The following is a 201967-nucleotide window of genomic DNA, read 5'->3' on the forward strand; positions in this document are numbered from 1 at the left end:
GAACTTTCGTAATAGAACAGGAGACGCCATTATTCGGAAAACTACAGTAGACTATCATACAGGTTTATTTACCAGTGAAGACACAGTGGTAGATTATGTAGATAAGTCTTCGGAGTACAACTTCAGAAAGATTAAAGGCATGAATACAAAAAATCCATTGATAAGCTATTCGATCCTACAGAGTGGTTCCACCGAAAAAATTGTGAAGTATGATAGCCGCACTAAGGTATTTTCCATTATTGCTAACCGAAATACAGCGAATGGAAGGATAGACGGCGTTTATCCAGATGCAAACATGTATGTAGTAGAGAAAGGAAGTCGCGAATACCTGGTGTACTCTATATCGACCAATAAGCTTATACATACAGCCAAAGAACGACCTACCGAGCACAACGATATATTTGTGACGAATGTATTGTATCGTAATTATTTTGATCCAGCACCTAAAGTAGGCGCATTATATGTCGAGGCAGGAGTATATTTCGATTCAAAAAACTATACTTATATAACATATCCTGGTGAATACCCCTACGAGATCAGGCCTGATGGAAGTAAACTGAAACTTAAATCTTATCAAAAAAACAACTCAGATGACTTTGTGTACAAAAGAACATTAAGTTCTTCTGTTGTATATAAGCAAACGAAGAAAAAAAGGTCATACAAGCATGATCTTATTATTAATGGTAAGTCACATACTCTGTTAGAGTCCGATACGAGCAGAGCAAATTATGCATTTGGTATCGCTCAATTTAGCCCTCATGGGAAATATGTTGTGCTGTGGGTCAACTACACAGAGAACGGTAGAAGAGTCAAAGGTAAAGAGGAGTACCGTATATTTGATACCTCTAATGGGAAGTTAATTCAAACAATACCGATTAATTCGACAGGTTCATCTTCTGCAATCGACTATGGCATGAGTTGGATGGGTGGCACCGATCATATTATTCAATCTGGCTTGCTAAATTTTGGAGCGTATCGAATTGTAGGCTCTGATCTGATGACACCTCGAAGATACGGCAATGTCGTTGATTACTCACACGCAGATTCCTATTTCTATACGTTTGGCATGGATAATTATTTAACTATTAATGACCCTATACCAGTTAAATTCAAAGGCAAGTACATGCAATATGGGGGACAAGGATCGTTTCGAACGACGGACCTGACAATATATTCTCCAGTAGATGAACTTGTAAAACTGCTGGGGGGTAACATAGATAACAGCAATGGCAAGATCACTGTGACTTACCAGGAGAGTTCTTTTACTCTAAATCGCAGTAAGCAAATTGTATGGAAGAATAGAGTGTATTATCCGTTACGGGAGTTATTAACCGGGATATCCCTGAAGCTCCTGGTTGACACTAACTATCTAACGTCGAATGACTGGAGAGAACTGCAGATAATAAAATAACGTTTCACAATGAAGTTACAAGATCGAATTCATTATTTAAATCAATAATTTTAAGGAGCTACTTTATGAGAAAAACACTATTAACACTGACCGGTTTTATTTTTCTACTCTTAATGACGGCTACTCCTATGTATGCAGCACCAACATCCTATGACTCCCTACCTAAGCCAGACTGGGTTGTTACACACGATGAAGTTAGTAACTTTGGAAAAATAAAAGATTATCTTTATTTGATGGATTCCTCAGGAAAGGTCACCGTCTATCAAGAAAAAACAAAGACTAAAATAGGATCTGTTGATGTCATTTCTTCATCATGGGTGCAATATAGTGGTGGATTTGAATATAAGAATCAAATATTATCCAACGGAAATATGTCATTTATCACATCGTACAAGGATAAGAAAAAAAATAGAGAATTCCCTCAACTTCGGATTTTTTCACCAAAAGGGAATAAGCTTTTGGATTACACGTTCACAGAAAAAACTACGAATGAAGTTGGGTCTTATATTATGGACGATGGTACATTGCTCGTTTATTTAAAACTTAATTCTTCTAAATATATGACATACCGTTATAGTGTAAATGGAAAATTGCTTAGTAAGAAAATGATTAATGAATTTATGTATTATCAACAAAATGGATATATCTCAACCATTTCTAATTGGTCCTTTGCTGGAGAGTATAAAAGTACACTCTCTTTTTACGATGATCAATTGAGAAAAGAATTTAGTTATCGAAACAATGGTTTGTCTTTTCGGGGAATCTTGAAAGATAAAACGATGATATTTACAAAATTTGATCAAGCTGGGTCAACGGCAGTCATTGCTAAAAATCCACAAGGAAAAACGCTCTGGACGAAAACAATATCAGAGTCTGCTGATTTTTTAATTGGAAACACAAAAAATTCATCTAACTCATTTATGTTACAAAGTATTAGCTCCATTTATGCTTTTAATTCTAAGGGTTTTGTAACCAAATCGAAAGTTTCAACTACAGGTTCATTTTGGATACGTGAATCAGCAGATGACAAAACTCTTCTCGTTGAAAAACAAGATGGACTACTAATTTTAGATCGAAGAACGCTAAAAACCATAACCTCATATAAAATAGACACTTCGGATAAACAATTTAATTATGCCGGTAACAGGGTTGTTTACATTGTGGATCCACTGACTAGTAATGTGAGTAAATATACACTTTAATATCGAATAGGAATGTTGTTAGTTGCAGTGCAGTGGACTTGCCGAATTCTCATTGGACAAACTTCGATTGCGAGTATTGGTAATGAAAGTAAAATCTCTCATAGTTCATAGATGGATGTTGTATCAGCATTGTGAAATAACAATATGATAGATCGGGGTAAAATAGTGGACTTCTTAGAAAAATGGCTACACATAATCCGTAATTGTTCTTTTGATAACACCTACAAAATGGCTTGGGCTAAAGCAATTACAGAAATTGCCGTAGAGCAAGAAAATTCAATTCAAATAGAAGAAGCATTTCTGGTTGAAATTCAGTTAAGGGATATTGCCAAAAAGGTTCTTCGCTATTATTTTGAACAAACCCTATTCTTTGATCTTCAGCAAAGTTCGAATCCTGTGAAGCCGCCTGTCATGTTGAGCATTGCGAAGGAACTGATAGCCACTTATCAGGCTCGTACAAGCTCGATTAAGCCAGTAAAATGGTTTAAGTCGAATATTGAGGCGGTATGCAGTTCAGAGTATGAGAAGGCTGTTTCTTCTACCGTAAGAGCTCTGAAATCGGATGTAAGTTACCGCTTCCTACGTGTTGAAGGTAAGGAAGTGGAAGGCGTATATCAATATGTACAGAAGGCGGATAGTTTATTTATGCAAGGAGAGGATGTACTTGCGCTTAAAGGTAGTCGCCTAATTGTATTTGATGCCATTAATTATCGATGGACGCAGATGTTAGAGAACTTCAATCACTCTCCACGACTTTCAAAGAAAGTACGAATAATCGACGAAGATCAGGTACGTCGAAAACCGCTTGGTAAGTTTGCAGAATTCATTGAAGCTGAGAACCCTGAATTTCACTGTTTTTTATGTGGAGAAAAAATTGTAGCTGAGACACCTGCTATTGATCATGTTATCCCATGGTCATACCTCTACTCCGATGATCTTTGGAATTTGGTATTTGCACATCGATCTTGTAACAGTAGTAAGTCAAATGTGATACCGCATGAGGAAAAGATTATTCAGCTAGAAGCAAGAAATCAAGTGCTTCTTCATCGTTTGAAGGAGAATAGTAAGCTGAATAAGCATGTCTCTGAGCTAGAATTGGCTATTGAGAGCAACATCGTACGGAAATTCTGGATTGCATGTCTGGGTTGAAAAAGATAGGAGGGTTTTGAGATGAAGACGTATAACAAACTTGTGCGTGATAAGATACCGCAAATTATTGAAACAAGCGGCAAATTATATGATGTGAAAGTCCTTAGTGAAGAGGAATATGAAACCGCACTTAAGTTGAAGATGCAAGAAGAATTAAACGAGTTTCTTGAAGCAAAAGACAATAACGAGCAGATACTTGAGCTGGCTGACTTGTTAGAGGTAGTCTATAGTTTTTCCCTTAGCCAAGGTACAACGGTTGAGGAACTAGAGAATATTCGTAAACAAAAACATGATGAACGCGGTGGGTTTGACAAGAAGATTATGCTTTTAACTGTCCAGTAGTCAACATCCCCTCAGTTCATAGGTGGAAAAATTGAATGGCAACGATATTCTATTTGATTAGTGCCTAACTTAACTCATGTTTTCAGTCGTAGTTTAAATTGTAGTTGCATTATAAGTCGCTCTTTATGCGGCTTTTTTATCTTTTTAGGCATTATTCTTCTGTCATGAGGAGAAGAACGGATTCCGATTACCACGTAGACGTCTGCTAGAGGTACTCATATTATATTTCCTTTTGGTCTAGCACTAATAACACTCATAAACGTAAACTTGTTGTAAAAAATCATGTTCACTCTTACAATAAAAATAAGACATGCAGTTAATATTTTCGTGGGAGGAATTTCGATGAAACGGACCGGAATGAAGAGATCTTTGGACCGACTTGGACGTATTGTCCTTCCAAAGGAATTACGGGATACGATGGGAATTCATATCGGCGATCCGCTTGAGTTTTTCACTGAGGGAAAAGAGTTGATTTTAAGAAAGTATAAATCGACATTATGTGTGTTCTGCGGAGATCTGGATACAGATATGTATTTTAAAGAACAATTCATATGCCGGACCTGTGCACTAGACTTAAAACTTCAAGATAACATTCCCCAAGAGTACGTTCCTCAAATAGTAAAAATTCCTGCATCCCCGGAGGGTATCGTTCCTGATTCTAAACAAGATACCTCTAACGATTTCAATGAGAGAGCCAGCAATGATTACCCAAATTTAAGGCCAAAAACTGCCATAAAACTCAATCAGTTAAAAGAAATCATTGAACAACAGCCTGACTTGGCTCAACAGCAAATAGCAGAAAAGTTGGGCATTAGTCAAGGACGCATCTCCCAATTAAAGAAACTTCTTATGAAAGGAAATTAGTTCTAAAAAAAATGTAATGCAGTTTTTGCGTGCTTACCTACCGATACAACTTCCAGTTTGCCTATGAATTATTTATAGATAGTCTAACGTTAGGAGGAAATCCGTAGCCACTAGCAGTACTGCTTATGATTTTTTTGACCAATTGGGGGTGACTTATGAAAAGACAAACGGCAGAAAAATTGATTTCGATGTTGACTACTAGTACGCATCAGCTTGTAAATTACACATGTGAAGTCATTGAGCTTAATGGTGAAGACACAGTAACATCATTCCATCAATGGGCAGATAATAAGTCAGTTCTTGGTCTTTTTCTAATAGGTAATGCTGAAGGAGAACAGCTTTATTTTCTGATAATTGCATGGAATCAAAAAGTTAAAGATAATTATTATATAGTAACATTCCCTTATAATAAGTCACGACCTATCACAGAATTACATAAAACAGAAACATTCGGTAACACGGCGACTACTTCACTTGTTTGGATGTATAAACCTATGAAACGAGATGGGAAAAATCAAGAAAGAAAACAGTATTTTAAAAATTACTATGGTAGTTTGAACGTTAATGTATCTCTACCTCAAGTTAACTCAGAGGTTGAGATGTTTATTAAGGATCTCTTCTTGCTGTGCAAAATCAGGATGAAGGCAGATGACTTATCAATACCTACTCGATAGATTGACTGAGTTTCCGGAAGGTCGTCTGTTGGAGAAACGTCACTTACAAAGAGAGTGAAACTTAACTTTGATTAAACTTGCTAAGCAGCTAGCAATTGATGGAGCAGCCATACTAAATAGAGATTCGATAGCATATTAATTTCCGACCTAGAATCTCTCATTTAATAGTTGGTATAATCTATTCTGTGAAGCCGTCCCAAATAACCTTATCTTGCATAATTCCATGTAACTGATATCCATCAACTGTTCGATGGTGTTAATTCTATGGCGCATCAGGCATAAATACATTCTCTTTTCAAATGAATGGTCCACGGGTGTTAAGAGCTCCTCAAGATCCAAGTTGTATTCAAAATTATCAGCCAAGTTGAAGATCTCTCGCAAACTCAATGTCCATTTGATTGCACCGATAGAACAAAACAAATACACATTCATTCTAAAATTTGCTGAAGCAAAATTATATAGGGAGATTAAAGACTGGATCTATGCCAATATGAATTACATATTCGTTGTGGCAGGGGACTGGGTTTCTCAGCGAACATTTCAAATGTTTACACTGCCATATATCTACTAGAAAACAGATAACGATGATCAAGTAATGGAGATCTAATTAAATGACAGCAACCTAACAAAAATATATCTTACTTATCATGCATAGATAGGTAGGTAGGTGATAGTATGTTGATAGATAATATAATTAATGTTAAAGTTACAATAACTGAATAACTACAAATTGCGAAGCACGCGATTATCCTAATCAACATAGGGATAATTGCGTGCTTTTTTTGTTTTTATTTGGCAGCTCCTCCTCGGTGCGGCCGACACAGGAGGGTTTCCAAAACAAAATACTCATATGTAAAGTGGCTACGAAAGCCACGCTATGGGTGGAAAGGAGTTAAATATGTACGCTAACGATATGGGAGAAGGTTCTAAATTTACTTTTTTGAGAGATTCACATATTAAGGGAATAAACAATTTTCCGGTTTGAGAATTTGGATGGGTGGCGACTAGAAGAGATCCCTACGCCTGGTTGTTATTGTTTCACGAATAGTAAAGAATAAACTTTAACTTTTGGAAATCATTACAATTATGCCTGTTAAATGGCTCCGTCATATTTAGAATCAAAATCGAATGAACAGGAAGCATTGTCTATTAGAGATTCTATCTTGAAGAATACGGATTTTTTTACAAGTAATAAAAAAACGAAAGAAGGCAGGTATTTTAAGATGAATAGATTGAGGAAAGCACTTATTTTGATGCTAACGATAGTCATTACCTTGTCTGGAATGACAATCTACCCAAGTAATAGCCAAGCTTCTGTTGCGCACAAGTGGTCTATGTACACGGTAAAGCAAGGGTATGCCTATTGGGACATAAGAGGTAATATATTTAAATCGGATTGGATTACGGGTTACAGCTCTTTTACTTTTGATAAGAATACTGGAACTTTTAACCTAGATGGTAATTACGGTCAAGCTAATACAGGTGTGGTTTATACTTATGATGATGCTCCTGGAAATAGAGGTAAAATAAAATATACTAGAGCATATAGTGAAGGTATGGCTGAATCAGGAGTTCTTGAAGCTTATGCCGCACCTATACCTGATACCTTAGTAGGGAGCGTGTACAGCTCTGTAGCCAATACCTACCCAAATAATGCTGTTGATCCTGATGGGTTCTATTATAAGTATGAGGGTACCATAAATAATAAAGTACCTGTTGTAGAAATTACTACTAAAGGGGATATGACCTACCTAAATGATCAGGAATCCTTTAGTATCTCTGGAACTGTACAAGATCCCGATAGCGACAATGTATTAATAACAGGGTTTATAGGTGGTATTGGTAAATCTGTAGAAGTCCATAATACAACTTCAAAAAGTCAATGGGTGTTATCGTGGGATATAAGCGAGCTTCCATTAGGTACATATAGCCCCATTATATCTGCTGAAGACGGTATAGACATTGTAGAGGTAAAATATCAAGGTAATATAACTATTAAGCAACAAACTTATTATTACTGGAGCAAATTTAGAGTAGATAAAACACCACTTATCTCGTGGGCTAGATGGACATCTGATCAACACCCTAATTTACCTGGATTTTTCACAGGATACACTACTGATCCTGGAATGCATTCTTCTAAAGTTACAGGTACTTATTTTTACACACTAACTGCACAACAACCTGTAGGTTATATCCCACATTTTAATGATAATAGAAATGTAATTAGATATACCAGGGTTTCTGATCGTTTGTACTATCAAGAAGATCTACATTGGGCAGCGAATGGTGGACAAGATATAAAAGGTTCATTAGTACAAACTAACATTAAAGCAGCTCAAAACACTTATCCAGTAGATGGAGTTCACACAGATGGATTCTGGTACACAAGGGTAGGATTGGTGCCTAATACAAATCCAGTCATCAATGTGACTCAATCGGGTAACAAATCTATAAATTTAAAGACCGGGAGTGACACCTTTGTTATTTCCGGCACATCTACAGATGCAGATAACGATACCTTGTCCATTTCAGCGAGTATAGGTGGGGTAGAGAAACAAGTAGTTTTAAGTCAAACTAAGGATGATAAGGCTTGGACTCTTGTCTGGCGTACATCCGAGTTTAGTAGTAGTGGTACTTTCAGTAGGCCAGTAATTACAGTCGATGACGGTAAGGGTGGAATTTCAACAGCAACATATACAGGAAACCTAATCGTAAATACAGATTCCTTGTACTATTGGGATAAGTACACCACCAAAAATCAGGTGACTAGTTATAGAGAATCTAAAGGTACTACCTATAAAAGTGATATAGATAATATTTCAGGTTATCGTAACTATACGTTTAATAGCACTACTGGTGAATTCTCTGGTGTAGGAGAGTATCAAACGGCTCCAACATATCCAACTTGGGCAGGTACTAGATTATATTCGATCGGTTACCTCCGAAGTATGACAGAGTATGAAGTTACTAATCTGGAACAAACTCAAGTTACTAGACATGAAGCTGTAGCTAACTCAACAAATAAGATTAAGGATACGTTAGTGCAGAGCAATATTTTAGATGTAGACAAAACTTATCCGGATGATGGGTTACACACAGATGGTTTCTGGTATATTAAAAAATCAACCACAAACATGCCACCGGTACTTTCAGTAGATAATTCTGATCAAAATATCGGTACAGCATCTGAGAAAATCAGCTTGAAGGGTAGCGCATTTGACTCAGAAGGAGACGAAATTTCCATTTCAGCAACATTAAATGGTATTACTAAATCGACCAGTGTTACAGGAGCTGGAACTTGGAAACTTGATTGGGCGGTTAATGAAGTCCCGGAAGGAACATATACGAATGTTAAAATTAACGGAAATGATGGGAATAGAGGCACGGACACAATAACCTATACCGGGAGAATCAACTTTGATATGGTCGCTCCTGAGAAGCCGGAGGTTACCTTATCTGAAAACGCATGGACAAACAAAGATGTGAAGCTGATAGCTAAGCATGGTGTCGATATTGGCAGTGGTGCGGATTACACTGAATATACGAGAGACGGTGAAACATGGCACAAGTACAATGATCCTTTAGTTATCGGGGATTCCGGAGAATGGACATATCAGTTCCGTACAAAGGACAAGGCAGGGAATGTTGGCCAATCAACGGAAGTCACTGTGCGAGTCGATAAGCAAGCACCCACAGCACCAGTGTTGAGTTTGTCTGAGGAATCCTATACACAAGATCCGGTAACGATTACCCTGAAGAATGGAACAGATGACCTAAGTGGGGCAGAACGGACAGAGGTTAAAGTAGGGACAGGAAATTGGACAACATATAATGGGGAAATGATTGTCGATGAGGAAGGAGAAACAGAAGTATGGGCGCGGACGATTGATGTCGCAGGTAATATCAGCCCTGAAGCAACTGCAAAGGTCCTCATCGATCGCACTGCACCAACAGAGCCGAGTTATACTCTCTCAGAGAGTCAATGGACAAACAAAGATGTGACATTCCAACTAAATGGTAGTCAAGACGCATCGGATGTATATTACGAGTACAAAATTGGTGATAGTCCTTACACTACGGGTGAAAGTGGCACCATTACAGAAACAGGTGAGCATACAATTACAGCTCGCGCCGTGGATGCAGTAGGGCTCATCAGTCCGGAGACTCAATTTGATATCCGAATTGACAAGGAACTACCTGATGTGGATTATGCACCTAATGGACTGCAATGGTCGCTGCAGGGTACCGATGTTCAAATTAAGGCATCTGATAGGTTGTCGGGTGTAATTGAACCGGTATATGTAGAGATTAGTCAAAGCGGACAACCGAGTGAAGCATGGCAGGTAATGCCAGACAACGGCAAAGTGACCATAGAGGACAAAGAAGGTATCTGGTATGTGCATACACAAGTGAAAGACAACGCTGGAAACACCGGTACACATACGTCCAACCCATATCAAGTACAGAAGGCACCCGATGCCCCAACACTGGAAGCAACAGCAATCAGTGCTTCTGAAGTCAAACTAAGCTGGGATTTACCTGGCGGAAATCGATACACATCAGGCTACACGTATACCATCAAAAACATGAATACCGGTACAGAGAAGATATTGGAGTATCCGGTTCATGAATACGTGGACCAGCAGCTACAAGGTGGTCAAATTTATAACTATCAGCTGACGATTCGAAATCATGTGGGATCAGCGGAGACACAAGTCTCTGCACTAACATATCCAGCTAGTCCTGGAGTCGAGATCAGTCCTGTCTTTCGGACACCAGGTGAAATGTTGATCAACATAGATTCTGTACCAACTGCAACCGATTATCGCCTAAAGTTGATCGATAACCAAGGTCAAATCATAGAAAACGGATTAGTTGCAAGCACTCAAAAAGCATTAACTGGACTAGTTCCAGGAAGCAGCTACACGGTACAAGTTTCAGCAATTAATGATAGTGGTGAGGGATTGGCTACAAGTGTCGGATTTTTAACTCTTCCGGAAGCGCCAACAGGGTTTACAGCAATCGAGATTAAAGAAGATACCGTAAATTCAGAGTGGCAGAGCGTTACAACGGCAACCTATTACGATCTCTATCGGAATAACGAGCTCTTGTATAACGGGGGGGATCTAAACTATAAAGATACCGGCTTAATCCCTGGAACAGCGTATGAATACGTAGTGGCAGCTGGAAATGAAACGGGCGAAGGTGATGTCTCGGAACCTTTGAATGTAATGACCTTGCCTGAACAGGATAACTCCCTAAAAATGCACGGTTTTAGTACAACAGGATTCACTGCGCAATGGAACGGCGTCCCAAGCGGAATCAAGTATATCCTTCAGGTGTATGATCTCGAACAAAATCTTGTTGCCGAGTATCAAGGTCCAAATCTGGAATATACGGCTTCAGGACTTGAACCAGGAAAGGAATACAGCGTGTCACTGGTAGCATTCAATCGAACAGGTGCAGGAAAAGCGAAGATTGTAAGGACAGTGACATTACCGAGTAATGTTGAATCTGTACAAGTCACTGGGATTGGAGAAACAGAAGCGGAATTCAACATATCATCCGTGACAGGTGCAACCCATTATAAAATTGAACTGAATGGAGAGGAATTCCTGACGAATGATCTCAACTATGTTTTGTCACCGCTTCAAGGTAGCACGGAATATAGTGGGACCGTACAAGCTGGTAATAGCTCCGGTTGGAGTGAACCGACAGCATTCAGCTTCTTGACTAATCCGGTGCGACCAGCATTACTGACGGTGAAGACTTTCAGTGAAACGGGGATGACATTAACCTGGGAAGAAGATAAAACGGCATCTCGCTACTGGATCACGGATGAGCAAGGTAATAGAACGGATGTAACAAGATCAGAATTTGACGTTGCGGACTTGCAACCAGGGTCAGAATACCGCTTTAAAGTAGCAACCGAAAATGCGACTGGCATAGGTTCTGAATCTGAGATCGTGTGGAGTACCCGAACCGAAGCGCCAGAACTAGAACGAGTGGATGTACAAAATTCAGATGCAACATTGAGTTGGACTGAACCCCAGGGGGCATTTCGATACGAGATTACAGATAAAACATCAGGTCAAGTGTATTACAGCGGATCGGAACCCGTTGCACACCTTGCGCAGTTGCAAGTGGGATATGTGTATAATTTAACGTTATCAGCATTCAATAAAACGGACCACGCGTCAAAAGGTGTACTTGTGAAACTGGTGACTCGAGCTGAACTGAACAATAGCAATGTCAAAATTACTGATGTGAAGTCTCACTCCGTAACAATGGAGATCGAGACAGCAGGACAGGAAATCCAGGAGTTCGTTATTTTACGAAATGGTGTGCAAATTACGAAGGTAGAAGCAGGAAGCCAAGTGAGCTATACAGACACTGAGGTGGAACCAGGTAAAAAATATGAGTATGAGATCATGCCAGTAAATGAAGGCGGCGAAGGAAAAGGCGTTAAACTGACTGCATTAACGGCAACGAAGCAAGTGTCAGCTCCAGAGGTGAAATCAGGGGATGATTGGGCAGAAATTAGTTTCCAAGCCGTAGAGCAAGCAAGTGAGTATGTGGTTCTGGATAAGAATGGAACCGAATTATGGCGTGGAGATACCTTGCCGATCCGTCTGGAAGGGCTAGAGCAAGGAACAAAAACTATCTTGAACATTGTTACAGAGAATGCAGCAGGGTATCCATCAGCACCGGTATCAGTCCCTGTGTGGACCCTACCATCAGTGCCTATGGGTATTGAGTCTAGTGCTTCAGAGAGATCCATTACGCTCAACTTCAGCAATGTGATGACAGAAGGCTTAACTAATTTTGTGATTTATAAAGCTGGAAAGGAAGTAGGACGTGTAGGTGCTGGGGAAAAATCCTGGACAGATAAAAATCTTACACCTAATACCGAGCATGTATACGAAGTGAGGGCTGTAAATCTTGGAGGAGAGAGTACGAAGGGGATAAAAGTGGAACAAACCACGAAACAGGAACAACCTGTAAATCCAGGCAGCCCTTCAGCTCCAACCCCTCCGACAAATCATGATAAAGATTCAGACAATCCTGAAAATGACAAACCTGATGATGTTGTTAAAGGAGATCAGCAGGATAATGAGCAGTCTGGATCGGTATCGGGTGTGTTTAAAGATGTGTCCGATTCAAGTTTTGCTAAAAATGAGATCGAAACCTTAGCGAAAGATGGTGTTATAAAAGGCATTAGCACAAATGCATTTGCTCCAAATAAAGAGATCACACGTATGGAATTTGCTGCATTAATTGCGCGTGTCCTAAACGCCAGTCCTGATGAATCCATAACAATGCCGTTCCAGGATGTTAAAGATAATGCATGGTATAGTGCAGAACTAAATGCAGCTATTGTTAATGGTATTGCAAAAGGATTCAATAGAAATGAATTCCGACCGAATGCTGTAATTAATCGAGAACAGGCAGCTAAGATGATGGTCAATGTGCTGATTAAGGGAGGCATAACTCCTTCAACTACAGCTCAACGATTCTCTGATGATTCGGATATTGCAGTATGGGCATTAGCGGATGTAAAAATGGCAACAGGACAGAAATTCGTACAAGGGTATCCGGACAATACGTTCCGTCCGAAACACGGACTGACACGTGCTGAGGCATCCGTAATGATTTACCGTTTACGCGATCATTTAAATTCAATTTCAAAGTGAAATGAATAAGCTATACAAACAACAATATTTTGATTAGCTTGAATGCGTGACTCTTTAGAAAACGGTAGGTACAGTCTGTCTCGTAGAGTCTGACGATAATTGAATATTTCACACAATTTAGGACGGCGACGGAGCCGTCCTATTTGTCTGTTCCGAAATATCAGTCTTAACATCTTTCAGGATCCCATACGTTGCTTTGGTCTTTTGTGCCAGGGGTATAAACAAGACTTTAAAAATCTTCCCTAGTCTTTTATAAAGAACAAATTTTCAGTTTAATGAGTACCTATTTTAAAAGGTAACGCCTGTGTTTGATTATATTTAACAAGAAGCTACTGAGAAGCATACGAGAAATAGAGATATGATAGGGCTGAAAAAAATTCCAATCCAGAGCGAATTGATAATACAGAGGTTGCTTAACGAGCAAGAGAATTAGGACAGAGGCATTTGGAATAAAAACATGTTCTTATCCCCAATTAGGGAATGTATCTAGTTGCTTTTAATTTATTTCGCCAACCTTAGGTTAGAGAGGTGTATGGCCCAGAATATAATAAATATATGGAGGAAAGGTTAACATTGGAAAGTTTTTCATTTAGAAAATATTCCAATGATATGGTATAACTCTTCTTGCTGTGAAAATATAGACAAGGGGATACAACATGAGAAAGAAATACAAATTTTGGAATAAGGTGATCAGCTTAATTATTGCTGGCTCCTTGATTTCTACATCATCGCTAAATAATACCACTGCTTGGGGGAGCCCCTCAGCCGAAAGATCAACACTTCAAGAAAGCAACACTTCAGACGATTCTAACTTGTCGTCCAACAACACCCCAAAAGAGATTGCTTCGCTCCGAAGTGAAAAATCGAAGACATTCGCAAATGAGAATGGAACGTACACAACTCAAATTTCTGAAACTCCCATTCACTATCAAGATCCCTCAAATCAAGAGTGGAAGCCGATTGATAACCGTTTAAACACGACGAGTCAAACGGCTTACAATAACGATCATGAATTCAAAGTAGAAATGAACAAGAAGCATTCTGTTTCTGATAATTTGATAGAGATCAAAGAGGATAAATTCCGCATTGGACTAAACCCCATATCGGAAACAAATACAGTAACAACTACGCAAAGCATCTCTAGCACAAAGCCGGCAGGGATTGTTAAGAATAATGTAATGACGTATAAGGGGCTTTATCCCGATACTGATTTAATTTATACCCTGGGAAACGATAGACTCAAAGAAGAGCTTAAACTCAGCAAAAAGCCGACAGGCAAAAAGTCAGTAATGTACTCCTTTTCCTTAACTCTAGGTAATCTGGATTATCGCCAGGAACAGGATGGCTCCGTTTCCTTGATTAACCCATCTACTGGCGATACTGAATATATCATCGATAAACCGTTAATGTATGACTCTTTTATACCCGAAGGTTATCAGCAGGTAGAGGGAGTCAATGCTTACCCTGAAGAATCTCTTTCCTACGATATTCACTATGAATTGAAAGAGAAGAAGGGACAGCTATACATTGACGTGATCCCAAGTATCGCATGGCTTAATGATGCGTCACGTGTATACCCAGTCACCATCGATCCGACCATTGTTAAATTTCAACCGACATACCGCTTAGCGGATACCAATATACGTAGTGCTTTCCCCAAACAAACCGGAGCAACCGATACGACACTAGGTGTTGGTCTATATAAAGACGCTACTAGCTCTAATGTCATCCGTTCTCTCATTCAGTTTGATACATCGACCATCCCACAGGGGGCAAAAGTATTAACGGCTGACTTGAACCTCTGGTTAGCGTCCGTTTCAAATAATACCAATGTAGATATCACACTAAATAGTGTAAATAAAGCTTGGACGGAATATTCTGCATCTTGGATGTATGCAGATGCTACAAACTTGTGGAGTAAACAGGGTGGAGATTTCAATGCTTCGCAGGTGGCTACAACTGCAGTAGGTCCATTAACCTCACTTGCAGCAAATTATAAGTGGTCTTTGCCTGCGAATATGTTAGAAAAGTGGATAAATGACCCTACAACAAACAAAGGTTTTATGTTGAAAAGCAATTCAGAAACAACTAACAGCTACAAGAAGTTTATATCCGGTGATGACACGGCCAATCCGGACTACACCCCGCTTTTAAGCGTGACATACACCTCTGCTAGCCGCCTTGGTCTAAAAGATTATTGGACATATGATAGTCACCCGATAGCTAACGGAACTAGTTATACCAATTTGGGCACGGGGAACAATATCATCCAGTTTAATGATTATTCCTTAACAGGTAGAGGAGATACCTCCGTAGACTTCATGCGGACATATAATTCAAAATCTAGCGAGTCTTCACCGTTTGGCTACGGATGGTATTATACGGGTGGTGAAACCATCGTAGATGCTTACAAAACCGGAGACGTATTGTTTACAGACCACACTGGATCTGCTTATGAATTCAAATATAACGCATCAAACAATACGTATACGCCTTCAGCGGGCGAATATCTGACACTAAAAAAGGTGAAAAGTAGCTCCGGGGCCACGACGGGTTATGACTTAACGGACAAACATGGATACTTGATGCATTTCGATACGGTTTCTAACGATGATCAGGTAAGCATCACTCAAGCCAAACTCAGTTATGAACAAGATATGCATGGAAACCGAATTACGTATAAACGGAATGGGGACGGAGCACTAACGGGTATAGAGGACCCATCAGGACGTACCATTGCATTTGAATATACTTCAGATGGGTTAGTTGATTATGCCATGCTAGAAGGGCGTAAAACGGATTATACGTATCAGAATGGAAAGTTAGTTACTGTAGATCAGTATAGTGAGGATGGCACTTATAGCCGAACACAGTTTAGTTATGGTGGAAATTACATTAAAACCATTTTTGACCCGAATAACCGATTAACCACGTATACCTATGATCAAGAGTACTTGGTTAAGGTGCAGGAACCTTCAACCGTTTCGGTTACAGATGCAAGTGACCGGCCGGCAACCCAGTACAAATATGACACCACTGCACGTACAGCAGACGTAACAAATGCAAACGGCCATACGACAAACTATACGCTGAACGCTAACTTTGTGGCGGAGAAAATCCAAGATGCCAAGGGTGAAATCACTCAGTTTGTCCTAGATGCAAACTATAATGTCAAGAAAGTAACCAATCCAGATGGAACTGTTGCTGAGCAGACATATGATAGTAAAGGTAATGTTCTAACTCAAATCGATGAGGTTGGAAATGTTACAACTTATGAGTACAATGACCTGAATCATGTTCTCAAAGAAATTGATCCTAGACAAAATGTTACCAATTACTCGTATACCGCAGCTGGTGATTTGGCAACCATCGTGGATGCCAAGCAAAAAGTTACGCGTTATGAATATGACGCCTATGGAAACTTAAAAAAGACGACGTATCCGGACCAATCAATAGAAACGTACAGCTACGATGATAAAGGTAACGATATCAAATCGGTAATTGATGCAGCAGGGAACACAACAACAGTAACAACAGATGCGGTTGGGAATATGACCGCAAATACCGACGGAAATAACAATCGTACTGATTACCATTATGATAAGTTAAATCGCCTGAAATCAGTAATTGATCCCAAGCAAAAAGAGACAACGTATGAGTATGATACAGCCGGAAACTTGACTAAAACGATTAATCCAAAACAGGCTGTAGTTCAGTATGAATACAATGGTCAAAATCAGTTAATGAAAAAGACAGATGCCATTGGCAAGGTGACAGATAACAAATATGATTCAAATGGCAACCTAATGGAGACCACGACTCCTAATGGGAACACAATCTCTTCAACATTCACGGCTTTGGATCAACTCAAAACTATAAGTATAGATGGGCAACAAAAATGGTCTTATGAATATGATGAAAATGGATTACTGGTCAATGTAAACAATGGTGCTCGTTCCTTTACGTATAAGCCTGATGGGTTACCTGAAACAGAGGTAGATAGAGGACATCAAAAGTCTTATATCTATAATGCGAATAGTGGACTTCAGGAACTTTCATATGCAACCGGTGCACATTCGTCCACTGTAAGTTATGATTACACCGAGTTAGATCAAGTCAAAAGCATTAGCAAGGATAATCAAAACCTCATTTCTTATCAGTACAGTGATATGGCTGCAATGGAACAAGCCGATCGGGCAAACGGAATTGTAACCAAGGCTGACTACGATACGGGGGAACAGTTACGCACTTACGGTGATTACTCCAGCACAGGAAGTGTACTGCGCGAGTACGAATACACGTATGACTCTAATGAGAATGTAAAGACAATTCATTCAGAATTAGGTGATACAGCGTATGAGTACGATGCGCTTAACCAACTCGAACAAGAAACTCTACCCGATGGTACGACAATTAAATACCGCTATGACGATGTAGGTAATCGGACACAAAAAGTAGTTGTCACCAATGGGCAAGAGCAAACCACTGTATACGAACACAATAACGCCAATCAATTAACTTCTGTTAATGGGCAAGCTTATCAGTATGACAATAATGGAAATCTATTAAACGATGGGAAACAAACGTATATATATGATGCACTGGATCAATTAATTGAAGTGCAAGATCAAGCTGGACAGAGAATACAAAAATACAGTTATGATGAGAATGGAAGACGTATTCAGTCCACTGGTCAGTCCGGAACAGTGAATTTCTTCTACGATGGCGATGAAGTCATCTATGAAACGGATGGAAATAACAAAACACTTCGAGAGTATACGTGGGATGATAGTGGAAGTCCGGTAGCAATGACTAAAGATGGGCATACCTATTATTACCACTTAAACGGTCATGGGGATGTCGTTAGTTTAACGGATCAAACTGGTAACGAAGTGGCTCAGTATGAATATGATGCATGGGGGAATATTTTAAATCAGAGTGGCTCGCTTGCGGATGAAAATCCATACCGTTATGCTAGTTATAGATACAATACAGAAACTGGCTTATATTATCTGATGACCAGAAATTACAATCCGCAACTAGGTTCCTTTATTTCTCTGGATTCAGAACAAGATATGGATCTGGATAATCCGTTGAATCGGAATGGATATAGTTATGGATTAAATAATCCAGTTGCATTTGTGGATGATGATGGAAATAATCCATTTATAATATTTGTTATCGTCTTTGTTGTAAAGGTAGTCGTTAAAAAAGTAGTCAAAGCTGCTGTTAAGAAGACTGCTAAAAAGGCTGCGGGAAAAGCGATAAAAAAAGCAACTCATGGTAATAGTAAAGCAAGTAAAAAAACACAACATGGATATGAAATATCAGAGAAATCAACAAGAGATGTTGTGAAAACAGGGATTAGTGGACAAAAGTTAAATAAAAATGGGACTTCTCCACGAGCAAACAGCCAAGTCAACAAATGGAATAAAAATGCTGGTACTAATAAGTATGAAGCAAGAGTAGTTAAATCTAAATTGCGTAACAGACAACAAGCCCTCGAATGGGAAAAAAAGAATGCTCAAAAACTATGGGACAAGGGAAATTCAATGAGTAAACATCAAAGACCACGCCCATGGGAATAAAGTTAGGAGAGATTCAGATGTTTTTAAAAGAATTTGACTTAGACTTACCATATATTGCGAATGATGAAAGCATTGAATCTATAATGAAAACACAAAAATGTGAGTACAACGAAGCAACTAAATTAGATTATGAATTGAATTGGAAATGGAAAAGACGTTCATTTAGATTGGAAACTCGCTGTATTACAGCGATGTTTGAACGTTTATTTGGGAAATATAAAACGAAAGATTGTTGGAAAGTCCTAATAGAATGTGTAGAAAACATTTCGGACGAAAGAATTGTTAATGATTCAGGTGTGTGTTCGGCACCAATCCAATTTAATTTGAATGACTTTCGTGCAAAAAATGAGTTGGAGAAAAAAAAGGTTACGCTTCGACTACTAATGGACGGGATCGAGAAACTTGCTCTACGTAATGGTTGGAAGATTGATCCATTTAGAGAAATAGCATTACAAATAGAAGAGTTAGGTTATGTAAATGAATGGACTTGGAAAAAAACAGTAAAGAGTCCTAATAAGAAGTACAATGCTAAAGTTATATGCCATCATAATGTAGAAAGCATGGATATATTCATATCTATTCTACAACGAGATGGTACGCAAGTGCTTTTAGAAAAGGTCATATCAGAACAACCAGATGAATTTGCTTATGCTAAGCATTTAGGCGAACTTAAATGGGAATCTGATTTTGAAGTTGCTTTGATCAATAAAAAAGGAAATGAAAAGTATTTGGTAGCCATAGAACACTAATTATATTGTCGTTAGAAAAAATTGTATAAGAACAATATAATTAGTTCAGTGAATGTCGCTATTTATGGTAATAACCCTGTCAAGTAGACAAAAAACACGGAATTTAAACTGCGACCGTTTCTCGGCATTCCACCGGGGAATGGTCGTTTAGCTTTTTAAGGATTGGGTTTCGGCTATATAGAGCAGAAATACAGATAACCATGCCCACTTGATGGAAAAGGAAAGGGACATATAAACAATTTAACAAAACAAGATGTACCAACACCTCGTGTTAAAGATAAATCAATCCTGAGGGAGTTAGACCGGCAGGAAAAGATGAAATTCCGCAGAAGAGGTAGAGATGATGAACACATTAAAATGGCTTCAAAACTGGTATCTTGAAAACTGTAATGGTGATTGGGAGCATTCATACGGTGTTAAAATTGATACTGTGGATAATCCCGGTTGGTCTGTCAAAATCGATTTGACAGATACTTTTTTAGAGGATGTTCCGTTTGATATGATCGAAGAAGAGAGAAATGAAGAAGATTGGTTCTACTGTATTGTGAGGGATAGAGTGTTTCACGGTGCAGGTGGAGCAACAAATTTGGAAGAAGTACTCGACTGCTTTAAAAATTGGGTTTCGAGTGTAGAGAGAAGTTAATTATGTAGTGCCTGAGGAAGAGACCTTGATTTATTAAATGCCTTTTAAGGACTTTTTTATCCTTTATTGAGATATATCTAGGACTAATCTTTTCTAGGTGTTTTGGTATTCCTTAATATTTGAAAGAGAGGATGGCTATTATAGTTACTCTGATAAGAGCGAGACTATTCAAAGATGGGAAATTTGATACTGCGTTTGGCCAACCTAAGTTAACTCTGGGTGATTTCGGGAGGTAGTCAAAATTGTTTGAGATAAATTACCGTATTATTATTGATGAGAGTTACTGGAAAACGATGAACCTAGAGCAAATTGAAAAGGAAGGGGGAATTGAAGGTTTCTTTCAACTAAACCTGCATTCCGCTGATTATGGTTATAACCATAATAGGGAACTGGGCGAGGGTGAAGAAGGTTTTGAAATTATCTCAACTTGGTAATCCAATTTATTAGAAGTATGTCTGTTAATAGATGATACTAAGTATGTAGCGATAAAGGATACGGAATCCTATAATAAGTTTACTTATGCTGATAATGACTTACTAGTGAGTGTGGTTCAGTCTGACTGCCTCATTAGTGAATATCTCATTACCAATCCTTTAGCAAATCGAGTTTATCCCGAATGGAGAGACATCCAAGTCAATAGGGAGAAGTTTATCACAGAGGTAGTTAATAAGACGAAAAATTTTATTAATGAGCTATCTCAAATAAACTCTCTCCTAAGTAAGAGCCAAAGAATAGTTCAGTTACAATTACTGCTCGACAAAAATAAGACGGTAGATATAAAGAGAGTATTGTGACATTATTCAAAATCAATCCTTATTCATCCCTTTATGATATGAATTACAATAGGTAATTAAAAAAATGCTGTCTAGGGACTAAAACATATTCCCATTGAAGTCGCTAATTCTTTAGCGGCTTTTTATTTTTATTCGGTACAAGTTGATTTTCCACATCTTCGATCTAAATGCAGTTTACTATTATTTTGTTAAGCTGCTAGAGTGCAGTGAAAAGTGGACAGAGATATATGCACGACCGCCGTCTACTTGCAGGATGACTACTGGAATAAATGTCTAGGGATAAAAGCATAAGCAGCAATTAACCAGCTGATGACGGGGTAGCTCACATATTAGCCTTTGAATTAACTGCCAAAACTGTTGTATCTGTGATTTGTAGCTCTTTAAAGTTCGGATTAACAGGTTAATCCGTGGTAGTTTATTAAGGTTTTAACATATTAAAGCCGAATAGCAAAAGAACTAATCATATATTAGATTAGTCCTTTTGTTATTTAATTAAGCCAATTCTTCTTTAAATTGAAGTCCAAATTTGTACATACCAAATATTGCAAGCGCAATGATTAGTAGGACAAACCCAGTGGGGATTGAAAAGGCTTTACCTCCACCCAGTGCTATACCGATGTTATCCATTGATTCTCACCTCCTCTCCAGAAGTGGAACCTAAATCAGACACTATAGACTTCCACCCTTGATAGACTGAAGGTAGGGATAAAAACTCTGTTAGTTTGCGGCTAAATCCACCACTAATGAAGATTAGAATTACAAATCTATAAATGAAAGGTTGATCAGCTAGCTTTGATATATGAAAATGTTCTTCAAGTATATTTAGGATATCTCCAACTCCTGGAATGCTATAAATGTCTCCATACTGTTGTTTTATTACCAACCAATACTCTTTTAATAAAGCAATTAATTCATAGCAATCCTTGTAGTCCTGAACATTCGACGTCTTAATAGCGTTCATCCAAGCATTCTCTTTAATCCAGCGGTTAACATGTTGAAGTAGTAATTCTTCATGGGGTTCATCTGATAGTGTACTCTTACTTTGAATGAATTCACGAAATACTCCTTGAGTAATCGTTCCATTCAGTAACTCCCTAAATAATTTCCCTGTTTTAAACAGTGCATCTGCAGTTTCTTGAAATTCTACGTTTTCCCTAGCTAAGAACTGTTTAGAAGGTCTTCCAACTTTCCTAGGTAGCTTACCTACATTCTCCGAAAGAATCATGTCCATAAATTCGCTTTGATCGTAAGTATACTCTGATCTATCCTCGAACCACTGTATCAACTTTGTTTGATACTCTAATAATCTTATTCGTAGCTTCTCCAGATCAACCGGGTATCCTCGCCAGAACAAAACATAGATGTAATCCTGCTGACGTCTAATATTCTTGTTTTCATTCAGTTCGTTTATTAAACATATAGCATCTATGGATCGCTCATCAAACAGTTTCACCACACCGGTACGGCTCGCATTTCCTTCACTTGTTTTGTTGCCTATAAGTAGTCCATATCCAACGTAGCGTTCAATCTTTTTATCATTAAGTTCAATGCCGCGTGATTTAGCTTGGGCTTTTAGTTCCTTCTTCAACAATAGTCTCACCTCGTTTCCTCATAATAGTCTGTCTAATTAATAAAAACAAAGGATTTGAATGGGGAAATAAGAGCATAGATGATACACAACTTATATTCTTCTGAAAGATAAGTCATGTTAAGATAAAAGAAATCGTTAATGGAGATAATCCGATGGGAGGGGTAAATTGTAGAGAAGAGATTTTGAGGGATACTATAGCAATTGTTTCAGCTAAAGGGATTCTCCTCTTTACACCTAAGGAAGTGATAGATTATATGAAGAGGGCGAACACACTTTTCGCTGAATCCACCATTAGAACCCACATTACTTCTAGGTGCTGCTCTAACACTGCACATCATCACAAATCTTCTTATGAAAACTATGAGCAGGTACAACCAGGTCACTACAAAATACTCAATCTGTAATATATATCTGCTTGTTAGGATGTAAGAGGCGATAGGGGAGGGATAGGTAACTGAATATAATCCTTCAGCATAAAACAAAGAATCGGGAATCCTAAACCTCGTAGGTGGGGGATAGGCGATAATCAATCGATTAAAATTCATACTATACTGAAATCTATAGTGAATTTATTTAACTACAGTTAGGGATATGAAGCATACGAAAGAGGAACATTAGAGAAACAATAACCAAATAAAAAAAGGGAAGGGAGCTATTGGATGAAAGAAGATAATAGGCTTAATATAATGGTTTACACACTAAATAGTGGTGTTAAGGGTAAGGTTGAGCTTTCTAAAGAGCAATCTGAAGAGTGGATTACGTGTTATAACAACGAGACTCGATTTATAACCTCCGTTGGTAAAGATATTTTCGGATTAAATGCAACTCTGGTAGCTGATTTTAAACTCGAACAATCCGAACAGCAAATTGAACTTGATACCCTTAACAGTTCCCAAACTAAAGAGGATATTACAGAAACAGAATTGAATCATGATAAAAGTAACTTACTTGAAACGGATATTTCATTACCCATACCTAGGGTTACATTCAAAATTGCTTGCAAATGTTCTGCTACATACTGCGCACCATATAAAAAAACTACTACATTCTCAAAATGTAAATATTGCGGTGAACGAGTCTTTGTAGATTACTCTGCTGGAATTATTGACACTCACTTTGGTAAAGGTTTATTCATGACAAATAAGAAGTACGTTAATAGAGAATGCCCGCTTCCCGAGGGCTATGATGAGCTAGTTGACACATACGTACCTAGAGACCAATTGCTTGCGAAAACGCTTCGAGATACACAAGAACATATCAGGGGTCGAGACTATTGAGAAGAACAGGATGGGCATGATCAGACTTGAACCGTTCAAACCGCAGCGACTTTCCACAATTCATCGCTTGGATTAATTCGCCCAGGTTTATGATTTAATTGGGGAGGGAGGACCTCCTAGCCATTACATATGAAGTGGCGCCGGGAAAGTTCCAAGTTGCTGTAGTTGAAACAATAATATTAAAGCAGGTATTTCACATTCTAAATATGCTTATAACAATGTATATGTTGAATGTCATGTTACGTAGATATAAAGGAGATTAATTATTTTAATAGTGAATTTTAAATTGATAATTTTGAATAAGTAAAATATAATTAAAGATTGTTTCATGTTAAAAATTACCTAGAGGGGAGGTAGAAAGTGAATCTAAGTAAATAAACACTAAATTGGGTTCTTATGCAAAGTTTGCAAATGGTCTTAGTCAATCAGTATGTAAGCCTGGCGGAAGGCGATGTACCATTAAATTTATTGAAATGAAAGGAAAGGAAGGACTGGGGCGCGTTTATCTCATCTGCCTTCTACCAAAAATGGTCAACGGAAGTCAGATGTCTGCCCAACCAACCACTTCTCCCAAGAATCTTTTGATCGTCCAAGCAACAATATAAGACTTCGCCATAACCATTTGGATAAAGAAGTAGAGCAGGTTATTCTAAAAATAAATAGTTGGAAAATGGCGTACTTTTAGGTGTGTTACCTTTATATGACGTCATGTTTTCTCTTCTGGCCCTGATTAGGTATATAACTAGCCATTATCAATAAGGGATTGCTACTTGCAGCTATCTTTTTGATTTTACTGTTTGCTAGAAGTGGATTGCTCATTTATAAGTTAGAAGTTTACATATATCAGAGTTTAATGAAAAATCAACTGGAGGTTTCAGCGTGAAAAAGAAATTGAGATTAGCATTACTGCTTTCTATTGTTACCATTCTATTATCTGTACTTTGCATTCCTACTCAAGTTTCCGCAAGCCAAAAAGCGATCCAAACGATTAAATTAAAACCTGGCGAAGCGAAGAAACTCAATATTCCCTCCCATTATACCAATAACACCAACGAAACGATGTATCTAAAACCCCAAGTTTATTTGTCCGGTTGGGGTCACGCTGGAGGAAACATGGTTTCGGTCACAAGCTCGCCAGCAATACTAAAATTGCTTCCGGGCGAAGGTGGCGCGTTTTCGTATACCGTCAAATTCGCCCCAAAGGTGAAACCTGGGAAATACCTGCTAGAACTCTCGGTATATGAAATCGGTGGTTATGTATGGAACGATTTTATCATCGAATTTATCGTTGAATCTGAAGAACCTAGTATTCTAAAAATCTTTAATGATGATCCTCACAATCAAAAGCTTTATGTTTACCAGAGTAGCCAAGGGACATACGGCTATGTTGATAAAAACAGAAAAATCATCATTCCGGCTAAATTTCAGACAGCCAAACCATTTAACGCTAAAGGGGCAGCCCCAGTCAGCATCAATGGAAAGTATGGATTTATCAATAAAAAAGGAGCCTACTTAATTAAGCCGCAGTTTGACGAAATTGATGATACTGGTTTTCATGAAGGATTGGTTGGAGTAAGAATCGGAAAAAACTGGGGTTTCATCAATGAAAAAGGAAAAGTTGTTGTGAAGCCTAAGTATGCTCGTATCTTTTTTTATTCGGAAGGGTTAGCTCCTGTAACTCTACACAACGGAAAAGTCGGCTTCATCGACAAAAAAGGTAAAATGGTCATCCCCGCGATTTACAGTAGTGTAACGAGCTTCAGTAATGGACAAGCTATCGTTTATAAGAATGGAAAGGCCTATTACATCAACAAAAAAGGAAAAGTGATCAAGGAGGCTAAAGACATTCTGAAGTGGGAATATGATGAATAAAAACTAGTATGAACAATGAAGTCCATCTCATTTGAGATGGACTTCATGTTTTACAGAACAAAAAGTTTTTCTTATTATTTAATAGCCGAGATCTTTTATGTGCCCGCATCTCAGTTCGATGATGCCCCAACACTGACTTCACTGGAATATAGATACTCTACCACCACTTTAACTGTAACCTTACCCTTATTGAGCTAATGCTTACATACTAAATCATGATACTCAAACAGAAGTTAAACAAGAGAGAAGAAAAGTAACCTCTATGAAACGTTTACTAATTTTACTCAATGCGAATCTTATCCCCAATCCCTGGAATGCTTGCTTCCATATTGTTGAAGGACAAATAGGCCATCTTGGAGTGGCCATAAGGTAAATAGATGATATCTGTCAGAAGAGCGAGACCAGGGATTCTTTTGTTGAAGTCCCTCTATAAAAAGGATGGGTTAAATTCGATGCTCCTGAGTCGCCTTAGCCACTCGTTTGTATGGTTTGAGTTTCAGATGAGGACAGACCAAACCGAATTTCTTCATCAATCCACGACTTCGTTTGAGATTATACATGATACTGATTTAGATGAAACGTGAAGCTTCCGGCGATGAGAGGTTTTCTTCGCCAATTTGAAGACATCTTCATCGCGCTGAGCCTTCTTTAAGAGTCCCCTCTGCTGCTTGAAGATAACGATTTAGCCGGATCATCCGTTTTAGACCTTGGCTTATAGCTTGTTGCATGAATTCAAAATCTTGATTTGCATAATACTGTGATCACAAATTCTATCTACAACCTTGAAATATATGGTATTATTGTACTGGGAATTAGAAGGGGTGTAGGTCTAATGGAGTATATTATTTTTCTGCTGATTATTGCTTAAGTTTTTGTGTTGTCTATATTACTTCTCATCTAGTCGAGAAAACAAAAGATCGTTGTATTTGATAAGGAGGACTACGAACTAAGAGATATTACATTAGCTGATATTGATAGAATGGAAAACGGCTCCGGTTTTGAGTTGTACTTATACAGATTATTAATCGAACTAGGCTATTCTGGTGTCTATAAGACTATAGGTAGTCGTGACTTTGGAGTTGATATCGTTTTTACTGATCCAGTTGGAGTTGAAAATGTCATTCAAGCCAAAGATATTCGGTAGAAATCCGGTAGGCATTATTGCTGTTCAAGAAGTTTTCTCTTGTATGAGATACTATAAGGCTAAAAAAGCGGTTGTCATCGCAACAACCAGATTCACAGATTCATGCGAAACGCTGGCTGGTGTAAATTACGTAAAATTAATTGATCTTACGGACAAGTCTAGCATTATAGAGGCTCTCTGATGATACCTTTGCAACTCATAATATAATTGAAGCGGAACCCAGAAGGATACTTGATGGCTATGAGAAATGGCGAGAAAAGTCTGAGGTTGTACCGTCAAAGTATATCCACTCTCCTAATAATTCGATTTCATTGATTTTAAGCCATTAGTGATGAAGTGCCGATATAATTATTATACGGAATCTAAAGCAAGTAAACTATTAGAATAGTGGGGTAGGTAAATGAAACGAATTACAAGTGAGAACTATTAGAATGCAGATGAACCTTTTAATTTTTTCGGTTACAGAGATCCTCTGACAGGTGAATATCAAAAAATTACGGAGACATCTCTAATAGAGTCGATTGATAACACTATCAATGGATCAAGCATTTAAAGCTTTTGAGGCAACGATTTCCCATATTCATGAAAAGATATGCGGATCAAATTACACTGGAACCACTCGTTTGCAGCTCTCGTCTATGATAGACAGGATGTCAAAGAGAAATATGATTGATCAAGAAAAGCAGTCTAGATATCACAAGCTAAGAAATATTAGAAATATGAACGCTCACCCATCTTTTCAAACGTAACTTGGATTGCCTCCTTATGATGTTTTGAAGAATATATGTTCAGAGATAGATTTCTTGATTCATGCTTTACATAATCAGGACAAGTGAAAATTAAATTTTTGAATAATCGTTTATAGGAAATTGGATGCGAACGCGTCCCAAACATACTAGTAAAATTCGTAAATAAGGGATGCAGAGAGGATAAACGAATATGAAATCAAGCGAACGCAGCAAGAAAGACATGCAAAATCAAGGGAATACCCGGAAAAAGGGACGTGGGTGGGGTATATATATGCTCGCTGCAACCTTTGCCCTAACTGTCATCGTGCCGGCTTATCCAGTGGATCACGCATCGGCGGCATCGGCTACGATGGTCTCCCAAGGAGGATTCACACAGGATCAACTCGACGGATTGGCTTATCTGAATGAGATTCGGGCGAAGGTAGGCGTAGGCCCCTTGGAGCTTGATGCGAGATTGTCTCAGGCGTCTCAAGCACACGCGACATATTACAATACAACTCAGTTCAAAGGAAGAACGGCCCATGAGGAGGGACCGGGTACCCCAGGGTTTACGGGAGTGACAGCAGGAGACCGGGGAAAGGCAGCTGGATGGCCAAATAAATCGATAGCTGAAGTCATGTCTTTTAATATGGCAACAACACGTCAAGCGGTCGATGCCTGGCTAAGCACCGCTTATCATCGCCAGATTATATTGGATGAGCAGTACACATCGGTCGGCATTGGATTACAGAATGGTACTGCTGTCATGAACCCAGCCTTCATGAAGTTACAGAAGGATAGTACGGAAGCGAGAGTATATCCGTATGACGGAATGAAAGAAGCGGACGTTGGTTTCTACGGATTCGAGAGGCCGAATCCTCTTGTCCGCTTCGGTGTTGAACACTCGGGTGGCATCATCTCCGCTTCAGCAGGCTTCGCCATCGATTCGTTTGAAGCCAGCATTTTGGATTCTCAAGGACAAGATGTTCCGTACTACAGTGAACTGCATGGCAATACGGTGTTCTTGTATCCCAAGGATGTGCTGGACGGCTACAGCGTCTATACGGTGAAGTTTGATTATACGCTGTATAAGGAGTCGCAGCGACGAAGCAAAACTTGGTCGTTCACGACAGGGAAAGGAAACACGATGAAGGGTTTATCTGCTCAATACGACGAATTGGTGTTGAATTCAGGAAGTAAGATGCCGATGCAGATCGTGGCCTCTTACGACGACGGGACATTCGCAACTCCAAAAACGGCGATCGCATACTCCAGCAGTTCCCCTGCGGGTCTGAAAGTTTCGCCGGATGGCATGCTCGAAGCAGTTAAGCCTGGCAGTTACAAGGTAACGCTCAGCTCCGGTGAGGTGAAGGGAACAGTACCGGTACGAGTATTCGAGCGCCTCAAGAGCAAGAGCTACCCATCAACTGATCCGGCCAAGGTCAATGATATCGCAGGACGTGCCGACCAAGCAGCGATAGAGTGGGCGCTTCGTTCAGGCATCGCTGGAGCGGACGCAAAAGGAAAATTCCGGCCAGAAGATTCCGTGAGTGAAGCTCAGTTCCTTATCATGCTGCTACGCACCTACAAAATTGATGACGAATCGTATGCTTCCAAGAAAAAGAAGCACTGGGCGGAAGGCGCATACAACGTGGCCAAGGCCCGCAATCTGCTACTGTTCAGCTCAGGTCCGGGCAAAAGCGAATTCCGGGATAAGCCAATTAACCGTTATCGCGCAGCTGGCCTGATCGCGTCGATGGACGGTGTGAATTTCGATTTTACCTATGCAGTGAACTACGTGCTGGCTCATAATTACATGCGCGGAACTGAAGGCAATCAGAGTAAGATGTTTGGTTCCAACGATATCGTTACTCGAGCACAGGCAGCAGTGATTTTGATGCAATTGCAGTCCAACATGAAGCAATTGGTTGGAGCACCGAAATCAGGCACTTCCGAGAAAAAACTACCTGAACAGCTGTTTCCGGAAGTGTATATTAAACCGGCACTTGGTAGCAAAACATTGATTGTTGAATTCGGCACAGACGGCAGGTTGTTGGTGGAAGGGAAATTCATAGATCAGGCGAGCAAGCAATTGGAGATTCAGATCGATCAGCATCAGGATAGCGTTCAAAGTGGAAAGATGCTGGAGAAAATTCCAGTGCAGATTGATTCATCAGGTCACTTCTCCATTTCGTCCACGGGTACGTATAGCGATGCTACACTAAATGTGTATCTAAGGACGCAAGGAGTGGTTTATGCCATCGGGGTCAAAAGAGGCACAATGAACGCGTCGGATTTTTCGAAATAATGACCGAACAAAATGTTCACAACTTAAGAACGATAGGCGAAGAAGCGTCCGAGCAGGTGAGGACGCTTCAACGTGTCGTGTCGCAGGACAAGAATATTGCTCCATTCAAAGTCGCTATTGTAGCGGCTTTTTTATTTTATCGGTACAAGTTAGTGTCCCGAGCCAAGGACAAGAACTTGTACCGATTGCCGGAATGGAAAAGAACATAGTCCGATTACCGATTAGGTGTACATCTAAGTGTAGAAGAGAGTCTCTTTTGAGCGATTAACTGATAACAGTATGATTAAGAGACTAGCTTCAACGCTAAGAGGTATCCACCGGAACTGTAATCGTATTTGAATTAGATAAATTAAGTTCGTTATCAAGCACTTTAGCTAAGAAAAGGAAGCTGAATGTGATTTTGGAGCAAGGGAGGAGAATATTCAAATATCGTACTTAGTGCTGATCTGTGCTTGTTAATTAATTTGCAATTTTAAGTTTATGTGTATGTACTTCATATAATTAAGAAATATATGTGCTATTATAATAGCGGCAAACATGAATTTGACGCACTTTTATTTTAAATTGATTTTAATGTATGAAGTAGACTCATTATAGGTGAACTCCCGAACATTCTATATGGCTCTGATTGATTTCGAACTTGCCTCAAAAAATCCGGCTGCCGAATGAAAAAGTCTAAAACTGAAAAAAATAAGAAACCGATCTACCTGGAGGTAGAGGATCTATCCGAAAGCCTTAAATATATAGAGAGACGATATAAAAACAGGAACATTGCGATATTTTACTCATGGCCTACTGTGGTCTCCGAGTTGGGGAAGCTCATAGGTTGAATTTAAAAGATTTGAAAAAAACTAGAGGAACGATTGAAGTGTTTGGGAAAGGTCGAAAGTGGAATGAGATACCTGTACCAGACGTATTACTGAACTAACAATCCGTCCTCATATAAAAACTAAAATTCATTCAACTTCCTAAGAAAACCCTCCGTTTTTTAGCACTTTACATTCAACTGGAACGAATAGGATTAGTATGGTCCTGTATTTTAATACTTTATTTGGAACAATCTATATGTGTTCACAAAACCAATACAACAAAAAGATCTTGGGGGATAGCCACCATCTTAAATCCAAATGGACATATGATGGTGGAAAGTACTTCCGCGCTCCTTCGAAGAAAGATTATTACCATCTGGAGCCTCCTCAAGATCTGGTCAAACTATTGCATGCTGAGGGCGTGCATCAGAGCGGAATTACCGGACACGACATAAAAGTGGTTATGGCTGATAGCGGGTTTTATATACATCCGTTTTTCGAAAAACATACTTTCCGTTCAACTCGGGTCGTGCTCGGACCTGGTGTAACTGATCCTGAGCATGATGAAAGCGGACATGCTACTAGCGAGTCAGTCAACATTTTCTCGTTGGCACCGAACGTTGATTCCACTATGGTGAAGATGAACTTCTTCAATAGCGCCGGCGCATTCAATGCTGCTGTAGCGATGAATCCTGACATTATCACCTGTAGTTGGGCAAGTGATATCAGAGGCAGTGTTTTATCCAGCATTGACAAGATGCTTGAAGCTGCTGTAGCTAATGCGGTGAGACATGATATTACAGTGTTGTTTTCTGCAGGCAATGGTCACTTATCTTTCCCTGACACGCATCCGGACGTGATTTCAGTAGGCGGCGTATTTGTACGGGAAGACGGTACCATGCAAGCAACACCTTATGCTAGGGGATTTCAGAGCAGGGTATATCCAAACCGTCAAAGCCCGGATATCTGTGGATTAGTTGGTTTGCCTCCACGAACAGCATATATTATGCTTCCAGTTGAACCAGGAGACGAAATTAATAATGAATTTTCCGGAGATATACATCCTCGCGGCGACGAAACTTCTCCAAGCGATGGGTGGGCGGCATTCAGTGGAACCTCGGCAGCAGCGCCTCAAATCGTAGGCAGTTGTGCACTTATAAAGCAAGTAAATCGTATAACTTAAACCAACTTCAAATACGAGATATATTGCAGCGAACAGCTCGAGACGTAACAGAGGGCCGATCCGCTCAAAATCCGGCTGTGCCGGGTCCCGACCTTGCCACTGGATCTGGTCTAGTCAGTGCATCCCGCGCGATCGATGAAGCAAAACGTATGGTCTAGCAAGCCGCAGACTGTCATAGTTCGTAAATACCGCATAAAGGAGAATCAACTAATGGCTGTCCCTCAATTACCAAATGAAATTATCCTAATGATGGCTAGTCGCGACATGCGAATGCACCACTATATTTGGCATACAGTGCGAAACAATTGGCTTCGCCTGTCTAGCTCGACACAGCAGAGTTTAAGAAACTTGGGGTGGGAACCACCTCGACCCGCTCTGGATCAAAACAGGGATCCTATTTTAAACAATGCTTCAGGTGAAGATTTTTTGTTTATGCATCGGCAGATGATCGTATCCGTTAACAGGGAACTTGAAAGAATCGGCCAGCCCGATTACCTTAAAGTTGAAGGGTGGACAGATGTCCCTGGGCCTAGTGATCAGGATTATCCGGTTCCTCCGTCTTGGAATTCTGATTTGAATCAAGTAAAATCAGATTCCTATTTTTTGACGGTTCTAATGCCGTTAGAAAATCAAATTAAAGATCCGGAACAATTAAGAAATATGAGTTTGGGCGAAATGGGAGCTCGAATCGAGTTTACTATTCATAACGATCTTCATATGCGGTTTGCATCGAATCCCGGTCAACAAAGACCTGCTGTGACTGCTGGGAATCCAGAAGCTATTGACCCCAGATGGGATAATCCTCAGTATGACTATTTAGGAGATACTTATTCCAGTCATGTAAATCCAATATTTTGGAAGCTCCATGGTTGGGTAGACAACAGAATTGAAGATTGGAAAAACGCAAATGAGGTTTTAGATATAGAATGGATCGGAACATGGGAAGGACCCGCTCATCATCATCTTTCAGAGGCACAGGATAATCTTAACCGGGTAGTAAGTGTGTTGGGAGAGAATGATCTGCTTCCGGAATTTCCGGCAAAACCAATCAACCTGTAAGCACCTCTCGTTAAAAATAGGCACGATATATAACTGAGTTGCCAAATAGATCAGTTTTTCTGAACTACCGAACCAGATAAGACGTAATGAAGTGAAGTCTGTCACTATTGAGTAAGCGCTAGAACTTAAAAAGAAACTGTTTAAGGCAAAAATCTGATCCGCATCCCTTCAAGTAGACAGTACAAATAATAAAGAGCTAGCCGCCTTAGTCTTGAATTCCAATAGACTGAGGCCGGTTAGTCTTACCTGTAACCGCTCGCGCTTAAATCTACCAAGGGCCAGGGGTTGCGATAGTATACTTAAAACCACGACGATCCAAGCAGATGGTAGATTGGAGCCTGTTGTGGATTGGGAATGAGGCAAATCCCCGAATTACAATTAGGGCTCATTGATGATATTTCGATTGTAGAAGCTTAAAAACTCGCCAGTCAAGATTTTTTGAAACGGTAGATCAAGGTTGAGGGTCCGGAAAAAAATTTGGCTTATCGTAATGAATTCATCTTTTTCAAATAATGATTAACGTTTTTTTAACTTGACACGTGTGTCGTGGGACAAGAACTTGTACCGATTGCCGATTAGGCGTATATCTAATCGGTTTTTTACCCATAAATTCATTAATAGTTACGGAGAAGCGTAACACAAACTAAAAAGGAAGTGGTGGCCCAACATCGACATGCACAAATCAAGGCTATCCAAAGCGAGGTGTTGGCAGGGTTGTCTGGTTTTGTTGTGATTACAGGTTGTAATCTACGGGGTAGAGTATGGATTAAACGGTTATTTTTGAATAAATAGTAAAGTAACTTAGTGGAATCATAAAAATGAAGAAAATAGTTACATATGTATGAGGATTCAAATGAAACTAACAGGAAACTATAGCTTAACGAAACTAAGAAGGCAGCCGATCAAAGTAATCGGCTGCTTTTGGTCAATTTAACTTTAATTAGTCTGTCACTTCAGCTAGAAAGCGTTACGATGTGTTATACGGAGTTTAACTTTGAGGTTCATTCAGTGATAGAAAAGAGAAAGGACGAGGGGCATTATACAAAGAGAGAAGGGAATGCAGCTTGCAACGCCGACTCAGAATATATATGAAGAGTAAAGGGACTTGTTTGTGTAATTATGCAAAGAAGATGAGGTATTTGTACTTCAGAAAGATCCAAAACTTGTCTTAGTAGAACTATATTTTATAAGGAGACACGTAAGATGGATTTGAAACTTAGGGAAAAGGCTCTGTTATTTTACTTGATTGAGGCTAGATACAATGATTTGGAGTTAAGAGAGGAGCAAGTATAAATGGATGGATTGAGAAAAAGGGTTCACCTTTAGCGGTCATTTAAACTAAACGATATAGCCTTAGTGTATAAAACCGAAATGTTGGCTGTACCCTGGTAGAGTCAGGGACAGCCAACTGAACGCGGAAAATGTACGTTAAGAGATTGATAAACGCAAAAATCCGGCTTTTGTGCTTTGCACACGGAGTGGTCGTAATACATTTGAAGCAGTCAAATTATTAGTGTGAGGTTATGCTGAGCTCTATTCTTCCTGTTTTGTGGGATATCAGTAATAGAGTATCCTACGCGACAATTAGGACGGGAATTGTTATAGAATGCTATAGAAGAATCGGGATTTGAGCGGTTGGGTGATAGAGCAAGTGGCGCGTAATATCACCGCGATGATGGACTGCCAGAGGTCCCCAAGTAGGGTTCGTATCGTGCATCACCTTGAGTAGTGAGAGCATCCGGTCAAAAATAATTTGCAAATCTGCTTCCCTGGATAGTCCTTCGGTTACGGCGGCCGCCACGACATGTGCTGCATAAAAGCCGGAACGGTAATCTACAGCAAGCGAGCCTGTTGTTTGCAGCAAAGTGCGTAAAAATGCGGAAATGTTCTCATCGTTGTTGTTCCAGTTTTGAATTTCATCCAGGCTGTGATTTTCAAGACTACTCAGTTTGGTTTGCATAATGGCGGAGGCCACAATTCTGGCGGATTGCTTCGCAATTTCGACATCAATGACGTTATTTTCAAGCTCGATGATCGATAAATCCTTGTCGGTTTCCGATTCAATAATTTCTGCCCATGCACCAGCCTGGTCGAAATTGAGCAGGGCGGTGGCGTATGCTCCCAAATAGCCGCGCAAAATATCTGCCGCATGAGGGTCAGAAGCAGATCCTTGATTGCGCAACTTCGCACTTCCTGTATACGCTGCGTTAATTCCCCGGAAATAGCCGATCAAACCAATGGCGGCCGCAGGGCCGAGGTTGAGAACACCAAGTACATCGGATGCGGTTTCATCAATTCTTGAAGCCCAGTAATCAGGCAGGCCTTGCCCGATGTTTTCGCCGATCAACCTAGCCCTTACAACATTTGCCAGCTCTTTAAGCAGACCCACGTCGGCATGCAGAATGTCATGTCCACATACTTCATGAGGAATGCTGGACCAGGCCAGGAGTCCGGTTGTCGCATGAGCAGGAGGCAGGCTAACAATTGCTGCTTTTAGTTTGAATACGGATGCTGCGTCAATCGGCCAAGTGTATGGACCGCTCTCTGGCTCTCCCCATTTAACTAGAGCCGGAATAATGCTAAGATCTGGCTGTTTTACTCCAATCCTGTCTCCCGCACTCAGAAAACCGTCGTAAAGATCGCTGACAACCTCCTGAAAGGCATCAGTGGCCAACTCGTAATAGCCTTCTCCGTTTTGGAGAATGCTTTGAGCGATATCGAGCATAAGTCTAGCGATACTGTTCTTTTGCGGGTCACGGATCAAAATGTCGATGAACCCCCGTTCGCCAAGTTCATCCAGCGTCTTAATGAAAGGGATGACAACCGTTTCCCGATATAAGGCTGGTAGCGTATTATTGACCGCCTCCAGTCTTCCCCGCAATTGATGATAATTTGTGGGGTCCACTAGCCCATTTTGATTCGACAGAATCGCTTTTTTCACATTTTCGATGCATGTTGTCATATTGGAGATGTCAGGCGTGGCTACTGAAACGATTCGGCTTCTTTCGTGTATTCTTTGCATAGGTTCATACCTCCAGAGTTTTATTGATTCAATCACGAGATTTATCCGGAATTCTACCGGAACTTTCGCTTATTTCTCGTTCTCTTAAACGCTCTTCGTTCGGTTCAAGCTTCAGCTTCAATCTGTCCGCTATGGTTTCCGCAGTCTGCCAGGCCCGCAGATAAGGACTGGAAATCAGACGATCTAGGTGCAGGTCCTCCATCCGAGACAAAAATTCCGCAAGCTGTCGGGCCTGTTCGTGCCCTGATTCGGTCAAGGGACATTACGTAAATTGCTGGTTGCTATACCATGACGAGCCACGTAAAATGTAGTGTGATGATTCATGAGTTACATCCTGCCTTTCGTAGTAGCAGCGGCTTAAACGGTCACGGAATCTTTCTTCATTGGTACAACAATAGATCGTACATTACGGCACTTACCAATACAGGGTCATAATAACAAAAATTTAAAAACATATAATATTACATATTTTGAGAATTGAATACTTGTTTATCCTTCTCTAAACACCGTCAACCTCTTTTTTTGTCGACCAACATCCATTTGAATTCTTCGCCAGAGCTTCAGATTATCGAGACTTTGGACTTCGACCGAACCTGTTGATATAAAGAAGACCGGTTAATGCGGCAGTTCGCCCCATCCGCTCCAGGGACCGCTAGCCGGCGCAGTTTGCCAGATGTTCCACAACGTGTCGTTCATCCCGATACCGAAGGCTTCCAGACGGCCATCCTGGTTCAGAACCACTGAAATATTTTTGCCCACCCCACCCAGGCGGTTCCACCCGCTCCAAGGGCCCGAGCTTGGCGCAGTCTGCCAGATGTTCCAGAGTGCGTCGTCCGTACCTATTCCGAACACTTCCAGGCGTCCGTCACTGTTGCAAGCAGCGGTGATTTGCTTGACTCCGCCGGCCAAGCTGCTCCACCCGCTCCAAGGGCCCGAGCTTGGCGCAGTCTGCCAGATGTTCCAGAGTGCGTCATCCATCCCAATAGCGAAGAGCTCCAACCGCCCATCTCGGTTCAGGGTTGAGGCGATCTGCTTGACCCCGCCGCCAAGCGAGTTCCAGTTGCTCCAAGGACCAGAGCTGGGCACGGTTTGCCAGATGTTCCAGAGCGCGTTGTCCATCCCGATAGCGAAGACTTCCAGGCGTCCATCCTGATTGAGTGCGGGGACGATCTGCTTAACCCCGCCGCCAAGCGAGTTCCAGTTGCTCCAAGGACCGGTGCTAGGTCTTGTCTGCCAGATGTTCCACAACCCGTTGTCCATCCCGATAGCGAAGACTTCTAGGCGTCCATCGCTGTTGCACGACGCCGCAATCTGCTTGACTCCTCCGCCCAGACGGTTCCACTCACTCCACGGACCCACGCTAGGTGCGGTCTGCCAGATGTTCCAGAGCGCGTCATCTATCCCAATAGCGAAGACTTCCAGACGTCCATCTTGGTTGAGCGCGGCTGAAATTTGCTTGACCCCTCCGCCAAGCGAGTTCCAGTTGCTCCAGGGACCGGAGCTGGGTGCGGTCTGCCAGATGTTCCAGAGTGCGTTGTTCATCCCGATGCCGAAAACTTCGAGCCGGCCATCGGCGTTCCTCGCCGCCGTTTGCGAGCGGATCTGTGTGGTCGGATAGAGCACCTGAATACCCGTCAAGTCGTCGGGTTGCAGGTTGCGCAACGTGAAGTTGTCGCTGATCGTTGGGAACATCACTGAACCTGAGACGTTGGTGTGGCCAAGACCCAGAATATGGCCGATCTCGTGTAGCGCGACCGTTTCGATGTCAAATGCATTGACCGCGGCTCCGTCCATCCAGGTGTGCTCTTGGTCATCGAAGTGAACAGGCAGTGGCAGATTGTTGACGATGATGGAACAGCCCGGTGGGAAGTCCGCATGTGCTAAAATCCCACCAACCATGCTGTGGTCTGGATCAGCCGCCCGCCGCCACTCGATCTGGATGTCAGGGTTCTGATTGACTCCGACCTCGGCGAAAGTGAAGCCAACCCCAGCAGCACTCCAAGTGGCAAATGCCCGTCGAACAGCGTTCTGCGCAACTTGATTCGAAACTTGCCCGGAGAGGGGGCCAAACGCGAAGGTCAGATTGCGGCGCCCCCACGGGCAAACGGTAGCGAAGGCCAACGGGTCTTGCGTATCCGGCTGTCCGCAGCGGTCTTGACTCATGAAGTCGCGGGTCGCCTCGTCAAAGACCCCCGGTTTTCCGATCGAATAGCGTTGCTGAAAGCGCGCTAGCGCACGAGAAGTACCTTCATCTAGTTCGCCCGTCTCTAGTGCATCCTCGTGGAAGTATCCGAAGCGCTTCAAGTAAATCTGGACCTGCATAAAATCCGGGTGCTGTTCCCCTAGCTTGAGTTCCGGCAGTTCCTTGACCATACGGAGATTTACGATTCTTTCAAGGTCAGCTTTTGGCAATGATTTCTCTCCTCTGGGTAGTATTGTTTAACATTATAAAAGTATGTCCAGTCAAACTTATTGCTCGGCAGGAACTTTATTCCAGTACTTATGTCATTCCAAAAGGAGTGTCGTAAGAAATGTAGAACCACCTCACAGAATGTCTCTTCTGTGAGGTGGTTCTTGCATATGAGCACAAAAATGAATTCTGAAACCGTAGTGTATCTCGTCAAATTCACTTGGTTAATCCGCCCCAATACTACTTCAATTCAGTATGCGAGGCTATGACATTTTGTTAGGGAAGACCTGGTTAACAGTTGGTAATAGGAGTCATCTCACGAAACGGAAGAAATCGTACGCTAAGGGAACTTGGACACCAAAATAGCTGGTTAACGCTTAACAACTCCTTGCTGTATGGGGAGTACAAGCCGAGAAAAACAGAGCATAGTATGGGAATGAATCACCAATTTGTGGGTGACCCATTCTTTCCCTTTGAGATGACCATTTTGACCCCATCTTGGGAACAACCAAAAAAACGAAGCTACCCTTACCCCTAGAGATAGCGCCCATGCTGGGCGCACTAAAAGGAGATAGCGACAACTATGAAGATAGGGTCGTCCCAAGTCGTGTAATGAATCAGCTTCCGCTGAACTAAAGACTGACTATTTATTGAGTAAAGAAAATTCCAAGAAATCAAAATAAATAAAATTACTCAAGTAAAAGAGGTAAGTAAACAAAAGCCAACAGATGAAGCGGATGAAAAAAGCATCAGAAGATGCAAAAGCACAAAATGAATTATTAGACAAAGTTCGAGAAGAACAAATGAATAGGGAAAAGCTCAATGAGATGGATAATTATGAGCGCTTATTAAAACAATTCAATACAAAGATGTATTAAATAAGGAGAACATGACATTAAACAATCACTTGATACCTGTTGGAACACACCCTATTGAAGTAGGGGATTATTTACTCCCGACCAGAGAGGTACTCCGTTTGAAGGGTAATCTCAAAAAGATTGTACTGAACCGATTACTAAGAATGATTGTCTATGGTCAGCCACGTCTTGGAAAGACGACTGCATTAAAATTTGCTTTGGAGAATCTGCCACATTTTATGAATGCGCCCATACCAATCTTTATAGCTAACAGAAACTCATACAAGTTCCAAACGAAGGGGAAATTTTATGCAGATCTTCCCATGACTATGAATTTCCGTTTATAGCTAGAAGACAAGCTGATGAAATGCGGAATCAAATTGTCAATTTGCTAAAAGAAATAGCGGAATTGTCTCGCTTAAAAAGGGTTATCTTAATTATGGATGAGGCACATCGCCTAACGGAATCTCATTTTATTTGGTTAATGGACATCCACAATCAACTGGATCGTGCGAAAATCAGTATGACTGAGATTTGCGTAGGTCAAGAAGAGTTGCTCACAAGAAGAACATTCTTTCTATAACAACATAAGAATCATTGGACGCTTTATGACGCATGAACATCATTTTTTCGGTATCACTTCCTTGGACGATATTAGAGTTGTTCTTCGATGCTACGATTCCTCGGAAATCTCCGCATATCCCGAAAACATTGATTGGAGCTTCACTAGATTTTTTTTCCTGAAGGATATGCGAAAGGTCATCGCTTGGAAGATGATGCTACTTTAATTTATCTACAATTGAAAACGGTAGTATTGACACCTTAACAGATAGCAAATCACTTGAAGGCAATTGGGGCTGTGAGCACCCGCCAAAACCACCAGACAAGCTGCAAAAGGCGTTACAGCTCCACAACAGCAGGTATTACAAACGTGGTGGTGAGTAGTAGTTGGAAAAGTAAGGAATTGGTTTGCTAAATAAAAAAAACAAAGAGAAAGCTCATGAATTAATGAGCTTTCCTTTATTACGTGTAATCAAGCAAAAGAGAAAAGTTGATCCTCAATTAACTCATAGCTATTAATCATCGGAATAAACTGTAGCATTGAAACTTTCGGGTCCCAGGCGAACGTTGTTAACACTGAAGCTTGGATTATAGGTGAAATTAGCGTACGCAGAATAAATAAGTTGACCATTTCCAGGTGTAGGCACATTGTAATTAGAACCAGTAAAACTGAATACGCAAGGACTGAAAAATTCATTGGCCAGAATGATTGTGCCCGCACGATAAACAAGCTGCTGTGAACTGCTCAATCCTCGGTACACTTCTATGACAAAATTCCCGTTAACAGGCAGTTGATTAACAGAAACCTCGATAATACCCGAAAAAACGGATGAACATTCCTGGATTGCTTACCTGTAGTCCATCTTGAGCAAATAATTGTGGGACTCCATTCGTGAGCTGGGGGTTAATTTGTTCAGCTCGTTTGAGCCTTGGGAAGTCCGAGCATCTAAAGTTTTGACCAAGTGATTTCCTCCTTCCGTAAAGGAGTCATATAGAGTTGAAGTTAATCGTCGCTGTAAGTGACAGCATTGAAGCATTCCGGTCCAATGCGGGTGGCTTGTTCCATTCCGGATGCTGGCACAAATGTTGCATAGCAAGAATAGATTAGTTGTCCATTTATAGGGGGAGGCACATTGTAATCCTAACCTTCGAAACTTGCGAGTATAGTGTTGATGGAAGTGAATATAGGCTGCGAAACGACATAAATAGGTTGGCCTGCATTAGTGGCCCCCCTGAAAATTTCCAGTCGAATAGTAGAGGGCAACGAAGATAAACTGGCCACTGAGAATCGATAGGTCCCATTAAACTGAGTACGGATGAGCGGTCCTGGATTAACAATGTTGAGTCCCACGATCCCAAGCAGGGGAGGTGTGTTTGATGGAACGGGGATGTTGAGCGGAGTAATCCCTGTGGATGCGAGAGAGTACGAGCGTCGAGTGTACGAACCATTTTCATTCCTACAATCTATTATACTGAAATATCGTATGTTTCTGATTCGAAAGAGTTTTACGCTTATTGGAAATAAGTTACAGTGATCTATAGAATCAGATATTATGCTGGTATGTCGAATCAATCTAACTATTAAATCTGGCTTTAAGTTATGACTGATTAATGACTGTAAAACAACTGATGTACCAACCGGGAGGCAGTTGAGCATAGGGAACTTCTGATAGAGTTTTAGCTATGCACCTTTGGTTGTTTTGCTGTTTACAAATAGACAAGGAAGCGGAACTTAATCGGATGGATGAAGCACTTGGAATCGTAATGAACAGATTTCAAGCTCGCAACGTGAAGTTATTCAGCGTGGTTACCTGGATAAGAGGGAGTTCGATTATATTAGTTGCGCAACGTTAGCGTCTGGTGTCGAGGGACAAGAACATTGTGTCATTTCGGATTAGGTAGTTATCTAAATAGTATCACGATGGAGATCATGTGACTAGATAAGAGCATATGAACATAAGACTTCGCTTGAATAACGATTTTTTGTTTCAGGAACTAGATTTTTTCGACTAAGGCAAAGAACTAGTTCAAGTTGATAAGAATTTATCTGTTTCATTAAGCTAATTGGCAGGATAGTTGAGTTGATCGTCGAAATGTAAGCAGATAAACAGCAGGGAAGTTGAGCGCTAAGCAACTGAGCGTAACGGTTGTCCGGCAGAGAAAAAAATACAAAAGACGCCTCTGAAAAAGAATTTAAGAATTTAAATGTTATTATGGAAAGTAAACATTTTAAAGGGGAAATTCAAGCTTCAGCCAGGGACTCGTATTGTGGATAGCTATAGGATAAGAAGAAGCAGAAAACAATGAAAGGTGAAATCTGCTCCTCCTGAAAATAAATTACACAATCCAAACTCGTCTAATGCTAGGTCTTTCATCGATAAATTTTAATTCATACACATCAGGGTTCGTTATTGAGACTCCCTTATCAAAATCCCAATTTTGATCGTAATGATTAAACAAGATCATCATTGTCAAACGATGGGTAAACAAGAAAGTGGGGTTTTGATTATCATGCCTTATTTCATCTATTAGACTGGTTGCACGAACACGTACTTCTTCGTTAGATTCGCCATTTGGAAATCTATGATTCGTATCGGAAAAATGTTTCTTTAAATCTTCAAATAAGTTACTCCCCTGGTAATCTCCTATATTCCGCTCTTGTAGCCTTTTATCTTTGGAGAATGTTTGGTTTATTCGTGCTGCAAAAATTTCAGCCGTTTTGCTTGCTCTCAAATATGGACTGCTAATTAATCGACTATTCTCAATAGTGGTGATCCGCGATAAAAATTCAGCCAATTGCTGAGCCTGCTTCTGGCCATCTTCAGTCAGCGGTGCATCTGGTTCGTTAGAACTTGCCTCACCGTGTCGAATTACGTAAACAGTTGAGTTTTGCTCCATATATAAAACACTCCTTATTTAATTTCTGGCGAGTTCTAACACTGCATTAGCTAACACATTTGTTATGTTCGAGCCATAAGAAGCATCGATAATCAAATCGCTCGCTTGATGATAATTTGGATTTGGGTCATCAACGGGTTCAGATGGCATATTGATAAAAAAATCTTCAAAAACAACAACAGCATACCCTTGCTGATGGAAAGATGCATGGTCACTTCTACCGATCGCACCATCGAATACAGTTCTGTCGGGGTTATTAACAGTGCTTGTACCTTGATAGCATTGAGGTGAGGACATAGATGGTACTCTAACAGCATTATTTGCTATGGTTTGAGCTATAGATACAGAAGCATTCCGAATATCTTCATCATTATGACCCTCATGTATTTCAAACAGATGGTTGTTATCACTGTTAAAGCCAATCATATCTATACAAACTGCAGCTTTAACTGGTGCGCCTGTCGCTTTAAGCATAGATGCATATACATTGCTACCAACAAGTCCTGACTCCTCAGCATTAAAAAACAAAACCGGACGGTATGAGTGAGCTGATCCCTGTACTCCAATAAACACTTAGCAATTGACAAAACAACAGCCAGCTATTCCAGAAGCATCATCATCTGCGCCAGGTGCGGGTGTTCTTTTGATCCAAAAATCTGAACCATTTCAGATATCTCATTATTTAATATGTTTATGGCTAATTGGAGATGGGGAGTGGATAAACCTAATTCAGCTGCTAAACCTCTTAAGACGCGATCGGAAGAAACTATAATCGTTGAATTAGCCTGTACAAGATATCGGTTTAACTCGTGCTGAAGCGTGCTTTTATTTTGATAAATGACAATGCGATTGAATTGAGGAAAATAATCCTTCAAATTTTCCTCAGATACAGATGTTTCAGGCAAGAACACAACCATTTCTACATCAAAATGTTGTAAGCTTTCCATCAATGTGGCGATCCCCGGTAGGAAATCAACTCCAACTACTTCACTTCCCTCGCTATAGCGAAGCATGACGAATGATTGGTCAAACAAAAAAAATCGATTTAATATTCGTTGACATTAGTTATCCCCTTTCATATGTATTCGCATTTAATATCTCAAACAATATATATAATTATGATAATTTAAAAATGGATTAAATGGATTTTATTTCATGATTACTTTGTAAATACTTGTAAAAAATAAGATTCGATGATCAAACACTAAATTTTAATATTACGCTCAAGGAGATGCTGAATTGTGATAAAACAAATTGATAAAAGAATTTACCACTTTACTAATGAGTTGCATCTTGATCGATTGGATGAATCATTCAGTGATACCGAGTTGAAGAAAGAAAACTCAAAACCCACAATAAATCCGTTAACAGGGAATGCTGCATTTGTAATGTTGAATCTTGCGGCGTCGAATACTGATGACTCCTTCATAACAAGGGCAATTGAAGCGGTCAATCATAATTCTTCTGTCTTGGGGTTTTCTAGAGATTCAGTAACGGAAGGAATGGAATTTGTTCCGGATCCTAGGGTAATCGAAACAAGTGCAAATACATCTGTTGTTCATTTGCATCAAGTTTATCGCGGGGTCCCGGTTTATCAAATGTCTAGAACCTTTCGTTTTAAGGAAAATGGCACTCTTGAAGACATTGTTGGAGATAATGTGAGTATAAATGAAGAAATCAACCTCATACCTGAAATTACTGTGGATTCAGCAATAGTAGCAGCAAATGAGTACATTAATGCTAACCAGACTTCAACTGAAGTTCAAGTGGATGGGTGGGGGCAACCACTCCCAAGTGTAAAAATCAATACAACAGAATATTCCCCTAAAGTATTAACTACGTTTCCATCCCCTGCACAGTACACAGTATTAGACAAAGGGGTGTTTGAAGAAAACATCACAGCAAATTTAACGATATTCCCACAATATCCAAAATTGCGTTTAGCTTGGCACTTTGCAATTACCCTTCTAGATACTAAGGAGCAGTATGAATTCATTGTAGCGGCTGATCAGAAACAATCGAGTGAGGTTTTACTTTGTAAAAGGAAAGGTTCTCATATGAAGGCTGAAGGAAGTGTGTTCGAGTTTAACGGTGGGGAACAGCGAAAACTCTTTACATTCCCGAGACCCATAACTGAATATCCAGTCAAACCATCATCGGCACTTCCTAGTATTTTTCCTGTTGATTGGGTAGAGGAAACCAATACCAAAGGAAACAGTACGCAGTCATTGATGTGTGACTCAAACGTTTCAATCGTTGAATGCATGCAAGCTGTCCCAATGGAAGGAAAAGTGGACAATGGCAAGGTTACATTTATACCTTCAGATGATTCTGGCGATGAACAGAAAATACTTAATGCCTTCTATTTTTGCAACTATATGCATGATTTCTTTTATATGCTTGGTTTCGATGAAAAATCCGGGAATTTTCAGGATAATAACTCTACTGGATTAGGTCTAGAGAAAGATTATGTAAAAGTAAATGTGTTTTCTGGACCTGTCTATGGAACAGCAAACATGAGGACACCTGCTGATGGAAGAAATCCGATAATGAATCTAGGTGTCGTGTCTTCTACTAATCGCCATACAGCCCTAGATGCTGATGTGGTATTCCATGAGTACACTCATGGTGTAACAAATAGACTTGTTGGGGGACCGTTGGATCAAAATTCTTTAGGCATGCCACAAAGTAGTGGGATGAGTGAAGGTTGGAGTGATTACTTTGCTCTTACAATTCAGAATTTCAGTCGTACACAAGAAAAAGTGGTTACAGGAGCATGGGTAGTTAATGATATTAGAGGAATTCGTGAATTTAAGTATGATGATGATTTTCCCGATCACTTTGGCGATCTCGGAACGGGACGGTACACTGAAGATGATGAACATAATATTGGTGAAATCTGGTGCGCTACGTTAATGTATTTAAATCGAAAATTAGTAGAAAAATTAGGGAAGGATAAAGGATATAATTTGGCTTGGAGAATTGTAATTGACAGTCTAAAACTTTCTCGCGCAAATCCAAGTTTAATTGATGCACGAGATAATATGTTAAGTGCAATTCGAGACCTAAGATTAATTAATCAACTCAGTGAAGATGATTTTAAAACAACAAATCAATGTGCCTGGAGAGCTTTTAGTAAATTTGGTATAGGTCCTAATGCAAGTAGTAATGGAGCAACCTTACATGGAATAGTTGCAGATTTTGAACTGCCACGGGATATCTAAACAAAACAATTTGAGCAAAGGGATAATTATTTTATTATCCTTTCATTAGGGATTTTAAGGGATGTTAAACATGTGCTCAATACAAACAATTACGATCACAGTCATATTGACAATACTCTCAAAAACATACCGAGTTTTGTGTCGAGGGACAAGAACATAGTCCGATTACCGATTATATGAATATCTAATCATTGATAACATGCATTTAAAGCTTTGTTAAGTACCATAATACATGAAAATGTTCACAATGTTATGTCACAGCTGACAAGATGAGAGGTTAAACACGGTTGCGATTAAAAAGGCGAAATACGGCCTGAAAATAGCTGCTGAGGACAAGAACTTGTACCGATTACCGTATTGGACAAGAACATGTTCCTATTGCCGATTAGGCGTATATCTAATCGTCATCTTGCCCTTCAATTCATTAAACTAACGGCTAGTTTACGTTAATGATGAGTGTAGCTGACCGGAAAGCAAAAGCAGCCTGAAATGGAAGAACGAATTAACAGATAAATTAACCAATACCACAGGGCCGGAGGGAAACATTTCCGGCTCTATTTTTTTAGGGAATTTAAATTTTTTGAAGCGGAAGTTTGCAGTTATTGCTATTGCCGCAGTCGTTTGTATCAACCGTAGCTATTGTAGCAGAGCAGCCTATTCACATTAACTATTCAAATTTGACTAGTGCGATTTGAATTTGGATATATCAACGATCGCTAAGGCAACTGGGCTCACTGAACAGGAGATCATTCAATTGAAAAGATAAGCCCTTTTTTTAAAGTCGCTAAAATAGCGGCTCTTTTTGATTTTAAGAATTCGTTCTTTACTGAGTTTTTATTGTGAACATTATTATGAAGTATATTAATAAGTTCAAATTAATATTCGGAACAAGCTTTTCTTTTTGGGGCGTATGGGATAATATACCTATATAAAATAAACGCATAGTGGCAATATTTTTTCATAACTGGGAAGTTTGATAGGTGTTTAGGATCTGTAAGTCCTATAAACAGTAGAAAACATAAGAACAAGGTAAAATCCATGTGAGAAGCAAGTACATACTAAAGTAGAGTTTTAAAAAGAAAAGTAGAAATTTTCTTTTATAGCATTAGCAGGAATAGTGACTACTAGCATGGTGGGTACAGAATCAGCCGTATAAACAAGAGGAAAAGCAACTGTAGAAGTTTTACTGAATACGAAGATGATGAATTTCCCGGATGCAAAGCCGTTCCAGGATCGTCAAGGTATTGTGATAGTTGCAATTCGCTTCGTTTCGGAAGCCTTAGGAGCAAAAATGTCTTACAGGTTGGACGAACTTTAAAGTTAGCCAAGCTGATTATATTCTTCTTAGAGATAGCGACCTGGACGACTATGCAGTAGCTATTGTCAATCCGTTAAAGTAAAAAGAAAACAGCTAGGAGGTCTGTGATCAATAAAATTCTCGTGAATCTGAATAGAGTAATAGTTTGAACAACTTAGTAAGTTTAAATTTGATTATTAATTGAAAGAAATGAGGACAGAGCTGGTGAAGAAAAAATTAGTCGTTACGGGTGCAGTGATATCTCTCTTAGCAACAACACTTCAGATACATGCAGAAACTCCTACTTCTCTGCATACAAATCTGGAATCAAACCAGATGATTTCAAATGCAAATGAAAAAAAGGGGGCACAGGGGGAATCATTCAAAGATATTCAAGGTCACTGGGCGGCGACTAGCATTCAGACGGCGCTGAATAAGGGGATTGTCAGTGGTTATCCCAACGGCATGTTTTATCCAGAAAATAAAGTGACACGTGCAGAGTTTCTAAAGCTCATGGTCAGCTCACTGGGGCACAAGGTAGGGACACCAACAACAAAAGCACAATGGTATGATGAATATGTCAAATCAGCTAAAGTGAATAATTTGTATGTGGAAACCGATTTTCCATCCTCGGACTGGACCAAACCCATGACGCGAATGGAGATGGTACATGTAGCAGCACGGGCCATCGGGCAAGTGGGGGAGGATAACTATGACTTTCTATACATTGCTGTGAAAAATGGACTGCTTTCGGGTACGGGTAATGGAAGACTTGATCCAGAGGGTACCACCACTCGTGCTCAAGCTTTGACCGTCATTGACCGAATCGAGAAAGTACGAAGTGGGGAAACGCTGAAGGTAGATCTTGCAGCATTAAACAATGCTGCGAAAGCCAAAAATGCAGATAGAGATCCTTGGGGGCGTATCATTCGAACCACGAATCTCCCTAGAAACGCTAAGGATTTCCCCTATGTATTGGAAGACTATCCGAATGAAATGTATGAGATGAAACCCAACATCATTGTGGATACGACGTCAGCCCAACTAGCCAAGTCGGATGAATATTTTAATTATAAGCCTATTATGGATCAGTGGAAACAAACCACAGAGAACTACTATAACTTGATGCTTAATGTCGATTACAGAACGATTGATGAAGAGTGGGCTAATGAACTATACTCATATCATAATCAAGGGTTCAGGGTAGTGCTTGCAGATATGAGGCGATATGTGCAGTGGGTGAAGGAGAATAAGATAATCATCAAGGGTTCATTAGTTGCCGAGCCTTCTATGCTGACTGACGCCAATCGATTAGCAGGTTACTTTATTCGCACTAAATTTGAATTTGAAATCGAGGCATATAACAAGTATGAGGACGTAATGTTTGACGAACGTTTCATGAAGGCAGGCCCCTTCAAAAAAGGAAAAAAATATGAAGGGTATTCGGATATTCCGCTCTCTACAAATTCAAACACAGAAGATTTAAAAGTAAGTGGTATGGCTACTTTATTTGATCGAAACTCTATAGTTCGTGAAGTGAAATGAAGGCTTTAATAAAGCCAGTAAAGATCCTTCACAAGTATGGAACGGGATCTAAAGTACAAATGGTTGGATTCAATTAAAGGTTAACCCGAAAGAATACATAGCTTATCTCAGGAAAAACCAGTCTGATTTTTATCTATGGAGCGTGGAAACATTGAAAAAAGTAACTCAACTCTTATTAAGTGCTGTATTGATAATAGGTATATACCCATTCACCGAAAGCACAAGTCAGGCTGCAGTTACCTCATTTAAAGATGTACCTGCAAATCATTGGGCGAAAGCATCCATTGATGCCGCAGTAGAAAAAGGTTATTTCAAAGGATATAGCAATGGGACATTTAAACCGGGTGCGACGGTGACGCGCGCAGAATTTGCAACATTGCTGTCCCGAGTGGCCAAAAGAACGGCGAAAACGGATCAGGCAAATGTGTTTAAGGATTTGACCGGCCACTGGAGTGAGGAAGAAGTGAATCGTGCAGTATCCCTGGGGTTCTTGAACTCTTCAGATTACCCGAATGGGTTTAAACCTAGCACCGCATTAACACGGGAAGAGATGGCGAAGTGGCTCAGTTCAGGCCTCGCTGCTAAAGATGAAGAGTACAAGCAAGCGCTGAAAGATACAGAAAACACGCTGGTTCCTGTAGCAGAATACTACAAGGGCGGATTGAAGAAATCAGCATATCCCTTCGTATCAGTAGTTCTGGGAACCGGATTAATGAGTGGCTATCCAGATGGCACCTTTGGTCCAGGCAAAACGACCACACGTGCAGAGGCAGCGGTTATTTTATCACGTTACGAGCAGATACAGGAGAATGAGGCAACTTCGTATAGAGATCTGAATGAGATGCGCGAAGTGGGATTGACTGGTACAAACCTAACTTCTGCTACGCCGTATGTTTATCTGAAATCAGAAGACGGTACAATTGCAAGCTTTGATCGCATCGTTGGTAAATCGGCCAAATTACGCAATAATTTGGGTACCATTATGCCGCATAGGATGATTGTTACCCATGCAAATTCTAAGAAAAGCGTTCTAAATCTTTATGGGAAGATGTTCATTGACAAGAATTACAGATATCCTATTAAACAGGAATTATATGAGGTTTTTATCGAAGTAACGGTAACTCCGAAGGGTGATAATTTAAGAAATCTAGCTTTCTACCAAGCTATAGCCGACGTTTTTACAACGGTAAACAACTTTGATAGTGGAACAGTAGAAGCTTATGGCATCAATAATCTGCCGGTTGAAGAGTACGTGGATTCTGGTTTTTTCAAAAAGGAAGTGCCACGAAAGTTCTGGATGCGGTTTGCGTTAGCTAAAACTTCAGATGGATCTTCCACAGGAACCTGGAAAACCTTCACCATAGACCAAAATACGAGTTCTTCTTTTAGTCTCCCACTAAGATAAGTCGAATGAAGAACTGCTACAGACTTAAACAAAAGCAGGGCGGACCGGGGGGAAGTAATGGTAAATCCATAGTAAGTGGTGAAGATGTTGCTTCGTTCATCAGCCAATTTAATTTAGTACGGGAAATGGAAGGTATACAAATTATTATAGGTTTGGAATGGAGTATTTCAAATCAATCTTAATCTATAGGTATATAGCAAATTACTATTTTTAACTTTGGAGGTCCTATGAACACTAAGCTTATCTAACTTTATTAATGGTATTATTGTTACTTTTCTCACAGGAGTAATGACCCCTTGGGACAGTGTTGTTTACGGTAGTGCCGTTGATTCGAATGCTGAGACAAAAGATAAAACTAACCTACAGTGGATACCTCACAATTATAGGATAAATGGAACAGGAAAACCTATAGTGAGGAAAACGACAGTCGATTACACTACAGGTTTATTTAAGAATGAGGATACTGTACTGGACTTCATAGACACCTCTTCTGAGTACTATTTCAAGTCCATTAGCGGGATGAACACGAAAAACCCTTTAATCACTTATGCGATATAAAAGGGCGGAGCTACAGAAAAACTTCTAAAGTATGATAGCTGTAAGAAAGTTGTTACTACCCTCGCAGATCGAAATATCAACGATGGAGCGATTGACGAAGTTTACCCAGATACAGGGATGTACGTCGTAGAGAAGGGAAGAAGAGAATACCTAGTTTATTCTTTAGCTACCAATAAACTGATACACAAAGCAAAAGAAAGACCCATGGAACACTCAAATATTTTTGTAACTAACTACTTGTACCACAATTACTTTGATCCAGAGTTGTCTATTGGAGCATTATATGTGGAAGCAGGTACGTAATATGATTCAAAAAATGAATATGTTTCTTACCCGGGAGAATATCCTTACGAGATCAAGGTTAATGGAAAAATAATAAAACTCCATACAACTAGAGAAAACGCCGCAGATGATTATGTTGACAAGAGAAAGTTCGCTCAATCAAGTCCAAATGGTAAGTATGTCGTACTCCAGGTGAACTTCATTGAAAACAATCGATCGGTCAAGGAACAGCAGAATACCGGGTTTTTGAAACTCAGACAGGGAAACGGGTTCGAACCATAACGATTAATACGACTGGATCATCTTCTGCCATTGATTACGGAGTCAGTTGGATGGGGGGCACGGATCATATCTTTCAATCTGGTCTTTTAAACCAAGGTGCCTACCGTGTCATCGGGAGCGATCTAATGACACCTCGAAGATATGGTAATGTTGTTGACGATTTTACTGAACCTTATTATAGCTTTTCACTAAATGATTACTTGAGTATAAATGATCCTATTCCGGTGAGTTTCGAGGGGAAATACCTGAAGTATAGTGGTCAGGGAACGTTCAGTCAAACTGATCTAACTATGTACACACCTGTTTCGGAATTAATGGCTCTCTTAGGTGGAACCATTAGCAATAAAAACGGTAAGATTACCCTTACTTAACAAGAGAAGTCGTTTAATCTGAATCCCAAAAAATAAATCTTTTGGAAGAACCGCACCTATTATCCAATTAGATATGTTCTAACTGGCGTGGGATTAAAACTTTTTACTAAATCTAACAAACTAGCTTCCGAAGAGTGGAGAGAACTTCAGATTGTGAAGTAGTTTTCAAAGTGTATGTCGGAGGACTAGAACATAGTTTCTTTGAAGTCGGTAAATTAGCGGCTTTGTTATTTTGTCGGTACAAGTTCTTGTCCCGAGCCAAGTACAAGAACTTGTACCGATTGCCGGAATGGACAAGAACATAGTCCGATTACCGATTAGATGTACATCTAAACATTGATCACATGCACTTAAAGCTTTATTAAGTACCATAATACATGAAAATGTTCACAATATTATGTGACAACTGACAAGATGAGAGGTAAAACACGGTTGCTAGGTATTAAAAAGGCGAAACATCGGACTGAAAATAACTGCTGAGGACAAGAACATGTTCCTATTTCCGATTAGATATATACCTAACAATTCTCTGTCCTCTAATTGAGCGGGAACATGTTTGTTTAGAAGGCGGTTTTCCTGCAGTAGTAATCATTAAAGGGGATTCCCATGGTGAACCGAGAGGATATACCTATATTAAATGAGTATATAGCGGTAATATTCTTATTATAATCTGTTTTGTTAGTATTTAGGTCCTAAAATACCTATACATAGTAAAACACCGAAAATAAGTACATACGAACTTGAGGTAGTTAAGAAACTAGTTTTAACCGTATTAGTTAGATAGGATGTAAGGCTGATAGTTTCAGGAACAGAAACGTACGTACTAGAGCATTTGAATAGGAGGTCTCTTTAACAAAGAAATCGTTTGTAGAATCTATATTTAACTTGGTTGCTGAGTAGAAACCTAAATGATGGAGTAAAGGAATGAAAGAGATGAACAAATGGACGATGAAGGAAACATTGAAAGGAAAGACCTTTTCCATAATTATCCTAACGATTATTTTGACCATTGCAATCAATAAATTGGTCAATCGAATAATGACTCAAGAGGTGATTTTTGAGGGGGGGTTATACTCTTCTTATACAAACCATTTCTCACTTGGTATCTATGGTGTAATATTTGCAATCCCCGCTGGATTTATAAGTATTTTAGTTGTAAAGCTCTTTACGAATAAGATTAAAAGGCAGTCTAATCCCTTTGATGATGAAAAAAAATTCAAATGGCATAGTATGTATGGAACTGTTTGCGGATTTATTATTCTGTTTCTTCTACTTAATTTAACCAATACGTATGCATCTCAAATGCTAGTATCTGATGTATGGGATGGTTTCATACATCTAGCTATTTCATTCATTATTCCAATTGTCTTTGCTGTGATATCTGCAAAGTTGATCAACAAAGTTATGGTTCGTATAACAAATACAAACGGAAGATTAATTGAAGAGATAGAGGCAGGAAAATACGATAGAGAGATTCTAAGCCAGAGAGATAAAGCTAGAATGTTGAAGTTATTAAAAAAAGGAAGCGTGTCTTCCTTGAAGGGAGGAATGATGCGGCTCAAAGTCATTGATTTTTTACTTTTGGTCGGTGGTACTATTGTATTCGTTCTGCTGTTAGTACTGGATAAGGTTGTCTCATTATTTAGTAATCCAAACCATGGTACCGGATGGAGTAATGGGGAAAGTAATTTACACGAAGAGAGAGAACGATTAAAAAGTAAGGCATATGATAACGCTGAGGAAAAACGGGAACAGGCCGATTTTTCAAAAAAAATGTTTGTAAAACAAGCTAATTATAACGTTAGGTATTCGCAATCAGAATGGAATCGAGCAGTTCGAGATGAAAGAGAATATCAAAGGGCAAAACGTGATGCAGATTCGTTATAGTTTGTCAGCTATGTTCATGTTGTGGTTACAAAAATGTGGAGGTAAAAAATCTGGCTTTGTGCGAATGGATGTGCCCATCCCTCCAGACCGTACATGATCGTGATCGAAATGCGGCCCTCAATCTACTGCAACTGGCCAACTAAATGGCATACATTGGGGGAGGAACTCCCCTGTAAGCTGAGGCAGTTGCACTATTGACCAAGAAGCACCCCACCTCTTAGGTAGAGTGTAGTTCACATATCGAGGGATAGGAGCTCCAAGTCAGAGCCAATAAGCTGAATGAACAAAAACTGTCTGGACAAATTAGTGAGAAAGATTTCTTGAGAATGGAAAAAGGCTTAGCTAAACTTGAAAAATGATCCGTCCATATAGTGTGAAACTTTTACGTACAATTGTTTAAGGAGGATATCTTCACATGAAACGTATGTCAATTTCTGAATTGAATGAAATTTTAGTAAAAGCAACATTCTCGGCCAGACAAGAGGCCAAAAGCAATGGTGTGCCCATTGTATATGAAGAAAATGAAAAAATGATCAAGGAATATCCGGATGGCAGAAAAACAGTGATCATATATGAAGAAAATGGTAACAAAAAGGAAATTGAATACCCGTGAGCAAACCCGTCATGACTGTTTTTGCTGGAACGAATGGAGCAGGGAAAAGCACACTAACTAGAACTTTAACGATCAGTTAGGAGAGGTTATTGATCCGGATGCCATTGCAAAAACTATCAATCCTTGTCTTCCGGAATCGGTTTCTCCATCAGCTGGAAGAGAAGCTATCAAACATTCAGTGAATGTATACAGAACGGAAAAAGCTTTTCCCTTGAAACAACGCTTGTCGGTAAAAATGCAATGCGGAAAATAGAACAAGCCAAAAAGGCAGGGTTTGAAATAAACCTGTATTACTTAGGTCTTAAAAACGTGGAGTATCACATCGAGCGAGTAGAAATGCGAGTAAGGAATGGTGGACATCATAATCCAGAAGATGATATCCGAAGACGATATGACCGATCGATCGCTCTTTTATTTTTGATAATACCTCAAAATTTAGATTAGTAATGGAGGTTGAAAGAGATAAGGTTCAAACTTTATCTCAAGATATTCCCCAGTGGGTTAAAGGTGCCTTTTTAAAAGGATCGGAGAAAGAACAAGATCACACTCGTGCGGACGAGATTACTCGCGAAGATATACAAAAACAGAAAACGAAAGGGCAAGATTTCGAACGATGATTAGAAACGGAAAAAGTTAGCAAATAAGCTACTTTAACTCCATACGATTGGAGTGGTACAATAGCATGAAAAGGGTCTATCTTAACTGATTCTCAAAGGATGTATATTTCATATACAACTGCAAACGGCAAGAGTTTTTATTGGAGACATATTAGTGACTTACCCAAGATAAGAAGAACTGTTGTGGACAGATTGATTGAACTGGGTAATACATTAAAAACAGTCGAACCAAGAGATTAGAATCGACTATAGTCAACAAGATCATTATTGATGTATAAAAACAACTGTGGTATTATATACTACATAAAGAAGACGGTGCGCTATACCGTCTCCCTGCACAATTATTGTTGAGTAGGGAATCCCATCTCCATTAATGATGACAAAGACGGAAATAACCCACACTTTTGGCGCGAACCTCAGAGTGGGTTATTTCTTCTTCTTATCTACATACGTTAGTACCGCAATTAGAAATGTTGCGAACATTATCACGTCTGAGAAGGAGAAGTTCATAGCGCTCACCTCCTTTCGGAGATAAGCTAACCGCACTCAAGGCAAATCATGCCATTTGATTATAGCATATAGGAAGCGTATTTTGAATCATAAAAATAAATTGGTGGTCGCGGCATACAATCTAGCTACTTTGCACATACATAGAAAACAGGGTGATTGAATCTGGAATAAAACGGATGAATTTATATGAATTATCAGCCAATGCCTAGACTCACTACTAAAGTGTCGAGGGACAAGAACATATTCCCATTAAAGTCGCTATTTTAGCGGCTTTTTTATTTTATCGGTACAAGTTCTTGTCCCGAGCCAAGGACAAGAACTTGTACCGATTGCCGAAATGAACAAGAACATGTTCCCATTCTCGATTAGATGAACCAATTTGAGTAAAAATATAAAAATAAATGCAACATTTTACTGAAAATTGCGTTTTATTTTATATACCTTATGAGAGGAGATAGTTTATGAACAAGCGCATTTTATCACTGATAGTAACCTTGCTAATGATTTCGTTAAGTATTTTTATTAGTACAGGTCAAGCGGCGGAGTCCATATCAAACGATAACATTAGAGTGCAAAGCAATGATCCAGGTCATAAATGGGAGATACCTACCGCTACTAGTTTCACGAAGTCATTAGAAACTGAGGCAGAGGCAGTCACGGAACAATATCCTGAAGCCAGTCTACTTAACACAAATATATTGATTGATCGAGGTAACGTACAGCTAGAGTTAATGAGCAACTATAGCGATATTTATACTGGTGCATACACCGATGAAAACGGTAAGAATGTCATTCTTGTTACTGAGTTACCAAACGAATTAAAAAGTTCAGTAATGAGCACGAGTGTTTTTCCTCAAAATATTGAATATTTAATTGTAAAATATTCTTTAGAAGAACTGACTAAAGCAAAAGAATCATTATCTGGAAAAATGAAAGAGTTAGGGTTAGAAGCGGTTGGTATAAATCCTAAGTTGAACAAAGTTAATGTGTACATCTCACAAGAGCAGTACGATAATGCTAAGGAAGAGATACTAAACTATATCGATGAAGATATGGTGAGATGGGTAATAGGCGAGTTGAGCCTTCAAACACAAGCGTATAACTTGTTTCCCGGAGAAAAAATTGAACGAGGAACTGCTATTACTTCCCCGGCATGTAGTTTAGGTTTCAACGGTCGTGCCAATGGTAACAACGTCGGTGTTACTGCGGGGCATTGTGAGAATGGAACTTGGTATGACTTATCTGACGGTTCTAGCCCGATTGGTACAATGAACAATGCTGTATTTTCGGATACGTCTAAGTTTGATGCAGGTTATATAGTATACAACTCATCTGTAAATCCGAGCCATAATTTAAATGGTAATTCTTTAACGATAGGGACAACGGATTACTCTGGCCTATATCGTCAGGTTGGAGATAAGGTAAGAGTACACGGGTACAATTTGAATGGAAGTAGTTATCCTCTAGCTGAGATTGTTGACACTAGTTATGATATTAATGGTGGACCGACTGATATGATCATTACTGGACTTAGTGGTACACAGCTAGGAGATAGTGGAGGATTAGTATACAATGTCGTCAATAATGGTGTACGAAACTATGCAAGAATTGAAGGTACCCACACTGGTATAGTTAGACAAGGTGGAGTAGATACATGGCAAGCTTTTTCAAAATATAGTTATACAATTAGTTCGCTAGGTCTCTCGGGAGTTTACACCGATTCCTCCTATTGATGTTTTTATATTGCAAGTGGAAGGTGATGATCATGGCTAAACTAGTGAGTGGACTCACACTCGTTTTGTTGCTACTAGCCGTCGGCTGTAGTTCTCAAAATGAACTAACTCAATCAGATGCGGACATCAGCGGTACAATTATAGAAGTTAATGAACAAGATAATCAAATATTGATTGAACAAGATAACCCAGATGATCCTGCAACGAAACAAATTTGGATAAGTAAAGATGAGGATAGTGAAATAGTTATCGGTGGGGCAGCCGAGTCTAAATTTGCTAGTTCAATAAAAAATAAAAAAGCTGAAGTATGGATAAAAAATCTTATAGCCCAGTCATCACCTCCACAAGCTATAGCTGAAAAAGTCATTATTGAATAATAAAGGTTAAGGTAATTAATATCAAAGTCGCTACTTAGCGGCTTTTTTGTTTTAAGAACCAAATTTTTGTTCCAAGCTGAGTTCCGAGCCAAGAACAAGTAATTGATCAGGGGTTTTCTTAAAAGACAATTCCAAAGAGATAGAGAATCCCAAAACTAATGCCCAATGGAATACTATCGCCAAGAACAGAGCTTGAATAAACTTTTCTCATCAATACCTGAAGCACCGTGAGCTGAAGCCACTCATCGTCATATACAAAGAGAACTTTCTCCCGATGGCTCCTTTATGATCCGATACTACCGCCCCAGTATTGAGGGCAAACGCCCAGATTGAAAGTGCACAGAACTTGCGAGAAGGAAAAGAATGGCGGGCTGTGACACGAGACAATTCCACGGTGTTCGGCTGGAGTGCATCCTCCAGAAGTTCCGATCCTGCGGGCGCTGCAAAGATATATGAATGGCTTCCGGAAAATACGTTCGATAATGTCAATATTAGCGTTTGTTCGATAAAAAGACTCCCCCGGGTCAGAATAATTGTTAATTCTGCTCATGGCGGAGAGGCAACACCCAAAGAGGAGAAAGAATGGAGAAAAAGACGTAAAGGGTGGTCTGTCTGTTGTGTGTCTAAGAACCTTTAAGCGTGATATACTATGAATGAATGGAGATGATTGCAGATGAATGAACTGCTTGACCCCCGAAATGATTTTTTATTCAAACGTATATTTGGCAGTGAAGAAAATCGGGATGTTCTGCTTGCCTTCTTGAACAAGACTTTTGTAGAGGCAGGTAGGCCGCCTTTGACAGAAATCATCTTGTTGAATCCATATACCGAGAAGGACACTCCTCGTGACAAGCAATCCATCCTTGATATACACGGAAGAACAGCGGAGGGCGAGCTCATCAACGTTGAAATGCAGTTATTCAATAAATATGATACTGAGAAACGAACGATGTTTTACTGGAGCAAGCTATACAGCGGACAGCTTCAAGAGGGGCATTCTTATAAGATGCTGAAAAAATGCGTGACGATTAACATCCTGAACTATTCTTTTTTGCCCAATGATCAATATCATAACGTATTCCATCTGCGTGAAGACCGGAGTGGGATCTCGCTCATAGATGACATAGAACTGCATTTTCTGGAATTGCCCAAGCTTGGCGATCATGCGACTCCAGTAGAAAATGGTGGTTTGGTTAACTGGCTATTATTCTTAAAAGGTGTCGATAAATCCAATTGGGAGGTGCTGACGATGAACGAACCTGTATTAAAAAAAGCAATGGATACGTTGGAATTTCTTAGTCAGGATGCCGAATCCCGCCGATTATACGAGGACAGACAAAAGTATTTGCATGATGAAGCTTCTATGATTGAAGGGGCAAAGGAAGAAGGAGAGCGTAACAAAGCTACTGATGTTGCCAAGAAATTGATTAAATCAGGAGTAGATGTTGATATCATTGCTTCTTCTACCGGTCTGACAAAAGCAGAAGTGGAACGACTCATAAAACACCATAAAGTTTGATCATAAATGTTGCCGATGACATCTTAGTAAGGACATCTGAGCAACAGATAAGTAATAAAATGGAGATAGTTCCTCCAGTAGTAAAAAGCCTCGAAAAAGTTCGAGGCTCTGTCACGTAGATTGTTCCACGTTAGTAATGAAAAGTGATATCATAAAGAGAAAAACGGTAACTACAAAGTTTAGACATATGTACAAAATCCTGACTTTGTGTAATAGTAAGAATACTATGGATGTGCAGAGATTCTTCTCCATTTACTACTGCTAACAAAAAACAAAGAGGGTAATTTGGTTTTTAGAATTACAGTGCTTGATTATGGGAAACGAAACGAGGAAAAGCTGCTGTCCAGAAAAAAATAAAGTTTAGGAGTGTGAGTAGATTAAAATCATGCATGATAGCTCTTGTTACAGTATTTTGTCTATACCGTTGCAGTCAGTGTGTTTCTTCTCTCCACTTCCCAGATCATTCTCACCTTGCTCACTTCTTTCTGATCAGTAGTTCTTGTAGTCTGTTCAAGTAAGACAGGAATTCAAAAGTCATTTACCAGATAACGCTATCAATCATGTTGGATAACACTCTTTATTAAATGTTCGAATTTAATGCCCTCGCAGTCTTAATCGGAATGGGATTAAGTTGAAAATGCCTAAGCTCACCGTTTAGGTATATATCTAATTAATGATCGGTACAAGTTCTTGTCCATGGCTTGGGATAAGAACTTGTACCGATAAAATAAAAAAGCCGCTAAAATAGCGTCTTTCAATGGGAATATGTTCTATGTTCTTATCCCTCGACATTAACGGCATTAAAAATTTAATCTTTTCACATTTTATAGTACTTTCTTTTCAGCATCGTTGTTTATTTTTCTGAACAGCATCGAAACTGATTGAGGTGTAGGTGTATAAGATAAATATTACTTTTGGCACTTTCCTGTTGATATGGACAAACTTCTTCATTTTCTAAGTAATGATTCAACTTGTACTTTGAACCCATTAAAAAAAGTATCTACAACAAGTGATGCCGCTGAATTTTATCTCACCCCTTCAAATTGATAATGACTAAACGTTCTGGTTAGTCCCGCCATCCCACAGTTTCTCGATCACTTGGGAACTTTACAATAACCCTATTTAAGATGGGCTTGAGTACTCTAACTAGCTCTCTATATTCATCTCTCCTCATGTGAAACAAATCTTGATACGAGTTTAGCTTTTTAAACTGTTTACGCTTAATTTCAAATAAAACATCTGGGGAGTATATCTGGGCCAACTTCACCATAATAGCCCTATGTAAGCTATCTCCGCGGTTTAATACTGGGTATGGCAAATATTCGTTAAGCTGTGCAATGTTTAAATTTGGCATATTATAAAGTTTGACGTTAGCTTTGAGATCCTTTGTCACTCTATTTTTGGATATATGTCTGATTTGATGCAAATTGATGATCGTATCCTTCGGAAATATGGGGTATTTCTTTGAATGGTGTCTGTCAGTTGGTATTCGTATTAAAGCTTTCTCCAAATCTCCTGGGAAGGTTGATCCATCATCTGAATTGGTAGGAACTACAACCAATAATTCTTTAAAATCCCCGAGGACAATGGCTGGGTGGGGTTGAAAGAGTTCCCGATCAATGCCGTAACCAAAATCAACTAGCACCTTTCTACCTGAAGCATATCGCACTGGATTACTATTAGTCGGACTACTCACTTGATAGGTATCGTAATTAACTCCATTCAATGTGTGTTTGTTAAAGAGATCGTTCCAAAGAAGATACTGGATGCTTTCTTTAAGGTTATAGGTCTGTACCAATTGTTCTGTTTCTTTCAATGTCTCAGCCAATTGTGTTTTTACAAATGAATCACGTGAAGTGGGAGCATTTTTCGATGGAGGATTATATCCATCTACACTATCTCGATTAAATGCGATCTTAATTCACCTTCCTTGATAGAGATGGACCCATCAATAAAATAGACAGGTCCTCAGTAACTAATCCTCATTTTTTATGGTCAAACATTTCTTCAATTCGCCGCGAAGTTAAATGATGTTCAATAATCGCATATACTTCTTTTTCTGAAAGCAATTCACCCTCAATTGAAAACAGTCTAGTTGTATCAGTCAACTCAATGACTTCTTTGGGAACTTGTTCTGAATCCGAGTGTTCAGCTTGGGTGAAATCTTCTACTTCTTTAAGAAGATTGGCTCGGAACCCCTTCGCAAAGCCTCTCGAAATAGAATAAAACATCCGTGTTGCTTCTCTTCGTGCAATGTAGTTATAGGTTTCTTCTTTTACTGAAGCCGTATCTCTCAAATGTTCTTGGGCTTTTTCTAACCTGTACTTAACCCCGTTCTTTATCTCACCCTTTATTAGGTTTAATGGACCATTAAAAAAACGGATTTGAAGCTTACTATCGTCATTTTTCAAGAGATAGGTGAAGATAGCAACTACTGATTCAAACAATTTCTTGTCTATCTTCTCTTGTTCAAGTATAACTCCTAGTTCTTCATCCGTTCGTGGCTTGGCTTTGGTGAATACTTCCTCATAATCCAAGCCAAGAGCGATAGCCAGAATCATAAGTGTCTCGTCATTGGGCCTAGTTTTCGAAGACTCTGCTCTAGAAATATGGCCTTGAGCAAGCAGTGTGAAATTGGCGAGCGCTTCTTGTGTTCTAAAATTTGCTTGCTTACGTTTTTCTTTGAGATACACACCAATATTATTACTCATTCTACCTCCATTATTAAAGAATATTCTGCATTTTTATTTGCATATTATGAGGATACATTATGTTCCTCCCCTTGTCAATCTCACACAAAATCAACGCTCAAAACGAAAAAATGCCAACTAAAAAAGCTGGCATTAGTTTAAGTAAGAGTGTATGAATTTTAATAATATCAAATAAGGTCTGATTAATTTTATAGCCCCGTAGATAAGATAATCTAATCTAGATCACTGTCGATCTTTATTATTTTCTACCCACATTGAAATCTACACGATTTATCACTTAGATATCTCCAGCGAAAAGATATTCACTGCCCTCTTTATCTGCATTAACACCGTCCCAATATTCTCTCGCCAACTGATGATTATACTCTTGGCTTCTCGTGTTTAACTCCACATATTGTTGGTTAGCTTTATGAATTTTACCCGTCACGCTAAGTTCATAGATAGTGTAAGGCTGTTGATTAGGATTTTCTAGTAATCTAGCTTTCCAGAATTTGATTACTTCTTTATCCGTTAAAAATAAGCATGTAAATCGCGATGGCAGCTCCGGATTGATTTGTAACCTTTCATTTTCAAAGATATACTCTCTCGTTTTGATAATATACTCATGGTGCACAATCCCAATGTCACGCAAATACAAGGGACTTACAGAGGCATCTAGATTCAATTCCTCAAGGTTAATTTGTGTCGGCATATTATAGTTATGCAAAAATCGTCCTTTCATAAATTTATTATGACGGTCACCTACCTTAATGACCGATCCAATGTCCCAATGATATGATTCGCCCCAGTCTTTATTTCGTTGTATATGGAAGTATCGTTCTTGATACACATTTTTCATTTGACTCTCCTCCTTCTGAAGCTTTTCATTTGTATCTTATTTTAATGGCAACGAATGCTTGCTTTAATCTGGTATAGAGATGACTCCAGCTGCTAGAAGTAGAAACCCAGGTTTCGCAAACTTTGCTTGAGTCTCTGCAAATTCGACCTCATATGTTCTCAGTTCTACTGGTTTCAAAAACGTATATAGCAGAATGGCCAGCATAACAAGCATAATAAGCAGAAATACTTTAATACTTGAAACAATTGTTTCTCCTATTTCAGATATTTCGTTACATGAGAGACACAGAGCTGCTGCAAAGCGCAAACATAGCGCTAACCGTCAATATATACATGAGAGACCCTTCAGAAATATTGTTTCTTGGACTCCTTCTTATAAGAAGTATGTAGTTTGGCACATGGTTGCAGCGTTGTATTCATAACTCCACCCCACAGATAAATTCTATGTACAGGGCCTAGGCTGTAAGTTGGTTAGGTACGTACGGATTTGATCTAAGAGGAGGAAGGCGGTTCACCCTACCTGTCAAAGAAGGTGGCTTCTCCAGTCTCTCAACAATTCTCGTTGTGGGAAAAATTGTACACTGCCAAACGCAGGAAGCAACCCTGTGCTCGGTGGAGTATAGGACGATACCCCCTACAACTTTCGAATACCAAAAGCTCTATGGAATATGGCTTTTGGAAATTGTGTGATCTTGCCGACCAAGTTAAGATCTCTCCAAGAGCCAACATAACCTTACCACTACGCAACTGCTCATAGAGTGTCGCTACACTCCCGAAGCACACCCACAAAATAAGCTTTAGGCAATGTACCCACACCGCCATCTTTCTCTGTAAATCTAAATTGCTACCAGTACATCCTTAGTTACAGCTTCCACCACTTCCGGAGCGATCTTTTCCACATCTAGTAGGTAAACGATATTAAGTCTAGGGTTGTAAATTCCTAAACGACGTACCTTCTGAAACTCCTTATGAATAGAACGGAGGCCCAAAATATAGTACATCAAAAGCTGTAAGGTGTGCTTATTGGTTGGTCCATTCTTAGATACTTTGAAGTCCCACAAAGTGTCCTCTGTCAGATAATCTCCATCACCCGTACTCACCTCTTCAGTGTATCCGAATTCGAACGTAAAACTATCTTTAACAATTGGTCCAAACTCTTCCCAAAAAGCAAGACTTCTACTTACCATTGTACGAATATTACTCACCGTTTCATCGTCAGCACAAATCTCTTCAACAGGTTTATACACGGATGTGCCAGCACGAACGCACACATCATACCCTACAAGTTTGCAGGCATTACGTATAGACTGGTCGTCTAAACCTTTAATCTTTTGTACAAGAGATCTTGCCATATCCTCTTCGTCTACCAGAAATGATCCACTCAGAGACATCCCAAAGGCTTCCTCTGCAGAAGACCCGGACAAGTATCTGGTCAAATAGTCAACAGCTAAACCTACTAAGCCTGCGTGAATGTTTTCTTCTGGATGTAACTCAATCCCGTCACTCAACACTATCTCTTCAAAGTCTCTGGGCCGTATGTAGCCTCCTCTAGGCTGTTTAACTTTGCTTACTCTCTGCGTAACTGAAACCATAGCAATTCAACTCCTATATGTAAATAAATTAACTACAAACTTACTTCGAAAGTCTCTACAAGAAACTATTACATTTCCTTAACCATCTTGAATTCTTTTTTAAATATTTATCACGCATATAGAATTTATGACTACTTACTATTTCAGTCGTTATAAGCTCCGTTAATAACATGCTCTGAATAAGAGTGTTTGTACTTAAATTTATAATAAAAATTTGCTAAGAATAAAACCAATGAGATTATTGAAATCCAACGTATAAACCCTTCTGTACTAAATGCAAGCCAAGCAACAATGAAATGAATACTGCTCTTTTTATTAATAAAATTAATACTTAGTTAATTAAAGTTCAGCTGATCGTCTCCACCGCATCCTCCAGATCCTCTTTGCTCGGTGTCGTATAGATCATCGTCATGGCAATATTCGGATCTCCATTTTCCTTGTAGTGCCCCATCAGGTTAGCAACCTTCTGCAGATCCTTCGTGGCCTCGAGCAAATCGTGGCCAAAGGTATGCCGCACTTGCTGTGGCAGTTCAAATGCATAATCCCTGTAAATCTGCGGTACTTTTCGATCATGTGCAGTATTCCGCGTTCCGTACATTTTAGAGATCGTCTCGAGACAAACACATATGGGCTTTTATCGTCCCGCGTATCCAGTTACGCCTGAAGCGCAATCCGGAGTTCGGAACTTATCGGAAGCTCCCTATCTTTGTCCCCTTCACTTCGAATATACGCTATTCCTTTGCGGTCACTCATGGTCAGATCGGTAAGCTGCAGATCACAAAGTTCAATCACCCGCAGCCCCATCCGGAGAAAAGTTAACACAATCGCATGCTCTCTTGCGTCTCCTCGAAAACGGACTTCCCTATGTAGTGCATTTTGTTCATTCCTAGACAACCATTTAGGCAACCGACGTGCTCCGAAAAAAACACCCATCATACGCTCATTAGGAGCAGTATGTTGGATATTTTTTCTTTATCGGATACCTTTGAGACGGAGCAGAATATTTTCACTGAACAGTGAACCCCCTGTCGGTGTTTGAAGTCTAATTACCAAATCGCTAGTTTGTACAGTTCCCATTTTGGGGATAATGTCGGCAGGGGTGTCAGTTGGATCATTGCGATAAACACTGGTTGATGCATTCAGAACACCTTTTTGGAAAAAGGCATTGCGATCTGGACTATCAAATCCATCTACTCGGTATCGTAGAAGCTGTGAAGGATTATATTTCTTCGTATCTTTGTTAAATACCGAACCGCCTTTAAAATACAGGACATAACTATTTTTTTGGTCCTTGACCATCAGGTTAGTGATAGAAGGTCGGTTATTGTACCACTTGAGCGTATTGATCGGAGCGATTAACCCCAGGTTAGGGTCGTTGGGATCGGCAAGGTCGATAGCGATAAGTGCGTCAAGTTTACCCTGATACAGTCCATCTTTCGATGTGATGGTCATAAGCTTTTCGTTCCACATTTCTTCGACCGAAGACTTACCGGCTTGTTTCCAATCGGATTCCGGAGTAACCCACATTTCTGGCATCACCGTGAAGATGTTCGTACCGTGCCAGGCGATTTCAGCACTGCTCACCGCATACTTATCGACGTCAAGGGAAGCACCAGTGTTCGTGGATAGAATACGTTCGATTACAACGATCGCCTGCGCACGTGTGGTCAGCCCTTTCGGAGCAATCTGCCCTATACCTACACCTTTAATTAGACCTGCTTTCGTAGCGAGGTACATCCATTTGTCATCTTCCTTTGACGTTTCCCCAATCGCACGAGCTGCAACCCGTGCCATTTCTTCGCGTGTCATGACTTTCGTCCAAGCCGCTTCGCTATTGTTGAAATCGGCAGATGCGTACAGGCCTGCTTTGCTTGCGGCATCAACATACTCGGTGTACCATTTACCGCTTGATGGCGTGGTTTCAAGTTCCATGGCCGAGACGACCATCTTCACGAATTCCGCGCGTGTAACGCTGGCGTCAGGCTTAAATGTACCATTCGTGTATCCATCGACATAGCCTTTGGAGACGCCATTGGTAATGGCGCTGGCGCCCCAATGGGTCGATTCCACGTCGGAAAATTGAGTTGTAGCGGCTTGCACGCTAGGTGCCGTAATTTTCATCGTACCTAGCACAAGCGCTGCTACCAGTGCAATTCCTGCGATTTTGATAAACTGTTTCTTCATGATACTCTCTCCTTTTAATTGGTGCTCTATGGGCTTAGCACTTTGTTTCTCATTTCTTAAGGCCAAAACCCGAAAGTTGTTCGAACTCTCCCTTTGAGATTGCTCAATCAAAAAAGACATGCCATATAATCGACATGTCCGTTTTTATGTACCTCAACATACTACTCGTTGGTGGACAAGAAAGAATTAGACATCGTCGCGAGTTCCTCGCAGACTGAGGGGAACAGTTTCACTGAACCAGAATCCACCAGCAGGGGTTTGAAGATGGATTTCTAGATTTCCGTATTCTTGTACAGTCCCCGATTTTGGAATAATTACTGCAGGGATATCGAACCAGGTATTACGATAAAGATAGGAGGTTGCATTCAGCACACCATTGGAATATGCCTTGGTATCAGAGCTGCTAAATCCAGAAACCTTGAATTGAAGATCTTTTGAAGAACTATATTTTTTTGTATCTTTGTTGAATACCGTTCCGCCTTTGAAATATAGAACATAGCTGTTTTTTTGATCTTTGACCATCAGATTTTTCATTGAAGGGCGGTTGTTAAACCATTTGAGCGTGTTGATTGGCCCAAGCAGTCCTAGGTTCGGGTCATTAGGATTAGCCAAATCAATAGCGATAAGAGCGTCCAACTTACCTTGATAAAGTCCGTCTTTTGACGTGATGGTCATACGTTCTTCGTTCCACATTTCTTCGACCGAGGACTTACCAGCTTGTTTCAGATGTGCTTCCGTTGTTACCCACATTTCTGGCATCACGGTGAAGATGTTTGTACCGTGCCATGCAATTTCAGCACTACCCACCGCATACTTATCGACGTCAAGGGAAGCACCGGTGTTCTTGGATAGAATACGTTCGATTACAACGATCGCCTGGGCACGTGTGGTCAGCCCTTTTGGAGCAATCTGCCCTATACCTACACCTTTAATTAGACCTGCTTTCGTAGCGAGGTACATCCATTTGGCATCTTCCTTTGACGTTTCCCCGATCGCACGAGCTGCAACCCGTGCCATTTCTTCGCGTGTCATAACTTTTGTCCAAGCCGCTTCGCTATTGTTGAAATCGGCAGATGCATACAGGCCTGCTTTGCTTGCGGCATCAACATACTCGGTGTACCATTTACCGCTTGATGGCGTGGTTTCAAGTTCCATGACCGAGACGACCATCTTCACGAATTCCGCGCGTGTGACGCTGGCGTCAGGCTTAAATGTACCATTCGTGTATCCATCGACATAGCCTTTAGAGACGCCATTGGTAATCGCGCTGGCGCCCCAGTGGGTCGATTCCACGTCAGAAAATTGAGTTGTAGCGGCTTGCACGCTAGGTGCCGTGATGTTCATCGTACCTAGCACAAGCGCTACTACCAGTGCAATTCCTGCGATTTTGATAAACTGTTTCTTCATGATACTCTCTCCTTTTAGTTGGTGCTCTAACACCCCTCTATATACATTATCGTCTCCATGGGCTTAACGGTTAAATGCTACTTGCGAAAGTAAGTGGTTTTTTTGTATCTAAAACTTCGTTTGAGCTATCCGTAAAGGTATACCATTAGTGATAACTAAATATTTCAGAGGGTGATGAAAAGTTTAGCAATGAGCAATATGGAGAAGCGTTCAAGGCATACGAGAAAGCATTAAATGAAGAACCGAATAATGAGGATGCTAAAAATAAGGTCGATCAAGCTAAGTCAAAATACGTAGAAAGTGTTAAATCAATAAATCTTGATATTATTTCATCATCAGCAGTCGCAGAGCAACTCACAGGGACATACTCTAAGTTGTGGTTACAAGCTATACAAGACGGAGTTCACTTAGAGGAATTTGCTGAAGAATTAAACGCAAACAATTCTACCATTAACCCCATTATTGGTGAGGTCAATTATAGTGAACTATTAGAAGACAACGATTATTCTGAGTTCACGATTTCAACGTAGCTATAGCAGTTGCTAAAAAGTACTATGAAAAACAAGGTGATATAGGGACTCTAGAACAGTCCAGAAGCGAAGTTAGTAATACAATTAAGAAGTTGGATTTGCCTCCTCAAGAATATCAATCTATTTATGATGAAACTTTTGATTTGTATAACAACTATGAAAAATATATTGATTTGGCTATACAACCATCAGGTAGTTTAAGCAGTTATAGTAACAACGCACAGTCTTTAGTTACTGATATTATCTCGGGTACAAAGTCAGTAGATGCCAAACTTCCACAATAAAGCTATAAACCCACTCTATATATAGAAACAGAGTGGGTTTTTATTTTTATTATTGAATGGTGCATAAATTTTAATTTTGTCCCGGACTACACTTTTTGCGGCGTGATGACATTTAGCGCAACTCATCCTCCAAAGGCACAATGATTTCATCCAGCGTATTCTTCCATTGACGTTTCATCTCTGGTGCGTATTTCAATGGCTTGGCATCCGGATGTATGGCTTTGTACTTATCAAACTGCTTGCTATTAATAATACCTCAGATATTTAGTTACATATTGAACCGCAGATAAATAAAGTTCATTCTCCTCCACAAACCAAATTTGTGCAAATTCATGAATCGCCAGGTGGTTACTAGCGATCACCTGATCAATGGCCTGTTTCTGCTCCTGATCATCAAAAAAAGATAGTTGATATGTATCCGCGTTGGATAATTGAGAAAGGGATACGCCTACACGGCGCACAGGTTGCCCATCCCAGTGTTGATGGAATATGCGTTTGGCTATCTTGCATACATCAACGGTTATGTTTGTAGGATCAGACAGTTTAACCTGCCTGTGAAAACCAGTGGGGTGGTCAAAATCCGCTCCAGATACACTTACGGATACTACACTGCTCATCAGTCACTTTTTGCGGGCTCTTCTGCATACTTCTGTGCAGATTATCGAGAATAACCACTTCGATCTCCCAAGCCTCTGTGAAATCTCTAGGTAGGGTCATTCCGTTTCCAATATCTTTTTGTGTACTGTGCGTGTTGACGGTTACCGGCGAATTGTCGAGTCCATTTGCGACTCGCCAAATGACTTCTCCATTAACACCCCACTTACTTCTTAACTTGGAAAGAGGCGTATTCGCCAGGTCTCTAATGGTTCGGATGCCCATCTTCCACAGATGTTTTTCCATTCTTGAGCCGATCCCCCACATATCGCGGATGGGCTTATCTCCAATGTGGAGGTGTAATTCCTCTTTCTTTAAGTGGAAAATACCCCCCTCTGCTTTTTTAGCGATCATATCACAGCACAATTTACTGATGATTTTGTTTTCACCAATGCCAGCTCTTGCGTAAACGCCTGTTTCATTATAGATTTTGTCTTGAATTTGCTTGGCCAAATCGATTGGATCATTACCGAATAGATGCATAGACCCTGTAAAATCAGCGAATAATTCGTCTATACTGTACGGTTCGACCAGATCGGTGAACTCTTCAATAATGGACATGATTTGAGTGGATACTTCGATATATTCTTGCATGTGTGGTCTCACAATGATCAGTTCAGGGCACTTCTGAAGAGACTGCCAAAGTGGTTCCGCGGTAGACACACCCTTCGCTTTGGCTAGTGGACAAGCGGCAAGGATAATTCCAGAGCGTCTTGCGGGGTCTCCTGCGACGGCGAGTGGTCTATTTTTGTATTGAGGCATTTTTGCCTTTTCGACTGAAGCATAAAACGACTGCATGTCGATGAGCATAATGGTTCGCTGCTTAGCCAACACTGAAATCACTCCTGTACATTTAAGAACGTATGTTTGTATATATTATAAACCGAACATACGTTCTTTATGCAAGAGGTAAATATTTATATTCTTTCGAGATAAGGTCATAGGGAGAAAACTGGCCTCTAGTTGCGTTTAGTTGTGGATTGCTCATGTTTTGGTATGAGCACTAGCAGGATAGATCAGATAAACAATGGATTTCCATCTCAAACTGGTAACAAATCACCATGCTAATTAGGCAACGCTATCTTGGCTTGTTCATCAAGAACTTCATCTTTCGTTGACCATTAGAATAGATTAAATCAATATCCTCTTTTGGTTTCTATCTTTTAAAGATGCCGCATAATGGAATTTAAATTCTAGTAAACCACCCCTGTATTCATTCTTGCTCAAGTTGATTGATCTCCTCATGCTTGCACTTAAAGTTTGCTTTCCTGCTGATTGATGAGCTGAGAAGAGACTTTCAAGCGACCCCCATATTATCTCAAGTGGCGAAAGAGAAAATGATCTATTGTTCATTGGATTAATGCGTATATCCTTCCCATTCCTTATAAAAATCTAGGGAAAACGTATCAACAGGACATTCTGAATGGTCTGCGAGGATCTACAACTCAAAGAACTTCCGAAGAACCAGCACTGTGTAAAAGCATGTCCTCGACAAGCTACTCAATCCATGATTGGACTTCAAGAGAGAGTGTTCAATACGACATCTTTCAGATTCATTCTCATCGACAGCTGTTACCGACCAGATCAGTTTGGTTGTCCCATTCTTGATGACGTTATTGCCCTTATCGGTATAGGTGACTCAGACAGCTTCCTCAAGTTTGCTGTAGTGAGTTTAGGTGCTGGCTGGTTATTACCCTTACGCATCCTTACTCCGTACGGAAAAGGATAACTCTCTGTCATTCGGTCGGTTTCGTTTTTCACTCTGCCAGTTGATTAATCATGATCTTACCCTCAATCGGTTACCAGCTTTCTGACAAAACAAAAAGAAGGTAGGAAATCTTTCCTTACCTTCTCTCTTTGGTCATACTTCTATGGAATTATAATATCATCGGATTTGTGCGCTAAATACTACGGATTTCACTTATTTAATTTATTTTTAACATAGATTACTCCAGCCGCTTGCTTCATTTCGGACCACAACTTAAATTTAGTATTAGCTGCTACATAATCATCTAACTCACGTTCATTAATATTTTCAAGATCCAGCTGACTTTTCATTTCAAAAGGACTATTCTCGAAAAAATCGTTAATATTACCAAAATCAGTGTTCTCATTCATGAACGTTGTGTTAAACATCTCATCAAATCTAACAGGGCCTTCAACCTGCTTCTTAACGTTCTCACTAATTTTTTTGAGCTGTTTTTCAATATTATTAAGTCCAGTGATTTTCATTATTATCAACCTCCTAGTTAATAAATAAAAAAATCTATTGACTGGTGAAATAGTAATTACGCATCTCTACGTGCTATAGCTTCCTTAGAACCCTCTGGTAGTTCCGAAAAAAATGAATCGATTTGAGTGGGTTGTGTAATCATAGCGTCTACAATAAAATTCAAAAGTCCGAATAGTCTTGCAGCTATGTCACTATTATCAACAATATCTAAAACACCTGGATGTACAGCATTATTTCCAGTTACTCTCACAATATCTAATGACTTTTGGACTCTTAAATCCAAACCATTCCTCACAAGATTTTTAATATCTTCATTTATATTTTCCCCTTTTTCACCTAGGTGTACGAAGAGGTGCTGAAGAGCTAGACGCAATAGAGCAGCTGAAGATCGAGGTGATTTATTAAAAACCTCTTTCGCTTCAGAATATAGAGTTAAAACGTCTCCTGGCATATCTTGGTTAGGCAAAGGTATTCCTGATGAAGACGGATCAATCATCACATCGTCTAACCAAACATGTTTTCGAAAGCAAGATTGGCACGTAGAAGCACTAATTAAAGTGCTATCACTATTTCTACTTTCGAGTGAAAATCCATGAGTCCCATTTGTATATTCAAGCAGTCTAACCCTTGACCAAGTTTGTTGGGCTAATGTATTGCAAAATGGACATGTGAATCTGGCTAGATTAATAGACGGCGATATATAATTCATACTTCCGATCCACCTCAAATTGAGTTATTTTACTGATCGTAATTTTCCGAAATTCCATTGATTTGCAATTTGATTTTTCTCAAGTAGATTCTTTCTCTGAATTTGTCTAAGATAAGGAATAACTGTTAAATCATCCATTAAACTGAATGGCAATATTACAAAGGTTACTTGACAGTATATACTCACTACAATATCTTTTGAGTTTTCAATGTTTTCTTTGTATTCATCGGTGTTAATCAAAATACTGAAAAGATGATCTGCTGGTTTAGCTGTATACATGCATTTAGGGGCAAATTTTTGGGAAACTTGCATAAAAATAATTATCTCCAGTTGCTTTAAAAGTGGCACTTCATGAATCTGAATTACTAAACTCTTATTTATTTCTACGAAAAGAGGAAGATTTGAAATAAAACCTACATTTCATACTCTGAATTCAAGACTGTCTTCTTGTTTAGAACGGAAGTTGTTATTTCATTTATATCAGTGTTACGACTTTTGAAATATTCATTAGAACACTTCCTAATTTTTCTATCATTATATCACTTCGAATAACAACAGCCAACTAACCAAAAGCAAATCTAGATTCCGCTTGAATGCAGGCAAAAGCTAATACAAAAGCATCTGCTCTATCTGGAGACTGAAGCCCTCGCTTCTTCATATCCTCTTTTTTTTCCAGATAAACTCTCTTTTTACTGCCCATTCTCCATTTACGGCTTGTTAACTGTGTTACCCATTTCTCATCTTCCGGCAGTTCAAGGACATCAGGAACCCCAAGAATATAATTTCTCATATTCACTTCTAACAAAGATTTAATGTGACCGCACTTTTCAGACCCGAGATTTCCATAATAAGCATCTTCTGTCGACAAACCATTGTTAACCCCGATGATAGTGTATCCGAGCCACTTCTCATCATTGATCACATTCAGTCAATCCGTCACAGCTCCACCTATACCTTTATCTTCGACTCTGATATCTACTTCATCCACTTCTGCATGCTCTGACCTAGTATCATCAACAATCCGTAATACCCAGCCAATAGTCGTCATCGTACCCTGCTTATGATGGAAATAACTCTTCACTACCTTCCCACCAATCTGTCCGTATATGGTTGTTTCATCATCTCCAAAACGAGCAACGTCCACACCAATGATAAGTTTATGACCAACACCTTCGACCTTGACCTCGTTCTTAGCGAATTCAGCCACTTCTAAATGCAATAAATGTATCCGATCTCCGCGCGGGAACTCCCATTCAACCCTGACACGCACACATCAGATCCTTTGTCGTATTTACGTTCAAGCATCTCTATATTTTCTTTACTTGCCCGAGGACTGCTCAGACAGGGAACTTTGTGCGTATAGTAATCTGCTCGGTCCCTATTGGATAATCATAAAACACACCGCTGTTCCGAGTCGGGTTTCCACACATTACAACCTAATGAGTTCTCCTGAGAGTACCCAGGATCGCTTACATACGACCCTCATCCACTGAAGCAACATATAGATCCACTGGAAATCCTGCATAGTTGTCATGCTTTGTACAATTCTCTCTCTTATGTAACATTCAGATTAACAACACTGGTAAATTATTATTGTACGTTTGAATGTTACAAAAGTATAATAAGTTTAGCAATATTATATAATTCTATATTAGAAAAGGAATATGATTATGTCCGATAATTATTTAAAACCAGACAAACTAACACAAGGGGTTATTAGTAGAATTCTTGAAAACAGTTGGAGAAATAAACCTAATATTAATAAATTAGAATTAAAAGAAATTCATCAAGTATTAGTTGAACATGAAATCTTCGGTGAAATTGCAAAAAATATATACGTTCCTATTGCTGAAATGACAGAAAATACAGATGAAAAATTACTAAAAGGAATTCAGTTACATCGAGATAGAGGTAAGGAAGAACCAAAAAATAAACTCAACCATGTAACGCTATTTCCTGAAAAGGGATTTATCTTAAAAGATGGTATCCATGGCGCCGCTTTCGGGAGATTTCAATATGTGTACCGTTCAAAAGGTGATCGTATCTTTTGGTTTGAATCTGGAATAATAGAATACCGCCCTGTTTACTCTACTATTGATGAATACGGATTTCAATATGCTGCTGTGGAATTTGATGGTTGCAATATTTTTGATGATATAGGACTAGATGATATTGAGCATTCACCGTTAAATGAGGCATTTGGAAATGGTAAAATATTTATATCAAATTTGGCAAGAATTAAAAAAGATTTCGTTAGAGATTATCCTATCGAATATCTGTTATATCCACCGGACGTTGAAGAACTATCTCCCTTTTCGGTCCAATTGCGTGAGCAGATTTGGGATTCTATAATCGAGTTAATTAAAGAACTTGCACTCAACTCAAAATCCGAAGATGAACGAGCAGACCTTCTTAATTATTTAACAGACTTTATGGAGGAACAGAATATTCAGCCTAATCCATATCACATAATTACATTGTTTGATTTCTATAAAGAGAATCAATCAAATATCAATCAATCTGATTTTGCTGAGTTACTATCCCTTGTAAGAAAACAAAGCTCACCATTAGATAATACTTCTAATCCTATTAAAGCCAATCTGCTTATTAAACAGTTGGAGGGCACACCTACGGGTAAAGAAAATGCCAGAGCTTATCACGATCTAATTTATGACTGTTTAACACAAATTTTCAAAGGCAACTTAAAAAGGGGAAAAAAGGAAATAGACTTAAATGAGGGAAGGAAAAGAGTAGATATAACTTTTGATAATTTTGATAATTCAGGGTTTTTCTCTTTTATTAGGGATCGTTACCAAATCCATTGCCCTAAGGTATTTATTGAATGTAAAAATTACTCCTCAGATCCTAAGAATCCTGAAATCGACCAATTACTAGGAAGGTTTGGACCAAACCAGGGTAATTTTGGTATTCTCTTGTGTCGCCAAATTAATGATTACACTAGATTGCTACGACGATGCAAGGATGTTATTCACCAATTCAAAGGCTATATAATTTTTTTAGAAGATGCAGACATAATTAATTTATTAAAGTTAAAAGAAGCTTCTGATGAAGAGGGAATTTTGGATTATTTATTAATTAAATGGGATCAATTGATACTGAATAACTAATAATAATCAAATTATAATTTTTTTCATGCATCATCGAAAAAGCTTTAGTTTTTTAGACTTGCCCCTTCCTCTGTAACAAAGAAAGGGGCAGCACTTGCTGTGAGTCATAACAGTCTACTTCAAAGTACCTACTCATTTCATAGAACAAATAAACTCGCAGGAACCTGTTTGCGCATCGTTCCGACCGGAATGTTACCTACACTGCTTCTATGGTCTGTATGCTGTAAATACAGACTCCTGCGAGTTTTCCTTCAAAAAAATTGCCTTACTTATGTTGAGATACAGTTCGTAGCGGTGATATTCAAACTGACGTTCCTCATTAGCTTAATCATTTATCACACGAATTCAATTAACTTACTTTCTACTTCTACATCACCAATCACTGATGTACCATCTTAAAAGGATAATTGAAGAAGATTGATCATTCTCAAATAAAATCATCAAGTTGTACAGTTCGCCCCTAAACAGAGCCCCATATTCTATCCTTTCGGGTCCTTGAAAACATGGCTTGATTTGCTCAAACAATTCTCTAAATACAAATTGATGAGCATTCTCCGGCTTCATTAATGCCTCCCGCAGTTCCCACTTGTTTCTCCACTTATTATGCATGAAGAGATACTTCTCTTGGAACTTCACCACAATTAGAGCATGTGTCAGTGACTGATGGGATATTTTTGCAGATGTTGTAGTGACCCATGTGTTTATATCTTTTAAAAATGCCTCAATCACTTTAAAGGTAGCACCGTTAACTAATTCCAATTGAAATCAGCTGTTGTACTTTCTTTCCTGTTCTTGCAAAATCGCTGACTAGGACAATTACTGGACGTTCTTCGTTTATTAAAACAAATGTATCATTCCTGCTGATACATGTTGGTAAGCTGTTAGAAGGCTTTATGATAATGAATATGATTACTTCTACTTCTAGTAGGATGTTCAAACTGTTCAAACAGCAAACAATTCATCTATCCGTTAATGCCATAAAGCTGAGGCCATCCGTTTGGGCAAATACCGAAATTTGATATAAATGAGCAAGTCCAAACTTCACCCACTGTTATACAATAGACTTTATAACAGCTGTCCTGTCCTCTGAGTTCCAAGTCTTTTTTGAAACGAACTCAGACTCTCTGCAGTACAGTTTGCCTCACTTGTAGCGAATCCTGAAGTAGTTGGATATGAAAAACATACAGAAAATACAAATGATGTCAGAGATAACAAATTCCAATATGTTTTATGGTCACCGTTTTGAACACCTTTATTCTAAAGAATCTAGCTATTATAAATCGATCGATCATGAAAACAAATCCCAAAAAATTATTCCAATTTATCCAAGAGATTTGAGTCACCACAACCTCTCTTTACATGTGCGCTGATGTCTTTAATTTTCTTTTTTTCTTCAATTTCCAAATTATCATCTCTCTATCTTCCTGTATAATTATAATCCAACTCATGGAAATATATTAAAAAAGTTATTAATTTCATTTTGGGCTTTTTTTCTTAGGGCATCAAAAGGACCTCTTCGATCCTTATCTTTAATAGACTTATTTTTGGAATTTATAAAATTTTTAAAACTAATATCATCTGGTAGATTATAATAATCATCCAAATAATCATTAAAGGGGGTTTGAGTTGAATTAATTACTTCTACAAATAGTTCGAATTCTTCGATACTTAATGAGAATATACCCATAAGGTTAAATTGAGTGTTAAAACCTATCAATTCTTCGATTAAAGTTTTTCTCATGCTGTTAGCTGTAGGAAAGTTATCCATAGCGATAGTCATGAAATAATATTTCATGTCCGCTGTTAAAGCCGGAGTAATTTCTTTTTGAATAATATCTAACATAGCGTTCTTTATTTGATTTAACGGCTTCACAGTGTTTTTTTGGTAAGAATCATCTATACTTTTTTTTCTAGCATAATCCCTTATTACATCTTTTTTCACCCTATAACTCTTAACTTCTATCACCAGGACGTAATCATTGTAAATTAAAAAAACATCTGGGGATCTTTTAGAAGAATTATCATACAAAAATTCTTCTTTCGCTCTGTAAATATTGTTATAATCAGCCGTTTTAACAATTAGCCATGAAACATAAGATTCTAACATGAATCCAAAATCGTTTCTGAAACTTACCCTTCTTTTGTCATCTTTTGAGAAGCTTTCGAGTAATTTTGAGTACAAGGAATGAAAAAGTAAGTCTTCCATCCCTTTTCTTTCAATAGGTATATAACTATTAGAGTCTATTTTAAGAAAAGGTTTGTTTGTGAACAGATCAAACATGAAATTTTCGTGAGTCTTCTGGTTTATAGCCAATTCATTCACAAACCATTCTTTTCCCTCATCAAGATCAAAACTTATTTCCAATAACAATTGTTTAAATTGGTCTAGCAAAATATCTTTAAAAGGGAAGCTACTGAGTGATATAGACCAGGTTTCACTATTAAACTCTTTATTATTTTCATAAAGTTCAAGAACAGTAAAAACTAAAGCCGCTGTTAAATATATGTAACTTTCTAATTGCATCTGATATTTAGTAATGAAGGCATCCTTTAAATTTTCAAGAGAGGCTGCCCCTTTACTACCTTCTTTATAGGGTGAATATATGAAAAGAAAAAATGTTCTAGCATACTGATGCGAGGCAGTGTCATATCTATTAAAAAACGAATTAGCATTAATATACGATTTTAGATCGGTTTCTCTATAATCCATTTCCAATTCTTGTACGTGTGTAATTACATTTATTAATTCTACAAAAGTAGTATCTTCATGTTGATTAAGTTTAATTGAGTAATTATCTAGGTTCTGAAATAGATGTTTCCATGTTAAAAGAACACCATGACGTGTAACAAGCTGACTACCTTCCAAATATTCAATTATTCCCTTTTCATTCTTATATGTGGTTCTGGATTCTTTAATAAACTTCTCATTAATTTTTTCACAATCTTTACTATAAATACTGTTATCAATAAAACCTAGCTGAGATAATATACTAGCTAATGATATAAAATCATCATAATTATATATTACTTTACTCATATCACTTATAGTCATTGAATTAAATAGGTCAGAATACTTCGCGTAAGTGAATCGATTCATAAGTAAGTCAAGTCCCCTATCTTTTTTCGGAAATTCTAGAATATTAATTATTGTGAATTTCTAGAGTATCTCAACTAAAATTGCGAGCCGATTCGAAATGGCTCGCTGTCTTAAAACTAATCTTTATCTTCTGACTTGGAGCAGTACTTAATGTAGTAGACTTGCCATTTTAGAACAACGTTTTACTGCAAAGCGTTAACGTAACTTTGTACTTATCTTTGGTTAAACCAATCGTTTCACTCTCAAGATCATATGTAAATGATGCACCTAGTTTTTTGAAATGTTACGCAATGAAACCAAATAACTTTGCTCATATTTAGAGGTTTGTTCTCTTAAAATCTGCTTTCTTATTGTTTACATAAACTTTTAAAAACGATTGCGTGTAATGAGGCTTAGTTTCTTTTGGTTTTGTAGATTTTGATGACGGCAACTCGAGCTATTGGATGACTTTGAACTTGAAGAAAAACTTTCGCCATGATAATGATATTTCCATATTATAGTTCCATATGGCATATTGGTGTAACACGTGTGACCACCATTTGATCGGTTCTACCTGGATGAGTTAACACACTTGTTGTCCCCACTAAAAATAAAAGAAATACTAAAGCAGTAACCAGGAACTTTTTTTCACGATTCATATCCTCTAACTGGTACTTTTTTCCTAAGTATCATATCATACAATATCTGATAAATAAATATACGCTTACCATTTATGATGGAAATTGTTGAACCACCGCCGCCAAGTTTATCAACTTCTCAAATAGGAAATATCTAAGTTCATAAGTTCAGTGAGATTAAGATCACTTGTGAGTTTACTTCGTTCCTCAATATTGTCATTTTTATGAATTGTATCTATTGTTGAAATGTATGTTGACGAACTCCGTGTAGAAAAAATGTGCAACCTTTTGAAGTAACCCCGTTCTTAACTCAAAAAGCTAATTTGAAAATATATGGACACGTGGGTTCAGGGGAGGTAATGACAGGTAAAATTCATGCTGAACTCAGTATAACCGATAAGTTAACTTAATCAATAACCAATAAAGGATCTTATATGAATGGCAATTATCCAGGCCCTTCAATGTAAGCTAGAAAGTTGGGAACCACTTTCTATGGGCTTCTCAAAACAAAAAAGCCGCTAGATGGCAGTTGAATATAGAACATTATAATGATCTGGAAATAGAATATGCTTTTATTAGAGAGGCTGGGGAATGTTTCTCCATCCCCGTTACAGGGTCTTCTTAGGTTGTTTCCCTGCTCACCTCACAAGGATAAGTGAATTTCGGCGTAAAGTAGCAGACCAGTATTCTTAGCGTCCCTTGCTCTCCTTGTACCCATTACTTTAGCTATCTGTGCTTTCCTTAGGTGTCTTCTCTAAGCCTGTGAACATATACCGCTGCACAAGATAAACAGCGCCTTTTCAACCAGAGAAGAATGGCTTTCACTTATATGGCGCGGTTTTTGTTACAAGTCCCGTGCGAGAGTGGGAGAGTTAGGTTACTAAATTCCATCTTTTTCAATTGACCCTTGTAGAGATTTGGAACTGGGATTGAAATACCCTTTGGATAGTTTACCAATCCTATAGTTCCTTTAAGTTTCATATATGTAAGAGATGATACCTGTTATTTCAAGGTAACATCTCTTACTTCCCCCCCCATGAAGATTCATTTCTTATAGAATCCCTGTATCGGATACGTACATTCTCCTAATCTAAGGAAAAGCAACTAAAGTAACGTAAGCTAGAAAGTTAGGATCCGCTATCTATTGGCCATTAAAACAAAGAAAGCAGCTGTATATAGGATAAAACTATGCTTGAACTATCATTACTGTTCCATCTTCCAGGCATATATTGATAATGACCATTATTCTTCGTATTCCTCTCTCGGCTTTCAAAAATCCATTCATATTTGCACAGATTTTAGCCATATCTCATGAGATTCACAACATGATTTCGTTTTGTAAAATGAGGCCAGTTGTGCAGCCACCTAAGCAAACATTTCCTAAAGTCGTAATGATTCTTAGTATTCTTTGCTCTTTTCTTCTAAGTTTTTTATTAACGTAGAGACAAAAAATACCGACCTTTCAACTTCAAAGGTCGGTTTACCCCTATGGGAGAAGAAAACAATGGTTATAACTGCATTATATCCATCCGATGTGGTTATAGACCTTATTCTGCTTGAACTCCATGTTCATGTGGGCAATTCAGTAATATCAACGTTCATATGTTCGGTAAGCATTAAGGTTACATCCACTTTCACTTTGCTCCACAATAGTTTTATCTTATGAAGGTAACCTCTTACCGAATAATTTACCGTTAAACTCAGCTCAGACCTCTTTTCATCTATGATTTTTATATGATGTTCCTTTAAAATTTGTTTCGATTTGTACATCTCTAAAGCAATTTTCTTTTGGGTGCCGTCCAAGTATTCAACATACACAGATTTCATCTTAAAGTTTGAAGCGTATATTTTTTGCTTATCTACCTCCAGCGCTCCTAAAAGATAAGGAAGTTCTACCAGCCTCTTCACGAGTGAAAGTTCCTCAGAAGTCTGTCGCACATTACACGCCTCCTTCTTCAAGTTTTACAGCGACCAATTGATCAAAATCGACCCATTCAAATCCATTCTCCATTTCAATTTTGATTTTCTTTCCAAAGGTACTGACTGAAGTGACAATCCCATGTATATACCGATTGCCCCACTCATGAAACACTTCAATGGTGACTTGCAATGTATAGTTAAGCGACATATCTATATGTTCTGCAATAATCTCCCACTCATCTTCATGGATCAGCGGTTTCGCTTGATAGTGAATTTGGTTACGATGCTGTATAATTCGTTCTTTATGTTGTGGAAGCATCATACGGCTCGATTCCCATAATCCATTGACCTCCAGTTTTTTGCTCATTTGTAATGCCCCCCGATTTTAGATGCTCGATCTATCGCTTGACCGGCAGCTGTAATGGAGCTCGCTCGTAGAATAGCAATATCGCCAAATCGATCCTTAATGTCGTCCATCACCTGATCAATGGCTCGTTTCTGCTCTTGATCATCGAAGAACGATAGTTGATATGTATCCGCGTTGGATAATTGAGATAAGGATACGCCTACACGGCGTACCGGTTGCCCATCCCAGTGTTGATGGAATATGCGTTTGGCGATCTTGCACACATCAACGGTTATGTTTGTAGGATCAGACAGTTTAACTTGCCTGTGAAAACCAGTTGGGTGATCAAAATCTGCTCCCGATACACTCACAGATATGACACTACCCATCAGCCCTTTTTTACGGGCTCTTCTGCACACTTCTGTACAGATATCGAGGATAACTACTTCGATCTCCCATGCTTCTGTGAAATCTCTAGGCAGGGTCATTCCGTTTCCGATATCCTTTTGTGTACTGTGCGTGTTGACCGTTACCGGCGAATTGTCGAGTCCATTGGCGACTCGCCAGATGACTTCTCCATTAACACCCCACTTACTTCTTAATTTGGAAAGAGGAGTAGTTGCCAGTTCTCTAATGGTTCGGATGCCCATCTTCCACAGATGTTTTTCCATTCTTGAGCCTCCCCCCCACATATCGCGGATGGGCTTATCTCCAATGTGGAGGTGTAATTCCTCTTTCTTTAAGTGGAAAATGCCACCCTCAGCTTTTTTAGCAATCATATCGCAGCACAATTTACTGATGATTTTGTTTTCACCAATGCCAGCTCTCGCGTAAACGCCTGTTTCATTATAGATTTTGTCTTGAATTTGCTTGGCTAAATCGATTGGATCATTACCAAATAGATGCATAGACCCTGTAAAATCAGCGAATAATTCGTCAATACTGTACGGTTCAACCAAATCAGTGAACTCTTCAATAATGGACATGATTTGAGTGGATACTTCGATGTATTCTTGCATGTGTGGTTTTACAATGATCAGTTCAGGGCACTTCTGAAGAGACTGCCAGAGTGGTTCCGCGGTAGAAACACCTTTAGCTTTGGCTAGAGGACAAGCGGCAAGGATAATTCCAGAACGCCTTGCTGGATCTCCGGCGACGGCGAGAGGTCTATTTTTATATTGAGGCATTTTTGCCTTTTCGACTGAAGCATAAAACGACTGCATATCGATGAGCATAATGGTTCGCTGCTTAGCCAACACTGAAATCACTCCTGTACATTTAAGAACGTATGTTTGTATATATTATAAACCGAACATATGTTCTTTATGCAAGAGGTAAATATTTATATTCTTTCGAGATAAGGTCATCGGGAGAAAACTGGCCTCTTGTTGCGTTTAGTTGTGGATTGCTCATGTTTTGGTACGAGCACCAGCAGGATCGATCAGATAAACAATGGATTTTCATCTCAAACTTGATAAATTCACCATGCCCATTTAGGCAATGCTATCTTGGCTTGTTCATCAGGAACTTCATCTGTCGTTGACCATTAGATCCAAATAGATTGCATCAATAGTTTTCTATCTTTCGCTAATGGAATTTAAATTCTAGTACACCATCCATGCCGAAATATCAGCTATATGTGAATGATAATATGCTCAACGATATTCTCTGCTATGGAATGGACGCTATCCTCTGTGTCTTCGTCCCTGCTCTCGGCAGTAGTACTCCTGTTGACATCCTTGGGCTGCCCAAGTTTTTTGGCGCGTTACAAAAGGAAATAGAAGTGAGCTGAGATGAAAATTTTCAATGGAATCCCTCACTATCTCAAGCGGCGAAAGACAACATGGTGTATTGCTCCATGGATTCATGCGTATACATCAATTCGGAGGATTTCAGATGGATATATTGATCATTAAAGCTTGTGCATACCTGTATGAAATAGATTTCTCATCCTATTTCGGATTCAATTCTACAGAAAACATATATCAACAGGATACATCCTAAAAGGTCAACGAGGATCTCCTGCTCGAATAACCTCAGAAGAATCCTCACTGTATACAAGATTGTCCTCCACAACCTACTCAATCCATGAACGGAATGAGTCGCCTGGGTTAGAGGAAATTAGGGATACGATCATGATTTGTTAATTGGCTGAAGCAGGAAGAGAGAAAAACGAGCCTGATAGAATATCGGAGAATTATAAGTTACGGAGTAATGATGCGTAAAGATAATAACGAACCAGCGCCTGAATGCACTAAAATGAACTTGTGGAGGCTGTTGGAGTCGCCCCCGAGAAGAGTAATCAACGTTTCAAGAATGGGATAACCAAACTAGACTGGTCGGTAACAGGTATCGATGAGAAAGAATCTGAGAGATATCGAGAATTATGCAAGATAATTGAAGACTCTTTCTTGAACCTCCCTTCTCACAAAACAAAAAGAAGGCAGGAAAAGTTTCCTTACCTTCTAAAGTTCTTCATAATTCTATGAATTTAATATTATCATCGACTTACTATAATAATACTACGGATTTTTAATTTTTCTACATTCATCAACATTTTCAACTGCAGATAAAGCAGAGTAGCGCCTTAAAGGTTTCTCTGTATATCAAGGTAAAATATTTGACTTCAGCCTGGAAGTCAATATTTAATCTCTAGGACTCGGTAATAAAGAACGTAGTGGCAATTTTCTTTCCAGTACAAGATCAACCCTTTCTGGATCTATAACTTCATCCATAGTCTTTAGCAGTTCATTCATTAAGTGTCCATTTATTTGTTCAATAATATATTCAAATGAGCATAGTTTCTTTGCAGCGTTAAATTTGGAAGAAAAAGTGTGATCTCTACCGTGGAAAATTGGATTTCTTTCATTATAAAGTTCATCACAGAAGTAGAGAAGTAATTCTTGATCCAAAACCTTCCCAAACTCTGATTGTTTGAGAAGATTTCCAACAGTATAATTGTCCATCTCCTTACCATTTAAGGTTAAGAGATATTGTTTATCACCCTCAATTCTGTATACATTATTAAATTTCCGATTGAAGTATTCTGCATAGTCCCATAGAACACCTTCAATTTGAGGTATTATTAGAGAAATAGTTGCACCATAGTAGCCTTGTTTATAACATTCAATCGCCTCTTTTATCAAAGAACTACGATTACTGAACTCCGAGATATTATGACCTTTAATTTGATTTACTAGCCATTCCAAGCTATTCTCATCATCATATTGAGAAGTAAAAACAGCTGAATAATCTTGTCCACTTTTATAGTGTATATATAAGATTCTAGCATCGGCGAGAGACATTTGATTTACAAGCCACTTCAAAGGGAAGGCTTCCCACTCATCTTCTAATTCATAATCGTATGTAAGCACTTCTGGATAAAGAATGATATAAGCATAGAAATTTATAAATTCCTCAGCGTACAATATATCGGGATGAAGCGAAAATGAATTATCCATGAAGGCAATATTTAAATCAATTAATTCTATCTTTGAAGTGAGTTCAGGACGACTGTTGTAGCATGATTGAATCATATTTTCAGCGATTTGCTTTTTATGATCCTCACCTAAACTCAATAGGTGTTCAATCTGTTGACTTTTATCTTTAAATATTTCTTGTTCTAAGTTATTTTTTAGGTCATTAAACTTCTGGATTAATATTTCTTTTTTCTGAGTGAAAATCTGTGATAGTTCATCTGGAATTTCACCATTTTCCTTAGCTACACGGAGTAATGAAACTACATGTTGAAACTCTATATCTTCTTGGGCTTCATCTAAAAATGGATTAGGCACACAAGAAATGGCAATAATTGCTGAGGACAATGATTTAATAACAGCGGTAGACAAGTTTTTAATTTTTTTTTCCTTTGCTCTATTCTCAAGAAACTGACTTAATAATTTTTGAGAAAAATTCATTTTTCTTAGCCCCCGTTTATTATTGCTACATATTTTAATATACCAAATTATTAGTCAGTCTAAGTCCTTCTTTCTATCAGCTTCTTTTTCTTACATTTTCATTGTTCGAGCTTAATACAGGTTACAGTATTAAGCTGATCGATTGGCACGATTCTGTTTTTCATATAGACCACTTCTTTCAAATCTTTTATGATAATTGTATAAAAATAGGAGGTGATAGTTATGTCAATAGAATTAAATGATTTGCCTGTTGGCGTAAGTGCTATATCAGATAAATCAAGTGAACTACCTGGCGGTGTCTTTATAGTCAAATTCGAAAACGAATCGAGTTGGAGAATTTGTCTGTCTAAGAAACTTAGCCCTGAGTATGGACGCTTCTCTTCCTATCGATTTGAAACAGAGGAGGAAGCGGTTAAAGAATACCTAGATAAAACGTGGAAGTAGTTCCTCCAACCAACATTTAGAAAAGGACTCGTTATATTATTTCTAACGAGTCCTTTCCTTCTAGTATTAAACATTTGTATTGAGTAGGTTTTAACATTTGGGTGACCATCATATTTATACTTACGCTCACTCAGAAGCTGTTCTACGCTCTTCAATGGACCGCCCATCGCAACCGGATGTTCTCGTATAAGCAGGTCAGAATGACTTATATTCTGTCATAGGAAGGAAAAAGAAAAAAGCACACGGTGGGTGCTAAACACTCTATGCCAAAATATTCGTCCATTTTTGAATGAATGCATTAGTAGATTCCCTGCCTTTATCAAACTACTGTGAGTCATGTTTAGCGTAGATGTATTATTATCCTTATAAGTGATCACATACTTAAGCTGAATAGTATAATCTGCGTAAGCAGTCATATACTTCTCTATCTCTTGGTGATCTATCTTTATACTAAGTTGGAGTTTTATTAGTTCCATCTGACTCTGTTGGGACATAGCCAAATAACCTAAAGCAACACTGTACTTAGAATCGCCTTCATGTCTATCCAAGGCAATATATGCATCACATGTATCGGAATATGAAAGAAACATGAATTGTTTAAAAATATTCAATTGATTTAACGTAACATCTGCTCCGTTTTCCATATAACCACTCTCATTCAATATCAAAATTCGACATCCACGAAAGTTTTCCCTTCCTGACACAACAATCAGGAGGTTAAGGACAGAACTGATTCACTCCATCCTATCTACCCCATACGCAACCTTTGCATTTCTCAGGCTGCTTGTTGGCTCGTGCACGTTTCCATTTACATCTTCTGGTGCTGATCACTTCAATTCCTTCAATAAAAAAAGCCGATCCAGTGAAGGAATGGCTTTAATGTGATATGTATGTTGTTAACGTAATTCCTCAAAACATAGTCTAAAATGATTCACTCTCATTCCTAGCTAATTCAATTATGCGCTCGTCTTTACATTTCCCGTTTTCTTTGATGCTGACAACTTTTCTTTCATTGCGAGCAACATCTCCACGAGTTCATCCCTAGCAATCAGCCTAACCCCGTTTGATTTAGCAAGCTGATATGCCTGTTCAGTATAGTTGCTATTTGTAACAACCCATGCTCCATTTGCTCTGTAGTGTGCCTTAGCTCCTTGAACCTCTTGGACAGCTTTTAAGCCAACATTTTTTTTATAACGTTTAGCTTGTACAACGATTCGTTTTCCATCTTTGGAGATAACCAGATCGGCGCCGTAATCACCTGCAGCTTTTGTCACTTCTGCCCTATACCCTTGTGAACGAAACAGATGTCCAAGATAGTGTTCAAACTGTACCCCATCCATTTTATCGATCTCGGCAATCCCTGACCTCTTCAGTCGTTCAGCACGCTTTTGTTGAATGATAACCATTAAAACAATAATCCCAACAACTCCAAAAAATCCAACGACAAGTGACGCTTGCCAAGATTTTGTTAAAGAATATGTCCCTACAATACCTCCCAGCATTGCCATGCCGGCTAATCCTTGGAACAGTTCTTCTTCCTGTTTCGCCTTACTTTTTCTTCTTGCCATAACTTTTCCCCCAAGCATGTAAATTGTACTAAAACATATTTCGACACTCGGGACTAATTTCCTGCAATGATAGAAAAGGTGAGAAGAGGAACGCCCGGTAATATGCTGCATATGCAATTGTGTGTTTCAATCACTGCTTTTTTATGCTCCTAATTTATCACGGAAAAATAGTCATGTGGGGTTCAACATGGTCTTAGGATGAGGTCAAGTTTGGTTCAAAATTTTATAGCGAATATAATATTTTATTAAAATTCAAACGAGCCCTAAATTCTTTAAGGCTCGTTTGAATTTTAAGTTTATTCGAAAGTTACACTCTCACTTTTATTATTCCAATCAATTTTAAATATGATTGGATCTTTGGTTTTCTCAGAATCGGTCACCAATCCAGAAATCTTAAATGGTGTTTCCTGTGTCGCATAAGCCTTACCTTCTTGGTCGATATTCGTACCAGTTACACCATATACCAGATCATTAATTTGCGTCTCATCCCCAATATATGTGATGCCAAATGACCCTGTTGATCTCTGGAATGCGACATCCCAATGCTCACTTTTAACATGCTTAATATCACCATTTCCACATGCTCCTAATACAATCAAAAGAAAAGTTAAACAAATAACTAATGATAATTTTCTTCTCACATTACATCCCTCCTATCTAATAATAACCTAAAATGTGTATTTTGATTCAATATATGATACCTCGGTTAATTAAGAATCGGAACAACAAATCCAAAATTTAGGAGGAACAAGATGAAAAACAGAAAGAAGATATTTAGTTCGTTATTAGCAACAATGATGTTATTTTGCTCCGTATCTGCTGCAGCCGCTTCACCAAACGAAGAAGTATTTCCAAATGATTCAACCGTTCCAGAAGGCTTCAAAGTAATTAAGGAATATGATACCACTGACGAAAGTAATAAAGTTGATATGCAAGTAGCAGGACGTAGCTTTAACCCTGAAAATGAAATTAATACTAATAATTTTAGTACATCCCAATCTATCAACTCTACAGAAGAAGTAGATTATGATATTCTAACAAACGAAACATATATCTACAGAGATTTACAAAATATCGAAACAGGGGAAGTATTAACTCAATTTAAGACCGATATGGTAGTAGAAGCTGACCCCTTTCATTGGACAGGCGGGAACAAAAATAGCGACAATACAGTCAAATTAACAATTACATTGTACTACCATTCACAGACTAAAAATCGTTTCATATACAACGGTTTGGATAAAGCATACTATCGGTATGATAAAGGTACCAATTGGAACATAAATAATGCTATACCCTCAGGTACGAATTCATGCCAGTTAACCCAAATTGGTCCTGGAATCGACACAAAAGCAAAGAAACAAATCTCTAATTGTTCTCAAAATGGTGGTGCTATAGATTTTGGAAAAACTTTCTTAGCAACTGCTCCTTCAAGTTGGATCGATGTTCAAGATGGAGGATTGGCATCCGAAGTCGGCATAAAAGTTCAAGCGGGTTTTCTAAATCAGTCAAATAATAATAAAGTCTTCAACTATGGTTGGGATTTAAAAATTAGAGGTCAAAGTCCTATTTGACATTCTTATATTATATGGGAAGTTAAGGTCCAATTGGATCTTAACTTCCCATATTTTTTAGTTAGAATTTTGCATTATCTTGTTCAAAGAATTAACTTTAATGAGTTGGCCATACTCTCTATACCCTCATCGATTTTTATACGCTTAATTGTACTGTCACTAAAGCTTCTCCGAAAGAATAGTAACGTTTCTTTACGCAAGTAACCTTGAAGTATTCAAATACTTGCAGGGCTGCCGGGTCCTAATGAGCCTTTGTACCCGTTCAAGCTGCGCGTATAGAAGTCATATTTGTTGTACACCCAGCGCTGTTTCTCTATAGGAATCGTAGCGTTTGTCGTCTTGTTTACATCCAGATCTGTTTGACCGATGGTATGAGTAATTTACAATCACCCTCTTATTTAAGTTACTTGTTATCATTTTATTGATACGCCGCCGTATTATTGTAAGATTATAGACTGAGGTGCCCTCGCAAATATTCACCAAAGGTGAGAACAAACGCGTCAGCTATATTCGATGACTTGAGCCCTCGTTTTTTCATGTCCTTCTTACTTACAGTAGTATCTTGCCCTTACTGGTCATCGACCATTTTCTTACGGTCAATTGGGAAGTAAGTACGTCATCATCGGATAATTGTAAGACTGCAGAATCGTTGTTCATATAATTGCTCATGTTTCGTTCCAGTTGTCCCTTTATATCAGCTCACATTTCAGCGCCCAGGTTTTCATAATGTTCATCCAAAGGTGTTGATCCATTATTGATAGAAATAACTTTATAACCTATGGCTCTAGGAGTTGGATACCATTGTATCGAGGCGCGGGAAAAATAAAGGATGCGTAGCTACGATAATTAAACGAAAACACGCTCGTATACTGCTATTCTCATGCCGGATCGTACAGCATTGTCTATGAAAATTGTGCTCGGTTTGGTGATTTCACAATACCATACAGTTGCCTTCCTTACAGCCACTGTTGACCGCGGGAAGGAGTTCGCTTGCTATGCCTATGTCGCACTTGGTTTTGAAAATCTGCCATAGCAAAAAAAACGATCGGGTACCGAAAATACCTTGATAGTTTAATTTTTTCTATGCTTCAAACCTAACTTTGCAACCACGTGACATTCTTCGACATCCTGCGGGTTATTGTTTTCATCAGTTTAAGAGCAAATTTGGAATACCACCAACGATTCCGTACTAATCACTCTCAATGAATATCAATTCCTACTTTTTCAAAAATGGACTGGACTTCTCTCCCTTTCCTTCTTTCACGCGGAATGTTGAAGCCACTGATGGAAGAAAGATACCAATTCATAAAATGATAAGTGCTCAATCATAGGAATCGCAAATTGTAAAAATGCTGGTGTAAAGAAATTGTTCTTTATACCTTCTAAAGGAGTAAACTATTAAGTTGTTATGGAGGTATTTCATACTAGCCTCATTTGCATTTCACAAATGAACTATCCTATTTCTATATGAAAGTGGTCATGATGTTTGGGTTCCGGTTTAATTTTATCCGATGCAATATCGTATTTTTTATGAAATAATACTTTTTTTACTTGAGCGTTCTCAGTGCATATCTCCAGAAACTTTTTTTCTTCCTCTGCCGTCATCCCCGAATTCCTTATATCCATTATTGTCCCCGTTTGATGACTTTCATGTTCTGGAGTGTCTTCTCCGTCTATTAAAGAACAATCATTTATTTCAAGAATTTTGGATGAAGAAGTTGCTTTGCGGAAAGAATCAGCTAACTGACTGACCGTATTAAGTGCTTCTTTTGTTAACCACGAATGATCCAGCAAAAAATCTTTATCTTTAGCCATTCCATCCTTTGTATCATTAAAATTAATAAAGGCACCCCCGGCCGGCGAGTCTAAACGAACGAACCCCTTTGGTGAAACACCTATTTTAGCGGCCATTCGATTTCTAGAGCTTTGACCATAAATCCCATCCGCATTGAGATCCTCTAGCTTTTGAAATTGAATTAAATTCTGTTCGGTGTGTTCATCGAAGATCTCTGATAACACATCAAGGATTTCTTGAATACTGGTCCAGTCCTCACTTGAATGAGCTCTGTACTCCTTCAGGTTATTTTTTAATATAGCTACTTCCGCATGGCTATCGTCTCTTCGTAGAATTGATTTGTAGTCGGTTTTCCATACTTTATTTAAAGCTGCAGTACCAATTGCAGCTATATTTGCATGCCCCTTGGACATTCTCTCATCCTCCTTTTGCATTTATCTATCCAATAAATTTCCCCATAATTCTCATAAAAATTCATATTTGAGAATTAGCATAAATAAATCCATTTGTGGAACGATACCATTCGAATTAAGTTAAGGAGATGATAATGATGCCTGAACAGACTCGAAATGAATCCGGTTTTCAAGATCCTCCCATCTTGTTTACCAAAGAAGATGCTGATGATCTACCAAACAGTTCAACACTTCCTGAACTTGTAAGCAAATTTCTGAGCAGTGTTAATTTATCTAGTCAAGCCGCTGGAGAGATTCCTGAAATTGATGTGCAAAATATTCGCCTGTTAGGATCACACAACTTGGCTTTTGAAGAACATTCCGATCTCCAAATATCAGCAGAATCGCTTTCTGTTTTAACTTTGGGCAAACAGGATCATGACATTGCGTTGAACCTTTCCTTGAATACAAAGACCTCCTCCGATACCCTGAACAAAATATGGGAAGGACTTCTTGAAGGTAATGTTCATTTTGGCACGGCCCAGTTGGAGATAAAGTATGATTTGGCTAACCCTCAACGATTATCGGGCAAATGGAAAGAGAAACAAGGTGAACAATTGACGTTTCAAAATATTGCAGATGCTCTCGGTATACCGCACAACATTCCTGTTGAAGCTATGGGTTTAGACCTGCGTTTTAAATCAGTAGCGTTTGAACTGCAATTAGATCAAGGCCATTTTTTATTATCTGCTCGGTCGACTAGCCTAGGTGATGCTTTTTTTGCAGCCTCCAATGCGAATGAAACTTGGAACTTTGTATTTGGCATCCTGATTCCCCCCGGTAAAATGAGTAATTCACTTAACAAAATGACTGGTAATCTTCTTTCTGAAATTGGAATCGGCGAGGCCTGCTGTATCTATTCCACACTGGAAGAGGATATTTTTATGATTCCTGAATTACCGAATTTGCCGGATGATACTAAACCGTCTTTTGGGTTCTTGGGATCAACCACTATGAAAATTGATCGAGGGATTGTTTTTTGTGCTGATTTGTTGCTGTCTCAAACGAATAATCCTTTGCTTAAAATGATTCATTCAATAACAAAAGAAGATCATTTACTACTCCAGACTCCGCTTAGCCCCCCATTAACTGGACAGCGTTTTACTGCTCGTTTTCTTGAGCCCATTACTATTGAGGCTGGTGGAGCCTCCATTGTTTTGAAGCAACCGGAGATTTTATTGAATCTAAACCCCATGCAAGTTCAGTTGGAAGGCCTAATCGATGTGCCACTTGGTGCTGAGTCATTGTCTTGTACTGCTACGATTGAAATTGGAGAAACCCATGCTCAGTGTTCCGTTACAGTAAACAATGTGGATGAAAATGGGCAAACAAAATCACTTCCCTCCCCTCTTGGATTATCAGGTATTCAGCTGGATGAGGTTGCCGTCAACATGGGTTGGATATTCACTCCTCCTTCACTTTTGCTTGGTTTAGATGGAACCTTTCATGTTGTAGATCAGCCTTCTGGCATCAATCAGTTTGGAATAACTGTAGCTTTTCAGGGGTCGCTGATCACCCCCAAACTTTTTTATGGATACTTAGAGCAGCTGGACCTGGAACTCTTCTATAAAGCTGTAACAGGTAAACAACTTAATGCCCCTGCTTTTCTGAATAATCTCGCAGCAAAACAAGTTTTTATGTACTGGTCAGACATTACCAAGGAGTTACCAGACGGTACTCTAATTAATATAGGAACGGGATTTAACGGGTTTATCGATTTATTCGGGTTCAAAACGCATGCATCCTTGATGCTTTCTGACGGAGGAATTCAAGGAAGTGCCGAGGCAGCTCCATTTCGTTTGGGCAACTTGCTTACTATAGGTGGTAATGGTGAAGGAATTAGCTTGAAAGAGTATTTAGTCAACGGAGACTGGATTACCCTCAAAAAAGAACCAGAAGAGCAGTATGAATCTCGATTAATTACGTATATCCCCCCTGGCGGTGCTGTACTTCAATTTAGTACGGCGACTTCTCCTTATTTATATGCTAGTGCAAAAGTTTCTTTTTTTGATTTGATGGATCAGGAAATCGAGATTGAAATTAGTGATCAAGGCTTCCGTTTCGAATTGGAAACCGATATTGGCGGATTAATAAATACCAAATGGAGTTGCCAGCTTAACGATCAGGCTTTCAGCGCAGAAGCCAAGTTTAAGCTTGATTTGGATATTAAGGTCGGTCCAATAAAAATGCAAGGAATAGATCTTGGAAGTTTCGGATTAGATATTGAGTTTAATACGAGTGCTACAATCAGCGGCAGCCCCACGGAATGGACACTTAGCTTAGAAGGAGAATTCATGTTTGAAGGAGCAAATATTGCCATACCTAGCTTTTCGTTAAAAGCGGATACCCGAGCACTCAACGATTTACCCGGCTATATAGCGGACAAGATAGCAGAAGCTGCAAAAGACTTGTTTTCCTTTCCCTCTGCCAATGAAGTGCTTGAAAAAGCTAAGGAGGCTGGGCAACAAGCCATCAATAAAGCTGGAGAGAACGCGCAGGCTCTTATGGATAAAGCATCTACCGAGGCTACCAAGATTATTGGAGATGCGGAACAAGTCGGCCAAGCTATCGGTGCAGGCGTGGATAGTGCCATAGCGAAAGCGGATGAGCTCCGTCAGGAAGCCGCTCAAATTATAGCAAATGGCGTTGATGAGGTTAAAAATATTGCGCAAGACGCCATTAATAAAGCGGAAGAACTTCAAAAACAAGTTGAAGCATTCCCAGGAAAGGCTCAAGAGGAAATTGAGAAACTAGCTAGACATGCACAAGAGGAAGCCGATCGATTAATCCGCGACGGAGAAGAAGCAGTAAAACATGCTGAAGAACAGGCGAACCAATTTTTAGTCGATGCTAATGCAGAGTTTAACCGACTTAAAGACGCGGTTGTAACAAAGGTTGATGAGATCTTAAATGATGCTACCGAATATGCACAAAGACTGGAAAGCAAAGCAGCCGAGGTATGGGAAGATATAAATTCTTGGGCAATAGATGTAGCGGAAAAAGCAAAAAAATTCAGTCCAGGAAGTGAAATCAAAAAAACGTTTAAACGAAAAGGTTGGTAAATCACAAAACCTAGGAGGGGTTTCATGGCAACACTAGATAAGCTGTCTTCAGCAGCAATTTTAAACAAGGTAAGCGCAGAAGCGGCGCGTCAAATTGAAGCGGCAGCAAAAAAATCAGAGAACCTGATTAAAGAGGCAGATACAATCTCCGAAGCAGCCATTTTAAAGGCTAAGGAACAGGCAATAAGATTATTAAACAGGAGTCTCGATAATGTATTTCTGGCAGATAACCGCGGGATACGGATTTGTGATGCACTGGGAAAAGAGCTTAATCAATTTGATACTCCTACCTCTGCTTATGCCATGACGGTAGATCCGCTGAACAATAAGTTATATTTTATCATCGAGACAACTTCGCAACCTATTATGAACGGAGAAACACCTTCCAATAAACTAGTGGAAGTTACACTCATTGTGACTTCATTACATGGTAACAATACTGAGGAAATAAAAAAAATGCAGTATAACGTACCAATTGATGTAATGATAACCGGGGCATTAGATATTAGTCCGGATGACGGAAAAATCATTTGGATTTCACCTACCGGAAGTATTCAATCCATGAATACTCGAGGAGATGAACTTCAAGAACTTGCAAAAGCGAAATTTGATCCTCTAACCGAGGCTGTTCATGCGACTATCTCCGGTGCAGGGGACTTATTTTGGACTGCATTAGAAAGAGAAACATCCTCCGAGAAAGTTTATGGAATCTGGAAATTAGAAAAAGGCAGTAAAGAAATTAAGAAGTTAATTAGTTTTCCCCTTCCCATTGCTGCAAAGGAAAATGTTATTTCATCGAAAGTGCAAATTGACTTAGCCGCGGGAAAATTATATTGGAACAGTTATAAAAAAATTGAATCCATGAATCTGGATGGCACAAGTCCCCAGGTGGTTTATGAATCTTTGTCTAACATAACCGGCTTAGAATTGGATTCCCATTTAAACCGGTTATATTGGCTTGAACAAAATCATCTTTTGTACAGGTCTACTGTGGATGGGAAAAATATCGAACAGGCTATTTCATTTGAAGATAGTGAACTCGCTGTAAAAAGTATATACATCCGTACCAAAGCGGATGAGGCAGCAGGGATCCTTCAGGCAGCCCAGCGTGAACGCCAATTGGCTTCTCAAAATGTAGCCACCGATATTAGCCAGGCCAACAAAGAGGCATATGCCTACTTGTCACCTGCTCAAAAAGCCTTTCAGGCAGCAGACGCTGCATTTAAGGAGCAGATTGCTCCTGCTGTAATAGAAGCCGAGGAAAAAATAAGTACGGCTAGAACCCAGTATTCTGATAAAAAGGCCCAAGCCGATACAATATTAGGAAATGCAACAAACGAAAAGAATACAATTTTGAATCAAGCCAATGAAAACTATAAAAGCGAATTAAGAAAGGCGAAAGCAGAGGCAAAGAATATAGTACAGAAAGCTCAGGACAAGTTAGATGATGCCAATGCGCACAAAAACCATTAACGATGAGGAGACTACAAATAAAGTGAGTGAGAAAAACAGTTCATCGCATTTAGATCCACGTTTGCAAAAATCGCTTGCCCGTTCACAAGTGTCAGGAACCGAAACTTTTGAAATAGCAGAAGTGACAGACAAACTAATCTCTGTGATAGCTAAGGTTAAAGACCTTCAGACGTTTCTGGATCTTCCGGGCGTACATGACGGAAAGAGAATAACCGCTGCCCCAGATAAAAAAGGGGATATTGTTACTGCAAAAGTATCGTTATCAGAGTTGGAACAGATTCAGAAGTCACCGGTAATCGTCACCTTGAGCAGTACACAACCGCTTAAATTGATGCTGCGTGATACTCTTCAGGAAATAGGTATCCCTCCCATCCATTCACCTGAAACAAACGAAGGAAATGGAGTTATCATTGGTATTATTGATCGTGGATGTGATTTTGTTCATTCCAACTTTAGAAATAGCGATGGTACAACAAGATTGCTTTCCTTAATGACTCAAAAAGTAAATTTTAACGATGAGCACACGGAAGAAGTAGTATATACAGCTAAACAGATTAATGCTGCCCTTCAGAATCCTGATCCGTATCGCTCACTTGGATATGATCCAGGGTATGGTTCGCACGGCACGCACGTTATGGATATTGCTGCGGGAAATGGACTTGCAGACATGAGCCCGGGAGTTTCTCCAAAGGCGGACCTCATATTTGTAGAGCCTGATTATAGTGACATCAAAAACGGAGAGATGGGTTATTTAGGAGACTCTTTGAACCTTCTGAATGCTGTGAAGTATATTTTTGATACAGCGAGAAATTCCCCGTGTGTAATAAATATTAGCCTTGGAACTAATGGTGGTCCCCATGACGGGACTTCCTTATTCGAACAAGGGATTGATGGACTTGTAATGGAAAAATCTAATCGTGCGGTGGTTTTGGCCGCGGGTAATGCATTTGACGATAATGTTCATGCGTCCGGTACTGTTAAAGAAGGAAGTTTTACAGATCTGCAATGGGCAATCCTTGAAGGCGATACAACCGCTAATGAACTGGAGCTTTGGTATTCTGGAAAAGAAGAGTTTCGCGTTGAATTGTTGAATGGAGATAACCAAAGCCTCTTTAATATAGGCTTAGGAGAAAAAGCGGATCTCCCTGGTTTCTTTGCAACCCATATCAAGGGAAATAACGGTGACCATCAGGCGATGATTTTTGGTGCACCAAGTTCATTTGGAAACTGGACCGTACGAATTCATGGATTGAAAGTAGTGGATGGGACGTTTCATGCTTGGATTGAAAGGGATGATAATAATAGAGCAAAACAGCAGTTGTTTAATCAGTCCCATTTCCAAACCTCTGTTGATAATTCCTATACCTTAAATTCTATTTGCTGCGGGCAAAAAAGTATTGCTGTAGGATCTTACAGCGCCAAAAACAATTCGCTTGCTATTTCCAACTTCTCAGCAGCAGGTCCAACTCGTGATTGCCGTCATAAGCCCGAAATCAGTGCACCTGGCCAATCCGTCGCAGCTGCCCATTCCCGTATGAAATCCGAAGCTAAGGTTTCTTCAGGTACAAGCATGGCGGCTCCCGTAATTACTGGAGTTATTGCCCTAATGTTGGCTGAAGCAGCTAAGCGAGGGATTAAGCTTTCAATTGATGAAATAAGAAAGCTGTTATTCAGCACCATAAGAACAAATCCTCCTAGTTCTGAAGGATGGGATATACAATATGGTAATGGAAGAGTGGATGCATTAGCAGCAATAAATGCCGTTAAAGCATTGAGAATAGATGAGCCCCTCCCTATTCAGTAATATATTGGACCTATGTCAAAAAAGTAGACACTACGCTGCGGATTTGTCCGTAAATTTCATCGCAAAACGAGCAGGGGAAAGATACCCTAGCGCGCCATGCATTCGCTTGCGGTTGTAATAGAACTCAAAGATGGCAGTATAAGCCTCTTCCGGCGTCTTAAAACGAGGGCTGCAGTAAATGAGTTCCTTCTTTAAAATACTGTGCCATGACTCAATACAGGCGTTATCATAACAGTTTCCTCGGCGGCTCATGCTTGATTCCATTCCGTATGATTTTAGTTGCTCCACGTATTCTTTTGACGTGTATTGAGAGCCGCGATCCGAGTGATGGAGTAATCCCGGAGCGGGGCGTTTGGCCTTGTAAGCTTCCTCCAGTGCACCCATCACCAAACTGGTTTCCATATGGTTATATAGACGCCAGCCTACAATTTCACGTGTGCACAAATCCAGAACGCTGGCGAGATATAGACGACCTCCTCGGCAAGGAATGTAGGTGATGTCGGTAACCCATACCGTATTCGGTTTGGACGTTTTAAATTGCTGATTCAGCGTATTTGGTGCAAGGGGATGGTTGTGTTTGGAATCCGTCGTCTGAACGCGATATTTGGGCATGACCACAGAACGTAGATTCATTTGACGCATGTATATACTGACGGTACGTGAAGAGATTCGCAGCCCTTCTAAATGGAGCAGATACGTAATTTTAGGGCTTCCACACCGCATCTGGTGGTCGTAAAAATGATAGCGAATACGCTTCATGACCTCGTCTTTGCGGTTCTGCCGCATGCTGGTTCGGTCCATTCGCCATTTGTAATATCCGCTCCGTGATACTTGAAAGGTTCTGCACATCTTCTCCAAAGAAAACTCGGAGCGATGATCTTCCACAAACTGAAATCTTAGCTCTTTGGTTTGCTGAAGATGTGCACTGCTTTTTTTACAATCGCCAGTTCTTCTTGTGTATCCGCAAGCGTGTGCTCTTTCTCTTGAAGCAACCGGCGCATCTCTTGAAGCTCTGCTTCCAGTTCCTTCACTCGATCTACACTGGCAACAGGCTCATGTTTTAGTTCGCGGTACTTACTCATCCATTGGTGCAACGTACTTTTTGGAATGTTGAGTTCTTCTGCCAAATCTCCAAGTGTCTTCGTCTGCTCTTGAATGAATTTGACCGTTTGTTTCTTGAATTCTTCGTTATATCGTTGCCGCTGTTCTCCCATGTGGACACCTCCGTTAGTCTTATTATCCTTCCGTCCGTTAACGGGTGTCCACTTTTTATTCTAGCTCCAATATTGTCACTATATCCTCAACTGACAATTAACATCATGCAAAGTAAACCTCTATAGGATAGTAAAAGGTCTACTTTGCATGATGGGTATTTTAAATGTGGTACCCTCGCTTATTTTGAATCTTTCGGACGTTTTTGACGAGTTCCATTTCAATGACTTCAATTAACTATGTTATTTTTGGAACAACATTACTCTCGCTCGAATCATGTTTTAACAAGCGACTACTAGTATGTAAGTGGATCGCATACAGACACAGACACTCATCTCGGAATTACATCATCTGGGGACAAGTCCGTGCTCGCTCCCAAAAAGCTCTCCATAACTATTCGTTTTGGAGGGCATTCAGGAGTTCGCTGATTGTCTTGTTCATAACTTCCTTGCTGCCGACCTGCTTCATTTCAATTAACAACAGTCTAATACCATAAAAAAACCATACGTATTACAGTTTTAATTCTTTTGCAGCTTCAAGTAACCACCATGCAATTGCACTTTTAACAAATTCGCTTTCTCGGCTTAATCCTTCACTGTAAATGAAGTCGTTTACCTTTTCACGGACTTGATACTGTACACGCTCAAAAGCTACTTTATCACTATTGATACCGAGTAGTTTTGCTGTTTTATCCAACTTATTTCGATCAGCTATAGTGGTAAACAGCTGCGGAAAAATCATAATCTCTAAACGGTGTACGTAGAGAAGAGGTCTACCATTTTCAAATGAGATTCTGTTTAGCTGATCAATCAACTTAACATCTGCAATTTTGCTTATAAGACGATAGTCAAGCGGCTCTTGCAACCGTAATAAAAGCAAGCTTTGAATCTTATTCTGCACATCATGATCTTTAAGGAATAGATTATTGAATTCAAAACGTGTACTCTTAGCATTACCCTCTTTTGAAACGTCATTGGCTTCCGAGGCTGTCCAATACTTTTCGAATTTCGAAACTGACTCATTATTATTATTCCAATTTAAAATTTCTTGATGTAACTCTTCTAATAATTGTAATGCAGATTGCTCAATATGTTGGTTTTCAGGGTAAGATAATTCGTTTTTCAGTTTTTCATAAGCTTTATGTAAAAGCATTTTATTATCTTTCTGCATACTATCCCTCCATATCAAAGTGATCATAGCTAACTGGTTGGAAAATGGATCAAGCCCACATCTTTCAAAAGTACTATATATCCCAGGATAGAACTTTACAAGGTCAGTCTCTTCTCCGTAAGATCTCTTGCATCAGAAATCGTTGAGGATGTAAACAGAGTGTCCAACATACACCATACTCTTGCACCTCTGAAAATGTTACCCGACTTAACTTCTTCCTTTGGTGAAAATGGGACTCCCAGTTTGTAGACGATATAAGGTTCAGTAATCTCATCTTTTGATTGTTCACCAAATACAGTCTTCATATTGGTGACGATCTCATAACCTTCTACATGATGTATAGACTGTAACTTCCCGTCATAACGAAAAGCAATGTAATTCGGAGGCTCTTTTGGCCAACTTTTCCCTCCATATGGATGAAAATATCGCTTCTTAGACGTTACAATTTCTCTCCAGGTGATACTCCAACCCTCAGGACTTCCTGCACCGATTGAAACTACGTATACCAAATTGGAGTCGCGTTTTTGCATGGTCATCAAACTCCCCAAGTATTGATTAAGTTCTCTAAGTAATCTTTTCTCAGCATGGGTACCCGTTTTTTGAGCAGTTTCAGATAGTTCGTGAATGTTCTTCCATGACAGAGCATCTACTGATACTTTATCTATTACACTAGGAAGTTGTGATTCAAGATACGTTTTACTGCATTCGCTCAATACAACTATCTTTTTTAGCATACATAGGCTATTTTTGAAGGATTCCCGATTCACATACTTCTGTAACTGAGTTATGTCTGGTAAGTTCCACCCACGCTTAGCTTCAATTATAAGATGAAAATGTCCTTGTAGCTTAATCTCAATATCGGTGTATCCCTGGTTTTTCTCATATCCTTGCATAGTAATTTCCACTTCTGTGAGGTCACCTTGCCAGTTAATAATCTTCTGTAGCAATAGTCTCAAAAAAGAGGGGCATTGTGCTAATCCCCAAGCAACACTGTATGTGATATCGTTCTCGTGATGCCCGAGCAACTGGAAAACACTTTTTATCTCCCGATTTCTAAGTAGAAGTTTCGTCAAAGTAGTCTCCTTTCTAAATAATTATAGATTCATACCTGTGATAGGGAACAACGAAACAATTAAACTTATCTATGTTTTTACTGATTGTCCTCAATTTATCAAGATTGGTGTCAGAACATTATAAACAAAAATGATTTACTCTACATCCATAAGCATCTTCATAGGCATCAGTCATCCACTCATATAGTTCAAGTTGATAACCACTATCCTCTCCACCCCAATTTCTTGGATGCCAAGGCTGGTTGCTAGAAGTAAACCTCATTGCAAAAATAGTTTTTTCATGTTTATTAACGATCTTAAGAATCCCAGCGATTGTATCTTCGTATTGACCTTGTAGTTTTGATTTATTAACACCCCAAGCTATTATGACATGTTTAATGCGAGGATTTTTGTCTAGTATTTCATCAATTGTTTTCTTGTTTTTATCCATGAGCTTTTTATAATGGGATGTCCCAATGTGTTGATTCAACAGCCGGGGGTCTTTAGCGTAAAACGGAAATAAGTTTGCAACAAAAACCCCTGAGTATTTCCCGTGACAAAAGCTCAATACATTATTGATTGTCATGTCAGAATTTAATTCATTAGCCTTACTAGGATTCCTCATTATAATAAGGACTTGGCTATTGCTATCTTGTATTCTAAAAGGCACATACATGGAGAATCTCTGTTCGTTATCACCGTCAATTAATATATTATCCTGATCAATATAGTCTTTGTAAGTGTATGCCATATACTCACTCTTTCATTTCTCTCCATGGGTCGTTCTAGGAGGATTTTAATCCACGTCCATTTGTGGGATGCTTCTATAACTAAATAATAGTCCATAAAAAATGAAAATTGATGTTTTCTCGCCCAAATCTCAGGCGTGTTTGTTTACTTTTGGGATATAAACCAATTCACCTAGAATGATACATAGCAATTCTCCAAGAAAAATAAATTCAGATTTTGAATATTTTATATATCTCACTCCACATTTAACAGGTAATAAGATGCAAAGCCACTGAGCAGAATACTAAGATTCGTCCAGCTTGTTGTTCAGTGTTTAACCATCTCTTATATGGCTGAGTCAATTGTACGCATGGATGTTGCAGCAGAAACATTAAACTATCCATGGTTAGTTAAAAAGCAGCCGATCATGTTGAGATCTGCTGCCTTGATGCTTCAAATGAACCCTCAATTCCGTTTAACTCATATGACAAGTAAACATGATTTAATTCATTCGAAAAATAGGGGGCCACAACGGGTGTTCCTCCAAATTTAATAACTAGCCATGTGGTCTTCTATTTGGTGAAGTATCTCCTTTGAATCAACCATTGATTCAATCTTTGAAAGCAATGTCTCGCCTTGATTATTTTTTATTGTCAGGTCGGCCCCTGACTCAACCATGATATCCATCGTATCAAGAAACACATCGATCGGTATATTACCACGAACAGCAAATTTCATTAGAGGAGTATCCCCTTCTTGGTTTCTTTCATTTGGATCTGCGCCTTTACCCAAAAAGTATTTAATTGCTTTAATATTGGCTAGATCAGAGGCAAGAAAGAATGGAGTCTCGCCATATTTATCTTTTAAAGTAAAGTCAGCTCCCGCTTCTACTAAAAATTCTATCATTTCTATATCCAAGTTATATATAGCAGCATGGAGAACTGTAGACCCCTTATAAAGGTTATTTATTGATCCATCATTTGACTTGGTGAGCTCTCTTACCTTTGCTAAATCATTGTCATAGACGGCTTGAAATAATGCTGGAACCTTGTCCGTGTCACCGGTATCATTTGAACAACCCACAAGCAATAAAAGTAAGAAGATAAAACAACCTAATTTTTTATACACTAAATAGTCCCCCACTATGTTTAATTTCTATTCTGTAGATCATCTATGGAAAATTAATACTCTCTCAAAATACTCCATCAACTATTCGTATAACCAAAACAGGCTCAATGCACTTGCCCCTGATACCAGTGCTTGGTTACGTCGTAGAAGTTCAGATCGAATCACATCGGTCTAATAGTTGTTACAGAAGATGAAATAAAAGCCAAGGCAGCCGCAATATCGAATCGGAGTTCTAGGAAGGTTATTATTCATGATTGGGATAGGCGATAGTTCGAGCTATTTTTGCGTTTGGAAAGTGTACTTCCGAACATCCTGCTGGGTACAAAGATTCAAGGTATCCAGCTCATCCACTATTTATTCCGTACGTAATATCGTGCTTTGCTAGTCGTTCTGCTTACAGAGGAGGTCTTTTGCTTTATACGTCATAAAAGAAAATTTATGCGGCCTGCGACACAAAGGGCAGACGAAATATACCCCGTTTTTCAGCCACACCCATTAGCTCCGAGAAACAAGACTGCTATGTTAGCCAACAGCTTTTTAAAACCAGAGAGAATAGATCTCCACATGTTTCATTGGGAAATTGCTCTCTCCAACATTTCTATTAATTCATCTCTCTTTTCTTCATGCGTCATCTGATCTACTGGTTTGTATTCACCTTCATAGTTATAATCTTCTGCATTATATTTTTTGTTTTTCTGGGAAGTAAATTTACTCTCATTATTTTCATCCGATTCTTTTTTAGAAGTATCTTCTTTTCTTAATTCGGAAATTTCATTCCATGTATACTCTTTTCCATTGACTTCTGTCAGGTTACCCAGGGTACCATGGTATTCAAACTCATTTGTCGAAGTAGCCAGAACAATAGATGGATTATGCACCCTATCCAGAGCAGACATAGTATTTTCTATTTTTTTTGAATCCACTAGAAATTGTACTCTTTTAGATTTGAATTCCCTATCAATCTCAGTGATATAGTCATATTTTTCAACAACGGAAAAAGAGTTAAAGTTATCCTTCACCTTCAACTTTAAATTTGTACAGTCACTCCTTGACTCGTCACATTCAAAATTTAAAAGTAAGTCAAATTTGTTTTTGGCTTCAGTTTCAAACCAGCTCTCTATAGATTTCGCAAATTTTTTATCATTGTTTCTTTCCTTCAAAGCTTTGTATCCTATGTATCCGAAACAAGCACCAACAATAATCAGACAAGATAAAACCATAACTATGATCTCTCGATCAAAAATTAGACGTCGCTCTTTCATTTCCTTATACCTACCCAATGTTTATTTTTTCAGCAAACATGTCTTATAAAGTAGTACACAGTTTTTGTTTTCGTGCCACAAGTCCACCTTTTCTTAGAGTTTAATTTGATTATTACTCAGTCTTTTTTCTAAAACTAAGCTTAAAGTTATTTCTAATGGTTCTATTTACCTACAAATCATAACATAGAATATATGATTTAGAAATATATCCCTTCTAAAGTCCTTATGTTTGAATACCATAAGTCAAGTTAACTTATATAGTCAGAGACATTTCATCTATAGTGATTGAGACACTTTTAAAAGATTTAAATCTATTAGGAATAGCTAATATTACTGAAGATTAAGTCACAGAAGAAAGCATATTTCAAAAAAATTGAGGATGAAGTTTCTCTTATTCCACAGGAATACTCAAAGAACAAATTGTCCAAACCCGTATTGGCCAAGTCAAGTTTAAACAACATCTCATGAGTGTAGAATGAGAATGTAAATTATGTGGCCTTGAGAATCTGAGTTGCCTACAACCGAGCCATGGAAAAACCTGGAGATATTCCGATAATCATGAGAGCTAGATAAATATAATGTTTCCTCTTTTGCCCAGCACACGATTCTTTATATGATAAGGGCTATAACATTGCTTGATGAGGTTACTCAAATGTTAATGAACGTTGCTAAAAGAGTGAAGGTTACACTTTTCGATGGAGTATGTGAAATATCATAGGGAGAATATCGAATTAAATGAGGTGGTCGAATGAAACTTGTCACGGCTCCAATAAATGAAAAAGAACATACTATATTGATCACACCGAGAGATCCACAAGATAAGCATGCAGGCAAGTAGGTGTTTCCTGGGGTAAAAAGTTGAGCTTGGTGAAAAGATAGAGGCATGAGTGTAACGTGAAATCCAAGAAGAACTCGGAATAGAAATTTCAGTTGATGAATTGTTTGGTAAATCCATATCATCCTATGAGCTAGGGACAATCAAGTTGTTGCTTTTGAGTGACTTGGTTATCTGGAGAAAACTTAGATTGGTTGACCATCATCTAGTGAAATGCGTTAGTCTGATTGTCTGCCTGTAGTTCCTTTTTTGTTCGTTAAGCTACAGTTTCTCCGTTAGCTTAATGAATATATTCCTAATTAGCGTATGGTCCTCTTACTTTATTTGACGGTAAATTAAGCTGAAGAAAAAACCAGAAGAACAGCTCTTTAACATCCTTCCAGTTATCAAGACAGTTTTATTAGTTTTGGCATTATTGATATAAAACCATTTATTACTAGGGAAAAGAACCTTTATTTATGTTTCACCTTACAAAAGGACAGGTATTCCAAAAAACCTGAAGCGTATTTAAATTGACTTCAGGTTTTTTAGTTCACTAGGTACTACTTAGAATCTAGTCTGTATTTTACAGTAATCCATAGAAATATTTTAATGATTAATCTTTCTAAATAAGTCAGAACTATAGTCTCTAATATCAGAAACATTAATCATTCTATATTTATTTTTTATTTCTTTAAAATAACTATCAATTAAATTCTTATCAATAATATAATCGCAAACCTCATCATCTTTTAAGTCTCTTCTCGTCTCCAACCAAGGTTTTTCAATATGAGTCATTTTCTCTAAGATCTTACCACTGTAACATCCAAAATTATTTATAATACTATCCAATAACTCTTTTTCCGGTTCAGTTACATTATTATATAAAAAACTCTGCTTTGTCTTATCCTCAATAGGGTTAAACCCATAATTTTTGTATTTTTCATAAATATCTCTATAGACAGGGCCATGAACCCAAGCCTCACAATCATTTTTAAATAAATATTCTTTGTTAAATACCTTATTGAAGGCCTGGGAATAATATAAAAGCTTCTGCAGGGCTAATGGGGTTATATCTGCACACTCTTCTAACAAATATTTTATAACCTTTTCTATTTTCGTTTCTTTATTTTTATGATTGTCCAGGTGATCATGTGTTTCAATTGCTTCTAAAGCCTCTCTGCACTTCTTATAAGTTAGGGGGGTTATATTCTCTATGTTTTGTTCCAAAAGTTCTTTAAAATATTCATGATCCACTAGTAACCTCTTTAGAATTTCAGAGTATTGTTTTGTTGGGATATCTCCATTTAGATATCTAGAAACGGTATTTTCTCCCCAATCTAATAATAAGGATAACGGTCTTTTTTTAATTTTATATTTATCCAATACTTTTTGAATATCTTCAACAGAAATTAACTTTTCACTTTCTCTAAATGCCTTATCTAATTCAATTAAATTGTAATCACGTATATCAGAAACAAAAATTTCATTTCTACATTCTAAACAAAATGCCTCTTTACCAAGATACTTAATTTCTTTACCTCGTATATTTTTATTCTTATTAACAAGTTTTTCATCATAATTCACAGTATCATGGCAGTGTTCGCAAAATGCCATCATTATTTTTTCCTCCATTTCTATTCCTACGTATCACTAAAAGGGGGATAGTAATGTGTAGGGTATATGAGTAGGAATTCTATTCAATGAATTCCTACCCATCTTGTTCCATCCTACTCCAAGGTCTTTGTTAATTTTTGAATAAATAAGAGATAGGTTTATTTCTCTTATGAAAAGAAATCACTATCAGAAAGTCCTTTTTCTTTCTGGTTTGAGTAATGTTAGATTTTATGTAGACTTCAACATTTTCCAATTCGCCCCAGTTGTCTAAATGACAGACTTTACAAAAAACATACAGTTTTTCGTGAGCAAATTCTTTCTTCTGATTATCAACTGCATAACAAAAGTCGTCGTATTCTAGACTTAGAAGAATCTCCCTCTCTTTCTTACTGTCTATTTTGTACGTTTCAATAAATTCAATATTCTCTTCTCGATTTTCATTTTGCGCAATTGTATAATTGCGGCCCCGTACTAAACCTTTAAACTCAGACAAATACTGCTTAATTTCTTCCGGAGTAAAGTCCACATGCTTTTGTGTTTCATTACCGAATTTCCCCAAGAAAAACGCCCCTTCGCCGTTATTATATGCTAATTATACACCATATATTCTTGATAATCAAAAAAAGTGAACTAATTAGTTCACTTTTTTTGAGCGATTTGTGATATGAATGTACTATTCAGCTTTAACTTTTCTAACGTAAAGGATAAAACTTCTTTTTGTATGGCCTAACTCGTTGTTAAGAAGTGTAAACTAACGATGGTAAGAAGGCTAGCCTGGTAACTTTATCAAACTGCCCTTCTCTATTCATTAGCTCAACATATCCATTCCATTGTAATCATCATCTGTAAATGTATTGTAATCACTGAAAACACAATATTCTAATTTGAATCCAGCTTTAATTCGTACGTTTTTAGTGTTCAAGAGCCACCATACGCAGAGTAAATCTCCTCACTTTGAGCCAGATTGGGATAACAATTTCAAATATTGCCCATGGATATATAAAACAGCTTCAACATCGACGCCAGCGATCGATAGACAACCGCTTGTTAACAATCCGATATATCCGACGAACCGGTCATGGACAATATCCGTGGAACCAACTTAGACTGGAAGAGCACATAACAAATAAAGTTCCGGGTATAAATACTTCATTCCCAAACGGGAGCATGAGAGGTGTAAGTCTCTCAATTCGATTTTACCTATTCTTGTGAGTCAGGTTGGTTGTCATCCATGAAGTCGAAATATCTCGGCGCTCCAATTGAGATTGTTGTAAAATAGAAATACCGCTTTTCGAGTTCTTGATTTTCTTCACTCATCTCCAGAAAATCCGGGTCTTTCAAAATTTCATCATTCATAATGCCTTCTCGCCAGAAACACAGCTCGAGTTCTTGAAATGCAAAAGAATAACCCGTTCTTGGATCATTGTCTCCGATCATTGGATACTTTTTCATAAGAGCATGGATTAAATCCTCAACCTTAGTCGTGAACACATCGGTGCCTTGAAACAGGCAGGGAATGCGGAGTTGACTGTAATAGTTTGGGTTCATTAGTTGAATGAATTTCACTTTGCCACTGGAATCGTATTCGAAATGCTCGCGCATAAATAGCATCTCGATATAGCTAAGATTAACGGGTATGCCATCATCTGCTCTCCAATGGTCCAGATTCTGAAAGGCCTGCTCTACCTCTACCCTGCTCATTCCTAGCTGGAAAGGACCGATACCGATATGTGGCGTTATCACAATTTCTTCCACCCTTAAAAACTCCTCTCAAAAAAATATTTTTTCGGTATATAGGATCCAGCCAACATTGATTTCTTTTTACTATGACTTGAGCAATTAACATTATGAAGAGATTCGCATAAACTGGTGTTTAAGCGCTCAAACATTGTACCGCCAGTATCTCTATCACTTTTCCTTTAGAATAAACAAATAGCAGCCGATCATGTTACAGAGCTACCTCATTGGTATTAAGTTGTTGACCATCAACTATATCTGACATACCTAGAGAGAAATCATTTTAATCATCTTCCCAATTTCTTAATTCTCCGTTGTAATATGTAAGCATTTTACAATGATGCTCTTTAAACGTTATCCCCCACTCTCAGAAAATCTTTCAATCAAAATGTTTCGTTTACTAAAGCATCTGTTAGATTAAAGAGTGACTCAAAATATAGATTAATCTCTCTAATTCTGGTTGTCAGGTGACGGATAGTGAAAATTTCAGCCTTTTTCTCGGGCAATTATGTCGTAAGTAAGCTTGGACAGCGGTTTTTTGTATTGTTCCTCTGGCAACAAACGATTTCCGTACAAGAAAAGATGAATGTCAGCTTCTGTCAACTTCATCAGGCTGAACAAATTCAGCAGTTCATCCTTGTAGCTCGATGAGTAAGCTTGTTTCTTGTAAAGGAGCTCTCTCACATATTCTTTGTGACTTTGATAAACATCATTAATGTGAAACATATTCACACTATTCCGTATAGGTATAGACTCCAAACCTGTTTTTGCAACAATTAGTTCCAGTTCAAAATCTGTATTTTGCCCGGTCAGTGAGTCAAGAGTTGTATTTCCGTTTATCTTCACATGAAAGTAAGCATCATCTTCAAATCCTTGCTCATATGGATACATAATTTCCAAGCTTTTTGCCAATTTAAATCGAGAGTTGCAATGCTGGCAGGAAGGTACGAAATTATAGAGCGAAAGCGATAGCAGTTGAAAAACCGATTTAGGATAATAATGATCAAGATCGGCCATACTCCGTGGCGTGTTGTCATCTAAAGTAAACTTAGTAATATACTGACGATTACAATACGGACAAACCTCCGTTCCCATTCGCGTCAAAAGACTGTGCCTATAATCAGGGTCTATCATTTTGTAATCAACAATTTCGCTTAGTAATTCATTCAGGTGATCTAGTTGCTGTCTCGCTTCCTTAATGAGCTCATGAAATAAATGCATGTTCTGTGCAAAGTTGGGATGTCTATTAAGTAGAGTATTCAACCACGGATTTCCTTGACTGTAACACTCAACGTATCTCATGCGAAAATCTATCCTACTCCCATTTGTAGGGCTCTTACCAATTTTCTCCAACTCATTGTTGATCTGCCACCCGCTATAATAAACAAGCTTGCTGGTTTGTATATAATAGCCGACTTGTGGATATTCGACGGTTAATACTTCAAGTGGTTTCGCTAACAAAGCTTCAATTAGATTGAGGTTAACAGTCCCATTATTGTTTAGAAAGATATCTGTAAATGCGAAACCTGTAAATGGGTTGGGAGGTATCGGTTGCATTAAACTATTTAAGCGATTTTGTATCACGCTTCGCATACGATCTTTGTATTCAACTTCTAGCTTAGCAAGGTGCGCTTGATCCAATTTAATCATTACGGGTATCATCTCCATCAAGTTGTTTAAGTTGATCAATTTGATTTTGCAATTCTCTAATTCGGCGTTCTCTTACATCAATAGGCATAAGACGGCGCTCAGTTTCCTCAAGCTGTTCCATTAACTTTGCCTGAATGAAAGGTTCACCGATCGCAGTAACAAGCCCACGCAATTGCATCATTTCATCCGAATCATAATTGTGGAGCTGATCAATCCGAGTCGTAAGTTTATTAAAAAACTGTTTCGCCTGTTCACCGATGGGAGAACTTATAAAAAAATCTGATCGCAAAATATCGTAAATATTGCTCATTAGCCCAAAATCAGCTTTTTTGACGATCCGAGTATAGCTACCGTCTTCATCTCTCTTCAATTCAAGGCAAGTGATAAAAGGCTTTGGAACATCTGATACAACGAAAGGAGAATGTGTTGTCATCATAATTTGAAAGTTAACAGACCGCCCAATTTCTATCCCATTCAAAAAGGAGACCAGATTTCGGATATATCGACGAGACCATTCAGGGTGGAATGAGGCATCGGGCTCGTCCAACAACAAAATAAGCGTATCTACTTTGCTATTTGTAGTTACAGCTTCTATGGCTTGGTATAAATTCGCAAAGCCGCTTATGAATTCCAACTCTCCGGCGCTCAAGTTTTGATAACGAACTTTAAATAAAATGTGCTCTCCATGGAGCCACATACGTTCTTTGTCAATACAATTCATGCATTCGAATACTTCTTTGTTGAAACCATCACGAATTGATATGAGAGCTTTATCATCCGATGTGAAAAGGTTATCCGGTAGATCCGTAAGCTTAGTAATAAAGCGTTTAACAGAATGTATATTAAAACTAGACCATTCTGGATCGTATTCTTCTTTGGTTTTAATATTTTCAAAAAAATCTAACGAGCTGTACAGATAAGAAAGTCTATCTTCATAACTATCATTTAGTTCAGGTGTAAATCCAAATTTGGACTTAAAATACTTCCGGCAAGCGACAAGTTTCTGACGTGAGAGTAGCTTTTTACTTGCATTTATCCAGATATCCATAACGAGCATTTCCAGGTAGCGGATCATAAACATCTGTTTATTAGTCCATTGGCCGTTTTTGGGATGACCATTAAAATAAATAGCTCGATTTTTATCCTGATATAGTTCCAAATCGAATGCGGCTATCTTATCTTCAGTGAACATTAAGTCTCTGAATATCCAATCAGTCAATTCAAGAGAACAAAGTGGATTGAGCGCTGCAAAATCAGGCTCTAACGTGCTTCCTTCGAGACTCATAAATCGGTATAAGTCGGCAGATAACGGAACATTCAAATACTCTCGTTTGAATCCTACAAAGTGATCGGCTCCTTCAGCGGGAAAGCTACTCTTAAACCAGTCTCGCTTCTTTTCGTTTGTCATGTATAAATTGCGAATAATATATTCCAGTGATGTTCCTCTTTTTTCTCCTTCTTCCTCCTGGTAGCCTATATACTGGCGAAAATGTGCAAGTTGCCGTTCAAAATCATATTGAACACTGAAACTGTATTCCTGACTGGTTCCCGCCCACAATCCATCTAGATTGTTGATTAAATTAGGTTCATACCCCTCTATAACGAAAATATCGTCAGTAACATGGTAGAGAGCGAACCATTCCGTTATAACTTCTTTTCCTCTTATCGGCGGATTACGGAATAGATTAATTTTTCTAGTTTTAGTGGAACCTAGCAGATCCAAAAGAGTTGTTTTTCCGGTGCCATTTTTGCCAACAATAAGGTTAATGCTGCTTATGTTACTCCCCCACATCTCTCTAAACGGATTGTACAGTTTTTCGATTTTGAGATGACGTTCATGAGGGTCAAATTGAATGGTAAAGTCGTTCGTAAATGAAAATTGCTGTCGTTCAAAGCATCTTCCTATATCATGTATGTATACATATAAAAGCTGTGGTTTCATTTTTTCGTATTGCTCCTTCTTATAGTTATTTACCGTTAAAATATTCGTATTTCAGACAAAAGTCCTTTTTCAACATATTCGAATTTTTCTTGCTCAGAGTTTACATAAATGACTCAATAGGACAATGAGGATATCTCAACCTTTATGGGTACTTCTTTCTCAGTTATATCGACTGATATTTCATTATGTTTGACTAAAGTTAGGAAGCTGGGTTTAAAGATATATTTATAAAAGATCGGATTATATTAAGAAATGCGACACTTTACTGGATATAGCAAGAATGTAAGTGCAACAAGCGTTAATCTGTGTTTTGCAAGTGTGCTAAAGTAAATCTCCCATAAAGGAGAATGAAGACAAACAAGTTAAATCCGTACACTGTATCAAGTCAGACAGCTGAAGTTATACATCAGATGTCATTTCCTTCTTCATCAATCTGTTTGCTTCCTCCACCACCCTTCCCCCCCATCCCTTCTACTCAATAAATGCTATAAATTTATCAAGAAATTCATCATTATCAACATCGCCCTGATTGGAAAAACTGTACCGTTAACTTCATTTCCTTTTCATACTCTATCCTCCTTTCCATAAGTTGTTAGAAAAAAAATATTGTAAAACTTTATCTTTAAGAAGACGAAATGATTCTGTGATAGTTTTAGATCTTCCCTCCGTTAGTCCATAGGTAACTTTACCTTCGATCTTAGAATATTCAGAACTACTTTGTAATGATATTCCTACTTTTGAAGCTACCACAGTCCAAAAATTATCATTTACCTTAAAATCACTTCCACTTAAATTAACGATATTATCGAGCACGATTACTTTCTCACAAAGAACTGATTTTTCAGTTTTAGATGTGCCAACAATAGAAGTTAAATATCCAATAGTTAAAATGGATTGTTCGAGCCTAAATTCATAAGAGAAATCCTCTTTCGGTTGCCTTGTAACATATGTATAAGTCGGGAATACGCCTGGAATAACTTGGTACGATTTCAACATGAATATACAACCTCCTATCCCCTGTACTATATTATGCACCTAAAAGAAGAGGTATTAAAATGAAAATTAAGCAATCTCACCAAAATTAATTTAGAAGTATAATAAATAATATAGTTATCGGTGTGCGACAATGCCCTACGATGAAGACAAATTCGATAGCGTGCATGATTGTAAACACAGCGACCTTGTTTTAGGCGCATTCCAGAACTTACAGCAAAAATACAAAAAAGCCGCCATAATGGCGACTAAATTTGTCCAAATGTTTTCGTGACACATGAAAAAAGTTGGGGGTGTATGCCACGAGGACTAAATGATGCTCTCTCTGTGATTAATGACTATAGCGGCTCATCATCGATTTCAAATTCAGGGTCCTGTTCTTGATCGGGTTCCACCTCAGCTTCAGATAGCTGCTCTGGTTCTTGTTCCACTTCAGGTTCAGATACTTGCTCTGGTTCTTGTTCGACCTCAAGTTCAGATACCTGCTCTGGTTCAACCTCAGGTTCAGATACCTGCTCCGGTTCTTGTTCGACCTCAGGTTCAGATACTTGCTCTGCTTCTTGTTCGACCTCAAGTTCAAATACCTGCTCCGGTTCTTGTTCGACCTCAGGTTCGGATAGCTGCTCCAGCTCTGGTTCAACCTCAGGTTCGGATAGCTGCTCCTGCTCTGGTTCAACCTCAGGTTCGGATAGCTGCTCCGGATCTGGTTCAACCTCAGGTTCAGATACCTGCTCCGGTTCTTGTTCGACCTCAGGTTCAGATACCTGCTCTGGTTCTTGTTCGACCTCAGGTTCAGATACCTGTTCTGCTTCTTGTTCCACCTCAAGTTCAGATACCTGTTCTGCTTCTTGTTCCACCTCAGGTTCAGATACCTGCTCTGCTTCTTGTTCCACCTCAGGTTCGGATAGCTGCTCCTGCTCTGGTTCAACCTCAGGTTCGGATAGCTGCTCCGGATCTGGTTCAACCTCAGGTTCAGATACCTGCTCCGGTTCTTGTTCGACCTCAGGTTCAGATACCTGCTCTGGTTCTTGTTCGACCTCAGGTTCAGATACCTGTTCTGCTTCTTGTTCCACCTCAAGTTCAGATACCTGTTCTGCTTCTTGTTCCACCTCAGGTTCAGATACCTGCTCTGCTTCTTGTTCCACCTCAGGTTCGGATAGCTGCTCCTGCTCTGGTTCAACCTCAGGTTCGGATAGCTGCTCCGGATCTGGTTCAACCTCAGGTTCAGATACCTGCTCCGGTTCTTGTTCGACCTCAGGTTCAGATACCTGCTCTGGTTCTTGTTCGACCTCAGGTTCAGATACCTGTTCTGCTTCTTGTTCCACCTCAAGTTCAGATACCTGTTCTGCTTCTTGTTCGACCTCAGGCTCGGATACCTGCTCTGCTTCTTGTTCCACCTCAGGTTCAGATAGCTGCTCTGCTTCTTGTTCGACCTCAGGCTCGGATACCTGCTCTACTTCTTGTTTGACCTCAGGCTCGGATACCTGCTCTGCTTCTTGTTCCACCTCAGGCTCGGATACCTGCTCTGGTTCGGGTTCGACCTCAAGCTCGGATACCTGCTCTGGTTCGGGTTCGACCTCAAGTTCGGATACCTGCTCTGCTTCTTGTTCTACCTCAGGCTCAGATAGCTGCTCCGGATCTTGTTCCACCTCAGGTTCAGATAGCTGCTCCGGATCTTGTTCCACCTCAGGCTCGGATAGCTGCTCTGCTTCTTGTTCTACCTCAGGTTCAGATAGCTGCTCTGCTTCTTGTTCCACCTCAAGTTTAGATAATTGTTCCTGTTGCTGAACATCTTCTTGTTCCGCTCCAGGTTCTTCATGTTGCTGAGCATCTTCTTGCTCAGCTTCTAGTTCCTGCAGTTGTAATTCTTCCTGCTGAACTTCAGGCCCCTGTTGTTCGGCCACATTAATCTCTTCTTGCTTTTGAAGTTCAGCTGCCATATTTTCTAAATCTTCAAATCCGCTACCAAATAGACTCTCTGAAACTAAAGATTCATCTAAAGAGTCTTCTTTTAATTCAGTCTCCGAGATAGAATTTTGTCCGACCTGGTCTGTTTCAATGTTCCTAGAGATTTCTATTTCCTGTTGTTGTGCTGCTAAATGTTCTAAATCCTTATTTTCATTCTCTTCATCTTTTGCCGCATTTAAGGTTTCCTGATAATTTTCTAATCCTTGCTCCTTGTCAATTTGTTCAGAATGCAACTTATTATAAAGACTCTCAAGATTTTCTCTCTCTTGAATTTTATCTCGCAACTTATTTAATTGAACTTGCTTTTCTTCGGGAGTTTTGTTATCCCAACTTTTCTGGTACTTCTCCAATTGGCTTTGTTTTAATTTTGTAGCGTGTGATGAGTATTCAAGACCAGATCTTATTTGACCTAATGTATCTTTAACACTTTGTTTCAAGGTTGTACCTGTTGAAGCATCGAAAACCTTTGTATAATGGTTTAATCCGGATAATCCTAATTCTGTTCCTACATCTAATCCTATATGGATTTTACTTATCAGGTCTTCTAAACTGTATCTCGGCATTTTACTTGGATCAGAAAGAGCTTCCTTCATTCTTTCTGTTGATTTTACATGTGCTTCAGGAGATTTGCCAACAAGTAAGTTCGCCTTTTGATTCCTATATAAGTTGACCGTGCTACTTCTTACCTTTTGTGTCACTTCGCTTGTCTTTTTGGATGCACCTGCTATTATGTCCTTTATATTCATTGATTTTTACGCTTCGGGTAAACGGTCAATGGCCATAAATCCATTACTGACCAGAAATATAATAGCTTCGGATAACATGACTACAATATCAACTTTAGGCATATCCATGACTTGAACAAGATTTTCAACAAGCGATTCTAATGAGAAAAGAGGGTTTGCCAAACGCCAAACAGTAGCCGTGATTAACGGTAATGATACGGGAGGAGCGCCAAGGAACTCTGTCAATTCAAACTCTCCATCATTTTTTAATTCTATGTACCCTTTAGTAATAGCAATATGTTTTGTTCTAAATGAAGTTGAAAGTATGTCCCTCGATTCAAAGACAAGTCCTTGCTCCTTAAGAGCATCGATGTGACCTTGAATAACGTGTAATTCCAGGTCCAGTAATACTGTGAATTTTTCAACGCTGTAAGATGCCATTTGTGCAACTTGCCACACTTTATAACGATGCTCTTCGAGCAGCAATCGTTGTTTCTCAAATTGCACCCCATAATAAACAAGGCCATCTTTATGCTGAAACTTTCCTAGCTCTTGACCAGCACCAATCATAATTGAGCTCATGCTTGCACCTCCAGTTGGTCTGCATTAACATACTCTAGTCCCCATAGGGTAAGCTTGTATAATTTGAGACCATGTATATTAAACAGTGAGATCGCAGTTTCAAAATTAATTCCGCGTTGATCCATTAGGGTATCAATCACTTCCAGCAACATAACCTTCCCAGCAGCTGCATTCCACACATCGTATTGATCTTTGGTGAATACAAAGGTCTTATTTGCATTAGAATCCCCAATGAGATATTCCTCATTGATCAGACCATGTGCATATCCGTATCGTGTTACTTGTAGGTTTATCAAATTCTTATCTTGCATGTCGGAAAAAGACCATGGCATTATGAGATTTCTCTCGATGAGTCTACGAACAATTTTTGAGAAATCAAAATTCGGAATGTTTTTAACCTTTTGTAGAATCGCAGATTCCCAAGCTGCTAGTGTTTCATAGCGATGGATTTGCTCCCAAACGGTGTATTCAAATTGACTTAGTTCAAACTCCTGAAAACCATTTGCTACCACAAACATTTTGGATTCATTGTCCGCCGGAAACTCTCCGAGACCTCTGCCTACACGCACATAACTCAGGTCTTTATTAATCAAAATAAAATCACTCCTACTCTATTAACGTTAACATCCTTAAAATTTGGGTTTGGCTGGGTAGAAACGGAAAGGCTCTCCATTAAATGGTGATATAATACATTGTCCAATCTTCAAATCTGTAAGATCCCAGTCTTCTATAACATTTCCATCTACGAGATGTTCTTGTATACCTTTGTTTGCATTAGATGAGGAATAAGCAATCATCCGTTGGTTTTTCCCGTGACGATTTGTGATATAGGAGCGGCTTGGTTCATCGAAGAGTCGGAATGCAAATACCGTACCAAATCCACTCAGAATACTATCCGCCAGTGACTCTGAATATACATGTTTCACCTGTCCGATGTTTTGAATACCTGCGATGATTCGAACACCCAAGGAACGTCCGAAATTCAGTGCGTTATCCATATAGTTTAGCTTTGGAATAAGTGGAAATTCATCAAGAATGAAATATACATTTCCACGACACTGTTCCTCTTTAGTACCGAGTATATTTTTCATAGCAATATCTAAGATCATCGTATAGATCGGTTTTAATACATTTGAACTTGCAATATCGTACTCAAGGAAGATGGCTCTACCATTACGTTCTTGTATGGATTTAGTGAGAGAAAAGTCTCCTGCTTCTCTAAAAGCACCATTAAACACACCAAAAAGGTTCTGATACAAATGCATCAAGAAAGATTGGTTGGTGTTTGGATTATTCTCTTTACTTATGTAACTACGAACCCATGATAAATCTTGATGATTTAACAGCAAATTTCGAATAGAAACATCGCTTGCCTTCTTTACCCATTGAATCAGGGTTTCATGATCTTCGGTTCCCCCTTCTTTTTCCATTCCCCTTACTTTTGCGCTTAAAATAGCAGCTAATAAATCACGAGCTCCTGTCGCAAAGATGGGTGCTGACGATCGTTCAATATCGTCTTTAAATAAAGAAGAAGCGATCTCCCAGATGACTTCATCTCGTTTCTCTAATGGTGTCGCAATAATATCTTGGAAGATGTTCCATCGTACCCTACCTTCTACATTATCACTTTCGTTAGTGAGAACATAATCTCCTGTTCGATAGAACTTTTTCAAATAATCCCCTTTGGCATCAAAGAAGATAAACACATCGTCACTTGTTGCCCCGCTACGTAGTGCACGAACAACATGATCCATGGAAACTGTCTTTCCGCTTCCAATCGAACCTACAAAGAGAAGATGACGTTGAAGAAGTAAAGGATGAAGCATAACTCCTGTTCGGTCTACTCCTGGTATTCCATAATTGGCCTGAGGCTCATCTAACCATTTTACTTCATTAGGTGCTAGTGTATGAAGTTGCTGACCATTAACAATATTATTTTTCAGAAGACTCAAGGTTTTCCTCCTCAGAAAAAAAGAGTCCATTAGAAAACATTGGCTCTTTTTTCCTCAATCTATGTATTTGTTAACTCGTTTTTGCACCACATTCTGGGCAAAAAACAGCGTTTATTCCATAAGCAGTGCCACATTTGCACTGGTTTGTTAGTGAATCTGAAGGATCCTTATCTTCCGTTTTATTCATTTGTTGTTGTAGATTACGAGATGCTGTAACAGTCGTTTCTTTAACTTTGTTTGCAGTTTGTATCACTGTATTGAGAGAAGACGACAGTTGCTCACTTACTGGAATGGTCAGTATGCTTCCTTCTGTCATGGGTATATCTTTCCATTTTTCAATCGCCATATCTCCCATTACTTGTACATCCTGAATCAGAGCTCCTAATTCACGCAGCATTTGTTCAGTATGACGGCCTGGTGCAGCAGCAGTGATTGTCATGAGTGCCTGGTTATTTGTTACGCGCGAGAATAACGTGCTTGCTTCAACTGCTACGCTGAGTGCGGAAGAAGATTGTGCTCCAAAAATATTGATGTGCATCAACACGCCTTTAGATTTCAAGCCAAAGTACACCATTATGGAACCAATAATGAGTAAAATCCACGAGATTAATGTAGAATTATTCATTGTCATAATCAAGCCAAGAAGTCCAATAATAGCTCCAAAGATAAGCATTTTGAAACTACGATGACGAACTAGGCCTGCCATGACACCGGTAATTGTATCGATTTTAGCATCTCGGATGATGAGTCCAGTACCCGCAACAGATTCTGAGTTACCAGTAAAGATAACTCTCCGATTCGTTACAATTACATACCCTTCTCCTTTAGGAACATATAAAGCAGAGGCTTCATATTCCCGGATGACAATCTCGTTCTCAGCCAACGTAATACCGCGAACCATATTCATTTCTATTCCTCCATTATTAGGTCTACTAACTAGTATTCTTCTTTTTTGTTTTCACTCTAAAGTGGCTCTCGTAATATGCCGCACTCGTTACATGTGTAGATATATGTAATTGGTATTGAAGTGTGATGCTCCATATAGCATATCGGACTTACTGTTATTAACAGTGTTATTTCAACCGTAAATGGTAACTTGATTCTATCTTTGGCCTATCGTTACATTATCAAATTAAAACAATCCTTCTGTATCAACATAAAACGAAAATGATGTTGGTATGCTATGTGATTCAAAGAAAAAATATATGTTTTTAGTCCCTTTTGAAACACTTGATATTTGCATATTGCCCGTCACTTCACTTTTACTATCTACTGGATCATCTAAGAATTTTTTAGAGGCTAGACTCCAGTTATCATTGATTGGTGTGAAAAAACTTGATGCACTAGTCGTGTACATCTTTCTACCTTTAACATTATCATCTGCTCTAACTTGCGAGAGATCAACATCAACGCTCTTATTGCTATTATTTTTCACTGTAATATTTAATTGTACTTTACCATCAATTTTACTTAGAGAATTTAAAGTGATAGTTACGCCCTCACGTGTAACAGTAAGCGGCAGCTTTTCAAACTTATTGATTTGAATAACACTTCCAGAAGAAACAGAAAACCCAACCTCTTGACCTAATTCCTTTAATGGCATGTATACGCGATTATTAATCGTAACTGCTTGACCTTCGAATACCGCCTCTGAACCATTAACTAGTATTTTGCTATTTTTCACAGGTACAGCTTTTAAATAATTATCCGCTGCATAAGAAACTCCTGAGAAAAATATCGCACCACACAGGAACGCAGATATTATTTTTACTTTTTGTTTCATTATCCAATCCTCCAACCTAACATTTTCCATTATTATATCAGCACAATAAAAATAGGTCTATATATTTATAAAATAACAAATATAACTAGTCTTAAAGAACCATATAATTAATTGGTTTAATATAATATTTCTCTATTTTATGTGGAATCGTAACATTCATTTGTAAATCTGCATTAGGTTAATATTATTAATTACTTTCATTTGATAGACAACTGTACCAAACAAAGAACACCGTAGGTATAAGCAAATTCACTTATGACGGATTGTAAAGCTAAGCGCGACAGCACCTCTAAAAAGATTCGAGAGCGGTTCTCCAACCCAAGGCATTTTCGTGGTCTGTGGTTGATTAAGCGCAATGTAGTCTCCAAGGCTTCATCCGTCATTTATGCGCAATCTGTCACCTTGGGGAAAACTCTCGCAAGAGGCCATTGGCATTCTCATTCGAGCCGCGTTGCCAGGGAAAATACGGATCTGGGAAATACACCTGTAGTCCATGAGCGGCTTCCAGGCTGGCGTAACAGGCGAACTCCTTGCCACGATATGCAGTAGCGATTTGAAATGCACCGTCAGGGTAATGCGAGGATGCTACCAAAAGCCAACCTCCATGGACAAAGCTATACGGTCAGGCGGGAATAGCGGCATATAGGCGGGTCCTACGTTCGATGAACGTAGCTAACTAAACTGCCCTTGCTTTTTCCCACAGCACGAGACAATCGTATCAGACTCCCAATGCCAAAGGTTTCGCGGGATCGAACTTCTTTCGTACGCTGAGAGATGGTCAGACCCAAAGCGAACTTGACACGTGTCTCGGCAGGCTTCTGCCGTTTACCTTTATGACTAGCACAGTAAGTTATGCCTTTCACCAATCAGCCTTGATACTGCCGACGAATGATCGTTTTGAAGCAGACTACAGACTGTCCTTCTTGACGAAGACATTCTACAATTTGCTCAGGAGGCCATGTAGCCCGGAGTTTTTCTTTGATGAGGGTAGACTGCTGTAGTGACCATTTTCTGGAGGGGATGGAGGTCATACGTCGCTGAACATAGCTCTCCTGAGATCGATGCGCACGATAGGAATTCTGCGTTTCGTTTCCGATGGAGTTCTCGACAAATGGTGGCATGATAATACCAGTAACATGGGCGATGGCCTGGCACTTTTCTCCTGTTGGTGGAGGATTTTCAGCTTTCTGCGTTCCATTATACTAATATGTGTGTAGTCCTGGTGGTTTCACCTTGTATGAATGTGGTGTAGGAAGCTTCATTCTACACGTTATTTCAGAAACTAAGTTCATTACTAAATTCCAAATAAAGTATTGAATCTTCATAGAATATAAAAAGCCGTTGATTGTTGTTATCAACGGCACTCCAACTATTATTTAGTTACCTTGTATTTAATCAGTTTATATTGGTGGTCGCTAATCACAGTGCGATAGACCACATTTTCGGACGAGTCATATGCAAAGTTACTCTTATGCACATCATCTAAAACAAAGTATTTACTAAGTATAATGTCTCCATTATCTTTCATTAAGGTATACCTCTCTCCCCATTTGTCATCAATGGTCCCAAAGCTAGTATACTCAATATAGCTATCGTTTCGATAGGATCTCATTAAACCATTAAAATTAAGCTCTCCTTCATACGTACGAGAAAACAGCTTTTTGAAGTTATGATCATATAAAGTGATACTGTGTTCAGATTGGTTATCAATTAATAGTCTACTTCCGGTTGAATGCATAGAAATACTCATGTTTCTATCAAGCACGGTGTCCCATTTGAGTTTACCATTAACTCCATAAGCCATTAATTTCTGTCCACCATATGAATTGGATCTTGCATATTCTACAATTAATGTACCGTCACTTAATTGATGATAACCCGCAACGTAGTAACCACCAAACTTTTTGAAGTTAATCGTAAATAACGGCTTTTTCAAAGAGGTTACATCTTTAAAAACCTCGATTTTATTCTCACCTACAAAATGGAGTACATAACCAGAAGTTAGTACTTCAGTTTTATAACCTAACACAGTCTCGCTTGTCGTTATTCCTTTGGAATTTAGTGTGATAAAACGGGATTGATTTTTAAGACTATCCGTTTGTTGTAGAACAATACCGTTTTTATACGGATAGATATTTGAGAAACTTAAATCCTTCTTCTCATATATACGTTTTCCTTTCGCATCCAAACTAAGAATATTAAACGTTTTCCCGTGATTTGTAGAATACTGATAAAATATATTACCGCTCTCGTTATAAAACCATGTATGATTCAACGGATAAAAATTTTTCACTTTATTTTTAATGTCATACGTCCAGGCAAGTTTCCCTGTCTTAATATTTATCGTATATAGGCTGAAATTATTACCAGACACAGTAGCGGGGTTTAACATAACAAGCTGAGCAGCACGATTAATATGGTCTTGTGGAGTGTGACCTAGTTCAAAGCTCAGATAATCAATTTCTTTAGGAAAAGTATGTACCCATTCCTGCTGTAGCCCTCCGTGCTCCTCTAAGCTTAATTCGGTGAATTCTGCGTACATCTGATTTGTACTGGCTAAATACAATGTAAAAACTACGAAAATTGCTATCAACCTTTTAGATATCTTTCCTTTCAATACTGGCACAGCCCTTCTCTTATTTATGTTTGCTTCTATGTACACAACGAAATATTAATATGATTAACAGTAAAGTTCCTGAATCGATTTTGTTTCTCTTAAAGTATCTACCTATGCAATTTTAATTGGATGCAAACGATCCTTCATTTATAGATGTCTTTTGCTCTAGGTTTAGTTGGATTTTCTCCCATCTTGATTAATCTATATACCGTAAACAAATCACTGTGACCAAGGATGCAAGTGCAACAAGCGTTAATTTGTGTTTTGCAAGCGTGTTAAAGTAAATTTTGCGCAAAAGAGTATGAAGACAAACAAGCAAATAACATCCGTACACTGTATCTAGTCAGACAGCTGGTGTTATACATCAATATCAAATGTCATTTCCATCTTCATCAATCTGTTTGCTTCCTCCACCAAACCCCCATCCATTTGACTCAATAAATGCTATAAATTTATCAAGAAATTCATCATTATCAACATCGCCCTGATTGGCAAAAACTGTACCGTTAACTTCTATTCCTTTTTTCATACTCTATCCTCCTTCCCAACGGTTATATTGTCACAACTTTTAAAGTAATATCCACTCGTTCAAAGTTAAAATATTTAAAGGTTCTATCAGTTTTACTCCCTAAAGATAATTCTCAGTAGGTCGTTTCGAATGATCCTGATATCGACAAGGTTGTAAGACTGTAAGCGCATCATAAGTTAAAGATGAGGTTACGGAAACCTCCTTTAAATTTGAAGTAATCGTATGTAAGGTGACCTGCGATCAATAACTATGTTATTTTAAATGTCGATCATAGGCACCTGCAAAAGTAATTCCTACAATTTTAACTAGATCGTAATGCTTGAACTCCTCCTTTGAATCAATCAATCCATTAACCACATTTGTTGCACTTTGTATAAGTTCTTCCTCACTGAGTTTCTCATTGGAACCAATACGAACATTTTTATTAATATAATCATCTTTCTCATCTTTACAAGTGTAGAGGTTCACCACGACATTATATGCAAATCTCTGATTATTACTAAACTTTTTCACGTCATCTGTCATTGGATAATACTTCATTTTTTCCTCCTTGGAATACATTGTAATGTAGGCTTATTTTTTAATTTTTATAATATAGTTTTTCTAATTCAAGTCTTTTCTTCTAGTTAATCCGTATCATATCCGTATACAATAGCCTCAGATTATTGGGCAACTCAAAATCATGATGGAAATGACCAAAGTACCAATGCTTATAATTGGCTTTTTGCTCTATTCCCTGAAAGTATGGATGCATCTCGTCCAAATCCATGTGAAGGTCACAACAGTTTGCAATGTACTTTAAGGCAGTTGTTGAGCATGTGTGAGTTATAATGTAGTCTACTTTCCAGTCAACTTTATCTAAGTTTCTTAATCCTTCTTCGTATTCCGCTTGCGAAGGCATTTCACGGCTCCACCACGATTTACCCTCTTTTCGATACTCTTTATCATGAGAAGCAGCTCCCCCAAACGTAAAAAACGTTTGACCTTCAATATTAAAAACTTGTCCTCGCATCAAGTGGATCACGCTTTTGTTTATCCTATGTACTTCACCCCCATTCCAGCTTTCAACAGGGTACTGCTCTAGCAAATCAAAATTTTCATGATTTCCATCTACAAAAAGAGTGGTGAACGGCTTGGTTTTGTCTAGCCACTTAAGCCAGTACCGATCCTCATTACTATCATCCCATAACAATCCAAAGTCTCCAGCAATGATGACATAGTCATCTTTTGTCATGTGTTTCTGTTGTGGGAAGTTCCGGCTATTTAGTCGCTTATTGATGCTAATGGTTCCATGGATGTCTCCCGTAATATAGATCATAAACTCACTCCGATTAATTCAGGTTATTGAGTAGTTCCACCATCTCATTACATTATAAAGTTAAAATCCCAGAACGTCATTATTTTACAGATTAAAAGGAAATAATTTTGAATTTACTCCAAGCATCATAAATAAAATACAAATGCCTATACTAATACACTGTCAACTTGTGTACCCACTATATTTCTTTTGAGACCATGACCTGGCATTAATTCGCCCCAAGAAAAATGATTAATTCCAACTTTCCTGAGGGTGAAGTTGAACAAGTAACTTTAATTCTTTAAATGCAAAAAAAGCCACTATACTAGCGACTTTATATGTTAATTATTTTTTTGTACTTCTAAAAACTCTTTCAGACAGCAGGACAAGAAATAGATCTGATTATTATCATTTTTCAAGTTTTTCAACTTCTTGTTCTGTTAATCACGTGGCTTTTGCAATGGTTGTGATATCCAAATTCATTTCAAGCATATTTTTGGCCACTTTCTTTACTCCAGCCATTTTTGCACTTTCCAGCATAGAAGCCTCATCATGCAGATATTTCTGTCTAGCCTCATACAATCGTCTAGTTCCGAAGCATGACTTAAATATTGCAAAGTGTCCCTCACCCTTCAGAAACAAAATCCAATTAAGTCAGAACACCTTCAGATCTAAGTACATTTGGGTCTTCGATTAGTTAAATCGCGTATCATCAAGATCAAAAACATTCACCCTGTGGAATACGCTCACTTTCCTGTTTACATATGATTAGTTGTTTTCCACCTACATACTGTATTCAGATACCAATACTGTTTACATCTAATTTTTTGCTCCATTTTTTGATTTCAGAATCTCGCTGTAAATAATAACTAATTCCCTTCGTTCTCGCATGAGTTGAGCACTTTTTTTGAAATATCCATCATTTTGAATACTTATGCTTAATCATTCTTATTCACGGTTTCCCAAGTTCTTGTCAAACCTTGAACTATACGATCAATTACGTTTTGGCTTGAGAAATATCCATTATGGCTAAGCGGATTCCAGTAACTTTTCCAATTGCCTACGTTCATCTGTATGTCTTCACTAACCACTTTTTCATAGGCTGGATGGACGGGTTTCAGCGGATAACCAAGGATGTCATCATTGTCAAAAAAATTCACCCATTCTCCCGTAAAATCAGGTTGAGAACTTGCAAATGTAGGACTAGGAACTTGAATAGGTTTATCAAAATCTTTATAACGTAAGCTCCATAAAGGCAGTGTTGTTCCACAGGAATAAAATAAGCTTAAAGTGTCTCCACGTTCAAGCGCTGAATCAGCATTGATTATTTTTGGCTTCCACTGTGCTGAATTCTGTCTATCGTAGAAATAATTACTTGCGATCACAGTACCTAGGCTGTGAGATATTACACAAAGAGGAGCATCATAACCTGCCTCCTCAGATAACTCATGAAGAGCCGTACTGATCGTATTATGTACTGCCATGTAATTATGATCATTAACTTCCAGGGGTTGGTATGCCACAGCATCGGCCAAATAGTGAAACATAATATGTCTTAGCTTTTCAAAATGTAAGTCATGACCATGGAATAACTTACACTTTAATTCTTCTTCTCTCCCCTCAAATATCTGTGCCCAATAAACGGGTTTTATGATGAGTGGCTCTTGAGTGATCTCCAAAGTATTATATTGTTTAAACGAATCTTTTAAGGAATGTATAAAAGGCTCTGCAAAGTTTTCCTTTTGCATGCCCAGTCCATGGATAATTAATACAGCTATAGGCTTAGTCATTGTACCCCTCCAAATCAGAATATTTTTCGATATTAATATCCAATTAATTTTCTGATTTTATACACTGCTTTACAAACAATGGTTTATAAGTAGACGGTTCAGATGGGACCTCACCAAATGAATGAGCATTAGACACACTTTTTATTTAAAAAGCTGTAGTTGTTAAATATAGGTAAGTGATGGATGTGTATTAGAAGCATTTATTAAATTATCAAGTACTGAATTAAAAAGAAAAAATGATTGCATATCCATGCTTTGGATTGAGTTCTATTACTACGAATTGAAGAATGTGTCTCAGTAGGGCTGATCCAGTTTCTACATAATGAATTAATAAAATCACTTCAATGGATACAATGATTACTGTTGAATAAAAATGTGATGAGTAGTGAAACAATATTGTGGTAGAACTTGATTTCTGCAAAGCTTGGTTGTGTAGTATTCAGCCTTTAGATATTTTTATATAAGCAATGCAAACAGTATTTTATCTTAAGAAGGAGGGTTACAATGGAGAAAGTAATCGAGTGCGGTGTTATCATCAAAGGTGAGTTCCACAGGATTTTAATCCACCAGCTTCCTACCGATATTATTGAGCAAGATTATCCATGGGTCGGGCATGAAAGAAGATCTACTAAAGTGTCTTTCAGTGAATATGGAGATGGACAACTAATATCCTTTACAAAAGAATGGAAAATTGGTGAAATCAATAAAATTGGAGTCTTGCCCAATGAATGTATAGTCAGTTCTATAAATGGTGAACATCAACCTACAATAGAACAGACTTAAAGTCTTCATAATGGATACTGGTTAAAAAAATGACACGCCTTTTTGTTAAGGCGTGTCATTTTTCAATTTTGAGATGACAGTTATACTTTTAGAGAATCCTAAATTAAACAACTTCATACTCGTTGTACAAATTAGTTTTACCTTTAGCAAAGAAATCTCTATTGTTTAATATGTTTTCTTCTTATAAATTTCTCACAATTATGATCGATGCAGTGTAATATTTCACTCAATATCGCTACGCTTCACAGTAACTCCGTCATCAAAGATGATTTGGTCCATCTGAAAATCAACTGTGATCTTCTCGAGTGGTGTATCCCGTAGCTCGCTATCCTCATCCATAAATTGATTCACTTCAAAGCTACCATCATAAGAAGCGGATGAACCAGCTTTGATTGCTTTATCGTATTTTACGTTAAGTGATTTGATTTCATTTCCAAACATGTCTTTGAAACTGATGACGCCTTGAAATCCTTTGGCTGTTTTGTCAGAAATATTATTCAAATCAAGTGTCATGTTAATGATGTCTCTGAAAATCCATTTATCCGAGTCTGCGTAGGTCACACTTTTCTTAATTAAGCCAACTTTTATGGACTCATTCAAAAGTTTAAGCTGAACTTGTTTTTCCTTTTCCGCTTCTTCTTGTTTACGTTTAATCTCTTCTTGTCTCTTTTTTTCTTCTTCCGCTATTCTTAGCTGTCTCTCTTTTTCACCAGTTATGATTTGACTAACGGTTTTAGCAGAAAGATCTGCACTTTCACTATTTGCGTTCTCAATTGCTTTGCTATAATAATCTTTTTCCTCTTGTGTAAGTTGAGTGCTATTCTTCACATCTTGTGAGACGGTCTCTGAATAAAGTTCTTCCGTTATTGGCTTACCACAGGCAGATAAAACAACGACCATCAAACTAATTATAATAGATAATGCTATATTTCTTCTCTTTAATTCCTTCACTTCCACACAACCCTTCAAAAGTTTCAAAAACTGATAACGATCTTAAGCCAGATAAAATCATCCGCTTGAATGTATCTGATCCATTATTGAGATAGTTGACTACTTATCTTTCACAACCAATACCGTCTCCATCACGATCAAGTTTACGACTGTACCCAGGCTCCCCTTCATAAATCGGGTCAGCTCCTGCGGCTCTGACAGCATCACAGTTTTTATAGTACACATTCGTTACAATTGGTTCGTTTTTAACTTCGTTGTTCTTTTCAACACTTGGTGCTTGCGTGACAACAACCGGCTCTTCAATCGCAGGCTTAAGTTCAACAAAACCGCTGTCTTGGACATAGTTTTCTATACTCCATATCCCTTTCGCTTGTACACGTGCTTGTTTCTGGATTTCTTCAAATTGATCTACATATTTCGTATTTGGTGGATATATGTAAGCAACACGAGCTAACCCATATTCGAGTAGTTGCTCATTTAACATTTTATTATCTATCCAAACATATGCTAACAATCTCCCGTATTTATCGCGTTCCGAAACATCTAATTCAAGTTCCATATTCCCTTTGGCAACCTGCTTCTTTACAAAGTTGGATGCGTCTTTAGCAAAAGGCTGCTCTTCCTTCTCTGGATGAACGGATTCCGGTGTATCAATAAGTAGTAAACGAACTTTTTCTTCTTTGCCTTCTACCGTAACTTTTAACGTGTCGCCGTCCGTTACTTCAACTAAAGTAGCAGGAAACCTATTATGATTATTTTGGTTTCCTTGAGTTTGTTTTCCTTTGGAATCTGAGCTCTGGGATGTCTCTATAACATCTGCTGTATTGCTTTTTGTCTCAGAATTAGATGAGCTGTCCTCTTTAGTATCAACCACAGCGATCGGCTCTGTTTTGTTTGCTGTATCAGAAGAAAGTGATACTACAAACAAAATTAGAAATACTCCTGCAAACGCTCCTAAGACATAAGTCAGTGTTTGCTTACTTCCCTTGGTTTGACTCTTTTTAAATTGCTTATATGCCCAGTATCCTAGAGCACCAGCGACAAGAAGATAGAAAAACTTAGTGATTACAGCAATTATGAATGCTATAACAATAATGTATAAAATTATTCTTCCCATTTCATCCTCCTTAGTAAATTTGTACCGAAATGGATTATAACATAATTAGGTAATTGGGAATATGTTTATCTAGGTCTGAAGATACAAAAATCCGAAAAAATTAGTGGTATATATAAAATCAATATCTTTTTGGGATTGCATTAATACAAAAGTAACTACGCTATCTCCTCAAAAGAAAAATAACGAAACTGTCTTATACTAATTTGTAAATGCAAAGATAAAAATGCATTTCATAGGATTATGTTGGTGGTATGATTCCAACATTTTACCTGTTGCATTTATTACTTTGGATAAACATCAGCTCTAAATTGTTTTCACTTCAATTGCGACCAGATCTACATGGACTGAAAATCACCATGAACAGCTTGTTCCAGTGCTGTATTATAATCCTCAACATTTTAATTCAGAATGATCGGAGTTAGCCGCTGCAATCATAAAAGTGAAGTAAAACGTATGGAGTTTCATTATGTGCCGATTGTATGTCTGTTATGGGAATGGTAAATAGCTATAAATAAATGATTTCCTTTTTATAGTCTCTCATTGCTAATATTTTGTTTTACTTTTACAACCTACAATTTATCATCTCAACGATTTTGCATCTTCACCATGTGCTGAAAGTTGATGGTTTAAACATTTTTAAGAAATAATTAAAATTAAATTGCAAATATGACGACTTACAAATGGTCTATTCAATAATTTTTATTGATAATAATGTATTTGATTCTCATAAAGTGATATAATAAGTGTATGAAGTTAAGGAAGCGTGGTGTATTGAATTTGAATTGTGAAGTAAAAATTTTATCTGTAGAGATGCAGAATATAAAAAATGTTCGTTACGGTAAAGTTGATTTAGATCTAAACAACGACAATATTTTGGATGCACAAGTAGTGGGCTTTTATGGTCAAAATGGTTCAGGGAAAACTGCTGTAGTTGAGGCATTGTCACTTCTGAAGAGTTTACTTAATGGTCAGAAACTTCCAGGTAAGAATCAAAGGTTAATTTATGAGGGTGAAAAAACACTCTCTTTGGAGTTTGAATTCATACTACAACAAGATACGAATTGCTACAAAGCTAAATACAAAGTTAGTTTGGAGTATAGAGAAGATACAATGGTTGTTAAGATGGAAAGTGTGAGCACAAAGGAAAAATCGTACCGTAAAATGTTCCATTACGAAAATGATGAAAGAAAGCCTATTGAATTAAGACGTAAACCAAAACAAGAATTTGAGATCCTTTTAAATGGTATCAAGTTACTATCTGATCAAGTAGAAGGTTCATTATTTTTTGGGAAGATGGTTAGAAGTCAAGCCGATAAACTTTTTGATGGTCCCGAGTTAGTAATTTATCGAGCCTTAAGGGATCAGCTTTCTAAAAATCTATTAGTAATAAAGAACTTGCAAGAAGGTGTGTTCCCATCTTATTTATTTAATGACTTAAGTTCACAATCAATGGAAAACAGCACCTATGATATTAATGATCCGGTATCCTTATCCAAAGAGCATTACAAATATCTCGCAGATGTCATTGAAAGAAACAATGTTGTTGTGAGTGCAATTATTCCAGGATTGAAAGTACAGCTTAAAAATATGGGAGCCACAACCCTAACTAATGGAGAAGAAGGAGTACGAGCTGAATTTATTTCAATTAAAGGGAATAAAATTTTACCATTAAAGGTTGAATCGGCCGGAACTCTTAAGTTATTTGCTGTGACAACTTCTCTAATATCTGCTTTTCACAATCCTTCAGCAATAGTTGTCGTAGATGAGTTTGATGCAGGAGTTTTTGAATACCTGCTTGGTGAACTTATCGAAATATTCCAAAATCATAGTAAAGGTCAACTTATATTTACTTCTCATAACTTGAGAGTTCTAGAAAAGCTCTCCCCACAGAATGTTTGGTTCACTACAGTTAATGAGAACAGAAGATATATTAAATTAAGTGGTATTCAGAAAAACAATAATATGCGGAACGTTTATTTACGCGCTATTTTAGTAGGCGGTCAATCTGAATTCTTGTATGAAGAAACCAATCCAATAAATATTGTGCGTTCTTTTATAGAGGCAGGGTTACAGGATGGCGAATAAAAGGAAGAAGGCTTTATTTGTTATAGTAGAAGGCGAATCTGACAGTCTTTTCTTCTTTGAAGAGTTACAAAGGATCTGTAGAGATGAACACATCCATATCAAAGCTTATCATGGTGACATTTTTACAGACCTTAACCAACAGAATATCCCCATTAGGGACCGAGTACGGACGTTCTTCAAAGATCGATTAGATAATTTAAGAATTTCTGATTTTCTAGGCATCATACATTTTACTGACACAGATGGTGCTTATGCTAATGATGAGTATGTCATTGTGGATCAGCAGCAACAAGACAAGATAAGGTATCATAATCGAGGGATCTATGTAAACTCGGATGATCAACAGCTGAAAATGCAATTGCGTAATAAACTAAAATTAGAACATACGTCTAATGCCCGGAAATTAATGAACATTACTTACAAAAGTACAGAAATTCCATATCGATTGTTTTACCTTTCTCAAAATTTAGAGCATCTGGTTTTTGATGCGTTGAATGTTCCAGATAATGAAAAAGTAAAAAAGATAGTCGGAGCTATGAGCAAACAATCAGGGCAAGTGAACGTAGAAAGTTTGCTGAAGCAACACCATCCAGCACTTTCAAATATCACTGATAAGTACCGTGATTCTTGGGATTTTATTTTTCAAGGGGATAATTCTTTACAAAGATATACTAATGCGGCGTTAATGTATGATTATCTTGAGGAATTATTAGCAGCAAAGAAATAGCAGCTACCACATCTTGGGCAAGAATTGAAACAACCATTACCTTACTTTTGAAAGGCAATGGTTGTTTTTGTTTTTTAATATCCTTGCAAGATGGCCACTCTACTTTCTTTCAATTTTAAATGCGAATCAAAATAAGAAATATAATGATTTTTCTTCATTCGTTGTTTGAAGAAGTTTAAACTATAAATGCGTTTTATTGTACAGTCTTCGACACAATACGACACAAATGATCTTGAGTAAAAGGTATTATTCTCTTGTGGTTAAGAACGGTATTACCTTCAATTTTAATGGTGACCGTGTGGTTCCGAGACATTTTTAAATCTCTAGTCAAATGTAGAATATCGTTCAACAAAACAACTTGATCCTTAGATATCTAAACAATTTTTCAAATATCTTCTTACTAAATCAGATTTGATTCTTAAGAAGTACAGATGCTATTCGTTGAAGGTAATCATGAGTAGAGTTATGCAGTGATCTAAAGCTAGTCAGGTAATTCAGTATAGGAGGTAAGTCTGTGGAACAACAAAGATATAAGGTTATAATTGCAGAAGACGACATACATCAAGTGTCTTTGTTGAGAAAGTACTTAGAGGAAATGGATTTATTCGTCGTCTCCTGTGTATCATCCGGGATACGTTTAATAGAGGAAACCAAATTACATAAACCGGATATTATCTTGTTAGATATAGGACTAAAAAAAATGGACGGTATAACTGCCTTTAAAGAAGTACTGCAATCGGGTGTTCATCCACAAATCATTTTCGTTACAGGCTCTATCAGTCCTAAACATCTATTAGCAGGATTTGAGTTTGAATCCGTTGATTATATAACAAAGCCCGTGAACGAAAATCGATTTAAGAGAGCGATTAACAAAGCTAAAGAACTGATATATGCAAAAAAGCTAATTGATGCTGAAGTAGCAGAAGCTATAAACTGGGTTGTATTAAAGCAGAATTACCGTGATGTAACTGTCGCAGAGAATCAGATCATCTTTGTTGAGAAGGATAAACAGTATCGTAATAGATACATTGTTCACCTCAAAGATGGAACAACTGTTGAGACGAGTACACACCTTAAAGAGATTAAGGAAATGTGTTCGCCAAACTTAGTATATTCGCACAGAAGCTATCTCATTAACATACTGTATATCACGGCTATACAACCTGATGGTATGTTTACAAAAAATTATAACGTTTCATTAGACTATACTTCTGAAAAAGTCCCTTTAACTAAAAAAAACTATATGGATGCTAGTGATCTATTCTTGAAATTTCGTACACAAAGTACTTAGCGTCGCCGGTGGTTTACTTGTGTTTTGAACTCGATTTCTCCATCTACTTCACCATTTTCAAGGAGTTCGTATGTAATTGTGATGCTTCCATAATCAATTGCTGGATGTCCAGTGATTTGATCCTCTAAAAGTAATAACAATGTTAGCAGTTTGCTACGGTTCATCCCCTCGCCTGCTAACCCCTGCTTGGGACCCCTGAGTCCAATTTTTGTAGTGTGATAGTTAATTGCGAGTTCTCCATCTCTCACAAAGAATTCCATCGTGCCACTAGGGAGCTTGGAAAGTGTTCTTGGGAAATAATCGGAAATAATGCAGAGCTTAATTTGATCATAGAGATTTTCGTTATTTTTTCGCACTAGTGGGTTTTCTCTTTCTAAATATGAATCGTTGGACATATACATCTTGCATGCACCTCTCATTGACGTAATCCTAAAGAACTATTAGGGACATGACTAATATACCAATCCATATAGGACTATTAAAGTATATTTGTTCGAAATGTTCAAAGTTATGTCTCAAATGTTCTCTTTAGGTTAATAAGGAATAAATTGAATGCCGTTCCTGTAGGTGGTTCTTAAGGAGTACTAGTTGTACATTTTTCATCTACAATCAGACAAGTTTGGAATCGTCTTTATTGTTCGATTATTTGATTACCACAACAACAATTCCAATGTGCGAACGTATAGAGTACCTCATACAAACAACAAAAAAACACCAAAGGTACGTCAATCGACTATTCTCGATCGGCTAAACCTCTGGTGCTTCCAGAACCGTGTATTCAATTAACCATAGTATACTTGAATCGTACTAGAATGAATAGAGTTATTTTTTCAACGAATGGGTAGGTCCTTCTCCTCATACGAAGAAAGCCTCCACTATCTAGAGAGTTGTCAGCTTAATTCAGGGTGCTTTTGGGGAAATCTTTTATTTTGATTACGAACTATATTCTGGTATAATATAGATAATATAATATCAAACGTGGAAGCACCACGGTAATCCAAAGGGATTGCTGTGGGCTTTTTTTGTTTTGGGAGGGAAATTCAGATGGCTGTGAGGATTAAAATGGCTACTCTTTTTAGTATTATGGCAACGACTCTTTTAATATCAGTGAACCTTTTCAGCGGTTATATTGTAGGTAATGATCGGTTTACAGTTGAGATTTTATCTTATGAAATCCTAAAGTATACTGCATGCTTTATTTTAATCTCCAGCGTCAATTATATGGTTGCAGGGCCTATTATGAGGCCGCTATTGCAGGTCATTAAAAAATTGGATACAGCTGCAGTCAGAAGTACTGTAGATAGAGCTCATCCTAAAGGGGATGAATTTATTATTTTGGAAAATGGATTTAACCAATTGACAGCAACATTAAAACTTCAAAATCATCAAATTAATGCGATGAATCATGAACTGATCCGAAAAAATGAGAATATGAGCACCCTCTTTAAAGATACAATTAGTGCTCTTTCTAAACTGGTTTATGCTCGAGATCCTTATACAGCTTCTCATTCAACAAATGTCAGCCGATACGCAAAGGCACTTTCTGAGAAATTGCGACTTAATGAAAGTGAAAGTTATTATTTAGAGATTGGTGCGCTACTTCATGATATCGGAAAAGTAGGAGTGCCTGAGAACATCCTCTCTAAAACAGAAAAGCTTACGGAATCTGAATTTGCTGTTATTCGTAAGCATCCCGAATATGGATTTCATATTATTAATGAGATTGAAGAGCTCCGAACTATAGGTGTTAGTGAGATCGTTCTCTATCATCATGAACGAATGGACGGAAGGGGCTATCCGAGAGGATTATCCGGATATGAGATTCCTCTGCCGGCACGAATTGTTTCCATATGCGATGCTTTCGATGCAATGACAACCAGTCGGTCCTATAGGCCTGCATTAGATGTAAACTATGCTATAGAGCAACTTCGAAATAACGCTGGTCATCAATTTGATCCCTATATTGTTGAGATTTTCATTCAATGTCTTGAAGAAGATCCAAGCCTTTTCAGAGTTATGGAACAACACGAAAAAATGCTCGCAAGTGTATAACTTGTGAGCATTGTAATATAAAATTGTAAAACCTCAAACGGGATATGTATGTTTGATAGGATACCACACCCTTTTGGTTATCATGAGGATGAGCGTAGGATTGAAAAATGAAAATATAAATTACGGGTTGAGACAGCATATTGAATTTACTTCATTCAATGACATTACCTCCGCTCATCGTAAATCTCAGGTATATTCGTACTAGAAGACTCCCCATCTCTTTAACACCCTTTTCGGAAAATTCCGTATCCTTGTTACTGCCGACCGATTCGAGTCTAGGGTATTTTTAAGAATCCCTTCTATATATGGGTAGGACACTTTTTCTGAATTTGAGACATGAACATAAGATTTTCTACCAGATAATTTAACAGAAACTAACATTATTATTTATAGGAATATTAAACGGACAATCGGTGACTGTTCCGGTTTAACCGGCCACCTCTCAATCGCGTTATAAGCTCCGGACCAACCGTTGGCGCGGTAAAGTTCGGATAAACTACGAACTGCATAGCGATCCATGTCAGCATTCAGCCCCCTAAATTAGTACATAACGTCGCCATGGCGTGCGTCTTCTCCCCAATAGGCGGCTCGAGCCGTTAGGTTCATCGAAGGTGTTCGAGCTTGAGGTTCAGGTCGCTACGATCCTTCGTCCATAGCATGATATCGAGAAGGAACTGGAGACCGTTTATCTGCATCAATTCTGTGATAATCGTTTCTATGAGCTCGCGGATGTCCATGCCTTCTACTTCATTGGCAATAATTAGCCCGCTGGAGTCTCCGTCGATATAAAGGTGATCCATGTTCTGAGCCTTGTGTACCTGGCGCAACCAAAGGTCGCCAGAATCCATAATGAAAATGTGGCGGCCATTCAATACATAGCCCTCATATAATACGTACTGGTGGTCCTCATCAAATGGGCCAAGTATCATCGAAGCTAGTTCGAGTTCAACTTTTGCTGTCATTAGGCGATCAATTCCTTCACGATAAGTACAAGACAGTAAACGAATTTGAGCATACGGTTAAAGTTACGGTTATATAAATTGTTATATTTCCAGTTGTTACGCAAAGTTGGCATATTTGTAGTTGCAATCATTTATACTTTCCTCCTCCGATAATAAATCCGACTCCTTCGGTTGTACGCGGATTCAATCCGAGAATCCCCCGAAGTGCTCCCGATAGAATAACTAGCTGCTTTTCGGTACGACAAGTGCGTTACGATGAAGTTGCCTCCGTGTTTCTCGCTCAATTCATATGTAATCCGCGATGATAATGGATCGGATAAGTCTGCGATGATGCTAAGAGTTTCTAGTTCGGCTGCCGACGCTTCTACGTTGTCTGTCCGTTTGATGAGTGGAAATACTGCGAGGAACAGGTTGTGCGAAAGTTACGTTCGATACCGTTGAGAATGACGATGAAGCTTGCGGCGATGCGATTGCGTGTATAAGGGAGTGTTCCAGTTGGAATGATTGTTTTCATATAATGCGCCTCCTTGGTGATATTTTACGTGAGTGGCGATTAGTTCGAGTACATTGTTGCAGATATTGAAACCGTTTGGTACTATAAGATGTGTAAGTTGTTAACGAGTCAACTTGTTAACTAGTTGACTCAATTATCACTATACATCCGCTTGGTATTATTGTCAACTAGTTTACTACATTATTTTTGGAGGAATTTTCGTGACCATCCGTTTCTCACTTGATAAGATAATGAAGGAGCGCGGACTTGAACAGAAAGATGTCGTTCAAATTACGGGTATAAATCGCAACACCGTAAAGGCTCTCGCTCTGAACGCTAACGCACGTATAGATTTCCCAACGCTCAATACCTTGTGCGAAAAATTGGGCGTCTCGCCTGGTGATCTAATTGAATACATACCAGATATCGATCACAATATTTAGAATAATCTATAGAGGACCCTTTAATAGTTAGAGGTCCTTTTTAGTTTTGTAAGTAAATCTTATAAATGAGGAGAGTTCAAATGGCAAAGAAACTACAAGTTTTTGTTTCGTCTACCTTCACCGATTTAGAAGAGGAAAGACAAGCTGCGGTTGAAGCTATTTTAAAAGCATCGCATATCCCCGCCGGGATGGAATTATTTCGGTCAGGGGATCAGTCCCAGAAGGATACAATAAGAAAATGGATTGAGGAGTCTGATGTATATCTATTAATACTTGGAGGAAGATACGGCGCCATCGAGGAAACAAGCGGAAATAGTTATACACATTGGGAATACGACTTAGCTGGTGAACTTGGTAAACCTCGATTTTCCGTGGTCATGTCAGAAGGGTTATTGAACTCAAAAGTTAAAACGGTTGGTACTTCCGTTATGGAACTAGACAATGTAGGAAAGTATCGAGATTTTAAAAAACAGGTACTAAGTAAAATCTCCAGATTTTTTGATGATACTAAGGATATACAACTCACTATAATGCAGACATTGAGCGAATTGTCTAATGATCCAAGTCTTGAAGGTTGGGTTTCCGGAAAAAATGCAACTAATTCCCAATATATGGAGATATCAATATTAGAACTAACTAAGGAGCTCAAGAAAGCCAAGTTGGAAAACGAACGACTTCGAAGACTAACTATAGAGTTACAGAAAAAAGAGAAAGAACTACATACTCCCGCGGATATCTCTGATCGGCTAGAAAATATCCTCGGATTACTAGAAGCAAAATATATCGGAAGAAGTGAAGGTTTAGGATGGGAGACTGTCGACGAAAAAGGGAACATAGAGGAAGTATTATTAGAGTACCCATCCGACTTTGACCCTTACTATATACTCAAAGAGGATAATGAAACATACAACAAGTTTTTACTACTAAATGAAATCGAACTTGGTGAGTTAAACTCTGTTTTAGCTAAAATCCGTATTCTTATACGAAAGTATAAACATGCGGATGGTGTTCCTTTTCACTTTGTGTTGGCCATAGCCGGAGAGCATCCAGAGTTAGAGAAATTATGTGATACCTTCATAGATAATGCTCTGAAAATTGAACAGATTTCTGATAAAGGAATGTTTAGGATAGAAATATGGGATGAAAATGTAATCAGTACCTTCGAAGAAAAATTGGGGCTTAGCCTGGCTGTATCATCTAAAAATTGATCCGTCCGAAAATGAATATAGACGCAGTAATCTAAACTGCGTCTTTTTTACGTGTATTTACCGTGGATTCAGCGCGCTAGGACTTCGGTAAGGGAAAGGTACTCGGACGGGCTAGGCGCGCTATATGTATGGGGGGGTAACGTAGAGAACTAGAAAGAACCGCTAACCCTGCGTGCAGGCTACGTTTTTTTAATGATTATATATCTAGTGTAATACTTACATTAACTAGATCAAACGAGAGAGTACTACAATGCCGCCTAAAGTCTGCAGATATTCATGACCTACTTTACTTACAAATTCTCGATAAGAATTATGAGATAAAACTACTGTTGTCTCACTTAAGTCAAATTTAAAGTTCCCCTTAACTCTCCACTCTCGTTCATGTGACCAATCTATGATTTCTTTAGTCCAAGTTAAATCAAAGGGCACTATTCTCCACCACTCAGAAGGAAGCAACATTTCTTTTGCTACTGACTTCTTCTCGTAAATACATGGACGTCCACCTCTAAGGAATACATCTCTTTTAGGGAAGCTGAGTCCGTTTGCTGTATAGCGTTTTTTCCTACCCAGACTATCGAAATTTTGTACTTCATGGTATATGTTTTGAACAACACTATAGAGCGGTGCATCTTGGAAACAAACAGCCGGACTTTCTCCAATAATGAAACCGGAATCTGTACTCCCATTTATACAACCCTCATTTAGAATTTTAATTAATACGTCAACTGAGCTAAGTTGTCCAATTGGCTTAGTTAAGTGCGTCAAGTAATCTGAAAGATCAGAACGGTTGTACATTCTCTTACTCCATTTATCTGCATCATAGCCCATCTCCATCTGCTCCCTTTATCCCGAGTATTTAATCGTACAGACTCCGCGCGTATAACGTTGCCCTTAACCACAACGCTCATTTCCCTAATGTCATCGATCACACCGCTACCACCGAGCTCTGCGTCGATAAATATAACGATGGGCGTCCGGTCCATTTTCGCGGTATAAAGTTGTATATCGGAAGTTGGTGAATGTGCAATGTGCATTCGCTTCTCAATACTTCGACAAATTGACGTAAATTTCCTGCCCATCGGCGGGAGAGAGTAGCAGAATACGCTCGGCCTCAAAATCGAAGGAGTCAACGCGTGAGTAGAGGGACTAGGGCAGTTCTCCGCCGTCTAATCGAGAACCTGTACGTTTAGCACATCGTATTCGGAATCGTATTCGCGACGGTTTTGTGCGTATGGTTTCAGTTTCCGGTTGACGCTTTTTGCATGCTCATTCTAATCTGGCCGCTTCTCGTAGCGCTATGGTTTTACTCGTTCATCAACGGAACACTCCCCGGAAGGAATTTGTAAGAAATCGGGAGTATTAGCGAGTAAAACGGAGTTGGATTTTATTATCCAGGTTTAACAATACGTTACTTCAGGTCACATAATGAATCGTTCTGATATATTATGTTAACAAATTAGACTAGTTTTTTACTTTTGGATTGTTGGTCGTTTTTGGCGTAATCACCGGATATGGCATTTTACCAAATTACGCTAGTTCACTTATACTACTGAGGTGTCAACGAGATAACAATGAAAATAAGGCTCTTAAATCTATGCCTGATTGAAAACACATTTAAAAATATTTTAATATAAATCGAAGGAATTTCTTATGTATATTTGAGTAGGACAGAGCCTATGCAGATAAAATGCCAATCCGTTCCCTTTAATCACATATTCGATATCCTGTCAACACAAATTAGTCACCTACTAAAAGTGATAGAAGATTATTGAATGTGGAGTTAAACTTACATTAGAGAAAGGTGGTGATGAAATGAGAGCGCATACGAGACAATAGATGTAATGCTTAACTTCGGTATTTTAATTTTCGCAATGTTGGCTTTCATTACCTCAATTATTTTCTTTATGAACGCAAAAAAGCGATAGCCTCCCCAGCAAGAGTTGCTACCGCATCGATCATTCCTAACTAGCATAAACCTTAAAGCCAACACACACAAGCCCTCCAGACGCAGTCTATAATAACTGCGTCTTTTTCTTGTCTACTCCGGAACCAACGGATCAACGTACATATCCGTATTCAGTTCGAGATACTTACGCATAACTACGCTCGCGTCCGCCGCCATCATCATCCACCTAATCCGCATCGTGACTCGCAGCCGCGGCATTTATAGCTCGCTGTAACGCCGTCATTATCCGTTCCTCTTCGTAGACTTTGATGCCGGCATGTACGGAATTTTGCTATTCCATAAGTTAATTTTAAAATACTGTGAATTGTTAACTGCAATGTTTCTGAACTGAGTACAACGCTAATTCGATTTAACACAAAAAACAATTCAGGTGCAAGATTAAGAATGTTATCTGATTACAAAAGAAACTCATAGAAGTGGAGCTAGGCTGTTACGTATTATGGTTTATTACCATTTTATTAATTCACTACTCTAAGCTGGTCTAAATTTTTACTCAATAGAAAGTTATTAATATCATTAAACGTAAGTTTCTCCTCGATTAATATATCAGTAATGTGCTCTCTTGAAAATAAATTTGGTCCCTGCTCTTTTACCAAAACTGCCCTTATTCTTCGCATAACCTGTGTGGTTTTTAAAGCCAACTCCCTAAGCATACTAGTTTCTAAATGATATAAATCCCTAGAGTGAGGAAGCCCGTCTTTGCGAAGTGTACTTTTATGACTTGTTAAGATACAGTCTATACTTGAATTTTCGGGCAATGAACAATTTTCTGCAATCCACTTCTTATGCCCAGCTGTTTGTCTACAAGCATCTATATAGACTGGGTCTTTTTCATTTTCTTCAGTTTTCGCTTCAAATCCAAAGACACGATTTCTTAATATCCAAACACTATCAGGAACGCCATCCCCAGTCGGTTTTGATGCATCAAATCCCAGATATCCACCGAGTATTTCCATACCTTTCTCGAATTTCTTCGATTCGTTCTCATTAATGGTGTCCAAAAGATTTTTCATTTGTTTTTCAAATTTATTTCCAATAATCCCAAGTTCGTTAAGCACTTCTTCTACATTTTCTACCTGAGTTGTTAAATAGGGGTCTACTTTGGTTATGTCTTTTTCTGATGGAACATGATTTATTAAGTCAGATAACCATGATACAGCATTCGAACTTTTTAAGGCAGAAGAGTAGTAGCTCTTATCAAGATTATCATCTACTGCTATAGTTTTTTTAGCTAAATAGGCAGTGTTACCTGCAATATAATACCACCAAGCTCTGTATCCATCCAACTCTTTCCCCCCACTAAGGTTTTCAATAACACTTTTTACTTTTTCCAATGACCTGTTCATTTCCTTTTTCCAAAAAGCATATACAAAGTCCACTTCATTTTCAGCACTAATTACCAATTTTTGAACTGCAGACTGAGGTTTTTTTTCATATGATTCTCGAATATCTTTGATGGCATCATTTACTTCGGAATAAAAATCTGGGTCCTTTAAGAAATCATCAATAAATTGAACCATATCGTCAACATTCTCAAGTTGTTGGGAGTTTTGTAATCCAAAATCGATTTCAGCTTGTAATTCAGGATGGAATCCATGTAAGTTTTCCTTACGAGCACAAAACTTAAAGAGTTTTGGGTCAATCATTATGACACTTGCGTAATCATCGCTTGAACGAGTACACCGCCCTAATGCTTGTGTAATCCTTGTCTTAATTAGCTCGCTTAAAACTGGATTTGCATTTAGACGATTCCACATAAAAGCTTCTTGAAGATTAGTTGCTTCGGGCATACCAAACAGTATTTGTAAACGACATATATCACCAGACAAATCGATTCCATCATAACGATTTGTTAGGATAAGCACAGCTTTCTCTTTTGAATAGAACGGTTCTAAACTATCTTCTATCTCACTTGATTGCAGAATAGGCATACTAGGCATATTTTTTTCAATTATTGATTTAAAAAACTGAGCAGTACGATTATCTGGACATAATACTAATGCGCGTCCATGATTTTTTATGGCTTCTATAGCAATAGCTAAGGCATCGTTTGAATTGAAATTACGATTAGGGAACATAATTAAACGTCTACCATTGCTATACTTCTCCCACCCTTTAGGGACAGGAATTTTCTCGATTTTCCTTACACCAGCAATTCTCTCTAGTTCACCACCATCGCCTAGTGTAGCTGACATATAAATCCTTTGCTTCGAATTACTGAACGCATGATGAATTTGTGTAGGAGGAATAAGCGGCTTAATATTTATCTCTCCCCAAGAAAAGAAAACTTGACATGCTTCTAAATTTGCATTAATCATCGACCATGGATGTTTTGCATTACCACAATCTCCAATATTCGCTTCTATTAAAGCTCTTAATTGTGGCAACTTCTGAAGATATTTTGGATATGGAATTAGATCATATATTGGTTTATAAAATTCCGTATCCTCATTCATCACTCTATTGTAATGATAGTCGCTAATATCTTCTTTGAAGAGTTTAATTACACTTTCGAAAACTTCTTTATTATCCTTCCTCTTTATTTCAACGTTCCACAATGAAGATATGTAATTCTCAGCAGAATGAGCATCATCTAAAATCACAATATCGGCATCATCTAATCTTGGGTTTGTATTGAAAACAGCACTATAGGTCGTAATAGCAATAGAATCACTAGTTAAATACTCACCGTATTCTTTTTCAGGATATCTAGTCTGTTTTCCAATTAATAAGCAAGCTGGTATCCGGTATTCCTTTGCTTTCTCAAATACTTGATTAGCTAATTGTCTGGTAGGACAAAGATATACCACTCTTTGCTCTTTCCTTCTCTTATGTTCTGCTATTAGCAAACCAACAAGTGTTTTACCAGTTCCTGTCGGAAGTTCAATTGCTACATCTGTTTTTTCTTTAAAATTTTCATAATATGCTCGCAACACATCTGCCTGTTGGGACCAAATTCCTTTTATTGAGGGTGGTTGGATTTCTTGAAATATTGCTTCTGGGTCCTTTTCAATAGGTTTTCCAATCTTAGGTTTTACTATTGTTAGTTTTCTTTTCTCAGTCATGAATATACCTCCAAATCTATAACTTTCCTCCTAATTTTACCTTATTTCTTATAAATAGAATACCGTATTTTGTAATTTAAAGAGAGGAAATCGGATTTTTATACCAATTCTCAATGGGTGTAATAGGTCTATAGAATCAGGTAGATGTTTCGTAATTATTTATTATCAATCTCAATTAAATCCCTCTTATTAAAACATTCGAAGTTCTAATTTAAAACGTTTGTCCATCTATTTATTTCGCCATGAAAAGGTGATCTTAAGATGTAACAAACCATTCTCATCAATATTCATCTACATTTATCCCTTACAATGTTCAGAAAGAGTTGGATCAGCTACACTTAGTTGGACAATAAAAATGAGGGCTTGAAGAATAAATCTATTATCCTAAGGAGCCGATCCCTACAATGCCGAAACAAAGACGTACGTATACAGCAGAGTTCAAGAAACAAATGGTGCTACTATATGAAAACGGAAAGTCCAGAGCAAATTTGGTGGAGGAAAAAGGACTTACCACCTCGGCTTTAGATCGCTGGATTAAACAAAGCCAAAATACAGGCTCTTTCAAGGAGAACGACAATCGTTCACTTGAATTTTAACACTACGTAAAGAAAACCAACGCCTCAAGATGGATAACGATATTTTAAAGCAAGCCCCGCTGACAATGGGACGAAAATAGCTATTATCCAGAATAACCGTGATAAATACTCAGTATCAGCAATGTGCGACGTCCTGCAAATCGCAAGAAGTACGTTTTACTATGAATCAAGTGAACCATCGCCAGAAGACGAAGTAACGAGAGCCATTGTGGACATTTTTCAAAAGAATCGAAAAACGTACGGTACCCGAAGATTAAAGCGAAGCTGCACGAGCGAGGACTCGTGGTTTCCAGACGTCGAATAGGCCGTGTTATGAAAGAACAGGGCCTGATCTCAACCTACACGATTGCACAATTTAAGCCTTATAAAACCGCTTGTACTGAAGCTGCTATAGCCAACACATTGAACCGCAAGTTCAATCAAACGGAAAGCAAACCCGTGGTCGTCAGTGATCTAACCTATGTGAAAGTCCGGAATGAATGGCACTATATTTGCGTGCTGCTCGATTTGTTCAATCGCGAAGTGCTGGTCCCTGTAAGGATGCAGCGCTCGTTTCTCATGCATTTGCCAACGTAATAGGCGATCTGAGTAAGATTCAATGGTTTCATACCGATCGCGGTAGCGAGTTCAAAAATCAAAAGATGGATTAGCTTTTGAGGACATTTGAAATCGGTCGATCATTGAGTGCAAAATGCTGTCCGTATAATAATGCCATAGCTGAAGCCACCTATAAAATTGAAAACGGAGTTTGTGAACCAGATGACCTTTCAGAGCCTTAATCATTTGGAATTGGAATTATACGATTATGTCCATTGGTTCAACCAGCATCGAATTCATGGAACTTTAGGCTATATGACACCTGTTCAGTATCGCCTTGCAGCCCTTAATAAAGTTGTCTGATTTACTGTTGACAATCCAGAAATCCTCTGTAGAGTAAATCAGGGGCTTTCTGCAAACTGTATGGAAAGCCTGGTTGTGCTTCGTACCGTGCTCATTTTTTGCTCATACGACAGTTATTGAAATTGAGATCGATCACAGTTAACTTCGATACATCCTCTCCACTCGTGTAAAACCACCTTCCAATATGTAGCTACTCATAGTCGTCATATCCATCTTCGTGGCAAAAAAGTGTACAAAATGGAGATAGTGAAGATACATTAAATTCGTTTTGCAAAAGTTCGTGATGGACCCTCTCCGCTTGAATTGAGATGAGATACTATATTCTCGATTTCAACATCAGACACATAAGCAGAAACCAATCTTCTTTTTGCCCCATCCTTAGGGAGATATAGCATGTCTCCTCTTCCTAGCAAATCTTCGGCTCCCGACTCATCCAGAATAACCTTAGAATCATAATGATTGGCAACAGCGAATGCAACTCTTACGGGTAAATTTGCCTTAATCACAGGCGATAAAACTTGTTTGGATGGGCGCTGTGTGGCTATGATCATATGAATACCAGCTGCACGTGCAAGTTGGGCAATTCGCTGAATACATTCCTCTACATCCGCTCCTGTTGTCATCATCAAATCCGCAAGTTCATCTATCACTAAAATGATGTAAGGTAGGCGAGGAGCGCTAGGATCTACAGATTGTACCCTATCGTAATACGATTCAATATTACGCACACCGTAGTGGCTTAAAATTTCATATCGCTTCTCCATCTCTACAACAAGTTTTTTTAATGCGATTCCTGCTCTTTTCACATCCGTTACGATCGGGCCAAACAAATGCGGGATGTTTTCGTAGACAGAGAGTTCGACCATTTTGGGATCAATGAACAAAAATTTAAGCTTATCCGGACCCAGACTGTATAAAAGACTTATGATCATAGCGTTGATAAATACGGATTTGCCTGCTCCTGTAGCTCCTGCGATCAATAGATGCGGCATGCTGGCTAAATCTGCATAAACCGGTTCTCCCGACATATCCATACCAATAGGGAAGTTTAGAGCAGTTCGTGTAGCTAAAAATTCTTTATTCTCAAGAAGTGGTCTTAAATGAACCGTATACGGTAGTTTACTGGGTACTTCAATACCAATTACGTTTGTGCCTGGGATAGGGAGATAAAGCGTAATTTCTTCAGCCTTGAGAGCCATTTTCAAATTCATCTTGAGTCGCTTAAAGTGGGATATATTTAGCCCTTCTGCTGGTACCAATTCATATCTCGTTACACGAGGTCCATAGGTGACACGAATAACTTTCGCAGGTAACTTCAAATTAGCTGTTTCTCTTTCAAGTTCAGCAAAAGCACTTTTTGAATCCTGGTTTGAAGGCGGTATGACTGCTGAAGATTTAAGTAAGGTGACAGGTAACTTCAACACATCGGTGCTTGGGTAATTCCAACACAGTTTGCCTGTCTGGTCAAACTGTAATATAGCATCAAAGACGGTATCGCTTTTATTTGATTCTTTGGACTTATGAACAAATCCCCGTATTAAACCACTCGATCCCGTTTCCAGAATACGTAGGATAGTTTCCTTTTCAATGACTTTACCTTTGATCGTTTTGCTAATTTTGAAATCACACCCCGTGTTCTCCCATCCGCTACAGCCATATAAAACTCCTTTATCGATGACAGGCTGGCCACATTTTTTGCAAGATCCCAAGTTTTGATCAGCAGTCACATTTCGTTTCGACCGCCGATGTGCTTCAGTTATAGGTGATGTCTTAGCTGGGCTACTGGAGATAGGAGAAGTAATCTGTTCTGAAGCATCTGAATATTCAGTAGCATTCCCCTTGATTTCTATATCCTCATCATGCATCGAATTCTTTTGATGTCCTGGATCCCTCTCGAAATGTGTAGTATTAGACTGCCCCAGCGACGATACAGATTGTCTAGGTGAGCTAGATACTGGAGGTCGTGAAATGGGAATGCCGTTACTAGTCGCTGCTGAGTTAACTGCTTCGGGCATGTCCATAGAATGAACAGAGTTCACAGCATCATAAACAAGCTTAGTAGCCAATTTCTTGGCCTGATCAATAAAGCTAGTATGTGTAAATCTCCCCTGACCAATTTCACTTAATGTTTGTTCCCACTTGGCAGTTGTTTCGGCTGAGGATAAAGCAGATTGGCCGATAGCTTGAATAAGCGTTCGTCCTTTAACGGTGGGATACACCAAGTTTTTTTTGATTTCAATATAACTCTGATCCTTTAATCGGCTTATAATACTTGCTCTAGTCGCTTCTGTTCCAAGACCATGCGTTTTGCGCATGATGCTTTCTAGCTCTTTATTTCCTAACTGATTCCCGGCAGACTTCATCATTGAGATGAGGTTACCTTCTGTTAAACGCTTAGGAGCAGAAGTCCAGGCTTCTTTAGCAAAACAATCGGTGGTATGACCAACTTGTCCCTCCACTACACTAGGAAGCAGATCTAGGCTTTTTTCGCTCTCGTCAGGGTCATCTGTATTCATAACGAGACGCCAGCCGTCTCGAATGGTTCTCTTCCCTTTGGTTAGGAACGAAAATTGATCTCCCACATACGTGATGATCGTGGTATGTTCGAGAATAGCACTATCATAATGAGCTGCAATTACTGATTTGACAACCAAGTCATAGATCAGTCTTTCATTATGGCTTAATCTGCTTAAATCTGGAGCTGTATCGGTCGGTATGATCGCGTAGTGGTCTGATACTTTCGAAGCATCCACATATCTTTTATTATTCATAATAGAGGGAACCGGTTTAGGGATTAAAGGAGTATAAGGCCCTAGTTTACCTATGTTCTCAAGAATGCGGGGTAACTCCTTTGCTTCTTCCGTCGTAATCCGATTACTATCCGTACGTGGGTAGCTCTGATATCCCTTATCGTATAGCGTTTGACAGGCATCTAAGACATCTTTCGGACTTAGTTTGAAAAGTTTATTGGCAAGGGTTTGTAATGCGGAAAGACTAAACAGATAAGGGGGCAAAGTCTCTTTAGTCTCCACAGATATCTCATCGATATCTGCCGTTTTTCCTGAACACCAAGCGGCCAATTTCTCAGCTTTACCCTGATCCATAAGTCGGTCTTGATTGCCTGTAAACCATTTCCCCCTATACTCCATACCGCTAAAGCTGAAGTTTGCAATGACTTCCCAATAGGGCGTGGATACAAAACTCTTTATTTCCCTTTCGCGTTCAACAATAAGTGCTAGAACCGGTGTTTGAACACGCCCTGTTGAGAAGCTCTCTCCTTTTTCAACTTTGACTCCTTTCTCTCGAAGCAGTATGGAGTATGCTCTTGATGTATTTATCCCCACAAGCCAATCTGCACATGACCGAGCATATGCTTCATAAAACAAATTTTTCTTTTCTGATCCGGGTAGAAGTTTCTGAAATGCTGCAAAAACCGCTTCTTTCGTTAACGAAGAAGTCCAAAGTCTTTTCACGGGTTTTTTACAACCACTAAGTTGATATATCAAAGTAAAGATGGCTTCACCTTCACGGCCTGGATCACAGGCATTTATAATTTCGTTAAAGCTCTTGTTTTGAATCAATTTCTTCAAGTGGGCGAACAATTTTTCTTTCCCTTTTGCAGGCTTCAATTGAAAGGGTCCTGGTAGTATGGGTAGATGCTCCATTCTCCACTTTTCAAACGTTGGATCATAATCCTCTGGTTCTTTTAAAGTAACTAAGTGTCCTGCTGCCCATGAGAAGTAAGCTCCCTTGGGGAATGTCGGACAGGGCAGTACCTCGATGTAGCCCCAACCTTCCCCTTTGGTTGGAAAAGGAGCCGCTAGTCGTTGGGCTTGGTCTTTTTTTTCAGCTATGATAAGTTTCATGTAAACCTCCTATAACGAGCAAAAAGCACGCTTCCCCATAGGGAGAAGCGTGCTTCGCTTTGTGAGTATTCAATTGATTTCATTATACCGTAATCTTACACCGAGGTCACCCTGTATGCTGTCCAGAAGCGTGCTAAATATGTTCTTATTCTGTGGTCTCTACTTACATGTGAACAAGCCATCTGGATCAGAACCCAACTGATTAACCTTTCCCACGGATAGTTAATCTACTACTTTATGAATGAACAATGTAGCCTTAATGAAAGAAAGGGCCCCTTACTCTTGGTCGCTCCCACGAAGTTCGGTGTATTTTTTGTTTGAGCCATATGCCTTATCTACTGGATACTTCTCTGCATTTTTCTTCAGCTTTTCTATTAATGCTTTCTTCGGATCAATATTAAGTTCGTTGCACATGAGTAACACATAATATAGAACATCAGCCAATTCATCTTGAAGTTTGTCTTTGCTTTTCGCAATGGCTTCTTCGTTACTTTTCCATTGAAATATTTCAAGCAACTCACTCGCTTCGAGATTCAAAGAAATGGCCAGATCCTTGGGATTATGAAATTGTCCCCAGTCCCGCTCATCTCTAAATGCAGTAATCTTTTGTATTAATTCCTCCACAATGAACCACCTCTATACAGTCATTCGACAAACAACGGCAAAGTCCTTGCTTACGTCCTCTTGATACACCGAAGCGTAAGCATCACATAGGAAGCAGGCGCAATCAGCGTCAATGCTCTACTCGTTTTCAGACTCATCCTTGTAATTAGGTGTTCTTGTGTGAAGAGGCTTAAAACTGCTCATAAACCGTCATTAGAGGCAAAAGGAAAAAGCACCTTCTTTGAGGTGCTTTCCGTCATACCGGCAAGTAATCTAGATCTCTTGAAGAAATCGCTTATGTTCTTCTAAATGTTCTTCGTACTTCACATGATCCAGAAAAGTTATACATTGGTCCATCAGTTCTTCAGGCGTGTGCTTCAACTTTTTGGCATACATAAATGCTGATTTAGCCAGTTTTTGAATCACTGGTGTAACATCTGCTCCGTTTAGCTCAAGTTCCGGGGATTTACCCGTATACGCCAATAAAGATGTAGGCATAAAAGAAGCTGAAGTCGTAACTGAACATAGTGCCATATCATGAACATAATGATCATTCATATTAGCGATAAAATAAAACAGATATGGTTTGTTCTTCACTAGTTTTTGGATCCAAGATTTTAACTCGGGCACATTGTACATTCTTCTGGCTTCATGTTCATACCCGTCAAATAAGATGACCACAGAGCTGTGACCTTTTTGTTTTTTCTTTTCAACGTTCACTAGTACATTTAAGTACGTTTGAATATGTCCTTGTAAAACATGATCTTTAGTTACAACTAGACGTGTTACTTTCAGTTCTCTTTCTGTTTGCGCTTCGCCACTAAGCTTGAATGGAACGCCACTATCTTTAAACAGTTGTAGTGCGAAATTTAAAGATTGCACCCGTAATTCCTCCTGTTGAGATGACCCTACCAAAGCCCATCTGATTTAGATGCAGCTTTGAGTCTATTTAATATGCAATTCGTTCCGGCATTAACTGTTACGATCAGGAAACAAATTTAGTATAAAACGTGTATAGTGTTGTAACTGTCGTACGAAGTGTAGCGTAGTCTCGGCTTCACTTGCGATAGACTCTAACCCGTGACTCGTAATTTGATAAATATAGGTGCTACGCCGATCTGTCGTCCATTTTCCTGTTACATATCCCTGGTCTACTTCCATTTCTCGAAGTACCTCGTAATAATAGCCTTGTGCAGGCTGCCATTCGTATCTTTCTTTAAAAAGTAACCACACTTTCTTTCCACTTTCTTGGCGATGTTCGGCTTCAGTTAGAATCTTTAAAAATAAGAACCGGATTAAATGTCGCACGTTAATTAATCGGTTAAACATTTTTCGTTGCTGCGTATTCAGTTGAATGGGTTCAGATTTACCAGTACCCGAGATATGAAAATCAAAGTGATCGGCCATACTTTTTAAACTCTTCATGGTATCCATACATGATTCTTTAAAACTATCTATTTTCGCATAACCGTCCGAGGTAATAGCGTAGTATTTTTTATTGTTCTTGTTCTCCGTCCGAATCGTTGTTATCCATCCGAATGATTCCATCTGACTTACTACATTGTAGAAATAGGATCTCGCTCGGCCTCGTTGTATATTACTTAATTCCGCGCGGACCACCTCAAAGATATCTGAAGGAGATGCCGACTGATTGTGAAGTTCACGAAAGATGAGCAAGTACATGATATCTCTCTCACTGAGCCCTAAGCGTTCTGGACCGAGTTTAATCTCCTCTTTCACTGGCATTAGACTCCCTCACTTTCCGGATCCTTTAGTTTGATTACGAACGTGACAAAGATTGTTTATGACGTAGTGTCTTTGTGTCTTGACGAATGCCCCTGTATTTCGAAAGGAACGTATATACCACGAAAAAGCTAATTCCATATGAGAGGATCCACACCCCACCTATTGCAATCAGATGAGGAACTAAAAGAGTGCCGCACAATACTAGTGAAACTACAGCGCCTCTTACCATAGGTCCTGTCATCGTAGGTTTTTCAACTTCATCATGCGGTAGTTTACAATCCATAAGACCTTGCATCCGAGAGGATTCAGCTTTCCACACGTAATAAGAAATAATAATTTGAGATATCCCAATCGTACCAAAGATACGGTAAACACTTGGAGGTATCAGGCCGTGAATATGATTGGCCACAAAAAACATGCTAAGAATAAAGGAACAAATTCCGATTTTTATGAGGAACTGCATAGTTACTTCTCCTCTGTTGCTGAAATTAAAATTGCATATGGCAAGTTAAACATTCATATTCTATCATTTGGATCAAGACTATGCTTTTACGGTTATAAACACGATTAGAAGGCCTCTTTATCTCGGGCTGTTTCTGCGCCTGCTATATCTCCCTTAACCCTATAAATCATTGTATAGAGCCAAGGTGTCCGTTGCCCTAATTAGAAAGAAGTGAATCTATTCGACTATGGTCACTGGACGGCCGAATTGTTTAAATGCTTGATCCTCACTATACAAATCCATCTTATACCCCGTTAATTTTGCTGCGAGACGTGCATTTAGCCCCTTCAAACCAATCGCAAGTGTGAGCTGGTTATTGGGCACAATCACTCGTGCTGTCGGATCTTCTTCATCGTCAAAAATGTGGACCTCAAGTACTTTAGCAGGTGCTAAGGAATTTGCAACATACTCTTCCATCTGTTTGGACCATTTAATGATATCTAATTTCTCTCCGCCAAGTTCACTGGTAATGGATTGAATAGTTTGCCCTTTTACGCCTACACATACCGCAACTTCATCCACATTTGGATCTAGTGCAGTAACTGCAATCTTCGAACGGACCCCCGCTTCTCTGGAGATGGATTTGATGGCGACCTTTCCTTCTTGTATTTCTGGGATCTTTGTTTCAAACAACTTCTTCAGATGTCCTGGGTGTACACGCGACAGAATGACCAAAGTTCCCTTAGATGTTTGTTCAACGCGAGAGATATACGCTGATAGTGTATCCCCAAGCTTAAACTTTTCATTTGGCATCAAGTCACTGATAGGTAGGACAGCCTCGGTATGGTCTAGTAAAACATATAAGTTAGATGAGTCCATGCCCTGGACCTTTCCAGTGATGATCTCTTCTTCCTTACCAGCGTACGCATCAAACACGAGAGCTCGTTCAGCTTCTTTAATTCTCATCATAACCACCTGTTTGGCCGTTTGAGCAGCCAACCGTCCAAAGTCTTTCGGAGTAACTTCAATTTCAATAAACTCGTCAAGCTGGACCTCTGGGTTGATCTGCCGAGCTTGGTCGATCAATATCTCGACTCGTTCATCAATAATATCATCTACAACCATTTTCTTTGATAACACTTTCATTGCACCAGACGTACGATTAATATCAACACGCACATTTGTTGCCGTATTGAACTTCTTTTTGTAACTTGATACGAGCGCATCCTCAAGACCCTCTAACAAAACTTCTTTTGAAATCCCTTTTTGCTTTTCAATCTCCGTTAATGCTACTAAAAAATCCTTATTCATTTTCATTCTCCTTTTGTTTTCTGATTTTTACTAACCAAGCTAAATCCGCCCTCTGTATGCGTATCGTTCTCCCTATCGTGCTATAGATACTTTCGACACAATCGTATTACTAGAAAAAGCTTCGATCTCGAGACAGAGATAAATTCTTTACCGCACAAGTACCTTTCGATGGAAACGCAAATCTAAGCGTATATGTATCTGTTTCTAAATAAAATGATGAACGTTTAGTAGATGCTAGGAGCAACGATCGTCAACACATATGGAGAGGGAGGTAGGGCAACAGACCATCAACTGTAAAACTCATCCATATATACATTATATCGTACTACTCGGTCACAGGAAAGTTCTTACTCATCTCGCATACGTTCTTACTTCTCGCCTTTTCCTTCCCCTTTATACGAGATCTTCAACCCTGAGACACATAAACACGGATCTATGATCTACTTTCAATTCTGAAACCTAGATACGTATCTATATCTTTTCTTTAAGGCTAGAGTGAGTGCGCGCCGCGCGCAAAGGGGGTTCCAGGTTCAATAAAAGTAGCAGATTTCTAGATACAAATCTAAACCCTCGTTAAAAGGGGGCAATACAACAGGCAGGCTAAATAGTCAAACAAAAAATGAGCGGTGAGAACGTAGAAGCACTAGGATGTATTAAAAGAGGTTTAGTCCTATGAGCGAGTTGTACGTTTATGCGTGTTTTATGGATTTGTATAGACCTCCTTTGGTTTCTTTGGATGGAGCTAAGTGTTAAAGGTGTCTTTAAGGTCACCTTTAGGTCACCCTATTCACAGAGAGGTATAGCCTATCAACACAACAAAAAAAAGCACCTGCCCTTTCCGAATTCTACATGATCACCAAATAAAAGTGATACAGATCGCCCTTGAAGGACGTAGAATTGGAATGTGGCGTGTGCCTGTTCCTTAAAGATCCATGTTACTAATGTATGAGTAGAGTATATCACAAAGGGGATGGAGTTTTAAAGAGGAACGTGTTGATCACAGAAACAAGTCCCGTCAACTCTTTAGATTCGTACGGATCATACAACGTCTATGTTATTTTCAAATTGCCACGTAACGAATCAACGCGATGTGTACCGTTAACCGCTACACGTCAGATTCATTATTCCAGTACGTTACTTTTATTTTGCAACAATTTGCTGTACTGCCCTTACATATGTTCGCTGATTGCTGAGAAACTGATGCTTTTGCCCCATTTAGACGCTCTAGATATCAGCCGGAGTAATCCCGCAGCGGTGCGTATTGTCTATTTGTTTGCCGATTTTGCCACCTTAGAGCCACTAGCATCAGCCTGACCACTTTAATAGCTAACAGCAACTTCGATAGCCTTGCAGAAGATAAATCCGGTTCACTGACCTGATCTGAAACATTCTTAATGCACTCTTGGTGATAACCAAGACGAGTAAAATACCCACACGTCTTCAGGAAAGTGGAGCCGAAATAATTTTATCAAACGACATCACGAACAAATGGTAAACTAGACTAGTACCATATTCAGAATTTTTGGAGGGTTATGTATGAGTGATATTTACACTGACGTTGAAGAATGGTTATGTAAAAGACCTCTTTGGCTTCAAGATGCAGCGTCTCGGCTTATAAAAAATGATCAACTGTTCGAAGAAGACCTCAATGAATTAATACTTTTGTGTAAAGCTGAAGGTGGGATTATAGATTCAGATAAGGATTTTAAGCGCATTGAACCAGGTGATTTCTCTTCAAAAGATTCGAAATCTCACTACAGACTTGACGGAATACATAATGTAAAAGGAATAAACGCTCTAGGTCCAAGGAACCCGTTAAGTTTCGTTGGAAATCTAACTGTGGTATATGGGCAAAACGGTTCAGGAAAATCAAGCTACGTGCGTTTATTGAAGCATATTTCTGGAGCTAAAAAATCCGAAACATTAATGGGCAATGTGTTTAAGCATGAACCACAACCTCAAGAGTGCACCATTAGCATTACAACTAGTGAAAAAACAAACCAAACTACTTGGACACCTACAATGGGAACATTAAAAGAATTAAGCACCCTGCAATTATATGATACAGACTGTGCAAATTTATATGTCAACGAGGAGAAAGAAGTTGCTTATGAGCCCTGGTTACTTCAGTTTTTCAGTAAATTATCAAACATATGCACAGAAGTCGGACAAAAAATCAAGAACGAAATGGATAGCATATCCCTAAAACAGTTTAGTCCTCCTAGTGAAAGTACAAACACTCAATCAGTTTTATGGCTAAATAGTATTAATCATACAACATTTTACGAAGAGGTTAATACTCATTGCTTGTGGACTGAGACTGACGAAAATACACTTAGAAACTTAAAGCAACAAATTTCTGGGGTGGACCCAGCTGAAAGAATGCAACATTACAGGAAAACTGTAAGCAGTACTTCACAATTAAAAAATATTCTCTCAGGCATCTTTAACTCTCTTAGCGATAATACCTGTGAAGAGATTCTAATTGCTAAGTCTGACTATTTAATGAAAAAGAAAGCTGCAGAAGAAGATGCTCAAAATGTTTTTGATGGACTTCCACTTGAAGGGGTAGGTACTGAAAGCTGGAAACTATTGTGGGAAAAGGCGCGACAATATTCAGAACAGCACGCGTATACAAGTGAAACATTTCCATTTACTTCGCCAGATTCAAATTGTGTCCTTTGCCAACAACCACTGTCACAAGATGCACAAGCTAGATTAGGTAATTTTGAGTCTTATGTGAAATCAACTCTAAGCAAAGAAGTCCAACTTGCAGAGGAGAGACTATCCACTTTACTTAAAGAAGTCAAACAAATTCCCGATGAATCGAGTTTAGAATTATATTTCAATTCAATGGGAATCACATCTGAAGGCGAAAAAGAGAAGATAACGGAATTTTGTAACACTTTACAGAAAAGAAATATGAGTCTTAACAAGGCTGAGCTAATGAGTGAGCTTGTTTCATTACCCTCTGAAGATGTATTAGTCATTCTACATGAGGCTGCAGCAGCGAACCAGGAACAAGCTTCTGTCTATGAAGAACTATGTCGTAATACTGATAGGGAAATTTTGAAAAATACAATTTTGGAGTTAGAGGCACGTAAGTGGTTGCACCACAACAAGAACGATATTACTAATAAAATTAAAGATCTTCAGCGTATTAATAAATTCAAGACCACACTAAATTTGACTAGTACTCAACAAATAACTACAAAAAAATCTTCCTTGTCTGACGAACTTATAACAGCAGAATACGTAAAGAGGTTCCAAAATGAACTGAAGGATCTTGGTGGATCAAAAATCAAAGTTGAGCTTGTTAAAACTAAATCACAAAAAGGCCGAATTTATCATCAAGTTAAATTAATAAATTGTCCAACAAAAGTTCGCACTTCCGAAGTATTGAGTGAAGGTGAGTTCCGTATAGTTTCGCTTGCAGGATTCCTTGCAGACGTTGATACTGGTTTAGACAAAACTCCCTTTATTTTTGATGATCCTATTTCCTCTTTAGATCAATTCTTTGAAGAAACAACTGTTAAAAGACTTGTAAAACTAAGTTTAACTAGGCAAGTTATTGTCTTCACTCACAGACTATCATTTTTAACTCTGCTTAATGATGCTGCAAAAGAAATAAGAGTGGAATGTCATGAAAATTGGTTGAGATCTGAGTCTTGGGGTGCTGGAGAGCCTGGTCAGACACCACTATTTGCCAAGAAGCCATTGCCTGCATTAAATTTACTATTGAATGATAGAGTAGGTTATGCAGAAAAAGTATTTAATGAACAAGGAAGAACAGAATATGACCTACTGGCTAAAGGAATATGCAGCGATTTTAGGATTTTAATTGAACGCTTTATTGAAACAGAATTACTCTCTGAGGTCGTTCTACGGTTTAGACGCTCTGTCCAGACAATGAATAGACTTCAAAAATTGGCCCATATTACTCCAGAGGATTGTAAAATGTTTGAAGAATATATGACGAAATACTCGACATATGAACATTCCCAACCTCAAGAAACACCAGTTGAGTTACCCGAGCCAGACGAATTGAAAGCCGATATGCAGAAGGTTATACTTTGGTCCAAAGAATTTAAAAGTCGTTCCGCTTAATTAATAATTCTTAAAACCTAAAAGGAAGCTAAGGTTTTTTAGCTTCCTTTTAGGTTTTCTATTCTATATATTCATCTATATACAATCATCGTTTGCGTTTTGCTATGCCTATAGCAAAATAAAAATACTATTTAGCCTTTTGCTAAAGGCTAAAGGAATTCTATCCCAAAATTTCTTCGACATGATTTCAACGCTATATATAAAAACTAAAGAAGTTTTCTTCTCACCTTTATGAACTCGGACTCCATTTCTTCTACACTACCGAAACGTTCTTCTATATTTGCTGAACATCCTCTCAATAAAAAGTCATGAACATTTTTATCTTTATTGTACAGTCCTCCTTTGGTGTTACCCGTTAACACAAAATTTATTACTTGTATTAAAGCATAGATTTCGTGTTTAATTTCGTATTTATCAAATCCGACTACTCTAAGATGATTATCGTTTAATGAACCTTTTATACTTGAATCTGGGTCAGTCAGTGTACTATCATTGGTTTTAACCAAACCAAAATCAGAAACTTTCACTATAGTTGTACCATCATCATGAGTTTTAATCAGTATATTACTGTGACTTATATCTCGATGGAGAAGTTCTTTGCTATGAATATATTTAAATGCTTTAAAAATCTGATTAATAATTGATAATCTATCCTTTATTGATAACTTTGTATTATTAGCCCGCATATATTTTGCTAGTGTGTCTTTAACATACTCCATAGTATACTCATTATTTTGATCATTATAGTTGTAAACCCTCACTATGTATGGGGAGTCCAACTTGCTAAGCTCTAAATACTCGTTTTTAAACCTTACAATTTCTTTTGGACTTAAGTTTTTCTTTGCTCGTTTCAGAGCAAATGTTTCGTTATAATGTGTATCGTGAAACTTGTATACATTTGCGTAAGAACCTTCCCCTTTGAATAGGGTTTCAAATGCATCTGACTTTTGGAAACGAATAACATCTGTTTTATTCATCATAGTAAAGATCGGATCGTATTCAACCAGATTGATCCTAGGAAACTCAACAGGTATAGCACTACCACCACTATAGGAAATAAACTCACGACATTGATTCATTATATCTTCATAGTGATCGTTTATTTTAAATGCAAGAGAAGTATCTTTGAGTCTCGCAAATAGAATCCTGATTTTATCAATAAGATCCGAAAGTCTCCTACTTGGTTCTGCATTGTAATTTTTATTACCGATATTTTTCTCATTTAAAAAAGAAAGTAAAGGGTTAATAGAAGCATGAATAAGAATGAATGTCTCTCTTAAATATTCATTACTTATGTCTTTATAAATATCCTTATATATAAACACATCATCAGTCGAGAATTTCCTGTTTATACCTTCATAATTCCCTTTTAAAAATCTTTCTAATGAATGGTCAATAAGTGTAATATAAAACACTCCTTTACTTTTTATGTCCCACTAAACCTTGTCTGTTAAAAGAATCGATCTAATACCAGCAATATAATACTAAAAGCCAAGACGCCGCTGCTCATTGACGCAAGAAGATTGACTTTTCACAATTTCCCCTTCCGGATCCGCGAAGCCCCAAAGCTACTATCAAGCCTACAGCTCAAACAACAGCGCCTACTATCATTTCATTCACCTCCTCAGCCTACTGAAAATTTATCTTAACTTGCAAGCTAATCAGTTTGAAGATACGCCCTAAGAATGAGCTAGTATACTTTATTATCGTTCTTTAGTTTAATCTATTTGAATATCTAAGTAGTCAACTGCTGAATCTGATTTACTATACACTATTTCTTGAAATAGAAGAATAGAAGAAAAGACTTCCTATAAGGAAGCCTTAAAAGAGCGTAAATTAATGTAATTGGGTTCTATCTACCGTTTGAAAGTAAGGAATAAAATTAATAGGTTCATTCCAATCCCCAATTTTAAATCCAATAGATAGTTTATTCTCTGTTGCAGTCTCGCGTTTTTCTGGTCTAAATGATAAGCCCACGACTTTAAACACATTAGGACCTTTATTTAAATAACGTTCGGGTTCTTTCATGAAAAAATTCCTTTCTGTTCATGATTTTATAATTGAGAAATCATTATTATTTTTACAGTTTTCCTAGAACTATATGAATCTTTCTTATATGTAATACAAATATATTTACCTCAGTGTCTCATAATAGACTCATTAATTGTGTGCTTATATATATTTGTATTTTATTCTAGGTATTCAGAAAAGACAACCCTATAAAAAGGGTTACCTTAGCTCTTTTGTCTAGGCCTTACTTTGTATTATTCACTACATACTGCAGTAAACAACTTTACTTCGTAAAGTTCCTAGACAAATAATAAACGTTATCTCTGGATTTTTTCTGTACTCAAATGCTTCATAATCTGAAGCTACTTTCTCAATGAAAATCTTCTAGGAACTCACGTTCCTTATGAAGACTCCATTCTATCAACTACTGACTGATTTTTAGAAGTTCCTTTAAATACTTTTGCATATTGGGATTTGTTGCATATACGTAACAACCATTTATGCCACGTGACAGTAAGACATAATAGATTTTCTGGATATAGGATTTTAATTCTTCGTTATTTTCGTCAGTACCTTTGATTGGAAGACCATTTCGATCCTTATACTTTTCTGGATAGACTATAATTCTAACTTTTTCAAAATCATAGCTTCCATCTTCTTCACCCGTATAATTACAATCGATTTCCTCTCCAAAGATCACGCCTACATAATTTAGATCTGCACCTTGAGTTGTGTGAATACAGCCTATTTCTTCAACACTATTTTCTTGATTAATCCAACCTATTGTTCTAGAGTTCCAGTTAAATGTGTCACCTGTGATAGGATCACTTATATCATATAAATTATTGTCTTTTTGTGTTGCCCATTCCCAAGAATATCCCGCAATCACTCGACATAATTTATGGGTCTTATTTAGTTTCTTTATCCCCTTGTGTAATTCCGAAATGGAATCCATCACTCTAAAGTCATAACCTTTTAGTAATCCTTTTTCATACACAGGGACATCTGAAGCCATTTGCAGATATTTTCTCAACCATGCTAAATATTGATCCCCTGACTTCAACCGGAACTGTTTACGTAGTACATGTCTACGATAATCTGTTGTCTTTTCTTTAAAATGGTCGGAGTCTATATCAGCTGGACGAATAGTTTGATACTGATCATACACAATGGTTAGATGATGAGCGTAGTTTGATATCAGATCTAATTCGGTTGTAAACCCATCCGAAGTGATTAGATGTTTTAAATCTCTCGCTTGCTTCCCAAAATACTGTTTTAGCCGATGTGCTTCATCTACAAAAACATACTTATATTTTGTATCTCTACCTTTTGCCTTCTTAATAAAGTGTGAAGGGGATAACACTGTAATTCCATGTAAACCAACTTTTCGAACTAAATCTTTATATAAGCCTAATGAATGGTTTTGTGGAATGATGAGTGCGATATCATCCCGTTCTAATCCTTCACGGTCCTTACCCGTTGTTTGATCATATACGAGTGTATATAGAAGATTCGTTAAAACTACTGTTTTACCTGTACCTGGATCTCCAGCAATCAGATGTCTACTTTTAGATGTACTTAGCACGGTATCTAAGATGTCACGGCTAATATCAATTTGATTGGCTTTGAGTTTCTTAAAAGGTGAGTATTTATAGATAAACTTATTATGTATCTCTTTTAATGGTTCACTTGCTATTCCTTCATGAATAAGTTTTTCCCATATGGTTACGAACATATCGTTTACATCTTCAATCCCATTGTACGAGTGAATATTCTGGCCTTTAATCTTATTCAGTAAATTGAACTGGGCATCTGCTAGCAAGTAATCAATTAAGAGTGTTTCGATGTGTTTAATGGAGCTCTCATTAAAGAGATCACTTTTAATAATCGTAATGTCAGTAAATGTTTTACTAATATCTTTTAGATGTGTAGAAAAACGACCATATACGTCTGTAGATTTTCCTACATAGAGATTTTTCTTATCTCTTTGGATATACACGACTGGAACTGTATCAATATCAAAGTCTTTAACATCAAAATGTTCAAATTCCTTTCGTGTTTTCTTAAGCATTTCAAATGAATACAGTTTCCCTGCGAGTATCATAACTAACACGTCACTTTCATTATTATATTCAAGACATTTAACTCTCCAACATTCAACTCGGTGCTTCTATAATCAGTAGTATATATCTCTCTTCTTTGCCTACTTCTCGATACCATACATTTGACATAGTTCATCTAAATTTATCTCAATACCAATAGCCTTTAATTTCTCATGTCGATCGTCAAATAGTTTTCTTAATATGTTCTCTTTATCTTTGTCTGTTCCATGATGGATCTGACGATGACACGTTGGACATAATGCTAGAAGTTGGGATGCTCGATCCAAACTAACATTAAAATTCCTTTGATATTTCATGGGTACAAGATGATGAACTTCCAGATATCTTTCTCCTGTAACCTTCGAAGTAAACGAAACATGTGTTTCATCGAAGGCACACTTGAATTTAGATAACCGAAGCGCCTTAGCGGCAACTTGAGCATCTCTTGGCCAGCGTTCTTTTTTGGTCTGATCAATAACAGGTTCTGGTTTTGGAAGTGGAGTATCCTCCGTCTCTATATCCTCCATACTATTCTTTTCGGCTTTCTTTACCTTTTCATCAAGTATCGATTGCACTCTATTTTGGAAGTCTTCTTCTTGTTGCTGCTCTTCTTCTAAAAATTGACCATCATCACTTAACAATAGGTAATCATTAAATTGCTCAAGCGTTCTTTCACCGATCATATATTCAATCTCATTATATGTAATCAATAATTCCTTAAGGTCACTGATAAGTTCCTTTGAACTAGGTAAGTTATTGGCACTATAAAAACGTCCAAGAATATGACCCTTTTCATAGCCCTCTGCTAGCCACCCTTGTCCTCCTAACGTAATGGCTTCTGCAGTCATATGATCTGGAGTAAAGTTCAACTTCTTTTGAATTATATTTGCAGTCGTCCGGATTTTTTTCCGTCCCAGTTTGGTCTGATACTTTTCCTTAAAATATGTCCAGCCTTGGTTTAAGGAAATATACACACCGCTCATATCTGCTTTAAACAAATAAACAATGTAATAACCTTTTGTAGCTGTGGTGGTAATATCTCTATTAAAAATTGAAATCCACGGTATTTCGGCCCATCGTCCGTTTCCAACGGAGCCCTTGACATAGAAATGATCTTGATTTAAATTTGCTTCATTAATAATGATATCTTTAAATATACTGCGTACGTGGTTACCCATCTTATGGTTCTCAAACAATGACAATCTTGCTTCCTGGTAATGATCGAGTATGTATTGTATCGCCTCTCTAATGTGTAGCTCACCTGTTCTTTCGTTAGTGTTTTCTGTTTCTAATCGATTTTCAATAAGCTCTGACACATGAATCACCTCAGTCACGTTGTTATGATTATTATCATACCAGGTTGTTCCATAAAATTGAAACATGTGCTTTCCTAAATGAATAGATAGAAATTTGCTCGATATTGAAAACTCTTTACATGTAATTTCAATCAATTCAAATCTACTAAACTTCATGTATTACGATAAAACTGTTGAGTTGAAACGAAAAAGAGACTGCCCAAGAGTAAAGAAAATTCAAGGGAAATCTCTAATCAGATCTTATTTATGAAGGGTTTAATATAAACTCTGTTGCCCTATTCATTGGCAGCTAAGTCCAATATATCAACTGCTTTTAATGTATAGGACATTACTCGGTTCTTGCCTGCCGCTTTTGCCTCATACATAGCTTCATCTGCCTGTTTAATTAAGAGGTCGGCTGGCACACTTGGGTCATACATTCGATAACCGATGCTAGCTGTAGTGATTGTTTCATTTTCGATACGGGATCTCATTCGTTCCGTGATCTCTTCCATATCAACGTCGAGACTTTGAATAAGTAAAACCATCTCCTCTCCACCATATCGTCCAGCCACACCTATGCCCTGAACCTCTTCCTTGAAAATAGTTGCCACTTGCTTAAGTACTTCATCTCCTACTTTATGTCCTTTGGTATCATTCAATCTTTTAAAATTATCGATATCACAGAATATAACATTCACTGGAATACTCCGATCCACACAGCCATTGATATACTTAGTAAAATACCTTCTATTAAATAGCCCAGTGAGTGAATCTGTAATTGCGGAAACGTACGAGCTTTGCATGATGATCAATGAATGTTCAATCAGGTTGACCAATAAAAGAGTGAACGAACTGACTTCAAAAATAATATTGAGCATGTAAAGAGATCCATGTAACGATGGCACGATACTTATAGCCATGGAGATCAGTAGAGAAGCTAGAAATAATCCAGAAGCCATATAAATGGATTTACCTCTTCCTAACTTATCCCCATATAAAATCATCATCGTTACGATCGATAAAATGGCTATGATATGTCCGAGTATAGGAGCAAACAAACCGGTGAGAATCACGACAATGGTTGGAACTATAAAAATGAGTTGAAGTTTAAGGTTTTCTTTGTTATGTATCCGGTAGAAGCCATAAAGAAATATAATGAACGTACTTTTTACTATGATGTTAAAGAAAGAAGAGATTGCATGTGATTCTATTCCTACAGTGGTTGCAACTAAACTGAAGATCAGTATTATCCCATTGAACGCAAGATAACCTAGCGTGATTTTAGATAAGAACATGTATGATTTTCTTTTCCGCTTTTCAAGTAATTGCCTCGATAAAACCCAAGACAATATTAATATTGGAAAAAGTAGAAGTGATGCAATGAAGCTCCCTTGAATACCCACAAAAAAATCAAAAATACTCATAAGTCTTGCACATCCTTTTTATTGATAGAAATTATCAAACCAGTCTCGATGTAATTTCGTTGGGTTCTTGAAATATTGAACCCACATATATAACCATTCGTTTTTGCCTTCTTTGCTTGATCTCCATTTCTGTCTCTGTGCTATTACAAATGGAATAAAAACGGGTGCCCATAGAATGCTTCCACTTAAAATAAAATACAACATTCCCTTTGGCGTATTTAAGATCGGATCCCAAGCAGGATGCTGAGTATCCAAACCCTTTGCTTTGGCCCAGCAGAAGAGAATGACATAAAGGACAAACCCACATACGACATAAAAAGCAGGTATTACAAATTGAAGATTAAAGACGAACAAAAGCAGTATCACAGATAAAAGCAATAATACTTTGTTGTGCTTTCTCATAGTTCACCTCCCATATTGTTAAAGAAATAAAAAAACGCGAACTATCCCTAAGGACGTTCGCGTGCTTCGCGTTAGCATATTTAATTGTTCTCATTATACAACAACCTCTCTTGTTGCTCAATCATTCTCTGTTTATTCTTAGTGAAAGAGGTCGCCATTTATGCACTAATAATTTGATATCTGGTTAAATCTCAACGTTGTCAGCAGGGTACGTGATCCTTTTTCAAATCATTACATCCGATTATAAGCCATATTAACTAAAGCACACTGGACAATTACAGTAGAGTTCAATCAATTCACATCAAGTGCTTTTCGCAGAGCCATATCGGCTTTATCCAAACTATCGTTAGCATTTTCAATAGCATTTTTTATTTTGGCAAGGTTCAATATATCCTTCCAGTTACTTTTGATATCTTTGGTTACCTCTTTAAGAACATCTGTAGCATCGGTTTTCAGATTTGTTAACCCATCCACATCCGAAAAATTGCGTAGAGAAATTCGATTTGCAAAAGATGAGATCTTCTCAGCCATTGCTCTATTTGATAGAGTTGAGGACAATTGGTCAATCACTTCCGATTCCTTTGCAGCTTCTTTTAGATGGAATAGATAATCTTTGATAGGTTGGTATGCATTATTCGTTTTTTCCATCAGTAGTATAGCATCCATATATGTGAGCTTTTCATTTGGATTGGAACGAAGCGCGTAAATGCCAAAATCACTGAGTGTTTTACCCTGCTCCATACTGTCTACATGCATTACACGTTTTAGTATGGATGCTGCATCTACAGTTGTTACTGGCTCATCCGGATTGACTACTTCATCCTTTAATACTAAACCTACATGTATTGAATATTGGAGAACCTCTTTAAACTGCTCATCCTGACTTAACTCATAGAATGACTTTGCCAGAAGCACGGCTTTAATTTCAGGGAAGAGAACAATCAGGAGGCTCTTTAACAGTTGCTCTTTGGTGATTAGCTGCTCTGGATGAAACTCTCCTTGGAGAATCCCTAATTCTTTGCTCTTGCTTATAACGTAATTTTTCACGGGATCAATGGATAAATTAGAAGCTTCAGTTTGAACCCACATCCCTTTATGTTCTTCTTTAGCCTTAGATTCTAGTTGTTCAAATAGACCTTCCCAGCGTGTATTAGGTGCAATCGCCATAGACCGAGCAAATCCGTTGGAGACGAGAGCTGCATTGAAGAATATGCCATCTTCTAGGTATACATAAGCAAGTACTCTACCATAGGGATCATCAGTCTGGTCCCGAGATACATAAACTGTTTTACCTATCAGTTGATCTTTAGTGTATTTTGAAGCTTCTGGGCCATAAAATTGGATAGGCCCATTTAGGACCTCTGGGGTATCAACACCAATTAAACGAAACACAGCTTGCTTGCCGGCACTTGTCCCATCTGTATATTGCCCGACAAAAGTATCGCCATCTTTTACACGTGTGACCTTAATCTTTTCCAGTGGAGTAGAGTTGATGGTCACGGTTTGATTTTTACTCAACCACCCGACCGTGGTACCCATACTCTCACTAATAAAACGAAGGGGCACATAGGTAACATTATCAATCATGACGGGGGCTTGACTCAGTTTTAATGATTCCCCATTGACTGTGGCATCTTTCTTCCCAATGACCAGATATACGCTTTGTTCTCCCTTTGTAGCTTTAATGGAGTAATTATCTTTGTTCCATTCAATAGCTGCACCTAACCTCTCAAATATCGTCCTCATGGGAACTAATGTATTTCCATTTATCATTTTTGGATAAACATCAAAATGTAGTTTTTCTCCATCTACATACACTGATATTTCCTTCTCCACAGCTGCGGCGCTCATTTGTAATGGTGAGGATAACGAAGTTATCGCAACGATAGAACTAATCATTAGTTTTTTGAACATCTTTTTTTCCTCCTAAGCAAAAAAAAGAACGCACAACTCCTAGGAGTTTGCGCGTTCTTCGTCGCTTCATATATTTGATTAAGCTTATTATATACAAAATAATGTAAGCTGATCAAGCATATATCAGTTGTATAATAACCGTGCACAGCGTATCTCTCATGGTATGATTCTATATCATCACAAATACTTATTATCCAATAAATCGATGAGATCGTCTCCGAAGATTCAATTAACTCAATTTTTGAATCAGTGTTGTCTGATCTAATTTTTCTATAATAGATTCCAGATCAATTGTTACATCTACCATATTTCTAAGATGAAATGCTGCTTTATTATGGCCTAATATGGCAAGTACTAGTGTTCCATTTTTCTTCGCTCGTTTAATAGCAGGTACGAAATCTGCATCTCCAGAAAAAACAACAACATAATCGTACTTATATACAGAGAATTGATAAAGATCCAAACAGATCAATACATCAACCCCTTTTTCAATATAGATATCCTTCTGGATATCACATGTACCGCGATACACATTAATCCCATCATGTTCTAGCGCTTGCAAGAACTTATGCCTTTTATTATATCTAATCTCATCCGCATGCTTAGGTGGTAGAGCTCCATAGAAATTAAAATCCGTAGACATCTTCAATCCATAGTTAGATTTCAAATATTCTTCAACTACTTCATAGAATTTTCGCCACGAACGAATGCCTTTGATTCCTAATTCAAGTAACTGATAAATAGCATTGCTTTCATCAATGAGAATTGCACTTTTGAGACGTATCCCTACTGGTCTCATGATCTTCAACCTACGGACTTTCTATTCTTAGAGATTCTAAGAAGATCCATGAGTGGCAAACCTAGACACTCCGATATCTGAAGTAAATGCTCTTCTTTTGGAAATCGCACATCTCGTTCCCAGGCTGAAATTGTGGTTTTATCTACGCCCATTTTTAAGGCCAACTGTTGCTGAGAGTACCTTTTTGATAGCCTTTTAAGTTTAATGTCTGCTGCAATGGTTGTGATTGGTTTAATTTTCTGTACGTTCATAACATTCACCTCTGGTTCATTTGTTTAGCTGGATAATTTGTTGGGTTAGAAACCTAACCACCTCAAACTCTTGCTCCTTCATTTAATCGTTGAGTTGCGCCCGCATAAAGTACAGTTCACACAAAAAAGCACCGCTAGACGTCTTCAATCGACGTAGCGGTGCTTCCACTTATTTAATATTTGATTACCGTAAGTATATCATAGCCGTTTGGATAATATAAGGATCAATTAACAAATGAATAACTGGAAGTATCGATAAAAAGCTCTCCAGTGTATTTCCTGCTCCTTGTCTGAGCAAGATAGGTATATAAGTGCCTTTCTCAATGAGGGGCTTACTAGCTTGCCTCAATTTAAATTGAAAGCTACATATATGTTACTTGGATGTAGGGGTCAAGATATTGATGTTTTAAGTTTATGTTCTGATCTGGAAGTTAGTTTCATATCTTTTAGGTGATGGAGTTATTTTAAAACATATTAAAACCATTTCAAAACACCATCAATTAATACCTTATCTTAATGCATTTATTTAACACCATAGATTAAAACCTTTAGTTAATACCTTTTTATAGGCCCAAAAAAACGAATGAAACCCTTGATATATAAGGCTTCTAACATAAGCTTCATTTTCGAAAGAATAGACTAAAAGCTGAATACACTCTGCTGTAAGCTATGTCCACGAACCAACAAAACTTATCAACGTTTAGCCTAAAGTAATCCCTACTCTAATAAACGATATACCATTTGAAGAATTCATAATCAACAACGAGTATCACTTTATCAAAGATGATAAACACGTTATCCACAGGTATTTTATACAGTTAGTATTTAATTAGATGAAATATTTAGGATTGATTACTCTCTCGAAAGAAAACTCCTTAATGATTGTAAATATTATTCATTTTATCTCATGACAAATAGCAGTCACTCTACGGTTTGTAGAAGTCACTGCATCAAAATTTAGATGAATTAGGATTCAAAACAACTTAAAGAAGCCTAACTTTGTTTTCAAATTAGACCAATTAAACTACATTATTTTTTTGTTTTGAGATGAATTTTTCGATCTCAAGTTTGATCTCTAGAATAGGTGCGGGTAAGGTTTTTATCTGATAATAACGTTGAGCGAACCATTCAGGGTTTTGTCTAAAGCGACTAAGCCAGCAGTTATGTAGCAGACGAAGCTTATCCCAAATCTCGCGTTGTTGTTCCTCTGCTGTGACAATCAGATCTTGATTCAACTCTGAGAGTGCATCATTAACAAAAAGCTGAGTTTCTGCCATGTGTTTCTTCTGGTGTACTACTTCAAGGTCCATGGATAGCTGTACTGCATACTTCAGCTCGGCTGATTCCATCACAGACCGAAAGTAGGCACTGATCTCATCTAATTCATTCTTATCATCATTAACAATATACTCAGAGTCTTCTCGGTATATCATATTGAAGAAGGTTTGAGAGCGCATCTTATTTAGCTGAATATTAAACAGAGCTGTGTCAAAGATCTCAGTGGCATATTCATAGCCAAATTTAGCATAGTAGTCTTCCATGACTTTTGCGATCTGCCACACTGCTTTGCGTGATAGAAAGTCACAACAAAAACGATGCTTTTTAAGCTGTTTAAAGACCCACAGCTCAGCACCCTCAGAATAGACTTCCCCCATATCGATCCATTTTTGATGAACATGGAGTACTTGATAGTTTTCTGTATGTATTTTAATTTTCAGATACTTGGAAGCTTGGATAAGAATGGTTTTCGCTTCCTTAGGCGTTCGAATATTAAGAAGCCCAGTTGGACCATAAAGATCATTAATATAACCCCAGCGAAAGTTTCCGGGGATGTAGATCAATTCTTTACCGACATAATGGAGAACAAACCGTTGAACATTGCGATCTTCAGATAGGAACTCATCGCAATTGAAAAATGCAAAGTTCTTCGCATAGAGGTTTTCTTGGGAAGGCTCTGCTTGATCTCGAACAAAGACGTATCGATTAAAGAACAGGTTTCCAGAATCATTGTAGTGAACAATGCCCTCAAACACTAACTTATTAAGAAGGATTCGGATACGGTATGTGGAGGTGCCCATACGTTTTGCAAGTGCTGTTATGGGAAGCGGAACTTCCCCACCATATGCGCAAATTGTACCGAGCAGCAATTTAAGTTTGAATAACAAACGAGTATCATTGTGGAGTGTCCGTGCATCAAATAGATCAGGATGGTGTTTCATAGTGTGCCGCTCCTTAAATCCAACCGGAAAATGGTATGGGAAATAAGAGGTTTTGGCTTTTTTTTCTGAAAAAGACATGCTATAATTGAGGCATATCCATTTAAGAAGCAAGACCAAGACCCGATTTCTCGAATTCTATCTAAATGCCAGGTCGCCAAACTTAGCCATTTAGTAGAACTTTGTGGTTGGGTTCTTTTTTTATGCTGATTTTTATTTCGACAGTTAATTTCGAGTAATTCGTTTATGTATTAATAGATCATCTAAGCTTTAAGCAATTATAGCACTGAAAAAATTGATGGTAAATAGAGGTAAGTTCAGCGGAGATTTGGAGGATTTATGAAATATCCCTTGGAGTATAAGGTCTAACAATAGAGCGGAGATTTGGAGAATTATTTCTGAACCCCTACTCAAACAGTGTTTTTTGGGAATAATAGATAAAAAAAAATATTTTCTTATCTATACAGCGGAAATTTGGAGAAGTTTATCTTACTATTTAACACCATTAGCGATTTATATATTGAATTATCCAAGTTCAGCGGAGATTTGGGGAATTATTCACTGTTTTATACTTCAAAAACTAGTTTTTTTCCCCCAACTGTCTTTAAAATAAAGATAGAAATGCAAACTTCGCTTATATTGAGCGGAGATTTAGGTAAGAAACCTTTCTCCAGCGGAGATATGGGGATTTTTTTAGGATCGAGCGGAGATTTGGAGTAATTTTTGTACCATTTTAAAAAATTCCCCCAAGTTTTGAGCGGAGATTTGGGGGAAATAAAAATAGAGTTAGTTATCTAACTCTATTTAGTGAATATTAGAAGGGTAAGGTCAGTTGCTCTGGCTCATTCATAAAATGATTGATTTGTTGATTCCCTAGCAAATCCTCAGCTTCGTAAGGTTTGACCGGGAGAAAAGTAATGTGAAAAACATCTTTCTTTCGTACATAAGACTCAACGGTGACTCCATGGTTAACAAAGTCATTTAAACACTCTTCAATAAATGAGAGATTGATATCTTTCCTTTTACTGCGAAACTGTATTTTGTGGATAAAGTATGTGTAATCGAATTCAGCAGTATATCCTTGCTGGCGTAAGTAACAAAGAAATCTTTCCTTCTGCAAAGGGAAGATTAAATGCTCCGACATCCGATTTTCGAAATGAATTAACTTATCACTGTACGCACGAACGACCTGGCCCATCATGTAATTTTGGTGAATATCCTCTGCGATAGTGATCTCTGCCATTTCCCCGTCACCGAATTCAGTAATATGCAATCGATCGAAAATACCAAATACGAGTGTTTCATTATCCGAGATAACATTAAATTTAACGTTAGCGAGTTTAGTCAAACGGCTCTTTACGGAAAGATAGTTACTTTTATTATCAGAACCATGAGTTCTTCTCACTAAATCCCCGATCGTTACGTATATTTTGCGCTCTTCGAAAAATAGTTTACGATCTCGCATAGAGAGTACAGCTCTAAACAATTTTGAATCTGTTTCATCGATGGCACGTAAAATTTGGTCTTCATTAATGATTTCTTGATTCACAAGTGTCAGTAATGAATAATTCTCATCAGGTTGATATTCACTGATATAATGTAACTTGTTATCGATGATTACACTTTTCTTGGTTAATTTCATACGTGACCATCCTGGATTTACAGCGGCATGATCCGTATATACCAGGGGTTGATCAATGATAATTTTGTTGATGTTCCCGTCGAAATTTTTTATAAGTATGTCTGCGATGATTACAATCGTATCTGATTTAATTGCCTTTTTTATTTGTAAAGGCGTCTTGTCTTTAATATATAGGTAATCAATGAGTCTTGACGTTTTGTCATTTGCCCATGTTTTGACTTCTTGGACTCGTTTTGCATTTAACTCCTCTAGCGTACTAACTTCATAAATTTTTATGAATTGCTCCATGCCATACATCTCAATGAGTTCATTGGCAAGGTCAAGTTCCTTCACGACTTCAACACGCTTGTTTTTTACTTTAGATATATTTGAAAGCTCTTGAAGAGACTTGAGCCATCGTTTCTTTGTTTTTTGAAGTTCTTTAAATGTATTCCTTCTTACCTCATGTATGTTGGCAGGTGTGAGCTCAGAAGAAATGATGTCATGCAGGAAATCCCTGATGTTTCCTTCATTAAGTTTATTATAGAGCTCTTCACATCTAAGGCCTAACTCATCAACAACTTGATTGATAAAATATTGCGGTATATGCTCTTCCATCAAAGCTACTCACCTCCAGCACTATCATAACATAGAAACTCTTGGATTATATATTGGAATAAAAATCAATATAGGTCCCAGTTTTTTGGTTCCAAAATACGATTCGACGTAGTCAAAGAGCCTCACAGACACTCAAAGTGTGAATATAATAGCTATTCACACTTTGGGTCCTTTCAGAAAATTAGTTTGTTTGAACTTACCGCTGTAACTGTCACTATTTTCATCATATCGATCCATAAAAAAATCAATATAAATCCTAAGGGAACCAAAGCTGAAAGACACCTTCTATTGTAGTTGCGAGAAGAGATTAGAGTTATGGAAGTACTAATCAAAAAGTAAAAGAAAACGGTATAACGTCTTATTTCTAATTGATTGCTCCACCTATATTTGTACAATCACTTTCAATTTTTTATGTTACTAATAATATATAATCTTAGATGAATTAACCCATATAGAAACTCTTTTTAGGAGAACAAATAAATCATACTGACATGGCTATAGGAAGAGAATATATTGGACACTTCATATATGTCTTGCACTTTTTATTGCCTTTAGTCCAGATAACTGAGAGTTTAGAAATAAGAGGCGACCAACAAATTGGTCGCCCCTCCTACAAATTTTGCTATGTAACCGCATGTAAATCCTCTTTAGTGCCACTTCAAATGATATTGCATTATGGTGTGTGAATCGTATATCAGTCTCAAATATCTTAGCCTGGTTTTGTTTTCTGAGTAGTGAACACTCCTAACAAAACAATCTACTTCATTCTTAGAATAGTTGCATCTACTAGGTGTATTGGATGTCTCCAAAGCAACGTTACTTATTAACCTCATCATTAGCCTCAATATTCTTGAAAACTTCTTCAATCTCAGCCTTCCGAACAATACTACTTGTTATTTGGTACTCTTCATAGAGTTCAGTATAGTGATTTAATCGTTCTAGCTGAGCCTTCTCTATTTCAGACAACGACTCTTCGTTATATTGCTGATATTGTGTTTCCAACTCAGTATACTTCAATTGCAATTCTTCTTTTTCAACAATACTATCCGTTAGATAATATAGTCGAAGTATCTTTGCCATTAGTGTTTTTGTTTCAACTAGTTTGTTAACAGATGAGCTATTTTCCATGTGAATCCCTCCTATATTAATATCATATCACAGACTAATTTCTCCCACAAAAACAAAAAAAGCCTAAGCAAATTTTGCTCAGACTTTCTTTCAATTCGTAAACAATCCTATATCTCGGAAAAGACAGTGTTGAGACGTATTGGGACATAAGCCTCTTACTCTATATGTCCTCAAAAAGTCATTTAATTCTTATCAGCACTACTGCCAATAATTTTCTGGTACCCCTCATCCAAGGTTTTTGAATCAGCATCAGTAGCTTTGCTAAGTGCATTCTTTGCTAAGTATGTTAAACCATTAAACCCTGCAAGTACAGACGTACCAACAATTTTAGCATAACCTACTGGTTCGAAAAACGAGAAAGCTGCAAGTGCCGCTGCTCCACCAATGAAGAAATCAACCAGTAAACCAGGAATAAAGAAGCGTTTTTTACCCACTTTTTTAATGTATGGTAATAATGCACCCTCCTCCAGTTTAGAAGCAACAGCAAGATTAGTCATACCTCCGACGAGAAAAGCAATTAATAATTCCATCAGTATCTCTCCTTTATAATTGGATAAAAAAAACACCAGAATGTAGTGTAATTTACACTCATCCTGGTGGGATACATTTAAAAATCTCAACAAAAAAAGGCCAGAACAACAACCGATTCTAAAAATTAAGACACAAGTAAAAAACTCGAGTCAATAGATCCAATAGATCTTTAGAATGCGGATAGTCGCCTGACCTTCCGAAAGTTTAAGATATTAGTAAATGATATACCTTTATTATACTTCATTTACTAAATAATTTCTACATTAAAATAACGTGAGTATTAAACTTTTCTATTACCTCAGACCGTGTCCAACCGATAATGCATTGTCTTCAACTTATAATCAGGTTAGTATCCTCATTAGCAATAAAATAATATAGTAAGGGGTTAGGTTATATGTTGACACGGACATTCTACATTAATCAAATTAATTCAATTATATCGGATTGGTACTCTGAGGTTGAGGCTGACAATTACAATAAAAAAACTGATATTAACAAAGATTCTGAATACTTGGCGCTACAAATACTCAATCTAGTTTATGGATTTAAGTTAGTAAATTTAAATAACGAAGTCTCTAATTTTTATGGATTAGATCTGGGGGACAAGACAGTATCAAAATATTGCTTCCAAGTCACTTCGAGAACGGATACTGATAAATTGAAGGAGACCATAACCGCATATTTAAATGACAAGACGAAATATTACCAGATTTATTCTTCGGGAATCAAAATGTTTATTATCAATAGAAACCCGTCACCCCAAATTTCAAAAAGAACATTAGAAGAAATTCATGGTAAGCTTCCCGAATTCTCAGTTAAAGAAGACATTATTACGTATAAGAAGTTACTCCAGGATATAAATGCCATCACAGATATATCAATATTGAAAGAACTGCATAAATTGTTGAAATCAAACTATATCGTTAAAATTGATTTAGACAATCATTCAGTAAATTTTGCTGATGAAATTAAACAAAAAGATATATGGGCTTCTTTAGAACTTATCGTTACTAGAACTCTAAATCGAATTAAGGCGTTTGAAGACTTCTATGAAGGCGTCTGGGGGTTCAATATTCAGCATCATGAATTCCATTCGAAATTAGAGAAGATATTGGATTTGGATTCAGAAATAGAAAATAATATTGATCTTTTCTTGAAAGGGTTAAATTCTATAACGCTAACAGGACTATTCCAAGAATTTATAGTTATTGAGCGTAAATTGATTCAGGAAACTATTCAAAATGTTAAAGATGGCCCTTTAGGCGTTTATCAAAAGACGGGTATGGACTTTCAAAACAATGTTAGAGTAGGCCTTGAAAAACTAGTTGATAAGCTTTTGTCTAATTTGCTAAGTATTCAAAGTATATTCACGTATAAGTATGAAGTGGAGATTATAAACAAGTTTCGTTTAACTGATATTACTATTAGTTATAGCAATTTAAAAGATCGAAACAATAGATTGGATGAGCTGCTCTTAACAATAATAAACTCCCCGATTCACACTATAGAGATTTTTACCGATATGGAAGATAACTTAGATATAATAGATGCATATCATATTGCAAGAAGTAATGATCAATTCCCCCTCATTCACTTGAGTATGCCGGCGGAACAGGCATGTAATTATTTAAAGTTCAATAAGGAAAGTGTGCAACCACATGATAACTTTGTAGCTGCTACCTTTCACACGAATCCTTCTCACATACTTTTTCTAGTCCCGGTAAGTGAAAGATATAAATACCAGTTAAGAGAACTTCAGAAACGAAGCAATATTGCCTTATATTTTTTTGAAGAAGAATAGAACATTAGAGCTACTTTTCGCTATCACGCTGGTACCATTCTTTAAATTTAACGGAACACGACTTGCTTATAGGTCGTGTTCTAGTATTCTTTAGACAGATCCTGATATTTCATATTATACTAACCGTCTAAAAATCTTTTATAAATACTCAACTGCAAAAAAGCCGCCAATATATTGACGACTTAATTGCGATATTAAGGTATTCTTACAAGTTTTCATCAGATACCCTAATTAGTATAAAGTTCAATGGACTCCCATTCACAGGCAATTTAAAATCTATCCCATCACGTAATGAAGGTCAAAAACTAGAATAGAGGTCAGGAATAACCTGTTCAAGGTTATTCATAATCATCCCAGAAAAATGGCCTCTGATCTCCTACTTTTACAACGACTCTAGTGTCATCGGGATTACTGGTGACGTCATCCATCCATAAACCCACGTTAGGATTTCCATTCTTCCATTCTTGAAGTAACTCAGGATCAATTACATTCTTTACGCTCTCGTGATTAAGATCGATATCAGAGTCCTCTGTCTGAAAAAACAACTTGAAGCGTAGCTTCAATTCAGGTGCAGGATACAACATTTCTGATGAAAGAATAATAGAAGTTGTGGTGACGATCGAAACATATTTCAAAATCTTCAAAGTTTCTATGACTATCTTTTCAATAACTGGATCTACATCATGACGAAGTAATTCTTTTGGTAACTCAACGACTAGTAACATTTGTTGAGGATCATCCATTTGACACGTCATGCTCCAGAAAGACCAAGCAGCAGTTAGAAAGGATAGTGCCTGTTCATAAACACTCCCTGTAGCTTCAATGTAATATCTTTTTCCGTGATCCTTCAATTGAACCCAAGGGATCTTTCCGATCTTTAACAGGTGATCCATAAGCAATTCTTTATAGATCACATCATCGCTGAGAGACTCAATAGCTCTCTTGTAACCTTGTAGTGGTCCCTCAATATGCGGTTTAAAACTAATGGGTGGCAATAGTTGGCTTCTTGGGACATCTAGTATCTTTGCCAACAGGTTGAAATAAGAGTTCGAAAAAAAGTGTCTGGTTTCAATAAATACACTTCGATCCTCGAAGAATTCAGGTGGATCGGGATAGCCTTCCACCCATGGGATAGACTCAATTGTATATGCCTCGCCAAGCTGAGGAGCCTCTGTTGAAATCATAAAAACTGCCTGAGGATCTCGCTTGCTAATTTCATTCGTGATATGGGAAACAAGCTGCCTACGTGGTGAGAGTGTTTTATCGCCTATAATTGCTAGTTCAGCTTGATTATATTGCCACCATGCCCAAGCCATTTCTCCATCTCCATAGTAGTAATTTCCCATGACTAAAGGTTTTTGAATGCTTTTATTCATAAATGCCTCCTACAATAAAAAAACACCGCCAATCCATAAGGGTATCCTTAGGATGACGGTGCTTCCGTTTAATTGTGTATTTGATTAACTTCATTATAAATGATACAAAACTGTTTCACAATGCAGACAGATCTTCTAATGTGTACCGTTAGGAGTATAGTCATCATATGAGCTCTTACTCGCGTCGTAGTACATTACATCTCCATCCTCTAGAAGGAATTGAACTCCATACGGATCAGTGATCTTGTGGTCACGCGAACCATCTGTACCGTCATAACCCTCCATGTCCCACCATTGGTTGTTCAATGGACCATGAATATATTGAAGATATGGATTATTCAAATCTGCATTTCGAATGGTCTCAATGTTGAAGTTGACCGTGATATAACCGTTTTTTAAGAAGATAGGTGACTTTTCATCCAATCTATTCTTTTTACCATACGTTGCTAAATCGGTTCCAGCCGGTACAACATATACAGCAGCAGGTAAACTATATTCACCATACCATTGTTGAACCGATGCATTTACTCGCGCCGGTGTGGCGTTTGCATTGTTTGGGCGGTCAAATGTATTAATGAAGGTCCGAAGTGGCGAAGGCAGGACCTGAACATCATATCCTCCAACATACGTAGCTTCTTTAGCACGTTTTAGATATGAATTCAAATACTGATTTCGCGTCACTGACCAGCCTGTATTCAGATCATAAACGGATCCGGCAGAATTCACGATATCTGCATAAGGTACATTTCGAAGTCTAGTGTTAAGTGTAATGTTCCTACGCTCTACATCTGCACTCGATCCGATCTTAACAAATTTCTGTTTGTCTGAATGATAATACAGATCAACAGGTATCCGTTTAGCGGTTGTACTCGCATTATTATCCTGGAAGTAGAATGTTGGTGTGATTCGGATAGCATCCTTATCTCCATACATATTTCCCTTCGTCTTCAGATCAAACTTGAAATGGTAACCGGTCTTTACCACAACGCTTTTAAAGTTCGCTAATGGATGACTTCCTCTCCGAATAGGCAATTGATAAGGAGAGAATGAACCGTTCGATCCCCCATCAATCCCTTTAATGCCGACCCAATAGGATGTCCCTTTTGAAGTACTGCTGCCTTTTGCTGTCCGGAATACAGTTTCCCAATTCGGGTCCGCAATATCAGTTACTCTGAAATCATACACACGTCCAATAACCTGTACAGGAACTGTATTTACAGCAACATGATTCACAAGGTTAAGGTTAGCCTTGTCCTCCCATGTAAATCCGGTGGCTGGTGAATTTTCAGCAAAGGATCTATAGGACACAGTATAATTTCCTTCTTCTACCCATAAGGGTAAATAGAATGCTTTCTCGATCTGACTTACAGGGACATCAATCCATGTGTTCGCAGGATAGAATGTAGATTTGTCAGCTGTATACACATCGAATTCAAAGAGAACCTGCTTGAGTTTGATGTACTTTGCGTAATCCCTGTTGCCATAACCAAGTATGTTTCGGTGCTGCCCACTTGTAGGAAGACTTACAGTGAATGGACGATCTAAAATAAAGGCACGACGTGACGCATCGGGCTTTGTCCGCTGATTGTGCTCTTTGTCGTCTGATGCATTGGAATAGATAACTGTTGGAGTATGTACTGTAACAGTGTTGATTCCATTGATCGGTAACACTTTGTTTGCACCACCGTTGATGTTGCCAGGCAACAAGTCGTAGTAGATGTCCCCGGAACTAGTGGTATTTAGATCATTAAGCAATGTTTTACTAATCATGTTATTTGGCTTATACAGAACATCTCGTCCAATGGTTGTTGGATTAGGGATGTTTGATGGAGTTGGACCATCTTTAGTAGCTTCAGCATCGTCCATAACCTTAGTACTGTTAAAATTCACAAGGTCATTGTTTACTTTACTTTGTGGCGTGTTTGATTCAGCCATTCCTTTTAAACGTCCAGTGTCATCAGGTACATCTGGTGGAGAATTCAATCCCCCTGTTAATTTTGGTGGTGTATACGAAATTGCAGCTGTTGGTGCTGGTCGTACATGACTTTCCACTGCTTCATCATTTTTAGATTCTAGCGTCGGTGCTGTGTAGCCAGCAGGTGTCATGGTTACCTTTTTACCTGGAAGAGCGTAATTCTCCATGGTTGCTTTAGCAATTTTGTATACTTCAAGATTGTTGATCTTCCAGTAAGAATAGTCTCTTGTAATCTGGAAGTTGTAAGGTTTAGGTACTGTATCCCCTGTTTTCACCGGAGGTCCTGGTGAACAAGCTCCTCTAGGTGGACAAACTTCTGGACCAGGTATAGTCCATTCTCTTACATAGGATATCGTTACGTTACAATCATACGTTGTTTTACCACTCATTTTTGCCCAAGCTTGTTTGAACAGATAGTTGTCTGCGAATGCATTAGTGTAAAGTGATTCAGATGTCGGGATCCCTTTTAGCACATCGAATTTCTCAGCGTCCCTATTGTCTGCTTTAATTACTCCATTCGCATTTGGATCCAGATCACTCATGTTCATCGTAGTTCCCTGGGAAGGTGGTCCGATGTTTGGGGTGCAGGATCCTCCTCCGCCCCCAGTTTCATCATCTCCTCCACCGCCGGGTTCTTCTTCTACTCCGACATTTGTTGTGGTTGTTAACTGAAAGTCATCCTTCTCCCACAATACTGTTATAGTTGTTGTTCCTTTAGCTACAGCTGTCACGAGTCCAGAAGACCCTACAGTCGCAACCGAAGGGTTGGAAGAGGTCCACGTTGTTGTACCATTACCGCTGTTCACATTAGTCCCAGCACCAAAGCTTCCATCTCCGGTTTTGGTTTTTACGGTTGCATTTAACTGTTTTCGATCATTGATCTGGAGCTGACCACCGTTGGTTAGATTAATTTCTTTAGTGATCTCAGCAAATGCTTTCCAGTATAGATCTGTGTTGAACTGATAATCTGCATTCCATTTAGGTGGATTATATTGATCCGTTTCTATGGGTGGAATTGCGCCACCAATTTGCGTGGTGAATTTAGTATTACGACCAGTAAACGATTCAACAGAGACTAAAATTGGTTGTCCTGGTTCGTAATAAGCCGTATTATCCATATAGTGAGGCTCATTAGATTTATCGACTATTTCCAGAGAATTTCTCTTCACACCATTTTTGTCGAAATACTCATTGGGAATATATACATCTTTGTTCAAGTCGAGATCGACACAAATTGTTGAAGATACTGGCAGATTCTTTGTACTATCGTTATCTAATTCGATGTTGTTACACTTACCATCAACTTTCCATTTTAAGCTATCAACCTGGTAAATATATACACCTATATTAGTCTTCTTTGTTCCTTCTACAGGAATTACTTTTTTTTGTGACTTTGCAGGTGTAGAAGGCTCCATATGAAATGTTTTCAATTCTGGTTTAGTTCCTGGGCCTCCACCTGCATCGATGTGAGTTGCTGATGATACAAACAATACGAGTGACAGCATGAACAAAATCACTTTTTTGATAGATGATTTTTGCCCCAATCTTATCCCCTCTAATCTGTGGCTATCACGCTGTAGGTAGGACCTTCTTTAGACACGAGGCTCACATCTGATAGTATCTCTTTGTCGAAATGTAAAAGTCCTCTACTCCAGTAAACTGGATTCTTAACAGCGAATACACCTCTATTTTTTGTGAAGTCATTAATCACGTGCCCACCGTATGCAGCAAATGCATCTGAAGTTGGAGAATTCATAGGATTAATTGTTGCTGAATTAAGTAAGCTTCCAGCCTGGAGCCGGTTCATGTTGTTATTTTTCACGTTCAATTCAAGTTCTGGAAAAGAGTAATATGCTCCCCGTAGGAGTGTAAATCCTTCATCCACGAAAACAGGGTAATAAATACTTCTTTCAGTACCTTTTGCAAATGTATTAACAATAATCCAATTCTTTATCTTAAGATCAGCATGTTGTGTATCTGTGATGATATTTTTATTGCGCACTTTTGTGAAGTCGTCAGTAACTTCGCTGTATTCAACGTTGGGTGAGACCTTGTTCTCTGGTGTTTTTTTGTATTTCGGCGCAATGATATTAATGTTTGTTCCAGTCAAACCAACTTGGCGAAGTTCATTCAAACCCTTGTAGTTGGAAGGTTTAGTTTTTGCTACAGTGGCATAACGCGCAATCAATACAGCAACCTCGGCTCGAGTGGTCGTCCGATCTGCTCCAAACATTTTGTCATTATAGACACTCATTAACCCTGTTCCCATGGCTACAGCTACAGCATTTTTTTGAGATGTGATAAGAGTACCAGTAAAGTATTCTTTAGCAGGTATGACCGTGTTTGTTACGTCAGACAGAGCTTGTTTGTAGTCCAAATCTACTGTAGCTAAACCAGAAGTCAACCAAATTGCCATTTCACCACGTTTGAGAGAGGCTTTTGCATCCAGTTTTCCTTGGTAGCTTGTAGGGTTGATAAAGCCTTTTTGTATAGCAGAGGAAACCCCACCTTTTGCCCACTCAGGGACATCCGTGAAATTATTAATTCCTGGGCTAGAAGCATTGGGCTGATCTGAGAGTCTACCAAGGATGCTAGCCATTTCAGCCTTAGTTACAGGTGAGCTTGGTTTGAACGTTCCGTCTGTGTACCCTTTAAAATAGCCTTGTTCCACAGCTGAATTGATAGCTGCAGCGGCCCAGTGTGTAGAAGGAACGTCTTTAAATTTCAAGGTAGCTTGAGCTGCCTCTACCGAACTCCCTACACCTCCTACACCTACAACGCCACCTGTCAATAAAGCTAAGGCAGTAACTCCTGAAATAATCATCTTCTTCATTAATGTTTTCCTCCATCATTAAATTATTTTCAACTGAGTGATATATGAACTCAGCTTCTGTTCCTTCAATCATATTAGAAGTCAAAAAGGAACGCGAATATAGAACAATATAATTTTATATCGGAAGAAATGGATATCTTTATTATATTTTAGAATATTTACAACACTACTCACCCCTTTCAAATGCAAACAAAAAAAGCACGCAAAATGCCTGATGGCATTAAGCGTGCTTCGCTTTCGGTGACCTTTGATAAAAGATCATATTCGATTTAATTATACTTAATATAAACGTTAATGGTGCATTTTGTCAACCATATAGACTGGGACCTCTGCAAAAGTCTGATATTGTTTGAATTGGGCTATGATTTCAATCCACGCACTCATATAGAGTGCAACCACAACTCAAGGTATGACAGTGGGGCATTGCATGTTTCAATCCACGCACTCATATAGAGTGCGACGTGATACATACCGTATTTTCGCTATGGCACATGGTTGTTTCAATCCACGCACTCATATAGAGTGCGACTGCTAAAAATGACGTAATACAAGTATATATAAGAAATTAATAACGTGCTTCTATGCTATTGTAATGAAAATAATCATATAATTTTACCAAAAGGCAACAAATAACATCGTTTCGACAAAATCTGAGGTGCGAGTCTTCCAGGAAAATCATGTGTACTTGGCATTCGCACCTCAAATATAGTTTCGATAGAAAAACCTGATATCCTTTATCAGTAATAAATTATCATTTTAAATAGAGCCCTGTCATAGACCCACTGTTAAAAAATGTAACTACGAGTTAACGATCAGGGTCCTAAGTGAGAGACTAAAATTTATATATGTAGTATATCTTCCGTATTTAAATGAAATCCTTTCATCAAATCGACTACTCATCTTCTCCACTTAGTCTAAACCGAACTTAAATTTCTACTAATAATCTATTTGCTCCCTCGCGTACCTTTTTGATTTATATGAGATTGACAAATCCTAATAGAAGCGAATCAAAAAGCATACCTAATGGACAAACACATTAAGTATGCCTCACTATAACTAATTTCTATTACCAACAGTACAGTCAAGTGGAATATACCCATTACTTGCAGCATCCTTTTCTGAAGAGAAAACCTCTTCCGTAGTGAATGAGGAAGTACATGAATTCCTGGAATAATAATACTTACGGCCATTAGCTATAATCCCATTATAAATAGGCTTTTTCACAACACGGCTTCCACCCAAAGCGTAATTATTATAGTATTTTTCGCCCATTGGCATGCCTTGAACAAAAGAGAGTACTCCGACATCATTAATGGTATTGTTCCATTCTTCTTGACTGATGAGGGGCAAAGTAAAGGTATAAGCTACACCGTTGCGTTTCGCAAAGTTATTGTACATATTAATATAGTGTTCCAAATCTTTCTGAATCGGATTGACAATAGATGCCCTTCTAACTTGATCAAACGTACTTGCGTCATTTAATAGTGGTATAGATGCAGTACCTGCAATCTCTCCGCGGAATCCTTCGAACCATTGATGGTCCGTATTACGATTTACCGTTACAAAATCATCAAGTGTAAACCCAAACGTGTTTCCGTTCTGATCAGAGTGAGCATAGGGTTTCTTAGGGCTCCAAACATGCTTAAGTTCTTTTTCCCCAGTAGCATTCGTAAATTCGTCCATATAGTAAACGTAGTAACCGTCATAACCAACAATAAGGATAACAGGTACGTAGCTATTGATTACACCTTGACCGGCCGAATTATCAAAAACATCAAAGTTCAAGTAGAGTGAATTGAAGAACGTTTGCACTGCCTCTTCTTTATTGATTCTAAGTCGTTTTTGAAACTCATACTGAGATTCAGCGCCTTGTGAACCATTGATAATAAGGGCTTTGGCTGCGTCCTGGGTTGCAGTATCCATGGCATGGTTATAACGCGTCTCAAGAATTACATTCTGCCGATTATGCGTTACATTGATATTATTAATAATGAAATAAGGAAGTAAAATGAGAACGAACACTAGCGTGAGATTAGTTGTAATCTTCATTGAGGACCATTCCTCCATAAGGGATGACAATCTTTTCATTCGGAGTATTGATGGTCCCAGTAAGGACATCGTTAATGAGGGTTCCTGATGTACGGTTCGTGTTCTTAACCACTACGGAGAAAAAATCTCCCGTCGCTAACTTATAAACACGAGTCGGACTTTCAGTATTCTCGGTCGAGTTCCTTGGAAAAAGCTTGTCATTAATCTGAGCATTATAAAAGGATTCGTAATTGACATTAAATCCACCCAAATAATCCCCTGCATCATTATATATTGGGTCGTAACGCTTATGGCGATGTTCCATTTGGATGTCGTATGTATTTGTGGTTAGTGCCATTTGATCAACAAATTCATTATACATCGTTGGAGTAATGTAACCTTTATCTCTAACAGAATCTACAAACTGAGTCACAGAATTCAAGACCACAATTTCAGAGATGTCATCCTGCTTATTTAACCCAGATGAAATCGGCCATAAAAAGATAAGTACGAGGGCCACTACAACCATAAAGACTTTTAAAAAGGGATTACCCATCCTCTACATCCTTTCTCTAATTAAATCTTAATAATATCAGGTCGCCCTTTGTATCTCGAACGTATGTAGGAGTATAGTTTTTATTTACATTAATTCCTGAAACATTAACCTCCGTTGGATCCAATGTTTTGTAGTAAGTAACACCATCTACTATGATATCAACGCCGATGTCTTTAATTTTAAATATGGATTGTCTAACTTCGGCACCAGAAACCTTATAAGAGGTAGGTATTTTCAAAGTTGAAGTAATACTTTTGTCAGACTGGGACGTCATTTTGTAAGTCATATCATTCGTATCGGAAACAGTTTTAAAGAAAAACAGAAATATTGTTAGAGCAGTAATGAACATAAGTGCTGCAACGCTCATATACAAAGCAGATCTTGTATTCTCACCTAATCCCATAATAATCACCCTTAATTACTTGAAAGGGGACGACTTGAGTAAGTCTATCCCCAGTCAGTGATTTAATTAGTTTTGTGTAAAAATGATACCGCGAATAACGTTACTGTTGTCTTTGATCAGTTGAGCTTTGAATTTTCCGGACGGATTAACGTAATCATTGTTTGCTTCATCCATAGCTTTAGCAAGAGTTCCTGCTGGCGTACCTGTACCAATCGAACCGTAACCCTGACCACCTACTGGCACAGTTGTGTTCACTGTTTTGAAGTACCAAGAGCCAGTTGGATTTTTACCAGTGATTACTTGGATACCGAATTCACCTTTGTCTTGGAACTTTCTAAGTGCATTGATTGCTTGGCTACCAGAAACCGTGGTCCCATCATAGACAGTGTATGCTGTTTGAGAAAGCTCTGTTTGGATATCTGCGAAACTTGTTTGTGCAGTTTTGGTGGCGTCTTGAGCAGAAATAAACAAAATTACAGCTGTAGTGATCAGTGCGATTGCCAGGAAAAGTCCCGCAGCCATTTTTAAAGCGCTTTGTGCATTACCCATTTTTAATAATCCCCTTTAAATTATAATTTTTGCATAAGTTCGTAATACGTAGACATCTGTGTAAAAGCCATAAAGACAAATGGAAACACGAGATACAAAAAGATGATCATGTACATTGGAGTGAAACCGATCATGCGACCCCAGCCTGCTTTTGCATTGATCATTTCCTCGTAATCCTGTTTTCTTTGTTCGAAATAGTAATTACGTTCAGTTTCAAGATCATCAAAAGCTTGTTTGACTGGAATTTTTTCTACAGCTAACTGAAGTTTTTCAATGGTTCTCACGAGTGGAGCAAATGGCGCATCGATCATCAGTTGCTCAAGAGCAAGTTCAGCACCACTCTCATAGTTCATAAGGCACTTATGTAGTGGAGCCTTGAAAATTGAAGCGAATCTTTCCATCCATTCAAGAATGACCTCAACCGATACTCGATCGATTTCACTGAGCATCGCAATGATGGTATGAAATTGGTCCACTTCATTTTGCATATCCATTGCTCTCATTCTCTTCTGGAAGAGAAGTACCCAATAGGGTAATTGATAACCCACCCAACCCATTAATAAACATATAAGGATTTCCCACCACTTCATGTATTCGGAATTAATCCGATCCATTTTTGCTAGGATCCTTTCTGTTGAAGCATTGAGTAGAGTATCGTTTGTTGCAACTTCGGGGTCTTGCTTAATCATCTGAACTACACGATCCTGCAGATTATTGTCTTTCACCTCCTTCATATGTTTAATGATAGTACTATCAAAATCAGTGATGGATTTTGCCTCACGCAACTCCTCTTCGGACATTCGACCAAACATAGAATTGTTTTGCGTGGGTGACTCCAGCACATCTTTGATTGCGATGTGATGCATTAATACGAATGAGAACACCAGGCCAATAGAAAGAATGATCGTCAGAACAAAACGATGAAGGTAATGCCACTCCATGGGATAACCCGCATTAGCATCCTTAATCAACTTACTTATTTTGAAATGCTGTGCTGTTCTTTTGGCTGGTTCAAGACGGTCTACTATCCATGAAACAATTTTTGATTTCAAAAGAAGTTTTTCCCAAGAACGTTTTTTTGTTTTCGCTACATAGGTCCCTTCTTGTTGATCCTGCATTTTTTTTAAGAGGATATATGATAACAAAACAGATGCAAATACAACTATTTTCGTTATGAATCCTAACTTGCTAGAATAGAAAGCCTCCATCGCAGGAAATTGCTGACTTGCCCAAAGTTCTATTGGTTTTGTGAAGATAATAGGTGTAACTGCAATGACGGTAAGACCTTTGAACAAGTAATTCAATCGAGTTCTCTTTAGAATTTCAAGGTTAACCTCACTGGCTAACTTATTGAGATTACTGAGATATAGAGATCCATCCTTGATTGTTTTATCACCGAATTCTTTTATTAGAAAGGACATGCCTGCAAATGCCTTCAAGAAACGGTTTGGAGCTTGCTCATAGTATACGGTTAGGCTCTCTTCTGGATTTACAGAGACTAAGACCTCATGAATTTTTTTAGCGTGTAGTGCAGCTTCATACGATGAAGATTCTGATGCTTGACGAAGAGCCTCTTCTACACTGCCATGCTGATGATAGTGATGTCGTACATCTTTGAAGAGTTGATCTCGTAATTGAATTAACAATCGATCATCCACTTTATGTACAAAGGTATCGATTAACATGCCATTCACTACGATAGCTGCAAGGAACAGCATGAAGATGAATGTGAAATCATGATTCATTAATAACAAAACTAGAACGACAGCAGCAATTGTTCCAAGTGTGTAAAAAACAATTCTCATGGTTTCTCTTCGCATTGTGAATTCATCATACGAATGGATGGCTTGCAATCTCTTTCGAATCTTTTGGATATAATTTCGCAAGAATGGTACTTTATTGTACGCGATGTACGAATCTTGCATAAATCGATGAATCATCTGTTTACGATTTGATTTCTTATTCCCGGTGAGCATCTCATAGCTCTTATAATGTTCCTGGGAACCATCGCGCTCGGATCTTCTTGAAATGATCTTCATTACGATATAGAGTACGATGCTTAGGACCACTGAGGTTAAAAGAATACTGACTGCAATAGCCTTCAAATCCATCCTTCTTACCCCCAGTTTTCCTGCATAAATTGTTTAAAGCCTGCTTGATCAACTTCCGTAAGATTTTCAAGCATTTCTTTGACATTGTGATCAGAGATTGGATGAACTGCAACATAACCACCATCACGATATTCAATAATATTTCGTTCATCGAATACTTTCCGATTTGTAGATCTCTTCATATACTTAATGAATGTTTCCATGAATGTAATTTTTCTCTCTTCTGAATCACTCATAGTCCGGATATCGAATGGAATATCTTCATCATCATGAAGTGGTGTACATTCTGTGATTCTCTCAATAAATCGATGTCCGTTACGCTTACGAACTAAATGAATATCGAAATTTAGGACATTCACAACTTGTTCTTCAGCTATTTTCTCATCACTGAAAACATTCATTTTGAGCAATGAATTTCGGAGGTAATGAACGAGCTTTTTAAATGTTCTCGCATGGTGTGTAAAAAACATATCTGCTTGCTGCGCCATTTGAATCATATAAGGTACCGCAGCATCTGTTGCTACTTCTCCCAAAATAAATGCTGTTCCGTCTGTTTTCTTTTGAATATCCAAACCTTGTTGTCCTGTAATAGAGTCGGTTTCTCTAAAAGTGAGGATATTTCGATTGCCGAAAATCTTCCTCAAATGCAGCTCAAATGCCATCTCGTGGACACGAATTGCATGAGTTTTATACATTTCAAGAACCATAGCCATAAGTAACGTTGTTTTACCAGAACCTTGTGACCCGGTTACAGCTGTTACACGCCCTCCCCTAACTAGATACCTGATGAGAAGAATAACTAACATCCGATTTTTTTCTTCTTGGCTGATGAGTTGCTCGAGTGATGCTTTTTGTGTATCAAACTTACGATTGAAAAATGCCCAAGACTCAGAGAAACCAGGACGGACAACAACGATCCGTGAACCGTCTTTCATTTCATTTACTTTGTAACCATTCGATTCTGAGAGTTGTCCTGGATTATTGTAACGATAGATATTTTGGCAGACACGTTTAAGTTCAGCTTCAGATCCGAAACTCAAAAACGACATATGGATCGGTTTACCTTTATACAAAATCCAAACACTGTCATGACTATAGGGTGTGGGTTTCTTATTAACACGATCCGCAAAGAAAGCCATATCATCGAAAGGTTCAATCTGATCAATGGGTACACCAGAAACCCCACCCGACACGCCATCAATCTTCATGTCTCTTATTTCATCAATTACTGAGAAACCTTTATATTGCTGATAGATTCTTTGGACAATAATCATGAGCTTATCCTCAAAAGAAAGTCCCTTGGATTCCTTACGATAAACCTCTTCAATTTCTTGAGGTGTAATAACGTAATATTCGTCTTCTACTTCTTCTTCAGGATTCTTCAGCTCATCTAACTTGTATCTATCAATGATCTGACCTAAAGCATTTACCCCATGTTTTTGTTTGTTTTGAAACAACATAATTTCAAACTTATCTTGTAGGGAGAGAGTTTTCTTATTATCAAACGGAATAATACGATTGATATTTTCATCATTTAAGTCATATGTTTTCAAGAGAAGATCAAAAATCGTATTTTTGACATAGTTTTTATCACGAATATCTCCATCTGTGCATCCCTTTAATGATTTTTGCAACATCAAACGCTGATTCATCCGTCGATCAAATTCTTCTTCAGTTAACCCCAAATGCTCCATGTTACTTGTTGTCAGATCATTAATGGCTGTTTTTACATATTCGGTAATTCCAGCTAAAGTGTACTTCTGATCTATCTCACGAGGGTCGCGTTTGGGTTGACGTTTTTCAGTCATTTTAAAATAGACGTAAACACCAACAAGAAATAGCATTACTAGAATTAATCCAAGATTCACAAGATGACTAATACTCATACCTTAAGCCCCCTGCTCACTATATATCTTTGTATCAACTCCAGCGGCTTCAAATATCCCTTTAGCCAGTTTTCTAACTTCACTCAGAAAGAAGTGATTTTCATGTTGGATTCCGATATTTTTATTTCGAAAGAAAAATTGAACTACTGACTTATCATTGAGAGCATCCATGTAACCTGTGCAGTGAGGAATGGTATATATAGGTGCTTTTGGTTTATACATTCGTTTAATGTTGGAAACAGAGTATTTGGAATGACGATCATATTGACCAAGAACAATTACAACTTTTTTCTCTTTGAGGAACTCTGGTTCATCAGTGAAGAACTCATCTAAGACCGCTTTATTTTGGTTGAGATTAACTACGATTACATCAGAGGTCGTCAGGACCGAATTCGTTAACTTGTTTCGCATCCCACTACTCACATCAATCAGAGTGAGATTATAGTAATTCTTTGCCGCATCGAAAATACTTCCGATTACTTCATGAATCATGGAGAACATCTCTTCATTAGGTTTCACTGTTCCACGCAGTAGTTCTAAACGATCCCGCAGAACGGTGTCGGTGTAGTCTTTTACGATCTTTGGAGCCAAGCGATTACTGCGAGCTAGTCTCTCTAAGGCGTCAATGCCTAAGCTCGAATACTCTGAACTATCAAGATCCTTCTCGTTCAGAAAAGTAGATTCCAAAGATGACATACTCCAATGTGTGTGACTCACAAGCGTTTTCGTTAAATACTCCATCCCAATGAGTGTGGCCACAGCAATCAAATTGGATGAGTTTCCAGACTGACCATGACGGTTACTCCAAAATGCTACTTGCCCCATGCAAAGGACCTCCTCGTAAGTTCTTTCATAGAACTTTTTATTAAATTCGTTTCAAGTTCCGAAATTTCCGCCGTTAATTTCTTAATAATCCCTTTATAGTTCTTTGAGAGACGTCGAATGTTTATTTTTCCTTGGTGTTGGTTATTTATTTTTGTTACATAATCAATTTCATCATGTAGTAATTCAAATGGCTCTTCAGACCAACTGATAGGGAGGTCTGTCAGAATTGTCTCGAGGTAATCCTCGGCAATATTGCCTTCTACATGATTAACCGAGATTTTAGTAACATCTGTTTTTGGACTTTTACCGTCAGAATGTTCTTTTCCGAATAAAACCTTTACTAAATCAACTGTTTTATCTATGCTCATTTTTTCTGGCGTAGCGGCAATATATTTGGTATGAAACGAATTGAACTCCTCTTTGTTCAAAAATGAAATATCACTGCAGTGAACAATGAGTTGCTCATAATCATTTTTTGCAATTAAGGTTTCGATTTCATCAAAAGTTTCGTAGCCAACTGCTACGTCAAACCCATCAAACTCTACTACTTTCATTTGCGATGTCGTCATTGGTGTTGGTGTGTTGTTCTGTATGTACTTTTCTGTTGTGCCATCAACTAAAAGTACTTTCCTCCCAGAAATTGAAATGACTTTACCTACATATTGAAGTAAATCACTTATATCTGCTGATCCAAGAAATAATGATCTTTTCATGCTGCCCCTCCGTTCTATTTCACTAATGGCTGCCCAAAAACGTCTTTCTGTTTTTCTTCGCTTGTAGAAGTATCCAGTCCGGACTCTATCGGCTGAACAATTTCCTCTTTACTTGCTTCCGTAGATTGAGTTGTTGGAGATGGATCTATTGAACTACCTGGTGATGTACTTGGTTCTGCACTTGTATCGGGTATAGGAGCCCCCTGTGTTCCGGTTACTGCTTCGTTATTTTGCTGATTCGTAATTTGGTTGTTAGCAACCTCTTGTTGTAAGATCACACTTCCATTTTGGATTTTCATTTTGTCTGCTTCATCCATTTGAGAGAGATTGTTTTCTAGTACTTGTCTTACATTTCTTTTTAATTGCTCTTTTGCGAATGTCAGAACATTCGGATCGGATTGAATAAGGTCAATTACTTTCAGGTTAGCTGGATAGTTTGGAATTGCTTTTTCTTGCATATATGGATCAGCATAAGTAACGGCATAAAGTTTGGCACCGTTAAGGTATGCATCAACGATCGCACTAGTCATTACTAACAATTCAGCTTCATTAATTTTGTACCAAACAGTTGTGCCGGAAAGATCTTCAACTTTTTTCTTTGATAGAACGATAAAATCTTCACCTGTCGGGAAGGTTAACCGTACGTCTACAAATTGGCCTTTTTTCAGTTTAGTTGGAAGTAACATCACATTGTACTCTTGTATCCGTTGATCACGAGGGGTTGGACCGTTATCAAACACCATTGAATTGATTACGGGTGTATTCTCACCTACATCAATTTTAACGATCTTTCCATATAGATCATCGGGTGTCTGTACCATGTTAGTGGGAGCATCTGTTTCAGGAATTTGAATGACTTTCAAATTTTCCTTCTTAAGCTTGTCCCCTTCTTTTAGTGGTTTGGATGCTACTACGACTGTTTTCATAGTTGATTGTTGGTGCTGGAGTAATGCCTCTGCTTCAACGAGTTGAGACTCATAATGCATCCTTAACACTTTTTGCTCTTTAGCTTGCTGCTTAATGAGGTAGATGGCGCCACCAGTTGATAAAACTCCCATAGATAGAGCCCCTACAACACCAGCTATAATCAAATTTTTTGTACGCTGCCTTACTTTGGACAATTACATACACCCCTTATCTTGAAATAAAGAAAATTAACAAAAACATAAGTATAATTGTTGCTAGTAAAAGAATGGATCTCTTTATCATTTTCTTCTTCTTTGTAAAGCCTCGATCAAACACTAGATCAAATTGTTCATTCGTATCATCCTGAGAGTCAAAAGGATCAGAGTGAAAAGGGATTTCTAATGCATGGATTCCCTCATTATCTTTTTCGATATCGGCAATGCTTTGTTTGCTGACAAGAGGGACCATAAAGATGCATCTTTCGAGATCAACATGATTGGATGACAGAAATCTTTTGATGTTGTGCTGTTTCCACTCACTACCTGATGCAACTACAACTTGGGTACTTGCCCGGTGAAATTCAGATATGTGTTCAGTGGTTTCATAAGTCCCCATATCTAGAACAATATGTGTATGTTCTGAATTCAGATGGTCAGCCATTTCAAATTCATCTGCTGATTTTACGTAAGTTACGCCTTCAATTATGAATTCATCATTAAGACGGGTGTCTACGTTTTTACCTTCGTAGGCTTTTTCGATATAAACAAGTTCGTTATTTCCGCTCAGTTCTAATAACTTAACTGAATATCCATGACTTGCCAGATAATTTGCTATCAATATAGAAGAGTGGGTTGTTCCTACGCCTTTTTCGATACCGACTACCGAGATGACTGATTTACCGACAATTCGGTCTCTGACTACGATCTTCTGCTTCAGATCAGGTAGCGTCCAAAAATCTGATTCTTCTAATTCTTCTTCCATGATGTCGGGTAAGATTGTTTTGTTTGTTTGCTTGTTACTCTTCACCAGATGTTCTTCATCTTCATCCATTTCTTTAGAAGAAGAATTTATTTCATTTGATGTATTGGTACTAACCTCACCTTCCTTCACATTTTGTTTATCCTGTCGTCTGTGGGCCTTATCTTTGTTATGTCCCTCAATATTAATGGTTATAGATTGAGCACCATTTACAAATCTTCTCCACGGTATTCCTTGATCATAATTCCGATACTTTTTAACTTCACTATAAGGTAAAGGGTGGTCTATACATTTAATTAACTGTTTAATATTCAAGGGTTCAGATTTTTGTGATTTTAAAAATATATTGTAAATCCCCATGGATACTAGTTCAGCAAGTAAAGGATGACCTTGCTTTTCATCCGATAAAAAAATTATCGAGCTTTTACTGAAATCTTCTCGAATTCTATCGATTACATCTGCGAGGAACTCGTGCCTTTTATCAGATTGCTTTACAGCGAGAGAGCTTGAGATAATGACTGCATCTAAAGTGGTTGAAGGGTCTTCTTTGATTAGATGAAGCCTCTCCACAAGATGATCAACTACAACGCACACTTCTAATACATGAATGTTTTCATTTTCAAAATGTTTTTTTAAAGCCTCTGCAAAAGCAGGATTAGGAATGGCAATAATAATTTTTTTCTTATTGAGTTGCTCAAAATCAGGTGCCATTCATTGCATCTCCCCTTTGTTGACTCCAAATAATAGTTCCAAGAACCTTCTCTATCTTCTTTATCTCGTCAGGTGTGGGTAGCTTAAGTCCATTTTCCAATCTACTGACTCTCACTTGAAATGATCCTATGTAGTTTGCAAGATCTTTTTGAGTCATATCTTGTCTTGTTCTATGGATACGCATCAGTTCCCCAGGTGTATAATCCAATCACTGTCACCCCTTTCCTTCAGGGTAAGAAAACAAAAAAAAGCACGCTTAATGCCTAAGGCATCAAGCGTGCTTCGCTTTTTGTGAGGACCCGTCCGGATCATATTTGGTTTATTTATACACAATATAGATTATTAACTGGTTTGTGTCAACAACTTTGATTTCAATTTTTTCACTGTACCCTCTTTACTCAAGTAAATCGTAGTACTAGTTAAGTTGTATAATCTTCATGCTGTGTAATATTTGTATAGTTAAAAATATATTATGTAATATAAAACTGAATACTATATTGTTCATTTAACACTTAAGTATTCAGTTTTGTGTGTATTACACTTGACTCTTTCTCCACTATCCACCAAAATAGAGTATAAGTATATTTATACCGAACTGGAGGATATCATGGGTATCACAGTATCTATAGGAGTACAAAAAGGCGGAGTGGGTAAAAGCTCTACTACATGCATTACAAGTTATCTTTTAGCTGAAAGAGGATTTAAAGTTTTAACTGTTGATTTTGATTCGCAGGGTAACACTACACAAATATTATCAGGAAAAGACATTTACTCTTTTGAAGATAATACAGTACTAAACGCAATTATTGATTTGGATCCTGCTAAGTACATTGTTAAGGTGAATGAGAACCTGGATTTATTGCCGGCCGACGACATCCTATCGACATTAGGTAGAGCTTTAGGAAATGTAAACAGAGTTGTTCCTACCTCTCTAAAAGAAACATTGGATATCATAAAAGACCAGTATGATTTTATCCTTATTGACCAGCCACCTAACTTAGGCGATCTTTCAGTATCTGCATTATCTGCTAGCGACTATGTGGTAGTTATGCTGCAATCGGAACCTTTATGTTTTAAAGCTATCCCAAGGTACCTTCAATTGGTGGAACTTATTAAAGAAAGAATTACGCCTACATTAAAGTTAGCTGGCATTCTACCAAGTATGTCGGATTCCAGAACTCGAATTGACTCTTCAATTATTGATCAAGCTAGGGAAGATTATGAGGACTGGGTATTTGACACTGTAATTAAAAGACGTAATCGAATTAAAGAGTATTCTATTCTTGGTATCCAAAACACAACAAAAGAGGACCGAGATGCTCTTGAGCAATATCAACAATTTTTAGAGGAGTTGCTAAACCGTGTCCAAAAAGGATCAGTTTAAAAAATTGTTGGGTGACAGTGGTACTACCGGATCAGATCAAAAAAATCGTATATTGAATGATACTCTTATAAGCGGTAATAATTCTTTGCGACCTGTTTCTGATGAGAATAAACATTCAAGTGTTGATTCGGATATATCTACAATTAATCCAGCAGAGGAACAACCAAAACAAGAACAAGTAACACAACAAGAACCACAACAAGAACCACTACCAGTAGCACAACCTTTAGTAGAGCAATACCAACAACCAGTACAACAAGATCCTGCTAAAGAGTTAATTCAACAAGAAATTCAAGAGACGAAACAGAGCAATGAGCAAGCACCTGTTAGTTCTCATCCACAAGTTTCAGCTGTTAACGGGATATCAAGTATTATTTCATCTTTATCAAACACAGTTGATTTAAAAGTAGAAGAAACACATACGCGTAAAACGTATCTAATCGAAAATGAATTGTTGGCTGAATTAGATAAGTTATGTGTAGGTAAGAAAAAAGGCTACAAAACGAAAATGATTAACTCAGGTCTAAGAATTGTGCTAGAGTTAGTGAATGAAAATAAGGAATTCAAATTATAAACTTACTGAATTTCAAAATAAGAAAGAGGTACAAAGAGCAAATAAGCTCTTCGTACCTCTTTCTTATTTTATGCTACAAACAACTTAAACCGTTTAGTGATTTGAGTGAGAACCTATTTACGGTTTTGAATTTTATTCCATACATTTGTAGGTTTAGTATCATCCGAGTTGCTTCCAAATCTGTTATTAGGCTCTGAAATTTCTTCAGTAGTTGAAGCAACTTCTTCTTCAATTTGATTTTCTTGCTTTCGATTGAATACAGATCCCCCAAAGCCTCCAGAAGCGCCACCACCAAATTTGTTGGCTCCTCGTTTTTGATATGGATTAAAAGTGGATTGTTTTACAGATTCCATTACACCTGAGATATTCAGTTCGATATCTTTGTTTTTTACCTGTTTTTGTTTTTCTAACATTTCATCATATTCTATAGTCATTTCAACGACTCGGCTTGGTAAAGTCATCCCACTAAAAATAGTATAGACAACCGCGTATTCATCAAACCAGATAGGATCTCCATATTTTCCTTGAGCTGTATCATTAAACTCTGATATTACTTGTTTAATAGTCTGTTCTGTTTTGACATCTTTGAATATTGATGCACTTGATGGTCTAAGTACAAAACCACCATACATTGTTGCAGTTTCATAATCATGACCACAAGAAAAGTAGCCCAGCTGAATACTATTTCTCATTTTACTATTCAATGTATTACTTTCGTAAGGGGCTTCAATGCTAGCTTTGTGAATACTCAAGAAACCACCTGACAGTTGTACGATTTTAATAAAGTCCGAGGGATCATAAGTACTATTGTCTGATCCAAAGTTAGCAGGGATCAAGTTAGCCTCATGGATAGTACTTATAATCGCATCGTTCCCTTCATCTTTCCAAGAAATCAAAGTACTACTGTTCAGTCTATTCTCTTTTTTGGTTGTAAAGTCGTTAAATAGTTTCTTGTTATCAGTAAGAATTACACTACCAAGTGGTTTTTCTTGACCTGGACTAAATAGCTCATTTTGAAGTTCAATAAATTCTTTGATTTCTGCGAGGAGAAGAATTGCATTAGACATTTCAGTGAAATCATCAAATGGACTTGAGAGCAAAAGAGTTATAGGGACCGGAAAAAACTGTTCTTTTATTAAACTTAACACTAGTGAAATAAAGCCTGTACCAAAGCCCCCACCAGCTCCAGCGCAAATAAACAAATGATCAACATCCATGAATTTTCTTTCCATTGCTTCAATCAATTGATTACGCATCTTGTCTGCATTTGGGTTCAATTGTGGATCGAAATTCTCAACAACAAGAGAAGGTGTTCGGGCAGCACCTCTAAAATCTTCAAAATGTATGCGATCTTCGACCGGAATGTTCTTAAGATGAAGCATGTCATTTTTAGAAAAATTCACGGCAAGGCTAGGATATATTTGTTTTCCATTTGCATATGTATAACCTGCAAAAATATCTGCATCTTTGTTACCTTTCTGCCCTGCTCCAATTACACCAAATCTTAGAGAGACGTCATTGATTAGTGCATTTTCGTTCATGAATGTAAGTACTTTACTATTAGATAGACCCATTAGAATTTTCCTCCTCATATTGTTTTGCTACATATTCTGTGAATGCTTTACCGTCATCAGAAAGAAAGAACTTATGTTGCCTTTTGCTGTACTCGAATGATATTAAACCAGCGAACAAAAGAGCATCTATTGCGGCAACAACTGGATTTTTAGAATAATCCTCACTCATCATAGAGATGATGTCTTTTTTAGGGATGAGATTGTTGTCTGTAATAATGCTCAATACCGATATGTGAGCCTCACTTAATTTATCAAGAAATGCTCGATAATGCACCTCTGTATAAAGTTTTTCTGACATGCTCAGTCTTCACCTCCCTTTGATTATAAGGTCACCTTAAGGTCACCTCTAGGTTACCTTAAGTATATCTCTTTAATATTAATTTAGCAAATATATCTAAATCTAATTTTAAGAATGCTATCTTATCTAATCTTATCTAATATGAATTCTGTAATACTCTATCAGTTATAACGATTTCTCGTGTGAGACATTTTTATTAAAGCTGTTAATTTAGAGTGACCCTAGGGTGACTCTATTTTACTTAAATATAGTCATATTATCTTTATTTACATTAGGTGAGAGTATAGACGCTTTTCTACTCTTCTTAATGGTCTGTTGGAGAGTATCCACAATAGTAGTGTGATTTCTCTCATTTATTTTATAATATTTCGTTTCTAAAAAATAATACACTCAAACAATATTATGACGATTTTAATGACTACACCAATGATTGATTCAGTGATAACTTTGGTGACTGAGTCACTTTTATTATCACTGAACTTATCACGATGTCTGTCATTGCGTATATCGACCACAAAAGGTCGACAAATTCGTTGTCACATAAGGTTTTTTTCTGTTAATCTCGACATACTGCTTTAATTGACAAGAACTTAGGGTTCATAAAGGTTAGTAAATATGTATCAAATTCAAGCAAATTTATAAAGGAGTTGTCATCAAATTGGATGTTCGAACAATACATAAACTTTCTCCAACCAAGTGTAAGATAATTGAACGTCTCTTTATTTATAGAAGTCTTACCCCATATCAAGTATTTTTTCTTTTGGATCCGGATAATATTCCTTTAACCTATCCTCATTTCTCATGGGAACTACTTAACTTATCAAAAATGAGAAGCACATGGAATCAGTTGGCTCAAATGCAGAAGACCGGTATTATTCAGGTGGCAGCTAAGCTTAGTAATGATACGAAGGTTTTAACTTTATCAGAAGAAGGATTATCTATAGCTTACAGCCTTTTAGATATCCCTGAGATTGAAGGTTACCGAAATACAGGTTGGAATAATCAACACGGTTATTTTCCATATGAACTTTATCGCGCTCCAAAAGAGAGACTGCAAAAACATCATAATTTGGGTATTGATTTCAATGTTTTAATGGAACTCTTATCTTTAAAACATAATTTCACATATGATTTTATTGATAATAGATACGCCTCAGTAGAGTTCTCCTCTGTGGATGAGAATACTAAAATCGAAACTAAGAAAATTTTCAGGCCCGATGGAGAGTTTATTATTCGACCTAATGGTACTGATAAGGAATTTCACTGTTGGGTTGAGTTTGATATGGGAACGGAGAAAGGCAAACTTTTATATGAGAAGTTTTCTAAGTACAATCAATATCTGTCCTATATAAGCCAAGGGGTTGAGCGAGATTCTTTAGCCACTTCTATACCTAGTACTATTTTTTTTGTAACGACTGCACGTCAAAGTATTTGGTCTCGATGGCAGAATATTCAGCGGAATTATTTGAACACCATTGAAAACTGGAGCACATTTATAAATTTGTATGTAGGAAATATTGAATCACTTGAAAGTTTAGTGCTGTCCTTTATAAATGAAGGAGACTTGTTTAAAAATAAACTGAATTTAAACTTAAGACCGCTCCTTAATGATCAAGCTTATATTGGACAACCAAAGCCCTCCAAAAATCTCACGAATGCCTCCTCCCTTTCAAGTTTTTGTTATCTATATGGTAACGAAATGAAGATATTAGGTTGGGAGCCGTATTTTACAGTAACTCGCCTTAAAAGCAATGAACATCAGGTTTTTCTTTATGTTAAGTTCGACGAATATGAAACTGGTGGTATTTGTAAGGCAATAGATTTCGCTTCAAAATTCGAAACTATTGAATCCATGAAAAGGATTAATGCAATTGAGGTTATCCCTGTGTTACTTTACTCGGATAAAAAGCCACATTCTCTTGATTTTATTGGTTGTGATCAGAAGGTTAAATTCGATTCTATCTTTAAGAAGTATCTTTGGCATAATGTTTCTGAGAATAAGTGGTTCGATAAAAACGGGAATCATATTCAAACCCACCCCTTAAATTTATTTCTTGTTGATTAAGTTTTTGTGTATTAAAGATAAATATAGTCCAGCTGCGTCATGATTAAATCTTCAAGTTCATATACCGAACATATTTCAAAGTATACCCATCCTTTAAGTACAGTGCTGATTTACCTTAAGTACTTTTATGATGTTTCACTTACGAACCATTCAAAAATGATCTAGATTATGTCAATCAAACAATTTTCAAAACATAATACTTTAATGAATATATTACGTAATATAAATATTTAATTTTAAATATTCAGTATTCTGAATATATTATGTAATAGTTAATTTAGTATTGTCATTAGATCGCTACTAGTCATTTAATGGATACCCAAGCTTTTAGTGCCTTTGAAAACCCCACAGTTTAATCCATCATAAACTGTGGGGCTTGCCATATAATCAGCAATTTCAAGTAACAGTAAACTGAATACTTATATTAAGTTAGAACTCAGCATGTTTATCACAAATACGTTATAGGTACCATTGAGCTAGTAATAATATAAATCTCTGCCTCAAGTATCTTAAGTATATTCAGATGTAGGAATCTGAATATAAAACTGAATATATTTATATTATTTAAGTTGGATTTTATCCGTATCCTGCTTTTTTGTGATAGAAGACTCGGTGTAGTGTCGTAAGTATATATTGCAACGTATGAGTACTCATTGATGATATATAATCATCTAATGAATTGTAGTGTTTCATTTCAAATGTAATACTAACTGAATACTTAAATATTGCGTAATATACAAGGTAATAGATGATGTAATTTATAATTTTAAAGAAATGCTGATCTTTACTGATACAATGATTCTTCACAGTAAATATTTAATACATTACTGAATATATTATGTAATTTAATTGTATTCTTATAAGACTCCTAAAAATCCGACTAAAGGATATATACTCTCGGTGGCTGTTCGAATTCTCTTATACAATTTTATCGTATACTAAAAATACATGTTCTGCCGTAACTAAACCCCCATGGTTTAATCTACCATAGGCGGTGAGGATGACTATATAATCAATAACACTGAATTAAGTCGTATATAGTAAGGAAGACTGCAGATTGTATGTTACTACTATGCTATTTATCCCCGCAGAGAAGTTAATCGGGTAAATTTCTGCTTTAAGTATATGGTTAATATTCATATGTGGTTTCCTGAATATAAAACTGAATATATTCATATTATTTGAACATCAAATACATATCCCTCTTTAACGTATGGTAATCAAGACTTATTTGGTTTTAGGCATTCAGTACTTAATGATTTGTTGTAAAAGTATTCAGTAAACTCAATATTCACATGAATATATTCAAGTTCAGTAATCTGATTATCAGTATATACGACCAGCATAAATACTTATAGATGACTTATAATCATCCCTTGAATTTGTAGTGCTACATTTTCAATGTTGTGTAATCTAAATACTTAACTGTTAAGTCATATACAACGTAATATATGATTTAACTTCAAAGAGTCTTTAATCTATCTTACACAATGACTTCTCATAGGATTTTATAATACTTAACTTAATATATTATGTAATATTAACAGTAAGTGGCCAAATTATACCTATAGGCCACAAAAAAAGAAATGTATACTTACTACTTGGCATTTTGAATTCACTTGTACTGCATAACGGTAAACTTAACATACATAGAGTATGGCGACTAAAACTCCTTTGGCTTCATTCACATAAACGATGAGGTTGACGGTATAATCATTCCAAGTAACATGAAACCGAATACGTTTGTAACAAGCAAGAGATTAGTTGATTCATACAATTATGCAGTTTTTACCCGCAGAGAGTTAATTGAGCTAACATATATGTCTATACAGTATAAGTTCAAGTTTAGAAACCTGAATATATAACTGAATATATTCATATTATTTGAACATCAAATACATATTCTTTAACGCATGGAAATCAAGACTTATTTGGTTTTAGGCTTTCAGTACTTAATGATTTGTTGTAAAAGTATTGAGTAAACTGCAGTATATACGAGCCAATATAAATACTTATGGATGAATAATAATCATTCATTGCATTGTAGTGCTAGATTTCCAATGTAACAAAAATGAATACTTAAATATTACGTTATATATTACGTAATAGATGATGTAACTTCAAAGAGTCACTAATCTATCTGATACAATGTCTCTTCTTAGTGACTGTTTAATATGTAACTGAATATATTATGTAATATTAATAGTAAGTATTTAACACAAAATAGAAGTATGCACTTCTATGGCCATTAGAATCCTCCTGTGCAGCGTAATGAAGCACTTAACATACATAAAGTGTGGTAACTAAAAACTTACTGTTTATGCATAAACTCAGGAATGACGAGATAATCATCAGTTCCAAGTAACAGTAAACTGATTACGTTTGTGATAAGCAAAAGAGTAGCTGCTTCATACAATTATACTGTTGCCACCCACAGAGAGTTATTCGTATTAACTTTTATCTCTATTACGATGTATATTCACGTTTAGAAGCCTGAATATATAACTGAATATATTCATATTAATTGAATATCAAATACATTTCTTCTTTAACGTGTAGAAATCGAGACATAATTACTTTCAATACTAAATGAATTGTTGTAAAAGTATTCAGTAAACTCAATATTCACATGAATATATTCAAGTTCAGTAATCTGATTATGCAGTAAATACGAGTCAGCTTAAATCTTATTGATGACTTTTAATCATACATTGCATTGTAGTGCTAGATTTCAATGTAGCAAAACTGAATACTTAACTATTACGTAATATACAACGTAATAAATGATGTAACTTTAATGAGTTACTAATCAAACTAATACAACGACTCTTCATAGTAACTGTTTAATACTAAACTGAATATATTATGTAACACTAATAGTAAATATTTAAATAAGACTTACAAGCCACTAAATAGAAGTATTCACTACTATGGCCATTAGAATTCTCCTGTACAGCATAACGAAACACTTAACATACATAAAGTGTGGTAACTAAAACCTTACTGTTTAAGCATAAACTCAGGAATGACGAGATAATCATCAGTTCCAAATAAAAGTAAACTGATTACGTTTGTGATAAGTAAGAGATTAGTAGATTCATATAATTATGGAGTTTGTACCCGTAGAGAATTAATTGAGTTAACAAATATGTCTATACAGTATATATTCATGTTTAGAAACCTGAATATATAACTGAATATATTCATATTGATTGAAGATCAAATATATATTCTTCTTTAACGTATGGAAGACAGGACTTATTTGGTTTTAGGCTTTCAGTATTTAATGATTTGTTGTAAATTGTTCACCAAACTGAATATTCACATGAATATATTCAAGTTCAGTAATCTTAATATACAGTATATACGACCAGCATAAATACTTTTAGATGACTTATAATCATCCCTTGAATTGTAGTGCTACATTTTCAATGTTATGTAATCTAAATACTTA

Annotated in this window: 155 protein-coding genes and 7 pseudogenes (1 of these 162 cut by a window edge); 57 read left to right on the forward strand and 105 right to left on the reverse strand. The window is 38.0% G+C overall.

Annotated features, from left to right (window positions below; translation table 11 throughout):
• The 6 genes from V6668_RS31000 to V6668_RS31025 all read left to right on the forward strand — a co-directional run.
• A protein-coding gene (locus tag V6668_RS31000; RefSeq protein WP_338709176.1) for a hypothetical protein crosses the window boundary here: on the forward strand, positions 1 to 1411 show its 3' portion. Its footprint begins 140 nt before the window's first position; the window shows 1411 of its 1551 coding nt (coding positions 141–1551); the start codon falls outside the window, past its left edge; it ends in the stop codon at positions 1409 to 1411.
• 65 nt (positions 1412 to 1476) lie between these two features.
• Positions 1477 to 2613, forward strand: coding sequence for a hypothetical protein (locus V6668_RS31005; RefSeq protein WP_100528109.1), 1137 nt, complete (start codon positions 1477 to 1479; stop codon positions 2611 to 2613).
• A gap of 228 nt (positions 2614 to 2841) precedes the next feature.
• A complete protein-coding gene (locus V6668_RS31010; protein ID WP_338709177.1) occupies positions 2842 to 3762 on the forward strand; it encodes an HNH endonuclease in 921 nt (306 codons plus the stop codon).
• 21 nt (positions 3763 to 3783) lie between these two features.
• The gene (locus tag V6668_RS31015) at positions 3784 to 4104 is read left to right on the forward strand and encodes a nucleoside triphosphate pyrophosphohydrolase (protein WP_100528111.1); all 321 of its coding nucleotides are present in this window, start codon (positions 3784 to 3786) and stop codon (positions 4102 to 4104) included.
• Between the two features lie 342 nt (positions 4105 to 4446).
• On the forward strand, positions 4447 to 4968 hold the full coding sequence (locus V6668_RS31020; protein WP_100528112.1) for an AbrB/MazE/SpoVT family DNA-binding domain-containing protein: 522 nt from the start codon (positions 4447 to 4449) through the stop codon (positions 4966 to 4968).
• Positions 4969 to 5123: 155 nt separating this feature from the next.
• A complete protein-coding gene (locus tag V6668_RS31025) occupies positions 5124 to 5642 on the forward strand; it encodes a hypothetical protein (RefSeq protein ID WP_100528113.1) in 519 nt (172 codons plus the stop codon).
• Positions 5643 to 5789: 147 nt separating this feature from the next.
• On the opposite strand, the gene V6668_RS32275 is transcribed toward V6668_RS31025, so the two are convergent.
• A complete protein-coding gene (locus V6668_RS32275; protein WP_133120449.1) occupies positions 5790 to 6074 on the reverse strand; it encodes a DNA-directed RNA polymerase subunit alpha C-terminal domain-containing protein in 285 nt (94 codons plus the stop codon).
• A 731-nt stretch (positions 6075 to 6805) separates the two neighbouring features.
• Between V6668_RS32275 and V6668_RS31030 the strand changes: the two genes are divergently transcribed.
• The 5 genes from V6668_RS31030 to V6668_RS31050 all read left to right on the forward strand — a co-directional run bounded on the left by V6668_RS31030 (position 6806) and on the right by V6668_RS31050 (position 20753).
• The gene (locus tag V6668_RS31030; RefSeq protein ID WP_338709178.1) at positions 6806 to 13339 is read left to right on the forward strand and encodes a fibronectin type III domain-containing protein; all 6534 of its coding nucleotides are present in this window, start codon (positions 6806 to 6808) and stop codon (positions 13337 to 13339) included.
• A 656-nt stretch (positions 13340 to 13995) separates the two neighbouring features.
• On the forward strand, positions 13996 to 18927 hold the full coding sequence (locus V6668_RS31035) for a DNRLRE domain-containing protein (protein WP_338709179.1): 4932 nt from the start codon (positions 13996 to 13998) through the stop codon (positions 18925 to 18927).
• 17 nt (positions 18928 to 18944) lie between these two features.
• Complete coding sequence (locus V6668_RS31040) at positions 18945 to 19676, forward strand: hypothetical protein (protein WP_338709018.1); 732 nt, start codon at positions 18945 to 18947, stop codon at positions 19674 to 19676.
• Between the two features lie 340 nt (positions 19677 to 20016).
• Complete coding sequence (locus V6668_RS31045) at positions 20017 to 20319, forward strand: immunity 53 family protein (protein ID WP_338709019.1); 303 nt, start codon at positions 20017 to 20019, stop codon at positions 20317 to 20319.
• 242 nt (positions 20320 to 20561) lie between these two features.
• Complete coding sequence (locus V6668_RS31050; protein WP_338709020.1) at positions 20562 to 20753, forward strand: hypothetical protein; 192 nt, start codon at positions 20562 to 20564, stop codon at positions 20751 to 20753.
• A gap of 852 nt (positions 20754 to 21605) precedes the next feature.
• Here V6668_RS31050 and V6668_RS31055 read toward each other — a convergent pair.
• Both V6668_RS31055 and V6668_RS31060 read right to left on the reverse strand, forming a co-directional pair.
• Positions 21606 to 21740 (reverse strand): hypothetical protein, encoded by a 135-nt coding sequence (locus V6668_RS31055; protein WP_338709021.1) that lies wholly within the window; start codon positions 21738 to 21740, stop codon positions 21606 to 21608.
• Entirely contained in the window at positions 21733 to 22701 is a 969-nt protein-coding gene (locus V6668_RS31060; protein WP_338709022.1) for a hypothetical protein, read from the reverse strand. Before V6668_RS31060 ends, V6668_RS31055 begins: the two co-directional genes overlap by 8 nt.
• 155 nt (positions 22702 to 22856) lie before the next feature.
• Here V6668_RS31060 and V6668_RS32280 point away from each other — a divergent pair, with 155 nt between their 5' ends.
• The 10 genes from V6668_RS32280 to V6668_RS31100 all read left to right on the forward strand — a co-directional run bounded on the left by V6668_RS32280 (position 22857) and on the right by V6668_RS31100 (position 33084).
• Entirely contained in the window at positions 22857 to 23108 is a 252-nt protein-coding gene (locus V6668_RS32280) for a DUF7669 domain-containing protein (protein ID WP_100529026.1), read from the forward strand.
• A 255-nt stretch (positions 23109 to 23363) separates the two neighbouring features.
• On the forward strand, positions 23364 to 23981 hold the full coding sequence (locus V6668_RS31065; RefSeq protein ID WP_100529025.1) for a hypothetical protein: 618 nt from the start codon (positions 23364 to 23366) through the stop codon (positions 23979 to 23981).
• Positions 23982 to 24860: 879 nt separating this feature from the next.
• Complete coding sequence (locus V6668_RS31070; protein WP_091037221.1) at positions 24861 to 25853, forward strand: WG repeat-containing protein; 993 nt, start codon at positions 24861 to 24863, stop codon at positions 25851 to 25853.
• Positions 25854 to 26832: 979 nt separating this feature from the next.
• Positions 26833 to 26997 (forward strand): restriction endonuclease, encoded by a 165-nt coding sequence (locus V6668_RS31075; RefSeq protein ID WP_279303104.1) that lies wholly within the window; start codon positions 26833 to 26835, stop codon positions 26995 to 26997.
• Positions 26969 to 27178: a restriction endonuclease gene (locus tag V6668_RS31080; RefSeq protein ID WP_422395297.1), complete on the forward strand. Its 210-nt coding sequence runs from the start codon at positions 26969 to 26971 to the stop codon at positions 27176 to 27178. Before V6668_RS31075 ends, V6668_RS31080 begins: the two co-directional genes overlap by 29 nt.
• 355 nt (positions 27179 to 27533) lie before the next feature.
• The gene (locus V6668_RS32285) at positions 27534 to 27746 is read left to right on the forward strand and encodes a DUF4145 domain-containing protein (RefSeq protein ID WP_133120474.1); all 213 of its coding nucleotides are present in this window, start codon (positions 27534 to 27536) and stop codon (positions 27744 to 27746) included.
• Positions 27747 to 27936: 190 nt separating this feature from the next.
• Positions 27937 to 30033 carry a CAP domain-containing protein gene (locus tag V6668_RS31085; protein ID WP_338709024.1) on the forward strand — a complete coding sequence of 699 codons (2097 nt, stop codon included), beginning with the start codon at positions 27937 to 27939 and terminating at the stop codon, positions 30031 to 30033.
• Entirely contained in the window at positions 30033 to 30242 is a 210-nt protein-coding gene (locus V6668_RS31090) for a hypothetical protein (protein ID WP_338709025.1), read from the forward strand. The genes V6668_RS31085 and V6668_RS31090 overlap by 1 nt, the downstream gene beginning before the upstream one ends.
• Before the next feature lie 817 nt (positions 30243 to 31059).
• On the forward strand, positions 31060 to 32025 hold the full coding sequence (locus V6668_RS31095; protein ID WP_338709026.1) for a S8 family serine peptidase: 966 nt from the start codon (positions 31060 to 31062) through the stop codon (positions 32023 to 32025).
• 210 nt (positions 32026 to 32235) lie between these two features.
• A complete protein-coding gene (locus V6668_RS31100; protein ID WP_338709027.1) occupies positions 32236 to 33084 on the forward strand; it encodes a Tat pathway signal protein in 849 nt (282 codons plus the stop codon).
• Between the two features lie 1609 nt (positions 33085 to 34693).
• Here V6668_RS31100 and V6668_RS31105 read toward each other — a convergent pair.
• The 3 genes from V6668_RS31105 to V6668_RS31115 form a co-directional block, all read right to left on the reverse strand.
• Positions 34694 to 36106, reverse strand: a complete 1413-nt coding sequence (locus V6668_RS31105) for a hypothetical protein (RefSeq protein WP_338709028.1) — start codon at positions 36104 to 36106, stop codon at positions 34694 to 34696.
• Positions 36107 to 36134: 28 nt separating this feature from the next.
• Entirely contained in the window at positions 36135 to 36308 is a 174-nt protein-coding gene (locus V6668_RS31110) for a histidine phosphatase family protein (RefSeq protein WP_338709181.1), read from the reverse strand.
• A 413-nt stretch (positions 36309 to 36721) separates the two neighbouring features.
• The gene (locus V6668_RS31115) at positions 36722 to 38518 is read right to left on the reverse strand and encodes a matrixin family metalloprotease (protein WP_338709029.1); all 1797 of its coding nucleotides are present in this window, start codon (positions 38516 to 38518) and stop codon (positions 36722 to 36724) included.
• Between the two features lie 735 nt (positions 38519 to 39253).
• On the opposite strand from V6668_RS31115, the gene V6668_RS31120 reads away from it, so the two are divergent.
• Both V6668_RS31120 and V6668_RS32290 read left to right on the forward strand, forming a co-directional pair.
• On the forward strand, positions 39254 to 39394 hold the full coding sequence (locus V6668_RS31120) for a hypothetical protein (protein WP_338709030.1): 141 nt from the start codon (positions 39254 to 39256) through the stop codon (positions 39392 to 39394).
• 322 nt (positions 39395 to 39716) lie between these two features.
• Positions 39717 to 39956 (forward strand): AAA family ATPase, encoded by a 240-nt coding sequence (locus V6668_RS32290; RefSeq protein WP_422395302.1) that lies wholly within the window; start codon positions 39717 to 39719, stop codon positions 39954 to 39956.
• A gap of 493 nt (positions 39957 to 40449) precedes the next feature.
• On the opposite strand, the gene V6668_RS31125 is transcribed toward V6668_RS32290, so the two are convergent.
• The 4 genes from V6668_RS31125 to V6668_RS31140 form a co-directional block, all read right to left on the reverse strand.
• Positions 40450 to 40683, reverse strand: coding sequence for a hypothetical protein (locus V6668_RS31125; protein ID WP_338709031.1), 234 nt, complete (start codon positions 40681 to 40683; stop codon positions 40450 to 40452).
• A gap of 1588 nt (positions 40684 to 42271) precedes the next feature.
• On the reverse strand, positions 42272 to 42832 hold the full coding sequence (locus V6668_RS31130) for a histidine phosphatase family protein (protein WP_338709032.1): 561 nt from the start codon (positions 42830 to 42832) through the stop codon (positions 42272 to 42274).
• Between the two features lie 18 nt (positions 42833 to 42850).
• On the reverse strand, positions 42851 to 43405 hold the full coding sequence (locus V6668_RS31135; protein ID WP_338709033.1) for a M28 family metallopeptidase: 555 nt from the start codon (positions 43403 to 43405) through the stop codon (positions 42851 to 42853).
• A gap of 26 nt (positions 43406 to 43431) precedes the next feature.
• Positions 43432 to 43866, reverse strand: a complete 435-nt coding sequence (locus tag V6668_RS31140) for a hypothetical protein (RefSeq protein WP_338709034.1) — start codon at positions 43864 to 43866, stop codon at positions 43432 to 43434.
• Positions 43867 to 44073: 207 nt separating this feature from the next.
• Here V6668_RS31140 and V6668_RS31145 point away from each other — a divergent pair, with 207 nt between their 5' ends.
• The 13 genes and pseudogenes from V6668_RS31145 to V6668_RS31195 all read left to right on the forward strand — a co-directional run bounded on the left by V6668_RS31145 (position 44074) and on the right by V6668_RS31195 (position 59052).
• Positions 44074 to 46056 (forward strand): M36 family metallopeptidase, encoded by a 1983-nt coding sequence (locus V6668_RS31145; RefSeq protein ID WP_338709035.1) that lies wholly within the window; start codon positions 44074 to 44076, stop codon positions 46054 to 46056.
• 1174 nt (positions 46057 to 47230) lie between these two features.
• Positions 47231 to 47356 (forward strand): annotated as a pseudogene (locus tag V6668_RS32295) (copper amine oxidase N-terminal domain-containing protein); the annotation flags it as partial.
• Between the two features lie 222 nt (positions 47357 to 47578).
• Positions 47579 to 48898 (forward strand): S-layer homology domain-containing protein, encoded by a 1320-nt coding sequence (locus V6668_RS31150; RefSeq protein WP_338709036.1) that lies wholly within the window; start codon positions 47579 to 47581, stop codon positions 48896 to 48898.
• A gap of 142 nt (positions 48899 to 49040) precedes the next feature.
• Positions 49041 to 50303 carry an S-layer homology domain-containing protein gene (locus tag V6668_RS31155; RefSeq protein ID WP_338709037.1) on the forward strand — a complete coding sequence of 421 codons (1263 nt, stop codon included), beginning with the start codon at positions 49041 to 49043 and terminating at the stop codon, positions 50301 to 50303.
• A gap of 1172 nt (positions 50304 to 51475) precedes the next feature.
• Positions 51476 to 51796 carry a hypothetical protein gene (locus V6668_RS31160; protein ID WP_100527980.1) on the forward strand — a complete coding sequence of 107 codons (321 nt, stop codon included), beginning with the start codon at positions 51476 to 51478 and terminating at the stop codon, positions 51794 to 51796.
• A 924-nt stretch (positions 51797 to 52720) separates the two neighbouring features.
• A complete protein-coding gene (locus V6668_RS31165) occupies positions 52721 to 53683 on the forward strand; it encodes a hypothetical protein (RefSeq protein WP_338709039.1) in 963 nt (320 codons plus the stop codon).
• Positions 53680 to 53826: a zinc ribbon domain-containing protein gene (locus V6668_RS31170; RefSeq protein ID WP_373888074.1), complete on the forward strand. Its 147-nt coding sequence runs from the start codon at positions 53680 to 53682 to the stop codon at positions 53824 to 53826. Before V6668_RS31165 ends, V6668_RS31170 begins: the two co-directional genes overlap by 4 nt.
• 272 nt (positions 53827 to 54098) lie before the next feature.
• Positions 54099 to 54296, forward strand: coding sequence for a hypothetical protein (locus tag V6668_RS31175; protein ID WP_100527982.1), 198 nt, complete (start codon positions 54099 to 54101; stop codon positions 54294 to 54296).
• Between the two features lie 446 nt (positions 54297 to 54742).
• Entirely contained in the window at positions 54743 to 54913 is a 171-nt protein-coding gene (locus V6668_RS31180) for a hypothetical protein (RefSeq protein WP_338709040.1), read from the forward strand.
• Positions 54914 to 55884: 971 nt separating this feature from the next.
• Positions 55885 to 57156 (forward strand): hypothetical protein, encoded by a 1272-nt coding sequence (locus V6668_RS31185; protein WP_100527983.1) that lies wholly within the window; start codon positions 55885 to 55887, stop codon positions 57154 to 57156.
• Positions 57157 to 57188: 32 nt separating this feature from the next.
• Positions 57189 to 57533 carry a DUF3221 domain-containing protein gene (locus V6668_RS31190; RefSeq protein ID WP_165789924.1) on the forward strand — a complete coding sequence of 115 codons (345 nt, stop codon included), beginning with the start codon at positions 57189 to 57191 and terminating at the stop codon, positions 57531 to 57533.
• A 310-nt stretch (positions 57534 to 57843) separates the two neighbouring features.
• Positions 57844 to 58170 carry a SpvB/TcaC N-terminal domain-containing protein gene (locus V6668_RS32300; RefSeq protein ID WP_422395298.1) on the forward strand — a complete coding sequence of 109 codons (327 nt, stop codon included), beginning with the start codon at positions 57844 to 57846 and terminating at the stop codon, positions 58168 to 58170.
• A 36-nt stretch (positions 58171 to 58206) separates the two neighbouring features.
• A complete protein-coding gene (locus tag V6668_RS31195) occupies positions 58207 to 59052 on the forward strand; it encodes an Rpn family recombination-promoting nuclease/putative transposase (protein ID WP_100527985.1) in 846 nt (281 codons plus the stop codon).
• A gap of 1066 nt (positions 59053 to 60118) precedes the next feature.
• Here the strand turns inward: V6668_RS31195 and V6668_RS31200 are convergent.
• The 16 genes and pseudogenes from V6668_RS31200 to V6668_RS31275 all read right to left on the reverse strand — a co-directional run bounded on the left by V6668_RS31200 (position 60119) and on the right by V6668_RS31275 (position 73412).
• Positions 60119 to 60880, reverse strand: coding sequence for a hypothetical protein (locus tag V6668_RS31200; RefSeq protein ID WP_338709041.1), 762 nt, complete (start codon positions 60878 to 60880; stop codon positions 60119 to 60121).
• 154 nt (positions 60881 to 61034) lie between these two features.
• Positions 61035 to 61763, reverse strand: a complete 729-nt coding sequence (locus tag V6668_RS31205; RefSeq protein ID WP_338709042.1) for a helix-turn-helix transcriptional regulator — start codon at positions 61761 to 61763, stop codon at positions 61035 to 61037.
• Between the two features lie 277 nt (positions 61764 to 62040).
• On the reverse strand, positions 62041 to 62601 hold the full coding sequence (locus tag V6668_RS31210; protein ID WP_338709043.1) for a DUF2441 domain-containing protein: 561 nt from the start codon (positions 62599 to 62601) through the stop codon (positions 62041 to 62043).
• Positions 62602 to 63436: 835 nt separating this feature from the next.
• Positions 63437 to 64192 carry a hypothetical protein gene (locus V6668_RS31215; RefSeq protein ID WP_338709044.1) on the reverse strand — a complete coding sequence of 252 codons (756 nt, stop codon included), beginning with the start codon at positions 64190 to 64192 and terminating at the stop codon, positions 63437 to 63439.
• A 346-nt stretch (positions 64193 to 64538) separates the two neighbouring features.
• On the reverse strand, positions 64539 to 64790 hold the full coding sequence (locus V6668_RS31220; RefSeq protein WP_338709045.1) for a hypothetical protein: 252 nt from the start codon (positions 64788 to 64790) through the stop codon (positions 64539 to 64541).
• Between the two features lie 56 nt (positions 64791 to 64846).
• Positions 64847 to 65098 (reverse strand): tyrosine-type recombinase/integrase, encoded by a 252-nt coding sequence (locus V6668_RS31225; protein WP_338709046.1) that lies wholly within the window; start codon positions 65096 to 65098, stop codon positions 64847 to 64849.
• A 66-nt stretch (positions 65099 to 65164) separates the two neighbouring features.
• Positions 65165 to 66376 carry an S-layer homology domain-containing protein gene (locus V6668_RS31230; protein WP_338709047.1) on the reverse strand — a complete coding sequence of 404 codons (1212 nt, stop codon included), beginning with the start codon at positions 66374 to 66376 and terminating at the stop codon, positions 65165 to 65167.
• Between the two features lie 186 nt (positions 66377 to 66562).
• Positions 66563 to 67783 (reverse strand): S-layer homology domain-containing protein, encoded by a 1221-nt coding sequence (locus V6668_RS31235; protein WP_338709048.1) that lies wholly within the window; start codon positions 67781 to 67783, stop codon positions 66563 to 66565.
• Between the two features lie 926 nt (positions 67784 to 68709).
• Positions 68710 to 68938: pseudogene (locus V6668_RS31240) on the reverse strand (hypothetical protein); the annotation flags it as partial.
• Between the two features lie 120 nt (positions 68939 to 69058).
• A pseudogene (polYB, locus tag V6668_RS31245) lies at positions 69059 to 69214 on the reverse strand (DNA polymerase IV); the annotation flags it as partial.
• Positions 69171 to 70082 carry a DNA polymerase IV gene (locus V6668_RS31250; RefSeq protein WP_338709049.1) on the reverse strand — a complete coding sequence of 304 codons (912 nt, stop codon included), beginning with the start codon at positions 70080 to 70082 and terminating at the stop codon, positions 69171 to 69173. The pseudogene polYB and the gene V6668_RS31250, both read right to left, overlap by 44 nt.
• A gap of 1086 nt (positions 70083 to 71168) precedes the next feature.
• Positions 71169 to 71483 carry a hypothetical protein gene (locus tag V6668_RS31255; protein ID WP_338709050.1) on the reverse strand — a complete coding sequence of 105 codons (315 nt, stop codon included), beginning with the start codon at positions 71481 to 71483 and terminating at the stop codon, positions 71169 to 71171.
• 56 nt (positions 71484 to 71539) lie between these two features.
• Positions 71540 to 71980 carry a DUF4145 domain-containing protein gene (locus V6668_RS31260; RefSeq protein ID WP_338709052.1) on the reverse strand — a complete coding sequence of 147 codons (441 nt, stop codon included), beginning with the start codon at positions 71978 to 71980 and terminating at the stop codon, positions 71540 to 71542.
• 237 nt (positions 71981 to 72217) lie between these two features.
• Positions 72218 to 72505, reverse strand: coding sequence for a hypothetical protein (locus V6668_RS31265; protein ID WP_338709053.1), 288 nt, complete (start codon positions 72503 to 72505; stop codon positions 72218 to 72220).
• Between the two features lie 250 nt (positions 72506 to 72755).
• Positions 72756 to 73115, reverse strand: coding sequence for a hypothetical protein (locus V6668_RS31270; protein ID WP_338709054.1), 360 nt, complete (start codon positions 73113 to 73115; stop codon positions 72756 to 72758).
• Between the two features lie 6 nt (positions 73116 to 73121).
• The gene (locus tag V6668_RS31275) at positions 73122 to 73412 is read right to left on the reverse strand and encodes a hypothetical protein (protein ID WP_338709055.1); all 291 of its coding nucleotides are present in this window, start codon (positions 73410 to 73412) and stop codon (positions 73122 to 73124) included.
• Positions 73413 to 73863: 451 nt separating this feature from the next.
• Between V6668_RS31275 and V6668_RS31280 the strand changes: the two genes are divergently transcribed.
• Positions 73864 to 75321, forward strand: coding sequence for a hypothetical protein (locus tag V6668_RS31280; RefSeq protein WP_338709056.1), 1458 nt, complete (start codon positions 73864 to 73866; stop codon positions 75319 to 75321).
• Between the two features lie 372 nt (positions 75322 to 75693).
• Here the strand turns inward: V6668_RS31280 and V6668_RS31285 are convergent, their stop codons facing one another.
• From V6668_RS31285 to V6668_RS31310, 6 genes are all read right to left on the reverse strand, one after another.
• Entirely contained in the window at positions 75694 to 76050 is a 357-nt protein-coding gene (locus V6668_RS31285; RefSeq protein ID WP_338709057.1) for a hypothetical protein, read from the reverse strand.
• Between the two features lie 715 nt (positions 76051 to 76765).
• Entirely contained in the window at positions 76766 to 78373 is a 1608-nt protein-coding gene (locus V6668_RS31290; RefSeq protein ID WP_338709058.1) for a hypothetical protein, read from the reverse strand.
• Positions 78374 to 80604: 2231 nt separating this feature from the next.
• Positions 80605 to 80973, reverse strand: coding sequence for a hypothetical protein (locus tag V6668_RS31295; RefSeq protein ID WP_338709059.1), 369 nt, complete (start codon positions 80971 to 80973; stop codon positions 80605 to 80607).
• Between the two features lies 1 nt (position 80974).
• Complete coding sequence (locus tag V6668_RS31300) at positions 80975 to 81322, reverse strand: YolD-like family protein (RefSeq protein ID WP_338709060.1); 348 nt, start codon at positions 81320 to 81322, stop codon at positions 80975 to 80977.
• Complete coding sequence (locus tag V6668_RS31305; protein WP_422395303.1) at positions 81319 to 82536, reverse strand: DNA polymerase IV; 1218 nt, start codon at positions 82534 to 82536, stop codon at positions 81319 to 81321. The genes V6668_RS31300 and V6668_RS31305 overlap by 4 nt, the downstream gene beginning before the upstream one ends.
• A gap of 1410 nt (positions 82537 to 83946) precedes the next feature.
• Complete coding sequence (locus V6668_RS31310; protein WP_338709062.1) at positions 83947 to 85218, reverse strand: hypothetical protein; 1272 nt, start codon at positions 85216 to 85218, stop codon at positions 83947 to 83949.
• 222 nt (positions 85219 to 85440) lie between these two features.
• Here V6668_RS31310 and V6668_RS31315 point away from each other — a divergent pair, with 222 nt between their 5' ends.
• On the forward strand, positions 85441 to 85662 hold the full coding sequence (locus tag V6668_RS31315; RefSeq protein ID WP_338709063.1) for a hypothetical protein: 222 nt from the start codon (positions 85441 to 85443) through the stop codon (positions 85660 to 85662).
• Positions 85663 to 85877: 215 nt separating this feature from the next.
• On the opposite strand, the gene V6668_RS31320 is transcribed toward V6668_RS31315, so the two are convergent.
• The 3 genes from V6668_RS31320 to V6668_RS31330 all read right to left on the reverse strand — a co-directional run bounded on the left by V6668_RS31320 (position 85878) and on the right by V6668_RS31330 (position 87871).
• Positions 85878 to 86306, reverse strand: a complete 429-nt coding sequence (locus tag V6668_RS31320) for a hypothetical protein (protein WP_338709064.1) — start codon at positions 86304 to 86306, stop codon at positions 85878 to 85880.
• A 312-nt stretch (positions 86307 to 86618) separates the two neighbouring features.
• Positions 86619 to 87230 (reverse strand): restriction endonuclease, encoded by a 612-nt coding sequence (locus V6668_RS31325; RefSeq protein WP_338709065.1) that lies wholly within the window; start codon positions 87228 to 87230, stop codon positions 86619 to 86621.
• A 296-nt stretch (positions 87231 to 87526) separates the two neighbouring features.
• The gene (locus V6668_RS31330) at positions 87527 to 87871 is read right to left on the reverse strand and encodes a hypothetical protein (protein WP_100528017.1); all 345 of its coding nucleotides are present in this window, start codon (positions 87869 to 87871) and stop codon (positions 87527 to 87529) included.
• 111 nt (positions 87872 to 87982) lie between these two features.
• On the opposite strand from V6668_RS31330, the gene V6668_RS31335 reads away from it, so the two are divergent.
• Together V6668_RS31335 and V6668_RS32305 are read left to right on the forward strand one after the other, a co-directional pair.
• Positions 87983 to 88804 carry a hypothetical protein gene (locus tag V6668_RS31335; RefSeq protein WP_338709066.1) on the forward strand — a complete coding sequence of 274 codons (822 nt, stop codon included), beginning with the start codon at positions 87983 to 87985 and terminating at the stop codon, positions 88802 to 88804.
• Between the two features lie 788 nt (positions 88805 to 89592).
• Positions 89593 to 89804: pseudogene (locus tag V6668_RS32305) on the forward strand (IS30 family transposase); the annotation flags it as partial.
• A 452-nt stretch (positions 89805 to 90256) separates the two neighbouring features.
• Here the strand turns inward: V6668_RS32305 and V6668_RS31340 are convergent.
• Entirely contained in the window at positions 90257 to 91012 is a 756-nt protein-coding gene (locus V6668_RS31340; RefSeq protein WP_338709067.1) for a peptidoglycan-binding domain-containing protein, read from the reverse strand.
• Positions 91013 to 91146: 134 nt separating this feature from the next.
• Between V6668_RS31340 and V6668_RS31345 the strand changes: the two genes are divergently transcribed.
• From V6668_RS31345 to V6668_RS31355, 3 genes are read left to right on the forward strand one after another with little or no spacing between them, the layout of a single operon-like run.
• Positions 91147 to 94113, forward strand: a complete 2967-nt coding sequence (locus V6668_RS31345) for a hypothetical protein (protein ID WP_338709068.1) — start codon at positions 91147 to 91149, stop codon at positions 94111 to 94113.
• A gap of 24 nt (positions 94114 to 94137) precedes the next feature.
• Entirely contained in the window at positions 94138 to 95586 is a 1449-nt protein-coding gene (locus V6668_RS31350) for a hypothetical protein (RefSeq protein ID WP_338709069.1), read from the forward strand.
• 22 nt (positions 95587 to 95608) lie between these two features.
• On the forward strand, positions 95609 to 97390 hold the full coding sequence (locus V6668_RS31355; protein ID WP_338709070.1) for a S8 family serine peptidase: 1782 nt from the start codon (positions 95609 to 95611) through the stop codon (positions 97388 to 97390).
• Between the two features lie 30 nt (positions 97391 to 97420).
• Here V6668_RS31355 and V6668_RS31360 read toward each other — a convergent pair whose 3' ends face one another.
• From V6668_RS31360 to V6668_RS31485, 25 genes and pseudogenes are all read right to left on the reverse strand, one after another.
• Positions 97421 to 98275 (reverse strand): IS3 family transposase, encoded by an 855-nt coding sequence (locus V6668_RS31360; RefSeq protein ID WP_338709071.1) that lies wholly within the window; start codon positions 98273 to 98275, stop codon positions 97421 to 97423.
• 11 nt (positions 98276 to 98286) lie between these two features.
• Positions 98287 to 98604, reverse strand: a complete 318-nt coding sequence (locus V6668_RS31365; protein ID WP_036673079.1) for a transposase — start codon at positions 98602 to 98604, stop codon at positions 98287 to 98289.
• A 508-nt stretch (positions 98605 to 99112) separates the two neighbouring features.
• Entirely contained in the window at positions 99113 to 99772 is a 660-nt protein-coding gene (locus tag V6668_RS31370) for a hypothetical protein (RefSeq protein WP_338709072.1), read from the reverse strand.
• Between the two features lie 95 nt (positions 99773 to 99867).
• Positions 99868 to 100845 (reverse strand): hypothetical protein, encoded by a 978-nt coding sequence (locus tag V6668_RS31375; protein WP_338709073.1) that lies wholly within the window; start codon positions 100843 to 100845, stop codon positions 99868 to 99870.
• Positions 100846 to 100963: 118 nt separating this feature from the next.
• Positions 100964 to 101575 carry a DUF1643 domain-containing protein gene (locus tag V6668_RS31380; RefSeq protein ID WP_338709074.1) on the reverse strand — a complete coding sequence of 204 codons (612 nt, stop codon included), beginning with the start codon at positions 101573 to 101575 and terminating at the stop codon, positions 100964 to 100966.
• A gap of 527 nt (positions 101576 to 102102) precedes the next feature.
• Positions 102103 to 102681 (reverse strand): ankyrin repeat domain-containing protein, encoded by a 579-nt coding sequence (locus tag V6668_RS31385; protein WP_338709075.1) that lies wholly within the window; start codon positions 102679 to 102681, stop codon positions 102103 to 102105.
• 569 nt (positions 102682 to 103250) lie between these two features.
• Complete coding sequence (locus tag V6668_RS31390; RefSeq protein WP_338709076.1) at positions 103251 to 103943, reverse strand: hypothetical protein; 693 nt, start codon at positions 103941 to 103943, stop codon at positions 103251 to 103253.
• Positions 103944 to 105366: 1423 nt separating this feature from the next.
• Positions 105367 to 106377: a type II toxin-antitoxin system antitoxin SocA domain-containing protein gene (locus V6668_RS31395; protein WP_338709077.1), complete on the reverse strand. Its 1011-nt coding sequence runs from the start codon at positions 106375 to 106377 to the stop codon at positions 105367 to 105369.
• A 127-nt stretch (positions 106378 to 106504) separates the two neighbouring features.
• Positions 106505 to 106933 (reverse strand): hypothetical protein, encoded by a 429-nt coding sequence (locus tag V6668_RS31400; RefSeq protein WP_338709078.1) that lies wholly within the window; start codon positions 106931 to 106933, stop codon positions 106505 to 106507.
• Between the two features lie 641 nt (positions 106934 to 107574).
• On the reverse strand, positions 107575 to 108129 hold the full coding sequence (locus V6668_RS31405; protein ID WP_338709079.1) for a hypothetical protein: 555 nt from the start codon (positions 108127 to 108129) through the stop codon (positions 107575 to 107577).
• A 468-nt stretch (positions 108130 to 108597) separates the two neighbouring features.
• The gene (locus V6668_RS31410; protein WP_338709080.1) at positions 108598 to 109761 is read right to left on the reverse strand and encodes a hypothetical protein; all 1164 of its coding nucleotides are present in this window, start codon (positions 109759 to 109761) and stop codon (positions 108598 to 108600) included.
• Positions 109754 to 111703 (reverse strand): AAA family ATPase, encoded by a 1950-nt coding sequence (locus V6668_RS31415; protein WP_338709081.1) that lies wholly within the window; start codon positions 111701 to 111703, stop codon positions 109754 to 109756. Before V6668_RS31415 ends, V6668_RS31410 begins: the two co-directional genes overlap by 8 nt.
• A gap of 570 nt (positions 111704 to 112273) precedes the next feature.
• Entirely contained in the window at positions 112274 to 112699 is a 426-nt protein-coding gene (locus tag V6668_RS31420; RefSeq protein WP_338709082.1) for a hypothetical protein, read from the reverse strand.
• 335 nt (positions 112700 to 113034) lie between these two features.
• Positions 113035 to 114897 carry a hypothetical protein gene (locus V6668_RS31425; protein ID WP_338709083.1) on the reverse strand — a complete coding sequence of 621 codons (1863 nt, stop codon included), beginning with the start codon at positions 114895 to 114897 and terminating at the stop codon, positions 113035 to 113037.
• Positions 114898 to 115416: 519 nt separating this feature from the next.
• The gene (locus tag V6668_RS31430; RefSeq protein WP_338709084.1) at positions 115417 to 115971 is read right to left on the reverse strand and encodes a hypothetical protein; all 555 of its coding nucleotides are present in this window, start codon (positions 115969 to 115971) and stop codon (positions 115417 to 115419) included.
• Positions 115968 to 116564 carry a hypothetical protein gene (locus V6668_RS31435; protein ID WP_338709085.1) on the reverse strand — a complete coding sequence of 199 codons (597 nt, stop codon included), beginning with the start codon at positions 116562 to 116564 and terminating at the stop codon, positions 115968 to 115970. Before V6668_RS31435 ends, V6668_RS31430 begins: the two co-directional genes overlap by 4 nt.
• Before the next feature lie 36 nt (positions 116565 to 116600).
• On the reverse strand, positions 116601 to 117923 hold the full coding sequence (locus V6668_RS31440; RefSeq protein WP_338709086.1) for a type IV secretory system conjugative DNA transfer family protein: 1323 nt from the start codon (positions 117921 to 117923) through the stop codon (positions 116601 to 116603).
• A gap of 70 nt (positions 117924 to 117993) precedes the next feature.
• Positions 117994 to 118830 carry a zinc ribbon domain-containing protein gene (locus V6668_RS31445; protein ID WP_100526609.1) on the reverse strand — a complete coding sequence of 279 codons (837 nt, stop codon included), beginning with the start codon at positions 118828 to 118830 and terminating at the stop codon, positions 117994 to 117996.
• Positions 118831 to 119055: 225 nt separating this feature from the next.
• Entirely contained in the window at positions 119056 to 119706 is a 651-nt protein-coding gene (locus V6668_RS31450; protein WP_338709087.1) for a hypothetical protein, read from the reverse strand.
• 269 nt (positions 119707 to 119975) lie between these two features.
• Positions 119976 to 120904, reverse strand: a pseudogene (locus V6668_RS32310) (IS30 family transposase); the annotation flags it as partial.
• A gap of 174 nt (positions 120905 to 121078) precedes the next feature.
• Complete coding sequence (locus tag V6668_RS31465; protein WP_338709090.1) at positions 121079 to 122332, reverse strand: hypothetical protein; 1254 nt, start codon at positions 122330 to 122332, stop codon at positions 121079 to 121081.
• 361 nt (positions 122333 to 122693) lie between these two features.
• Positions 122694 to 122852 (reverse strand): hypothetical protein, encoded by a 159-nt coding sequence (locus V6668_RS31470; RefSeq protein ID WP_176872951.1) that lies wholly within the window; start codon positions 122850 to 122852, stop codon positions 122694 to 122696.
• Positions 122853 to 123104: 252 nt separating this feature from the next.
• Complete coding sequence (locus V6668_RS31475; protein WP_338709091.1) at positions 123105 to 123392, reverse strand: hypothetical protein; 288 nt, start codon at positions 123390 to 123392, stop codon at positions 123105 to 123107.
• A gap of 82 nt (positions 123393 to 123474) precedes the next feature.
• On the reverse strand, positions 123475 to 124170 hold the full coding sequence (locus V6668_RS31480; protein ID WP_100526613.1) for a metallophosphoesterase family protein: 696 nt from the start codon (positions 124168 to 124170) through the stop codon (positions 123475 to 123477).
• A 917-nt stretch (positions 124171 to 125087) separates the two neighbouring features.
• Positions 125088 to 125939: a chemotaxis protein gene (locus tag V6668_RS31485; protein WP_100526615.1), complete on the reverse strand. Its 852-nt coding sequence runs from the start codon at positions 125937 to 125939 to the stop codon at positions 125088 to 125090.
• A 504-nt stretch (positions 125940 to 126443) separates the two neighbouring features.
• Here V6668_RS31485 and V6668_RS31490 point away from each other — a divergent pair.
• Complete coding sequence (locus V6668_RS31490) at positions 126444 to 126722, forward strand: hypothetical protein (protein ID WP_338709092.1); 279 nt, start codon at positions 126444 to 126446, stop codon at positions 126720 to 126722.
• Between the two features lie 222 nt (positions 126723 to 126944).
• Here V6668_RS31490 and V6668_RS31495 read toward each other — a convergent pair whose 3' ends face one another.
• Entirely contained in the window at positions 126945 to 127679 is a 735-nt protein-coding gene (locus V6668_RS31495; protein ID WP_338709093.1) for a hypothetical protein, read from the reverse strand.
• Positions 127680 to 127776: 97 nt separating this feature from the next.
• Positions 127777 to 128790, reverse strand: a complete 1014-nt coding sequence (locus tag V6668_RS31500) for a thermonuclease family protein (protein WP_338709094.1) — start codon at positions 128788 to 128790, stop codon at positions 127777 to 127779.
• A 747-nt stretch (positions 128791 to 129537) separates the two neighbouring features.
• Between V6668_RS31500 and V6668_RS31505 the strand changes: the two genes are divergently transcribed.
• The 3 genes from V6668_RS31505 (at position 129538) to V6668_RS31515 (ending at position 132893) form a co-directional block, all read left to right on the forward strand.
• On the forward strand, positions 129538 to 130875 hold the full coding sequence (locus V6668_RS31505) for an ATP-binding protein (RefSeq protein ID WP_338709095.1): 1338 nt from the start codon (positions 129538 to 129540) through the stop codon (positions 130873 to 130875).
• Positions 130865 to 131602: a hypothetical protein gene (locus tag V6668_RS31510; RefSeq protein ID WP_100526619.1), complete on the forward strand. Its 738-nt coding sequence runs from the start codon at positions 130865 to 130867 to the stop codon at positions 131600 to 131602. The genes V6668_RS31505 and V6668_RS31510 overlap by 11 nt, the downstream gene beginning before the upstream one ends.
• 514 nt (positions 131603 to 132116) lie before the next feature.
• Positions 132117 to 132893 (forward strand): LytR/AlgR family response regulator transcription factor, encoded by a 777-nt coding sequence (locus V6668_RS31515; RefSeq protein WP_100526620.1) that lies wholly within the window; start codon positions 132117 to 132119, stop codon positions 132891 to 132893.
• Here V6668_RS31515 and V6668_RS31520 read toward each other — a convergent pair.
• Positions 132890 to 133288, reverse strand: coding sequence for a hypothetical protein (locus V6668_RS31520; protein WP_338709096.1), 399 nt, complete (start codon positions 133286 to 133288; stop codon positions 132890 to 132892). The two genes, V6668_RS31515 and V6668_RS31520, sit on opposite strands and share 4 nt — an antisense overlap.
• A 649-nt stretch (positions 133289 to 133937) precedes the next feature.
• Between V6668_RS31520 and V6668_RS31525 the strand changes: the two genes are divergently transcribed.
• Positions 133938 to 134945: an HD-GYP domain-containing protein gene (locus V6668_RS31525; protein WP_338709097.1), complete on the forward strand. Its 1008-nt coding sequence runs from the start codon at positions 133938 to 133940 to the stop codon at positions 134943 to 134945.
• Between the two features lie 398 nt (positions 134946 to 135343).
• Here V6668_RS31525 and V6668_RS31530 read toward each other — a convergent pair whose 3' ends face one another.
• The 4 genes from V6668_RS31530 to V6668_RS31545 form a co-directional block, all read right to left on the reverse strand.
• A complete protein-coding gene (locus V6668_RS31530) occupies positions 135344 to 135472 on the reverse strand; it encodes a hypothetical protein (RefSeq protein ID WP_338709098.1) in 129 nt (42 codons plus the stop codon).
• A gap of 75 nt (positions 135473 to 135547) precedes the next feature.
• Entirely contained in the window at positions 135548 to 135907 is a 360-nt protein-coding gene (locus tag V6668_RS31535) for a hypothetical protein (RefSeq protein ID WP_338709099.1), read from the reverse strand.
• The gene (locus V6668_RS31540) at positions 135907 to 136038 is read right to left on the reverse strand and encodes a hypothetical protein (RefSeq protein ID WP_338709100.1); all 132 of its coding nucleotides are present in this window, start codon (positions 136036 to 136038) and stop codon (positions 135907 to 135909) included. The genes V6668_RS31535 and V6668_RS31540 overlap by 1 nt, the downstream gene beginning before the upstream one ends.
• A 233-nt stretch (positions 136039 to 136271) precedes the next feature.
• A complete protein-coding gene (locus tag V6668_RS31545) occupies positions 136272 to 136421 on the reverse strand; it encodes a hypothetical protein (protein WP_338709101.1) in 150 nt (49 codons plus the stop codon).
• A 200-nt stretch (positions 136422 to 136621) separates the two neighbouring features.
• Here V6668_RS31545 and V6668_RS31550 point away from each other — a divergent pair, with 200 nt between their 5' ends.
• Complete coding sequence (locus V6668_RS31550) at positions 136622 to 136843, forward strand: helix-turn-helix transcriptional regulator (RefSeq protein ID WP_338709102.1); 222 nt, start codon at positions 136622 to 136624, stop codon at positions 136841 to 136843.
• 80 nt (positions 136844 to 136923) lie between these two features.
• Positions 136924 to 138051 (forward strand): DUF4062 domain-containing protein, encoded by a 1128-nt coding sequence (locus V6668_RS31555; protein WP_338709103.1) that lies wholly within the window; start codon positions 136924 to 136926, stop codon positions 138049 to 138051.
• A 225-nt stretch (positions 138052 to 138276) separates the two neighbouring features.
• On the opposite strand, the gene V6668_RS31560 is transcribed toward V6668_RS31555, so the two are convergent.
• Entirely contained in the window at positions 138277 to 138879 is a 603-nt protein-coding gene (locus V6668_RS31560) for a DUF2971 domain-containing protein (protein WP_338709104.1), read from the reverse strand.
• Between the two features lie 1001 nt (positions 138880 to 139880).
• Here V6668_RS31560 and V6668_RS32315 point away from each other — a divergent pair.
• Positions 139881 to 139976, forward strand: a pseudogene (locus V6668_RS32315) (hypothetical protein); the annotation flags it as partial.
• A 113-nt stretch (positions 139977 to 140089) separates the two neighbouring features.
• Here the strand turns inward: V6668_RS32315 and V6668_RS31565 are convergent.
• Both V6668_RS31565 and V6668_RS31570 read right to left on the reverse strand, forming a co-directional pair.
• Positions 140090 to 140215 (reverse strand): hypothetical protein, encoded by a 126-nt coding sequence (locus V6668_RS31565; RefSeq protein WP_338709105.1) that lies wholly within the window; start codon positions 140213 to 140215, stop codon positions 140090 to 140092.
• Positions 140216 to 140475: 260 nt separating this feature from the next.
• On the reverse strand, positions 140476 to 143082 hold the full coding sequence (locus V6668_RS31570) for a DEAD/DEAH box helicase (protein ID WP_338709106.1): 2607 nt from the start codon (positions 143080 to 143082) through the stop codon (positions 140476 to 140478).
• A 404-nt stretch (positions 143083 to 143486) separates the two neighbouring features.
• On the opposite strand from V6668_RS31570, the pseudogene V6668_RS31575 reads away from it, so the two are divergent.
• Positions 143487 to 144578: pseudogene (locus V6668_RS31575) on the forward strand (IS3 family transposase).
• A gap of 257 nt (positions 144579 to 144835) precedes the next feature.
• On the opposite strand, the gene V6668_RS31580 reads toward V6668_RS31575, so the two are convergent.
• The 5 genes from V6668_RS31580 to nusA all read right to left on the reverse strand — a co-directional run bounded on the left by V6668_RS31580 (position 144836) and on the right by nusA (position 152546).
• Positions 144836 to 148444 (reverse strand): DNA topoisomerase 3, encoded by a 3609-nt coding sequence (locus V6668_RS31580; RefSeq protein WP_338709107.1) that lies wholly within the window; start codon positions 148442 to 148444, stop codon positions 144836 to 144838.
• 276 nt (positions 148445 to 148720) lie between these two features.
• Entirely contained in the window at positions 148721 to 149068 is a 348-nt protein-coding gene (locus tag V6668_RS31585) for a nucleotide pyrophosphohydrolase (protein WP_100526626.1), read from the reverse strand.
• A gap of 252 nt (positions 149069 to 149320) precedes the next feature.
• Positions 149321 to 149929, reverse strand: coding sequence for a hypothetical protein (locus V6668_RS31590; RefSeq protein WP_100526627.1), 609 nt, complete (start codon positions 149927 to 149929; stop codon positions 149321 to 149323).
• Positions 149930 to 150019: 90 nt separating this feature from the next.
• Positions 150020 to 150787 (reverse strand): helix-turn-helix transcriptional regulator, encoded by a 768-nt coding sequence (locus V6668_RS31595; RefSeq protein WP_180361812.1) that lies wholly within the window; start codon positions 150785 to 150787, stop codon positions 150020 to 150022.
• Between the two features lie 685 nt (positions 150788 to 151472).
• A complete protein-coding gene (gene nusA / locus V6668_RS31600; RefSeq protein WP_338709108.1) occupies positions 151473 to 152546 on the reverse strand; it encodes a transcription termination factor NusA in 1074 nt (357 codons plus the stop codon).
• Positions 152547 to 154082: 1536 nt separating this feature from the next.
• On the opposite strand from nusA, the gene V6668_RS31605 reads away from it, so the two are divergent.
• Entirely contained in the window at positions 154083 to 156653 is a 2571-nt protein-coding gene (locus tag V6668_RS31605; protein ID WP_338709109.1) for an AAA family ATPase, read from the forward strand.
• A 206-nt stretch (positions 156654 to 156859) separates the two neighbouring features.
• Here V6668_RS31605 and V6668_RS31610 read toward each other — a convergent pair whose 3' ends face one another.
• The 13 genes from V6668_RS31610 to V6668_RS31670 all read right to left on the reverse strand — a co-directional run bounded on the left by V6668_RS31610 (position 156860) and on the right by V6668_RS31670 (position 172966).
• Positions 156860 to 158068: a protein kinase family protein gene (locus V6668_RS31610; RefSeq protein ID WP_338709110.1), complete on the reverse strand. Its 1209-nt coding sequence runs from the start codon at positions 158066 to 158068 to the stop codon at positions 156860 to 156862.
• Positions 158069 to 158489: 421 nt separating this feature from the next.
• On the reverse strand, positions 158490 to 158681 hold the full coding sequence (locus V6668_RS31615; RefSeq protein ID WP_100526639.1) for a hypothetical protein: 192 nt from the start codon (positions 158679 to 158681) through the stop codon (positions 158490 to 158492).
• Between the two features lie 406 nt (positions 158682 to 159087).
• Positions 159088 to 160767 carry a DNA/RNA helicase domain-containing protein gene (locus tag V6668_RS31620; protein ID WP_422395304.1) on the reverse strand — a complete coding sequence of 560 codons (1680 nt, stop codon included), beginning with the start codon at positions 160765 to 160767 and terminating at the stop codon, positions 159088 to 159090.
• Positions 160768 to 160866: 99 nt separating this feature from the next.
• Positions 160867 to 162147 carry an MrcB family domain-containing protein gene (locus V6668_RS31625; RefSeq protein ID WP_338709112.1) on the reverse strand — a complete coding sequence of 427 codons (1281 nt, stop codon included), beginning with the start codon at positions 162145 to 162147 and terminating at the stop codon, positions 160867 to 160869.
• Between the two features lie 209 nt (positions 162148 to 162356).
• Entirely contained in the window at positions 162357 to 163487 is a 1131-nt protein-coding gene (locus V6668_RS31630) for a GGDEF domain-containing protein (protein ID WP_338709113.1), read from the reverse strand.
• 18 nt (positions 163488 to 163505) lie between these two features.
• The gene (locus tag V6668_RS31635; RefSeq protein ID WP_091036695.1) at positions 163506 to 163889 is read right to left on the reverse strand and encodes a hypothetical protein; all 384 of its coding nucleotides are present in this window, start codon (positions 163887 to 163889) and stop codon (positions 163506 to 163508) included.
• A gap of 291 nt (positions 163890 to 164180) precedes the next feature.
• Positions 164181 to 165803: a stalk domain-containing protein gene (locus V6668_RS31640; RefSeq protein ID WP_338709114.1), complete on the reverse strand. Its 1623-nt coding sequence runs from the start codon at positions 165801 to 165803 to the stop codon at positions 164181 to 164183.
• A 229-nt stretch (positions 165804 to 166032) separates the two neighbouring features.
• Positions 166033 to 166602 (reverse strand): NYN domain-containing protein, encoded by a 570-nt coding sequence (locus tag V6668_RS31645; RefSeq protein WP_133120409.1) that lies wholly within the window; start codon positions 166600 to 166602, stop codon positions 166033 to 166035.
• 5 nt (positions 166603 to 166607) lie between these two features.
• Positions 166608 to 166853 (reverse strand): helix-turn-helix domain-containing protein, encoded by a 246-nt coding sequence (locus tag V6668_RS31650; protein WP_100526645.1) that lies wholly within the window; start codon positions 166851 to 166853, stop codon positions 166608 to 166610.
• 1019 nt (positions 166854 to 167872) lie between these two features.
• On the reverse strand, positions 167873 to 169072 hold the full coding sequence (locus tag V6668_RS31655) for a hypothetical protein (RefSeq protein ID WP_338709115.1): 1200 nt from the start codon (positions 169070 to 169072) through the stop codon (positions 167873 to 167875).
• An 811-nt stretch (positions 169073 to 169883) separates the two neighbouring features.
• Positions 169884 to 171308, reverse strand: a complete 1425-nt coding sequence (locus V6668_RS31660; RefSeq protein ID WP_338709182.1) for a hypothetical protein — start codon at positions 171306 to 171308, stop codon at positions 169884 to 169886.
• 816 nt (positions 171309 to 172124) lie between these two features.
• Positions 172125 to 172436, reverse strand: coding sequence for a hypothetical protein (locus V6668_RS31665; RefSeq protein WP_338709116.1), 312 nt, complete (start codon positions 172434 to 172436; stop codon positions 172125 to 172127).
• Between the two features lie 182 nt (positions 172437 to 172618).
• A complete protein-coding gene (locus V6668_RS31670) occupies positions 172619 to 172966 on the reverse strand; it encodes a DUF4257 domain-containing protein (protein ID WP_338709117.1) in 348 nt (115 codons plus the stop codon).
• A 395-nt stretch (positions 172967 to 173361) separates the two neighbouring features.
• Here V6668_RS31670 and V6668_RS31675 point away from each other — a divergent pair, with 395 nt between their 5' ends.
• A complete protein-coding gene (locus V6668_RS31675) occupies positions 173362 to 174768 on the forward strand; it encodes an SMEK domain-containing protein (RefSeq protein WP_338709118.1) in 1407 nt (468 codons plus the stop codon).
• 338 nt (positions 174769 to 175106) lie between these two features.
• Here V6668_RS31675 and V6668_RS31680 read toward each other — a convergent pair whose 3' ends face one another.
• The 14 genes from V6668_RS31680 to V6668_RS31745 all read right to left on the reverse strand — a co-directional run bounded on the left by V6668_RS31680 (position 175107) and on the right by V6668_RS31745 (position 192802).
• Positions 175107 to 176144, reverse strand: a complete 1038-nt coding sequence (locus tag V6668_RS31680; RefSeq protein WP_091036721.1) for a hypothetical protein — start codon at positions 176142 to 176144, stop codon at positions 175107 to 175109.
• 135 nt (positions 176145 to 176279) lie between these two features.
• Positions 176280 to 179663 (reverse strand): DUF5704 domain-containing protein, encoded by a 3384-nt coding sequence (locus tag V6668_RS31685; RefSeq protein ID WP_338709119.1) that lies wholly within the window; start codon positions 179661 to 179663, stop codon positions 176280 to 176282.
• Between the two features lie 11 nt (positions 179664 to 179674).
• Positions 179675 to 180952: an S-layer homology domain-containing protein gene (locus tag V6668_RS31690; RefSeq protein WP_338709120.1), complete on the reverse strand. Its 1278-nt coding sequence runs from the start codon at positions 180950 to 180952 to the stop codon at positions 179675 to 179677.
• Between the two features lie 1056 nt (positions 180953 to 182008).
• Positions 182009 to 183001, reverse strand: a complete 993-nt coding sequence (locus V6668_RS31695) for a hypothetical protein (RefSeq protein ID WP_338709121.1) — start codon at positions 182999 to 183001, stop codon at positions 182009 to 182011.
• On the reverse strand, positions 182985 to 183536 hold the full coding sequence (locus V6668_RS31700; RefSeq protein WP_149847065.1) for a hypothetical protein: 552 nt from the start codon (positions 183534 to 183536) through the stop codon (positions 182985 to 182987). The genes V6668_RS31695 and V6668_RS31700 overlap by 17 nt, the downstream gene beginning before the upstream one ends.
• 16 nt (positions 183537 to 183552) lie before the next feature.
• Entirely contained in the window at positions 183553 to 183939 is a 387-nt protein-coding gene (locus V6668_RS31705) for a hypothetical protein (RefSeq protein ID WP_091036730.1), read from the reverse strand.
• A gap of 66 nt (positions 183940 to 184005) precedes the next feature.
• Complete coding sequence (locus V6668_RS31710; RefSeq protein WP_091036734.1) at positions 184006 to 184488, reverse strand: ABC transporter permease; 483 nt, start codon at positions 184486 to 184488, stop codon at positions 184006 to 184008.
• Between the two features lie 20 nt (positions 184489 to 184508).
• Positions 184509 to 186599 carry a hypothetical protein gene (locus V6668_RS31715; RefSeq protein ID WP_100526652.1) on the reverse strand — a complete coding sequence of 697 codons (2091 nt, stop codon included), beginning with the start codon at positions 186597 to 186599 and terminating at the stop codon, positions 184509 to 184511.
• Positions 186600 to 186604: 5 nt separating this feature from the next.
• Positions 186605 to 188485 (reverse strand): Flp pilus assembly complex ATPase component TadA, encoded by a 1881-nt coding sequence (locus V6668_RS31720; RefSeq protein ID WP_100526653.1) that lies wholly within the window; start codon positions 188483 to 188485, stop codon positions 186605 to 186607.
• A 3-nt stretch (positions 188486 to 188488) separates the two neighbouring features.
• Complete coding sequence (locus V6668_RS31725) at positions 188489 to 189310, reverse strand: chromosome partitioning protein ParA (protein WP_338709122.1); 822 nt, start codon at positions 189308 to 189310, stop codon at positions 188489 to 188491.
• Positions 189298 to 190023 (reverse strand): hypothetical protein, encoded by a 726-nt coding sequence (locus V6668_RS31730; protein ID WP_149847063.1) that lies wholly within the window; start codon positions 190021 to 190023, stop codon positions 189298 to 189300. Before V6668_RS31730 ends, V6668_RS31725 begins: the two co-directional genes overlap by 13 nt.
• A 14-nt stretch (positions 190024 to 190037) precedes the next feature.
• Positions 190038 to 191144 (reverse strand): SAF domain-containing protein, encoded by a 1107-nt coding sequence (locus tag V6668_RS31735; protein ID WP_338709123.1) that lies wholly within the window; start codon positions 191142 to 191144, stop codon positions 190038 to 190040.
• Positions 191145 to 191157: 13 nt separating this feature from the next.
• The gene (locus V6668_RS31740; RefSeq protein WP_101314355.1) at positions 191158 to 192618 is read right to left on the reverse strand and encodes a hypothetical protein; all 1461 of its coding nucleotides are present in this window, start codon (positions 192616 to 192618) and stop codon (positions 191158 to 191160) included.
• Positions 192608 to 192802, reverse strand: a complete 195-nt coding sequence (locus V6668_RS31745) for a helix-turn-helix transcriptional regulator (RefSeq protein ID WP_338709183.1) — start codon at positions 192800 to 192802, stop codon at positions 192608 to 192610. Before V6668_RS31745 ends, V6668_RS31740 begins: the two co-directional genes overlap by 11 nt.
• 423 nt (positions 192803 to 193225) lie before the next feature.
• On the opposite strand from V6668_RS31745, the gene V6668_RS31750 reads away from it, so the two are divergent.
• Both V6668_RS31750 and V6668_RS31755 read left to right on the forward strand, forming a co-directional pair.
• Positions 193226 to 194002, forward strand: coding sequence for a ParA family protein (locus V6668_RS31750; RefSeq protein WP_091036754.1), 777 nt, complete (start codon positions 193226 to 193228; stop codon positions 194000 to 194002).
• Positions 193980 to 194576, forward strand: a complete 597-nt coding sequence (locus V6668_RS31755; RefSeq protein WP_101314354.1) for a hypothetical protein — start codon at positions 193980 to 193982, stop codon at positions 194574 to 194576. The genes V6668_RS31750 and V6668_RS31755 overlap by 23 nt, the downstream gene beginning before the upstream one ends.
• A gap of 113 nt (positions 194577 to 194689) precedes the next feature.
• Here V6668_RS31755 and V6668_RS31760 read toward each other — a convergent pair whose 3' ends face one another.
• On the reverse strand, positions 194690 to 196150 hold the full coding sequence (locus V6668_RS31760; RefSeq protein WP_180361806.1) for a cell division protein FtsZ: 1461 nt from the start codon (positions 196148 to 196150) through the stop codon (positions 194690 to 194692).
• Positions 196137 to 196448 (reverse strand): hypothetical protein, encoded by a 312-nt coding sequence (locus tag V6668_RS31765; protein ID WP_091036763.1) that lies wholly within the window; start codon positions 196446 to 196448, stop codon positions 196137 to 196139. Before V6668_RS31765 ends, V6668_RS31760 begins: the two co-directional genes overlap by 14 nt.
• 658 nt (positions 196449 to 197106) lie before the next feature.
• On the opposite strand from V6668_RS31765, the gene V6668_RS31770 reads away from it, so the two are divergent.
• The gene (locus V6668_RS31770; protein WP_101314352.1) at positions 197107 to 198513 is read left to right on the forward strand and encodes a replication-relaxation family protein; all 1407 of its coding nucleotides are present in this window, start codon (positions 197107 to 197109) and stop codon (positions 198511 to 198513) included.
• Positions 198514 to 201967 lie beyond the last annotated feature (3454 nt).

The sequence above is a fragment of the Paenibacillus amylolyticus genome (assembly GCF_036894225.1).
Lineage (GTDB): Bacteria > Bacillota > Bacilli > Paenibacillales > Paenibacillaceae > Paenibacillus > Paenibacillus amylolyticus.

Bases quoted from the DNA above. Each gene is read 5' to 3' on its own strand.
- V6668_RS31005 (WP_100528109.1), top strand. From the start codon at position 1,477: ATGAGAAAAACACTATTAACACTGACCGGTTTTATTTTTCTACTCTTA.
- V6668_RS31010 (WP_338709177.1), top strand. From the start codon at position 2,842: ATGGCTTGGGCTAAAGCAATTACAGAAATTGCCGTAGAGCAAGAAAAT.
- V6668_RS31015 (WP_100528111.1), top strand. From the start codon at position 3,784: ATGAAGACGTATAACAAACTTGTGCGTGATAAGATACCGCAAATTATT.
- V6668_RS31020 (WP_100528112.1), top strand. From the start codon at position 4,447: ATGAAACGGACCGGAATGAAGAGATCTTTGGACCGACTTGGACGTATT.
- V6668_RS31025 (WP_100528113.1), top strand. From the start codon at position 5,124: ATGAAAAGACAAACGGCAGAAAAATTGATTTCGATGTTGACTACTAGT.
- V6668_RS32275 (WP_133120449.1), bottom strand. From the start codon at position 6,074: ATGAATGTGTATTTGTTTTGTTCTATCGGTGCAATCAAATGGACATTG.
- V6668_RS31035 (WP_338709179.1), top strand. From the start codon at position 13,996: ATGAGAAAGAAATACAAATTTTGGAATAAGGTGATCAGCTTAATTATT.
- V6668_RS31040 (WP_338709018.1), top strand. From the start codon at position 18,945: ATGTTTTTAAAAGAATTTGACTTAGACTTACCATATATTGCGAATGAT.
- V6668_RS31045 (WP_338709019.1), top strand. From the start codon at position 20,017: ATGATGAACACATTAAAATGGCTTCAAAACTGGTATCTTGAAAACTGT.
- V6668_RS31055 (WP_338709021.1), bottom strand. From the start codon at position 21,740: ATGGATAACATCGGTATAGCACTGGGTGGAGGTAAAGCCTTTTCAATC.
- V6668_RS32280 (WP_100529026.1), top strand. From the start codon at position 22,857: ATGGGAGGGGTAAATTGTAGAGAAGAGATTTTGAGGGATACTATAGCA.
- V6668_RS31065 (WP_100529025.1), top strand. From the start codon at position 23,364: ATGAAAGAAGATAATAGGCTTAATATAATGGTTTACACACTAAATAGT.
- V6668_RS31075 (WP_279303104.1), top strand. From the start codon at position 26,833: ATGGAAAACGGCTCCGGTTTTGAGTTGTACTTATACAGATTATTAATC.
- V6668_RS31080 (WP_422395297.1), top strand. From the start codon at position 26,969: ATGTCATTCAAGCCAAAGATATTCGGTAGAAATCCGGTAGGCATTATT.
- V6668_RS32285 (WP_133120474.1), top strand. From the start codon at position 27,534: ATGGATCAAGCATTTAAAGCTTTTGAGGCAACGATTTCCCATATTCAT.
- V6668_RS31085 (WP_338709024.1), top strand. From the start codon at position 27,937: ATGAAATCAAGCGAACGCAGCAAGAAAGACATGCAAAATCAAGGGAAT.
- V6668_RS31090 (WP_338709025.1), top strand. From the start codon at position 30,033: ATGACCGAACAAAATGTTCACAACTTAAGAACGATAGGCGAAGAAGCG.
- V6668_RS31095 (WP_338709026.1), top strand. From the start codon at position 31,060: ATGGTCCTGTATTTTAATACTTTATTTGGAACAATCTATATGTGTTCA.
- V6668_RS31100 (WP_338709027.1), top strand. From the start codon at position 32,236: ATGGCTGTCCCTCAATTACCAAATGAAATTATCCTAATGATGGCTAGT.
- V6668_RS31105 (WP_338709028.1), bottom strand. From the start codon at position 36,106: ATGCAAAGAATACACGAAAGAAGCCGAATCGTTTCAGTAGCCACGCCT.
- V6668_RS31110 (WP_338709181.1), bottom strand. From the start codon at position 36,308: ATGGAGGACCTGCACCTAGATCGTCTGATTTCCAGTCCTTATCTGCGG.
- V6668_RS31120 (WP_338709030.1), top strand. From the start codon at position 39,254: ATGAAAAAAGCATCAGAAGATGCAAAAGCACAAAATGAATTATTAGAC.
- V6668_RS31130 (WP_338709032.1), bottom strand. From the start codon at position 42,832: ATGGAGCAAAACTCAACTGTTTACGTAATTCGACACGGTGAGGCAAGT.
- V6668_RS31160 (WP_100527980.1), top strand. From the start codon at position 51,476: ATGGGGGGCACGGATCATATCTTTCAATCTGGTCTTTTAAACCAAGGT.
- V6668_RS31165 (WP_338709039.1), top strand. From the start codon at position 52,721: ATGAAAGAGATGAACAAATGGACGATGAAGGAAACATTGAAAGGAAAG.
- V6668_RS31175 (WP_100527982.1), top strand. From the start codon at position 54,099: ATGAAACGTATGTCAATTTCTGAATTGAATGAAATTTTAGTAAAAGCA.
- V6668_RS31180 (WP_338709040.1), top strand. From the start codon at position 54,743: ATGGAGGTTGAAAGAGATAAGGTTCAAACTTTATCTCAAGATATTCCC.
- V6668_RS31185 (WP_100527983.1), top strand. From the start codon at position 55,885: ATGAACAAGCGCATTTTATCACTGATAGTAACCTTGCTAATGATTTCG.
- V6668_RS31190 (WP_165789924.1), top strand. From the start codon at position 57,189: ATGGCTAAACTAGTGAGTGGACTCACACTCGTTTTGTTGCTACTAGCC.
- V6668_RS31195 (WP_100527985.1), top strand. From the start codon at position 58,207: ATGAATGAACTGCTTGACCCCCGAAATGATTTTTTATTCAAACGTATA.
- V6668_RS31205 (WP_338709042.1), bottom strand. From the start codon at position 61,763: ATGAGTAATAATATTGGTGTGTATCTCAAAGAAAAACGTAAGCAAGCA.
- V6668_RS31210 (WP_338709043.1), bottom strand. From the start codon at position 62,601: ATGAAAAATGTGTATCAAGAACGATACTTCCATATACAACGAAATAAA.
- V6668_RS31215 (WP_338709044.1), bottom strand. From the start codon at position 64,192: ATGGTTTCAGTTACGCAGAGAGTAAGCAAAGTTAAACAGCCTAGAGGA.
- V6668_RS31220 (WP_338709045.1), bottom strand. From the start codon at position 64,790: ATGTACGGAACGCGGAATACTGCACATGATCGAAAAGTACCGCAGATT.
- V6668_RS31230 (WP_338709047.1), bottom strand. From the start codon at position 66,376: ATGAAGAAACAGTTTATCAAAATCGCAGGAATTGCACTGGTAGCAGCG.
- V6668_RS31235 (WP_338709048.1), bottom strand. From the start codon at position 67,783: ATGAAGAAACAGTTTATCAAAATCGCAGGAATTGCACTGGTAGTAGCG.
- V6668_RS31255 (WP_338709050.1), bottom strand. From the start codon at position 71,483: ATGAAAATCACTGGACTTAATAATATTGAAAAACAGCTCAAAAAAATT.
- V6668_RS31260 (WP_338709052.1), bottom strand. From the start codon at position 71,980: ATGATTGATCCGTCTTCATCAGGAATACCTTTGCCTAACCAAGATATG.
- V6668_RS31265 (WP_338709053.1), bottom strand. From the start codon at position 72,505: ATGCAAGTTTCCCAAAAATTTGCCCCTAAATGCATGTATACAGCTAAA.
- V6668_RS31280 (WP_338709056.1), top strand. From the start codon at position 73,864: ATGTCCGATAATTATTTAAAACCAGACAAACTAACACAAGGGGTTATT.
- V6668_RS31290 (WP_338709058.1), bottom strand. From the start codon at position 78,373: ATGACTATAAGTGATATGAGTAAAGTAATATATAATTATGATGATTTT.
- V6668_RS31300 (WP_338709060.1), bottom strand. From the start codon at position 81,322: ATGAGCAAAAAACTGGAGGTCAATGGATTATGGGAATCGAGCCGTATG.
- V6668_RS31305 (WP_422395303.1), bottom strand. From the start codon at position 82,536: ATGCTCATCGATATGCAGTCGTTTTATGCTTCAGTCGAAAAGGCAAAA.
- V6668_RS31310 (WP_338709062.1), bottom strand. From the start codon at position 85,218: ATGAATTTTTCTCAAAAATTATTAAGTCAGTTTCTTGAGAATAGAGCA.
- V6668_RS31315 (WP_338709063.1), top strand. From the start codon at position 85,441: ATGTCAATAGAATTAAATGATTTGCCTGTTGGCGTAAGTGCTATATCA.
- V6668_RS31320 (WP_338709064.1), bottom strand. From the start codon at position 86,306: ATGGAAAACGGAGCAGATGTTACGTTAAATCAATTGAATATTTTTAAA.
- V6668_RS31325 (WP_338709065.1), bottom strand. From the start codon at position 87,230: ATGGCAAGAAGAAAAAGTAAGGCGAAACAGGAAGAAGAACTGTTCCAA.
- V6668_RS31335 (WP_338709066.1), top strand. From the start codon at position 87,983: ATGAAAAACAGAAAGAAGATATTTAGTTCGTTATTAGCAACAATGATG.
- V6668_RS31340 (WP_338709067.1), bottom strand. From the start codon at position 91,012: ATGTCCAAGGGGCATGCAAATATAGCTGCAATTGGTACTGCAGCTTTA.
- V6668_RS31345 (WP_338709068.1), top strand. From the start codon at position 91,147: ATGATGCCTGAACAGACTCGAAATGAATCCGGTTTTCAAGATCCTCCC.
- V6668_RS31350 (WP_338709069.1), top strand. From the start codon at position 94,138: ATGGCAACACTAGATAAGCTGTCTTCAGCAGCAATTTTAAACAAGGTA.
- V6668_RS31365 (WP_036673079.1), bottom strand. From the start codon at position 98,604: ATGGGAGAACAGCGGCAACGATATAACGAAGAATTCAAGAAACAAACG.
- V6668_RS31370 (WP_338709072.1), bottom strand. From the start codon at position 99,772: ATGCAGAAAGATAATAAAATGCTTTTACATAAAGCTTATGAAAAACTG.
- V6668_RS31380 (WP_338709074.1), bottom strand. From the start codon at position 101,575: ATGGCATACACTTACAAAGACTATATTGATCAGGATAATATATTAATT.
- V6668_RS31390 (WP_338709076.1), bottom strand. From the start codon at position 103,943: ATGAAAGAGCGACGTCTAATTTTTGATCGAGAGATCATAGTTATGGTT.
- V6668_RS31395 (WP_338709077.1), bottom strand. From the start codon at position 106,377: ATGATGGCATTTTGCGAACACTGCCATGATACTGTGAATTATGATGAA.
- V6668_RS31410 (WP_338709080.1), bottom strand. From the start codon at position 109,761: ATGATTAAATTGGATCAAGCGCACCTTGCTAAGCTAGAAGTTGAATAC.
- V6668_RS31415 (WP_338709081.1), bottom strand. From the start codon at position 111,703: ATGAAACCACAGCTTTTATATGTATACATACATGATATAGGAAGATGC.
- V6668_RS31420 (WP_338709082.1), bottom strand. From the start codon at position 112,699: ATGTTGAAATCGTACCAAGTTATTCCAGGCGTATTCCCGACTTATACA.
- V6668_RS31430 (WP_338709084.1), bottom strand. From the start codon at position 115,971: ATGAGCTCAATTATGATTGGTGCTGGTCAAGAGCTAGGAAAGTTTCAG.
- V6668_RS31445 (WP_100526609.1), bottom strand. From the start codon at position 118,830: ATGAATATGGTTCGCGGTATTACGTTGGCTGAGAACGAGATTGTCATC.
- V6668_RS31450 (WP_338709087.1), bottom strand. From the start codon at position 119,706: ATGAAACAAAAAGTAAAAATAATATCTGCGTTCCTGTGTGGTGCGATA.
- V6668_RS31470 (WP_176872951.1), bottom strand. From the start codon at position 122,852: ATGAAAAAAGGAATAGAAGTTAACGGTACAGTTTTTGCCAATCAGGGC.
- V6668_RS31475 (WP_338709091.1), bottom strand. From the start codon at position 123,392: ATGAAGTATTATCCAATGACAGATGACGTGAAAAAGTTTAGTAATAAT.
- V6668_RS31480 (WP_100526613.1), bottom strand. From the start codon at position 124,170: ATGATCTATATTACGGGAGACATCCATGGAACCATTAGCATCAATAAG.
- V6668_RS31485 (WP_100526615.1), bottom strand. From the start codon at position 125,939: ATGACTAAGCCTATAGCTGTATTAATTATCCATGGACTGGGCATGCAA.
- V6668_RS31490 (WP_338709092.1), top strand. From the start codon at position 126,444: ATGGAGAAAGTAATCGAGTGCGGTGTTATCATCAAAGGTGAGTTCCAC.
- V6668_RS31500 (WP_338709094.1), bottom strand. From the start codon at position 128,790: ATGGGAAGAATAATTTTATACATTATTGTTATAGCATTCATAATTGCT.
- V6668_RS31505 (WP_338709095.1), top strand. From the start codon at position 129,538: ATGAAGTTAAGGAAGCGTGGTGTATTGAATTTGAATTGTGAAGTAAAA.
- V6668_RS31510 (WP_100526619.1), top strand. From the start codon at position 130,865: ATGGCGAATAAAAGGAAGAAGGCTTTATTTGTTATAGTAGAAGGCGAA.
- V6668_RS31520 (WP_338709096.1), bottom strand. From the start codon at position 133,288: ATGTCCAACGATTCATATTTAGAAAGAGAAAACCCACTAGTGCGAAAA.
- V6668_RS31525 (WP_338709097.1), top strand. From the start codon at position 133,938: ATGGCTGTGAGGATTAAAATGGCTACTCTTTTTAGTATTATGGCAACG.
- V6668_RS31530 (WP_338709098.1), bottom strand. From the start codon at position 135,472: ATGCTGACATGGATCGCTATGCAGTTCGTAGTTTATCCGAACTTTACC.
- V6668_RS31535 (WP_338709099.1), bottom strand. From the start codon at position 135,907: ATGACAGCAAAAGTTGAACTCGAACTAGCTTCGATGATACTTGGCCCA.
- V6668_RS31540 (WP_338709100.1), bottom strand. From the start codon at position 136,038: ATGATTGCAACTACAAATATGCCAACTTTGCGTAACAACTGGAAATAT.
- V6668_RS31545 (WP_338709101.1), bottom strand. From the start codon at position 136,421: ATGAAAACAATCATTCCAACTGGAACACTCCCTTATACACGCAATCGC.
- V6668_RS31555 (WP_338709103.1), top strand. From the start codon at position 136,924: ATGGCAAAGAAACTACAAGTTTTTGTTTCGTCTACCTTCACCGATTTA.
- V6668_RS31560 (WP_338709104.1), bottom strand. From the start codon at position 138,879: ATGGGCTATGATGCAGATAAATGGAGTAAGAGAATGTACAACCGTTCT.
- V6668_RS31565 (WP_338709105.1), bottom strand. From the start codon at position 140,215: ATGCCGCGGCTGCGAGTCACGATGCGGATTAGGTGGATGATGATGGCG.
- V6668_RS31570 (WP_338709106.1), bottom strand. From the start codon at position 143,082: ATGACTGAGAAAAGAAAACTAACAATAGTAAAACCTAAGATTGGAAAA.
- V6668_RS31580 (WP_338709107.1), bottom strand. From the start codon at position 148,444: ATGAAACTTATCATAGCTGAAAAAAAAGACCAAGCCCAACGACTAGCG.
- nusA (WP_338709108.1), bottom strand. From the start codon at position 152,546: ATGAATAAGGATTTTTTAGTAGCATTAACGGAGATTGAAAAGCAAAAA.
- V6668_RS31605 (WP_338709109.1), top strand. From the start codon at position 154,083: ATGAGTGATATTTACACTGACGTTGAAGAATGGTTATGTAAAAGACCT.
- V6668_RS31615 (WP_100526639.1), bottom strand. From the start codon at position 158,681: ATGAAAGAACCCGAACGTTATTTAAATAAAGGTCCTAATGTGTTTAAA.
- V6668_RS31620 (WP_422395304.1), bottom strand. From the start codon at position 160,767: ATGATACTCGCAGGGAAACTGTATTCATTTGAAATGCTTAAGAAAACA.
- V6668_RS31625 (WP_338709112.1), bottom strand. From the start codon at position 162,147: ATGTTTCAATTTTATGGAACAACCTGGTATGATAATAATCATAACAAC.
- V6668_RS31630 (WP_338709113.1), bottom strand. From the start codon at position 163,487: ATGAGTATTTTTGATTTTTTTGTGGGTATTCAAGGGAGCTTCATTGCA.
- V6668_RS31635 (WP_091036695.1), bottom strand. From the start codon at position 163,889: ATGAGAAAGCACAACAAAGTATTATTGCTTTTATCTGTGATACTGCTT.
- V6668_RS31640 (WP_338709114.1), bottom strand. From the start codon at position 165,803: ATGTTCAAAAAACTAATGATTAGTTCTATCGTTGCGATAACTTCGTTA.
- V6668_RS31645 (WP_133120409.1), bottom strand. From the start codon at position 166,602: ATGAGACCAGTAGGGATACGTCTCAAAAGTGCAATTCTCATTGATGAA.
- V6668_RS31650 (WP_100526645.1), bottom strand. From the start codon at position 166,853: ATGAACGTACAGAAAATTAAACCAATCACAACCATTGCAGCAGACATT.
- V6668_RS31655 (WP_338709115.1), bottom strand. From the start codon at position 169,072: ATGAAACACCATCCTGATCTATTTGATGCACGGACACTCCACAATGAT.
- V6668_RS31660 (WP_338709182.1), bottom strand. From the start codon at position 171,308: ATGGAAGAGCATATACCGCAATATTTTATCAATCAAGTTGTTGATGAG.
- V6668_RS31665 (WP_338709116.1), bottom strand. From the start codon at position 172,436: ATGGAAAATAGCTCATCTGTTAACAAACTAGTTGAAACAAAAACACTA.
- V6668_RS31670 (WP_338709117.1), bottom strand. From the start codon at position 172,966: ATGGAATTATTAATTGCTTTTCTCGTCGGAGGTATGACTAATCTTGCT.
- V6668_RS31675 (WP_338709118.1), top strand. From the start codon at position 173,362: ATGTTGACACGGACATTCTACATTAATCAAATTAATTCAATTATATCG.
- V6668_RS31680 (WP_091036721.1), bottom strand. From the start codon at position 176,144: ATGAATAAAAGCATTCAAAAACCTTTAGTCATGGGAAATTACTACTAT.
- V6668_RS31690 (WP_338709120.1), bottom strand. From the start codon at position 180,952: ATGAAGAAGATGATTATTTCAGGAGTTACTGCCTTAGCTTTATTGACA.
- V6668_RS31695 (WP_338709121.1), bottom strand. From the start codon at position 183,001: ATGAAGATTACAACTAATCTCACGCTAGTGTTCGTTCTCATTTTACTT.
- V6668_RS31700 (WP_149847065.1), bottom strand. From the start codon at position 183,536: ATGGGTAATCCCTTTTTAAAAGTCTTTATGGTTGTAGTGGCCCTCGTA.
- V6668_RS31705 (WP_091036730.1), bottom strand. From the start codon at position 183,939: ATGGGATTAGGTGAGAATACAAGATCTGCTTTGTATATGAGCGTTGCA.
- V6668_RS31710 (WP_091036734.1), bottom strand. From the start codon at position 184,488: ATGGGTAATGCACAAAGCGCTTTAAAAATGGCTGCGGGACTTTTCCTG.
- V6668_RS31715 (WP_100526652.1), bottom strand. From the start codon at position 186,599: ATGGATTTGAAGGCTATTGCAGTCAGTATTCTTTTAACCTCAGTGGTC.
- V6668_RS31720 (WP_100526653.1), bottom strand. From the start codon at position 188,485: ATGAGTATTAGTCATCTTGTGAATCTTGGATTAATTCTAGTAATGCTA.
- V6668_RS31725 (WP_338709122.1), bottom strand. From the start codon at position 189,310: ATGGGGCAAGTAGCATTTTGGAGTAACCGTCATGGTCAGTCTGGAAAC.
- V6668_RS31730 (WP_149847063.1), bottom strand. From the start codon at position 190,023: ATGAAAAGATCATTATTTCTTGGATCAGCAGATATAAGTGATTTACTT.
- V6668_RS31740 (WP_101314355.1), bottom strand. From the start codon at position 192,618: ATGGCACCTGATTTTGAGCAACTCAATAAGAAAAAAATTATTATTGCC.
- V6668_RS31745 (WP_338709183.1), bottom strand. From the start codon at position 192,802: ATGCGTATCCATAGAACAAGACAAGATATGACTCAAAAAGATCTTGCA.
- V6668_RS31750 (WP_091036754.1), top strand. From the start codon at position 193,226: ATGGGTATCACAGTATCTATAGGAGTACAAAAAGGCGGAGTGGGTAAA.
- V6668_RS31760 (WP_180361806.1), bottom strand. From the start codon at position 196,150: ATGGGTCTATCTAATAGTAAAGTACTTACATTCATGAACGAAAATGCA.
- V6668_RS31765 (WP_091036763.1), bottom strand. From the start codon at position 196,448: ATGTCAGAAAAACTTTATACAGAGGTGCATTATCGAGCATTTCTTGAT.